Annotated in this window: 179 protein-coding genes and 1 tRNA gene; 100 read left to right on the top strand and 80 right to left on the bottom strand. The window is 62.3% G+C overall.

Going from position 1 to position 194,087, the window contains the following annotated elements; all coding sequences use genetic code 11:
* The 5 genes from ACZ9HU_RS02135 to ACZ9HU_RS02115 form a co-directional block, all read left to right on the top strand.
* A partial coding sequence (locus ACZ9HU_RS02135) for an FAD-dependent monooxygenase (protein ID WP_476101749.1) occupies window positions 1–693 on the top strand: 693 nt, incomplete at its 5' end.
* Window positions 694–711: 18 nt separating this feature from the next.
* Window positions 712–1,614, top strand: coding sequence for a VOC family protein (locus ACZ9HU_RS02130; protein WP_476101747.1), 903 nt, complete (start codon window positions 712–714; stop codon window positions 1,612–1,614).
* A gap of 3 nt (window positions 1,615–1,617) precedes the next feature.
* On the top strand, window positions 1,618–2,775 hold the full coding sequence (locus ACZ9HU_RS02125) for an alpha/beta hydrolase family protein (RefSeq protein WP_476101745.1): 1,158 nt from the start codon (window positions 1,618–1,620) through the stop codon (window positions 2,773–2,775).
* A complete protein-coding gene (locus ACZ9HU_RS02120; protein ID WP_476101742.1) occupies window positions 2,772–3,563 on the top strand; it encodes a cyclase family protein in 792 nt (263 codons plus the stop codon). The genes ACZ9HU_RS02125 and ACZ9HU_RS02120 overlap by 4 nt, the downstream gene beginning before the upstream one ends.
* 2 nt (window positions 3,564–3,565) lie before the next feature.
* Complete coding sequence (locus ACZ9HU_RS02115; protein ID WP_476101739.1) at window positions 3,566–4,525, top strand: fumarylacetoacetate hydrolase family protein; 960 nt, start codon at window positions 3,566–3,568, stop codon at window positions 4,523–4,525.
* Here ACZ9HU_RS02115 and ACZ9HU_RS02110 read toward each other — a convergent pair.
* The 4 genes from ACZ9HU_RS02110 to ACZ9HU_RS02095 form a co-directional block, all read right to left on the bottom strand.
* On the bottom strand, window positions 4,522–5,301 hold the full coding sequence (locus ACZ9HU_RS02110; protein ID WP_476101737.1) for a DeoR/GlpR family DNA-binding transcription regulator: 780 nt from the start codon (window positions 5,299–5,301) through the stop codon (window positions 4,522–4,524). The two genes, ACZ9HU_RS02115 and ACZ9HU_RS02110, sit on opposite strands and share 4 nt — an antisense overlap.
* 82 nt (window positions 5,302–5,383) lie before the next feature.
* Entirely contained in the window at window positions 5,384–6,442 is a 1,059-nt protein-coding gene (gene rhaT / locus ACZ9HU_RS02105) for an L-rhamnose/proton symporter RhaT (RefSeq protein WP_476101735.1), read from the bottom strand.
* Between the two features lie 21 nt (window positions 6,443–6,463).
* Window positions 6,464–7,603, bottom strand: a complete 1,140-nt coding sequence (lldD, locus tag ACZ9HU_RS02100; RefSeq protein ID WP_476101733.1) for an FMN-dependent L-lactate dehydrogenase LldD — start codon at window positions 7,601–7,603, stop codon at window positions 6,464–6,466.
* The gene (locus ACZ9HU_RS02095) at window positions 7,603–8,979 is read right to left on the bottom strand and encodes an FGGY-family carbohydrate kinase (RefSeq protein ID WP_476101730.1); all 1,377 of its coding nucleotides are present in this window, start codon (window positions 8,977–8,979) and stop codon (window positions 7,603–7,605) included. The genes lldD and ACZ9HU_RS02095 overlap by 1 nt, the downstream gene beginning before the upstream one ends.
* Window positions 8,980–9,212: 233 nt before the next feature.
* Between ACZ9HU_RS02095 and ACZ9HU_RS02090 the strand changes: the two genes are divergently transcribed.
* The 16 genes from ACZ9HU_RS02090 to ACZ9HU_RS02015 all read left to right on the top strand — a co-directional run bounded on the left by ACZ9HU_RS02090 (window position 9,213) and on the right by ACZ9HU_RS02015 (window position 30,341).
* Window positions 9,213–11,306 carry a bifunctional rhamnulose-1-phosphate aldolase/short-chain dehydrogenase gene (locus ACZ9HU_RS02090; RefSeq protein ID WP_476101728.1) on the top strand — a complete coding sequence of 698 codons (2,094 nt, stop codon included), beginning with the start codon at window positions 9,213–9,215 and terminating at the stop codon, window positions 11,304–11,306.
* A 23-nt stretch (window positions 11,307–11,329) separates the two neighbouring features.
* Window positions 11,330–12,622: an L-rhamnose catabolism isomerase gene (rhaI, locus tag ACZ9HU_RS02085; RefSeq protein ID WP_476101726.1), complete on the top strand. Its 1,293-nt coding sequence runs from the start codon at window positions 11,330–11,332 to the stop codon at window positions 12,620–12,622.
* A 133-nt stretch (window positions 12,623–12,755) separates the two neighbouring features.
* Window positions 12,756–16,139, top strand: a complete 3,384-nt coding sequence (locus ACZ9HU_RS02080) for a glycosyl hydrolase (protein ID WP_476101723.1) — start codon at window positions 12,756–12,758, stop codon at window positions 16,137–16,139.
* Complete coding sequence (locus ACZ9HU_RS02075) at window positions 16,136–16,588, top strand: hypothetical protein (RefSeq protein WP_476101721.1); 453 nt, start codon at window positions 16,136–16,138, stop codon at window positions 16,586–16,588. The genes ACZ9HU_RS02080 and ACZ9HU_RS02075 overlap by 4 nt, the downstream gene beginning before the upstream one ends.
* Window positions 16,589–16,614: 26 nt before the next feature.
* The gene (locus ACZ9HU_RS02070; protein ID WP_476101719.1) at window positions 16,615–17,511 is read left to right on the top strand and encodes a LysR family transcriptional regulator; all 897 of its coding nucleotides are present in this window, start codon (window positions 16,615–16,617) and stop codon (window positions 17,509–17,511) included.
* A gap of 94 nt (window positions 17,512–17,605) precedes the next feature.
* Window positions 17,606–18,835 (top strand): amidohydrolase family protein, encoded by a 1,230-nt coding sequence (locus ACZ9HU_RS02065; protein WP_476101717.1) that lies wholly within the window; start codon window positions 17,606–17,608, stop codon window positions 18,833–18,835.
* 4 nt (window positions 18,836–18,839) lie between these two features.
* The gene (locus tag ACZ9HU_RS02060) at window positions 18,840–20,321 is read left to right on the top strand and encodes a bifunctional 3-(3-hydroxy-phenyl)propionate/3-hydroxycinnamic acid hydroxylase (protein WP_476101714.1); all 1,482 of its coding nucleotides are present in this window, start codon (window positions 18,840–18,842) and stop codon (window positions 20,319–20,321) included.
* Window positions 20,318–20,725, top strand: coding sequence for a GlcG/HbpS family heme-binding protein (locus ACZ9HU_RS02055; RefSeq protein WP_476101712.1), 408 nt, complete (start codon window positions 20,318–20,320; stop codon window positions 20,723–20,725). The genes ACZ9HU_RS02060 and ACZ9HU_RS02055 overlap by 4 nt, the downstream gene beginning before the upstream one ends.
* A gap of 18 nt (window positions 20,726–20,743) precedes the next feature.
* Window positions 20,744–21,664: a VOC family protein gene (locus ACZ9HU_RS02050; RefSeq protein WP_476101789.1), complete on the top strand. Its 921-nt coding sequence runs from the start codon at window positions 20,744–20,746 to the stop codon at window positions 21,662–21,664.
* A 5-nt stretch (window positions 21,665–21,669) separates the two neighbouring features.
* Complete coding sequence (locus ACZ9HU_RS02045; protein ID WP_476101709.1) at window positions 21,670–22,497, top strand: fumarylacetoacetate hydrolase family protein; 828 nt, start codon at window positions 21,670–21,672, stop codon at window positions 22,495–22,497.
* A gap of 64 nt (window positions 22,498–22,561) precedes the next feature.
* A complete protein-coding gene (locus ACZ9HU_RS02040; RefSeq protein WP_476101707.1) occupies window positions 22,562–24,871 on the top strand; it encodes a TonB-dependent receptor in 2,310 nt (769 codons plus the stop codon).
* A gap of 51 nt (window positions 24,872–24,922) precedes the next feature.
* A complete protein-coding gene (locus ACZ9HU_RS02035) occupies window positions 24,923–25,771 on the top strand; it encodes an alpha/beta hydrolase (protein WP_476101705.1) in 849 nt (282 codons plus the stop codon).
* The gene (locus tag ACZ9HU_RS02030) at window positions 25,768–27,087 is read left to right on the top strand and encodes a family 1 glycosylhydrolase (protein ID WP_476101702.1); all 1,320 of its coding nucleotides are present in this window, start codon (window positions 25,768–25,770) and stop codon (window positions 27,085–27,087) included. Before ACZ9HU_RS02035 ends, ACZ9HU_RS02030 begins: the two co-directional genes overlap by 4 nt.
* A 168-nt stretch (window positions 27,088–27,255) precedes the next feature.
* Window positions 27,256–27,912 carry a TetR/AcrR family transcriptional regulator gene (locus ACZ9HU_RS02025; protein ID WP_476101698.1) on the top strand — a complete coding sequence of 219 codons (657 nt, stop codon included), beginning with the start codon at window positions 27,256–27,258 and terminating at the stop codon, window positions 27,910–27,912.
* Window positions 27,913–28,032: 120 nt separating this feature from the next.
* The gene (locus tag ACZ9HU_RS02020) at window positions 28,033–28,656 is read left to right on the top strand and encodes a gluconate 2-dehydrogenase subunit 3 family protein (RefSeq protein WP_476101694.1); all 624 of its coding nucleotides are present in this window, start codon (window positions 28,033–28,035) and stop codon (window positions 28,654–28,656) included.
* On the top strand, window positions 28,656–30,341 hold the full coding sequence (locus tag ACZ9HU_RS02015) for a GMC oxidoreductase (protein ID WP_476101787.1): 1,686 nt from the start codon (window positions 28,656–28,658) through the stop codon (window positions 30,339–30,341). The genes ACZ9HU_RS02020 and ACZ9HU_RS02015 overlap by 1 nt, the downstream gene beginning before the upstream one ends.
* Window positions 30,342–30,357: 16 nt before the next feature.
* Here ACZ9HU_RS02015 and ACZ9HU_RS02010 read toward each other — a convergent pair whose 3' ends face one another.
* The gene (locus tag ACZ9HU_RS02010; protein WP_476101692.1) at window positions 30,358–31,497 is read right to left on the bottom strand and encodes an FAD-dependent monooxygenase; all 1,140 of its coding nucleotides are present in this window, start codon (window positions 31,495–31,497) and stop codon (window positions 30,358–30,360) included.
* Window positions 31,498–31,740: 243 nt separating this feature from the next.
* Between ACZ9HU_RS02010 and ACZ9HU_RS02005 the strand changes: the two genes are divergently transcribed.
* From ACZ9HU_RS02005 to ACZ9HU_RS01995, 3 genes are all read left to right on the top strand, one after another.
* Window positions 31,741–32,661: an NAD-dependent epimerase/dehydratase family protein gene (locus tag ACZ9HU_RS02005; protein WP_476101690.1), complete on the top strand. Its 921-nt coding sequence runs from the start codon at window positions 31,741–31,743 to the stop codon at window positions 32,659–32,661.
* 10 nt (window positions 32,662–32,671) lie between these two features.
* Window positions 32,672–33,679, top strand: a complete 1,008-nt coding sequence (locus ACZ9HU_RS02000) for a LysR family transcriptional regulator (protein ID WP_476101687.1) — start codon at window positions 32,672–32,674, stop codon at window positions 33,677–33,679.
* A gap of 152 nt (window positions 33,680–33,831) precedes the next feature.
* The gene (locus ACZ9HU_RS01995) at window positions 33,832–34,902 is read left to right on the top strand and encodes a VOC family protein (protein WP_476101685.1); all 1,071 of its coding nucleotides are present in this window, start codon (window positions 33,832–33,834) and stop codon (window positions 34,900–34,902) included.
* 199 nt (window positions 34,903–35,101) lie between these two features.
* Here the strand turns inward: ACZ9HU_RS01995 and ACZ9HU_RS01990 are convergent, their stop codons facing one another.
* The 3 genes from ACZ9HU_RS01990 to ACZ9HU_RS01980 all read right to left on the bottom strand — a co-directional run bounded on the left by ACZ9HU_RS01990 (window position 35,102) and on the right by ACZ9HU_RS01980 (window position 36,939).
* Window positions 35,102–35,410: a putative quinol monooxygenase gene (locus ACZ9HU_RS01990; protein WP_476101683.1), complete on the bottom strand. Its 309-nt coding sequence runs from the start codon at window positions 35,408–35,410 to the stop codon at window positions 35,102–35,104.
* Window positions 35,411–35,552: 142 nt separating this feature from the next.
* Entirely contained in the window at window positions 35,553–36,704 is a 1,152-nt protein-coding gene (locus tag ACZ9HU_RS01985) for an alpha/beta hydrolase (protein ID WP_476101681.1), read from the bottom strand.
* A complete protein-coding gene (locus tag ACZ9HU_RS01980) occupies window positions 36,697–36,939 on the bottom strand; it encodes a hypothetical protein (RefSeq protein ID WP_476101679.1) in 243 nt (80 codons plus the stop codon). Before ACZ9HU_RS01980 ends, ACZ9HU_RS01985 begins: the two co-directional genes overlap by 8 nt.
* Before the next feature lie 121 nt (window positions 36,940–37,060).
* Between ACZ9HU_RS01980 and ACZ9HU_RS01975 the strand changes: the two genes are divergently transcribed.
* Genes ACZ9HU_RS01975 through ACZ9HU_RS01960 form a run of 4 tightly spaced genes read left to right on the top strand, consistent with a single transcriptional unit; the run spans window position 37,061 to window position 39,304 of the window.
* Entirely contained in the window at window positions 37,061–37,315 is a 255-nt protein-coding gene (locus ACZ9HU_RS01975) for a hypothetical protein (protein ID WP_476101676.1), read from the top strand.
* Entirely contained in the window at window positions 37,312–37,986 is a 675-nt protein-coding gene (locus ACZ9HU_RS01970; protein WP_476101674.1) for an EthD domain-containing protein, read from the top strand. The genes ACZ9HU_RS01975 and ACZ9HU_RS01970 overlap by 4 nt, the downstream gene beginning before the upstream one ends.
* 4 nt (window positions 37,987–37,990) lie before the next feature.
* On the top strand, window positions 37,991–38,527 hold the full coding sequence (locus tag ACZ9HU_RS01965) for a cupin domain-containing protein (RefSeq protein WP_476101672.1): 537 nt from the start codon (window positions 37,991–37,993) through the stop codon (window positions 38,525–38,527).
* Window positions 38,528–38,551: 24 nt separating this feature from the next.
* Complete coding sequence (locus tag ACZ9HU_RS01960; RefSeq protein ID WP_476101671.1) at window positions 38,552–39,304, top strand: SDR family NAD(P)-dependent oxidoreductase; 753 nt, start codon at window positions 38,552–38,554, stop codon at window positions 39,302–39,304.
* A 27-nt stretch (window positions 39,305–39,331) separates the two neighbouring features.
* On the opposite strand, the gene ACZ9HU_RS01955 is transcribed toward ACZ9HU_RS01960, so the two are convergent.
* The 4 genes from ACZ9HU_RS01955 to ACZ9HU_RS01940 all read right to left on the bottom strand — a co-directional run bounded on the left by ACZ9HU_RS01955 (window position 39,332) and on the right by ACZ9HU_RS01940 (window position 46,014).
* Window positions 39,332–40,561, bottom strand: a complete 1,230-nt coding sequence (locus tag ACZ9HU_RS01955; protein WP_476101670.1) for an MFS transporter — start codon at window positions 40,559–40,561, stop codon at window positions 39,332–39,334.
* Window positions 40,562–40,582: 21 nt separating this feature from the next.
* The gene (locus tag ACZ9HU_RS01950; protein WP_476101668.1) at window positions 40,583–42,457 is read right to left on the bottom strand and encodes a bifunctional sugar phosphate isomerase/epimerase/4-hydroxyphenylpyruvate dioxygenase family protein; all 1,875 of its coding nucleotides are present in this window, start codon (window positions 42,455–42,457) and stop codon (window positions 40,583–40,585) included.
* Complete coding sequence (locus tag ACZ9HU_RS01945; protein WP_476101666.1) at window positions 42,454–43,332, bottom strand: shikimate dehydrogenase; 879 nt, start codon at window positions 43,330–43,332, stop codon at window positions 42,454–42,456. The genes ACZ9HU_RS01950 and ACZ9HU_RS01945 overlap by 4 nt, the downstream gene beginning before the upstream one ends.
* 255 nt (window positions 43,333–43,587) lie before the next feature.
* Window positions 43,588–46,014: a TonB-dependent receptor gene (locus ACZ9HU_RS01940; RefSeq protein ID WP_476101664.1), complete on the bottom strand. Its 2,427-nt coding sequence runs from the start codon at window positions 46,012–46,014 to the stop codon at window positions 43,588–43,590.
* A 254-nt stretch (window positions 46,015–46,268) separates the two neighbouring features.
* On the opposite strand from ACZ9HU_RS01940, the gene ACZ9HU_RS01935 reads away from it, so the two are divergent.
* Genes ACZ9HU_RS01935 through ACZ9HU_RS01925 form a run of 3 tightly spaced genes read left to right on the top strand, consistent with a single transcriptional unit; the run spans window position 46,269 to window position 49,391 of the window.
* Window positions 46,269–46,913, top strand: coding sequence for a TetR/AcrR family transcriptional regulator (locus ACZ9HU_RS01935; protein ID WP_476101662.1), 645 nt, complete (start codon window positions 46,269–46,271; stop codon window positions 46,911–46,913).
* On the top strand, window positions 46,910–47,734 hold the full coding sequence (locus tag ACZ9HU_RS01930; RefSeq protein ID WP_476101660.1) for a sugar phosphate isomerase/epimerase family protein: 825 nt from the start codon (window positions 46,910–46,912) through the stop codon (window positions 47,732–47,734). The genes ACZ9HU_RS01935 and ACZ9HU_RS01930 overlap by 4 nt, the downstream gene beginning before the upstream one ends.
* Window positions 47,727–49,391, top strand: coding sequence for an FAD-dependent oxidoreductase (locus ACZ9HU_RS01925; RefSeq protein WP_476101658.1), 1,665 nt, complete (start codon window positions 47,727–47,729; stop codon window positions 49,389–49,391). Before ACZ9HU_RS01930 ends, ACZ9HU_RS01925 begins: the two co-directional genes overlap by 8 nt.
* Before the next feature lie 7 nt (window positions 49,392–49,398).
* On the opposite strand, the gene ACZ9HU_RS01920 is transcribed toward ACZ9HU_RS01925, so the two are convergent.
* Together ACZ9HU_RS01920 and speB are read right to left on the bottom strand one after the other, a co-directional pair.
* On the bottom strand, window positions 49,399–50,772 hold the full coding sequence (locus ACZ9HU_RS01920) for an APC family permease (protein ID WP_476101656.1): 1,374 nt from the start codon (window positions 50,770–50,772) through the stop codon (window positions 49,399–49,401).
* Window positions 50,769–51,803, bottom strand: coding sequence for an agmatinase (speB, locus tag ACZ9HU_RS01915; protein ID WP_476101654.1), 1,035 nt, complete (start codon window positions 51,801–51,803; stop codon window positions 50,769–50,771). The genes ACZ9HU_RS01920 and speB overlap by 4 nt, the downstream gene beginning before the upstream one ends.
* Window positions 51,804–51,925: 122 nt before the next feature.
* Here speB and ACZ9HU_RS01910 point away from each other — a divergent pair, with 122 nt between their 5' ends.
* Window positions 51,926–52,933, top strand: coding sequence for an Ldh family oxidoreductase (locus tag ACZ9HU_RS01910; protein WP_476101652.1), 1,008 nt, complete (start codon window positions 51,926–51,928; stop codon window positions 52,931–52,933).
* On the opposite strand, the gene ACZ9HU_RS01905 is transcribed toward ACZ9HU_RS01910, so the two are convergent.
* The 3 genes from ACZ9HU_RS01905 to ACZ9HU_RS01895 all read right to left on the bottom strand — a co-directional run bounded on the left by ACZ9HU_RS01905 (window position 52,930) and on the right by ACZ9HU_RS01895 (window position 56,687).
* Window positions 52,930–53,454, bottom strand: a complete 525-nt coding sequence (locus tag ACZ9HU_RS01905) for a MarR family winged helix-turn-helix transcriptional regulator (protein WP_476101650.1) — start codon at window positions 53,452–53,454, stop codon at window positions 52,930–52,932. The two genes, ACZ9HU_RS01910 and ACZ9HU_RS01905, sit on opposite strands and share 4 nt — an antisense overlap.
* A gap of 207 nt (window positions 53,455–53,661) precedes the next feature.
* On the bottom strand, window positions 53,662–55,188 hold the full coding sequence (locus ACZ9HU_RS01900; RefSeq protein ID WP_476101648.1) for a DUF4139 domain-containing protein: 1,527 nt from the start codon (window positions 55,186–55,188) through the stop codon (window positions 53,662–53,664).
* Between the two features lie 2 nt (window positions 55,189–55,190).
* The gene (locus ACZ9HU_RS01895; RefSeq protein ID WP_476101646.1) at window positions 55,191–56,687 is read right to left on the bottom strand and encodes a DUF4139 domain-containing protein; all 1,497 of its coding nucleotides are present in this window, start codon (window positions 56,685–56,687) and stop codon (window positions 55,191–55,193) included.
* Window positions 56,688–56,762: 75 nt separating this feature from the next.
* Between ACZ9HU_RS01895 and ACZ9HU_RS01890 the strand changes: the two genes are divergently transcribed.
* Both ACZ9HU_RS01890 and ACZ9HU_RS01885 read left to right on the top strand, forming a co-directional pair.
* Window positions 56,763–57,911: a DUF2157 domain-containing protein gene (locus ACZ9HU_RS01890; RefSeq protein WP_476101644.1), complete on the top strand. Its 1,149-nt coding sequence runs from the start codon at window positions 56,763–56,765 to the stop codon at window positions 57,909–57,911.
* The gene (locus ACZ9HU_RS01885) at window positions 57,911–58,432 is read left to right on the top strand and encodes a GDYXXLXY domain-containing protein (RefSeq protein WP_476101642.1); all 522 of its coding nucleotides are present in this window, start codon (window positions 57,911–57,913) and stop codon (window positions 58,430–58,432) included. Before ACZ9HU_RS01890 ends, ACZ9HU_RS01885 begins: the two co-directional genes overlap by 1 nt.
* A 30-nt stretch (window positions 58,433–58,462) precedes the next feature.
* Here the strand turns inward: ACZ9HU_RS01885 and ACZ9HU_RS01880 are convergent, their stop codons facing one another.
* The gene (locus ACZ9HU_RS01880; protein ID WP_476101640.1) at window positions 58,463–59,494 is read right to left on the bottom strand and encodes a winged helix DNA-binding protein; all 1,032 of its coding nucleotides are present in this window, start codon (window positions 59,492–59,494) and stop codon (window positions 58,463–58,465) included.
* A 215-nt stretch (window positions 59,495–59,709) separates the two neighbouring features.
* Window positions 59,710–60,999 carry an adenylosuccinate synthase gene (locus ACZ9HU_RS01875; RefSeq protein ID WP_476101638.1) on the bottom strand — a complete coding sequence of 430 codons (1,290 nt, stop codon included), beginning with the start codon at window positions 60,997–60,999 and terminating at the stop codon, window positions 59,710–59,712.
* A gap of 232 nt (window positions 61,000–61,231) precedes the next feature.
* On the opposite strand from ACZ9HU_RS01875, the gene ACZ9HU_RS01870 reads away from it, so the two are divergent.
* Entirely contained in the window at window positions 61,232–62,179 is a 948-nt protein-coding gene (locus ACZ9HU_RS01870; RefSeq protein ID WP_476101636.1) for an alpha/beta hydrolase, read from the top strand.
* Here the strand turns inward: ACZ9HU_RS01870 and ACZ9HU_RS01865 are convergent.
* Entirely contained in the window at window positions 62,176–62,919 is a 744-nt protein-coding gene (locus ACZ9HU_RS01865) for an SDR family oxidoreductase (RefSeq protein WP_476101634.1), read from the bottom strand. The genes ACZ9HU_RS01870 and ACZ9HU_RS01865 overlap by 4 nt on opposite strands.
* Before the next feature lie 88 nt (window positions 62,920–63,007).
* Here ACZ9HU_RS01865 and ACZ9HU_RS01860 point away from each other — a divergent pair, with 88 nt between their 5' ends.
* Window positions 63,008–63,412, top strand: a complete 405-nt coding sequence (locus tag ACZ9HU_RS01860; RefSeq protein ID WP_476101632.1) for a winged helix-turn-helix transcriptional regulator — start codon at window positions 63,008–63,010, stop codon at window positions 63,410–63,412.
* Here the strand turns inward: ACZ9HU_RS01860 and ACZ9HU_RS01855 are convergent.
* The 3 genes from ACZ9HU_RS01855 to ACZ9HU_RS01845 form a co-directional block, all read right to left on the bottom strand.
* Window positions 63,409–64,527, bottom strand: a complete 1,119-nt coding sequence (locus tag ACZ9HU_RS01855; protein WP_476101630.1) for an ATP phosphoribosyltransferase regulatory subunit — start codon at window positions 64,525–64,527, stop codon at window positions 63,409–63,411. The genes ACZ9HU_RS01860 and ACZ9HU_RS01855 overlap by 4 nt on opposite strands.
* Window positions 64,528–64,814: 287 nt before the next feature.
* Window positions 64,815–66,407, bottom strand: a complete 1,593-nt coding sequence (gene serA, locus ACZ9HU_RS01850) for a phosphoglycerate dehydrogenase (protein WP_476101628.1) — start codon at window positions 66,405–66,407, stop codon at window positions 64,815–64,817.
* An 80-nt stretch (window positions 66,408–66,487) separates the two neighbouring features.
* Window positions 66,488–67,615 (bottom strand): phosphoserine transaminase, encoded by a 1,128-nt coding sequence (locus ACZ9HU_RS01845; protein WP_476101626.1) that lies wholly within the window; start codon window positions 67,613–67,615, stop codon window positions 66,488–66,490.
* A gap of 264 nt (window positions 67,616–67,879) precedes the next feature.
* Between ACZ9HU_RS01845 and ACZ9HU_RS01840 the strand changes: the two genes are divergently transcribed.
* On the top strand, window positions 67,880–68,584 hold the full coding sequence (locus ACZ9HU_RS01840; RefSeq protein WP_476101624.1) for an extensin family protein: 705 nt from the start codon (window positions 67,880–67,882) through the stop codon (window positions 68,582–68,584).
* Window positions 68,585–68,622: 38 nt separating this feature from the next.
* Here ACZ9HU_RS01840 and ACZ9HU_RS01835 read toward each other — a convergent pair whose 3' ends face one another.
* From ACZ9HU_RS01835 to ACZ9HU_RS01815, 5 genes are all read right to left on the bottom strand, one after another.
* Window positions 68,623–69,366 (bottom strand): proteasome-type protease, encoded by a 744-nt coding sequence (locus tag ACZ9HU_RS01835; RefSeq protein WP_476101622.1) that lies wholly within the window; start codon window positions 69,364–69,366, stop codon window positions 68,623–68,625.
* Window positions 69,367–69,513: 147 nt separating this feature from the next.
* Window positions 69,514–70,140, bottom strand: a complete 627-nt coding sequence (locus ACZ9HU_RS01830) for a hypothetical protein (RefSeq protein WP_476101620.1) — start codon at window positions 70,138–70,140, stop codon at window positions 69,514–69,516.
* Window positions 70,141–70,261: 121 nt separating this feature from the next.
* Window positions 70,262–71,080: a transglutaminase family protein gene (locus ACZ9HU_RS01825; protein WP_476101618.1), complete on the bottom strand. Its 819-nt coding sequence runs from the start codon at window positions 71,078–71,080 to the stop codon at window positions 70,262–70,264.
* 15 nt (window positions 71,081–71,095) lie between these two features.
* The gene (locus ACZ9HU_RS01820) at window positions 71,096–72,031 is read right to left on the bottom strand and encodes an alpha-E domain-containing protein (RefSeq protein WP_476101616.1); all 936 of its coding nucleotides are present in this window, start codon (window positions 72,029–72,031) and stop codon (window positions 71,096–71,098) included.
* Between the two features lie 10 nt (window positions 72,032–72,041).
* Window positions 72,042–73,478, bottom strand: coding sequence for a circularly permuted type 2 ATP-grasp protein (locus ACZ9HU_RS01815; protein WP_476101614.1), 1,437 nt, complete (start codon window positions 73,476–73,478; stop codon window positions 72,042–72,044).
* Between the two features lie 216 nt (window positions 73,479–73,694).
* On the opposite strand from ACZ9HU_RS01815, the gene uvrB reads away from it, so the two are divergent.
* Entirely contained in the window at window positions 73,695–75,881 is a 2,187-nt protein-coding gene (gene uvrB, locus ACZ9HU_RS01810) for an excinuclease ABC subunit UvrB (RefSeq protein ID WP_476101612.1), read from the top strand.
* Window positions 75,882–76,135: 254 nt separating this feature from the next.
* Here uvrB and ACZ9HU_RS01805 read toward each other — a convergent pair whose 3' ends face one another.
* From ACZ9HU_RS01805 to tsaD, 4 genes are all read right to left on the bottom strand, one after another.
* Window positions 76,136–76,723, bottom strand: coding sequence for a hypothetical protein (locus ACZ9HU_RS01805; protein WP_476101610.1), 588 nt, complete (start codon window positions 76,721–76,723; stop codon window positions 76,136–76,138).
* A 41-nt stretch (window positions 76,724–76,764) separates the two neighbouring features.
* Entirely contained in the window at window positions 76,765–78,285 is a 1,521-nt protein-coding gene (locus ACZ9HU_RS01800) for a lipopolysaccharide biosynthesis protein (RefSeq protein WP_476101785.1), read from the bottom strand.
* A 68-nt stretch (window positions 78,286–78,353) separates the two neighbouring features.
* Complete coding sequence (locus ACZ9HU_RS01795; RefSeq protein WP_476101608.1) at window positions 78,354–79,403, bottom strand: NAD(P)H-dependent glycerol-3-phosphate dehydrogenase; 1,050 nt, start codon at window positions 79,401–79,403, stop codon at window positions 78,354–78,356.
* Window positions 79,400–80,434: a tRNA (adenosine(37)-N6)-threonylcarbamoyltransferase complex transferase subunit TsaD gene (gene tsaD / locus ACZ9HU_RS01790; RefSeq protein WP_476101606.1), complete on the bottom strand. Its 1,035-nt coding sequence runs from the start codon at window positions 80,432–80,434 to the stop codon at window positions 79,400–79,402. Before tsaD ends, ACZ9HU_RS01795 begins: the two co-directional genes overlap by 4 nt.
* 102 nt (window positions 80,435–80,536) lie before the next feature.
* On the opposite strand from tsaD, the gene hemC reads away from it, so the two are divergent.
* Genes hemC through ACZ9HU_RS01775 form a run of 3 tightly spaced genes read left to right on the top strand, consistent with a single transcriptional unit; the run spans window position 80,537 to window position 83,150 of the window.
* The gene (hemC, locus tag ACZ9HU_RS01785) at window positions 80,537–81,490 is read left to right on the top strand and encodes a hydroxymethylbilane synthase (RefSeq protein WP_476101604.1); all 954 of its coding nucleotides are present in this window, start codon (window positions 80,537–80,539) and stop codon (window positions 81,488–81,490) included.
* The gene (locus ACZ9HU_RS01780; protein ID WP_476101602.1) at window positions 81,487–82,230 is read left to right on the top strand and encodes a uroporphyrinogen-III synthase; all 744 of its coding nucleotides are present in this window, start codon (window positions 81,487–81,489) and stop codon (window positions 82,228–82,230) included. The genes hemC and ACZ9HU_RS01780 overlap by 4 nt, the downstream gene beginning before the upstream one ends.
* Entirely contained in the window at window positions 82,230–83,150 is a 921-nt protein-coding gene (locus ACZ9HU_RS01775; RefSeq protein WP_476101600.1) for a hypothetical protein, read from the top strand. The genes ACZ9HU_RS01780 and ACZ9HU_RS01775 overlap by 1 nt, the downstream gene beginning before the upstream one ends.
* A gap of 12 nt (window positions 83,151–83,162) precedes the next feature.
* Here ACZ9HU_RS01775 and ACZ9HU_RS01770 read toward each other — a convergent pair whose 3' ends face one another.
* Complete coding sequence (locus ACZ9HU_RS01770; RefSeq protein ID WP_476101598.1) at window positions 83,163–84,416, bottom strand: UbiH/UbiF/VisC/COQ6 family ubiquinone biosynthesis hydroxylase; 1,254 nt, start codon at window positions 84,414–84,416, stop codon at window positions 83,163–83,165.
* Window positions 84,417–84,441: 25 nt separating this feature from the next.
* Window positions 84,442–86,163, bottom strand: coding sequence for an alkaline phosphatase family protein (locus tag ACZ9HU_RS01765; RefSeq protein ID WP_476101596.1), 1,722 nt, complete (start codon window positions 86,161–86,163; stop codon window positions 84,442–84,444).
* 131 nt (window positions 86,164–86,294) lie between these two features.
* Between ACZ9HU_RS01765 and ACZ9HU_RS01760 the strand changes: the two genes are divergently transcribed.
* Window positions 86,295–88,397: a protein-disulfide reductase DsbD family protein gene (locus ACZ9HU_RS01760; RefSeq protein WP_476101594.1), complete on the top strand. Its 2,103-nt coding sequence runs from the start codon at window positions 86,295–86,297 to the stop codon at window positions 88,395–88,397.
* A gap of 420 nt (window positions 88,398–88,817) precedes the next feature.
* Here the strand turns inward: ACZ9HU_RS01760 and hemN are convergent, their stop codons facing one another.
* The 10 genes from hemN to ccoN all read right to left on the bottom strand — a co-directional run bounded on the left by hemN (window position 88,818) and on the right by ccoN (window position 98,299).
* The gene (gene hemN, locus ACZ9HU_RS01755; protein WP_476101592.1) at window positions 88,818–90,131 is read right to left on the bottom strand and encodes an oxygen-independent coproporphyrinogen III oxidase; all 1,314 of its coding nucleotides are present in this window, start codon (window positions 90,129–90,131) and stop codon (window positions 88,818–88,820) included.
* Between the two features lie 62 nt (window positions 90,132–90,193).
* Complete coding sequence (locus ACZ9HU_RS01750) at window positions 90,194–90,451, bottom strand: hypothetical protein (protein WP_476101590.1); 258 nt, start codon at window positions 90,449–90,451, stop codon at window positions 90,194–90,196.
* Entirely contained in the window at window positions 90,448–90,621 is a 174-nt protein-coding gene (ccoS, locus tag ACZ9HU_RS01745; protein WP_476101588.1) for a cbb3-type cytochrome oxidase assembly protein CcoS, read from the bottom strand. The genes ACZ9HU_RS01750 and ccoS overlap by 4 nt, the downstream gene beginning before the upstream one ends.
* Window positions 90,618–92,753 carry a heavy metal translocating P-type ATPase gene (locus tag ACZ9HU_RS01740; RefSeq protein WP_476101586.1) on the bottom strand — a complete coding sequence of 712 codons (2,136 nt, stop codon included), beginning with the start codon at window positions 92,751–92,753 and terminating at the stop codon, window positions 90,618–90,620. Before ACZ9HU_RS01740 ends, ccoS begins: the two co-directional genes overlap by 4 nt.
* A gap of 14 nt (window positions 92,754–92,767) precedes the next feature.
* Entirely contained in the window at window positions 92,768–93,280 is a 513-nt protein-coding gene (locus ACZ9HU_RS01735; protein ID WP_476101582.1) for a FixH family protein, read from the bottom strand.
* Between the two features lie 19 nt (window positions 93,281–93,299).
* The gene (gene ccoG, locus ACZ9HU_RS01730) at window positions 93,300–94,751 is read right to left on the bottom strand and encodes a cytochrome c oxidase accessory protein CcoG (RefSeq protein WP_476101580.1); all 1,452 of its coding nucleotides are present in this window, start codon (window positions 94,749–94,751) and stop codon (window positions 93,300–93,302) included.
* 2 nt (window positions 94,752–94,753) lie between these two features.
* Window positions 94,754–95,707: a cytochrome-c oxidase, cbb3-type subunit III gene (gene ccoP / locus ACZ9HU_RS01725; RefSeq protein ID WP_476101578.1), complete on the bottom strand. Its 954-nt coding sequence runs from the start codon at window positions 95,705–95,707 to the stop codon at window positions 94,754–94,756.
* Window positions 95,694–95,870: a cbb3-type cytochrome c oxidase subunit 3 gene (locus tag ACZ9HU_RS01720; RefSeq protein WP_476101576.1), complete on the bottom strand. Its 177-nt coding sequence runs from the start codon at window positions 95,868–95,870 to the stop codon at window positions 95,694–95,696. Before ACZ9HU_RS01720 ends, ccoP begins: the two co-directional genes overlap by 14 nt.
* Window positions 95,867–96,628 (bottom strand): cytochrome-c oxidase, cbb3-type subunit II, encoded by a 762-nt coding sequence (gene ccoO, locus ACZ9HU_RS01715; protein WP_476101574.1) that lies wholly within the window; start codon window positions 96,626–96,628, stop codon window positions 95,867–95,869. Before ccoO ends, ACZ9HU_RS01720 begins: the two co-directional genes overlap by 4 nt.
* Before the next feature lie 12 nt (window positions 96,629–96,640).
* Window positions 96,641–98,299 (bottom strand): cytochrome-c oxidase, cbb3-type subunit I, encoded by a 1,659-nt coding sequence (gene ccoN, locus ACZ9HU_RS01710; RefSeq protein WP_476101572.1) that lies wholly within the window; start codon window positions 98,297–98,299, stop codon window positions 96,641–96,643.
* Between the two features lie 488 nt (window positions 98,300–98,787).
* Here ccoN and ACZ9HU_RS01705 point away from each other — a divergent pair, with 488 nt between their 5' ends.
* On the top strand, window positions 98,788–99,489 hold the full coding sequence (locus tag ACZ9HU_RS01705) for an OmpW/AlkL family protein (protein WP_476101570.1): 702 nt from the start codon (window positions 98,788–98,790) through the stop codon (window positions 99,487–99,489).
* Between the two features lie 188 nt (window positions 99,490–99,677).
* Here ACZ9HU_RS01705 and ACZ9HU_RS01700 read toward each other — a convergent pair whose 3' ends face one another.
* From ACZ9HU_RS01700 to flgM, 6 genes are all read right to left on the bottom strand, one after another.
* Window positions 99,678–100,376: a Crp/Fnr family transcriptional regulator gene (locus ACZ9HU_RS01700; RefSeq protein ID WP_476101567.1), complete on the bottom strand. Its 699-nt coding sequence runs from the start codon at window positions 100,374–100,376 to the stop codon at window positions 99,678–99,680.
* Between the two features lie 747 nt (window positions 100,377–101,123).
* A complete protein-coding gene (locus ACZ9HU_RS01695; protein WP_476101565.1) occupies window positions 101,124–101,897 on the bottom strand; it encodes a sigma-70 family RNA polymerase sigma factor in 774 nt (257 codons plus the stop codon).
* Window positions 101,894–103,954 (bottom strand): flagellar biosynthesis protein FlhA, encoded by a 2,061-nt coding sequence (locus tag ACZ9HU_RS01690; protein WP_476101783.1) that lies wholly within the window; start codon window positions 103,952–103,954, stop codon window positions 101,894–101,896. The genes ACZ9HU_RS01695 and ACZ9HU_RS01690 overlap by 4 nt, the downstream gene beginning before the upstream one ends.
* 86 nt (window positions 103,955–104,040) lie before the next feature.
* On the bottom strand, window positions 104,041–104,970 hold the full coding sequence (locus tag ACZ9HU_RS01685; protein ID WP_476101563.1) for a transglycosylase SLT domain-containing protein: 930 nt from the start codon (window positions 104,968–104,970) through the stop codon (window positions 104,041–104,043).
* Window positions 104,971–105,086: 116 nt separating this feature from the next.
* Complete coding sequence (locus tag ACZ9HU_RS01680; protein WP_476101561.1) at window positions 105,087–105,446, bottom strand: flagellar protein FlgN; 360 nt, start codon at window positions 105,444–105,446, stop codon at window positions 105,087–105,089.
* Entirely contained in the window at window positions 105,446–105,742 is a 297-nt protein-coding gene (gene flgM / locus ACZ9HU_RS01675) for a flagellar biosynthesis anti-sigma factor FlgM (protein ID WP_476101559.1), read from the bottom strand. Before flgM ends, ACZ9HU_RS01680 begins: the two co-directional genes overlap by 1 nt.
* Between flgM and ACZ9HU_RS01670 the strand changes: the two genes are divergently transcribed.
* Window positions 105,732–105,953 carry a hypothetical protein gene (locus ACZ9HU_RS01670; RefSeq protein ID WP_476101557.1) on the top strand — a complete coding sequence of 74 codons (222 nt, stop codon included), beginning with the start codon at window positions 105,732–105,734 and terminating at the stop codon, window positions 105,951–105,953. The genes flgM and ACZ9HU_RS01670 overlap by 11 nt on opposite strands.
* On the opposite strand, the gene ACZ9HU_RS01665 is transcribed toward ACZ9HU_RS01670, so the two are convergent.
* The 3 genes from ACZ9HU_RS01665 to ACZ9HU_RS01655 all read right to left on the bottom strand — a co-directional run bounded on the left by ACZ9HU_RS01665 (window position 105,954) and on the right by ACZ9HU_RS01655 (window position 107,767).
* On the bottom strand, window positions 105,954–106,493 hold the full coding sequence (locus tag ACZ9HU_RS01665; RefSeq protein ID WP_476101555.1) for a flagella basal body P-ring formation protein FlgA: 540 nt from the start codon (window positions 106,491–106,493) through the stop codon (window positions 105,954–105,956).
* A 93-nt stretch (window positions 106,494–106,586) separates the two neighbouring features.
* Window positions 106,587–107,078, bottom strand: a complete 492-nt coding sequence (locus ACZ9HU_RS01660; protein WP_476101552.1) for a hypothetical protein — start codon at window positions 107,076–107,078, stop codon at window positions 106,587–106,589.
* Complete coding sequence (locus ACZ9HU_RS01655) at window positions 107,075–107,767, bottom strand: MotA/TolQ/ExbB proton channel family protein (protein WP_476101549.1); 693 nt, start codon at window positions 107,765–107,767, stop codon at window positions 107,075–107,077. The genes ACZ9HU_RS01660 and ACZ9HU_RS01655 overlap by 4 nt, the downstream gene beginning before the upstream one ends.
* A 255-nt stretch (window positions 107,768–108,022) precedes the next feature.
* Here ACZ9HU_RS01655 and flgB point away from each other — a divergent pair, with 255 nt between their 5' ends.
* From flgB to ACZ9HU_RS01585, 14 genes are all read left to right on the top strand, one after another.
* The gene (flgB, locus tag ACZ9HU_RS01650) at window positions 108,023–108,385 is read left to right on the top strand and encodes a flagellar basal body rod protein FlgB (protein WP_476101546.1); all 363 of its coding nucleotides are present in this window, start codon (window positions 108,023–108,025) and stop codon (window positions 108,383–108,385) included.
* Window positions 108,386–108,387: 2 nt separating this feature from the next.
* A complete protein-coding gene (gene flgC / locus ACZ9HU_RS01645) occupies window positions 108,388–108,795 on the top strand; it encodes a flagellar basal body rod protein FlgC (RefSeq protein WP_476101544.1) in 408 nt (135 codons plus the stop codon).
* Entirely contained in the window at window positions 108,795–109,154 is a 360-nt protein-coding gene (locus ACZ9HU_RS01640; protein ID WP_476101541.1) for a flagellar hook assembly protein FlgD, read from the top strand. Before flgC ends, ACZ9HU_RS01640 begins: the two co-directional genes overlap by 1 nt.
* A gap of 31 nt (window positions 109,155–109,185) precedes the next feature.
* Complete coding sequence (locus ACZ9HU_RS01635; RefSeq protein WP_476101539.1) at window positions 109,186–110,001, top strand: flagellar hook-basal body protein; 816 nt, start codon at window positions 109,186–109,188, stop codon at window positions 109,999–110,001.
* An 18-nt stretch (window positions 110,002–110,019) separates the two neighbouring features.
* Window positions 110,020–110,766 carry a flagellar basal body rod protein FlgF gene (locus ACZ9HU_RS01630; RefSeq protein WP_476101537.1) on the top strand — a complete coding sequence of 249 codons (747 nt, stop codon included), beginning with the start codon at window positions 110,020–110,022 and terminating at the stop codon, window positions 110,764–110,766.
* A gap of 27 nt (window positions 110,767–110,793) precedes the next feature.
* Complete coding sequence (flgG, locus tag ACZ9HU_RS01625) at window positions 110,794–111,582, top strand: flagellar basal-body rod protein FlgG (protein ID WP_476101535.1); 789 nt, start codon at window positions 110,794–110,796, stop codon at window positions 111,580–111,582.
* Between the two features lie 8 nt (window positions 111,583–111,590).
* On the top strand, window positions 111,591–112,250 hold the full coding sequence (locus ACZ9HU_RS01620; RefSeq protein WP_476101533.1) for a flagellar basal body L-ring protein FlgH: 660 nt from the start codon (window positions 111,591–111,593) through the stop codon (window positions 112,248–112,250).
* Between the two features lie 8 nt (window positions 112,251–112,258).
* A complete protein-coding gene (locus tag ACZ9HU_RS01615) occupies window positions 112,259–113,362 on the top strand; it encodes a flagellar basal body P-ring protein FlgI (RefSeq protein ID WP_476101531.1) in 1,104 nt (367 codons plus the stop codon).
* Window positions 113,359–113,688, top strand: a complete 330-nt coding sequence (locus tag ACZ9HU_RS01610; RefSeq protein ID WP_476101529.1) for a rod-binding protein — start codon at window positions 113,359–113,361, stop codon at window positions 113,686–113,688. Before ACZ9HU_RS01615 ends, ACZ9HU_RS01610 begins: the two co-directional genes overlap by 4 nt.
* Before the next feature lie 4 nt (window positions 113,689–113,692).
* Window positions 113,693–115,027, top strand: coding sequence for a flagellar hook-associated protein FlgK (gene flgK, locus ACZ9HU_RS01605; protein WP_476101527.1), 1,335 nt, complete (start codon window positions 113,693–113,695; stop codon window positions 115,025–115,027).
* A gap of 17 nt (window positions 115,028–115,044) precedes the next feature.
* Complete coding sequence (gene flgL / locus ACZ9HU_RS01600; protein WP_476101525.1) at window positions 115,045–115,968, top strand: flagellar hook-associated protein FlgL; 924 nt, start codon at window positions 115,045–115,047, stop codon at window positions 115,966–115,968.
* A 74-nt stretch (window positions 115,969–116,042) separates the two neighbouring features.
* Window positions 116,043–116,906, top strand: a complete 864-nt coding sequence (gene motA / locus ACZ9HU_RS01595) for a flagellar motor stator protein MotA (RefSeq protein ID WP_476101523.1) — start codon at window positions 116,043–116,045, stop codon at window positions 116,904–116,906.
* A gap of 15 nt (window positions 116,907–116,921) precedes the next feature.
* Window positions 116,922–117,761 (top strand): flagellar motor protein MotB, encoded by an 840-nt coding sequence (locus ACZ9HU_RS01590; protein ID WP_476101521.1) that lies wholly within the window; start codon window positions 116,922–116,924, stop codon window positions 117,759–117,761.
* Between the two features lie 131 nt (window positions 117,762–117,892).
* Complete coding sequence (locus ACZ9HU_RS01585) at window positions 117,893–120,343, top strand: HAD family hydrolase (protein ID WP_476101519.1); 2,451 nt, start codon at window positions 117,893–117,895, stop codon at window positions 120,341–120,343.
* A 156-nt stretch (window positions 120,344–120,499) separates the two neighbouring features.
* Here the strand turns inward: ACZ9HU_RS01585 and ACZ9HU_RS01580 are convergent, their stop codons facing one another.
* Entirely contained in the window at window positions 120,500–121,330 is an 831-nt protein-coding gene (locus tag ACZ9HU_RS01580) for a flagellin N-terminal helical domain-containing protein (RefSeq protein WP_476101517.1), read from the bottom strand.
* 451 nt (window positions 121,331–121,781) lie between these two features.
* Between ACZ9HU_RS01580 and ACZ9HU_RS01575 the strand changes: the two genes are divergently transcribed.
* The 19 genes from ACZ9HU_RS01575 (at window position 121,782) to ACZ9HU_RS01485 (ending at window position 138,700) form a co-directional block, all read left to right on the top strand.
* Window positions 121,782–123,110: a sigma-54 interaction domain-containing protein gene (locus tag ACZ9HU_RS01575; protein ID WP_476101515.1), complete on the top strand. Its 1,329-nt coding sequence runs from the start codon at window positions 121,782–121,784 to the stop codon at window positions 123,108–123,110.
* Window positions 123,107–123,493 carry a flagellar hook-basal body complex protein FliE gene (fliE, locus tag ACZ9HU_RS01570; protein ID WP_476101513.1) on the top strand — a complete coding sequence of 129 codons (387 nt, stop codon included), beginning with the start codon at window positions 123,107–123,109 and terminating at the stop codon, window positions 123,491–123,493. Before ACZ9HU_RS01575 ends, fliE begins: the two co-directional genes overlap by 4 nt.
* 3 nt (window positions 123,494–123,496) lie before the next feature.
* Window positions 123,497–125,248, top strand: a complete 1,752-nt coding sequence (gene fliF / locus ACZ9HU_RS01565) for a flagellar basal-body MS-ring/collar protein FliF (RefSeq protein WP_476101511.1) — start codon at window positions 123,497–123,499, stop codon at window positions 125,246–125,248.
* The gene (locus ACZ9HU_RS01560) at window positions 125,245–126,291 is read left to right on the top strand and encodes a flagellar motor switch protein FliG (protein WP_476101509.1); all 1,047 of its coding nucleotides are present in this window, start codon (window positions 125,245–125,247) and stop codon (window positions 126,289–126,291) included. The genes fliF and ACZ9HU_RS01560 overlap by 4 nt, the downstream gene beginning before the upstream one ends.
* Before the next feature lie 27 nt (window positions 126,292–126,318).
* Window positions 126,319–127,008 carry a FliH/SctL family protein gene (locus ACZ9HU_RS01555; RefSeq protein WP_476101507.1) on the top strand — a complete coding sequence of 230 codons (690 nt, stop codon included), beginning with the start codon at window positions 126,319–126,321 and terminating at the stop codon, window positions 127,006–127,008.
* On the top strand, window positions 127,008–128,333 hold the full coding sequence (locus ACZ9HU_RS01550; RefSeq protein WP_476101505.1) for a FliI/YscN family ATPase: 1,326 nt from the start codon (window positions 127,008–127,010) through the stop codon (window positions 128,331–128,333). Before ACZ9HU_RS01555 ends, ACZ9HU_RS01550 begins: the two co-directional genes overlap by 1 nt.
* Window positions 128,323–128,757, top strand: a complete 435-nt coding sequence (locus ACZ9HU_RS01545; protein WP_476101503.1) for a hypothetical protein — start codon at window positions 128,323–128,325, stop codon at window positions 128,755–128,757. The genes ACZ9HU_RS01550 and ACZ9HU_RS01545 overlap by 11 nt, the downstream gene beginning before the upstream one ends.
* A gap of 67 nt (window positions 128,758–128,824) precedes the next feature.
* A complete protein-coding gene (locus tag ACZ9HU_RS01540) occupies window positions 128,825–130,519 on the top strand; it encodes a hypothetical protein (RefSeq protein ID WP_476101501.1) in 1,695 nt (564 codons plus the stop codon).
* A gap of 33 nt (window positions 130,520–130,552) precedes the next feature.
* A complete protein-coding gene (locus ACZ9HU_RS01535) occupies window positions 130,553–131,161 on the top strand; it encodes a flagellar basal body-associated FliL family protein (RefSeq protein ID WP_476101499.1) in 609 nt (202 codons plus the stop codon).
* Between the two features lie 28 nt (window positions 131,162–131,189).
* Window positions 131,190–132,128, top strand: coding sequence for a FliM/FliN family flagellar motor switch protein (locus ACZ9HU_RS01530; protein ID WP_476101497.1), 939 nt, complete (start codon window positions 131,190–131,192; stop codon window positions 132,126–132,128).
* Window positions 132,125–132,463, top strand: a complete 339-nt coding sequence (fliN, locus tag ACZ9HU_RS01525) for a flagellar motor switch protein FliN (RefSeq protein ID WP_476101495.1) — start codon at window positions 132,125–132,127, stop codon at window positions 132,461–132,463. The genes ACZ9HU_RS01530 and fliN overlap by 4 nt, the downstream gene beginning before the upstream one ends.
* A complete protein-coding gene (locus ACZ9HU_RS01520; protein ID WP_476101493.1) occupies window positions 132,463–132,789 on the top strand; it encodes a FliO/MopB family protein in 327 nt (108 codons plus the stop codon). The genes fliN and ACZ9HU_RS01520 overlap by 1 nt, the downstream gene beginning before the upstream one ends.
* On the top strand, window positions 132,789–133,601 hold the full coding sequence (gene fliP, locus ACZ9HU_RS01515) for a flagellar type III secretion system pore protein FliP (protein ID WP_476101491.1): 813 nt from the start codon (window positions 132,789–132,791) through the stop codon (window positions 133,599–133,601). Before ACZ9HU_RS01520 ends, fliP begins: the two co-directional genes overlap by 1 nt.
* Window positions 133,601–133,885: a flagellar biosynthetic protein FliQ gene (locus ACZ9HU_RS01510; protein ID WP_476101489.1), complete on the top strand. Its 285-nt coding sequence runs from the start codon at window positions 133,601–133,603 to the stop codon at window positions 133,883–133,885. The genes fliP and ACZ9HU_RS01510 overlap by 1 nt, the downstream gene beginning before the upstream one ends.
* A gap of 15 nt (window positions 133,886–133,900) precedes the next feature.
* Window positions 133,901–134,683, top strand: a complete 783-nt coding sequence (gene fliR, locus ACZ9HU_RS01505) for a flagellar biosynthetic protein FliR (protein ID WP_476101486.1) — start codon at window positions 133,901–133,903, stop codon at window positions 134,681–134,683.
* A gap of 3 nt (window positions 134,684–134,686) precedes the next feature.
* The gene (locus tag ACZ9HU_RS01500) at window positions 134,687–135,850 is read left to right on the top strand and encodes an EscU/YscU/HrcU family type III secretion system export apparatus switch protein (protein ID WP_476101484.1); all 1,164 of its coding nucleotides are present in this window, start codon (window positions 134,687–134,689) and stop codon (window positions 135,848–135,850) included.
* Between the two features lie 30 nt (window positions 135,851–135,880).
* A complete protein-coding gene (gene fliD / locus ACZ9HU_RS01495; protein WP_476101482.1) occupies window positions 135,881–137,374 on the top strand; it encodes a flagellar filament capping protein FliD in 1,494 nt (497 codons plus the stop codon).
* A 15-nt stretch (window positions 137,375–137,389) separates the two neighbouring features.
* Entirely contained in the window at window positions 137,390–137,767 is a 378-nt protein-coding gene (locus ACZ9HU_RS01490; protein WP_476101479.1) for a flagellar export chaperone FliS, read from the top strand.
* A gap of 420 nt (window positions 137,768–138,187) precedes the next feature.
* A complete protein-coding gene (locus ACZ9HU_RS01485) occupies window positions 138,188–138,700 on the top strand; it encodes a response regulator transcription factor (protein ID WP_476101477.1) in 513 nt (170 codons plus the stop codon).
* Between the two features lie 165 nt (window positions 138,701–138,865).
* On the opposite strand, the gene ACZ9HU_RS01480 is transcribed toward ACZ9HU_RS01485, so the two are convergent.
* On the bottom strand, window positions 138,866–139,900 hold the full coding sequence (locus ACZ9HU_RS01480) for a chemotaxis protein CheB (RefSeq protein ID WP_476101476.1): 1,035 nt from the start codon (window positions 139,898–139,900) through the stop codon (window positions 138,866–138,868).
* A gap of 224 nt (window positions 139,901–140,124) precedes the next feature.
* Between ACZ9HU_RS01480 and ACZ9HU_RS01475 the strand changes: the two genes are divergently transcribed.
* The 10 genes from ACZ9HU_RS01475 (at window position 140,125) to ACZ9HU_RS01430 (ending at window position 149,668) form a co-directional block, all read left to right on the top strand.
* Window positions 140,125–141,954 carry a methyl-accepting chemotaxis protein gene (locus tag ACZ9HU_RS01475; protein ID WP_476101474.1) on the top strand — a complete coding sequence of 610 codons (1,830 nt, stop codon included), beginning with the start codon at window positions 140,125–140,127 and terminating at the stop codon, window positions 141,952–141,954.
* Window positions 141,955–142,101: 147 nt separating this feature from the next.
* Window positions 142,102–143,571: a methyl-accepting chemotaxis protein gene (locus ACZ9HU_RS01470; RefSeq protein ID WP_476101472.1), complete on the top strand. Its 1,470-nt coding sequence runs from the start codon at window positions 142,102–142,104 to the stop codon at window positions 143,569–143,571.
* 50 nt (window positions 143,572–143,621) lie between these two features.
* Entirely contained in the window at window positions 143,622–143,885 is a 264-nt protein-coding gene (locus ACZ9HU_RS01465) for an STAS domain-containing protein (protein WP_476101470.1), read from the top strand.
* A complete protein-coding gene (locus ACZ9HU_RS01460; protein ID WP_476101468.1) occupies window positions 143,882–146,065 on the top strand; it encodes a chemotaxis protein CheA in 2,184 nt (727 codons plus the stop codon). The genes ACZ9HU_RS01465 and ACZ9HU_RS01460 overlap by 4 nt, the downstream gene beginning before the upstream one ends.
* Window positions 146,062–146,943: a CheR family methyltransferase gene (locus ACZ9HU_RS01455; protein WP_476101466.1), complete on the top strand. Its 882-nt coding sequence runs from the start codon at window positions 146,062–146,064 to the stop codon at window positions 146,941–146,943. Before ACZ9HU_RS01460 ends, ACZ9HU_RS01455 begins: the two co-directional genes overlap by 4 nt.
* Window positions 146,940–147,965 (top strand): protein-glutamate methylesterase/protein-glutamine glutaminase, encoded by a 1,026-nt coding sequence (locus ACZ9HU_RS01450; protein WP_476101464.1) that lies wholly within the window; start codon window positions 146,940–146,942, stop codon window positions 147,963–147,965. Before ACZ9HU_RS01455 ends, ACZ9HU_RS01450 begins: the two co-directional genes overlap by 4 nt.
* A 17-nt stretch (window positions 147,966–147,982) precedes the next feature.
* Entirely contained in the window at window positions 147,983–148,528 is a 546-nt protein-coding gene (locus ACZ9HU_RS01445) for a chemotaxis protein CheD (RefSeq protein ID WP_476101462.1), read from the top strand.
* A 17-nt stretch (window positions 148,529–148,545) separates the two neighbouring features.
* Window positions 148,546–148,917, top strand: coding sequence for a response regulator (locus ACZ9HU_RS01440; protein WP_168604272.1), 372 nt, complete (start codon window positions 148,546–148,548; stop codon window positions 148,915–148,917).
* A 23-nt stretch (window positions 148,918–148,940) separates the two neighbouring features.
* Window positions 148,941–149,381 carry a chemotaxis protein CheW gene (locus ACZ9HU_RS01435; protein ID WP_476101460.1) on the top strand — a complete coding sequence of 147 codons (441 nt, stop codon included), beginning with the start codon at window positions 148,941–148,943 and terminating at the stop codon, window positions 149,379–149,381.
* Window positions 149,378–149,668, top strand: a complete 291-nt coding sequence (locus ACZ9HU_RS01430) for a hypothetical protein (protein WP_476101458.1) — start codon at window positions 149,378–149,380, stop codon at window positions 149,666–149,668. The genes ACZ9HU_RS01435 and ACZ9HU_RS01430 overlap by 4 nt, the downstream gene beginning before the upstream one ends.
* A gap of 24 nt (window positions 149,669–149,692) precedes the next feature.
* Here ACZ9HU_RS01430 and ACZ9HU_RS01425 read toward each other — a convergent pair whose 3' ends face one another.
* On the bottom strand, window positions 149,693–150,235 hold the full coding sequence (locus ACZ9HU_RS01425) for a hypothetical protein (RefSeq protein WP_476101456.1): 543 nt from the start codon (window positions 150,233–150,235) through the stop codon (window positions 149,693–149,695).
* Window positions 150,236–150,406: 171 nt separating this feature from the next.
* On the opposite strand from ACZ9HU_RS01425, the gene ACZ9HU_RS01420 reads away from it, so the two are divergent.
* A complete protein-coding gene (locus ACZ9HU_RS01420) occupies window positions 150,407–150,844 on the top strand; it encodes a hypothetical protein (protein WP_476101454.1) in 438 nt (145 codons plus the stop codon).
* 483 nt (window positions 150,845–151,327) lie between these two features.
* Here ACZ9HU_RS01420 and ACZ9HU_RS01415 read toward each other — a convergent pair whose 3' ends face one another.
* Window positions 151,328–153,976 carry a TonB-dependent receptor plug domain-containing protein gene (locus tag ACZ9HU_RS01415; protein WP_476101453.1) on the bottom strand — a complete coding sequence of 883 codons (2,649 nt, stop codon included), beginning with the start codon at window positions 153,974–153,976 and terminating at the stop codon, window positions 151,328–151,330.
* A gap of 305 nt (window positions 153,977–154,281) precedes the next feature.
* On the opposite strand from ACZ9HU_RS01415, the gene ACZ9HU_RS01410 reads away from it, so the two are divergent.
* The gene (locus ACZ9HU_RS01410; protein ID WP_476101451.1) at window positions 154,282–154,821 is read left to right on the top strand and encodes a RidA family protein; all 540 of its coding nucleotides are present in this window, start codon (window positions 154,282–154,284) and stop codon (window positions 154,819–154,821) included.
* A 209-nt stretch (window positions 154,822–155,030) separates the two neighbouring features.
* On the opposite strand, the gene ACZ9HU_RS01405 is transcribed toward ACZ9HU_RS01410, so the two are convergent.
* The 11 genes from ACZ9HU_RS01405 to ACZ9HU_RS01355 all read right to left on the bottom strand — a co-directional run bounded on the left by ACZ9HU_RS01405 (window position 155,031) and on the right by ACZ9HU_RS01355 (window position 165,175).
* Entirely contained in the window at window positions 155,031–155,945 is a 915-nt protein-coding gene (locus ACZ9HU_RS01405; RefSeq protein WP_476101449.1) for a response regulator, read from the bottom strand.
* Window positions 155,946–155,949: 4 nt separating this feature from the next.
* The gene (locus ACZ9HU_RS01400; RefSeq protein WP_476101447.1) at window positions 155,950–157,647 is read right to left on the bottom strand and encodes an ATP-binding response regulator; all 1,698 of its coding nucleotides are present in this window, start codon (window positions 157,645–157,647) and stop codon (window positions 155,950–155,952) included.
* 196 nt (window positions 157,648–157,843) lie between these two features.
* Entirely contained in the window at window positions 157,844–159,103 is a 1,260-nt protein-coding gene (locus tag ACZ9HU_RS01395) for an MFS transporter (protein WP_476101445.1), read from the bottom strand.
* Window positions 159,100–159,540 (bottom strand): MarR family winged helix-turn-helix transcriptional regulator, encoded by a 441-nt coding sequence (locus ACZ9HU_RS01390; protein WP_476101443.1) that lies wholly within the window; start codon window positions 159,538–159,540, stop codon window positions 159,100–159,102. Before ACZ9HU_RS01390 ends, ACZ9HU_RS01395 begins: the two co-directional genes overlap by 4 nt.
* Before the next feature lie 41 nt (window positions 159,541–159,581).
* Window positions 159,582–160,007 carry a c-type cytochrome gene (locus ACZ9HU_RS01385; protein ID WP_476101441.1) on the bottom strand — a complete coding sequence of 142 codons (426 nt, stop codon included), beginning with the start codon at window positions 160,005–160,007 and terminating at the stop codon, window positions 159,582–159,584.
* On the bottom strand, window positions 160,007–161,278 hold the full coding sequence (locus tag ACZ9HU_RS01380) for an FAD-dependent oxidoreductase (protein ID WP_476101439.1): 1,272 nt from the start codon (window positions 161,276–161,278) through the stop codon (window positions 160,007–160,009). The genes ACZ9HU_RS01385 and ACZ9HU_RS01380 overlap by 1 nt, the downstream gene beginning before the upstream one ends.
* Before the next feature lie 80 nt (window positions 161,279–161,358).
* A complete protein-coding gene (locus ACZ9HU_RS01375; RefSeq protein ID WP_476101438.1) occupies window positions 161,359–162,108 on the bottom strand; it encodes an ABC transporter ATP-binding protein in 750 nt (249 codons plus the stop codon).
* Window positions 162,105–162,893, bottom strand: a complete 789-nt coding sequence (locus ACZ9HU_RS01370) for an MlaE family ABC transporter permease (protein WP_476101436.1) — start codon at window positions 162,891–162,893, stop codon at window positions 162,105–162,107. The genes ACZ9HU_RS01375 and ACZ9HU_RS01370 overlap by 4 nt, the downstream gene beginning before the upstream one ends.
* A 4-nt stretch (window positions 162,894–162,897) precedes the next feature.
* Window positions 162,898–163,431, bottom strand: coding sequence for an outer membrane lipid asymmetry maintenance protein MlaD (gene mlaD / locus ACZ9HU_RS01365; RefSeq protein ID WP_476101434.1), 534 nt, complete (start codon window positions 163,429–163,431; stop codon window positions 162,898–162,900).
* 27 nt (window positions 163,432–163,458) lie between these two features.
* Window positions 163,459–164,115: an MlaC/ttg2D family ABC transporter substrate-binding protein gene (locus tag ACZ9HU_RS01360; RefSeq protein ID WP_476101432.1), complete on the bottom strand. Its 657-nt coding sequence runs from the start codon at window positions 164,113–164,115 to the stop codon at window positions 163,459–163,461.
* A gap of 160 nt (window positions 164,116–164,275) precedes the next feature.
* Window positions 164,276–165,175, bottom strand: a complete 900-nt coding sequence (locus ACZ9HU_RS01355) for an MlaA family lipoprotein (protein WP_476101430.1) — start codon at window positions 165,173–165,175, stop codon at window positions 164,276–164,278.
* A gap of 246 nt (window positions 165,176–165,421) precedes the next feature.
* Here ACZ9HU_RS01355 and ACZ9HU_RS01350 point away from each other — a divergent pair, with 246 nt between their 5' ends.
* On the top strand, window positions 165,422–167,563 hold the full coding sequence (locus tag ACZ9HU_RS01350) for a penicillin acylase family protein (protein WP_476101781.1): 2,142 nt from the start codon (window positions 165,422–165,424) through the stop codon (window positions 167,561–167,563).
* Between the two features lie 96 nt (window positions 167,564–167,659).
* Here ACZ9HU_RS01350 and ACZ9HU_RS01345 read toward each other — a convergent pair whose 3' ends face one another.
* A complete protein-coding gene (locus tag ACZ9HU_RS01345; protein ID WP_476101428.1) occupies window positions 167,660–168,400 on the bottom strand; it encodes an SDR family NAD(P)-dependent oxidoreductase in 741 nt (246 codons plus the stop codon).
* 128 nt (window positions 168,401–168,528) lie between these two features.
* Here ACZ9HU_RS01345 and ACZ9HU_RS01340 point away from each other — a divergent pair, with 128 nt between their 5' ends.
* Together ACZ9HU_RS01340 and ACZ9HU_RS01335 are read left to right on the top strand one after the other, a co-directional pair.
* Window positions 168,529–169,755 (top strand): cation:proton antiporter, encoded by a 1,227-nt coding sequence (locus ACZ9HU_RS01340; protein ID WP_476101427.1) that lies wholly within the window; start codon window positions 168,529–168,531, stop codon window positions 169,753–169,755.
* 106 nt (window positions 169,756–169,861) lie between these two features.
* A tRNA-Thr gene (locus ACZ9HU_RS01335) sits at window positions 169,862–169,937 on the top strand.
* Window positions 169,938–170,147: 210 nt separating this feature from the next.
* Here the strand turns inward: ACZ9HU_RS01335 and ACZ9HU_RS01330 are convergent.
* The 5 genes from ACZ9HU_RS01330 to ACZ9HU_RS01310 form a co-directional block, all read right to left on the bottom strand.
* Window positions 170,148–171,011 (bottom strand): OmpA family protein, encoded by an 864-nt coding sequence (locus ACZ9HU_RS01330; protein WP_476101424.1) that lies wholly within the window; start codon window positions 171,009–171,011, stop codon window positions 170,148–170,150.
* Window positions 171,012–171,334: 323 nt separating this feature from the next.
* Window positions 171,335–173,536, bottom strand: coding sequence for a methyl-accepting chemotaxis protein (locus ACZ9HU_RS01325; protein ID WP_476101421.1), 2,202 nt, complete (start codon window positions 173,534–173,536; stop codon window positions 171,335–171,337).
* Between the two features lie 290 nt (window positions 173,537–173,826).
* Entirely contained in the window at window positions 173,827–174,891 is a 1,065-nt protein-coding gene (locus ACZ9HU_RS01320; RefSeq protein WP_476101419.1) for a hypothetical protein, read from the bottom strand.
* 183 nt (window positions 174,892–175,074) lie between these two features.
* Window positions 175,075–175,830 carry a YiaD family glycine zipper/OmpA-like lipoprotein gene (locus ACZ9HU_RS01315; RefSeq protein ID WP_476101417.1) on the bottom strand — a complete coding sequence of 252 codons (756 nt, stop codon included), beginning with the start codon at window positions 175,828–175,830 and terminating at the stop codon, window positions 175,075–175,077.
* Between the two features lie 108 nt (window positions 175,831–175,938).
* Window positions 175,939–177,159, bottom strand: a complete 1,221-nt coding sequence (locus ACZ9HU_RS01310) for a S8 family serine peptidase (protein ID WP_476101415.1) — start codon at window positions 177,157–177,159, stop codon at window positions 175,939–175,941.
* Between the two features lie 134 nt (window positions 177,160–177,293).
* Here ACZ9HU_RS01310 and ACZ9HU_RS01305 point away from each other — a divergent pair, with 134 nt between their 5' ends.
* The 3 genes from ACZ9HU_RS01305 (at window position 177,294) to ACZ9HU_RS01295 (ending at window position 179,644) form a co-directional block, all read left to right on the top strand.
* Entirely contained in the window at window positions 177,294–177,743 is a 450-nt protein-coding gene (locus ACZ9HU_RS01305; RefSeq protein WP_476101413.1) for an RNA polymerase sigma factor, read from the top strand.
* On the top strand, window positions 177,740–178,486 hold the full coding sequence (locus ACZ9HU_RS01300) for an anti-sigma factor family protein (RefSeq protein ID WP_476101411.1): 747 nt from the start codon (window positions 177,740–177,742) through the stop codon (window positions 178,484–178,486). Before ACZ9HU_RS01305 ends, ACZ9HU_RS01300 begins: the two co-directional genes overlap by 4 nt.
* Window positions 178,487–178,651: 165 nt before the next feature.
* Window positions 178,652–179,644 (top strand): LacI family DNA-binding transcriptional regulator, encoded by a 993-nt coding sequence (locus ACZ9HU_RS01295; protein ID WP_476101408.1) that lies wholly within the window; start codon window positions 178,652–178,654, stop codon window positions 179,642–179,644.
* Between the two features lie 243 nt (window positions 179,645–179,887).
* Here the strand turns inward: ACZ9HU_RS01295 and ACZ9HU_RS01290 are convergent, their stop codons facing one another.
* Window positions 179,888–181,207 (bottom strand): aminopeptidase P N-terminal domain-containing protein, encoded by a 1,320-nt coding sequence (locus ACZ9HU_RS01290; protein ID WP_476101406.1) that lies wholly within the window; start codon window positions 181,205–181,207, stop codon window positions 179,888–179,890.
* Window positions 181,208–181,300: 93 nt separating this feature from the next.
* Here ACZ9HU_RS01290 and ACZ9HU_RS01285 point away from each other — a divergent pair, with 93 nt between their 5' ends.
* Window positions 181,301–181,855, top strand: coding sequence for a DUF2478 domain-containing protein (locus tag ACZ9HU_RS01285; protein WP_476101404.1), 555 nt, complete (start codon window positions 181,301–181,303; stop codon window positions 181,853–181,855).
* Here ACZ9HU_RS01285 and ACZ9HU_RS01280 read toward each other — a convergent pair.
* Window positions 181,809–182,813 (bottom strand): LLM class flavin-dependent oxidoreductase, encoded by a 1,005-nt coding sequence (locus ACZ9HU_RS01280; RefSeq protein ID WP_476101402.1) that lies wholly within the window; start codon window positions 182,811–182,813, stop codon window positions 181,809–181,811. The genes ACZ9HU_RS01285 and ACZ9HU_RS01280 overlap by 47 nt on opposite strands.
* A gap of 160 nt (window positions 182,814–182,973) precedes the next feature.
* On the opposite strand from ACZ9HU_RS01280, the gene ACZ9HU_RS01275 reads away from it, so the two are divergent.
* The 3 genes from ACZ9HU_RS01275 to ACZ9HU_RS01265 are packed head-to-tail and all read left to right on the top strand — an operon-like array spanning window position 182,974 to window position 188,073.
* On the top strand, window positions 182,974–185,445 hold the full coding sequence (locus ACZ9HU_RS01275) for a DUF1592 domain-containing protein (RefSeq protein WP_476101400.1): 2,472 nt from the start codon (window positions 182,974–182,976) through the stop codon (window positions 185,443–185,445).
* The gene (locus ACZ9HU_RS01270; protein WP_476101398.1) at window positions 185,442–186,776 is read left to right on the top strand and encodes a DUF1552 domain-containing protein; all 1,335 of its coding nucleotides are present in this window, start codon (window positions 185,442–185,444) and stop codon (window positions 186,774–186,776) included. Before ACZ9HU_RS01275 ends, ACZ9HU_RS01270 begins: the two co-directional genes overlap by 4 nt.
* On the top strand, window positions 186,769–188,073 hold the full coding sequence (locus ACZ9HU_RS01265) for an ankyrin repeat domain-containing protein (protein WP_476101395.1): 1,305 nt from the start codon (window positions 186,769–186,771) through the stop codon (window positions 188,071–188,073). The genes ACZ9HU_RS01270 and ACZ9HU_RS01265 overlap by 8 nt, the downstream gene beginning before the upstream one ends.
* Here the strand turns inward: ACZ9HU_RS01265 and trhO are convergent.
* The gene (trhO, locus tag ACZ9HU_RS01260) at window positions 188,031–188,858 is read right to left on the bottom strand and encodes an oxygen-dependent tRNA uridine(34) hydroxylase TrhO (RefSeq protein WP_476101393.1); all 828 of its coding nucleotides are present in this window, start codon (window positions 188,856–188,858) and stop codon (window positions 188,031–188,033) included. The two genes, ACZ9HU_RS01265 and trhO, sit on opposite strands and share 43 nt — an antisense overlap.
* A gap of 80 nt (window positions 188,859–188,938) precedes the next feature.
* Between trhO and ACZ9HU_RS01255 the strand changes: the two genes are divergently transcribed.
* A complete protein-coding gene (locus ACZ9HU_RS01255) occupies window positions 188,939–190,807 on the top strand; it encodes an ABC-F family ATP-binding cassette domain-containing protein (RefSeq protein ID WP_476101391.1) in 1,869 nt (622 codons plus the stop codon).
* 159 nt (window positions 190,808–190,966) lie between these two features.
* Here ACZ9HU_RS01255 and ACZ9HU_RS01250 read toward each other — a convergent pair whose 3' ends face one another.
* The 3 genes from ACZ9HU_RS01250 to ACZ9HU_RS01240 form a co-directional block, all read right to left on the bottom strand.
* Window positions 190,967–191,458 (bottom strand): hypothetical protein, encoded by a 492-nt coding sequence (locus ACZ9HU_RS01250; RefSeq protein ID WP_476101389.1) that lies wholly within the window; start codon window positions 191,456–191,458, stop codon window positions 190,967–190,969.
* 241 nt (window positions 191,459–191,699) lie between these two features.
* Window positions 191,700–192,149 (bottom strand): c-type cytochrome, encoded by a 450-nt coding sequence (locus ACZ9HU_RS01245; RefSeq protein WP_476101387.1) that lies wholly within the window; start codon window positions 192,147–192,149, stop codon window positions 191,700–191,702.
* Between the two features lie 5 nt (window positions 192,150–192,154).
* Complete coding sequence (locus ACZ9HU_RS01240; protein WP_476101385.1) at window positions 192,155–193,732, bottom strand: flavin monoamine oxidase family protein; 1,578 nt, start codon at window positions 193,730–193,732, stop codon at window positions 192,155–192,157.
* Window positions 193,733–194,087 lie beyond the last annotated feature (355 nt).

Here is a 194,087-nt window from a genome sequence, read left to right as displayed (position 1 = left end):
TTCTCGGATGGTTCGCGCGGCACCTATGCCATCGTGATCGGGGCGGACGGGGTCTATTCGCAAACGCGCAAAACCATCATGCCCGACGCGCCGGGGCCGCAATTCACGGGTCAGGCCGTGTGGCGCTACAATTTCCCGCGCCCGGCCGATCTGGATGCGCTTCAGGTCTATAACGGCCCCACCGGTGTCGGCTTTGTGCCGATCAGCGCGGATCTGATGTATATGTATGTCACCACGCCCGAACCGGACAATCCGTGGTATCCCAAGGAGGGGATCGCGGCGGCCATGCGCGGCAAGCTGGCCAATACCGCGCCCGCCGTTCAGGCATTGGCCGAGCAGATCACCGATGATGAAGGCGTGGTCTATCGCCCGCTTGAGGGCATGATGCTCTATGGCGACTGGCATGTGGGCCGGGTCGTGCTGATCGGCGATGCGGTCCATGCCACCACCCCCCATCTGGGTCAGGGCGCGGGCATGGCGATTGAGGACAGCATCGTTCTGGCCGACGAAATCGCCAAAGCCGCCAGCCCCGAGGAAGCCTTCACCGCCTTCCGCAACCGCCGTTTCGAACGCTGCCGCTTCATCGTCGAGAAGAGCCTTGAGATCTGTCACGGCCAGATCGGCAAAGGCCCGCCCGTCGATAATGCCAAGGCGACGCAGGAAATGTTCGCTGTCGTCTCGCAGCCCATCTGATTTTCAAGGAACCATCCAATGAGCCGAGTTACCGAAATCCGCTATGTGGGCTATGGCGTTACCGATCTGGCCGCTGAATCTGCCTATTACACCGATGTCTGGGGTCTAGAGCCTGTCGCCTCGGACGATGGCATGGCCTGGTTCAAGGCGCAGGGCCATGACGAACATCACGTGGTGCGCCTGCGCGCGGCGGAGGAAAACCGCATCGACGTGATTGCTTTGGCCACCGACACGCGCGCCGATGTCGATGCGCTGGCCGCCAAGGTCGAGGCCGCGGGCGGTCAGATCGTCCACGCCCCGCGTGACCTCACCACGCCGGGCGGCGGCTATGGCTTCCGTTTCTTCAGCCCCGATGGCATCCAGATGGAAATCAGCGCCGAAGTCGCGCGCGGGCAAAAGCGCGAGATCGAACGCTGGGAAGGCGTGCCGGTCAAGATCAGCCACATCGTCCTGCATTCGCCCAACCACAAGGGGCTGGTTGAATGGTTCTGCGATGTGCTGGGCTTCAAGGTTTCGGACTGGCTGGGCGATTTCATGTGCTTCCTGCGCTGCAACAACGCCCACCACCGCTTTGCCATCCTGCCCGGTCCTGCCTGCCTCAACCATGTTGCCTATGACATGGAAGGCGTGGACGGCATGATGCGCGGCGGCCACCGCCTCAAGCTCAAGGGTTTTGACATCCGCTGGGGTCCGGGGCGCCACACGGCGGGCGACAACACGTTCAGCTATTTCGTCACGCCGGGCGGTTTCGTCACCGAATATACCGCCGAGCTGGAAGAGGTGGACTTCGAAACCCGCGAGGCCAAGGTTTACGCCCCCGCGCCCATGGTCATGGACCAGTGGGGCATTGGCGTGGGCGGGCCGCAGACCATGCCGCACCCGCATGAAAACCCCGGCCTGTTTGTCGCGGTGGAGGCATAAATCATGGCGCTTTATTCCCCCTTTCCCAACTATATCTGGAACCTCTCGGTCGCCATCGCTCTGGAAAGCGGCGGCCAGATCGGCGAGATCGTCGATATGTGCCAGCCCATCCTTGATGCCGCCGCCGGTGGCGGGGACGCGGGCACGCCCGCCTTTATGAAGCAATGGGCCGCCATGGGCGACAAGCTGGTGGAACTGGCAGCCGAGGACGAGGCCAAGGGACGCGGTTTTTCCGCCAGCGCCAAGCTGGAGCGCGCCTCGCTCTATCTCTTTGTGGCCGAACGCATGCAGGGCCACGGCGCGCCGGGCCGCAAGGAAACCTATGCCAAGGCGCTCGACGCCTTTGCGCGCTCGACCGCTCTGGGCAGCATCAACCGCGAGCGCGTGGAAATCCCGCTGAGCACCGGCACGATGTCGGCGCTCTACACCCGCGGAAACGGCGAAGGCCCCCGCCCCGTGGTGGTCTATTGCAATGGTTTGGACAGCTGCAAGGAGCTGCTCTACTGGAGCCGCCTGCCCGAAGCGCTGGCCAAGCGCGGCATTTCCACGCTCTGCGTCGACCAGCCCGGCACCGGCGAGGCTTTGCGCCTTCAGGGCCTGCCCGTCGATCCGCACAGCGAGAATTGGGCGTCAAAGGCCGTCGACTGGCTGGAAACCCAAAGCGACGTCGATCCCAAGCGTATCGGCATGACCGGCATCTCGCTGGGCGGCCATTTTGCGCCGCGCGCGGTCGCCTATGAGCCGCGCTTTGCCTCGGGCGCCTGCTGGGGCGCCAACCACAACTGGCGCGAGGTGCAGGACAAGCGCATGAAGCGCGAGGGCGAAAACCCGGTCCCGCATTACTGGGCGCATGTGATGTGGGCGTTCGGCGCGGAAACGATGGAGGAATTCCTCGAAAAATCCGAAGCCATGAACCTCAACGGCCATATGGGCGGGGTTCGCGTCCCCTTCCTCGTCACCCACGGCGCCCAGGATCGACAGATCAGCGTTGCCTATGCCCACGATTGCTACGATCAATTGGTCAACAGCCCCCGGCGTGAACTAAAGATCTTCACCGCCCGCGAAGGCGGGGTCGAACATGTCGGCGCCGACAACATGTCCTATGGACGTGACTACATCGCCGACTGGTTCGCCGAAACGCTGGGAGGACATACCGCATGAGCCGCCGTTTCATCGACCTGTCAATCACACTGTGCAACGATGTGATCACCGATCCGCCGTTCCTGAAGCCGGAAATAACCTATCAGGTGCATAGCGAGACTTTGCCGGAACTGGGTCATTTCTTTCCCGGCATCACCGCCGAGCAGACCCCCGACGGGGCCGGTTTCGCCGCCGCCGAATGGGTGCGGCTGACCACCCATTCGGGCACGCATCTGGACGCGCCCTATCATTTCCATCCCACGATGGATGCGGCCAGCGGCGAGGCCAAACGCTCGCTGACCATCGATGAAATCCCGCTGGAATGGTGTTTCCAGCGGGGGGTCAAGCTGGATTTCCGGCATTTCCCCGATGGCTATGTCGTGACGGCGCAGGATGTCGAGGATGAGTTGAACCGCATCGGGCACGAGCTTCAACCGCTGGACATTGTGCTGGTCAATACGGCGGCGGGCATGGCGGTGGGCAACCCCAACTATGTCAACATCGGCTGCGGCATGGGTTATGAGGCCACCATGTATCTGACCACGCGCGGCGTGCGCGTGACGGGCACCGATGCGTGGAGCTGGGACGCGCCCTTTGCCCTGACGGCGGAGAAGGTTGCCGAAACCGGCGACACCTCGCTTATCTGGGAAGGGCACAAGGCCGGGCGTGACATCGGCTATTGCCATCTGGAAAAGCTGCATAACCTTGAAGCCCTGCCTCCGCACGGCTTTACGGTCTCCTGCTTCCCCCACAAGATCAAGGGCGCATCCGCAGGCTGGACCCGCGCCGTTGCCATCATCGAGGAATAATCATGCGCCTTGCAACCTTGCGCAATGGGCGCCCCGATGGCGAACTGGTCGTCGTTTCCGCTGATGGCGCGCGCTATCTCTCCGCGCCGGGCCTGACCCTGATCAACGCGATCGAGCAGTGGGATCAGGCCATGGACCGGCTCAAGCCGCTGGCCGGGCTGCTGAATAATGGCGGCGGCGGACATCTTGACCCCGCCCGCCTGATCGCGCCCATGCCGCGTTCGTGGCAATGGCTCGACGGTTCGGCCTTTGCCAACCATGGCGACCTGATGCAGATCGCCTTTCATCACGATCCCATCGAAACGGACCGGCCGCTGATGTATCAGGGCATGTCTGACCGCTTCTATGCCCCGACCCAGGATGTGCCCTTCACCAGCGAAGCCGACGGCATCGACTTTGAAGGCGAATTCGGCGTCATCGTCGATGCCGTCCCCATGGGCGTCACGGCAGAGGAAGCCGCCAGCCATATCAAGCTGATCGTGCAGATCAACGACTGGTCGCTGCGCGCCATTGCCCCGGTCGAAATGAAGACCGGCTTTGGCTGGGTTCAGGCCAAGCCTGCTTGCTCCATGGCGCCCTTTGCCGTCACGCCCGATGAATTGGGCGCGGATTGGCGCGATGGCCGGGTTTGCGCCGATCTGATGGTGGAATGGAACGGAGGGCGCTTCGGGCTGGTAAACGGCAGCCAGATGGGCTTCTCTTTCCCCGAACTGGTCGCCCATGCCGCGCGCACGCGCGATCTGGTGGCGGGCACGATCATCGGGTCGGGCACAGTGTCGAACGCCGAATATGCCACCCGTGGTTCGGCCTGTATTTCCGAACGCCGCGCCATCGAGATGATCGCCGATGGCAAGCCCTCCACCAGCTTCATGCATTTCGGCGACACGATCCGCATGGAGGCAATCGACGCGGATGGCCGCAAGCCCTTTGGCACCATCGATCAAAAGGTGGTCAAGGCCTAAGCAATAATCAGCCGCACCCCCGCGCTGCGCACCATATCAGCCAGCGCGGGGGTGATGCCGGCATCGGTAATCAAGACATCCACCTCATCCAACCCGCAGACAATGGCGCCCGACGATAGGGCGAATTTGCTGGAATCGACCAACAGGATCACCTGTTCGGCGCGGTCCACCAATCGACGCTCGGCCGCGACAAGGATGATGTCGTGCTGCATCACGCCTTGCTGGCCCACGGCGGCGGCACCCATGAACAATTTGGGCGCATGGAAACGCGGCATCGAATCCTCGCCCGCAGGCGCCAGGATGATGTTCTGTTCACGAAACACGCTGCCCGACGGGACCAGAATGCGCGTGCCCTTCTGCGGCAGCAAGCCGTTGACGATATGGAGCGAATTAGTCAGCACCTGAAGATCCAGCCCGTCCAGATGCGGGCACATCTGGAGCGTGGTAGTGCCCCCGTCGATCATGATCCCCTCGCCCGGTTCGCACAGGGCCGCAGCGGCCCGGCCAATCGCCTGCTTGGCGGCAAGGTTGATCGTGATCGATTGATCGAACGGTGTGCCCAGCAAGGTGGCGTGCGAAGGTTCGCCTTCTTCCGCCTCGCTCGCCTTGGCCCCGCCGTGGACGCGCTGCAACAGGCCCTCGGCCTCCATCCGCGACAGATCACGCCGGATTGTCGCGGGCGAGGCTTCCAGCATCGCTTCAAGTTCGCGATAGGAGACAAAGCCGGATGGGGCCAGAGCTTCGAGAATCAGCCTTTCGCGTTCGGTTGCATGCATGAATTGTGTCGCCCCATCCCAATTCGCCCTTGCGCGAACAATCGGTCTATGCCGTCAAATTCGCGCAAAAGCCATCATACTATCATCCCGCTGCCAACATATTGCCGCCACCGATCACCACGGTCGCCCCGATCAACAGGCCGATCCCGCTCCACACCAATGTCCGGGTGCGCACCGAGGTGCCCAGCCATTCTTTCAGCACAAAGCCCCAGAGCGTCGAGAACAGGATGATGCTGGCCATATGCAGGGTCCAGCTGGAAAAGCCATATTGGCCCATCTGGCTCTCGCCCATCGTGTAGAAGAAGAACTGGCCATACCACAGCGTGCCGCCCAGCGCGGCCAGCAGCCAGTTGGCCGCCAAGGGCGCGCGCGGCTGGGCCACATCATTGGAGGCGCCGAAGAACTGCCCAAGGCTGCGGTTCTTCACGATCAGGTAAGCGCACCACAAGGCATTGGTGGTAAGCCCCCCCAGCAGCACAACACAGAGCACCGGCAGCCCTTGCGAGAGCGGATCCGTGCCCGCCGCCAGCGTCAGGTCGCGGATCGGTTGCCCCGCATCCAGCCCCCAAGCGAAACAGCCCGACATCACGCCGGAAAATGTCGCAATCGCCAGACCCTTTTTCAGGTCAAATTCGGCCACGGCCTCGCCGCTGGGCACTTCACGCGATTTGGCAGCGCCACCGCGCGCCACCACCACAATGCCCACCAACGTGATGACAATGCCCAGCAGGGTCAATTGCCCGCTGGTCTTGGCCGCGATTTCGCCCATCGTGCCATGAAAGATCGGCGGCCCCAACGTGCCGATCACCGTGGTCAGCCCCAGCGCCACCGCCATGCCCAGCGACAGGCCCAGATAGCGCATCGTCAAACCAAAGGTCAGCCCGCCAAAGCCCCACATCACGCCCCAGAACCAGCACCACGCCAGCGTTGCACGGGGGGCGGCGGACAGCACGCCCAGCAAATCATTCGTTCGCAGCGAGGCAAACAGCCATGGCGCGATCAGCCAGCTGAACAGCCCGCCCGCCAGCCAGAAAACCTCCCAGTTCCACGAGCGGATGCGTTTGTACGGAACATAGAAACTGGCCGAGGAAAAGCCCCCGATCCAGTGAAACACCACGCCCAGCGCCGGATTGGGCACCATGAGCCTCTCCTTTATTATGATTTACGCGAGAATATCGCGGTTGATTTGCGAAATATCGGTGCAGCCCGTCAGCGCCATAGCCACGCGCATTTCGGCGGTGATGATCTCCAGCATTTTGGAAACGCCCGCCTCGCCCTTTGCCGCCAGCGCATAGGACCACGCCCGGCCCAGCAGCACGCCCCGCGCGCCCAGCGCCAACATCCGCACCACGTCCAGCCCCGAACGCACGCCGCCATCGGCCAACACGGTCAGATCATCCCCTACCGCATCGGCAATCGGCGGCAGGGCGCGGGCGCTGGAGAGCACCCCGTCCAATTGCCGCCCGCCATGGTTGGAAACGACGATGCCGTCAGCGCCCATCTTGGCCGCTTCCTTGGCGTCTTCGGGATCGAGGATGCCCTTGATAATCAAAGGCCCCTTCCATTCGGAACGGATGAAATCGAGGTCGCGCCAGTTGATCGAAGGGTCGAAATTGTTGCGCATCCAGGCAAAGAAATCCTCAATCCCCGTATTGCCTTTCAGCACCGGGGCGACATTGCCCAGATGATGCGGACGGCCCAGAACGCCTACGTCCCACGCCCATTCGGGCCGCACCATGGCCTGCGCCACGCGCCACGCCGCGCCTTTCAACCCGCCGCTGCCCGCCAAACCGGTGTGGTAATCGCGGTAACGGCTGCCGGGGACCGGCATGTCCACGGTAAAGACCAGCGCGCTGCATTGCGCCTCGACGGCCTGGGCCAACAAATCCTTCATAAAGGCGCGGTCGCGGATCATGTAGAGCTGGAACCAGAAGGGCTTGGTGGCCGCCGCCGCCACTTCGGGCAAGGGGCAGGCCGAGACGGTGGAGAGCGTGAAGGGAATGTCGGCCTTATTGGCCGCGCGCACGGCTTGGACCTCGCCGCGCCGCGCATTCAGGCCCGCAAGGCCCACCGGCGCCAGCGCCACCGGCAGGGCCTGCTTCACCCCAAACAGCGTGGTCGACATGTCGATGTTCGAAACATCGCGCAAAACCCGCTGGCGCAGCGCCAGATGGGCAAGATCCTCAGCATTCTTGCGCAGCGTCACCTCGCCATAGCTGCCCCCGTCCATATATTCGAACAGGAAACGCGGCAGGCGGCGGCGGGCGGCCTCGCGGAAATCGGCGACAGAAGCGATAATCATCAGTTGCTCTCCAGCCGGGCCAGCCAGCGGTTGCGATAGGTGTCAAGATCGGCGTCCAGCGGCTCGATCCTGCGCAATTCACCTTCGGGCATCAGCGCGGGATCGATCAGCCGGATCGCGCCGAAACTGACATCATTATGCGCGCTGCCAACATAAACCTGCGTCTTGGGGCGCAGGGCCGCCAGAGCGCGGACGAAAACCTCCGCCTCGGCAAAGCGGCCTTCGACCAGCAGGCGTTCATCCGAACCGATCAGATTAAGCGCCTGATCGGCCACCAGCGCGGCATAAAGGCAGGCACCGGCGCGGCGCTCATACCAATCCTCGGGCTGGTTGACCCACCCACCCTTTGCATCGGGAAAGGGCCCGCAACCGGGTGCCAGCGTCGGCATATGCATCGCTCCCTTGGCCAAAACGGCGGGGACCGCGGCCAACAGATGCGGCTGATCGGGTTTGATATCGACCCGGCGCGTGTCAATCTCGATCAGCGCCTCAATCTCGCGACCGCCCATGAAACGCGCGGAAGGGACGGGCCGCCCATAGGCGTCGACATTGACCAGACAATCACGCGCCTCGGGCAGGGCAGCCGTGGCGATGGGCGAGGTGGGCAGGCGCATGGCGATGAACCATGTGCCGGTGGACAGCACGGTGGCCTCATTGCGGGCGATTTCGCCAAATCCACGCGCCGCCATCAGCGCCGCATTGGAATCATGCAGCCCCGCCAGAACGCGCACCGTTTCCGGCAGGCCCGTGGCCGCAGCCAGCGCCGGACTGATCGTGCCCAACACATCGCCCGCCTTGACCACCGGCGCGAAACGCCGATCCCAACCCTGCCCCTTGGCAAGATCGGACCAGTCGGCGGCATCCGGGTTCCACAGATCCGAATGACAACCCAGCGAGGTCACTTCACTGGCCGCGACACCGCACAGCCACCATGCCCAATATTGCGCCCATGGCACCAGCGTGGCCTGCGCCATAACGTCGGGATAAAGTTCCTGCGCCCACCACACATGCGCGCCGAAATTCAAACCCTGTGGCAGGGCGGGCGATCCGGTTTGCGCGAAAGGAGACCGGGCGGCGCGATAGGCCGCCATGGTGGCTTCGGGCGGGGCGGCCTCATAATCGATGGGCGCAAAGCCCAAGGCACCATTGACGATCGCGGCAAAGCCCGCGCCATGCCCGACCGGCACGATATATTCCGCGCCGCTTTTCGCATGGCCCGTCAGCACACCTCTGGCCCAATCGGCAATGCCGGCGGCATCAAGGCGCGCAATGCCGCCTTCCTCGCATTTCGCATTGGGGCGCACTTGCCGGTCCAGCAATTGCCCATCGCGCGACCACAATGTGATCTTCGACATCGTTTTGCCGATGTCGATCACGATCGCCCATCCGGCCCCAACTTCTGATTGTACAGAACCCTGTGTCAGAACGCTCTCCCTCGCGCGCAATAGCGCTTTATTCCCGTCGCGCCGCAAGCGCGAAATCATGCTGCATGTGCGAATTTGATCATTAGTCTGATCGTTTATGATTGCTGAATATCGAATCTGATTGCCAAAGGGAAGCAGATTCGTTAGGAGGCCGATCAAACAGACCCCCATGGGAGCAAATTTCCGTGACAAACTCCGCGATTCCTTTTGCCGTCCCCACCAGCCGTTGGGACGACGCCCACGCCGCCACGCTTTCGCCCGAAGAACTGCTGCTCTATCGCTCCAACCTGTTGGGCAGCGATCTGACGGTGACCAACTTTGGCGGTGGCAACACTTCGGCCAAATTGGCTGGCACCGATCCTCTCACCGGTGAAACCGTCGAAGTGTTGTGGGTCAAAGGTTCGGGCGGCGACATCGGTTCGATGAAGCTGGACGGCTTTGCCACGCTCTATCAGGACAAGCTGCTGGGCCTTGAGGCGCATTACACCGGCCCGGACGATGACGACAAGATGGTCGGCTATCTGCCCCATTGCACGTTCAACCTGAACGGCCGCGCAGCATCGATCGACACGCCGCTGCACTCGCTGCTGCCTTTTGCCCATGTCGATCATGTTCACCCCGATGCGATCATCGCTCTGGCGGCGAGCAGCGGCGGCGAAGAAGCGACCAAGGAAATCTGGGGCGGCAAGATCGGCTGGCTGCCGTGGAAGCGCCCCGGTTACACGCTGGGCCGGATGCTGCGCGATTATCAGCGCGCCAATCCGGGCGTTCAGGGTGTGATGATGGCCAGCCACGGCATCATCTGCTGGGCCGACAGCGCCAAGGAATGCTATGAGCACACCGTTGGCCTGATTGCGGACGCGGCCAAGTATCTGAACGCCAAGATGGCGGGCAAGCCTGCCTTTGGTGGTCAGGTCGTCGCCCCCAACCCCGACCGCGCCGCGATTGCCGCCGATCTGATGCCCCGCCTGCGCGGCTTTATGACGGGTTCGCGCCGCAAGCTGGGCCATTATTCGGATGATGCCGAGGCGCTGGAATTTGTGGGTTCGGCCAAGTTTGAAGAACTGGCGGCCCTTGGCACCTCGTGCCCCGACCACTTCCTGCGCACCAAGATCGCGCCGCTGACGCTCGATCCCGCCCGTTTGCAGGACGATGCCTATCTGGCGGAAAAGATCAGCGCCTATCGCGATTTCTATGCCGCCTATTATGAGCGCTGCAAGCGCGCCAACAGCCCCGCCATGCGCGACCCCAACCCGGTCGTGGTGCTGGTGCCCGGCGTTGGCCGCATCACCTTCGCCACCGACAAGACCACCGCGCGTCTGGCCGGGGAATTTTATGGCAATGCCATCAACGTGATGCGCGGCGCAGAAGCCATTGGCGACTATATCGCTCTGGATGAGCAGGAAGCCTTCGACATCGAATACTGGCTGCTCGAAGAAGCCAAGCTTCAGCGCATGCCCGCCCCCAAGCCGCAGGTGGGCCGCGTGGCCTTTGTCACCGGCGGCGCGGGCGGTATCGGTGCGGCAACGGCGGCCCGTTTTCTGAAAGAAGGTGCCTGCGTGGTTCTGGCCGACCGTGATGCCAACGCCGTCGAGGAAGTGCGCGCCGGTTTCGCCAAGCAGTTCGGCAAGGACGTCGTCCGCGCCGTCACCTGCGACGTGACCGACGAAGCGCAGGTCAAGGCCGCCTTCGACACCGCCGCGCGCGAATTTGGCGGTCTGGACGTGGTGGTCGCCAATGCGGGCATCGCCTCTTCTGCCCCCATCGAGCAGACCACGGTGGAACTGTGGGATCGCAATTTTGACGTGCTGGCCCAGGGCTATTTCCTGACCGCCAAGCATGCCTGGGGCCTGATGAAGCGCAACAAGGATCTGGGCGGCACCAGCCTCGTTTTCATCGGTTCGAAGAATGCCGTGGCCGCCGCCGCTGGCGCTTCGGCCTATGCCAGCGCCAAGGCCGCTGCCAACCATCTGGGCCGTTGTCTGGCCTTGGAGGGCGCACCCGAAGGCATCCGTGTCAACATCGTCAACCCCGATGCGGTCATCAAGGGCAGCAAGATCTGGGACGGCGACTGGCGCAAGGAACGCGCCGCGTCCAATAAGATCGACGCGGGCGAGGAACTGGAAGCGCATTACCGCAACCGTTCGATGCTCAAGCGCGATGTGCTGCCCGAAGATATTGCCGAAGCGGCCTATTTCCTTGGGAGCGAAGCCTCGGCAAAGTCGACCGGCAACATGATCAATGTGGACGCCGGCAACGTTCAGGCCTTCACGCGCTAAAGTCAGGTTTGGGAGAGGATTTCATGAGCAATCTGCCGATTTCCGCCGATCTGATCGCGGAACATAACGCCAAGGGGCTTGAGGCCCTGCATGAAGATTACGAAGCGCTGGGCCGCAAGCTGGCGCGCACCGGCATCGATATTGACGCAATCAAAAAGCGCGTTGCCGGTTTCTCGGTCGCCGTCCCTTCATGGGGCGCCGGACGCGGCGGCACGCGCTTTGCCAAGTTCCCCATTGCGGGCGAACCCACCAATATCCATGAAAAGCTGGAAGACTGCTCGGTCATCAACCAGCTTTCCACGGTGACGCCGCGCGTCTCGCCCCATTTCCCGTGGGACAAGGTTTCCGATTTCAACGCCCTGCGCGAGGAAGCCGCGGATCTCGGCCTTGGCTGGGACGCGGTCAACAGCAACACGTTTCAGGATCAGGTGGGTCAGGCCCACACCTATGCCAATGGCTCGCTTTCCTCGCAGGACGCGGGCGCGCGCCAACAGGCGGTCGAACACAACATCGAATGCATCGAGATTGGCAAGCAATTGGGCAGCAAGGACCTGACCGTCTGGGTGGGCGATGGCACCAATTTCCCCGGCCAGCAGGATTTTGCCCGCAGCCTCGACCGCTATCTTGATGCGGCGGCGCAAATCTATTCAGCCCTGCCCGATGACTGGCGGATGCTGCTCGAACACAAAATGTTCGAACCGGCCTTCTACTCGACCGTGATCAGCGACTGGGGCTCCTCGATCCTTGCCGCGCAAACGCTGGGTGACAAGTGCAAGTGCCTTGTCGACCTTGGCCACCATGCGCCCAACGTCAATATCGAACAGATCGTGGCCCGCCTCCACCGCTTTGGCAAGCTGGGCGGTTTCCATTTCAACGACAGCAAGTATGGCGACGACGATCTGGACAGCGGCTCGATCAACCCGCACCAGCTCTTCCTCGTGTTCAACGAACTGGCCGAGGCGGAACTGAACCCGCGTGATGGTTTCAACCCGTCCTATATGATCGACCAGTCGCACAATGTGACCGACCCGATTGAATCGATGCTCTCGTCGGCCGAAGCCATCGCCGCCTGCTTTGCCAAGGCGTCGCTGGTTGATCGCGCGGCCCTGCATGGCGCACAGGAAGCCAATGACACGATGATGGCGTTCCAGGCTCTGCGCCGCGCCTATAATGTCGATGTGGCCCCAATTCTGGCCATGGCCCGTGTCGAGGCGGGCGGCGCGATTGACGTTCTGGCCGCCTATCGCGCCAGCGGATACCGCGCGCGCAAGGCGCAGGAGCGCAAGCCTGTCGGGCTGGGTGCCGGTATCGTGTGATGCCAATCTTGCGACAATAAAGACATGGCTATGCCCGCAGACTGTCTCCTATAGAGAGATGGCTGCGGGCATTTTGCTTTTACAACATAACTTTGCCTCATCGAAAATCACTCCTCGGGGGAGACGTAAAATCATGGCCACCAAGCCTTTTGTCCGCGCGCTGCGTTTGGCGCTGATCGCTGCATGCGCGCCTGTTGCCCTGCCGGTTCACGCCCAAACCGCCGATCTGGAAATCCAGTTCCGCGACCCGCCATCCGAAGCCCGCCCCCGCGTGTGGTGGCACTGGATGAACGGCAATATCACCAAGGATGGCATCGCCAAGGACATCGCATGGATGAAATCTGTCGGCATCGGCGGCCTTCAGAATTTCGACGTCAATCTGAACACGCCGCAGGTGGTGGACAAGCGCCTCGTCTATATGACGCCGGAATGGAAGGACGCCTTCCGCTTTGCCGCGCAGGAAGCCGATCGCAACGGGCTGGAACTGGCCATTGCCGCATCGCCGGGGTGGAGCGAAACGGGCGGCCCGTGGGTCAAGCCTGCCGATGGGCTGAAGAAACTGGTGTGGAGCGAAATGACCGCCGCGCCGGGCAAGCTTTTCAAGGGCAAGGTCTCCGCACCGCCCGAAATCACCGGCCCGTTTCAGGCCATGGGCAAGGCGCCTGGCTTTGACGACATCGCCAGCGGACACAAGCCGGAGGCCGCGCCCAATTTCTACAGCGACGTAGCCGTGCTGGCCATGCCGATGGCGGTCAATGCCGCCCCCGCGCCCAAGGCCGCCGTTGATGGTCAATCGGTCGATGCCGCCTTGTTGTTTGACGACAATCTGACCGCCGGTGTTTCGGTGCCGCGCGGCAAGGAAGGCCATCCGGGCAGCGTCACCTATTCCTATGACGCGCCCCAGACCATGCGCAGCGCCACCGTCTTTGTGCCGGGCGCGAAGGTCATGTTCCGTGGCCCCACGGTCGACCCCGTTCTGGAGGCGAGCGATGATGGCCAGACATGGCGCGAGATCACCCATTTTGCCGTCAATGACGTGCCCACCACGGTCAGCTTTGCCCCCGTCACGGCCAAGCATTTCCGCCTCGTGCTCAAGCCCATGCTCTCGACCTCGGCCAATATGGGCGCGCCGGCCGAAGGCGTGGAAATCCCCGGCCTGTTTGCCTCGCTGGGCGGGGAAGGAAAGCCCTTTACGCTGGGCCAATTCGCCCTTTCGGGCGAGGCCAAGGTCAATCTGGCCGAAACCAAGGCGGGCTTTGCGCTGGCCCATGACTATTACGCGCTGACCAATCCGGCCGATGGCGCCAATGGAGCCGCCGTTTCGCAGGTCGTCGATCTGACCGCCATGATGAAGCCCGATGGCACGCTGGAATGGAAAGCCCCCGCCCTGCCCAAGGGACAGACTTGGCGGATCATACGCATGGGCGCATCCCTGCTGGGCACCACCAACCACCCCGCCCCGCCCGAGGCCACCGGGCTTGAGGTGGACAAGTTCGATGCCGATGCGGTGGGCCGGTATATGGACCACTACCTTGGCATGTATCGCGATGCCGCCGGGGCCGATATGATCGGCGCGCGCGGTGTCCGCGCGATCCTGACCGATTCCATCGAGGTGGGCGCGGCCAATTGGACGCCCAAGATGTTGGCCCAGTTCAAGGCTTTGCGCGGCTATGACGCGACGCCTTGGTTGCCCGCTCTCACCGGCGCGCTGGTCGGCAGCCGCGAGGATAGCGACAAGTTCCTCTATGACTGGCGCCGCACGCTGGGTGATCTGATGGCGTCGGAGCATTACGGCACCGTGGCGGCCAAGGCGCATGCCGTGGGCCTGAAGGTTTACGGCGAGGCGCTGGAGGATCACCGCCCCAGCCTTGGCGATGATATGGCCATGCGCAGCCATGCCGACGTGCCGATGGCGGCGCTTTGGACGTTCACGCAAAAGGATGGCCCGAACCCGTCCTATCTGGCCGATATGAAGGGTGCGGCCAGCGTGGCGCATATCTATGGGCAAAATCTGGTAGCGGCTGAATCGATGACCTCGGCGCTCAGCTATTGGGCCGATTCCCCGCGCACATTGAAGCATGTGATCGACACCGAATTCGTTTCGGGCGTCAACCGCCCCGTCGTCCACACCAGCGTCCATCAACCCGTCGATGACAAGGTGCCGGGCCTCTCGCTGATGATCTTTGGCCAGTTCTTTAACCGGCACGAAGCATGGGCGCCGCTGGCCAAGACATGGGTCGATTATCTGTCGCGCAATTCGCTGATGCTGCAAAACGGGCGCAATGTGGCCGATGTCGGCTATTTCTATGGCGAGGAAGCGCCCCTGACGGGCCTGTATGGTGACAAGCGTGTGGGTGATGCGCCCACGACCCATGCCTATGACTTCGTCAACTTTGGCGCGCTGGTCGGTGCGCTCAGGAATGATGGCGGGGAATTGGTGACGCCGGGCGGTGCGCGCTATCGTGCGCTCTATCTGGGCGGGTCGGCGCATAAAATGACGCTGGCCGCGCTGCACAAAATTGCCGCTCTGGCCGAAGGGGGCGCGACCATCATCGGTTTGGCGCCCGAAGGAACGCCCAGCCTGTCGGACAAGGACATGGCCGATTACAAGGCTCTGGTCGCGCGCCTGTGGCCTGCGGGGGGCGATGCCACCGTGGGTAAGGGCCGCGTGATCGCCAGCAGCGATGTCGAAGCGGCGCTGGCCAAGGCAGGCGTGGCGTCCGATTTCCGCATGACGGGCGGCGCGGCCGATGCCGAGGTGCCTTTCCTGCACCGGCGCTGGGAGTCCGGCGACAGCTATTTCCTGGTCAACCGCAAAGAACGCGCCGAGACCTTCGAGGCGCATTTCCGCGTGACGGGCAAGGCGCCCGAATTGTGGCATGCCGAAACCGGCACGTTTGAACCTGTCAGCTATCGCATCGCCAATGGTGAAACAGTGATCCCCATGTCGCTGTTGGGCGAGGAATCTGTGCATGTCGTGTTCCGCAAGCCTGCACCCGCCGATGCTTTGATGATCAAGAAACTGGTGCCCTCGGCGCTGTTGACGCTGGATGGCGCGTGGAATGTTACGTTCCAGCCGGGACGCGGCGCGCCGGCCAATACGGTTCTGCCCAAGCTGCAACCGCTCAATGAAAATGCCGACACCGGCATCGCCCATTTCTCGGGCGTGGCCACCTATGCCAAGGATTTTTCCGCGCCCAAGGGGTGGAAACCGGGCCAACCGCTGTGGATCAACCTTGGCGACTTGCGTGAAGTCGCGCAGGTCAGCGTCAATGGCAAGGATGTCGGCATGGTCTGGCATGCGCCCTATCGGGTGGACTTGTCGGGCGCGGTGAAGGCTGGCAAGAACCACATCGAGGTCCGCGTGGCCAACCTGTGGATCAACCGCCTGATCGGCGATAAGCAACCGGGAGCAAAGCCTGTGACCTTTACCACCATGCCCACCTATCGCGCCGATGCGCCGCTGCGTGCGTCGGGCCTGATCGGGCCGGTGGTGATCGAGGGTCAGGGCAAATGACCACAGCGGCCTATATCCGCCGTGAAACCGGGGTGAGCATGGTGATCAACGCCGTGCTCACACTGGCTTTCTTCCTGCTTGTTTTCGGGCGTAGCGGGCCGGTGCCGGTCTGGGGCGTCGGGGCCTATGTGTTCGATTTTGTGCCGCAGGGCTTCATGATCGGGCTGATGGGTTCGCTGGTCCCTGGCGCGCTGGCGGGCAAGGCACGGCGGGCGGGCAAGGTGGCGGCGCTGGGCGTTGCTTCGCCTTGGCCCGCCAATCTGGTCCTGCGTTCGCTGCTCCTGGCTTTGTGCGGGGCGGTGGCCGGGGTGGCACTGTCGGGCGCTGTGCTCTCCATGCTGGGGCTGGCGCAATTGCCATGGGGCGCGGCATTGGCGGCAAAGCTGGTGTGGGCGGCGCTTCTGGCCGCGATGGTCACGCCCGTCAGCCTGCGCAAGGCATTGGCGTAAGGCCCATCCTGCGCTAATCTGACCCGATGATTGACCCGCGCGCCCTTCGCACCTTTCACGAAGTATGCCGCGCGGGCTCGATCACCGGAGCGGCTCGCGCGCTCAATATTTCCCAACCTTCGGTGTCCAGCGCGATTGCCCTGCTGGAGGCGCGATTGGGCGCGACTTTGTTTGAACGCACCCGTGCGGGGATCGTCCTGACCCCGGCGGGCCATGCGTTACAGGCGCGGGCGCAAATGCTCGAACACCTGCTGCGCGATGCGCAGGCCGAGGTGACGGCGGCCAGCGAGGGTCTGTCCGGCCCCTTGCGCATCGGCGGCACACCCGGCGCGCTGGTCAGCCTGCTTCCCCTTGCCATGGCGCGGATCGAGGAGCGCCTGCCGCGCATTACGCTGAGCGTTCTGGAACGCGCCGACCGTGAATTGACCGCCATGCTGCGCGAGGGTGACATTGAAATGGCCTTTGTCACCACCGCGATGGAGGAGCCGGACGAGGATCTGGCCGAGCGCACATTGGCGCGGGATCCCTTTGCCTTGATTGTCGGGCCTGATGTCGCGGGGATGCATGAACCCTTTTCACTCAAACGGGCGGACCAATTGCGCTGGGTTCTGCCCGAGGCGCAGGGCGCGTTCCGGCGTCAGGTCGATGCGCTCTTTGCCGCAGCAGGAACACCGGTGCCGCGCGATGCGGTGCGTTGCGATTCGCTTTTGACCACCAAAGCGCTGGTGCGCGATTGCGGGCGTGTCACCATCCTGCCCATGCGGGTGGCGGCCAGCGAGCTGTCGATGGGCGTCCTTCGTGCTCTGCCCATCGCCGAGGCGGTGTTTGAACGCAGCGTGGGTGTGCGGTGGCTGAAAGAGCGCGGCATGTCGCCGCTGGCCGATGCTTTGATCCGGGAACTGGAAGGTGAAACCATAGGCTGAACCTATGGCATTGCCAAAATCGCATATTTTACCTGATGCAACAATCTTGGCAAAAGGGGCCGCAAGCACACAATCGTGATAGGGAGAGTCGGGCGTGACCACGCTCTTTACCAACATCCGCATTTTTGACGGCCGCCCCCACGCATCGCGCGCGGGTCAAGTGCTGGTCGAAGGCGATCGGATCGCCAAGGTCGCCTATGCCCCCGACGTGATCGACGCCCCCGGTGCGGTGGTGATCGACGGCAACGGCGCCACGCTGATGCCCGGCATGGTCGAGGCGCATGCGCACCTGACCTGGGCCTCGTCGGTCGAACAAATCTATCACGCCTTCATCCTGCCGCCCGAAGAACTGGAAGTGGCCGCCACGCGCAATGCGCGCGTGCTGCTCGACCATGGTTTCACCAGCGCCTATTCGGCGGGCGCTTTGGGTGATGGCATAGAGGTTCGCCTTGCCGCCAAAATCAACGCCGGTGAAACGCCGGGGCCGCGCCTCATACCCTCCACGCTGGAACGCAGCCCCGAAGGCGCCGAGGGCGTGGATACGGGCGATGTGTTCAATGGCCGTGGCCCCGACGCCATGCGCGCCTTTATGAAATATTGCGCGGATCAGGGCATCGGCTCGGTCAAACTGGTGATTTCGGGCGAAAGCGCGCTCAAGCCCAACAGCCATAACGACCTGCTCTATACCGTCGAGGAAATGGACGCCGCGCGCGAGGCGGCCAAGGAATATGGCCTGTGGATCGCCACCCATGCCTATACGGACGAAGCGGTCGATCTGGCCCTGCGCGCCGGCGCCCGCATCATCTATCACGCCAGCTATATTGGCGAACGCACGGCTGAAAAGCTGGCCGCGCACAAGGATGAGGTGTTCTACGGCCCCGGTTGCGGCGTGTCGGTGGCGGCGCTGGAGGCCAGCCCCCCGCCCCATATCGACATGTCCAGCATGAAGAACAGCGCGGCGGAACGCATGGAGCTGGAAAGCAAGCTGGTGCCTGCCTTGAAGGCTCTGGGCGTGCGCACGCTGATCGGCGGGGACTATGGCTTCCCCTTCAACCCCAATGGCCGCAACGCCCGCGACATCCAGCATTTCGTCGATTACTTCGGCTATACCCCGGTTGAGGCGCTGGCCGCGGCCACCGGCCTTGGAGGCGAATTGATGGGTCTGGACGTGGGCCTGATTCAGGAAGGCTACCTAGCCGACCTGCTGCTGGTCGATGGCGATCCGACACAGGACGTTTCGATCTTGCAGGCCAAGGACAATTTCAAGGCCATCATGAAGGGCGGCGCCTTTCACAAGGCCCCTCAGGAAACAGTGGTGGCATAAAACCATGTTCGATGTTGCGATTATTGGCTGCGGGCCTGTCGGCGCGCTGGCTGCGAACCTGCTTGGCCGCGAAGGCCTCAATGTGGTGGTTCTGGAAAAGGAACTGACCCACTATCCCCTGCCGCGCGCGGTCCATCTGGACCATGAAATGATGCGCCTGTTCCAATCGGCGGGCGTTCTGGCGCGCGTGCTGCCCGATATGGTGGACACCGACGGGCATCTCCATGTCGGCGCCTCGTCTCAGGCGATCCGCTATATGGGCACGGTGGGCATGCCCCGCCCGTTCGGCTGGTCGAATGACTGGTTCTTTTATCAGCCCGAATTGGAAGAGCATCTGCGCGCCGGTTTTGCCGAATTGCCCAATGTGGACTTCCGGATCGGCGCGGAATTCACCTCGCTCGACCAAGGTGATGGCCCGGTGCGCATCACCTATACACAGGACGGCGCGCAGCATCAGGTCGCGGCCCGCTGGGCCATCGCCTGCGACGGTTCGCGCAGCCCGGTACGCAAGGCGCTGGGTATCAAGCTGGACGATCTTCAGTTCGAAGAACCCTGGCTGGTGGTCGATGCCGAGGTCGATGGGCCGGTGCGCTTTCCCGATATTGCGGGCGTGCCGGAACAGGCCGATCTGCAACGCCTCTCGGTAATGATGTGCGATCCGCGGCGGCCCGCCACGGTGGTTCCGGGTCGTGGCAACCATCGTCGCTGGGAACTGATGCTGCTTCCGCACGAGGATGATGCGGCGATGATGGCGCCTGACAAGGTCGCCGAATTGCTGGCCCCCTATATTGGCGATGTGCCGCACAAGATCGTGCGCTCGGCCACCTATCGGTTCCACGGGCTGGTTGCCGAACAATGGCAATCGGGCAATGTCTTCCTTGCCGGTGACGCCGCGCACCAGACCCCGCCCTTCTTTGGTCAGGGCATGTGCCATGGTTGCCGCGATGTCGCCAATCTGGCGTGGAAAATGGCGTCGATCATCAAGGATCACGCCTCGCCCGAAATCCTGTGCACCTATCAGCCCGAACGCGACCCGCATGTGCGCGGCGTGATCGGCGCGGCGGTGAATGCGGGGCGCTATATCTGCGAACTGGACCCGGTAAAGGCCGCCGCGCGCGATGCGGAAATGATTGCGCGGGCAGCCGCCAATGCCGGCAAGCAGGAAACCGCCCACGACCTGATCCCGGCGATTTCCACCGGCATCATCCATCGCGGCAGCGCAGGCGCGGGCGAACGCTTCATCCAGCCGGTGCTGGCCGATGGCCGCAAGCTCGATGATCTGACCGGCGGTGGCTGGCGTCTGTTCACGGTGGAGGATGCCGCAGCCCTGCCCGATGGCGGCGCGGTGTCGGCGTGGCTCTCGGCACGCAATGCGCCGGCGGTGATGATCCGCCCCGACCACTACGTGTTTGGCACGGGCACCGCCGAAGAATTGCGCAAAGCCTATGCTGCACAAATGGGCCTTTCCTTGGAGACATTAGCATGATCACGCTGGCGCAGGCCCAGACCATCATCAGTGCGGGCCTTGCCCATGCGCGCGCCGCCGATCTCAAGCCTTTGGCGATGGTCGTGCTGGACGCGGGCGGCCATCCCGTCGCCATGGTGCGTGAGGATGGTGCCACCTTCTTCCGCGCCGACATCGCCCGCGCCAAGGCCTATGGCGCGCTGGGCATGGGCGCGGACACGGGCGTTTTGGCCGAGCGGGCCAAGGGCAATCCCACCTTCTTTGGCGGGGTCGTCACCACGGTGGGTGGCGATCTGGTGTTTTCGCCGGGCGGAGTGCTGGTTCGCGCCGATGGGGTCGTGATCGGTGCCGTGGGCGTATCGGGCGATACCGGCGAAATGGATGCGCAATGCGCGGTCGCCGGCATCAAAGCCGCCGGTTTTTAAAAAGGAACGCAAGCGATGATGAAACTTCGCAGCATCGAACTGGCCCTGCCCAAGGCGGCGGATGCCCATCGCTGGATGATCGACGTCTGGGGCTGTGCCGATGGCGGGCGCGTGGATGATACGTTCTATCTGCGCGGATCGGGCACCTTTCCCTATCTGGTGGCCATTGCCGAGAGCGCCGAGAATTTCGTGCGCTCGACCACTTTTGTCTGCTCACACGAACGTCTGGCGCAAGTGGCGCAGGCCGCCACCGCGCGCGGCCTCAACGCCGCGCCCTGCGTCAGCAGCGATCCGGGCGGCGGCCATGGCATCGTGGTCGAACTGGCCGAGGGCGAATTGCTGCGTTTTCTGGTCGATGCCGCCGAAGTGCCGGCAATCGAGGGCCATTCCAAGGCCAGCCGCCGCGTGATGCCGGTCAAGCTCACCCATGTCGTGTTCAATTCGGCCGATGCCGAAGCCAGCGGCGACATCGTCGAGGAAGTCCTTGGCTTTCGCGTGTCCGACCGCACCAAGGGCATGGTGTTCGTGCGTTGCAACGAAGCGCATCATTCCACCGCCTTTGCCCGCGCCGGTTTCTCGTCGCTCAACCATATCGCCTTTGAAATGGAGGATCTGGACGCGGTCATGCGCGGCATCGGCAATATGCGCGATCATGGCTTTGCCCCGGCATGGGGTCCGGGCCGCCATGGGCCGGGCGACAATGTCTATGCCTATTACATCGCGCCGTTTGGTCCGGTGATCGAATATTCCACCGCCGTCGAAAAGGTGGGCGAGGACTATCAGACGGGCGAACCCGACGACTGGACCTGGCCCGAAAAGCGCATCGACCAGTGGGGCGTGTCGGACAAGGATTTTGCCGGCCTGCGCGTGGCCGAGGAAGCGTTCCGTTTCCGCCGCGAATGGCAGAGCGCCCCCATCAACGAACTTACTGGAGCGTAATCCCCATGCGTTATGTGTCATTCACCCGCCCCGATGGAAAGCCCAGCTTTGGCCGCCTTGATGGGGAAACCGTGTTCGATCTGGGCGGCACCTATGCCAGCCTGAAGGAAGCGATTGCCGCTGATGCCCTCGCCTCGCTGGTCGATGGCGAGGCGTTTGCGTTGGACGCGGTGCGGCTGTTGCCGGTCATTCCCGATCCGGAAAAGATCCTCTGCGTTGGCCTCAACTATGCCACGCACGTGGCCGAAACGGGCCGTGAGCAGAAAGAGCATCCCGCGATCTTCACCCGTTATGCCGACAGCCTGATTGCGCAAGGCGAACCCATGGTCCGCCCGCCCGAAAGCGTGCGTTTCGATTATGAAGGCGAATTGGCCATCATCATCGGCAAGAAGGGCCGCCGCATCGCGCCCGAAAACGCATGGGATCACATCGCGGGCTATGCGCCCTTCAACGATGGCTCGATCCGCGATTGGCAGCGGCACAATATCCAGTTCACCCCCGGCAAGACGTGGCCCGGCACCGGCGGCTTTGGCCCCGCGATGGTCACGCCCGACGAGATCGAGGATCTGGGCGCGCAACGCGTGCAGACGCGCCTGAACGGTGAATTGGTGCAGGATCAGCCGATCAGCGACATGATCTGGGATATTCCCACGATCATCGCCTATTGCTCGACCTTTACCGACCTGAACCCCGGCGACGTCATCGCCACCGGCACGCCGGGCGGTGTGGGCGATAAGCGCAAGCCCCCCCTGTATATGAAGGCGGGCGATGTGGTTGAAATCTCGGTCGGCGTGATCGGCACGCTGACCAACCCGGTCATCGACGAAATCTGAACCCAACACACATTCCGGCACCGGCGGGACAAGAATTCCGCCGGGCCATTCTAGGGAGACTATGATGAGCAAGATCCATCATCTGCTGGCCACGCACCTTATGAGCAGCGTTGCCATCCTCGGCCTGACCGCCGCCACCCCCGCCATGGCCCAACAGGCCGCGCAGCAATCTGTTGCCGCCGGCGAAATCGTCGTGACCGCCCAGCGCCGCTCGGAACGCCTGCAGGACGTGCCGCTGGCCGTTTCGGCCGTCAGCGCCCAGCAGATGACGGCGGGCGGGTTCCAGAAGCTGTCCGACCTGCAATATCAGGTGTCGGGCCTGCAATTCGGCTCCTCGCCCAATGACAGCGGCTATCGCCTGCGCGGCGTGGGCACGGCGGGCGGTTTCTCGTCGGCTTCGGAACAGAATGTCGGCACGGTGGTCGACAATGTGATCATCCCCTTCGGCAACCCGGTCAACAGCCTTGGCGATCTGGAACGCGTCGAAGTGCTGAAAGGTCCGCAGGGCACCCAGTTCGGCAAGAACGCTTCGTCGGGCGTGGTCAACATCACCACCGCCAAGCCCAAGTTCGACCGCGTTTCGGGCAAGGTGTTTGCCTCTTACGGCTCGCTCAACGAAATCAACACCAACGCCCAGCTGAACCTGCCCACCAGCGAGAATTCGGCGATCGGCCTGTTCGGCTTCTATCGCCAGAATGACGGCTTCCTCTATAACGCCACGCTGAAAAAGTACTGGGGCGATGAGGCCAGCTTTGGCGGCCGCGCCAAGTTCTTTTATCAGCCTTCGGACGATTTCAGCGTCTATATCATCGGCGATTACAGCCGCACCAGCACGCGCAGCCCCGGCCAGCTCTGGACGATCAACGCGCTGCCCAGTTTTGCCAACCCGCTGATGGCGGCACGCTTTGGCAATCTGACATCGCTTGGCATCACGCCGGGCTTTAACAACACGAAAAGCGCGGAAAACACCGATGGCTGGACGAGCGAGCGCAATTATGGCGCCAGCGTCGAGATCAACAAAAAGCTGGGCGGACTGAACCTGACCTCGATCACCGCCTATCGCGGCTTTATCCAGGGCGCCGCGCAATTCGGCATCGACGGGTCGAGCGTGACCGTGTTTCAGGCCCAGCCGACCGCACAGCATCAGTCGTTCCTGAGCCAGGAAATCCGCCTGACCAGCCCATCGGGCAGCAAGCTGGAATATACCACCGGCGTCTATGGATCGCGGCGCAAGACCGGCAATCCGGGCGATTACAACCGCGCCCAATTGCTGCCCGCCAATCCGTTCAGCGCTTTTTACGTCAACATCTCGTCCGGGCAGGCCAATACCCAGACCCGCTCGGACTCGCTGGCGGCCTTCATCGATGGCAAGTATCATGTGACCGAGAAATTCTCGCTGCTGGGCGGTTTCCGCTATCAGTATGACTGGGTAAAGGCCTCGTTCCAATCGATCATCGATCCGGCCTATGCACCCGGCACGGTGGTCAACGGCATTTTCGTCACGCCCTATACGCCCGTTGCGCTCAAATCCGGCTCGACCGCAAAGGGCGGCTGGTCCGGCAAGGCGGGCGCGGAATATAAGGTCGACCGCGATCTGATGTTCTTTGCCACCATCGCGCGCGGTTATCTGGGGCCGACGGTGGCCTTTTCCGGCCTGACCGGCACGCGCACCAACGTGAACCCGCAGACCGTGCGCGACATCACGGTTGGCTTCAAGTCACAGCTTTTCAACCGCGCCGTGACTTTCAACGCCAGCGCCTTTTTTGACAAATATACCAACCTGCAAACCAGCGTGTTCAACGGGACGGAATTCCTGACCGAAAACGCCGGTGGTTTTGAAGCCAAGGGTTTCGAGTTTGACGCCCGCTGGCGCGTCAGCCCCGAATTCAGCCTGAATGGCGGCCTGACCTATTCGGACACCAAGTTCACCGATTATGTCACCGCCTGTCCCAAGGTCGTGAAGGCCGGACTTTCGTGCTATACCCAAAACGGCACCAGCCTGTTGCAGGCCGCGGGTGAACCGCTGTCGGGCGCGCCCAAGGTTTCCTTTACCTTTGGTGCGGACATCAAGCTGCCGATCAATGACCGTCTGGCCTTCGACTGGTCGGGCAACGTCTATTATCGCAGCAAGGTTCAGTATGACGTGGGCAACGCCATTTCGAACCAGCCGGGCTATTACACGATCGGTCTGAATACCGGCATCGGCGCGGCCGATGGCGGATGGCGCGTGGGCCTGTTCGTACGCAACCTGCTGGATCAGCGTTTCCACGCTTCGGTCATCGGCCTGCCCTTTGCCGACAATGGCGGCGAGGTTAACTGGCTGACCCGCGAAGGGCGCCGCACCATCGGCGTCAGCGCGACGGCCAAGTTCTGATCTGACGGGCGGGGGGAGCAATCCTCCCGCCCATGTTCTATAGGTTTGGGCATGAAATATATTCGCCACGCCATCGCCGCCATGGGGCAGGGTCTGGGACCGGCTGTTCTGGACCAATGCCGCGCCTTGTTTGATGCTGAACAGGTCGCGCTGGCGCAGGCGGTGCCGGTGGCCGCGCGCGATCTGGCCTATGGTCCGCATGAAAGGCACCGGCTTGATCTCTATGCCTCGGCGCAGGGCGGTTTGAAGCCGGTCCTGCTGTTCGTTCATGGCGGCGGCTTCGTGCTGGGCGACAAGGGCGATACGAGTTGGGCCAATGCCGCCGTTGGCCGTATGGCGGCGCGGCGCGGCTGGATCGGCGCGGTGATGAACTATCGCCTTGCCCCCGACCATATGTGGCCTGCGGGCAGCGAAGATGTGGCCGCCGCCGTCGATTATCTGCGCGCCCATGTTGCGCAACATGGCGGCGATCCGGAACGGATCATCGTCATGGGCACATCGGCGGGCGCGGTGCATGTCAGCGGTTTTCTCCGCCTGCGTCCCGATCACGCCGATCTGGTGCGCGGGGCGGTCCTGCTCTCTGGCCTCTATGGATTTGAACCCGTCGATGCCAAGGACGAACGCTATTACGGCGCGCCCGAAACCTATGCTGACAAATCGCCGCGTCAGGCCGTGGTGGACACCGCCCTGCCGCTGCTGGTCGCCTGTTCGCAATATGATCCGGCGCGGTTTCAGGCCGAATTTCTGGGCCTGATGCAGGCGCGTCTGGCCGCCCATGGCACGATGCCGCGCGCGATCCTGATGCCGGGGCACAATCACTATACGCTCGCGATGCACCTTGGCACTTCGGACAAGCGCCTTGAGGAAGAAATCGCGGCATTTCTGGAGGATATTCTGTGATCGATCGTCGTTCGCTGCTGGTCAATGGCGCAACACTGGCCGCAGCATTTTCGGCCGCGCCCGCCTTTGCGGCCAAGCCAAGGCCATTCAACCCGGCCTTCCCCAAAGGTTTCCTGTGGGGCGCCGCCACCGCCGGTCATCAGGTCGAAGGCAATAACACCACCTCTGACCTGTGGTATCTGGAAAACCTGAAGCCGACGATCTTTGCCCAGCCTTCGGGCGATGCGGCCAACAGCTTCTTGCTGTGGCAACGCGACCTCGATCTGGCCAAGAGCATCGGGCTCAACACCTATCGTTTCAGCCTGGAATGGGCGCGGATCGAACCGGTGAAGGGCCAATTCTCGCAGGCGATGATCGACCATTATGGCCGCATCATCGAAGGCTGCCATGCACGCGGCCTGACGCCTGTTGTCACCTACAGCCATTTCACCGCGCCCTTGTGGTTTTCGGCGCAAGGCGGCTGGACCAACCCGGAGAGCGCATCGCTCTTTGCCCGCTATTGCGACCGGGTCACGCGCGCCTTTGGCGACCGGATCGCCTATGCCATCACGTTCAACGAACCCAACCTGCTTTCCATCCTGAAATTCGTCCTGCCGCCACAGGTCTGGGACATTCAGAAAGTGACGCTGGAAGGTGCGGCCAAGCAATTGGGCGTCAAACGCTTTGTTTCTGCCAATGTCGCTGGTTTTGACGACCTGCCCGAATTGCAGGCCGGGCTGGCCGCCGCGCACAAGGCGGGCAAGGCCGCGATCAAGGCCGCCGCGCCCCGCCTGCCGGTGGGCCTGTCACTTTCGGTTATCGACGATCAGGCCGTGGGCAAGAATTCAATCCGCGACAAGATGCGCGCCGATTTCTATGGCATGTGGATCGAATTGGCCAAATCGGACGATTTCGTGGGCGTTCAAAATTATGAGCGCGCGCTGTGGGGCGACAAGGGCAAGTTGCCCGCCCCCGCCGATGCGATCCGCAACTCGTCCGGCGCCGAGGTATATGCGCCCTCGCTGGCCGGATCGGTACGCTATGTCTATGGGGCCGCACGCGTTCCGGTGATGGTTTCCGAACATGGCGTAGGGACCGATGACGATACAATCCGCGCCCGCTTCATTCCCGAAGCGCTGCATGATCTGAAAATCGCCATGGATGACGGCGTGCCGGTTATCGGCTATTGCCACTGGTCACTTGTTGATAATTTCGAATGGATTTTCGGTTATAAGCCGAAATTCGGTTTGGCAGCGTTTGATCCGGTAACCTTCGAACGCAAGGCGAAACCAAGCGCTGCCGTACTGGGTGCGATCGCCAGGGCCAATTCGCTTTGATCATCGGGGGGTGATCTGGAAAGGCCCAGGCATCGGGGGCGCAAGGGTCGGGGGGCTCTTGCGCCCCATTCTTTTTGGGGTTTGGCGCGCAGGATTTATTTGGAATTAGAATTCCATTGAAATGTTCTTTGTTGACGCATGCCGAACAAATCGGAAAAGGTTTGCGCCATGACCAAAGATGTTGCCCTTTCCACCGCCCTGCGCGCGCCTGTTCAGGGCCGATCCAAGGCTTCCTACGAACGTATGCTGGCGGCCGCCGAAGCGCTGATGGCAGCGGCTGGGTCGGATGAATTCACGCTTCAGGAAGTGAGCAAGAAGGGCAAAGTTTCCATCGGATCAATTTACAATCGATTTGAAAGCAAGGACGCCCTGCTCCACGCCGTGCAATTGCGCGTGCTGGAACGTATCGACAAACGAATGGGCGCCCGGTTGGAAGAAGCGCGCAGCGGCGCCGACACGCTGGACCGATTGGTGGTCGCGCTGACCAAGGCCGTTGGCGAAACGCTGAAAGAGAACGCCGAGATCATGCGCCCGCTGATGTTGCGCGCGACCAATGATCCTTTGGTCGCGGCCACGGGCAAATCGTCCTTCGCCAAAACCGCCGATGCGGTCAAAGGTTCGCTGCTGCTCTATTCGGCGGAAATCAAACAACCCGACCCGCTGCGTGCGGTCGATTCGTCCTTTCGCATCCTTTACGCCGCTATTGCGCGCTATCTGGGCTTTGGCTCGGCCACGACGGCGGCATGGGAAGGCGATTGGGATGTGCTGCTTCTGGATCTTTCGCGCATGATCGCCGCCTTTCTGGTGACCCCGCCCACGTTCTGATCGCCCGGCTCATCTCTGGCCGCTTGACAGGCGGGCCGCCCTCACGATATTTCAGAATCATTATTCTGATTTAGGTCGAGGCGGCACACCAGATCCTCCCGACCCACCGGGAGAGGCATCGTGCAAGTCCATCGGCTCATTCAGCCAACCATCACCCGCCGTCAGGCTCTGGCCGGGGCCGCGATCTTTGCGCTGGCCACCGGCCTGCCGCTGCCTGTGATGGGGGCGGGCGAGACGCCCTCGCCCCGGACCGCGATGCTGCTCAAAACCGTGGCGCAAATCGTCATTCCCCGCAACGATACACCCGGCGCGGGCGATGTCGGCGTCGGGGCGTTTCTCTCGCTGGCCTTTGCCCATGGGCTGGAGGGGACGCGCGACCCGGTACGCAATCCCGCTCCCGGCCTGCCTTTGCGCGCCGATGGATCGTTGCGCCATGATCTGTGGCTGGAACAGGAATTGCACCGCCGCGCCGGACGCGACTTCCTCACGCTGACCCCGGCCAAGCAAAAGGCGGTCCTGACCGCGCTGGACGCCGACGCTTTCCCCGGCGGGCCGCCGCCTGCTGTGCCAAACCCATGGGTGGCCATCAAGGGACTGATCCTGACCGGCTATTACAGCAGCGAGGCCGGAGCCTCCAAAGAATTGCAATATAACCTTATTCCGGGGCGTTGGGATGCCGACATCCCGCTTAAACCCGGCGACCGCGCCTATTCCAGTGACTGGACTGCGGTGGAGTTTGGATGATGGCTTACGAATTTGACGCAATCGTGGTGGGTTCGGGCATCACCGGCGGCTGGGCGGCCAAGGAATTGACCGAGGCCGGATTAAAAGTCCTGATGATCGAGCGTGGGCGCGAAATCATCCACGGCGATTATCCGCGTGAGATGAAGGCCCCATGGGAATTGCCCTTTCGCGGGCAAGGCGACACCGAACGCTATAAACGCGATCATCCGGTCCAGATGCTCAACCGCCATTTCACCGAATGGACCGAGGATCATTTCGTCAATGACCGCGAGAACCCCTATGCGTTGGGGCCGGACAGCGCCTTTACATGGTTCCGTTCGTATCAGCTTGGCGGCAAATCGCTGACATGGGGGCGGCAATGTTATCGCTGGTCCGACTATGACTTTGGCGCCAATGCGCGTGATGGCGTGGGCACCGACTGGCCGATCCGCTATGCCGATCTGGCGCCGTGGTATGACAAGGTGGAACGCTTTATCGGCGTATCGGGGGCCGCCGAAGGCATGCCCGCTCTGCCCGATGGCCAGTTCCAGCCGCCCTTTGCGCTGAACGCGGTCGAAAAATCGGTGCGGGAAAAGGTTCTGGCCCAATGGCCCGACCGCCGGTTGACCATCGGGCGGACGGCCAACCTGACACAGGGCAAGGAAGAAGAGGGCCGCAACCCGTGCCAATCGCGGGATATTTGCAACCGGGGTTGCTCGTTTGGCGCCTATTTCTCGACGCAATCCTCCACCCTGCCCGCCGCGACCAAGACCGGGCGCCTGACCGTCATCACCGATGCACAGGTGGAAAAGGTGGATTATGATCCGGCCACCCGCCGCGTGACCGGCGTGCGCTGGGTCAACACCAAAACCCGCGCACGCAAGAGTGCAACCGCGCGGATCGTGTTCCTGAACGCGGGGGCCTTCAATTCGGTCCATCTGATGATGAATTCTGCCAGCGAGGCAATGCCCAGCGGGCTGGCCAATTCCAGCGGCGTTTTGGGTACGCATATCATGGACCATGCCAACACCTTGTCGGCCGCCGCGATCATGCCGGGTTTTGAAACCCGCACCAGTTTTGGCAATCGGCCCACTGGCGTTGTCATCCCCCGCTTTCGCAATCTGGACAAAATAGACGGCGAAGGTTTCACCCGCGGGTATTCGTTTCAGGGCGGCGCGCTGCAATCGGGCTGGACCCGTGGCAAGAGGCAGGCGGGGATCGGGGCCGACCTCAAGCGCGAATTGCGCAGCCCCGGCGAATGGCGGATGGTGCTGGTGGCTTTTGCCGAAAGCATGCCGCGCGCGTCCAACCGTCTGACCCTGTCAAAACAGCTTGATCCGATGGGCGTGCCGCAATTGGAAATCCATTTTGCCCATGGTGCTTCGGAAATGGCCGCGCTGGCCGATGCCAAGCGCGAGGCAGCCGCGATGCTGGGCGCGGCGGGCGGGCGCGTGCTGTTCGGCATGGACCGCCCCGGCCCCGGCGGCACGGCGATCCACGAAATGGGCGGCGCGCGCATGGGCCATGATCCCAAAACCAGCGTGCTGAACAAATGGAGTCAGGCCCATGACGTGGCCAATCTGTTTGTCACCGACGGCGCGCAAATGTCGTCCAGCGCGTCCCAGAACCCCTCGCTGACCTATATGGCGTTGACGGCGAGGGCGGTGGATCATGCCGTGGGGCTGGTAAAGGCGGGCGCCATCTAGGGCGCCCGCCCCATCATCAAAAGTCTTCGTTGAGGCGCGACAAGGCGCCTTCGAGGATGGCGGCATGTTCGCGCGGGTCACCATGCGCCAATTGCAGGCGGCCCATCGAAACCGAACTGTCGATCACATCCTGGCATCGCGGATAGCGGCGTTCCTGATAGGCCAGAAGACCCGCTTCCACGCTGTCGGCGCGGGCAAGCTCCTCGGCCAGCACGATGCCGCTTTCCACCGCCATACCTGCGCCCGAGGCCAGATGCGGCGTTGTGGCATGGACCGCATCGCCCAGCAGAACAACGCGGCCATGATACCACGGCTTAGGCTGTAAAACGGCGGCCAATGGGCGATAGTTGATCCAATCGTCACGCGTCATATTGTCGCGAATCCACCCGGCATTGCCGCCAAAATCGGCCAGCAGGCGCTTTAATTCATCAAACAATTCCTCCTCACTCATAAAGCATTCACGCTCCACATGCGGGGTCAGCATCCACATATAGACCTGATCGGGCGCGCAGGCCGTGATGCCGCAAGGGTTGGCATGGCCAAGGTAAAATTCGCCATATTCAAGGCCGGGCGGTTTGCGGATCGAAATGCGCCAGCACGCTTGCCCGGTCGGCACCGCCGGCGCCATGTGGGGAAAGGACAGGTCACGCACGCCCGAAAACACGCTGTCCGATCCGATGACCAGATCATAATGACCGCGCGACCCATCGGAAAAGCCGACATCAACCCCGCCATCGACATGGACCAGCGAGGATACCGTCAGGCCCAGCCGCACCGGAATCGCCAGTTCCTTCACCCGCTTTTGCATGATCCGGTGCAGCACGGGACGCATGATCCCCCCGGTGGCGGGCAGGCCTTCCTCGATGACCGGCTCGTCCAGATCGTGCAGATGCGTACCGTCATATTTGAAAAGACGCGTTTTTGTGGTGATCGCCCCCTGCGCCTTGATCTCTTCGAGCAGGCCCAGACGTCGATAGGCGCGCAAGGTCGGCCCGGTGATCGTGATCCCCGCCCCATAGACGCGCCATTGTGGGTCCAGATCGATCAGATCGACCTTTACGCCCCGCTCCGACAGAGCGATTGCCGCGGCCATGCCGCCAATCCCGCCGCCAACGATCAGCGCCTCTTGGACGCTTGCGATTTTCTCCCGTTCCATGGCGATCAAATTAGAGCGCCCGCTCCAACAGGCAAATCCGAACCATGGATGGATGCCTATTGATATAATCGGTGTGAGCTTGACAGGCGCAAGCGCTAGGCAAGAATGCAAGGCGCGTACGGCGTCAGAGAATATAATATAAGAGAAGGATGATGGGCATCAATTTCGGATCCATTTGACCTTGTGATACCCCGTCGCCGTGACCGCGCGCGCCGTCACGGCCTTTGTTTCGGAGCCTGCATAATGCCTGTTATCGTCACCGGAGCCGGAGGCTTTGTCGGCCGCCAGATCGTTTCACGCCTTTTGGCACAGGGCCGCCGGGTGGTGGCGATGGATGCGGTCGCGGGCGGCATACCCGATGGCGCGCGCATGGTCGTGGGCGATCTGGGCGATGCATCGGTACGGGCCGACGCGCTTGCCGGTGGGGTGTCGGCGGTGATCCATCTGGCCACGGTTCCGGGCGGCGCGGCCGAAGCCGACCCTGTCGCCTCACGGCGGATCAACATCGATGCCATGTATGACCTCTTGCTGGAGGCCAGCGCAGCGGGCAACAAACCCCGGTTTGTTTTTGCCAGTTCGATTGCCGTCTATGGCGATCCGCTGCCCGCCTTTGTCGATGATGCAACGCCGCTCAGCCCCAAGATGATCTATGGTGCGCATAAGGCGATGATGGAACATGCCGTCGCCCTGTTCACCAATCGCGGCGAAATCGAGGGCGTGACGGTGCGCTTGCCCGGCATTCTGGCCCGGCCAAAGGGGCCGAGCGGCATGAAAAGCGCCTTTATGTCGAACCTGTTCCATGCGTTGAAAGCGGGCGAGGCATTTACCTGCCCCGTTTCGGCGGGCGGCACGATCTGGGCGCAATCGCTGGCGTGCTGCGCGGATAATTTCCTCCATGCGTTAACGCTCGACACCGCGCTTTTGCCTCCCACCTATGCCGTCACCCTACCTGCACAGCGCGTGACGATGGGCGATCTGGCGGCGGAAATCGCGGCGCAATGCGGGGTCTCGCCCGAACTGGTGCGTTACGAACCCGATGCCCGTTTGGAGGCGGCATTTGCAGCACAGCCCCCCCTATCCACGGCAGCGGCGGACAAGGCAGGCTTTGCCCATGACGGCGATCTTGCTACTCTGGTTTCCAGCGCGCTCAAGACGCTGAATTAAGGAGAGAGACATGCGGTTCCAGCGACTGGACCTCAACCTGCTGGTCGCCTTGGATGTGCTGCTGGCGGAAAGGAGCGTGAGCCTTGCCGCCGATCGGCTTTGCCTGTCGCAATCGGCCACGTCCTCGGCGCTGGGCCGCTTGCGTGATTATTTTGGCGATGAATTGCTGGTGGTCAAAGGGCGCGCAATGGTGCTGACCACGCGGGCCGAGGAATTGATCGAGCCGGTGCGCGCGGTGCTGGAACAGATCCGTTCGACCATCGCCATCGCGCCCGAATTCGATCCGGCCACCTGTGATCGCCAGATCCGCTTTATGGCCTCGGATTATTCGACGCAGGTTTTGCTGGCGGGCGCGCTGGCGATGATCGAGGCCGACGCGCCCAACATGCGCTTTGAAATCCAGCCCATGGGCGACAGCCCGATCGACGCGCTGGAACGGGGCCAGATCGATCTGCTGCTGACCATCGACTATGCGATCAGTTCGGACCACCCCAGCCAGGTCCTGTTCGAGGATGATTACGTGGTCGTGGGCGACGCCGCCAACCCGGCGATGGAAGGCGAAATGAGCCGCGAGAAATATTTCGCGCTGGGCCATGTGACGGCACGCTTTGGCAAAAGCCGCACACCCGCCTTTGACGACTGGTTCGTGCGACGCCAAAAGACCCAGCGCCGCATCGAGGTGGTGGCCCCCACGTTCCTGTCACAAACCTCGCTGGTTTTGGGGACAAAGCGGATTGCCACGATGCACCGCCGCCTTGCCACGCAAATGGCCCGGTTTCTGCCTCTCTCGCTGCGCGAAGTGCCCTTTGACATCCCGCCCATCCGCGAGGCGATCCAGTGGCACATCACCAATAACAATGACCGCGCCCTGCGCTGGGTGGTCGAACGGCTGGCGGCCATGGCGCATGAGGATCGCACCGAGATCAGCAATGTCGTCCCGCTGGCCGAAGCGCAGCGCGACGAAATCGCGGTCCATTACCAACACAATCACCCCTATATGCGTGGTGAGAAGAACTGATCCCCTGCGCGGCCATGATGATTTGCCCAAAGGCGGCGCACAGACCGGCACCAGCGGGCAGTTTAATAAAACCGATAGTACCCGTCCGATGCAATGCGTTTTTCCCCAAGCTTGCACTCCATCATAAGGGCGCAAACTCTGGGGAGATTTGTATGAGCATCTTGGGCGTGGAATCCGTCCTGTTCGGCGTCGATGATCTGGCAAAGAACGCCCGGTTCTGGACCGACTTTGGCCTGCCGGTCGAAAGCATCACCGAAAACGAAGCGGTGTTCCGCCTTGCCTCGGGCAGCCGGGTGATCCTGTTGCCCCACGGTGATGCGCGCCTGCCCAGCCCCGATCCCTTTTCCGGCAATGGGGTCAAGGAAACGGTGTGGGGCGTGGACACGGCGGAAAATCTGGAACGCATCGCCGCCAGTCTGGCCACCGAAGTGCCCGTCACGCGCGATGAAGATGGCACCGTCCATTGCGTCTGCCCCGATGGCCAACCCATCGCCCTGCGCGTCTGGGCCAAGCAGGCGTTCAAATCCGAGGTCAGTCCCGTCAACACGCCCACATCCTATCCCCGTTTCAACCAGCACCGCATCTGGCGTCACAAGGCGATCCCCAAGGCGATCAACCATGTAGTGTTCTTTTCGCCCGATTATGTGGGATCGTTTGAATTTTACGAACGTCACATGGGGTTCCGCTATGTCGATCACTCGCGCGGGGTCGGCATTTTTTCACGTGCGGGCGGTACGTTCGAACATCACTCGATCTTCTGGGTCAATTGCGACCTGCCCTTTGCGCCGGACAATTTCAAATTCATGCATATCGCCTTTGGCATGGACGATATTGACGAGGTTATGCTGGGCGCCAACCTGATGGCCGACAAGGGTTGGAAAAACGAGAGCATGAACTCGTCGGGCGGAATTTCGCGTCACCGGATCTCATCGGCGATCTATTATTACTGCGACATCCCCGGCCATGGCGGCGAGGCCGAATATCACGCCGACACCGATTATCTGGACGACAATTGGGTGCCGCGCGCGTGGGATTTCCGCTTTGGTTCGCTGTTATGGGCCAACAATGCCCCGCCGATCTTTCGCGGGCCGGACATTGCGTGGGACATGCAATTCGACGCGGATCGACGCAGTTTCGAACCCTATCGCAAGGCGGTTCCGGGCAAGCGGGCGGTTGAGGGAGCGTTGGCCGAGATCAGCGAAGATGATGAGCATGCGATTTAAGAAATAAGGAGTTTTGGGTGCGAGGGTCTGGCCCCTCGCGCTCCCTTTACTGTCTGCATGGGCGCATAGAATTCGGCGTTTTGTGTCGGACGCGATGTCTGAATGATAAAGCCTGCGGCGCTTATAGGGCCAACCTCCCCTCGCCGCAGGCTTTTGCCAAGAAAAAAGCCCCCCGCCCTTTGCCCGCAGGAGGCAAATCTTACTTAACCCCCACCTCGCCAATCACCGTTTCCACATGCACAACCTTGGGCGGCTCAACAAAGAACGGCCCAGCCAGCGCGCGCCACTGGGCGAAATTGTCGCTACCCCGGAAACCGACATTATGCGCCTCGACCGAAGTCCAGCCGACGACGAGGTGATAGACGCCGGGTTCTTCAACCACACGTTGCAGAGCAAATCCGGTGCACCCCGCATCGGCGCGAAAGAATGGTTCAGCCTGCGCCACGGCCGCTTCGAAATCCCCGGCGCGAGCGGGATCAACAGCGATGCGCGCGATTTCAAAAACCATCAGTTCGGCTCCTCGACAAATACGATCAGATTGCCCGCACCGTCGCGGATACAGCAACCTTTGCCAAGATTTTCCCGCTCGACAAAGGCAATATCAACCTGTTTTTCCGCCACTTTGCCAAGGAACCATGCCAGATCCGCGATTAGCCCATCTCGGCAAAGGTTTGCGCGCACCAATCGGCGATATAATCGCGCATACCTGTGCCATTGTCCGCCCCGCAATGTTCGACCTCGAAATCAGCCTTTGTGAACATGCGCAGATGGCGCTTGGGGCTGTTGACCGCCTGATCATAGGACAGTTGCGCGTTGAAGGCCGGGATCTGGCGGTCATTTTCGCCATGCGTGATCAGGAACGGCACACGGATCTTTTCCACCTGACCATTGAGAGTGATCTGATCGGCGTAATTCAGGAATTCATCCCGGTCATCCATGCCGAACACCCACAACACATGGTCCCAGTAATGCGGAACGGGGTTTTCCCCCTCATTGGCCACGCGCTGACGCTGACGCTCGCCCCAGACGTGGTTCGCGCCCATGACGGCGCACAGCGCATAACGCGGATCGTTGGCGGCAATGCGCGGCGCGTGATAGCCGCCAAAGGACAGGCCGAAGATGCCGATCTTGTCATGGATCACATCGCCGCGCGTCAACAGATAGTCAAACGCAGGCGAACCCCAACGCTCGGCATCATAGACGGCGGGCAGATTGCGCTTGCGGATCGCCTCTCCCGTACCGGGCTGGTCCAGAAACAGCGTATTCATGCCGCGTTCGAGGTTGGCCGCACCATGGCCCGCCATATTCACCTGTTCCTTCATGGAATCGAGGCCATTGACCGAAACCAGCGTGGGGCGCGGCGTGCCCGATCCGTCATGGACAAAGATCGCGCTATAGCTCGTCCCCTCATAGGGGATCTCGACCTTGTCCACATGCAGCCCGCGCAATTGCGAACCCTTGTGGTACAGTTCCAGCCCGCGGTCATAGGCGGCCCAGCGCGGCGCATAATCGCGGCTCTGCATACGTTCAGCGGCCAGATAATAGCCCGAGGCGCGCAAATATTTGGTGCCCGCCGACAGCGCGAAACCCTGCGCCAGATCATCATCGGCATTGCTGGCCACTTGCTCTGCCACCGCGATCCAGCTGTCAAACAACAACGCCGATCCCGCATCGGCCCCGGCCTTGGACGCCTCGCGCACCGGGCGGCATGCCTCGTCAATCTCACCATGATTGCCGCCCGCGACCAACGCCAGATTGGTGGCCAGATTCCACACGTAATTTCCGGGAAAGGGTTCAAACATCTAAAACTTCCTTATAAATTTTCGGTCCATCCACCCACGATGATGCTGGCGCCGGTAATGAGGGAGAAGCATCGCAATTGGTCAGGAACGCACCGGGCATGGTTTCAAATTCAAGACGGCAATCTCCCCGATCCCAGCCGACGAATTTGACGCTCTTTTCGCGTACCGCATCATCGCCGCGCGTTAGCCGGCCGGCCATGCCCGAATTCCCCCGAAAACACTGTTTGGCGGCCATCTGGCACGCGCGCCCAGAATCGACCATCACATGTTATCGATGGTTTGCTATCGACCAAATGCCGTTGCAGCCTCGCGCCCGCGCGCGCTAGTCCTGTATCCAGACGATAAGTTCCGGGAGAATGAGCGATGCGTTTGGCAATAATGAACAAGGGCAGAGCGGCATGACGCCCTTTGCGGTGACGCCCGATGCATTGGGCGAAAACTGGCGCAATTTCCGGCTCGCATTGCACCTCAATGCCCCATGGAACGGCGCAAAGCTCGCCAAGACTTATGGTGAACCGATGACCTGTGACGACAATGTCCGCATAGGGGCGACATTGCCCGATGGACCCGCGCCCTATGGCGTCCTTCAACAAATGGTGGTGCGGGCATGAGCGTCAAGCTTGCCATCCTGCCGAAAACGCGCGATGGGCTGGGCCGCGAAGGGCTACAGACCTATCTGGCGCAATCCCACGGTCCGTTGGTCATGGCCCATGCCCAGGTCAGCGGCATGTTTACCGGCTATGTCCATCACTATACGCATGACGAACCGTCACCACTGGGCGCATCTCTGGTCAATCGCGATGCGCTGACCATCGTCCGCTTTGCCCGGATCGAGGACATGATCGCCTCGAAGGCTTCGCCCGCCTATACCCAGACAGTCGGGCCGGATGAGGACAATTTCCGCGAACTGGCCGGGTCGCTGGCGATGCTGCTGACGGAAACCATCGTTTTGGCCGGGCCGGATGATGTGGCGCGCAAACTCTTCATCTTTCGCCATGGCGCCCATGTCGGGGATGCCCAAACCTGGGCCGAACGGCTGGCGCCCATCCTTGCGGCGCAGGGCAAGGATGGGCCGATTGCGGCATGGCGCATCAACACGGTTGCCAGAGCGCTGGAAGGCCCCGCTCCGGCGGAATTGTTCGATGAAGTGTCGGTGCGCGGAACCATTCCCGCCGATCTGGCCCATGCCCTGACCATTGCGGCGCAGGCATGTTTTGCCGATACCTCTACCTCGGTGCTAGTGACCAGCCCCAAGGTTTTTGTTTCCAGCCCAAAGGATTGAAACCATGGAAATGTCCGATTCCGGCCTGCCGCCGATCCAGCGCGTGGTGACCGGCCATGACGAAAACGGCCGCGCCATTTTCAAATCCGAAGACATCACCCCAACCAAAATGATCCCCAGCGGTGACGCCAGCTTTCTGACCATCTGGTCGACCGAAACGGTGCCTGCCGACCTGAATGACGAACGCGACGGGCGCGATCTGCCCACAGGTCTTACGCTGGAGCGCGGCAGCGTGATCCGCATCACCGACATGCTGCCCGGCAAGGAAAGCCCGATGCACCGCACCAACAGCATCGATTACGGCATCGTTTTAAAGGGCGAGATCGAGCTGGAATTGGAGGACGGACGCAAAAAGACCATCCGCGAGGGCGGCATCATCATCCAACGCGGCACCAACCACCTGTGGCGCAACACAACCGATTCGGTCTGCCGCATCGCCTTCATCCTGATCGAGGCCCCCGCCTATCGGCACAATGGTGTGGCACTGGACGAAGCCAAGCCCGAGCAGGTCCACCCATCCTATGGGGAAACGGGCGAGTGACATGCGCGCAGCGGCGGGGTTAGAATGACCATGTTCGATCTGACCGGTAAAGTGGCGATTGTCACCGGCTCCACCCGCGGCATCGGGCGCGCCATTGCGCAGGCGATGATGGATTGCGGCGCGCGGGTGGTCATCTCCAGCGAGGACGAGGCCGACACCGCCCGCGCGGCGACAGAGATGGGCGCGCTTGGCATCCCATGCGATGTGACCGATGATGCGGCGCTGGGTGCGCTGGTCGATGGCGCGGCGGCGGCGTTGGGGGGCATTGACATTGTCGTGTGCAATGCCGGGATCACGGGCCGCCCCGGCCCCTTTTCCACCATTGATATGGACGATTACACCCGCGTCATGGCCATCAATCTGCGCAGCCAGGTGGTGCTGTGCAATCTGGCCTTTCCGCATCTGCGGGCGCGGGGCGGCAATGCCGTGCTGATCGCCAGCCTTTCGGGCCTGCGCGGCAATGGGGCGATCAATGCCTATGCGCTGGCCAAGGCGGGTGTGGCACAACTGGCGCGCAATCTGGCGGTGGAATGGGGGCCGGATGGGGTGCGGGCCAATGCCATTTCGCCCGGATTTATCGCCACCGAACTGTCCGCGCCCTTGTTGGCGAACGAGGCGTTTATGACGCGGCGCATGGGCATGACCCCGCTGCGCCGCCCCGGACGGCCCGAAGAAGTCGCGGGCGCGGCCGTGTTTCTGGCCAGCGCGGCGGGCGGGTTTGTAACAGGTCACAATCTGGTGGTGGATGGCGGGACCTTGATCACGGACGGCAGCTGATCCCCCATCGCCACGAAACAGACAGGATCAGACGTCCTTGCTGACGCTGGCCGCCGAAAAGGAGGCAATCAGCAGCGGGCCGCAGAACAGGGCAAAGATCGCCACCAGCGGCCAATGCTGACCCAGCGCCCAGCCGCCCAGCAATGGCCCGGTGAACGCTCCGATCCGGCCAATGCCAAAGGCCCAGCCGATGCCCGTGGCGCGCACCGCATCGGGATAGACCTGCGCGGCCAGCGGATAGAGCATGTTAAAGCCCCCCTGAAGCGTCACGCCCATGACAAAGGCGGCGGCCAGAACACCCCACAGCGGCATAGACACGCCGCCAAAGAACAGGAACACCCCCGCCGTCGCCGCCAACAGAACGCTGCACAGGCGGCGCACGTCATAGCGCGTTCCGGCAATGCTCATCGCCACGGTGCCGGCAAAGGCGCCGAAATTGTAGATCGCGCTGGCGATGATCGCCTGCGTCTGGGGCAGGCCCGCTTCGATCGAGAGTTTCGTGATCCAGCTAGTGATGAAATAGAGCGCCATGAAGCCGCAGATCGTCGCCACCCACAGGCGGATCGAATTGGCGCGGCGCGTGCCGCTGACCACTTCGGCAATGCTGGCCTGTTGGCCCTGTGCGCCCGCGTCCAATCCTGCGGGCAGGACCGAGAGGATCACCGGCACCAGAAGCGCCGAAACCGCCGCCGTGCCCAACAGGATCGCATGCCAGCCAAAGATGGGCAGCGCCCATGCGGTGATGAAGCCGGTGAACATCGCCCCGATGGGATAACCCGCCTGAAGCACGCCGACCGCAAAATTGCGATGTTTGCGCGGGGCCACGCGCGCGGCAATCGCCGAAATACAGGCCAGCACCGTACCGATCCCCGTGCCGATGAAAAAGCGCACAATGGCCAGTTCCATCACCGAATGGGTCAGGCTGGACACCGCCATGGCCAGCGCCATCAACGCCATGGCCAAGGCCACCATACGCCGCCGTCCGAACCGGTCCGCCATGGGCGCAAGGCCCAGCCCGCCCAGCGCCATGCCCGCAAGCCCCGTGCTGAACACGATGGCCAGTTCGGCAGGCGAAACGCCCCATTCATTCTGCAACGAGGGCGCGATGAAGGAGACGACCAGCACATCCATGCCATCGGCCATGTTCAGCGCGAAGCACAGCGCGACAATGGCCATCGCCTTGCGCGTCCAATGGTCATCCGCCGCATCAACGGCCGCGTCATGGACAGTATCGGGAGCAGCAGAGACGAAAGCCATTGGGGATCTATCCTTGCAAAATCAGAATTGCACCGGGTCGCGATGGGCGGCCTGAGCATTCAGACGGATCGAGGCATTGGTGGCGCCATAGGCGTCATAGCCGCGCCGCTGGACCACTTCGAAAAAGATGCGCTTGGCCACCGCGCGGCTGTAGAACTGGAAATATTCGCCCGCATCGTCGCGGTCATAGAGGATGTTGTGCTCGGCCATGCGCGCCACCAATTCAGGATCTAGGCCGAAGCGGGCCTCCAGATCTTCGTAATAATTGGGTCCGATGGCCAGAAAGGGCAGGCCTGCCGCCTTGGCCCGCGCCGCCACGGCAAAGATGTCGTCGCAGGCAAAGGCGATATGCTGGACCCCGGCGCCAAAGTAATTGTGCAGGAATCGCGTCGAAAGCGCATTGGCCGCCATCGAACCATTGAGCGTAAAGCGCAAAGGTTTGGCCGCGTTCCGGCTTTCCACGGCCTGCGAATAGACGATGCCCATGGGGTCGGAGATTTCAAGCTGGGGCGTTTTGGCGAAATCGAACAGCGCAGTGTAATAGAGCAACCAGCTGAGCATTTCCTCATATTGCATCGTCTGGGCAATATGATCGATGCGGGTCAGGCCGGTGGCCGTGGCGGGGGTGCTATCAGGAAATTCCTGCGCCCACATATCCGCATCGGTGGCGGCATCCACCAGATAGAACAGCGAACCACCCACCCCGCGCACCGCCGGGATCTGCCATTCATCGGGGGCGACGCTCTGGCTGAAACGGGGGATGTCCAAAGCCTCGGCCCGCGCGATGGCGGCGGATTGGTCATCGACGGCAAGGCCGATGGCGCAAACCGATCCGCCATGGACCATGTCGAAACTGTGGGCCAGACCTTCGGGTTCGGAGTTGATGACAAGGTTGATCCCGCCCTGTTGCCAGCGTTCAACCTGTTTGGAACGGTGGCGGCCGGTGCGTTCAAAGCCCAGCGCGGTAAAGATGGTGGTGAATTCCTCGGCCTCGGCATGGCTGGCGGCGAATTCGATGAACTCCACGCCGCGCGGCGCGATGGCGGCGGGCATTTCAGGCGTGCGGCCCAACGAACGCGCCGCGCCGTCATGCAGAACCTTCAACCCACGCAGACCATCGCGCGCAACCTGACTGGCGGAACCAGCGCGAAAGCGGTCGTTGAAGATTTCAAGGCTCCAATAGCCGTCATAGCCGATGCGCAGCAATTGCGCGGCAAATTCATCCAGCGCAAAGTCGCCCTGACCCGGCATGCAGCGGAAATGGCGGCTCCAGTTGAGCAGGTCCATTTGCAGGCGCGGCGCGTCGGCCCATTGCACGATGAACAGCTTTTCGGCGCGAATATCGCCGATGCTGGCATTGGGAATGTTGCGCGAGAGTGAATGGAAACTGTCGAGCGTCAAGCCCAGCGCGGGGTGATCGACATCGCGCACAAGGCTCCACGCGTCCCGGTGATCGTTAATATGGGTGCCCCATGCCAGCGCCTCATAGGCGATGCGCTTGCCATGCTCGCCCGCGATCCCGGCGATGCGGGAAAGGTCGGACAGGAGCGTGTCGCGATCCCCCGCCGCATGGGGCGAGCAATTCGAGCAAAGCAGGACCAGATCGGTGCCCAGATCCTCCATCACCGCGAATTTGCGGCGCATCCGTTCCTCGGCCCGCGCGCGCAATTCGGGCGTCAAACCTTCGTAATCGCGGAAAGGTTGCAGCATCGCCACATCCAGCCCCAGATCGCGGCACATCGCCCCGATCTCAACCGCCGATTGTGGGGCGCTGAGCAGATCGTTCTCAAAGATTTCGACCGCCTGATAGCCCGCCGCCGCAATGGCGGAGAGCTTTTCGGCCAGAGTGCCGCTGATGGAAATCGTGGCGATGGAGGAACGGAAAGAGGGGGTCATGCGGCCTGTTCTCCGGCAATATCCGCCAACAGATGCGCCAACATGCGTTCCCGATCAGGCGCAATGCCGGTGATGTGGCGAAAGGCTTCTGCGGCCTGTCCTACCACCATCGACACGCCATTAGCCACCCTTTGCCCCTGTGCCTTGGCCGCCGCCAACAGTTCTGTTTCCAAAGGGAAATAGATAATGTCGGCCAGCCATTGATCCGCGCGCATCAAGGCCGGATCGAACGGAACACCCGGCAATTTGGCCATGCCCACCGGCGTTGCATTGACCACGCCCGCGCATGGGGCAATCGCCGCGCCGACATCACCTGCCACGGTAAAGCGGCAAGTGGGCACCGCCTGTGACAGGCTGTCGGCCAAACGCTGCGCCCGCGCCGCCTCGGGGTCGAACAGAACCACCTCGCCCGCACCCAGTTGCGCCAGAGCAAGCGCCGTCGCGCTGCCCGCGCCGCCGGTGCCGATCTGGGCCACAGACGCGCCCACAATCGAGCCGAATGCGCGTTCAACCAGCCATGAAAAGCCGATCCAGTCGGTGTTCTCACCGCGCACCTTGCCATCACGAAAGACCAGCGTGTTGACCGCGCCCAGCACGCGGGCCTGATCGCTCAATTCATCGCAATGGTCGATGACCTGCTGTTTGAAGGGAAAGGTCACATTGCTGCCCGAATAGCCGACGTCGGCCATCATGCGCACCACGCGCCCCAGATCGGCATCATCCCAGCCCATCGCGTCGAAATCGAACAGGCGATAGGTCAAAGGAACGCCCAGAGCGCGGGCCTCGGCCTCATGAATGGCGGGCGAGCGACTGGCCCCGATGCCGCGTCCGATCAGGCCGACGGCATGGCTGGAAAAGCTGGAAGATGTGATCATGGCGCAATCTCGAAGGGAAGAAAGACCGGGAGGACATGAGCCGCCCTCCCGGCAGTCAGGGTAGGGAAGAAAGTTTACGCCATACGCCGTTTGATCCACAGCGCCATGGGAGCAGAATAGAAAATAGCCGCCGGCAGCAGATTTCATCCGGCAAATCGGTTCCCAACCAGGACGGCGCCCCCCCACCGAGCAGCCCGCCCTGCAATCCCGCTTTCACAGCAATCGCCGGGTTGGGGCTGTCCGGTGAGAGTCGCATCAGAACGACACCGACACCGTACCGCCGACATAGCGGTAGAAGTCACGCGGCAGGGCCTGAGCCACTGCACCGGCGCCGCCGACCGAGCCGGAGATGCGGCGCATACCGGCCACATAACGCTCGTCGAACAGGTTCTTCACATAGAGCCCGAGCTTGTACTTGCCTTCGGGCGAGGTGAAGGTGATCGAGGCATTGGCCACCCCAAACGAAGGACGCCACCAGGGCGAGTTCGGATTGTTGGCATCGGCCAGGTTGGTGAACAAAGTACGGCCCGTCCACGTATAGTTGGACGACACGTTCATGTCCCACGAACCCACCGGCAAGTCATAGCTGCCCGTCAGGCCCCACTTGGCTTCCGGCGCGTTCAAAGGCTTGCCGCCCTTGATGTTGGTGGTGGCCGAAATGAACAGATCGCCAAACTCGTTCTTCGAGAACAGGAAGTTACCCGACAGACGCAGGCGCGGCGTGGGACGCAGCACGATGTCGCCTTCGATACCCTTGGTATAGAGTTTACCCGCCGAACGCAGAACCGGCGCGCCCGAACCGTCCGTACCCGATGAAGAGGTCTGATAACCGTCAAACGTCGTCTTGTACCCGGTCAGGTTGATGGTCAGCTTGCGGTCGAACCACTGGCTCTTGACGCCCACTTCATACGAGGTCGAGGTTTCGGGCGCGGCGGGCAAAGCCGCCATGCCGGCCGCCGTCACGAACATGTCGGCGTCCACCGCCTGTCCCTTGTACCCCTTGGCGAACGAAGCATAGGTCATGAAATCGCGGCTGAATTCATAACGCGCGGTGATGCGGCCCAGAACGGCATCATCGCTGAACGTGCGATAGAAATTCCAGTTGGGCGTACCGGCATTGGCGCCGCCGGTCGTGGCCGCGCCGATGTGGTCACCATTGGGGCCGGTCACCTTCTTGTGGTCCCACTGCAATTCGTCATGCACGAAACGCACGCCGCCCGTCAGGGTGAATTTGGGCGTCACGTGAATGTTCATATTCGCAAAGGCGGCGGTGTTTATGTTGCGCACCTTGGTGATCATGTCGGCGAACACATAGGCGTTCGGGTTGGCCACCGTGACCGTGGTGGGCGTCGGGAACACGACATTGCCCGCAATGTTCGAACGCACGCCGCCAATGGTCAGATCACGTTCGGTCAGCGAGTTGTAGTAGAACGCACCCAGGATGTAATCAACCACGCCGCCCGAGGGCGAGGCAAGGCGGATTTCCTGGCTGAACGTGTCGCTCTTTTCCAGGCTGTTGCTTTCCCCGCAAACCAGATTGCCGCTGGTCGCACGGCAGGCAAAGCTGAGAGGATTGAGCAGCAGCGACTGCATCTTGGCCAGCGCGGCGTCGGCGGTGATGCCGGGATTGGTGGCGCTGTACAATTGCTGGGGCGTCACGCCGGTAAAGGGCGCGTTGGTGCCGTCACGGTCGCGGATCGCAAAGTCGCGATACTGGCGATAGGCCGTGATGCTGGTCAGCGTATATTCGCCAAGGCGCGCTTCGGCGGTCAGCGAAACGCCGCGGTTCTTTTGCCAGCCCACCTGCTGTGTGTCGAAATTGACATAGCGATTGTCCGGGCCGACCGGCGTGCCGGTGAAGGCCGCCGTCACATTGCCGCTGGCCGCGCCTACGCGGATCGGTTCGCCGCAGCAATCGGCCTTGCGATAGGCCCAGTCGCCCGCCAGCGTAAAGGTCAGGCCGTCATAGGGTTCGTACAGGAATTTGCCACGGAAACCATAGGACTGCGAATTGTTGACCGTCGAATTGGTGGCCTTGTTGATGACCAGACCGTCTTCGGTGTGATAATAGCCCGACACGCGGAATGCGGTGGTATCGGACAGCGGCCCGGTCAACATGGCGTTGACACCATATTCATTGTTCTGGGCCGCAACGACTTCGACCTTGCCGCCCAGTTTCTTGCGATCCGGCCCCTTGGTCACGATCACCACGGCGCCTGCCGAAGCGTTCTTGCCCTGCAACGTGCCTTGCGGCCCGTTGAGCACTTCGACGCGTTCCAGATCGTTCAACCCGTCAAAGATCGAGCCGACGCGGGTGTAAACCACACCGTCAACGATGGTGGACACCGAAGGCTCAACACCGACCGAGAAGGTTTCGGTGCCGATACCACGGATCGAGAAGTTGAACAGGCGCGCTTCGTCAGCCGCCTGAAAGTTCAGCGTGGGCGAAATCTGGCCGAATTCCTTGGGCGTCTGAATCGCCATCTTTTGCAGGGTGGCCGCTTCGACCGCCTGAATGGAAACCGGAACCGACTGCAGACGTTCAGAGCGCTTTTGCGCGGTCACAATGATGTCGCCGGTGACATTTTCGGCGGCCGCCGGCGCCTGCGCAAAGGCCGGAGCAGACATCACCATGGCGCATGCCATCGAGACGAACGAAATCTGGGCGTGCAACGCCTTCATAGTCACTCTCCCTGTTCAACGATAGCCCGATGCGACCGATCTTTGGCTCGCACCCCCGTTGGGCATCGCAATCCTCATCCATGCCCCACCCAATCCGACCATCCCTATGGGCAACCGGAATCGCGTCGAGCCACTTGACGGTCCCGTTCTATACGGACCGTTTGGTATGTCAATAACAAACATACTGGTTGGAATGTTATTGCATTCTTTTGCCGCTTGGGCTTAAATAAATCCACGGTTTGGAGAGAATGCCGATGAACGCCGCCCACCAAGATGGCAAAAAGCGTAAACAACGCGATGCCGAAGCAACCCGTGAAGCCATCCTCCAGGTGGCCACCGAAGAATATGCCCGTGTCGGCCTTCATGGCGCGCGCGTTGAAGAAATCGCGTCGCGCACGGCCACTTCCAAACACATGATTTACTACTACTTTGGCAGTAAAGAGGGCCTGTATCGCGCCGTACTGGAAAAAGCCTATGCCGATTTCCGCAGCGCCGAGACGGCGATCGATTACGACGCGATGGATCCGGCCGATGCGCTGGAACGGCTGATTGCCATTTCTTTTGATACCCATCGCGCCAATCCGCATGTCATCCGCATCATCATGTCGGAAAATCTGGATCAGGGCAGCCACCTGGCCGCCGATGATCAAACGGTGCAGCGGGCCAAGGTGCTGGACGTTACACGCCGCATTCTGGAACGCGGCATCGCATCGGGCGTCTTTGCGCCGGACGTCAACCCTCTACACCTGCACATGTCGCTCAGCGCGCTGTGTTTCCATTTCCATTCGAACCGATACACTTTCGGCACGATCTTTGCGGTCGATTACGAAAATCCCGCTTTTGTCGAAGAACGCCGGACCGAGGTAATTCGGACCTTGATGAAAAGGTGCCTCAAATGACATCCGCCATGCCGAAACGGACCATCTCGCTGGCCGCGCTGACCGTGCTGGAAGCGGGGCCCGTGGAAACGATCCGTATTGCGTCGGCCTGTGGTTACTCCCATGTCGGCCTGCGCCCCGTGGCGGCAACGCCTACCGAAACCCATTGGCCGATGTTGGCCGATGCCAAAATCGCCGATGAAATCGCCCGCGCACTGAATGGCGAAGGGGTGGGCGTGCTGGATGTGGAAATCCTGCGCCTGACCGATGCGATCGATTGGGATCTGGTGCGTGCCACCGCCGATTACGCCGCAACGGTCGGGGCGGCGCGTATCCTTGTCGCCGACAATGACCCCGATCCATCGCGCAGCCGCGACAATCTGGGCCGCATGGGCGAGATTGCCGATGCGGTGGGCGCGGTGATGGCGCTGGAATTCATGCCATGGACCCATGCGCCCAATCTGGCCGCGGCAAGAGTGCGGACGCAGGAGTTGCGGGGCGTTGCCATGTTGATCGACTCTTTCCATCTCGTTCGTTCGGGCGGCACGGTCGATGAACTGGTCGCGGATGATCCGGCCATCTCCTATCTGCAACTATGCGACATTGCCGGGCCGATCCCCGACATGGACGCCATCCTTGCCGAAGCCCGCGCCAACCGCCTGTTCCCCGGCGAAGGGGAGATCGACATGCTGGGCATTCTCGCCCGTTATCCCACCCTGCCCATCAGTCTGGAAATTCCGGCGGACCGTTTGCGGCTGAACGGCGTCGGCCCGCGTGAACGCGCCGCCTTGGCCATCACGGCAATGCGCCGCGTTCTGGAAAAGGCGGGACAGCATGGCTGAATGCGACCTGTTGGTCATCGGGTCGGGCGCGGCGGGGCTTTGCGCGGCGGCGACCGGGGCGATTAATGGCCTTGACGTTATCGTTGCCGAACGCGCGCCGGTGTTGGGCGGGACGACGGCGTGGTCGGGCGGCTGGATGTGGCTGCCGCGCAATGAACTGGCCGTGGCGGCGGGCATTGTCGAACCGCGAGAGGCGCCGCGTGATTACCTTGCCGCCGTGCTGGGCAATCGGTTCGATCCGGCGCGCATTGACGCCTTTATCGATACGGCTCCGTCGATGGTGTCCTTTCTGACCCAACACGGTTTCGTGTTCGAGGCGGGCAACAGGATCTGCGACATCTATGGCGATCAACCCGGCGCAGGCACGGGCGGACGATCCCTGATCGCGGCGGCCTATGATGCAAGCGTGCTGGGCGAAAAACTGAACCTGTTGCGCCTGACCAAGCGGGAAACATCGTTTCAGGGCATGCCGATACAGGCGGGGCCGGATCTGGGCGCGTTCCTGAACGCTACGCGGCGGCCGGCGGCCTTTGCCCATGTGGCGCGGCGTCTGCTGCGTCATGGCTGGGAAATGGCGCGTTATGGGCGGGCAACCACTTTGCTCAACGGCGTGGCGTTGATTGCACGGTTGTTTGAACTGGCCGACCGACATGGCGCGCGATGGACGGTGTCGTCGCCAGCCGTCGAATTGATCCACAGCGATGGGCGCGTCACCGGCGCCGCCCTGCAAACACCCCATGGCCGCGAAATCATCCATGCCCGGCGAGGCGTTGTTCTGGCCACCGGCGGCATTTCGGCCAGTCCGGCCCTGCGCGCGCAATATTTCCCCCATGCGCAAAACCACGAAACGCTGGCCGTGCCCGAGGCCGATGGCGCAGGTCTGGCGCTGGCCCGGCCATTGGGGGCCGATTTTGTCGATGATCTGGCCGCCAATGGCGCGTGGTGTCCGGTCAGCCATGTGACATGGCCCGATGGCACGCGCGGCATTTTCCCCCATATTATCGAGCGCGGCAAACCCGGCGTCATTGCCGTGCGCGCCGATGGTCGCCGTTTCGTGAATGAGGCCAATGGCTATCACGATTATGTCCGCGCCCTTCTGGCCGCGACGCCCGATGGCGAGGTGGCGCGTTCATGGATGATCTGTGACCATGCCTTTATCCGGCGCTGGGGGCTGGGCATTGTTCGCCCCGGTCCGCTGCCGATGGGCTATTGGTTGAAAAGCGGCTATCTCCACCGCGCGCCGACCCTTGAAGCGCTGGCCGGAAAACTGGGCATTGCGCCGCAATTGGCACAGACCGTGGTTGAATATAACAACGGAGCGCGTGAAGGGCGCGACGATCAGTTCGGTCGCGGATGGTCGCCCTATAATCGGTATCAGGGCGACCCGGAACGAGCCCCCAACCCCAATGTCGCCCCCATCGAACATGGCCCGTTCTATGCCATCGAGGTCATTCCGGGCAGCTTTGGCAGCTTTGCCGGATTGCGCACCGATGCCGATGGGCGGGTCTTGCGCGGTGATGGATCCCCCATCCCCGGCCTGTTTGCCGCAGGCGCCGATATGGCCAGCATCATGGGTGGTCACTATCCGGCGGGCGGCATCAACCTTGGCCCCGCCATGGTGTTCGGCCACCGCGCCGCGCTGGCCGCCGCGCCATAGGCGCCGGTCACCGCTTGGCAAACCAGCCCAGCAGCAGCCCAATCGCGCCCCACCCAGCCATCAGCATGATTTCCAAGGGCAGGCCAAGGCTGAGGCGAAAAGGTTCCCACACCGCCAACCCCGCCACCACCACCGCGCCCAGCGCTACGGGGGCCAGAACCTTTAACCCGCCGCGCAGGCGATAGGCCGGTTCAAACCCGCCCTGCATGCCCCGCAATCGCCACAGCGCCAGCAAGGCCATGGCCGCAATCGCGGTGTTGCAGATCGTGCCCATCGAAATGATCGGCCCGATCGCCCCCCTGCCCGCCAGAACGCCCAGCGCAGCAATGGCCCCCACCAACAGCGCCGCATTGCGCGGGGCGCCATGTTGCGGCGTGATCCGCGCCAGAAAGGGCGGCAGGAATCCGGCCCGCCCCTGTGCCAACAAGACGCGCGTGGCCGACAGATGCATCGCGTTCCATGTCTTGAGCAAAGAGGCCAGCGCCACAATCAGCAAGGCCCGCGTCGCCATCCCGTCGGGCAGCGCATGGTCAAAAGCCGCCGCCACCGGCAAGGCCCCGGTGGTCAATTCACGCCACGGCACCAGCGCCGAGGACGCCGCGATCATCGCGCTGTAAAACAGCGCCGCCACCACCACGGCCAACATCATCGCGCGGGCCACGCTGGCAAAGCTGGTGCCCTCGGCGCGTTCCTCCACGGCAGAGGCGGCGGGTTGAAACCCGTTGAGCCACATCACCGCCACCGGCATCAGCGAAATCAGCCCCAACACCAGCGAATCGGCATGATGCGCGGGGGTGAATAAAGGCTGCCAATGCGACACATTGCCGCGCATCAGGCCCAGCCCCGCCAGCAGGGCCGAAGCGCCGAGGAAGGAAAAGGTGACCAGCTTCTGAAACCCCACCGCCAGCCTGGCCCCGCTGGCGTTAAGGAAGGTCATCAGCGCGACGCCCGAAAGGCCCACCACCAGATCGACCGCCGAAATCACTTTACCAAACAGAGTATAGAGCGGCGCGACCCGGCCCAGCGGCGGGATCAGATTGCCCAGAAACCATGCCGAGGTCAGACCTTCGAACACACAGATCCCAATGAAATAAAGCGTCAGGAACCAGCCGGTAAAAAACCCCACCCATCCGCCAAAGGCCGCCTCGACAAAGACCGATTCCGAACCCGCCCGCGGCACCCGCGCCATCAATTCGGCATAGGCCCCCGCCATCGGCACCATCATCACGCACATCGCAATGAACGCCAGCATCGCCCCGCCTGGCCCGGCCGGGGCGACCCATTCGCCCATCAGCACCATCCACGCCGAACCGACAATCGTGCCAAAGGCCAGCACGAAATAGCCCGGCGCGGTGATCCGGCGAGCGAGGCCCATTGTCATGTACGAAGCGCCACCAGACAGAGCAATTGGAACAGCATCTGCGCCCCGGCCTGTGCGGTGATGGTGCCGGTGTCATATTCGGGGGCGACCTCGACCACATCGCCGCCGATGATATCGATGCCCGCCATCCCGCGCAGGATGGCCAGCGCCTCCCGTGTGGAAAGGCCGCCGACCTCTGGCGTACCCGTGCCGGGGGCAAAGGCGGGGTCCAATCCGTCCACGTCAAAGGTGACATAGGTCGGGCCATCGCCCACCACTTCACGCGCCTTTTGAATCACCCATGCCACGCCGCGCTCATGCACATCCTCGGCATGGATGACGGTCATGCCGCTGGCATAGGAAAATTCCCAGAGATATTCCGCGCCGCCGCGAATGCCGATCTGGATGCAGCGTTTCGGGTCCAGTACGCCCGCCAGAACCGCCTCGCGAAACGGGGCGCCGTGGTGGAATTTCGACCCTTCGTAAATGCCGCCCGTGTCGCAATGGGCGTCAATATGGACCATGCCCATCGGCCCGCACCTTTCGGCAAGGCCCTTCATGATCGAACCCGTGATCGAATGATCGCCCCCCACCGACAGGGGAATCGCCCGCGTGCGTGCCACGGTGCGATAGGCCGCTTCGATATCGGCATGGCATTGGGCCAGATCATAGCGGCTTTGCATCGGCACATCGCCTACATCGGCGACGCGCAAATGGTTCATCGGCGCCACGCGCAGCGCATGTTCATACGGCCCGATCCGGTCCACCCCCCGCACCGCGCGCGGGCCATAGCGCGCACCGGGCCGGTTGGTGACGCCCAGATCCATCGGCACCCCGATCAACGCCACATCCAGCCCGCGCAGCATCTCGTAATTCAGCCCGCCCGCCATATAGGGCGCGCCCAACAGGGTGGAGGGATTGGCAAAGGGCCACTGGCGTTTATCGCCATCCTTGAAATTCAACCCGGCCACTTCGCGGAAATGGGGGTCGTGAATATCGGCCCCTCCGGCCCCGGCATATAATCGGCGCAAGTCGTCCAGATCGAGCGGCATCGGTAATCACCCCTGTTTTATTATAGGGTCAAATGGCCACGCGCGCGCGGGCCCGGCAATCGGGCAAATGGCGTATGCGGGGCGCTCTGGCTTAAAGAACAAGAGGCGCGCACAATGGAGGCATGGAACATATCCCCTTTGCCGATTTGGTCGATTTACTTGCCCGCATCTTTGCCGCGCATGGGTGCAGCACGCGGGTTGCCGCCATTCTGGCCGAAAATTGCGCGGGGGCCGAACGCGATGCGGCGCATAGCCATGGGCTGTTCCGGATCGAGGGCTATGTCTCCACCTTGCAAAGCGGGTGGGTCGATGGCGCCGCCGCCCCGGTCATCAGGGATGATGGCGGCGCGCTGATCCGCGTGGATGCGGCCAATGGCTTTGCGCAATCGGCGCTGGCGCTGGTCACGCCGATCGCGATGGAACGGGTGCGCACGCATGGTGCCTGTGTCGTTGCAATCAGCAGGTCGCATCATTTCGCCGCCCTGTGGCCCGATGTCGAACCCTTTGCCCGGCAAGGTCTGGTCGCGCTGTCCATGGTCAATTCCATGGCGGTGGTGGTGCCGCAAGGGGCACAGCGCCCCGTCTATGGCACCAACCCTCTGGCCTTTGCCGCGCCGCGAGAGGATGGGGGCATTTTAGTGTTCGATCAGGCCGTTTCGACCATGGCGCATGGCGATGTACAGATCGCGCGGCGCGAAGGCCGCACCCTGCCACCCGGCACCGGGGTGGATGCATCGGGCGCGCCGACCGATGATCCCGCCGCCGTGCTGGATGGCGGGGCCTTGCTGGCCTTTGGTGGGCACAAGGGGGCGTCCATTGCGCTGATGATCGAGATCATGGCCGCCGCGTTGACCGGCGGGGCCTTTTCGCATGAGGTCGATTGGTCCGCCCATCCCGGCGCGCAAACGCCCTGTACCGGACAGGTGTTGATCCTGATCGATCCGGCGCGGGGCGCATCGCTTGACGGCTTTACCGCAAGGGTCGAGGTGATGCTGCGCGCTCTGTCCGAGGCGGGACAGGAACGCCTGCCCGGTGATCGCCGATTTGCCGCAAGGGCGCGGGTCATGGCCGAAGGCGTGCCGGTCCCGCGCGAAAGGATGGAACAGTTGCGCCGCCTTGCGGGCGATTAGCCCAGCTTGCGCCCGGCCTGAATCTTTTGCAGCAATTCCAGCGCCATGCCCATTTCCGCCTCGGTCAGAACACCGGCAAAGGCGTTTTCAATCGGCACCACAACCTTTTGCGCCTCGGCCAGAGCAAGTTTGCCCGCTTCAGTGATGAACAGGCCCTGTGCGCGGCGGTCGCTTTCAATGCTTTCCAGAACCAGCAGATTCTTGCGCGTCAGGCTGGCGATCATCTGGTGAATGGTGGCGCGGCGCATGCGGAACAGGCGCGCCAGTTGCGATTGCGTCACGCCCGGATTGGCCTGAACCAGCCACAGGATCGAGGTCTGCTTGGGCGTCAGATCCATCAGGCGCAGCGCCGGGTCCAGGTCGAACGAGAGCGCGGCATAGGCAATGCCCAGATTGAACCCCAGCAGGCTTTCCAGCCCCGCCGTATTGATCGCGCCCGCCAGCCCATCGTTTTCGGGCATGTCGATTTCCGAAACATCAACATCGTTCAACCGACGACGAGGAGCGCGAGTGTCGAGCACGGCTTGGGGGGACCTTTCTGGGTGGTAGTGCCAATGACTGTATGGAATATATACAGATTGGACGCCATTGCCAATTTGTGCAGTTGCACGCAAGGCTGATGGCCCATTTTGCGCGTGCAAAATGCGCACCAAACCTTGCGATTTGCGCGGGAATTGGCGGATTTGGCGACGGCATGGGCCAAAAAGCCCATGCATTTCAACGCGGCATCAACGGGGCATTTGCAATCGATAACTTAACGTGACTTTGCCCCCTGCCGGAATGGTCGCGGCCCAAAGGGCGTGGCCATCCTGTCGTCCCAGCTTTGTCGAAGGTGCAACGATCCGCGCACCATCGGGCAGAAGCTGTTGCGATTCGAATCGGACCGGCCAACGGTTGGCATTGGTGGCCGTGACGGCGATCGCCACCACGCGGTCGCTGATCCGCCTTGTCCGGGTTGCCAGATGGACCTGGGGCGACGCACCGATATCGACATTGGCCGTTTCGCCCACGGCCTTGTCCTCCATCGCCCCCTCGCCCACCGGCAAGGCCGCCGTGCCCACCTGCTGAACCACCGCCACGCCCCCTGCGGGCAGAGCAAGGCCCAGACCGTCAAGCTTGCGGTTTTCCATCCGGAGGCGGATGCGCGCCTGCTGGTCCGCCTCGCCCTCATCACCGGCATTCACATCGGCGCGGTGGATGAGGGCCAGTTTCACCCGACGCGCCGCCATCAACGCCACCTGCTTTTGCCCATGGGCCGCCACATCGGTCGGCATCGGCACGCGATAGAGACGCAAATCGCCCAGCACTTCTTCTTTTACTGTGACAGGCGGTGCCATGGCGCGTTTGGCGGTGACAACAACGTCCCCCATCATTTCCATCATTGGGGCCGCAACCGGGGCAACATTGAGCGGCGGCGGAGCAACCAACGGGGAAGGCACCTGCCTGAACTGACAACGCAGCACCAGTTCCTCCGGCGCCTCCTCACGTTCCCGCGTTTCGTCAAACGCCGGTTTTCCGCCCACCACGGCGGCCTGCGCCTGCGCAAATCCGGTGGTGTCGCCATTGGCCAGCGTGACCCAAGCGGTCATCTCGGCCTCATGCGCACCGGGGGCCAGTTTGACGACATAATGCGCCTGCCAATCAAAACCCCATGCCAGATAGGACAGTTTCACCCGCGCCTTTTGCGCCGTGGCGGCATGGGTGGCGATGGAAAGCGTGGGCCGCGCATTCAACCCTTCGGGCAGGCCGTCATAGGCAATGGCATCCTTCAACCCGCCGCAATTGGCGATTTCGAACCCGGATTTGGTCTGGACAATCGCCGCGCCGTCGGGGGCGGAACGGATGATCGCGGATTCCTCATGCACGCGCCCCTTGGCATCCGTTCGGCGCAGAGTGACCGGGCGGCCAAAGGCGCGCCCATAGAGATTACGCGGCGACAGCAATTGCGCATCAAGGTTCTTTTCCGAAACCCCCGCGCCCAGCCCTTCGACAATCGCGGTTTCGGCCATCATCCCGGCCGCCACGCCTTCAAACCGGATCGTGGCATCGCCCGCCGGGATCGTCACCTCGCGCTCCTCGGAAATCAGCGCATAGCCTTCGAGCCATTCCGGGTCGATGGGCGTATCGGCCCCGCGATCGGGCGCGCGATAGATCGTCACCGCCACCTTGGCCGGGGCGGCGGATGTCACGACCTGTTGGGCCGAAACCGGCGTCGAGGCCAAAAGCGCCGCCCCCAGCGCAATCCTGTATCGCACGATCAGTACCGCGTATCGATCTGCGCGGTCAGATTGACCGAGCGTTGCGCCGGGATGGTGATTTTCCAGACGCGTTCATCGGCATTGCGTTGTTCGCCACGGACGCTTTCGGCGGAAATGCGCGTGTCATGCCACCCGCGATCCAGCCCCGCCTGCACCACTTCAACCGTCACCGGCACCGCCCGCGCATTGGTCAGGCGATAGGCCATATGCGTGCGCCAGAAGGTCTTGGGCGCGTCCACTGTCACATTCTGCGCCTTGCCATCGGCGGTGATGCGGTATTGGGCGACGCGTTCCCATTCGGTGGAATCGATCTTCTCGCGTTTTTCAACCGTGGGTTGGATCTTCACATCAAACGCATCACCGGTTTTCAGCGCAAGTATCGAGCCCATCGGCGTGTGGGTGATATTGTCTTCACCCACGAATTGCGGGGCGCCGGTGGCATCGCGCATATAGACGCGCACCGTCCCGGCGGGCAGCGCGTCACCCAAACCCTTGTTGTCTGGCCCGGCCTCACGCCCGGTCGAGAAATTGAGGACGCTGGCAAAGCTCTGCGCTTCATCCTGCGTGGCCAGCCAAGCATTGCGATACCAATAGGATTTGTTGGCCGCCGCCCCCTTTACGTCCAGAAAGCTGACCTGCTTTTGCTGCGCCTGCGCCAGCATGGTGGGGTTGGCGATGGGGTAGAGGTAGAAATCACCCACCTGTTCACGCGGGGCGGCCTGTGTGCCGACGACGCCGATGGGGCGGGCCGGGCGGAAACGGGGCTGTTCCGCCCCATCACCCACCGCGCCCGCCACCAGCAACAATTTCGCCGCCGGATAGGATGTGCCGCTGGTGTTGTTCAGCGTCACCCAGCCTTGCACATCCAGTTTGCCCGCCTTTTCATCGAACATGGCGACATAGTCGGCCTTCCAACTGAACCCCCGCGACAGATAGGACAGCGACACCGGACGCCGCCCGCCCTGCGCCGCATCCAGCGTGACCGAGAGCGTCGGGCGCGCCTTAAGGCCCTCTGGCAGAGTATCGAAGACCAACCGCGCATCCATATCGCCCAGCACCTCGATCCGATTACCGATCTGGACCAGCGTGCCATTGTTATTGGCAAGGATCGTGCCGCGCTCGGTCGTTTCAACGCCGGTGGCGCGGTTGGTGCGGATGATCGTCACCTGTTGCCCGACGCCTTTGTCCACCAGCCTTTCGGGGCTGAGAAGATCGTAGTCGAAATTCTGCTCAACCACGCCTGCGCCGGGGGCGGCGATGGTGACGGTTTCCGGGCGGATTTGCGCCGCGACATCGGCAAATTCCTGCACCGCACGTCCCTTGGGCAAATCCAGTTGGCGAAGGTCCTGAACCAATGCCAGATCATTGTTATAAATGGTGATTGACACCTGACCCTGCGCCGAATTGGGCGCGGCGGCCATCGCCGGGGCCGCATATACAGCGCCCAATGCGCCCAACAACACGGGAGCCAAATTCACCAAACGCCGCCTGTTCATTGCATCGCCCCTTTTCACGGTAACTTCTTTGCCACGTTAGCTTGACCTTTACTGAGGCCACAGCATGATGATTTTATGGCTGAACGCAAACTGAAGGCATGGGTTGCAGCGGGATTGATCGATGCCGCCGCCGCAGACCGCATCCGCGCATGGGAAGCGCAGCATAGCCGACCATTGGCGATCTGGGCGGTTGTGGGCGTGGCGGCGCTGTCGATCGGGCTGGGGGTGATTTCATTGGTCGCGGCCAATTGGGCGGCGATTGATGGGGAAACGCGCCTTGCGCTGCATGGCGCGCTGATGGTCGGATTGGGCGCTGCGCTTTGGGCCTTGCTGGCGCCGGGTGGCGAGAGGACGCGCCGCTGGGGCGAGGCCGGTATTTTCGTGTATGCCGCGCTGGGTCTGGGATTTCTGGGCCATGTCGGTCAGGTCTATCAAACCACATCGCCGACTTGGACGGCCATTGGCCTGTGGCTGGCGCTTTTTGCCCCTCTGTTTCTGGGCTCAGGTCAGGGATGGCTGTCGGCCGCCACTTTGGGCGCGGGGTGTATCGCCCTGCCATGGATGCGATTTGGCGATGCTGCGCTGGGCTTTTGGCCCGGACAACCCGGTCCCGGCGTCATCCGCGCGGCCATTGAATGCAGCCTTCCGGTCATGCTGGCGCCGTTTGGGGCCTGGTTTGGGCGCAATTCCGCGCGGGCTGGGTTCTGGCGGCAATTGGCCTTTATCGGCTTTGGCTATGGCATCGGCACGGTCAGTTTGTTCGTCATCTCCACCGGCTTTGGCGATTGGTCCCGCACCGATCCGCAAGGCAATGTCGATGCGGCTCTGGTGGCCTCGGCCGCCATGCTCGGCCTTGCAGGGGCGGCATTGTGGATGGCCGACCGCAGCGTTTTGGGAAAGGCCAGCGCTGCGGCGCTGGGCATGTTGGCGCTGTCCATTCTGGCGGCGGATCGTTTGGCGGGGCACAGCTTGATGGTCGGCCTGTTGTTCATGGCCTTGTGGGCGGGGCTGGCCGGTGCCGCCCTGCACGCACAGGCACGCTGGGCCTTTCAGATCGCGGTCGGATGCGTGGCGCTGCGCCTCATCATCCTCGCCTTTGAGGAGGCCGGTGGATTGCTGGCCAGCGGGTTGGGCCTGATCTTGGGCGGTGTGTTGATCCTTGGCGTGGCCTGGGGCGCAATGCGCGTGTCTCGCCGATTTGCCCCGGTGCAGGAGCAAGGCTGATGCGCGCACTCCTACGCGGTTTGACCATCCTGCTCCCCCTTGTTGGCCTTGCCTATTGCTGGCAGACCACTCGCCAATCAGCCGCCGAGGGTGTGGAATGGGACGTTGCCGTCACCGGATATGACCCGCGCGACCTGTTGCGGGGCCACTATGTCCGCTTCACCTATGTCTGGCCCGAAGATCCCCTGATCGGAACGGCAGAGGGCAATTCTCCCGCCACCCGCCTCTGCATCGAAGGCGAAGCGCCCAGCATCCGCCGCGCGACCAGGTTGATGACGGGCGACGACGCCTCCGCCTGTAACGGCATTGCCAGCACACCCCAATACCGCCCCGGCACCGTTCAAGCCGCCACCGTGCCCATCGAGGGGCGCCTTTTCATTCCGCAAGCACAGGGGCCGCAAATGGAAAAGGCGCTGAACGATCCCAAGCAGCAGGCGAGCCTGCGATTTCGGTTGAAACGTAATGGGGAAATCGTCCCGATCCGCCTCAGCTTTACACCCAAGCCGCCGATTTCACACTGAACCGCCGGGGGCATGACGCCCCCATTCCCGTCAAACAGGACGCTGGGGCGAATTACCCAGTTCGGAAAAATAGGCCGCCATCGCATCGGCCGCCTTGTCGGTCAGCGTGATGAAAGCGCGGCGGCGATCCGATTCATCCTCAATCCGCTTGAGCAGACCTGCCTCGGTCATCTGACCGATCCAACGCAGCGCGGTGGTCGGCGGTACGCTTGACGCGATGCACAGGCTGGTGACCGACACCTTGGCCTTTTCCACGTGGGCCGCGGTCAGATCGAGCAGCATGTCCCATGCGGGATCAGCAAAGAGATCACCATCAAAGAAGCGCGCGCGCATCTGGCGCTGGCGGATCACGCGGCGGACCATGCGCGGATCGGGCATTTCGGGCCGGGCCGGGGCGACCAGCTTGTCACCGGCGGCGTCCTTGCGCGCGGGATCGAAACGGAATGCGGCATTGTTCTGCGCCGGGGTGGCCTGCGCGGGGGCGCCGCCGCCCATGCCGGGCGACAACGTGTTCAGCCTTTCACCAATCTGCGTCACCTGTTCGGTCAGACGCAGCAGGACCATGCGGTCCTCGTCCGACAATTCGCGCACCTTTTTGGCGGGCATCCGCGCCATCACCTGACCCAGCGCGATCAGGCGTTCGGCCCGGCTGGGCGCGACCAAAATCTGCGGTTCGGATTGATCAAGGCAGGCAAAGACATCATCAAGTGCATCCACGCTGGTCGAAACCACCAGCGCCGCACCGGTATGCGCCGAACGCACATCCAGACGCGAAAGCGCGGCCATCACTTCGGCATCCACCACCGGGCAATCCAGCAAAACCACATCGCCCAGCGGCATCGATTCACCCGACAGCAGGCGGGCAATCGGGCTGGCCTCGGCCAGACGGAAACCGGCACCTTCGGCATCTTCACGCATTTGGTCGCGCAGATGCGCCCGGTCGGCAAAGATCGAAACCTTCATCCGCAGGCCCGAAACATCATGGGTCGAACCGTAAGAAAAATCGTCAGCAGCGTCAGAAAGACCGGCGTAAGAAAATCCCGACTGGGGCGCATTGTACATGATGACCGACTCCGTTCGTCCAGGGAACTCTGTAGGAATACGTAGAACCTAGAACAAAACGGAACATCGTCAAGATCAAAAATGGAACATTAAGAAAACGAATGAGAACAAACTCTCCGTTTTGGACCTATTAAACCGAAGGTCGGAATCAAAAAGGCCGCCCGATCACCCCATGGGCAATCGAGCGGCCATTTTGCAAACCCTTGAAATCAATATCAATCGATAAAGGGATCGCGCACCAGAATCGTGTCTTCACGTTCCGGGCTGGTCGAAACAAGAGCGACCGGCGTTTCGATCAATTCCTGCACGCGCTGGATATATTTGATCGCCTGTGCGGGCAGATCGGCCCACGAGCGGGCGCCCGCAGTCGTATCCTGCCAACCGTCCATTTCTTCATAGATCGGTTCCACAGCGGCCTGATCGGCGGCATGCGAGGGATAGTAATCCAAAACCTTTCCACGCAGACGATAGCCGGTGCAGATCTTGACCTTTTCAAACCCGTCCAGAACATCGAGCTTGGTCAGCGCAATGCCGGTTACGCCCGAAATGGCGCAAGATTGGCGCACCAGAACGGCGTCGAACCAGCCGCAGCGGCGCTTGCGGCCCGTGACGGTGCCGAATTCATGGCCACGCTCGCCCAGACGCTGGCCCACTTCGTCCTCCAGCTCGGTCGGGAACGGACCCGAACCGACGCGAGTCGTATAGGCCTTCACAATGCCCAGCACGAAACCGGCCGAGGACGGGCCCATGCCCGAACCGCTGGCCGCCGTGCCCGACACCGTGTTCGAAGACGTCACAAACGGGTAGGTGCCGTGGTCAACGTCGAGCAGCACGCCCTGCGCGCCTTCGAACAACACGCGGGCGCCCGCCTTCTTCACCGTGTTCAACCGCTTCCACACCGGTTCGGCAAATTGCAGGACGAAGGGTGCAATTTCCTTCAACTCGGCGATCAGCGCGGCGCGATCGACCGCAGGCTGGCCGAAACCGGCGCGCAATGCGTCGTGATGCGCGCAAAGGCGGTCAAGCTGCGGGTCCAGATCGTCCAGATGCGCCAGATCGCAAACGCGGATCGCGCGGCGGCCGACCTTGTCTTCATAGGCCGGACCAATGCCGCGACCGGTCGTGCCGATCTTGCCCGCACCCGCCGCCGTTTCGCGCAACCCGTCCAAATCGCGGTGCATCGGCAGGATCAGCGGGCAGTTTTCGGCAATCGCGAAATTCTCGCGGTTGATGACGACGCCCTGCGATTCCAGCTTTTCCACTTCGGCCTTGAGCGCCCAGGGGTCGAGCACCACGCCATTGCCGATGATCGAGAGCGTGCCGGTCACAATGCCGCTGGGCAGCAGCGAGAGCTTGTACACCTTTTCGCCCACAACCAGCGTGTGGCCCGCATTATGGCCACCCTGAAAGCGCACCACTGCGTCGGCGCGGCTTGCCAGCCAGTCAACGATCTTGCCTTTGCCCTCGTCACCCCATTGGGCGCCGACAACGGTCACATTTGCCATGGATAGAATCCCTCACCCTGCCAAGTAAATCCAGAAGCGCCCTTCGACAGGACTCGGCGCAGCGGATGGGACAGAAAGGGGCACGAGCGCCCCGCTATGCGCGTGCGCCGTTAGCCAGACAGAGGCGCGCCGTCAATGTTGAATCCGGCCCCCATGTCATGCTTCGTCACAACTCTTTGCTGGCCGCGTCGGTCGGGGCTGCATAATCTGGGGCATCAATCTGGGAAATACGATGATGAAACCTATTCTGCCCCGCATCATGGCCGCGGCCGCGGCCGCGGCCTCGGCCATGTTGGCGGTTTCGGTGCCCGCCGATGCCCAATTCCTGATGGGCGCGATGCTGATGCGCCGCATGACAAAAAATGCGCACAAGGGTCCGCCCGCACCCCCGGCCCCGGCGCATCAGACCATCGCCTATGGCCCCGATCCGATGCAGAATATGGATTTCACCCCGCCCGCCAAGCCCAATGGGGCCGCCCCTCTGGTGGTCTTTGTCCATGGCGGCGGGTGGACACAGGGCAACAAGGACAATGCCACAGGCGGATGGAAAGCGCCGCATTACACCTCGCTCGGCTATGCCTTTGCCAGCATCAATTACCGCCTGGTTCCGCAAGTTCGTGTCGAGGACGAGGCGGGCGATGTGGCCGCCGCTTTGGCCCGGTTGATCGCGGAGGCGGGCAAATTGGGGATCGACCGGCGCCGGATCATCCTGATGGGCCATTCGGCGGGCGCGCATCTGGTGGCTCTGCTGGCAACGGATGAACGCTATCTGGCGCGGGTGGGATTGTCGCAGGCCGATCTGGCGGGCGTCCTGCCGATTGACGGGGCGGCCTATGATGTGCCCACGCAAATGGCGGCGGCGGGGCAGTATATGAAGGGCCGCTATACCCAAGCCTTTGGCGAAGATCCGGCCCGCCAGCGTGACCTATCGCCCATCACCTATGCCGCCGCGCCCAATGCGTCGCGGTTCCTGTTCATCAATGTCCAGCGTCAGGACGGTCTGGCGCAGGCCAAGGCCTTGGCCGAGGCGCTGCGCCATGCCGGCGCGCAGGTGGAAACCCAGACATTCGAGGGAACCGGACTGCGCGGCCATGTCGAGATCAACCGGCGGCTGGGCGATCCCGATTATGCCGCAACGCCGGTGGTGGACCGCTGGATCAAGGCGATTGTCGGGCGTTAAAGCGCGTTGATCATGGCGATGGTCTGATCCATCCGCCCTTCGATTTCGGCGCGGCGCAGGAATTGCACGCGCTCGACATTGATTTCTGGCGGCGTAGGGTTTTGGGTGAACAGATCCATGACCTCGTTGATAAAATCGGCCAACGGCAGATAGCCCTCTCGCGTCGCCTGCCCCGGCGTCAGGTCGGTCTGGACGGCGGGCGGGGCCAGCTCAATCACCTCCACCTGTCCGGCCAGCAAGGCGCGCAGGGCCAGCGTATAGGAATGAAGCGCCGCCTTGGTCGCATTATAGGTGGGCGTGGACAGCAGAGGCACAAAGGCCAGCCCCGAAGTCACATTGATAATCGCGGCATGGGCCCGTGTTTTCAGATGGTCGATCAACGCATCCGTCATGCGGATCGGGCCGAGCAGGTTCGACGTGATCATTCCTTCCGCATCGGACAGGTCGCGCGCGGATGTCGCATCTTCAAACCGCATGATGCCCGCATTGTTGATCAACACATTGAGCGAGGGATAGGCCGCGATCACCTGATCCGTGAACCGGGCAATGTCGGCGGGATCATCAATGTCGAGGGTAAAGCCCGCCATGCCCGGATGGGCCGCCGTAATCTCGTCGATCAACCCCTGACGCCGCCCGGCGATGATGACCTGATTGCCGCCCGCATGAAACCTTTCGGCCAGCGCGCGTCCGATGCCCGATGTGCCGCCGGTGATGAGGATGGTGTTGCCGCTGGTCTGCATGGGATGTCTCCTGTGGAAAGTGCGACAATCCATCTACGCCTTTGCTCTCCGTATTGAAGAAGGCACGTAAAATATTTATACTTACCCGATGGAGAGTGACTTTCCCCCAGAGCATGGCCGCAACTATCCCCCCACCGACCCGCGTGTCGATGCGCTGGTCAATGATCTGATCGGGCGGGTGGCCGACAAATGGACGCTGCTGATTCTGGAAGTGCTGGAGGAAGACGGCACCTTGCGCTTTACCCAGGTGGGCCGCGCGGTGCCGGGGATCAGCCAGAAGATGCTGACGCAAACGCTGCGCGCGATGGAGCGCGATGGGTTGGTGACGCGGAAAATCCATCCCGTCATCCCGCCGCGTGTAGATTACGCGCTGACCCCGCTGGGCCATAGTTTGAGCGCGGCCTTTTGCGGGGTGTGGCAATGGGCCGAGGCGCATTTAAGCGAAGTGGAAAATGCGCGCGGCCGTTTCGATGCCGCGCGCCATTCCGATTAAAGCGCGACGACCTCGCCGCCCTCAAGCCGGTGGGTGCAACCAAGCTGATCGGCTTCACAGCAATCGCCCAGCGCGGCAACCGTGCGCCAGCCCACGGCGCGAAGACGCGCCGCAGCGGCAGCATCATGGCCAAGCGGCAGGAACAACAGATCACGCGGCGATTCCTGCGCCGCCAGCGCGGTGATCAGCGGATCGGGATAGAGCGAGAAGCCCACCGCCGGTTCCGCCGGTTCGCCCAGAATCGAATAGGAACCGCCACGCGCCACCGCGCCCTGAACCCCATCGGCAAAGATCTGAAAACCGAACCAGCTTTGATATTCAAACCCGTGCCGCTCGGTCGGATCCAGCGTCAGGCGCACACCGGCAGGCAGACGCGCGGCAATCTGGCGCAAGGCCGCGATGCGTTCGTCCAATACTTCGCCCAGCGCCAAGGCTTCGAGACGGGCGATGGCCGAATCCAGAGGCCCGGTGGCGTGGATCAGTGGCAGATAGGCCGCGCCACCTTCGGCAACCAGCGCCCCTGCATCCTTGGCATCCAGTTCACGCCGGACGGCATCCAATTGCGCAGGCGTCAGCGGCCAGGGACCGGCGGCCAGTGCGTCGACCAGACCCGGCATGGTGAAATCGACCGAAATCCCGGTTGCGCCCGCGGCCTGAAGCGCCTCAATGGCCACGGCCACCACTTCGCCCGCCGCCGCTGTGCCTGCGTGGCCGATCAGTTCGGCGCCGATCTGCAAACGCTCACGCGTGGGGTCGAGGCCGTCACCCTTGATCGTCGTCACCTGTCCGGCATAGGCCAGACGCAACGGGCGCGGACGGTCCTTCATGCGCGTGACGGCAATGCGGCCCACCTGCGGCGTGATATCGCTGCGCAGCGCCATCATGCGCAGAGAGGCCGGATCGATGAAGCGTACCATGCGGCGCGTCTCGATGCCCGCCATGCGGCTGGCAAGGCTGCGCTCGAACTCGATCCCCGGCGGTTGCACGCGGTCGTAACCATGGCTGTCCAGCACATCCATGATCGCGCGCGTAATACGCGTGGCGGCCGCCGTATCTTGCGGCAGGCGGTCTTCGAGGCCCTCGGGCAGCAAATCGCGGGTTTCGGTGTCCATCATGGGGCGGGCTTTAGCCGGGGTTGGTTCAGGAAGAAAGGGTGAATGCGAGGGTCTAGACCCTCGCGCTCCCATTACTGTCTGCGTTGCGCAAGGAGTGCAACGTTGCGTAAGATGGCCGCGCCGCAGGCTTTAAGAATATTGCCTGCGGCGCGGCCATCTTGGCGCTACCCCAAAAATGGGATTGCAAAGGGACCGAGTCCCTTTGCCCGCCGGAGGCAAGTTCCCAAAGAAAAAGGCGGAGCCTCCGAAGAGACCCCGCCCAATTCTTTCAAACCCAAACGTTCAGATCAGAACGCCAAAGCCTTGGCGCGCTTCACGCCGGGCAGCTTGCCAGCAGCGTCGAGCACTTCGCCAGCAACCGGGCTGTCGACCGAGAGCAGCAGCACAGCTTCACCACCGGCTTCGCGGCGGCCAAGGTTGAACGTGCCGATGTTGATGCCGTTTTCACCCAGCAGCGTACCGATGCGGCCGATGAAGCCGGGGGCGTCTTCGTTGACGATATACATCATGTCGCCGGCCAGTTCGGCCTCGACCTTGATGCCGAACAGTTCAACGAGGCGCGGTTCAGCGTTCGAGAACAGCGTGCCGGCCACCGAGCGTTCGCCCGCTTCGGTCTTGACCGAGACGCGGATGAGGGTGTGGTAGTCACCGGTCTTTTCGGTCTTCACTTCGCGCACTTCAAGGCCGCGTTCCTTGGCGAGGAACGGAGCGTTGACCATGTTCACGGTCGCCGACTGCACGCGCAGGAAGCCGCAGAGAACGGCCGCCACGATGGGCTTGGCGTTCAATTCGGTCGCCGCGCCTTCGGTGTGGATCGAAATGCGGGCCACAGCCGAGGGGGTGAGCTGACCAACAAGGCTGCCCAGCTTTTCAGCGAGCGCCATGTAGGGGCGCAGCTTGGGGGCTTCTTCGGCGCTCAGCGAAGGAACGTTGAGCGCATTGGTCACGCCGCCCGTGGTCAGATATTCGCCAAGCTGTTCAGCAACCTGCAGCGCCACATTGACCTGAGCTTCGGTGGTCGAAGCGCCAAGGTGCGGGGTGCAGATGAAGTTCTTGGTGCCGAACAGCGGCGATTCCTTGGCCGGTTCGGTCTGGAACACGTCGAGAGCGGCGCCCGCCACATGGCCCGAATCCAGCGCGTCCTTCAGTGCCGCTTCGTCAATCAGCCCGCCGCGCGCACAGTTGACGATGCGCACACCCTTCTTGGTCTTGGCCAGATTTTCGCGGCTCAGGATGTTCTTGGTTTCCGCCGTCAGCGGGGTGTGCAGCGTGATGAAGTCAGCCTTGCCCAGCAGCGTGTCGAGGTCGGCCTTTTCCACGCCCATTTCCACGGCGCGCTCGGGCGTCAGGAACGGATCGTAGGCCACAACCTTCATACGCAGGCCCAGAGCGCGCGAAGCAACGATCGAGCCGATGTTGCCCGCGCCGATCAGGCCCAGCGTCTTGCCGGTGACTTCCACGCCCATGAAACCGTTCTTGGGCCACAGGCCCTTTTGGGTCTGTTCATTAGCTTCGGGGATCTGGCGGGCCAGAGCGAAGATCATCGCAATCGCGTGTTCGGCGGTGGTGATCGAGTTGCCGAAAGGCGTGTTCATCACGACAACGCCCTTGGCGCTGGCATAGGGGATGTCCACGTTGTCGACGCCGATACCGGCGCGGCCAATGACCTTCAGGTTGGTGGCGGCGTCCAGCACTTCCTTGGTCACGCGGGTCGACGAACGGATGGCCAGACCATCATAGTCGCCGATGCGGGCGATCAGTTGTTCGGGGGTTTCGCCGGTGATCACGTCCACATCGCAGCCCATTTCGGTGAAAATGCGGGCGGCGTTGGGGTCCATCTTGTCCGAAATAAGGACGCGGGGTTTACGGGTCTCGGTCATGGGAATCGTATCCTCATGTGAATGGGGGAAATACGCGGGGGACGGCTTGGGCGCGCCCCCGCGAAAAATTCAGGCTTGGCTTAGCCGGCCTTGACGGTTTCGTAGGCGTAATCCAGCCACGGGCCGAGGTCTTCGATATCCTCGACATTGACCGTCGCGCCGCACCAGATGCGCAGACCAGCCGGAGCATCGCGATAGCCCGCGATGTCATAAGCGGCGTCCGCCTCTTCAAGCACAGCGGCAAACTTCTTGATGAAGTCAGCGTCGGCGCCTTCAACGCTCAGGCAAACCGAGGTCTTCGAACGGGTCGCTTCATCGGCGGCCAGATGCGAGAGCCACGAACGCTCTTCGACGATCTTGTTCAGCGCGGCGGCATTGGCGTCGCTGCGCGCCTTGAGACCTTCAAGACCACCCAGACCCTTGGCCCATTCCAGCGCGAAGATCGCGTCTTCAACGGCCAGCATCGAGGGGGTGTTGATGGTTTCGCCCTTAAACACGCCTTCGGCCAGCTTGCCCTTCGACACAAGGCGGAACACCTTGGGGAGCGGCCATGCCGGGGTGTAGGTTTCGAGGCGTTCAACGGCGCGGGGGCCGAGGATCAGCACGCCATGACCGCCTTCACCGCCCAGAACCTTCTGCCACGAGAAAGTGGCGACGTCGATCTTCGACCAGTCGATGTCGTAAGCAAACACCGCGCTGGTGGCGTCGGCAAAGCTCAGACCCTCGCGGTCGGCGGGGATGAAATCGGCGTTGGGAACGCGCGCGCCGCTGGTGGTGCCGTTCCAGGTGAACAGAACGTCATTGGTCCAGTCGATCGTGCTGAGATCAGGGACCTGACCATAGTCGGCGCGGATGATCGTGGGGTCCAGCTTGAGCTGCTTGGCAACGTCGGTGACCCAACCCTCACCGAACGATTCCCATGCAAGCGTGGTGACGGGCTTGGCGCCCAGCATGGTCCACATCGCCATTTCGAAAGCGCCCGTGTCCGAACCGGGCACGATGCCGATGCGGTGCGTTTCAGGGAGCTGGAGAATTTCGCGCATCAGATCGATGCAATAGGCCAAACGCGTCTTGCCGATCTTCGCGCGGTGCGAACGGCCCAGCGACTCGGTCGCGAGCTTGGCAAGATCATAGACGGGCGGCTTGGCGCAAGGCCCCGACGAGAAAAAGGGGCGAGCCGGCTTCTTAGCCGGAACTTGGATAGTCATGTAGTCTCTCCTTACAGAGAGCACGCGCGGCGTTGGGACCGCGTGGCCCGCCGGCCGCTCTAAAGATCGTCGTCCTTGAGTCAAGCAGACTTTTTGCAACAGGTGGGGAAAATCGTTCCTTGGGATGAAGAATCCCGCGCCATTTTGCGCAAAATGCGGCATTTTCCTGCGCGGTGGGGATTTTCGCCATCCATTCAAACGGTAAACCTCCATTAACCACGTAATCTCACGGATTATTCGCGGCCAGAAGGTTAATCAGATCGCATGGAAAACAGCGCTGTAACCGGCATATTGCAAAGGCTGCGCCCCTTGGCCGGATGGGCGATGATCGGCGCCAGCATGGCGCTATCGGCCTGCGGTGGCGCCATTCCCGATGCGCCCCGCCGCACATCGCTGCAACATTCCACCGGTTTTCAACCGCCGCGCGTCGCCGATGGTCAATGCCTGTCCGACCTTGGCGCCAAGGCGGCGGGCTTCACCCCCCTGCCCGATCAATATTACGGCGCGGGATGTTCCACTTTCAACGCGGTGCGTCTGGCCAGCCTGTCGGGCGACAATCAATCTTTCAACATTTCGAACCTTGGCCCGGTCACCTGTCCCCTGGCCAATTCCTTTGCCGGATGGGCGCGTTTCGGCGTGGACCGCGCCGCCCGCGCCATTCTGGGCAGCCCGCTGGTGCGCATTGAAACCATGGGCAGCTATAGCTGTCGCAATGTCGCGGGCACCGAAAAGCGCAGCGCCCATGCCACTGGCAATGCGATCGATGTGGCCGCCTTTGTCCTGGCCAATGGGCGGCGCGTCACGGTGCTGAACGGATGGAATTCGGATGATCCGGCAGAGCGCGAATTCCTGCGCACCATCCACCAATCGGCCTGTCGCCGCTTTGGCACGACGCTGGGCCCGGATTTCAACGCCGCCCATCGCAATCATCTGCATGTCGATCTGATGAACAATGGGATCTGTCATTGATCCGACCGCTCATCGCCTGATTGGCTTGATTCCCGACCCTATCCGGCGTGAAACGGAAAGTCGGGCAATCCATCGAGCGCCGCCTTCAGGCTGTCGCTCCAGCTGGCCGAGATCACGCGATACCATGGGTCGGTGGCGTGAATACGGCGTTCGTGCATGATCGACAAATCATCGCGCCCGATGACCAGCAGGTCGAGCGGCATGCCCACCGACAGATTGGCCTTGAGCGTGGAATCAAAGCTGACCATCAACAGCTTGACCGCATCCTCGAACGCCATTTTGCGATCATAACCGCGCAGGATGATCGGGCGGCCATATTTCGTTTCGCCAATCTGGAAAAACGGCGTGTCGAGCGTCGCCTCGATGAAATTGCCTTCGGGATAGATCATGAACAGGCGCGGCTCCTGCCCCTCGATCTGACCGGCAAGAATCAGGGTTGCGCCAAATTGACCGGCCGCCTGCGGGCCGACATCGGCGTCGCGTTCGGAAATCGTCTCGCGCAGCGTCTTGCCCACGATGCCCGCCATCTGGAACATGGTGGCGGCCTCCAGCACGCAATTATGGCGTTCGCTGGGCAGCTTGAAACGCTCCTCAATCTTGGAGACAACCGCCTGAGTTGTCGCAAGATTTCCGCTGGTCATCAGTGCAACAACCCGCTCCCCCGGCACTTCCCAATGAAAGAGCTTGCGGAAGGTCGAGATGTTGTCGACGCCCGAATTGGTGCGGGTGTCGCTCATCAACACCAGGCCCGCATCCAGCATCATACCAACGCAATAAGTCACGTTATTCCCCTTGTGCCGCCCAAGGCGGCGCATATCGCAAAACCCGCACGAATCCTTAATATTGCGGTTGCACAATAATGCAGGTTGTCGTCAAGGAAAGTTTCGCCACCACCCCGTGTGTGACCGGATGGCGGACAAAGCATAAATTCAGAACATCCGCCCCGGCGTAAGCCGCAGCCCCACCGAAAACCACCTCGTTCCTTCTCCCTTTCCAAACTGTTGCCCTACGGTTGCGTCGATCTGAACCCGGTCCATCACAAGGAAGTAGCGCAATCCCCCCTGCCAATAAGGACTATGCCGGGGATCCCCAAAACCTTCGGCGACAAACGTCATGCGCCGCGACAGCCGCGTCTCGCTGCCCAACCCCCAACTCAGAGCATGGTCATCATCGCGCGCCTTCACCCACCCCAGATTGCCGTGCAAAGTCACCATGTCACCCGCAAGCGCAACCGATACAGGCACATATGCATAGAGACTACCAAGACCATTGGGGCCTGGATTGACGCTGGGGTGATGGATCAGACCAGCCGCCAGCCCGACCCCCCAGCCGCCTTGTGTCATCGGATGCAGCAAGGTCTTGGCCTGAAGGACCACATCGCTCGATGCCGCGCCTTCTGCGCCGAATTGGTGGCCGAACCCGGCGGTAATTTCAAGATTGCCGGTCAGGTTGCAGGCAGGCAAAGCCCATACCTCGCGATGATCGGCATAGAGTCTCGTCCAGCTTTCAAGCTGGCAACTGCGCGCTGTCGTCAGGCGGGCGTCGTCTGTGACCAAGGGGCGTGCAGCTTCACAGCGCGGCGCAAGCATGACAAAGAATATAAAGGACAAAAATCTATACATCGCGCCTTATTAGGTCGAATGTATGACAAATCAAATGTGAACGGACAGGTGCTGCCTACTGCTCCACCACCTGCTGCTGGGCCACTTGAACCGCCACCGACAGGACCGCCGCGCCGCCGCCCTGCGCCATGCTGGTGACAGGTGCTGCATCGCGGTAATCGGCGCCCACGGCAAGGCGCACATAGGAATCATCCGGGCAGCGGTCATTGGCCGCATCAAACCCGACCCAGCCCAGCCCCGGCACATGCACCTCGGCCCAGCCATGGCCGGCGTCCTGCTCCACCTTGCCCTCGATCACCAGATAGCCCGACACGTAACGTGCGGGCAGGCCCATCAGCCGGGCCACCGCCATGAACACTTGCGCATGGTCCTGACACACGCCCTTGCCCGCGGCCAGCGCCGCCTCGGCCGTGGTGTGGGCGCCGGTATGGCCCACCTCATAGACCACCGCCTTATTCACCGCAGCCATCACATCATGCAAGGCGGCGATCGTGTTGTTGCCATCATGGGCAAATTTGTCCGCCATGGCGCGGATCTTTGGCCCCGGCTTCGTCAATTCGGTCGGATTGGCCAGCAGCCACAGCGGCATAAAGCCGGTATGGGCGCCCACCACGCCCGCCTTGTCATAGGTTTCGATCATACCCTGTCCGGTGATCGTAATCTCGCCATTGCCCGTGCCCAGCGAGATCAGAGACACCATATTGCGGTTGTGATCTTCATACGAACATTCAATCGCCCCGCCATCGACCGACAATTGCCAGCCCAAAACCGTCTGCATCGCGCAATCACGCGGGGTCAGGCGCAGGCGTTGCACCCCATGCCACACCGGCTGGTCAAAGCGGTAATGCGTCTGGTGCTGAATAGAGATACGCATGGACGGGCTCCGGACCTATTCGGTGAAACGATAATCAGAGGCGATGGCTTCGGCCACCAGACGGTTGGTGGCAAGGAATTCGGTAATGAATTCATGCAGGCCGTGTTCGAATATATCAGTGATCGAGGTCTTGCTCAGCTTCTCGCATGCTTCTTTCTGCATCCGATAGGCCGCCGTTTCCTGATGATAATCGCGGCACAGCCATTCCATATTGCTTGTCAGCTTTCGCAGGCAATACGTCAAGCTGCGCGGGAAACGGCCATCAAGGATCAGGAACTGGGCAATCCCTTTCGGATCCAGCGCCCCGGCATTGAGCCAGCGGAACGCCCGCTCGCCCGCGACGCTGCGCAGCACCATTTCCCATTGCGCATTGTCCAGCCGCGACCCCACCCATGCCGCCGAGGGCAGAAGCACATGGTATTTCACGTCCAGAATGCGCGCCGTATTATCCGCCCGTTCCAGATGGGTGCCGATGCGGGCAAAGTTGAAAATATCATTGCGCAGCATCGTGCCCTCCATCGCGCCGCGCACGCTGGTGGCCTGACGACGGATGACGTCCAGCACATGGCCAAGGTCGGCCTCCTTGACCGGCTTGGCCAGCATGGATTGCAATTGCATCCAGCTTTCATTGGTCACTTCCCAGACCTCGCGGGTGATGGCGGTGCGCACCATGCGCGCATTGGTGCGCGCAGCCTCCATCATGGACAACACGCTGCCCGCATTGCCCGCCCCGCGCAGCAACCAGTTGGTGATCGCCGGTCCCGACATCTCGCCGGTATAGGCCTCATCCAGCCCCAGCGTGACCAATACGCTGCGCCATTCATCGCTGGCCACCGTGTTGCCACGCGTCAATGCCATGCGAAAACCCGCGTCCAGCAAGCGCGCGGTGTTTTCGGCGCGTTCCAAATAGCGCGCCATCCAGAAAATGCCCCAGGCGGAACGTCCCAACATAACCTATTCCTTATTCCGCCAGAACCCAGCTGTCCTTGGTGCCCCCGCCCTGCGACGAATTGACCACCAGCGAGCCTTTTTTTAGCGCCACGCGGGTAAGTCCGCCCGGCGTGATATTGATGCCCTGGGGCGAAACCAGCACAAAGGGCCGCAAGTCCACATGGCGCGGCGCCAGCCCCGCCTTGGTAAAGATCGGCACGGTCGAGAGCGAAAGCGTCGGCTGGGCGATGTAATTATCCGGCTTGGCGCGCAGCTTTTTCTCAAAGGCGGCGATTTCCGCCTTGCTGCTGGTCGGGCCGATCAACATTCCATAGCCGCCGCTGCCATGCACCTCCTTGACCACCAGTTCGGACAGGTGATCGAGGACATAGGCCAGCGCGTCCGCCTCGCTGCACCGCCATGTCGGCACGTTTTTCAGGATGGGTTTTTCGCCGGTATAGAATTCGACGATTTCGGGCATGAAGGAATAGATCGCTTTGTCATCGGCGATGCCCGTACCCGGCGCATTGGCAATGGTAATGCCGCCCGCGCGATAGACATCCATGATCCCCGCCACGCCCAACATGGAATCAGGATTATAGGTCAGCGGATCGAGGAAATTGTCATCCACCCGGCGATAAAGCACATCGATCGCCTTCCATCCGCGCGTGGTGCGCATGCAGACCCGACCATCGACCACGCGCAAATCGCTGGCCTCGACCAATTCGGCGCCCATTTGATCGGCAAGGAAGGCGTGTTCGTAATAGGCCGAATTATAGATCCCCGGCGTCAACACCGCCAGAACCGGCCGGTCGCTGCCCTTGGCCGCAGGCGGGGCGCAGGCGGCCAGCGAGCGGGCCAGAGCGCGCGGATAATCCGACACCGGCTGCACCGCAACCTTGGTGAACAGGTCCGGGAACATCGCCATCATCGTCTCGCGGTTCTCCAGCATATAGGAGACGCCCGAGGGGGTGCGCGCATTGTCTTCAAGCACCATGAATTCATCAGGCCCCGTGCGCACAAGGTCGATGCCCACAATATGGGTGTAAACCCCGCCCGGCGGCATGAACCCGACCATTTCGGGCAGGAAAGCCTCGTTCTGGGCCAACAGGCGTTCGGGGAATTTGCCCGCCTTGACGATCTCGCGCTTGTGATAAAGGTCGTGGAGGAAGGCGTTGAGGGCACGCACGCGCTGATCAATACCGCGCGACAATTTCTTCCATTCATCCGCCGTAATAATACGGGGTATCATGTCAAACGGGATCAGGCGCTCTTGTCCTGCATCTTCGCCATAGACGTTGAAAGTAATACCGGTGCGCCGAAACACATCCTCCGCATTCTTGCCCTGCTTTTGCAGCCATTTCGGGCTTTGCGCTTCGTACCACTCGCGATAGCCGGCATAGGCGGGACGCACATTCCCGTCGGCATCGAGCATCTCGTCATAGGACGAGACCGTGGTGGATGGCATAAAACACCCCTCAAATCATTCCGGCAAAAACACCTAACGCCGGTCCTTGATGGTCAAGCTGCAACAAAGAATCGCCCTTGCCAAGCGCCTTGCTGCGTATGCGAGAGAAAAAATGCGCCTATGTGGACAAATAGAAAATTGGACTTAAAGTCCGCGACGCAGCTGGACCGCGCGCCCGCCCTTGCAGAACGCATCGCGAACGCCCATAGATGATTCATGGCTGAACTGATCATCCGCCGGGGCCTTGACGAGCCTGTTACCGACGGCACCTTTGTCCCCCACCGCCCTGCCCGTCCGCCCAAGGTCGAAGGCAGCCCGCCGCTGCGCATCATCAGCGATTATACGCCCAGCGGCGACCAGCCCACGGCCATCGCCGAATTGGTTCAAGGCATTGAAAGCGGCGACAAAACCCAGGTCCTTCTGGGCGTCACCGGTTCGGGCAAGACCTTTACGATGGCCCAGGTCATTCAGGCCACCCAGCGCCCCGCGCTGATTCTGGCGCCCAACAAGATCCTTGCCGCGCAATTGTATGGCGAGATGAAGAGCTTTTTCCCCGAAAACGCGGTGGAATATTTCGTCTCTTATTACGATTACTATCAACCCGAAGCCTATGTGCCGCGCTCGGACACCTATATCGAAAAGGAATCGAGCGTTAACGAGGCCATCGACCGGATGCGTCACTCGGCCACGCGCGCGCTGCTCGAACGTGAGGATGTGATCATCGTCGCCTCGGTGTCTTGCCTTTACGGCATCGGGTCGGTGGAAACCTATTCGGCGATGATCTTTGACCTGACGGTCGGGGAATCGCAGGATCAGGGCGAGATCATCCGCAAGCTGGTCGCCATGCAATACAAGCGCAACGAGGTGGCCTTTGCCCGCGGCGCGTTCCGGGTGCGCGGCGACAATCTGGAAATCTTTCCCAGCCACTATGAAGACATCGCATGGCGCATCAGCTTTTTCGGCGATGAAGTCGAGGCGATCAGCGAGTTCGACCCCCTGACCGGCAAGGCGGGGGCGAAACTGGACAAGATCCGCGTTTACGCCAACAGCCACCACGTCACCCCCGGCCCGACGATGAAACAGGCGATGGAGGCGATCCGCTTCGAGCTTCAGGTGCGGCTGGAGGAACTGAACGCGGAAGGCAAATTACTGGAAGCGCAAAGGCTGGAACAGCGCACCAATTTCGACCTTGAGATGATCGCTGCGACCGGCTCCTGCGCGGGCGTCGAGAATTACTCGCGCTTTCTCTCGGGCCGCCTGCCGGGAGAACCGCCGCCGACACTGTTCGAATATCTGCCCGACAATGCGCTGCTGTTCGTGGATGAAAGCCACCAGACCGTGCCCCAGATCAGCGCGATGGCGCGCGGCGACCATCGCCGCAAGATTACGCTGGCCGAATATGGCTTCCGTCTGCCGTCCTGCATCGACAACCGCCCGCTGCGTTTCAACGAATGGGACGCGATGCGCCCGCAAACGGTGGCGGTTTCGGCCACGCCGGGTTCGTGGGAGATGGAGCAATCGGGCGGCGCCTTTGCCGAACAGGTGATCCGCCCCACCGGCCTTATCGACCCGCCGGTCGAAATCCGCCCGGTCGAGGATCAGGTGCAGGATTGCATCGAGGAATGCCGCAAGACCGCCGCCAACGGCTATCGTACGCTGGTCACGACCCTGACCAAGCGCATGGCCGAGGACTTGACCGAATTCATGCACGAGGCGGGTGTGCGCGTCCGCTATATGCACAGCGACGTGGAAACGCTCGAACGTATCGAACTGATCCGCGACTTGCGGCTGGGGGTGTACGACGTCCTCATCGGCATCAACCTGCTGCGCGAAGGGCTCGACATTCCCGAATGCGGGCTGGTGTGCATCCTCGACGCGGACAAGGAAGGCTTCCTGCGCAGCGAAACCTCGCTGGTGCAAACCATCGGGCGCGCGGCGCGCAACGTCGATGGCCGCGTGATATTGTATGCCGATCGCATGACCGGATCGATGGAACGCGCCATCGCCGAAACCGACCGCCGCCGCGCCAAGCAGCAAGCCTATAACGAAGCGCACGGCATCACGCCCCAATCGATCAAGCGCAACATCCACGACATCGTCGCCGATGCCGCATCGCGCGATGGCGTGGTGGTCGAGCTTGAAGACGACGGCATCAACAACCTCGTCGGCCACAACCTGCGCGCCTATATCGAAGACCTCGAAAAGCGCATGCGCGCCGCCGCCGCCGACCTCGAATTCGAAGAAGCAGGCCGGTTGCGCGACGAAATCCGGCGTTTGGAGGCGACCGAGCTGGGGTTGCCCGAGGGTGATCGGAAGGCGCCGATCGTGGGGCGGTCCAATGAGGGCAAGCCTGGGACGAGGAAAACCCGGTTTGGGAAGCAGCAGAAGAAGTGGGGGAAGTGAGGGTTTAGAATGCCTCCGGCGGGCAAAGGGCGGGGGCCCTTTGCAATCCCATTAATGTCTTCGTTGCGCCAAAGGGCGGCCTTGGGTGTCGGGGCGATGTACGAAATTAAAAGCCTGCGGCGCCAGTCAGCGCTACTTCGCCGCGCCGCAGGCTATAAATATTGCCCCAACCGCAACGCCGCCATCCAAACACCACCCATTACCGGGATTGTTAAGGGCCCCCGCCCTTAACCCGCCGGAGGCATCTGACCCCCTTACAACTTCCCAAACTTAGCCTCATACCCGGCCACATCACCAGCGGCCAGGAACTGCGCCTGCGCCACCCATTGATCGCGGGTCGAACGGCCGGCAAACGTACCCAACTGTGCGTCAATCGCCACAATATCGGCCTCGGTCCATGCCGCGATCTGGGCAAAGCTGACCACGCCCAGCTCGGCAAGACGCGCTTTCAGCTTGGGGCCAAGCCCCTTGATGCGGGTCAGATCGTCGGTCTGCGTGGCGGCTTCCTGCGCGGCGACGGCTTCGGCCAGTTCACCAAAAGCATCGGGCTCCGCCTCGGCTTCAACCGCAACCGCGACCGGCGCGGCGGCCACAGGCTCGACCTTGACCGCAGCATCGGCCACCGGGGCTTCCTTGCCCAAGGATACCGCAGAGGCCGCACTGGGCGCGTTGATCAGCGCCGAATTGCGCTGTGCCGGCCCGACACCTTCATCCAACGCGTCGGGCGCGCGGTGGCGCTCACGCACCTTGCCACGGCCACGCAGCAACAGGCCCGCCAGCAGCGCCAGCAGGACCAGCGCACCGGCGATCTGGAGGGAATAGGTCTGGAACAACTCAACCATCAACTCAGCCTCACAAGCTCAATCCATCACCCGGCGGGCGATTATGCGGCGGCCTCGCCGCCTTGTTTCCGGAACAGCAGGCGGTCTGCCGGACCAAAGCCGAACCGCCAGATGACCAGGCAATAAAGCCCCAGAATCGCCGGAATGCCCAGAGCAATTTGCGCCCATTCCGGCAAAAAGCGTACCACCGCCCAGCCCAGCGCGCCCGCCGCAACGGCGGCTGCAAACAGCGACCAGCGCAGTGTTTCAACCCGGTAACCCAGATGCCTTTGCAACAGCCGCGATTTGACCAGACTGGCAATCGAGAGCGTGACCATCAGCGCCCCGGCCGCCGAGGCCGCCTGATCCATTTCGTCGAAATAGAACCCGCCCGAAATCAACATCCCCGCCAGCGTAAAGATCGCCTGCAACCCGATTGTGGCCAGCGACAGCCACAGGTTGCGCAAGGGCGCGATATAGATCAGCGCCGCCTCGCTCACGACAGCTGGTGCCGCACAAACCTCGGCGCCCAACAGGAATGCCAGCGCCAGCATCCCGCCGGTAAATTGCGGCCCGACCAGCCCCAGCACCCCGTCGCCCGGAATACCCAGCGCCAGCGCAATCCCCGCCTGCGCCGCCGTGATCCAGAACCCCACCTGACACACCTGACGGGCAATCGCTTCCAGATTGCCCTCCTTCAGATTGCGGGTGATGACCGGGCCAAGGATCGGCTCAAAACTGGTTTTCAGCTTTTGCGGCAGGCTGGCCACCTGTTGCGCGACGTAATAGACGCCCACCGATGTCGGCGAGGCAAACATGCCAAGGATCGCAATATCGATGCGCCGCGTGCCCCACTCCACCGCATCGGCCACCGCCAATGGCATGGTGTTGAGAGCAAGCCGCCCGATCCGCAACGGATGCGGCACCCAGTCCAGCGGCATGCCATAGGACCGGAACAGCGGAATGGCCGCCGACAGCATCGCGGCAAAGACCGAAACGACATAGGACAAGGTCAGCCCGCTGGCGCCCAACTGGTTCCACCAATTGCCCACCCCGGCCCATTTGCCCGCCGCCCAGAACACACCGGCCGCAATCGACAACGTCCATGGTTCCACCACCGAACGCGCCCGCACCGTCGCCCCCACATCAAACCGATAGGCCAGCGCCGCCAGCGCGATATCGGTCAAGGCAACCGGCGCAATGGCCAGTACCAGCCAGCGATCCCATTCGGAAAACTCGCCCGAGGGGAACATAGGCCATGGGAAAAGATAGAGGCCCAGCGTGACCGGCAATGCGATCAGCAGCGTCAGCACCACGCCATCGGCAATGACATGGGCCGCATCGCGGTCATCATCCGACAATCGTTGGGCAATCCCGCGCTTTTGCCCCAGCGTGCATAGCTGCGACGCCAGTTCGATCACCACCAACGCCGAGGCAAACCGCCCCAGCGCATCAGCGCCATACAGACGGCCCGCAATGAACAAAAACGGCAAACGCGCGGCCAGACGCAGCAGGAAACCAAAGAAATTGGTCCGCCCACCTTTGGCCAGCGTGTTCAGATCGCGGTTGACCACGTCATCCACGGTGGCGCCGGATTGCGATGCGGCATCATGGGGCGCCGCATCGGTCAGGGGAAGGGCAGTAGGTTGATTCAAGCCAAGCTCCCGTGCATCGGGGCTTCATCCCCCGGCTCGGATCGATCGCCCAGTTCGGCCTTTAACGGCCTTGCCAGCAAATCGGACACGACCGCTCCTGCTGGCGCTTCCCCACAAAGCAACCGGCACACGGCATCGACGATCGGCATGGCGATCCCGGCCTTGTGGGCCAAATCCGCCAGAACCGGGGCTGTATGCGCGCCCTCCGCAACACTGGTTTTCCCCCAAAGCGCCTCATCGGCGCTCTGTCCCTGGCCCAATGCCTTGCCAAGAGAATAGTTGCGACTGGCCGTGCTGGCGCAAGTCAAAATAAGATCGCCAAGCCCACACAGGCCCGACAGCGTTTCGGCCCGCGCGCCGCGCGCCACGCCAAAGCGCAGCATTTCGGCATAGCCGCGCGCGATCAGCGCCGCGCGCGCATTCTCGCCCAGCCCCAGACCTTCGACCACACCGCAAGCAATCGCCAACACGTTCTTCACCGCCCCGCCGATTTCGGCGCCCACCACATCGGGCGAATAATACGGACGGAAAGCTGCACGGGCGATGACTGGCGACAGGCGCTGCCACTGTTCCTCGCCGCCCGAACAGGCCAGCGTGATCGCGGTGGGCAGGCCAAGGGCCACTTCGCGGGCAAAGGTCGGGCCGGACAGGACGGCGATGCGGGCCGAAGGCTGGACCACCTTGGCGACATCGGCCATCAACCGGCCGGTGCCCGCCTCGATACCCTTGGAACACAGCACCAGATCGCGCGGCGCATCGGGCAGGGCCGAGAGGACCGCGCCCATGAATTGCGCCGGACAAACCACCAGAATGGTTTCCAAACCCGCCAGTTCGCCCATGTCGCGTGTCGCACGAACCGCAGGCGCGATGGTCACGCCGGGCAAATAGGTGGCATTGGTGCGGCGCTGGTTGATTTCATCGACCAAGGCGCCTTCACGCGCCCACAGCGTCACGGGCGTACCATCGCTGGCCACCATTTGCGCAAGGGCCGTGCCCCAGGCCCCGGCGCCGATGACACCGACGCCTTTGGTCTTCCCCTCGCTCACGCCTTCACCCCGGCCCCGCGCGCGGGCGCTGCATCAGGGTCCAGCGGCCAGCGCGGCCTTGCGGCGAAATCGAGAGCGTCTTGCTCTCCGCGGGCGAAACGTTCCACGCCCGCCCAAGCGATCATCGCGGCATTGTCGGTACAAAGCTTCATCGGCGGCGCGACAAAACGCAGCCCCGCCCCCGCCGCCAAACCTTCGAGCGCGGCGCGCACGGATTTATTGGCCGCCACGCCGCCCGCCACGACCAGCGCCGTCACATCGCCCGCCGCCGCCATCGCGCGGCGCGTGCGGTCCACCACGCAATCGAGCGCGGCCTGCTGGAAACTGGCGGCCAGATCGGCTTTGGAATATTGCCCGGTTTCATAGGCGCGCAAAACCGCGCTTTTCAGACCCGCGAACGAGAAATGCGGCTCTGGCCCGCCCACCAGCGGACGCGGCAAGGGCACGGCGCGAGGATTACCCTCCAGCGCCAGCCTTTCCACCGCCGGACCGCCCGGATAGCCAAGCCCCAGAACCTTGGCAGTCTTGTCAAAAGCCTCGCCCAGAGCATCGTCGATCGTGGTGGCAAGGCGGGTGTAATCGCCCACGCCATTGACCCGCAGCAATTGGCAATGCCCCCCGCTGACCAGCAAAAGCAGATAGGGATAGGCAAGGTCAGCATCGGCCAGACGCGGCGAAAGCGCGTGCCCTTCAAGGTGGTTGATCGCCAGCAAAGGTTTGCCCGAAGCCATGGCCAACGCCTTGGCCGTGACCAGACCGACCATCACCCCGCCGATCAGCCCCGGCCCCGCCGTCGCCGCAATCGCATCAACATCGTTCAGGCCCAAACCGGCATCGGCCAGCGTCGCCTCGACCATCGGAGCCAGCCTTTCGGCATGCGCACGCGCCGCGATTTCGGGCACCACGCCGCCATAGGGGCGATGCTCTTCATCCTGACTGGCGATACGCTGGGCCAGAATCTCCCGGCCGTCGGTGACAAGCGCCACCGCGGTTTCATCACAGGATGATTCGATACCCAAAATAATTTTCAAGGGCTTGGCCACCCGTCCTCATGCAACTACGCCGTTCGCGCCTGACAGTTTCGCGCGTTCTGCGCTTCCCCTTAACGAGATTGCAGTTTAGCACAACCCACCATGCCTGAATCACACGAAACCGATATTCGCACTTTGCGCCTTGGCACCCGTGCCTCCCCTCTTGCCATGGCGCAGGCGCATGAGGCCCGCGTCCGGCTTTGCGCCGCCCATGGCTGGGGCGAAGACATGGTCGAAATCGTCCCCGTCACGGCCAGCGGCGACAAGATCCTCGACCGCCCGCTGGCCGATATTGGCGGAAAAGCCTTGTGGACCAAGGAGCTGGATTTCTGGTTGCACGAAGGGGTGATCGACTTTGCGGTCCACAGCCTGAAGGATGTGGAAACGATCCGCCCCGAATGGCTGACCATTGCCGCCATCCTGCCGCGAGAAGATGTGCGCGATTGCCTTGTCGGGGCAGACAGCATCATGGCCCTGCCCCAAGGGGCAAGACTGGGCACCAGCGCGCCGCGCCGTGCGGCGCAGGCGCTCAACCTGCGCCCCGATCTGAACATCGTGCCATTTCGCGGCAATGTCGCCACGCGCCTTGGCAAACTGGCCGCCGGAGAGGCTGATGCCACGCTGCTGGCCATGGCGGGTTTGAACCGGCTGGATCAGGCCGGTGCCGGCACCCCGCTGGAGGCGGAAGATTGGCTGCCCGCGCCGGGACAAGGGGCGATTGCCATCGAATGCCGCAGTGATGATGCCGCCACCCGCGCCTTGCTGGGCGCGATCAATGATGAGGACAGCCGGATCGCCGTTCTGGCCGAACGCGCCTTGCTCTATTCGCTGGGCGGCAATTGCCATTCGGCCATTGCCGTGCGCACCGTTCAGGAAAACGGCAGCTGGCAATTGATAGCAACGCTCTTCAGCCCCGATGGCGCGGATCGCGTCGATGGACAAACCGCTTTTGCCCCGCTCGACCATGAACCCATCGCCGGTTTGGCGGCACAACTCTTGTCACAGGCGCCTGATAGCGTCGCCATGCATTTTTCCGGAGCGCCCTCCTCCCTATGAATCCCCCCATTGTCATCCTGCGCCCCGAACCGGGGGCCGGCGCCACGTTGAAAGCGGCGCTGGCCTTGGGGCTGGATGCTTATGCCTTCCCCCTGTTTGAAACCCAGCCAAGGACGTGGGACGCCCCCGCGCCCGATACTTTTGACGCGCTGCTGCTGGGCAGCGCCAATGTCATGCGCCATGGTGGCCCGGATCTGGCGCTGTATACAGGCAAGCCTGCCTATTGCGTCGGGGAAACCACCGCGGCGCTGGCCGTTGAACATGGGTTTACGTTGGCCGCGATGGGGACAGGCGGGCTTGAGGATGTGATGGGCCGGATCGCGCCGGAACATAACCGCCTGTTGCGCCTGTCGGGTGAGGAACGGGTGGACCTCTCGCCGCCGCCCGGTGTGACGGTTGAAGACCGCGTGACCTATGCCAGCGTGCCCGGCCCCATGCCGGTGGAATTGGCGCGCCTGCTTTATGTTGCGGCTTTGCCCCGGTTTATCGTGCTGCTGCATTCGGGCGCGGCGGCCCGACATTTCATACAGGAGTGCGCGAGATTGGGTCTTTCCCGCGCCCGGATCACCGCCATCACCATCGGTCCGCGCGTCACCGAAATCTGTCACAATGCGGATGGTTGGCATAGTATTCACACCGCAAAGACACCCGGCGACGCGGCCATGCTGGCTTTGGCCGCGCAAACGTGCAAAACTAGCAATCGTCTGGGTTGCGGTTTGGATGGGGGTCTGGCCGAATAATGAACGAAGAATTTCCCAATCAGCCCCGCGCGCCGCGCCGGTCGGGCTGCGTCGGACCGATCTTCGCTTTTGCGACGGTCTTTGCGCTGGGCGCGGGCGTTGCCGGTTTTGCCAGCTGGCAATTGGGCTGGCTGCGCCATGGCGCGATGCCGATGATGTCCGCCAATGGCCCCACGCTCAGCCCCATGGGCGAAGCGCAGATCAATGCGCGGATCGCCGAACTCGACAGGAAATTGGGCGCGATTGAAACGCAGGCCGCGCTGGCCGGTGGTCAGGCGGGCCGGGCCGAAGCGCTGCTGGTGTCCATCGCCACGCGCCGGGCCATCGAACGCGGAACCCCGCTGGGCTATCTGGAGGGGCAATTGCGCACCCGCTTTGGCGAGGCTTTGCCGCAGGTGGTCAATTCGGTGATCGCCTTTGGCCGCGCGCCCATCACGCAGGATCGCCTCTCGGCGCAGCTTGACGTTCTGGCTCCGCAATTGACCGGGCCGGATGAAACGCAAAGTACTTGGTCCAAGGTGCGCCGCGACCTGTCGGGCCTGTTCATTTTGCACAGTGAAACACGCCCCGCCGCGCCCGATCCCAAATTGCGGCTTGACCATGCGCGCCTTTGCCTGCGCGAAGGGCGGATCGAGGATGCGATTGCCGACGTGCGTCTGTTGCCCGGCGCCAAGGCGGCGCAAGGCTGGATCAATGATGCACAGCGTTATGCCGCCGCGATGCATGCGCTCGATGCGCTGGACACATCGGCCCTGCTCGAACCCAAGGGGCTGCGCGATGGTCAGGGGCGGTTGATCGAACAGGCCAGCCCGCTGGCGGGCCCGGCACAGGTTCCGCCGAAGGCCGAGGCATCGCAAGCGGCAGAACCTGCGCCGCCAGCGACACAGCAGACCACACCGCCTGCGGCCAAGGCCCCTTAACGCAGCAAAGCTTTAACGCAGCAAACTGGGCAACTGGCCCGAAAGGCCGCGCGCCTCGTTCATGAAAAAGGTCTTGATGCTGGGCATGCGCTGGACCGCGCCCATGCCAAGGCGGCGGACCGCGCTGGCCGTTTTGCCCGGCACGCCGAACAGGCGGACGATGCCGTCCATCACGCTCATCGTCGTGAAATTGTCCAGCGCGCGCCAGTTTTCATAGCGCTTCAACACCTGCGCATCACCGGGCTCCAGCCCAAGGCGCATGCTTTCGGCCAGCACCTCGACCAGCGCCCCCACATCGCGCAGGCCAAGGTTCAGCCCTTGTCCGGCAATCGGGTGCATGCCATGCGCCGCATCACCCACCAGCGCCAGACGGTCGCCGACAATGCGCGTCGCATTCTGGAACGTCAGCGGATAGGCCAGACGGCGCGAAATCAGTTCGATCCCGCCGAACATGCCCTGCATCCGCTTTTCGATTTCAGCCACAAAGGTCGCGTCGGACAGGGCCTTGACCCCGGCCGCATCCTTGGTCGGCACGGTCCAGACCAAAGCGCTGCGATGGACGCGGCCCGATGCGGTCGGTTCCTTCAGATCGAGCAAAGGCAACAGCGCAAAAGGCCCCGCGGAATAGAAGATTTCCCACGCAACATTATCATGCGGCTTGTCATGGGCCAGCGCGGTGACGATGGCGGTGTGGTGGTAATCCCACGCAACAAGGCCGATCCCATCCTCTTCGCGGGTCGGACTGCGACGTCCTTCGGCCCCGATCAGCAGGTTGCCCGGCAACACGCGCCCATCCGACAAGGTGGCCGACACGCCATGAGGGCCACGCTCACGCGAAACCACATCGGCGCGTGTGTGCCACGAAATATTGGGTTCATTCCGCGCCGCCTCGAACAGGGCAAGGCGGATGTCGCGATTGGAATACATCCGGCCCAGCGTGCCCTCGGTGGCCTTGGGGCGGAAATCGATGCGGCCCGGTTTGTGCTGATCGGTGACGGCAATCGCGTCAATCGGGCAACCCAGCGGCGCCAGCGCATCGGCAAGGCCGATATTGGTGAACAGGTTCCAGCTGGCCGCGCTGATCGCCGAGGCGCGACCATCGACGCCTTCGGCGGTCAGGTCGGCGGGGTCTTCACGTTCGACCACATGGGACGTGATCCCCTGCTTGGCGGCGGCCAATGCCAGCGTCATGCCGACAAGACCGCCCCCCAGAATAACCAGATCTTTGGACGGCAAAACGGATGCGGAGTCGGGATGGTTGTTCATGCCATCCCGCTACGCCTGTTATGCCTTAGCGGCAAGTGTCCGCAGGGCCACCGTCAACATCAAGGCAACGCCCGTCAAACGTTCCTTCGGGCACTTTGAGCCCAATCAGCGCGGCCAGCGTGGGGGCAATATCCACCGTTTCGACCGGCTGGGGCTGCTCCATGCCCTTCATCCCCTTGCGCCAGAAAATCATCGGCACGCGGCGGTCATAGTCCCAGATGCTGCCATGGGTGGTGACATAGCCGGGGCCGGCCTTGGGCATGGCGATGATCGCGCGATGCAACGCGGCATAGACCTGACCCGAACGGGTGGGGTCAAACGAGGCGCGCATACGCTGGATCAGGCTCCAGTCCTGCGGATGGCCATGGGGATAGGGAGTCGCGGCGATTTCATCGGCGGTATAGACCGCCTCAACCTGGGGATGGGCCTTCAATTTGGCCACCAGCTTTTCGCTGACCTTGGCGCGCTCTTCCGGGGTCAATTGCGGGCTGATCCAATAATCACCGCCAACGCCGTCGCTGCACACCACATTGCCCGGCACGTCGGGGCCGGGATTGCACGAGGGCAGCGGCTTTGTGATCCCCAGTTCGGCGGCGATGGCGCGACCCAGCGTTTCACCGTTCAGGGCAATATCACCACGACCGGCCTCGGGCACACCCTGTTCACGCAGACGTTCGGGCAGGTCGATGCCGCCATGGTCGGCCGACAGCACCACCGCATAATCCACGCCCGACGCGTCCAGCTTGGCAAAGAAAGCGCCCAGCTTTTGGTCCAGCTCATGCTGCTGGATGCACATTTCCAGACCCTCAGTGCCATAGGCGTGGCCGACATAGTCATTGGCCGACAGGCTGACCGAGAGGATATCGGGCGCCGTGCCCTTGCCCAGTTTCATCGAGGCCAGCAGCGATGCCGCCAGATCCAGCGTGGCCGCATCCGCACGCGGCGAAACGCGCAATTGGTCAGCGGGCTTTACCTTGCTCTTGGGGTCCAGCACGAAGCGGCCGGTGCCCACCGTCACCGTCCCGGCCTGTACCGCACGGTCGCGCGCATTGCACCATGTCGGCACCGCCATCGCGGGCGCGCCCTTGGCCAGCAAAGCCTTGAGGCCGTCGTTGAGCTTTAACACTTCGGGCGGCAAAGCCGCGCCGACAAAGCTGGTATAAGCGCCGCGATCATACCAAAAAGCCGCGTCGATCTGATGCCCGCCCATCATCACCACGGCGCGATCCTTGGTGGACACGGCGACATTGCGGCTGTTGGGCCACTGTTTCTTGGCCCATTCGCCCAGCGTCGGCACCTTGAGATGCACCGAAGAAACGAAAGGCTTGGAAGTCGAGCTTTCCGGCTTGCTCTCATCCTCGACACAATAAATCTTCTTTTCCGCGCGGCCCGCCGACAGATCGACCCAGGTGTTCGCAATGATGCCGGTGCGCGCCGGATGCACGCCCGTCATCAGCGTGGAATGGCCCGGACATGTTTCGGTGGCGGCATGGCTCTGGAACCCGGCGGGGAACACCGCGCCTTTCAGCAAACGGGCAAGACCGCCGGTATAATGTTCGCGATATTCGGCAAACAGGTCGGCGCTGAACTGGTCAATCGAAATGGCCACGATCAACTTGGGCGCGGGCAAAGCCGCATCGGCGGCAGCGGCAGCGGGCGCCTCCTTGGCCATGGCGGGCGCAGCCCCCAGCGAGAGCGCCAGCGCGGCAAGACAGGTCTTATAAGAAATGGCAATGGATCGGGCCACGGGGCTTTCCTTGCAAAATGTTTGGATCGGCGGCAGGGATGAGTGATGGCGCGTAGGAAAAAGTTTCGCAAGTGCGAGACATGCCTTTGCCACAAGCCAGCGTGTCCTGCCCCCGACGGAGAAGACGATTGATGATTGCCCCAGCCTTGCACCGCCATGTTGCGCCTTTATGGCAAGGTCTGCTGATATTCCTGATGATTTTGGGCGTCGCCGGTCATGCGCGGGCGTCCGATGCGCCGGGGGTGAACCATATTTCGGCGCAATTGCTGGCCGAACATGGGGTTGCGCCGGGCGGGACGGTCACGCTGGCGATCCATTTCACGCCCGAAAAGACCTATCACGGCTATTGGCAGAACCCCGGCGATGCGGGACTTGGCACGGTTTTGACATGGACCGGCCCCGGAAAGGCGGGCACGCCACGCTATCCGGTGCCAGAAACATTGTTGATTTCCGGGCTGATGAACCATGTCTATCAATCCGACTTTGCGCTGCTGGTGCCCTATACGGTTCCGGCCGATGCCAAGGCGGGCAGCGAGATTCCATTGAAGCTCAAGGCCGACTGGCTGGCCTGTACCGATACGATGTGCGTGCCCGAATCGGGCGAAATGGGCGCCGTCATCAAGGTGACACAGCCCGGCGGCGAGGGCGCATCCGATCCGCGCTTTGATGCATGGCGCGCGAAATTGCCCGCTCCGCTGGGCGCGGCGGCGCATTGGGCCTTGGCGAGCGACAATCTGCGCATCGCCATCCCCTTTCCGGCCAGCGGCAAGGTGGAAAACCCGCATTTCTTTGCCGCGACCGAAAATGCCGTGGCCTATGCGGCACCGCAAAGCTTTTCGCGCAAGGGCGACATGTTGATCGTCACGATCAAGCGCGCAGGACAAGGCGCGTTGAAGGAATTGTCGGGCGTATTGCGCCTGAACGGCGCGGGCGACGGGGTTGAAGTGGTGGCCAGCGAAGGCGTCGTCCCCGCCGATGGCGACCCCATCGCCACGAGTGATGAAAAAGCGCCCGAATTGCCCGCCCTGCCATGGCTTATTCTGGCGGCGCTGGCGGGCGGGCTGCTGCTCAACATCATGCCCTGCGTGTTCCCGATCCTCTCGCTCAAGGCGCTGTCGCTGGCCCGCGCGGGCGAATCCGAGGCCGAGGCCCGCGCCGAAGGCATCTTCTATTCCGCAGGCGTGATTGTGGCCTGCACCATCCTTGGCGCGCTGCTGCTGTTCCTGCGCGCAGCGGGGCAGCAGGTGGGCTGGGCATTCCAGCTTCAGGAACCGGGCGTGGTGGCAGCCTTGCTGATGCTGGCCGTCGCGATCACGGCCAATCTGCTGGGTCTGTTTGAATTCACCGTGCCCGGTTTCGCCACCGGCGGCGCGGGCATGTCAAAGGGCAATTCGGCACGCTCGGCCTTTGCCACGGGGCTTTTGGCGGCATTTGTCGCCACACCTTGCACCGGGCCGTTCATGGCCAGCGCGATGGGCGCGGCGCTGCTGCTGCCCATTCCGGCGGCGATGCTGCTGTTTGTGTCGCTGGGCCTTGGCATTGCGTTGCCGTTTCTTGCGATTGCCTTTGTGCCGGCGCTGCGTCGCGCCTTGCCGCGTCCGGGCGCGTGGATGAACTGGTTCCGCCGCGCGATGGCGGTGCCGATGGGCCTGACGGCGCTGGGCCTGTTGTGGTTGGCCTCGCGGCTTGGCGGCAATGGCTTTGCGGGCTTCTGCCTTGTGCTGGCGATTGTCCTGCTGGCGGTGCTCTACATGCTGGGCGATGGCCAGCGTAAGGGACTGGGTCGTGGCGGCAAGGCGCTGGGCATGATCGCGCTGGGCGCGATTGCCGCCGCCATCATCATGCCGCGCACCATCCAGCACCCCGGCGATGAAGGCGCCGACATGCTGGGCGCGCAGGCGTTTAGCGAAGCGGCCCTTGGCGCGGCGCTGGGCAGCGGCCAACCCGTCTTCGTCTATTTCACCGCCGACTGGTGCCTGACCTGCAAGGTCAATGAACGCGTCGCCATCGAACGCCCCGAAACCCGCGACGCCTTTGCCAAGGCTGGCGTCAAAGTGTTCAAGGGCGACTGGACCCGCCGCGATCCGGCCATCACGCGATACCTGACCGCGCATGGCGCGGCGGGTGTCCCGCTCTACGCCTGGTACGCCAAGGGCGCCAAACAACCCAGCCAGTTGCCCCAGGTCCTTGGCCCGGAAACGCTGGCCAGTCTGGCAAATGGCGGAAAATCATAAGACTGGGCAGTTTGACCAAAGCAGTTTGACCATGATCAAGGTGGGGCGCGGCGCATTGCGCTAATCAGAGTTCAAGACCGGCGGAGTTTATTGCAAATCCTGCGGACTTGAACTTTCTCCCCACCTCTGGGCGGTATCCATTATGGACACCGCCCATTTTTTTGTTTGGAGTTCAGGTAGGGGCGCCTCCGGCGGGCCAAGGGACTCGTCCCTTGGCAATCCCATTTTGGGGTGGCGGATAGATGGCGAGGTTGCTTGTTGCGCAATGGTTTTAAAGCCTGCGGCGCGGCTAAGGATGACCTCTCCGCACCGCAGCCTTTAAACTTCAATCACACTGTCGAATGACACAAGGCCATTATCGGGATTGCAAAGGGACGATTCCCTTTGCCCCCCGGAGGCATCTTAAAATCCCCCAAGTATTCAAACCGCAGAAGAAAACTTCTTGGCCGAATCCACGCGATAGGGATCGAACAGCGCGGCAATCGTGCGCGCATAGGGCAACCCACCGGGCAGGATTTCCAACCGCCCGGAATCGAGTTGCGCCAACCCGCGCTCGATGAAGGGGGCAAGCCCCCCGCGCAACATCATGGCCAATTCGCCGCCAATGTCGGCCACGCCTTGGCACAACAGCGCCTCGATAATCGCGCCGCGCTTTTGGTCGTCGGCGCTGCGGTAAATCCCCCCCACACCCGTCAGGCGATCTTGCGAAAGGAGCATGCGATAGCGGCCTGCATTCTTCTCGTTTTGAATAATTCGGTCGGGGAAACACGATATGGCCGACGCGCCAAGGCCCACCAGCACCGGCGCAGTATCCTCGGTAAAGCCCTGAAAATTGCGATGGAGGCGCCCGGCCACCGTCGCCTGCGCAATAGCATCTCCGGGCAGAGCGAAATGGTCGAAGCCCACCGGCTGATACCCGGCGTTGACCAGATAATCATGCCCGCGCGCGGCCATCATGAAACGCGCATCCTGTCCGGGCAGGTTATGCGCATCGATCCGCCGCTGGCGCGGCAGCATATGCGGCACATGGGCATAGCCGAACAGCGCGATCCGGTCCGCGCCAAGGTCACAGGCCCGCTCAAGGCTTTGTTCGACCATATTCCAATCCTGACCCGGCAGGCCGTACATCAGGTCGTAATTGAGCGAGTTGATCCCCGCATCGCGCAACATCGTGGTGGCGCGTTCGATCATCTCGCCCGGCTGGATGCGCCCAATCGCGGCCTGCAACGTGGGCGCGAATGTCTGCACCCCAAGGCTGGCCCGCGTGATGCCGACAAAGCGCAGCACATCACCCCAATCCTGCGTCAACGTGCGCGGGTCGAGTTCAATCGACCACACCGGATTGTCCAGGCTGAAATGCACCGTGATCGCATCGACCAGCCGCACGAAATCGGTCGGGCTGATGGCATTGGGGCTGCCCCCGCCAAAGGCGATGCGTTTGACCTTGATCCGCCCGTCCAGACGCGGCCCGACCAGCGCGATTTCCCGCGTCAGCGCGTCCAGATAGGAAGCCAGCCTCTGCCTCTTGCCCGAAGCCCCGGTGTTGCATCCGCAATACCAGCAGATCTGCTCGCAATAGGGTATGTGGATGTAAAGCGACACATCCCCCACCGTCGCGCGCAGGGCTTCGTCCAGCGCATCCGCCCCGATATCGGGCGTGAATTCCGCGGCGGTCGGATAGCTGGTATAACGCGGCACAGGCCGTTCCAGCAGTTCGGGATGATAAGGCCACATGCGGATCGTAATGCCTGCGCCGTGGGCCTGATTCTTTGCGCGTGATCAAGCGTGGAAAAAGTTTAGCAGCACTTTTTCCCGCTGCGCTTGCGCTCTCCGCCATGGCATCCCTTGACGCAGCAGCCCGGCACTTCCTTGCCCGGAATATCCTGTGGACCCAGCGGCACCGAAACCTTGCGCGAGATGCCATCGCCGGTGCAAATCGGCGCCAGCAGCACATTGCCCGGCGCATTGCCCATCGGCCCGCGCGCGCTGGCGGGCGAGATGTTGAACACCGCCGGCATCATGGCCAACAGGGCAAAGAGGGTGATCTGTTTCATCCCCGATCCACCAATTTTTCCGCGGGCAATTCCTCATCATCGATCAGAATGCGCGCCGCCGCCCCGTCCAGATCCTCGAACTGTCCATTGCGCAGCGACCAGAAGAAGGCGGCCAAACCCGTCAGCCCCAACAGCAGCGCCACCGGGATCAGGAAAGCCAAGCCCGTCATGCCTTCGGCTCCCGTACAGGCATGGCAAGACGCAAAGAATTGCCGATCACGATCAGCGAGCTGGTCGACATGGCCACCGCCGCGATCAGGGGCGTGACAATACCCGCCATGGCCAGCGGCACTGCCAGCACATTGTATCCGATCGCCAGCACAAAATTCTGCTTTACCACGCGCATCGTCGCGCGCGACACCGCCATGGCGCGCGGAATGGCCAGCAGCGAATCCGACAGAAACACAAAGTCCGCCGCCTGACGCCCGACATCGCTGGCCGTGCCCGGTGCAATCGAGGCATGCGCGGCCGCCAGAGCGGGGCCATCGTTCAGCCCATCGCCCGCCATCAGCACATGATGCCCTGCGCCCTGCAAACGCTGGATCGCCTCCAGCTTGTCGGCGGGGCTGGCATGGCCCTGTGCGGTCATATGGGTGGCGCGGGCGACCTCGGCCACCGCCTCCATCGCATCGCCCGACAGGATCGAGGGTTCAACGCCCATCGCCCGCATCCAACCCAACGCCGCATCGGTTTCCGGACGCAAACGGTCGGCAAACATGATCAGACGCAGCGGACGCCCTTCGATGTCGAGCACGCTGGCCATGCCACCGGCGGCATTATCGGGGCGGCGCAGGGCAACATGGCGCCCCTGCCACATGGCGCGCACGCCATGGCCCGGCACTTCCTCCACCTGGGTCAATTCGGCGGCCAGTACGCCCATCCGGCCCAATGCTTCGACCAAGGCACGGCTGAGCGGATGGCGCGAATGGCTGGCCAGCGCCATGGCAACCTGCGCCTTGTCGGCGGGCAGCGCGGCCAAGGCCTGCGGATCGGGCGTCGGGCGGCCCAGCGTCAACGTGCCGGTCTTGTCCAAAAGGGCACGGTCGATGCGGGCCATACGCTCCATCGCGCTGCCATCCTTGACCATGATGCCCCGCCGCATCAGCGCGCCTGCGGCCACCACCTGCGCCACCGGCACGGCCAGACCCAGCGCGCAGGGGCAGGTGATGATCAGCACCGCAATGGCGATCTTCAGGCTTTCATAGGCACCCGCCCCGGCCACCATCCACCCGACAAAGGTCAGCGCCGCCAGCGTATGCACGGCGGGCGCATAAAGGCGGCTGGCGCGGTCGGCGATGCGGACATAGGCGCTGCGATGTTGCCCTGCGGCCTCCATCGTGCGCGCGATTTCGGCCAGCGTCGTGTCCGATCCCGCCGCCGTCACGCGCACATCGACCGGCGCGTCCATATTCAGCATGCCGGCATGGACCGCCTCACCCGCCACAGCAGGCACAGGCGCGCTTTCCCCGGTCAGCAGGCTGCGGTCGAAACGGCTGTTGCCCGAAACGATCTCGCCATCGGCGGCAAGCCTTTCGCCCGAGGCCACGCGCATCACCATACCCGGCAACAGATCGCGTGCAGATACCCAATCCACCGCACCCTTGGCCACCACCATCGCGCCGGGCGCCGCCTGACGCAGCAAGGCATCCACCCCCGCCCGCGCCCGGTCGCGCATCATCGCGTCCAGCACGCGGCCCGCCAGCAGGAAGAGCAACAGCATCAGCGTGCCGTCAAACCACGCCTCCTGCCCATGGGTCAGCGTTTCATACAGGCTGAGCGCCGTGGCGAGGATCACGCCAATCGAAATCGGCACATCCATATTGGTGCGCCCATGTTTAAGCGCACCCCATGCCGAGGCAAAAAACACCCGCCCCGCATAAAGGATCGCGGGAATGCCAATTCCGGCAGATAACAAATGGAACAGATCCCGTGTCGAACCTTCGGCCCCGGACCAGATGCTGACCGAGAGCAGCATGACATTCATGCAGGCAAAACCGGCCACCGCCAGCGGGGCCAGCAAGGGCTTGACCGCGGACGGCGGCGGCGCCAGTTCCTCAACCCGAGGCTGGCTGGGGAAACCGATAGCGGAAAGAGCGCCCACCAGATCGGGCACGCCCAGCCCCGCGTCATGCGCCACATTGACCTGTCGCGCCGTCAGATTGACCCGCGCCGATTGCACCCCCGGCAAAGCGCCCAGCGCCCGCTCGACCTTGCCCATGCAACTGGCGCAATGCATGCCGGGCACGACAAGCGTCGTGGTTTCACGGGCTTCGGTCTGGGTCTGGGGGGCGGCGCTGGCCATGATCGGCGTCCTTGTCAGAGCATCTGTTGCAGGCGAACGGCGTGATGGCCGCTGGCATCATCGCCATCGAGTTTCAAACGCAAGCGCCAGCGCCCTTCGGGCAGCGGATCGATCGAGATCCAGCGCCCATCGCCCATGTTGCGGAACGAAACGGTGCGATCCGCCACCTGTCCCAGCGGGTGCCATGCCTCACCGCTCAACACCGCATGTTCGGGGCGAGCGTCACCGATCAGGCTCACCGCCACGCGCCCGTCGGTCTGACGGATCACGCTGGTCTGCCAGCCTACCGCCTTTTCCCTGGCCGCTTCATCCAGCCATTTGTTGTAATGCTGGCTGGCGACATAAGAGTTTTCCACGACCACGCCGCTGAAACTGCGGCTGGCCAAGGTGGCCATGAAGACGTTGACGGCGATCACGATGCCGAAAAAAGCGACCAGGATCACGGTCATATGCCATCCGGTAAAACGAAAGGCGCGGCGGGCAACAGGAGCAGGCGTAGCAGGAGCAGGCGTAGCATGAGCAGACATGGGCGGGGGACTCCTTGGTCTATTCGGCGCCGGGGGCGTCAAAGCGGGTGTCATAGCTGACCTGACCGCCATCCTGATCGAGCGCGCGCAGAGTAAAGCTGAGCTTGCCCTCTGGCGTTCCGGCAGGCGCCGTCACATAGATCCTTAGCGGAGCCGTGCTGTCGGCGGGAATGATCCTGGTCAAATCGCGCGCGGCCATTTCCTTGGACATGTCCTCGCTCCACATTTTTGCGCCCGCCGGTCCGTCCAGCACCAACTGCATCTTGCGCGGGCGGGCCTCCATGTTCTTCCAGCGCACCGCATAGGCGTTGCGGATGTCGCCGCTGGAAAGGATCATATAGGGCGGATTGCGGTCCTTGCTGACCGCGATGGAAAGGTGCTGACGCGTACCAAGGGCAAAGAGCAAAGCCGCGCCAATGGCCGACCAGATGCCGAGGTAAATCAGCGTGCGCGCATGCCAGATCAGCTTCCAATGCGGGGTGGCGGGTTGGCCGTTGATTTCGCGCGCTGCGTCCTCCAGCGTGACATAGTCGATCAGACCGCGAGGGCGGCCGGTCTTTTCCATCACCCCGTCGCAGGCATCGATGCACAAAGCGCAGGTGATGCAGCCGATCTGCGGCCCTTCGCGAATGTCGATGCCGGTCGGGCATACCGCCGCGCAAAGCCCGCAATCGACGCAATCGCCCAAAGGCTTGCCATCGGCGGCCTTCTTGCCACGCGGTTCGCCGCGCCAGTCCTTATAGGTCACCAGCAGCGATTTTTCATCCAGCATCGCCGACTGGATACGCGGCCAGGGGCACATATAGATGCACACCTGTTCGCGCATGAAACCGCCGAACCACATGGTCGTCACCGTCAGGACAAAGACGGTCGAATAGGCGATAGAGGGCGCCTGAAGCGTGACAAATTCGTGCGCCAGCGTCGGCGCATCGGCGAAATAGAAGATCCATGCGCCGCCCGTCGAAATCGAAATGAGCAGGTAGATGCTCCATTTCACCAACCGCCGCGTGATCTTGGCCGGACCCCATGGCGCCTTGGCCAGCTTCATCTGCGCATTGCGGTCGCCGTCGATCAGGCGGTCGACATGCTGAAAAAGGTCGGTCCACACCGTTTGCGGACAGGCATAACCGCACCATGCGCGCCCCACCGCCGATGTGACCAGAAACAGGCCGATCCCGGCCATGATGAGCAGGCCTGCGACGAAGTAGAACTCCTGCGGCCAGATTTCGATGGCGAACATGTAAAAGCGACGGTGCGCAAGGTCGATCAGCACCGCCTGATCCGGCGAATAAGGCCCACGGTGCCATCGCAGCCACGGGGTGATGTAATAAACGGCCAGACAGAATGTCATCACCGCCCATTTCAAACGCCGGAAACGGCCGTCTACCGCACGAGGGTAGACGGCCACAGTTTCCGCATGGAGCCGCTTGGGAGGCTGTTTGGTCAGCCCTTTGGGGTCCATGTGGGTCATTCTTATTGTCCTGTACTTGCAGCAACTTCGGGGGCTGCTGGCGCTGCAAAGGCTTCACCGCCGCCAAGGCTGTGAACATAGGCGGCCAGCATCTTGATCGTGGCCGGGCTGAGACGGTTGCCCCATGCAGGCATCACGCCGGCGTGGGCATTGGTCACGGTTTCGGCAATCGCGGTGCGGCTGCCGCCATAGAGCCAGACCTTGTCGGTCAGGTTGGGCGCGCCGAACATGCGGTTGCCCTTGCCGTCCGGGTTGTGACAGGCCACGCAATTGGCCGCAAACAGGGCCGAGCCGCGCTGGGCCGAGGCATTGTTGGGCTCCTGACCCGAGATCATGCGGACATAGCTGGTCACGTCCTGCACATCGGCGGGTTTCAGGATACCGTCGCGGCCAAAGCTGGGCATCATGGAATTGCGGGTGGCGTCATCGCCGGGCTGGCGAATGCCATGTTCCAGCGTCGTCTGGATGTCGGTCAGCGTGCCGCCCCACAGCCAGTCGTCGTCGTTCAGGTTGGGATAGCCGATCGAACCGGCCGCCCCCGAACCATGGCAGGGAACGCAGTTCACCTTAAAGGCCGCCTTGCCGCCCGCAACCGCCTTGGCCAGCAGTTCCGGGTTCTTGGGCAGGTCTTCAATGGGCGTTGCGTCCAATGCCGCCAGAACCGGCGCACGCGCCGCCTTGGCCGCGTCCATTTCCGAGGCCAGTTCACCGCGGCTGGTCCAGCCGAAGGTGCCGTGGCTGCCTTCCTTGATGCCGGGGATGGCGGGATAGACCACGCAATAGCCGATGGCAAAAACGATGCACGCATAGAACGTATAGAGCCACCATGTGGGCAGCGGAGTATTCAGCTCCTCGATGCCGTCCCATTCATGGCCCATGGTTGCCGTGCCGGTCGGCTCGTCGATGCGCGGCCCTGTTGTTTGGGGGCCGGTTTCATTGTTTTCAGGCGCGGACATTGTCGTCCTCCTCGAAAATCATGGTGGCGGCCTCGTCGCTGTTCTTGCGCCCGCCGGGGCGAAAGGGCCATGCGCAAAGCACCACAAAGCTGATGGTCATGGCCAGCAGGCCCCAGCTGTCAGCGAACTGGCGCAGGGCTTGATAGGTTTCGGTCTGGTTCACCGCCCCTTCTCCTTGGCCAGTGCTTCCTGAGCCGCCGCGCTTTCGGTATCCACAAAGGTGCCCAGCACCTGAAGATAGGCGATCAACGCGTCCATTTCGGTCAGCTTCTTCGGGTTGCCGTCGAAATCGCGGGCCTGCGCCTTGGGATAGCGCTTGAGCAGATCCGCATTGTCGGCATCGGGATTGGCCTGATTGATCAGGTCGTCCTTGGCCTTTTCGATGTCGTCCTTGGTATAGGGCACGCCCGTGATGGCCAGCGACTTAACCTCGGCGGCGATATCGGGCTTTTTCAGCTCGTTCTGCGCCAGGAACGCATAGTTGGGCATGATCGATTCAGGCACAACGCTGCGCGGCGCCATCAGATGCTGGACATGCCATGCGTCCGAATATTTGCCGCCCACGCGGGCCAGATCGGGACCGGTGCGTTCGGACCCCCACTGGAACGGGTGGTCATACATGGATTCGGCGGCAAGGCTGTAGTGGCCATAGCGTTCGGTCTCGTCACGGAACGGACGGATCATCTGGCTGTGGCACAGATAGCAGCCTTCGCGGATATAGATGTCGCGTCCGGCCTGTTCGAGCGGGGTATAGGGGCGAACCCCCTTCACCTTCTCGATCGTGTTGTCGATCCAGAACAGCGGCGCGATTTCCACGATACCGCCCACCAGAACGACCAGCAGCGAGAGGACACCGAGCAACGTGATGTTCTTTTCAATGGCGCCGTGCCAATGGAACGGTTGCTTGTCTTGGGTAGCCATGATCGGTCCCCCTTATTCGGCAGGCTGAGCGACGAGTGGCACGTCGTTCGCCTTGTTCTGGTCGATGTTATACAGCGGCGCTTCGGCACGCAGCGGGCTGCCCGCGATGGTCTTCCACACGTTGATGACCATAAAGACCGCACCCGACAGATAAAGCACACCGCCAAGGCCGCGCAGCACATACATCGGATGAATGGCGGGCAGCACGTCGGCAAAGCTGTTGAGCAGATAGCCGTCGGCGCCATATTCACGCCACATCAGACCCTGCGTGATCCCGGCCACCCACATGGATGCGGCATAGAATACGATGCCGATCGTGGCGGTCCAGAAGTGCCAGTTGACCATGCGCAGCGAATACATCTGCGTGCGGTTCCACAGGCGCGGGGTCAGATAATAGATGGCGCCAAAGGTCACCATGCCGTTCCAGCCCAGCGCGCCCGAATGAACGTGGCCGATGGTCCAGTTGGTGTAGTGCGACAGCGAGTTGACGCTTTTCACCGACATCATCGGGCCTTCGAACGTGGACATGCCGTAAAAGGCAAGGCTCATCACGAACATGCGCAGGACCGGATCGGTACGCAGCTTGTCCCATGCGCCGTTCAGCGTCATCAGGCCGTTGATCATCCCGCCCCAGGACGGCATCCACAGCATCACAGAGAACACCATGCCCAGCGTCTGCGCCCAGTCGGGCAGCGCGGTATAGTGCAGGTGGTGGGGACCGGCCCAGATATAAAGGAAGATCAGCGCCCAGAAGTGGATGATCGAGAGGCGATAGGAATAGACCGGACGCTGGGCCTGTTTCGGCACGAAGTAATACATCATGCCAAGGAAGCCCGCGGTCAGGAAGAAGCCCACCGCATTATGGCCATACCACCATTGGACCAGCGCGCCCTGAACCCCCGCGAACCAGCTGATCGACTGGCTGCCCAGGAAGCTGACGGGAACGGCCAGATTGTTGACCAGATGCAGCATCGCCACGGTGATGATGAAGGAGAGATAGAACCAGTTGGCCACATAGATGTGTGGTTCCGACCGCTTGATGATCGTGCCGCCAAAGACGACCAGATAGGCCACCCACACCACCGTCAGCCACAGGTCGACATACCATTCCGGCTCGGCATATTCCTTGGCCTGCGTGACGCCCAGCAGGTATCCGGTGGCGGCCAGCACGATGAAAAGCTGATAACCCCAGAACACGAAACGGGCGAGGCCGGGGAAGGCCAGCCTCGCCCGGCAAGTGCGCTGCACGACGTAGAACGACGTGGCGATCAGCGCGTTGCCTCCAAAAGCGAAGATGACCGCAGAAGTATGCAGCGGGCGCATGCGGCCAAAATTGAACCAGGGCTCAAGGTTGATCTGCGGATAGGCCAGCTGAAAAGCGATGACGACGCCGACCAGAAAACCGGCAACGCCCCAGAACACCGTGGCGATCACGCCCCAGCGGATCACATCGTCGTCATATTTCGATGCGTCCCCGGTGGGGGCGGCCAGACCACGGCTCACCCGATTATAGTCGGGCGAACGAATGGCAAAGATCAGGCCGACAAGACATGCAACAGCCACCGTGGCCGCCTGAATGGCAAAGCCGGTGTCATGTGCCGCAACGCTGGCCATGATAGATAGAAGCAGAAGCACCAGCCAGATGCCTGCTCGCGAGACTAGGGTAACCATGAGCCTTCCCTCTCAGGTTTATGGAAGCCTCGCCTATGGGCGGGGCGGGGCGTGTTCACATTGATTCCCGTCAAAAGAGCGGGATCCGTGGGCGATCATTTTCATATTATCCTAAAACGGGAAATTTTTGAAGTCGGCCAACTAGTTAATTGGTCCAATTGTGCGTGTGCAGCACAGGCATTATCCGCCCTTCGGCATTTTGCGCGCGTTTTTCGGGCAAAAGGATGAGAAGCCGCGATTCGCAACCGCCATCACCCTGCGATCGCGACAGGCCCCATCATCAACGGCGCCGCAGCACAAATTCCGGCTTATTAATATGGGGCGCCATACGGGCGCAAATGCCCGTATTTCCGGGGCGAATTGCGCAGGATCAATTTTACCGTTGTCCGTGATCAATGCCGCCCATGCACAAATGACGCAAATGCCCCTTCAACGCCGCACAAGAACGGCTCGCACAGGGCGGGCTCGGCGGCGAAGGATGAGGGACTATGCGTAATTTCACCAAGGCTGCGGCCACCCTGACCGCTCTTGCCGCCGCCACCATGCTGGCCGGCGCCGCCCATGCCCAAGGCAATGCGGATGGCAAGATCCAGTTCAAGGTGCTGGCGACCGCCGTGCTGCCCGATGGCGGGGTGAAGCAGGTCAAGACCGACGTGCTCGGCCTCGTACCAACCGCCGTTGGCAACACCGTGGCCAGCGACAATGTGACACCGACCGTAGCGATCGAATATTTCTTTACGCCCAACATCTCGGTGGAAACCATTGCTGGCGTGACCGCGCACCATGTGTCGGCCTCGGCGGGCGCGCTCAAGGGCACGGATCTGATCAGCAAGATCCATATCATTCCCGCCACGCTGACCGCCAAATTCCACATGCCGCTGGGCCATGGCATCAAGCCCTATGTCGGCGCAGGTCCGGCCCTGTACATCGTGGTTGCCGATGAACCCAGCGCCGCGCTCAAGGCCGCCCTGCCCGCCGTCACGCGCACCAAATTGACCAGCGAATTCGGCGTGGCGCTTCAGGCGGGCGTCGATATCGCTCTGGGCAAGGGTTACGGCCTGACGTTTGACGCCAAGAAGTACTGGGTCGGCACCGACGCCACCGTTTATGCCGGTTCGACCAAGGCGCTGGTCACGCGCAACAAGCTCGACCCCTGGGTGCTGAGCGCGGGCGTGTCCTACCGCTTCTAAGGAAAGCAGCCTGATGGCTGGCCTGATGGCTGGCCTGATGGCTGGAACGTATGTTGTGGTCCCTGCGCCGGGTCTTTTGGCTCTGATCCGGCGCAACAACAGGCGGTCCAGTCAGGCGGCCCGACGGGTGGAATGTGGGAAGGCATGTTTCACCCGTCATACCGCAAAGGCAAGACGGGCAGATCGAATCAGCCCGCTTCGGCGGACAGGCCAAAACGATCGGTAATCACCACTTCACGACGCGAGGGCAGATCGATCATCCCCTCATTGCGCAAGCGCGTGAACTGACGGCTGACGGTTTCGATGGTCAGGCCCAGAACGTCGGCAATCTGTTGACGGCTGAAGGGCAGGACAAAGCGATTGGCCTTGCCTTCATCGCCCGGCTGACAGGTTTCGGGCGCCAGACGCTCCGACAATTCGAGCAGGAAGCTCGCCACCTTCTCACTGGCCGACTTACGGCCCAGCAGCAGCATCCAGCGACGCGTGCGGTCCAGCTCGGTCAGCGTGCGTTGCAGCAGCTTATGCTCCAGCCCCGGATGGGCCCGCGCGAAATTGTCAAAATCGCCACGCGAAAACACGCAAACCCGCGCATCGGTCAAGGCCGTCACGCCATGGTTGGTCGTGCCGCCGAACGGACGCCCGATGAAATCGCTGGGATAAACCACGCCCACGATCTGTTCGCGCCCATCCTCGGTCCCGGTCGAAAGCTTGAGCACGCCCTCGATCACATTGGCGACAAGAACCGAATCCTCGCCCTCCCAAATCAGGGATTCGCCCGCCACAAGACTGCGCCGACGCCCAAGCCCGTTGAGCGAGGCGATTTCATCCTGATCCAGGGCCGAACAAATCGCCCGGTTGCGGACAACACATTGATCGCATGAAGACATGTATGTCTATCTAACAGCCTTACCCCCTTCCGGCAATGCTGCACTTTGGTGGAGTAGGGGCGGGGGTTGGTTTTATTGATTTTATAAATTGAGCGGTTTTGCCTCCGGCGGGCAAAGGGACTGGTCCCTTTGCAATCCCGGTAATGTCGGCGTTGTAGCAGAAGGGCGTTGACATGGTTTGGGGGCGAAATTTTGATAAATAATAAGCCGCTTCGCGGGAATGGTGTGTCCCCTACACGATACGAATACCGTCGTCACCCATTCGGCAACGAGCGCCCAAATTGCGAACAACAATAAAATATGTCAGCCAAACGTATGACGAAATCAATCCTGGGGCTCATCCTCATTTTTATAATGAGACTACCTAACGTGGCAAACGCGAGAGATTGGAACCCTGAACTTCACGCAATCGCGATCAAATGTCAGATTCCCAGTAAAAATCTGAGATGGATCAACAACAACGTACAATGTCTGAAGCCAGAAACTTTAACCTATGATCAGGTCACATGTGTTCTGGAACAACTCAAAATCAATGCGATACCAACCAAGCAAGGCTTCGTAACGGGCGGTAACTAAAACCAATCCAGCCTTATCTCCGCCGCGCGGCAGCTTTCAAAACCCGCGACCTCTCCCCCGAACACCACGCCTCCGCCAAGACACAACGCCGACAGTATCGGGATTGCAAAGGGCCCCCGCCCTTTGCCCGCCGGAGGCAAACCCCGAAACCCCAAAACCGCCCTGCAAAACCTACAAAATATCCGCCACATCCTGCAAAGCGCTGCGCAATTTATCGATGGCCTGCGCTTTTAACTGATGCACGCGGGGGATGGAAACCGACAGGACCTCGGCGATTTCCGCCAAATTCAATTCCTCGACGAAATAGAGTTGGATCACCAATTGCAGGCGTTCGGGCAATTGCGCGATGGCGCCCGCGACGCTGCTGCGCAATTCCTCGTCGGCCAGGAGGGAGAGGCTGTCGGGCGTGTCATCGGCAAAGGCCATGTTGCTGTCGGAATAGGCATCGTCGATGGCCTCGAAACGCAGGGGTTCAGACGCGTTGCGCAGGGCCTCCAGATCGCCAAGGGTCATGCCAAGCGCGCTGGCCAACTCGGTGTCATAAGGTTCGCGGCCCAGTTTGCCGGTCAGTTCCTGCGTCTTTTCCCGCATTAACCGCCGACGCTCAACCGCCCCTCGCGACAGGGGTACATGGCGGCGGATCAGATCGACCATCGCCCCCCGCACCCGCATTTTGGCATAGGCGGCAAAACCGTCCTCGGTCGGCCCCTGATGGCGCTGCGCACATTCGGTCAGGGCGACAAGGCCCGCCTGCATCAGATCTTCGACCTCTATCCCATCGCGGCCCGATGAATGGAGATGCCATGCAAGGCGGCGCACCATCGGCATAAAGCGGCGAACACGGTCGGCAGTATCACCGACATAGGCCCGCGCCACGCCGCCATAGGCGCGCGCCGCATCCCCCATCGGGCGGGCTTTGGCAAAGGATTGAGGATCGTGCTTCATGCGGCCACACTTTCAGCGGTCGGGCTGGATGGATCGAATTCGGGTGACGGCAGGCCCAGCGTCGGCGCAACGGTGCCGCCAATCACGGCAATGACTTCAACAGGTTGTGTTTCGGGCAGTTCGGAAATTGACATCACCACGCATCCCGGCGCCCGCAACCGCAACAGCGCAGCCAGAGGACGGCGCAAGCGCGGCTGAACGATCAGGGCAATGGTGGCCCCGGTCCCGCGCTCGGCGACGATGGCGGCGGCCTGTTCGCCAATGTTGCGGGCCAGGTCGGGTTCGATAACGGGCTGGCCGCTGATCGGGTCGACCAGACCGCCCGCGATCATGGCTTCGAGCGAGGCCTCCAAAGTCACCACCGGCAGACGTTCACGCGGCGAACAGATGCGCCCGACAATCATCCCGCCCAGATCGGCACGGACCAGATCGACGATGCGGTCATGGTCCTGCGTCACCTGCACCGCCTGCGAAATGGACGACAGGATCGGCAAGGGGTGCGCGATGGAAATGCCGTCTTCGAGCAGATTGCGCAGCAGGCGCGTCATCGCCGCCAGCCCCAAAGGCGTCGGATAGATCGTTTCGACCAACCCCGATGCGCGCGTCTTGATCGCCTCGATCAATGTCTTGACCTCGTCCGGGCCAAGCAGGAGATGCGCACGTTCGGACAAAAGCTGGTTCAATTGGGTGGCAATGATCGTGCTGGAATCGACGGTCAGGAACCCTTCGGCAATCGCCAGATCGCGCTGTGACGGGTCGATCCACCATGCCGGGCAACCAAAGGTCGGGTCATTGGTCGGTTCACCCTGAAGCCTTGCATGGGGGTTGGCCTCATTGGCGTCGATGGCCATGACCTTTTCCACCCGCAACGTCGCCCCGCCCAGCGAGACCCCGCCCAGCATGATGCGATAATCATTGGGCGAAATCTCAAGGGAATCGCGCACCCGGAATTGCGGCACGATAAAGCCGAAGCTTTGCGACAATTGCTTGCGCACACCCGTAATGCGGCTGACCAGAGGCGATCCGCGCCGCTCGTCAACCAGTTGCACCAGCCCATAGCCCAATTCGACCGTAACCAGCGTGTGATCGGACACATCCTCCAACGCGATGCGGGTGGGGTCGGCGACGACGGCGGGCGCGGGTGTGGCGGCCGCGATTTTGCCATTGGCCTCGCGCTCGCGCAGCTTTTTCCAGATGAAAAAGGCGATGCCCGCGGCGGGCAGGAACACCATCTGGGGCATGGCCGGTATCGCGCCAATCGCGCCCAGAATGCCCGCCACCGGCAACCATGTGCGGGAATCGGCAAATTGCCCGCCGATTTGCCCGGCAAGGTCGCGGCTGTCGGTGACGCGCGTCACGATCACGGCGGCGGCGATGGACAGCAACAGCGCGGGCACCTGCGCCACCAGAGCGTCGCCGATCGACAGACTGATATAACGGCTCGCCGCATCGCTGGCCGAAAGGCCGTGGGTGATCATGCCAAGGCAGAATCCGGCGATGATATTGACGCCAAGGATCAGCAGGGCCGCAATCGCGTCGCCCTTCACAAATTTGCTGGCGCCATCCATCGAGCCATAGAAATCGGCCTCGGTGGTGATTTCGCGGCGGCGTGCGCGGGCATCATCGGCGGTAATCAGGCCGCCCGCCAGATCGGCGTCAATCGCCATCTGTTTACCCGGCATGGCGTCCAGGGTGAAACGCGCCGACACTTCCGACACGCGGCCCGCGCCTTTGGTGATCACTACCATGTTGATGATCATCAGGATCATGAACACGAACAGGCCGACCGCGAAATTGCCGCCGATCAGGAATTCACCAAAAGCCTCGATCACATGGCCCGCCGCCTCCGGCCCTTCGTGGCCATGGACCAGAACGACGCGGGTTGACGCCACGTTGAGCGCCAGACGCAGCAAGGTGGCAAAGAGCAGAACCGTGGGAAAGGACGAGAAATCCAGCGGCTTTTCCGCATTCATCGACGCCATCAACACCGCAACCGACAGCGCGATATTAAAGACAAAGAACACATCCAGCATAAACGCCGGGATCGGCACGACCATCAACACGATGATGGTCAAAATGCCAAAGGGCAGCGCGAGTTGGCGCGGGCTGGCGATGGTCAGCAGTTTTTCCAACCCCGCCCCCGTCACATGCCGAACGAGCGCAGCCGCCCATAGGCGTTGCGCACGAATTCAGGGGTGGCGCCATTTTCCGACCCAAGGCCAAAGGTCGATTGCAACGTATCGGCCATGGACCGCGATGTTGATGGGGCCGCAGCCGCCGCCGTTGCGGCAAATTCCTGCGCCAATGGCCCGCCGGTGGGCGCCGGAGCCACGGGTATAGTCTGCGCCGAGCTATAGTCGGGCATCAAATCACTCTGCATGCTCCACCCCATGCCGCCTGCGGCCATGGCATCGGCGCTGATCCCTTCGGCGGCCAGCGCACTTTCCATCCGGCCCCGGATCAGGGCCATGACCGCGCCAACGCTGCGCGGGTTTCCGGCATCGTCGTAAAAAATCGAACGGTTTGCCGCCGCCGCGCGGGGCAAAAGGCCCGCCGCGCTTTGGTCGGGATTGGTGGACAGGGCAGACAGGAATTTGGCCGCGCCATCCGCGCCCAGGAAATGCGCGGTGTAAAGCTCGCTGGCGTCCGGCGCGCGGCCCAGAACGGCGGTCAAAGCATCGGCATTGTCGCTGGCCAGACTGGCCGCCATCATCGCGGAGGCATGCGGATCACCGCGCAGACCCAGCAAGGCCATCCGTTGCGCCGGATCGTTGAGAGCCGCCCCCGCGTTGCCCAGCCCCAGCATATCGCCATGCTTTTGCAGCGTTTGAAGCCATGTGCCATTGGTGAATTGGTAAAGGCCCGAAGCGCTGGACGCGCCATTGCGGGCGGCCGGGTTAAGCCCCGATTCCAGCCGCGCTTGCGCCGCCAGATAGGAGAAGTCCACCCCGGTCGCCCCGGCGGCCCGCGCAATGGCGGCGCGGACATTGCCGCCCGCCTGCTGGCCGGTGGCACCATGGGTTTTGTCTTGGTTGAATGCCCATGAAAGGGACGAAAGATCCGGCTGGCTCACGCCAAACTCCCAAAGAAAAAGGTTCGGGAGTTAATCAGCAAAAGCCGTGCCAAATGCGCAGCGCGCAAACAGGTTCCGCCACAGCCTTGCCAGCGCAAGCCGTGGCGGCGCACGGCCTACCCTCTTACCGCGGCATAGGCATAGGCGGGCGGATTGGCGCCGCGCGGGCGGTACACCGATGCGCCGCCGGTATAGGCGTCAAGCCGCGCCGCCACATTGGCGGCAATCAGGTTGCGAACCTGACGATTGACCTCATTCATCTTCTTGGCCGCTTCGAGCAGGCCCCGGCATTCATCGTCAATCGCCGTCACATTGGCCAGATCGATCACGTCGCAGATCTCGCTCTTGGCCGATGTCGTCCCCACGATCGCGTCCAGATCGAGCCCGGCCAAAGCCTGCCGCTCTTCTTGCAGGACGGCAACCATTTGCCGCAACGTATCACGCAGGTCGAAAGACGAAGAAGCCTTGGTCATCATCAAACTCGCAACATCATGCCAGCGGCGATCATGGCGTCGCTGATCTTGGTGGGAATGATTGGATAATTGCCGTCCTCGATGGCCTTGCGGATCGAGGCGACACGATCGGTGTCCACCGGTGCTTCACCCGCGTTGAGCGCGGTGGTGCTGACCACGGGTGCGCTTTGGCTGGCCGTGGTGGTGGATGCGCCGACGGTCTGTTCGGCATTACCCGACGAGGTGCCGACGGGGCGCACCGCACTGACTTGAATTTTTGGCCCAGAACTAATGCCAGGGCCGGAACCAATGCTGGCCATTGTACCGCTCCTTGCTTCTAACAAGGTCAAGAACGGATGGCCTTTGCCGGTTTTAAGGGTGGGCGGCAAAAAATTGCTAAATCTTGCCGGGTCGGGACAGAACGCCCCCAAGGATGGCAAAGGTCATTATCCATCAAAGGTGAAAAAGCGCTTAAAAGGCTCTTTTCCCCGGCCAATCCTTTGGCGCATCGCGTCAGGCGGCGGGGCATAATCATTCATGCAATTCCACCTGCACTTCTCCTGGGCGGGTAATTCGGCCACGAACGGCCTCATTCTGGGAATAGTTGTTGCCGGTCCGCAATGTGCGCACGCGGATCCAATCGCCCACCGCCCCGGCGTCCAGCGCCTCGCCCGGTTGGGAAACGGCAAAGCCGTCGCCGACCACGGCAATGGTGACAGATTCGCCGCGCGCGATGGCCGATGGCGCGTTTTCGCCTGCACGCACCGGCACAAAGATCCGCCAGCTGCCCGGATCGGGACATTGGACCAATACGGCATCGCGCCGGTTCGTCCGCCAGCTGAGCGCCAAAGGCGACATACAGGCGTTGAGCCGCAGGCGGCGATCCACCGGCATCATGGCCCCGCCGGTCTGCCCGATTGTCTTGCCCGTAAATTCAGCCACTTCGCGGTCAATGGCGACAAGGTCGGTGAAAGGGTTGGCGGCAAGGGCCGGGTCAGCGCCAAGCCATGAAAGGCCAGCAGCCAGCACAATCATGCGCAGAGTAAATGGGGTGAGAGGCTGTTTAAACATAACCATCCTTGCGGCGCGGGACAGTGGCGCGCGCCTGTTACAAGAATGAAAAAGCAATTCCCGTGCCAGATGCGGGGCCGATCCACACAGTGTTTACGCCGGCCCCTTGTCATATGCCAGCGCCGCCACCGCATCGATGTCCGTGGCGGTGGCGACAGGCTCGATCACGATCCGCGCCCGCGCGCCCCGCGCCCCGGCCGCCGCCGTCAATTGCGCGGCCAGGCGAAGCGCCTCGCCCTGTGCGGCGGGCGGATAACGCAGGGTGATCGACAGCAATTGGCGATGATCCACCTGTTGTTCGGCCAGCCATTGTCCCAGCGGCGGTGCATCGGGCGCCGGGCGCCAGATGGCAGAAGGCTCGCTGATGGCGGGCGGGGCGGGATCAGGGTTTTGCGCGGCTTTGGAATGTGTTTTTGTATCAGGCACTTCGGCCATAGCGGCGGCCGTCACCATGAACAGGATCAGCGACAGATCGGCCAGCATCGTTTGCCAGCCGACTGGTGACCGGGCAACAAAGGCCTGTCCCGAACGCAATCGGTCGCCGGGGCGTTCACCCGCATCGGTGTCTGAACGCAGGGAAATCATGCGGCAACAACGGGATGGTGATGGACACGCGCTTCATGCGGATGCACCCCGTCATGTTTGGGCATCATGGTCGGGGCAATTTCCGAACCGAACCAGCGCGCCAGTTTCGCCCGCGCTTCTTCTTCTTGACGCGCATGGCGTTCGACCACCCGCGCCAAGGGGGCAAGCAGCAGATTGGCCAGCACCAGACCATAGAGCGTGGCATGGACCGCCATGCCGATGGCCGTGAGATAGGCCGACCGATCCACCCCTTGCGCTGGCATTTGCGACAGGGAAATCAACGTCCCGGCCAATCCAAAGATCGGCGCCAGTTCGGTCGCCTGAACCAGCGTGCGGATCGCGGCCTCCACCGGGCCAAGCCGCTTTTCCCGCGCCTGCGCCAGTGCTTCATCAAAGCGGGCAATCGAGCGATGGGTCAAAAGCGCATGCAGCGCATCGTCAAATTCACCATCCCCGGTGCTGCGCGGATTGGCGCGAAGGGGGCCATTGCGTTGAAAATCCTGGGCCGCGCGGGCAAGGCCGGAACGCACCGCATCGGGATCAAATCGCGGCGGGGCAAAGATGCGGCGCAGCACGGTATGGACGGTATCGCGCACATCCTTTCGTCCACAGCGCAGCACCGTGGCCAGCAATGTGCCGCCCACAACGATGCCCAACGTGGTGCCATCAAACAGCGCGGATAGGTCCATCAGTCATTCGATCCTTTGGCTCGCACCAAAAGAACGGCGCGGTGCGGCAGGATTTCACCCCGCGGCCATCATTTGCCGCCAACCGGCAATCTCTTGCCGCCCGGCATGACGGCGGCAATTTCCGCCCCGATGGACATGGCGCGATTCAAGGCGGCAGCCGGGAATTGGCACGCTCTTTGCTGAACTACCGGCCTGAGCCCGTGCCTGTGCATCGGGCAAATGTTTCAAACCCGATTCAACCCGTGGAGCCATTTGATGAGCGATCCAGCCAGCAATACCGGACTGTTCGGCGTCCATGGCATGGCGCTGGAATTGCGGTCCCAACGCATGGGGCTGATCACCAGCAACATCGCCAATGCCGCGACCCCCAATTACAAGGCCCGCGACATTGATTTCAACGCCGCGCTGCAGGCCCGGATCAAGGGCGCCAGTACCGAACAGGCCACCGCCGCCGCCGCGCAATATCGCGTGCCGGTAATGCCCAGTCTGGATGGCAACACGGTCGAAATGGGCAACGAACAGGTCGCCTTTTCCCAGAACGCGGTGGGCTATTCTTCAACCTTGTCGATCATCGCGGGCAAGGTCGACACCGTCAAACGCGCGATCAAGGGAGAATAAGGATGGCCGGAAACGACCTCAACATCTTCTCTGTCGCGGGCCGGGCCATGTCGGCCCAGCAGGTGCGGATGAACACCGCCGCATCGAACCTGGCCAATGCCAGCGCCGTGGCCAGCAAGGAAGCCGATGCCTATCGCCCGATCAAGGCGGTTTTTGCCACACAGATGGACAAGAACACCGGCCTTGCCACGGTCAACGTGTCGGGCATCGTTCGGGCCAATTCGACGCCGGTGCGTCAACATGATCCGGGCAACCCTCTGGCCGATGAAAACGGCGATGTGTGGGCCGCGCCCGTCGATGAAAGCGCCGAGATGGTCGAGATGCTCGATTCCTCGCGCCAGTACCAAAACCTCGTCGAAACCCTTTCCACCGCCAAGCAGCTCATGCTCGACACCATAAGGATGAAGTGATGACCACAGTATCTGCCACCAGTTCGTCCGGAACGTCCGGCACAAACGAAAAAGGCATTGCCACCAATGGCGCGTCCTCGCTTGGTTTTGAGGATTACATCAGCATGCTGACCGCACAGCTGACCAATCAGGATCCGACCGAACCGACCGACAACAGCCAGATGATCGCCCAGATGGCCCAGTTTTCGACCCTGTCGGGCATTTCGGAACTGAACAAGACGGCCAATTCCATGGCGACCAAGCTCGGCTCGCTCGACAATCTGACCTCGCTGGGCACGTCGCTCAACGCGATCTCATCGAAACTCGATTCCATTCTGGCCGCACAACAGGCCGCCAATGGTTCCTCGACCACGGCCTGATCCCCTTTTTCTCCATCGCTAGGAGCCCATCATGTCCTTTTACACCAGCCTTACCGGCCTGAAGAACGCCCAGTCGGAACTGGATGTTCTCTCGCACAATATCGCCAACTCCAGCACGGTCGGCTTCAAGAAGAGCACGACCTCCTTTGCCGACATCATCTCGTCCTCGATCCTGACCGACCCCAGCCTGACCATCGGCATCGGCTCGCGCCTGTCGGCGGTGAAACAGCAGTTTTCACTCGGTTCGATGACCCAGACAGGCAACGCGCTGGATCTGGCCATCAATGGCGACGGGTTCTTTGTCGTGGCCAACCCGCTTTCGGGTGATGTGGGCTATACACGCGCGGGCGCGTTCACCGTGGACGACAGCGGTTATGTCAAAACCGACCAGGGCAACCGGCTTCAGGTCTACACGGCCGATTCAACCGGCGCGCCTACGTCGACAACTCTGTCGGATTGCGTCATTCCCGCCACCAACGCCACCGGCGCTGAATATACAGGTCTGACGGTTTCGAATTCGGGTCAGGTGATTGCTTCCTATAATGACGGCTCGACCGAATATGTCGGCATTATCGGCCTTGCCACCTTTACCAACAACAATGGCCTGAAACAGGAAGGCAACTCGGTGTGGTCATCAACCGGCCTTTCGGGCACGGCCAACATCGGTCAACCCAACACCGGTGGCTGGGGCGCGCTGATGTCGGGCACGCTGGAAATGTCGAACGTCGATCTGGCCAGTGAAATGGTCTCGCTGATCGATGCGCAGCGCTATTTTCAGGCCAATTCCAAGGCGATCGACACGTTCACCCAGATTTCGCAGACCATCATGAACCTGCGCACCAGCTAAACATAGAGAGGCAATGGGATGGACCGGCTGATCTATACGGCGGTTTCGGGCATGTCGGATTCGATGATCCGCGAACGCGTCATCGCATCGAACATGGCCAATACCAGCACCATCGGCTTCAAGGCCGAAAAGCTCTTTACCACGCCGATCACGTTAAAGGGACCGGCGCTGGAAGCACGCGCCATGGCCGAAGGCGAAGTGAAAAGCGCTGACATGTCAGCCGGCAACATCACCCATACCGGGCGCAAGCTGGACGTATCCATGTTGGGCGACGCCATGATGGCTGTGCAATCGATCGATGGCACGGAAAGCTATACAAGGCGCGGCGATCTGACCATTTCGCCCACGGGCGTTCTGGAAAATGGTGATGGCCGTCCGGTGATCGGCAATGGCGGGCCCATCACTTTGCCTCTGGACGCACAGGTGTCCATCGGCCCGGATGGCATGATCCTTGTCGCCAATGTCGAAAACCCCGGCCAGCCGCCCATCGCGGCCGACCGGATCAAATTGGCCAGCCCGGCCGGTTCAACTATCGCCAAAAGTCTGGATGGCCTGTTTCGTGTGGTGGGCGGGGGCGTCCTGCCACAGGATGAAAATGCCAAGCTGGTGCCCGAAAGTCTGGAACAATCGAACGTCAACCCGTCCGAAGTCCTGACCCAGATGATCCAGGCCCAGCGCCTTTACGACATCCGCACCAAAGTGATCGCCACGGCCAAGGAGGTCGATCAGTCCGGCACGTCGCTGCTGCGCCTGTCCAGTTCGTAAACCATTCCCTGAAAAAGGAAACGCCCGATGCCTTCCAATGCACTTCAAGTCGCCCGCACAGGTCTGGACGCCCAGGACACCCGCATGCGGGTCATCGCCAACAATCTGGCCAATGTCAGCACGACGGCCTTTAAGCGCGACCGCGCCAATTTCGCCACGCTCGCCTATCAGGACATGCGCGTGGCGGGTCAGGCATCCTCGACCCAGACCAATTTTGCCACGGGCCTCAACCTTGGCACGGGTGTCGGCGTCCAATCGACCACGCGCGTCGATGCGCAAGGCACGCTCAATTCAACCTCCAACGCGCTGGATCTGGCCATTTCGGGCAATGGCTATTTCCAGATCCTGCTGCCTTCGGGGCAATTGTCCTATACGCGCGCGGGCAATTTCAGCATGTCGGCCGAAGGGCAATTGGTGACATCGCAAGGCTACGTTGTGCAACCGGCCATCACCATTCCCCAAGGCGCCACTTCGATCACCATTGCCAAGGATGGTACGGTGTCGGCGCTGCTGCCCGGCGCGACGGCGGCAACACAGGTGGGACAGCTGACCATCGCCAGCTTTGCCAACCCCGCCGCGCTTCAGGCTGCCAGCGACAACCTCTATTCCGAAACGCTGGCCAGCGGCCCGGCCCAGATCGGCGCGGCAGGCACGAACGGGCGCGGCGATATTTCGCAGGGCTATCTCGAAGGTTCGAACGTCAACATCGTGACCGAACTGGTCGACATGATCGAGTGTCAGCGCGCCTATGAGATCAATTCCAAGATGGTCTCAGCGGTCGATGAAATGCTCAAGAACGCCAATCAGACGCTGTGAGACAATCCATGATCAACCGCTCTCTGCCGCTGGCGCTGATCGCCGCGCTTGTCCTGGCCTCTCCGGCACAAGCGGGTCGGCGTCCGGCGCGCGGTTTCGATGCCGCCCTGCCCGTGCCGCCCGCCTCGGCCCCGACCGAAGGCGCGATCTTCATTGCCGCGGCCGGTTACGCGCCGCTGGTGTCGGGCGCGCGGGCACAGCGGGTGGGCGACGTTCTGACCATCATCCTGTCGGAAAGTACGTCCACCGCCAAGACCAGCACCAACAAGACCCAGCGCACCGGCAGCGCCAATATTGCCGCACCCACGCTTGGTCCGCTCTCAATGACCTCGACGCCCCTTAATGCTTCGTCCTCCGGGTCGTTCAATGGTCAGGGCAATGCGACACAGACCAATTCCTTCAACGGGATGATCTCTGTGACCATTGCCGAGGTTCGACCCAACGGCACCGCATTGGTGCGAGGAGAAAAGCGCATGCTGCTGGCACAGGGCAAGGAGTGGATCCAGTTTTCTGGCATCGTGCGCCTGGCCGATGTCGATGCGGCCAACCAGATCCTGTCGGCCCAGGTGGCCGATGCGCGGATCGAATATGCAGGCGATGGCTCGGTGGCGCAAAGCGCGCGCGAAGGCTGGCTGTCGAAATTCTTCAGCTTCATCAGCCCGTTCTAAGGACGCCCATGCGTATCCCCTCCTTCCTCGCCGCCCTTGTGGCCCTTGCCTCCACCATGATGGCACCCGTGGCTCATGCCGAACGCGTGCGCGACATCGGCACCTTTTCCGGCGTCCGCTCGAACCAATTGACCGGCTATGGCATCGTGGTGGGTCTGGACGGCACGGGCGATGATACGCTGGATTACACGACCCAGGCGATGAAGGGCGTTTCGGGCCGCATGGGCCTGCAATTGCCCACCGGCATCAATCCGGGGCTGAAAAATGCCGCCGCCGTGATGGTGACGGCCGACCTGCCCGCCTTTTCCAAGCCGGGCCAGAGGATCGACATCACCGTTTCGGCCATCGGCAAGGCCAAGTCGCTGCGCGGCGGCGCGCTGATCCTGACCCCGCTCTATGGCGCCGACGGACAGATCTATGCGATGGCGCAGGGCAATCTGGCCGTGGGGGGCCTTGGCGTTGCGGCGCGTGACGGGTCGCAGGTTTCGGTCAACATCCCCACCACCGGGCGCATTGCCGAAGGAGCCACGGTCGAACGCGCGGTCAACACCGGCTTCGAAAGGGCGCCCGTGCTGCGCTACAACCTCAACAATGCCGATTTCCTGACGGCCCAGCGGGTGCGCGATGCGATCAACCTGCGCTATCCCGGCATGGCCAGTGCCGAGGACGCGGTCACGGTCGCGCTGCGCATGCCCGATGGTGCCGATACGCGGTCTTCGCTGATGGCCGCGATCGAGATGATCGACATCACGCCTGCCGAAGCCGCCGCCAAGGTCATCGTCAACAGCCGCACCGGCACCGTGGTCATCAACAGCGCGGTGCGCCTGTCACCCGCCGCGGTCAGCCATGGCAAATTGACCGTGCGGATCGATGAAAAAGCCCGCGTGACCCAGCCCGCGCCCTTTTCCAATGGCCGCACCGCCGTCACGCCCAGCAGCAACATCACCGCCGAAGAAGAAAAGGCCCGTATCGCGCTGCTGAAAAACGGCGCGTCCTTGTCCAAGATCGTCGATGCGCTCAATCTTCTGGGCGTCACGCCGTCGGACCTTGTGGCCATTTTGGAAGCGTTGAAGGAAGCTGGCGCTCTCAAGGCCGAGATGGTGATCATATGAGCGACAACACCATATCATCGGGCGCCGCCCCCACCACCACCGGCATCGGCGCTTCTCTGGATCAATCCGCACCGGCCCAGCCGACCAAGGCGCAGATCCACGAAGCGGCCCAGAAATTCGAAGCCCTGTTGCTGCGACAAATGCTGGCCGAATCCCGCAAGGTTGATTTCGGAAACACGCTTTTCAGCAACGAAGGCACCAAGACCTTTCGCGAGATGCAAGACAGCAAACTGGCCGACACGATGTCGCAGCGAGGCACTTTGGGCTTTGCCAAGATGATCGAGGCCCAATTGGCTCGCCAGACCGGCGCCACCAGCGGAGATTGAGCCGATGAGTGCGAACATGATCGCCATTGCGTCCACCGGGCTGAAAGCCGCCCGCGCCGCATTGGAAGTGACTTCCCAGAACATCGCCAATGCCGGCACCGATGGCTATGTCCGGCGCAGCGTAGCCCTGACCGAGCAATCGGCCAACAATCTGCGCGCCAGCTATGGCGAAGTGACCCAGTTGGGCGTGCGCGTCAGCGGGATCACGCGCAATGTCTCGGCCTTTTCCCAATCGGAGGTGCGCCGCACCACATCAGACGCCGCGCGCGCCGATACACTGGTCGATGGGTTGACCAATCTGTCCGACACGGCGGACAATTCCAGCGTCTTTACCGCCATCACGAATTTCCAGTCGGCGCTGTCGCAAATGACGTCCAGCCCGGCCAATTCGTCGCTGCGCGCCAATGTCGTCGAAGCCGCGCGCACCATGGCGCAAAGCTTTAATGCGGCCAATGCCGGGCTGAACTCGGCCGTCACCGGCGCGCAGAGCGAAGCATCCTCCGGGGTCAGTGAACTTAACGATCTGGCCTCAAGCCTGGCCACGCTCAACAAGCGAATTTCCGGCGACACGGACCCTGCCAACAACAGCGCGGGCCTGCTCGACCAACGCGACACGATCCTGCAACAGATGAGCGCGCTGACGAATATCAACACCACGTTCAACGATGACAACACCGTCACCGTCACATTGCCGGGCAGCCCGGCCTCGACGCTGGTCGATCATGGCACGGCAAACAGCCTGTCGATGACCACCGGCACCGATGGCAACATCAGCTTTGCCGTGGGCGCCAATGCCTTCACGCCGACGGGCGGATCACTGGCCGGACAGCAACAGGTCATCAGCGCGGGCGTCACGGCCAAGGCCAATCTGGACACAATCGCCAATTCGATGATGACCACCATCAATGATGCACAGGCCAATGGCGTTGACCTGACCGGGGCCACCGGATCGGCAATGTTTTCGGGCACGGGCGCGGCCAATATGGCGATGGTGTTGACCAGCCCCAATCAATTGGCCGCAGCATCGGCCGGTTCATCGGCCAGCAGCCAGAATGGCACCAACCTTAACGCCATGATCGGCGCGCTCGACAGCGCCAATGTCTCTGGCCAGATGAACGACTATCTCTTTGGCCTGTCCAGCGCGGTTGCCAGCAACACGACCATGCGCGACGCGCTCGACACCATTGCCAGCAATGCCAAGACATCGCTGGCTGCGGCATCGGGCGTCGATCTCGATACCGAGGCGGCGGCTCTGATAAGATACCAACAGGCCTATCAGGCTTCGAGCAAGGTTATCCAGATAGCCTCGACCCTCTTTGACCAGCTGCTGAATCTGTAACGGAAAGGCCAAGCACCATGACCAATGTCAGCACCAGCGCCTTTTATCAGAACGCCATCTCGTCGATGACGAACCTGCGCAAACAGACCGAAAAGCTGCAAACGCAGATCAGCACCGGCAATATGATCCAGAATTCGCGCGACAACCCTTTGGCCGCCGCGCAAATGCGCGCGCTTCAGGCCGCCGACACGCTGGCCACCGCCGACAAGGCCAATTCCAGCGCCGCCAAGACGCAATTGACCCAAACCGACGATACGCTCTCCAGCATCACCGACATCCTGTCGCAAATCACCTCGCTGACGACGCAGGCGGCCTCCTCCACCTTCAACGACAGCCAGCGCGCCTCGATCGGCCAACAGATCGGCGCCTTTTACAACAGCCTGATCAGCCTGGCCAACACCAAGGATTCAAGCGGCAACCCTCTGTTCGGCGGTCAGGGTACGGGCACGGCCTATACGGTTGATTCCAGCACCGGCGCCGTCACCTATAATGGCACGGCCACGGCCTCGACCATCTCGCTGGGGCCGGGCCTGTCGGTGACGACCGGGGTGACCGGGCCGGAATTCATGGATTTCCAATCAAAAGGCGTGTCGAAAAACATGCTGACGATGGTCAAGACGCTGGCCGATGCATTGCAGAACCCCACGTCGAGCGCGGCCGCGATTGCAACGGCCAATGCGGCGCTCGATGATCTGGGCGCGGCCACCCAATCGGTGTCGGCCAGCCAGACCGTGGTGGGCGCGCGGCTCGACTGGATCAACACCACGTCCAATATCCAGACACAGGCCGCCACCCAGCGCGCCAATCGCGAAGCCGATGTCGGCGGCACCGATTTAACCGCCACGATCGCTAAACTCAGCCAGCAGATGACCGTTCTTGAAGCGGCTCAGGCCAGCTTTGTCAAAGTTGCCAATCTTTCGCTCTTCTCGATGCTGAACTGATTGACCTGCATGATCAATTGCCTCGCCATGCCCAATAATGCTGGCCAGGCTTTGCCCCGCAAAGGACGTTAACCATGTTTCCCGTTATTGGCCTCGTCGTTCTCTTTGCTGCGGTCTTTGGCGTTTTCGCCATGACCGGCGGCGCGCTTGGCCCGGTTTTCGAGGCCATCCCGCACGAAGTGGCGACCATTGGCGGGGCGGGCATTGCGGCGTTGATCATCGGCAATGACATGCATGGTTTGAAAGCCTTGGGCGCGGGTTTTGGTAAAGTGTTCAAAGGTCCGCGCCATAACAAGCAGGACCATATTGACGTCATCGCCCTGACCACCAAGCTGATGAAACTGTTGCGCACCGAAGGCCCGGTGGCGATGGAAAGCCATGTGCAGGACCCCAAAAGCTCGGCCATCTTTGCCGAATATCCGCGCCTTCTGGCCAATCATGAATTGACCGATCTGATCTGTGACACGCTGACCCTGATCGTGGTGTCGTCCGGCACGCTGGAGGTTCATGCGGTTGAGGATGTGATGGACAATGCCATCAAGACCCACATGACCGCCCTTGAACACCCCCAACACGCCATTCAGGGGCTGGGCGACGCTCTGCCCGCGCTGGGTATTGTGGCGGCGGTTCTGGGCGTGGTCAAAACCATGGGCTCGATCGACAAGCCGCCGACGGTTCTGGGCGCGATGATCGGTTCGGCGCTGGTGGGGACGTTCATGGGCGTGATGATGGCCTATGGCATCGTCGGCCCGATGGCCGGACGCCTGCAACAGGTGAACGAGGCCGATGCGCAGATCTTCAACTGCGTCAAACAGGTGATCATCGCCTCGCTGCATGGCTGGCCGCAACCGCTGGTGGTGGAAAGCGCGCGTTCGGGTCTTTCGCATGATTACCGCCCCGGCCTTTCGGAACTGCTCGACGCGCTGCGCGGCCGATAACGGGGGGATAGACATATGGCCCCGCCCAAAAAGCCCGGCAAAAATGAAATCCCCGCCCCGATCATCGTCAAGAAGATCAACATCGTGGCCGCCGGCCACCATGGCGGCGCGTGGAAAGTGGCCTATGCCGACTTTGTGACGGCGATGATGGCGTTCTTTCTGTTGATGTGGCTGCTGGGCGCGACCACGGAAAAACAGCGCAAGGGTATTGCCGACTATTTCACCCCCACCATGATCAAGACCCGTCAGGGCAGCGCCGGTTCGAACGGGCTTCTGCACGGCAGTTCCTTGACCGACGTGGACGATTACCCCCACCGTCAGGGTCAGACCGGCACCCGCGCCATGACCATCCCGCGCGACACGACCGGCGGGCCAAAGGAAGGCGGCACCAAGATCAAGCGCGTGGCCTCGGTCACCCAAAAGTTGCAGCAAAAGCTGTCGGCGACGGAAAAGCTGAAGAAACTGGCCCGCACGTTGAAGGTCACCGCCACGCCCGAAGGCATCCGTCTCGATCTGGTCGATGACGCCGATTTCTCGATGTTCCAATTGGGCACGACGATCCTTACTCCCGATGCGGTGCAATTGCTGCATGCCATTGGTCAGGTTTTGAAGGATGAAGAAGGCGGATTGACGATTCGCGGCCATACCGACGGGTTGAAGTGGAAACGCAGCGACACGATCAACAACTGGTCGCTGTCCGCAGGCCGTGCCGAAGCGACGCGACAGGCGTTGATGCGCGATGGCATTGGCGAAACACGGTTTCGTCGGATCGAAGGCGTCGCCGACCGCGAGCCTTTGATCGCGGACAACCCCAATGACGCACGCAACCGCCGCATGTCGATCCTGCTCAACTAAGTAAATCCACAGGATAGCCCAACGACGAGTCTTTCACCCCGCCCGTTTACTTCTTGGCAAGACAGGAACGGGGCAAGGTCGGGCGTCTTTACGGGCGTTTTGCGCGGCTCCGTCAGCCATGGAGCCGTGTAATGTCTGCGCCAATCGATCATGCAACGCTGGCCCCCGAACTGGTCCCCGAACTGGTCAGGGCCAGCGCGCGTACCGAAATCCTGCCCCATGAATTGCCCGATGTGCTGGATGACTATCCGCTGGTGCAAGTGCTCAGTCTGGACTGTTTCGACACGCTGATCTGGCGCGACAGCAACCGCCCCGTCGACATTTTCGAAGCCTTGCCCGGCATGGCCGGATCACAACGCGCCAAAGCCGAGGAAATGGCCCGTCGCGGCGCCCGCCTGATGGCCCATGGCGAAGACATCACCATAGGCGAGATCTATGACAAGCTGATGCCCAACGCCTCGCCCGATATGCGTCAGGCGGCAATCCGGGCCGAATTGGATGCCGAAGCCACCCATTGCTATGCCTTTGCCCCCACCGTCGAATTGATCCGCCGGGCCAAGGCGCGCGGGATGCAGGTGGTGATCGTGTCGGACACCTATCTGGACGGCGACATGCTGCGCGAATTGATTGCGCGGGCGGGTGGTACGGAATTGTCGGCCATGATCGACCGTGTGTTTGTGTCCTCGCATTGGCGCCTGCCCAAGGCGCGGGGGCTGTACCGCCATGTTCTGCCCGAACTGGGCGTCGAACCGGGCGCGATCCTGCATATTGGCGACAATCTGAACGCGGACGTCAAAGGCGTCGCGCCGCTGGGGGTGAATGCGGTGCATCTCAAACAATTCCACAGCGAGATCGAGCGGCAATTGCGGCTTGAGGCCTGCCTCGACACTTTGTTGGCCAAGGACATGGATGCGTTGAGCGCCCCCCAGCCCCACCGCGCAGCTTTGGCGCAATGGACCCCGCAATTGACCGATACGGCGCAGCATTTCGGCTATGCCGTGCTGGGGCCGATCTTCACCGGCTATGACCGATGGTTGACCGACGAGGCACAGGCGCTGGCGCAAAAGCATGGTGGAGCCGTCCACTGGCTGTTCCTGATGCGCGACGGGCATTTGCCGATGCTGGTCCATCAACAGCGCCATGGCGCGGGCCAGACCAGCGCCCATGCCATCGAGATCAGCCGCTTTACCGCCACGGCCGCGACCTTTACCACGGACGAGGCTATCGACGCCTATGTCGAGGATATGCGGGGCACCGATCCGGCGGTGATTGCCCAGCAATTGCAGTGCCCGCCCGCCGAGGTCAAAAAACTGGCCGCGATTGCGGACAAGGGCGCGGGGACGCAGGCGCTGCACGCCCTGTTGCTGCGTCGGGAAATCCGTCGTTTCATTCACAAGGCCGCGCGCCGCATGGCCGACCGGATGATCGCCCATGTCCGCGCCGCCGCCCAGCCCAAACCCGGCGATGTGCTGATGCTGGTTGACCTTGGCTATAATGGCTCGGTCCAAAACCGCATCGACGGCTTGTTGGCCAATGCCTTTAACGCCCATGTCGCGGGCCGATACCTGCTGCTGCGCGAGATTGAGGTGAGCGGGTTGGACAAGGCCGGCTATTTTGACGGGCGGCATTATGACCATCAGGCGTTGAGCGCGATGTCCAGTCATGTGGCCGTATTCGAACAGCTTTGCACTAACACCCAAGGTTCGGTCATCGATTACACCGAACGCGGCGATCCGGTGCGCCGGTCCAACGACATCAAACAGGCCCAAAGCGCCATCCGCGAGGCGACCCAGCAGGGCTGTCTGCATTTTGCCGAAACCCAGCCCGCCGCCGTGATCCGCGTGCGCAACAATGCCGCGATGGATGCCGAACACTGGCGGCGCAGCAATGCCGCCACGATGATGCGGTTGATGTTCCTGCCCATGCCTTATGAATTGAACGTGTTTGAAACATTCGAACATGACGTCAATCTGGGCACTGACGAAACCATTGCCTTGTTCAGCAAAGGCCATGCGCAAAAGGGACTGCGGCAACAGGGGTTGTTTTATTTGAAGGGCGCGCGGCGCATGTTCCTGCCCGCCGAATTGTCGGATGAAGGCATGGCCACGCGCCTTGCCTATCTGGCCACCAGCCGCTTTGGCATGTCACTCAACGTCAGCGACTTTATCGCCGAGGGCGGATTTCTGGTTCCCACGATTTACAGCAATGGGCGCGAAGTGGTTGAAACCCGTTTCAACGCGTTGCCCACGCATAATGGCTATCACACATTATGCATCCCCATCGCCGATTGCCGCTATACGGCCGCGATCCAGTTCGGCGCGCTGTTCGATTGGGTGGAGGTCAGCTCCATCACCGCCCTGCCCCAGGCCGAACATCTGAATAACAAGCATGATACGGCCGCCCGTGAAATCGCCATGACCGCTGTTCTCGAAGGGATCGAGGCACGATCAAACAACCTGTGGCAATGCACATCGGCCCATGGCTTTGCGCTGATCAACCCGCCCGCGCGGCGCGATGCCACGCCGATGATGTTGTTGATCGTATTTCGTCCGGTGACTTGGAAAGAACAGGGCGCAAGCTGAACCAACAACAGGTTTTTTCCATATTCAAACGCCGCGCCCCCATCGGGACGCGGCGTTTTTTGATGGACCGGACAATGGATATACGGGAAATGCGGCAAACCCGGCGCTTCCCTTTGGGGGAAACGCCGGGCGCCGGTGTCTTAACCGGGTTTTGGCTTACTTGAGCAGCGAGAGAACATTCTGCTGGCTCTGGTTGGCCTGGGCAATCATGGCGGTCGATGCCTGGCTCAGGATCTGGGCCTTGGCCATCGCGGTCGATTCCGCCGAATAGTCGGTGTCCTCGATGCGGCTGCGTGCGGCCGACAGGTTGGTGGCGTTGTTGGTCAGGTTGTTGACCGCCGACTGCAACTGGCTCTGACCAGCGCCGAAACCGGCGGCGGCGGTCGAAACCTGACGGATCAGCGTGTCCATCGTGTCGATGGTGGACGATGCCGAACCGGCCGAGGTCACGTCGATGTTGGCGCTTTCGGCGTCCCAATCGATGCCGTTCGAGGTCAGCGTGATCGTGTCGGTGGTGTTCGCACCGGCCTGGATGTCAAAGGTGGTGGTGGCGGCCGAACCGGCGCCGCTTGTGTTGAACAGCGCGTTTCCGTTGAACTTGGTATCGCCCAGAATGCTGGTGATCTGGGTCTTGAGCGAGTCCACTTCCTGCTGCATGTCTTCGCGGTCGGTGTCCTGATAGGTGCCCGACGACGACTGCACGGCCAGTTCACGAACGCGCTGCATCATGTTGGTCACTTCGGTCAGCGAACCCTGAGCCGTTTGCGCCAGCGAGATACCGTCATTGGCGTTCTTGATGCCCTGGTTCATACCGTTGATCTGGCTGGTCATCGAGGTCGAAATGGCCAGACCGGCGGCATCGTCTGCGGCCGAGTTGATGCGGACGCCCGTCGAAAGGCGGGTCATCGCCTTGGCGGTCATGGTGGCCGCCGAGTTAGAAGCATTGGTCGCCTGAAGGGCGTTAACGTTGGTGTTGATGACAGTCATGGTATACTCCCGATATATCCCGAGGTTGCCAGCCTGCCGGTCCATCCCGTACTGGCTGCCAGCCACTAGAGCGGCGAATTGCGGGTGGTTTTAAGCCCTTTGCCGAAAATTTGTTTTTGGGGTGTGGAACGCCGCCCGATCGCATGGCCAATTCAGCGAGGCGCCGACTCACTTGCTGCATCTGCGAAGAATCAGACCCAAGTAAGGGATCGAATCATGTCCGCGCGCGTCGCTCGCATCACGCACATGTAACGGTTTGAGGGCAATTTTATTAAGGCCAAAATGACAAATTTTTTTCTGTTAACCAACCAAATCGCTAAGGTTTCAAGGAAAAAATTTCATCTCATTTGCCTAAAATAGGGAATTGTACGCCCCATCTCAGTACGGCGGATTTTGACGTTACAATGCGAAAAACCAGATCGGGAATGGTTAAATCCGGGACTGGGAAACAATGGAACATATCGAAATCACCCAAGGCACGGCACAGCGGCACGCTCCGCTTGTGCAACGCGCCGGCGCGGTGATCGCCACGATGGGCAGCACTTGCAGACTGCGCCTGATTGAAGGCGCAGCCGATGGTCGCAGCCCGGTGCTTGGTGATGATCGTACGACGATCCGCCTGATGAAGGGTCGACTTAACCAATTGGAAAGACTGCCTGTTCCGCGTGGCGGGCGCAAACCTCACTTTGCCCTTTCCTATGTGGATGCCGCAGGTGAAGACGCCCTGGCCGCGTTGATCGCCAGCGCGACTTGCGGTGGTCCGGTGGCCGCTGATCCCGACTCGCTCTCGGTACTTGCATTGGCCGAACGGCTCGCGCTCAGCGATATTCCGGTGCTGATCGGTGGGCCGACCGGCACGGGTAAGGAAGTGCTCAGCCGGTTCATCCATGACAGCAGTCCGCGCAAGAATGGACCCTTTATCGCCGTTAACTGTGCCGCCATGCCAGAAGCCATGCTCGAAGCGCTGTTGTTTGGTCATACCAAGGGCGCGTTCACCGGCGCGACCAGCGCCAATGAAGGCTTTTTCCGCGCAGCAGACGGCGGCACGCTCCTGCTCGACGAAATCGCCGAAATGCCGCTGGCGCTTCAGGCCAAATTGCTGCGCGCCTTGCAGGAAGGCGAAGTGGTGCCGATCGGCGCGACCCAGCCGGTACGCTTTGACGTGCGCATCATTGCTGCGGCCAACCGCGACCTGCCGACCGAAGTGGCCGAGGGCCGTTTCCGCGCCGACCTGTTCTATCGCCTCAACGTCTTCCCCCTCGCGCTCAAGCCGCTGCGGGAACGTCTGGAGGACATCGCCCCGCTCGCCTTTGCGCTGGCGCTGCGCCACACGCCCGCCCATCGCCCGGTGCCGTGGATCGGCGCCGAAACCATCGCCATGCTGCGCGCCCACGGGTGGCCCGGCAATGTGCGCGAGCTGGAAAATGTGATCCGCCGCGCGCTGCTGCTGGCCGAAGGTCTGGGCGGCGAGGCCAGCGGAGAAATCCGCCCCGAACATATCCGCTTTGATTCCGTGGCCAAACTGGTCGAGGAACCCGCCATCGTCGTCGAAACCATGCCCGAACCGGCCATCCCCGCATCGCACGCGGGCCGCAAGCTGGCCAATATCGTGCAGGTGAGCGAGGCCAAGGCGATCCTTGAAACACTGGCCGCATGCGGGGGCAGCCGCATCGCCGCGGCGCGCCAGTTGGGCATTTCGGAACGCACCTTGCGCTATCGGCTTGCGTCCCTGCGTGAAGCCGGGATGCCGGTGGCCGCCGTCGGCGGAGGCCGCAGATGAGCAGCATCGGGGGCATCGGTGCATCTGGCGGCAGTGCATGGGGTGGGCCTTCGGGCCTGCGCGAGATCATGCAATTGCGCGCCCAGATCATCGAAAAATCACAAATACTGCAACAGATTCATTCGCCGCAGACCCAGTCGGTGCAATCGGCGGGCAGCAATCAGGGCAGCTTTACCGACAAATTGCATGACGCCATGCAATCGGTGAACGCGACCCAGCAACGCGCCGACCAACTGACCGCCGCCTATGAAACCGGCCAGACGCAGGATGTCGCCAAGGTCATGTTGGCCCGGCAAGAGGCGTCGGTGGGTTTTGAAGCGACGCTTCAGGTCCGCAACAAGCTTTTGACCGCCTATCAAGACATCATGAAAATGGGGGTCTGATAAATGGCTGATCTCGTACCGGCCACAGAGACAGGCGGCCTGCCGGCGCCGCCCATGGGATCGATCCTGACGCCGTTGACCGACCCCAATGCGGGAACGCCGATGGCCCGCGCGCGCGCCTTCCTGGGCCAGGAACCGGTCAAGAAGGCCCTGCCCTATTTCGGCGGTCTCTCGCTGCTGGGCGCGGGCGCCTTGGCATGGGGCATGTTGGGTCAGGCGCCGCAGCGCGTCCTCTATTCGCATCTCGACGATGGCGAACGCGCCAATGTGGTGGAACAGCTCGACAAGGCCAAGATCCCCTATTCGATCGACAGCAACACCGGCACGCTGACGGTGGACGAGGCCAATCTGTACAAGGCCCGCATGGTCGTGGCGCAGAATGGCACGCTATCGATGCCCGACACGGCCAGCGACAGTCTGGACAAGCTGCCCATGGGCGCCAGCCGCGCTCTGGAAGGCGAGCGCCTGCGCGCGGCGCGCGAACATGAACTGATGCTCTCGATCAAGGAGATCGATGGCGTCCAGTCGGTGCGCGTCCATATTGCCGAGGGCGAAAAATCGGTCTTTGTCCGCGACCAGATCGCCCCTTCGGCCTCGGTCATGCTGCGTTTGGCCGATGGGCGTCAATTGACCGACAAGCAGGTGTCCGCCGTCGTCAATCTGGTGGCCGGTTCGGTGCCGGGCCTGTCGCCCGATGCGGTGCGGGTGGTGGACCAACGCGGCCGCCTGCTGACCGATCGCGGCGGGGCGGACAGCGACCGTCTGGAAATGCAGGCACGCCTTGAGGAAAAGCTGCATGGTCAGGTGGCCGCGCTGCTGACGCCGATGTTGGGCGACGAAAATTTCACCAGCGAGGTCCAGATCGAGCTGGACAATGATCAGGTGACCAGCGCCCGCGAGTCCTATGACAAGCAAGGCGTTGTGCGCAGCGAAACCAGCCAGCAGAGCCAGCAAAGCGCCTCGCCGCAGGCATCGGGCGTGCCGGGCACTTTATCGAACACGCCGCCCCCCGTCACCCAGCCCAGCCCCGGCGCGCCGCAAGGCACGCCCACCGCTGCGGCCAGTGCCGCACCCACCGCCACCGAAACCAGCGCCAGCAAGAATTACGAACTGGGCCGCGAAGTGGCCGTGACCAATCGCGGGCCGGGACAGATCAAGCGCCTGTCCGTGGCGGTCGCCCTGTCATCCAAGGCGATGGCCAATGTGAAACAGGCCGATATCGAACAGATCAAATCGCTGGTTTCCGCCGCCGTCGGCGCCAATCCGGCGCGGGGCGATCAAGTGGCCGTTGTCGTGCGCAGCTTTGAACCAGTCTCGCCCGCCGCCGTGCCGTTTTATGAAACGCCATGGTTTGCCCGCGCGCTGCATTACGGCGCGATGCTGCTGGGCACGCTGATGGTGTTGTTGTTGGGCGTGCGTCCTTTGATCAAGGCGATCCGCGGCGACAAGCCCAAGCAAAAGCCGCTTTCGACCAAGGAGGCCAAGAAGCTGGCCAAGCAAAAGGCCGAGGAGCGCGCCGCCGCCGAGGAAGAAGCCAAGGTAGCCGGAGAGCAGATGGACGCCGCCGACCCGCCCGGTCTGGCCGCCATTTCGCCCCGCATCCGCGACGAATCCGAACCGGAAGAAATCGATGCCGCGATGGTCGAACGCCAGGTCGAAATTGCCCAACAGATCGTCGAAACCAAGCCCGACAGCGCGGTGATTGCCCTGCGCCAGATGTTGCAGCCCGTGAATGAAGAGACCCAAGCACCATGAGCGACATGAACGCCATTGATACGCAAAATGCCGTTGGCATCGACACGCCGCCGCTCTCGGACGCCGAAGCGGCCGCGGTGCTGGTCATGCTGCTGCACGAGGATCAGGCCAGCCGCATGTTGGGGCAATTGAGCCCCGCCGAATTGCAATTGCTGGGCCAGAAGATGTGCGCCTTGGGCGAAATCGGGCCAGAGGCGATTTGCCGCGCGGTCGATGGCTTTGCCGCGCGCACGCAAAAACTGGGCATTGACGCATGGGGCCGCACCGACCGTGTGCACAATCTGATGCGCCGCGCCGTGGGCACGGTAAAGGCCGACAATCTGATGGAGCGCATCGCCCCCGATGCCCCCCCGCCCAGCCCGCTGGCCATCACCAAATGGCTTAACCCGCAGGCCATCGTGCCGCTGGTCAAGGGGGAGCATCCTCAGGCGATTGCCGTGCTGTTGATCCAGTTGGAGGCGGACGTTGCGGCCAAGGTGCTGCATTCCCTGCCGCCCGATCAGCAGACGCAGGTGGTCCACCGCGTCGCCACGATGGGCCCGGTCAGCCCCGAAGCCCTGTTGATGCTGGAAGAATTGCTCAGCCGGCGGATCATGGAATTCCACGGTCGCGGCGCGCTCACCATGGGCGGGGCCAAGAACGCGGCCGAAATCATCAACAATTCGGCCAAGACGGTGGAAAAGCGGGTCATCCCCGAAATCACCAAGATGGACAAGGCATTGGCCCGCGCGATCGAAAACGAAATGTTCAAGTTCGAGCATCTGTTCGAACTCGATCCCAAATCCATGGGCGCACTGCTGCGCGAGGTGGAAAGCGACATTCTGATCAACGCCCTGAAAGGCATTGCCGAGGAACAGCGCGACGTCTTTTTCGCCGCCATGTCCAGCCGCGCCGCCGATGGCGTTAAGGATGAAATCGCCAGCCGTGGCCGCCTGAAAATGGCCGATTGCGTCGAGGCGCAAAAGCAGATCGTCGCCGCCGCCCGCCGTCTGGCCGCCGAAGGGGTCATCTCCTTTGGCAGCGGCGAGGACGATTATGTGTAACGGCTCCGGGTATAGGGGTGCGGTCTGATGGCTGATCTTGCGGGAATTTTGGCCGGTGGCGGGGGCAGCTTCACCCCCGACGCGCGCTTTGCCGGGCTGCGCGGGCTGGAGGATGAATTGCCCGGCCCGCTCTCGGTCATGCGGATGCGCTTTGCCCCCATCACCCCGCCAGAGGCCGAACCTACGCTGGGTGTCTTGGTCGAGGATGAGGTCAGCCCGGAGCCCGACCCCATCGAAACCGCCCGGTCCGAGGCCTATACACGCGGGTGGTCCGATGCCCATGCCGCCGCGATTCAGGCCGCCGCCATGGCCGATGAAACGCGGGGCCAGATGGAAATCGTGCTGCGCCGTCTGGACGGACAATTGGCCGAACAATTTCGCCAGCGATTGATGGAAACGGTGATCGCCCTTTGCGAAAGCTGCTTGGCCCCGCTGGCCTTGGACAAGGACGCCTTGATGCGCCGGGTTGAACGGGCCGCGGCCATGTTCAACCGCGCCGATGATGACCGCGTGATCCGTATGCACCCCGAAGACTTGAGCGCGATCCAATCCCGCCTGCCCAAGGATTGGGAGGTACAGGGTGATTCCACGATGGAACGCGGCGCAATCCGCGTGGAAAGCCGCAGCGGCGGCATCGAGACCGGCGGCGCAGAAGACGGCCCCGAACAATGGCGCCGCGCAATTATCGCCGCGCTCGACATCGGGGGCCTCGACTGATGCTGCGCATTTTCGACGACCTGCTCAGCAGCCCCGACCCCATCGACCTGACGCCCCAACGCTATGGCGTGGTGGCGGCTTGCGACGGGGGCTTGCTGGAGGTGGCGGGCCTGTCGGTTCCGGTGGGCGCGCTGTGCCGGATCAGCCATGGCAATGGACAATCGTTAAGCGCCGAAGTCATCGGTTTTCGCAATGGGCGGACGCTGATGATGCTGCTGGGCGATACGGTTTTGCTGCGCCCCGGTGCGCGGGTGCGCCCGGTGGGCAAGCCCGGCATGTTGCCCGTTGGCGAAGTCTTTCTGGGCCGCGCCGTCGATGGCGAAGGCAAACCCATCGACGGGCTTGGCCCGCTGCACCCCCGCGCCCTGTGGCCGGCCGGCGGCGTGCGCGCAGGCGCGCTGGACCGCAGCCCGGTGCGCCAGAGTTTCGATACGGGCGTGCGCGCGCTCAACGCCATCACCACCTTTGGCGTGGGGCAACGTATCGGCATCATGGCCGGATCGGGTGTCGGCAAATCGGTGCTGCTGGACATGATCGCCCATGGGGCCAGCGCAGAAATCGTCATTGTCGGCCTGATCGGCGAACGCGCGCGTGAAGTGTCCGATTTCGTCGAACGCCATATGGCGGGCAGCAAGCGCGCCTCCACCGTCGTCATTGCCGTGCCCGCCGACCATGCGCCCAACCTGCGCATTCGCGGGGCGATGCTGGCCACATCCATGGCCGAATATTTCCGTGCGCGGGGGCGCAAGGTGCTGCTGATCATGGATTCTCTGACCCGCGTGGCCCATGCCGGGCGCGAGATTGGCCTCTTGCTGGGCGAACCGGGCGCGGCGCGGGGTTATCCGCCATCGGCGCTGGCCACGATCACCAAGCTGGTCGAACGCGCGGGCAATTCGGCGCAGAGCAAGGGCTCTATCACCGGGCTTTATACGGTGCTGGCCGATGGCGATTCCCAGGATGATCCGGTGGTGGATACGGCGCGCTCGATATTGGACGGGCATATCGTCCTGTCGCGCGATCTGGCCCAGCGCGGGCAATATCCGGCCATCGACATTGCCGCATCGCTGTCCCGCGTGATGACCGACATCACGTCCAAGGACCACCAACGCCTTGCACGCGCCTTCCGCGCTCTGGTCGCCGCCTATGAGGCCAACCGCGATCTGGTGTTGATGGGGGCCTATCGCGCCGGGGCCGATCCACAACTGGACCGCGCCATCGCCATGCATCCGGCCTTGGTCAAATTCCTGACGCAGGAAGGCGGCACCATCGTCACACTGGAACAGGCCGTGGCCCAATTGGGCGCCTTGCTGGGCCATGAAGGCTGAGCGGGACAAACTGAAACGGTTGCAAAGGCTGGAGCGGGTGCGCGCCATTGCCAAGCAGACCGCCGCCAGCGAGGCCGCCCGCGCCGAAGGCACCTATGCCCAATTGACGCAACTGGCCCAGCGGACCGGGCAATTGGCCGCCGATTATGCCGCACGCACCGACATCACCGATGGCGCGGCTTTGCGGTCGATGAACCGCTTTGCCGCCGGTTTGCAGGGCATTCGCGCCGCCACCCAGGCCGACGCCAACCGCGCCCAGATCATTGCCGACAAGCGCCAGCAGGAATTGGCCATGGCCGAACGTCGCCGCGCCGCCGTCGAGGATCGCGCCGCAGCACAGGCCCGGCAAATTTCCGTCCGGCAATCCTATGCCGCATTGGCCGGTCAATTGCAGGCGGCAAAACGTCGGGATTCCGAGGATTAAGGCCCAAAAGCTGAATTGGCACGGCCGTTGCTTAATAGACTGCAAAGCCCAAAAGGAGCCCAGCTTCATGCCCGATGCCACCAGTTTGAACGCCAGTTCCAGCCCCTTGGCCACGCTGCTTGCCGTAGGCGGAACCGGCGTGTCGGCGCAAACGGGCGCTCAGGGCGCGGCGACTAACGGAACTGGCACCCCCATTGGGGCCGCAACCGCCGTTGATCCGACCATCCCGCCGCAACCCGACGCATTTCAGGCGATGTTGAACACGCAGGCCGGCCCAATTGCGGCGGCGGCCTCCTTGCCCCAACCCATTGTGATGCCCAGTGTCGCCGTTTCGACCGGCGATGACACATCCACCGACACCGCAACCGCCCCCGTTTTGACCACCATTGCGGCGCGGGGCCTCAGCGGCAATTTGCCGGTGGGCGGCAAGATCTTGCCGGTCGGCCTGACGCTGGATGATGGCGGGCAACCGGCCGAGGAGCAGACGCCTGTTTCCATCGAGACGCCGCAAATGACCGCGACAAAGGCGGTGACGGTGAACGCTGCTTTGGCCGTGCTGCGCCCGCTGAAAAATGCGGAAAGCAAGGAGCCGGCCGAAGCCAAGACCGACGCAACCAATGATACCAACGGCGATGAAGCCGTTACCGATAGCGTCGATCAGCCGGTTGCCCCAGCGCCCGATGCCGCCGGCATGATGGCCGCGCAACCGGCACCCGTGATCGCCACCGCGCAAACCACCTCGCAAACCACCGGGCGCGCCATGACGCCATCGGCGACGACCGCCGATCAGGGCGTCCCTACCTCGATGACCACGGTTGCGGGCAAAAACGCGCCGATGGCCAGCCGGACCTCGACGACAACGGATACGGACAGCGCCACCTCGACCGCGAGCGCGTCATGGATCGGCGCCCCTGTGTTGCCGGGCATGACCATGAAATCGGCGGCCCCCGCCGCCAACGCCGCTTCGGATCAGCCATCAACCGATGCCGCCACCACAAAGCGGTCGGGTGTCGCATTGGCAACCAAAGATCCCCGGTTGGCCGCAAAGCCTGTGGCCCAATCCGCCGACCATGCGGACACCATTCGTCCGGGCGGCGCAAGCTCGCTGACCCCGGCGGTGCAGCCGGAGATCACGGCCCCCATCCTGCGCGAAGCCTTTATGACGGCCAGCGACAATTTGAGCGCCAGTTCCCATGTTTCGCTTGCCGCATCGACGCAAATGGACGCGACCACAGGCGCCGAGACGTCGCGCGACATGAGCGCTCTGGTCGATCGTCTGGTCGAAACCCGTGCGGCGCTGCGTTCCGGCGCACCGGCCCAATGGGTGCAAACATCGGTGCAACACGCCGAATTTGGCCGTGTCGCTTTGCAAATCCGCCAAGATGGCGACAACCTCTCGGTCGCGATGAGCAGCAATGACCCCGGCTTTGCCCCGGCGGCACAGGCCGCACTTCAGGCATCGCACAGCCTGTTGCAACCCGCCGCCGCCCAGACCGGAGCGGACACATCACAGGACAACCGCCAGCCGGGCCAGCAAGGTCAGGGCAACAGCGCCAATCCCTATACCGACCAATTCGGCAACCCGGCATCGAACGGTCAGAGCGGAGGACAGGCGAGCGGAGGGCAGGCCAATGGCCAGCAAGCCCGCCAACAGTCCGCCTTTGTCACCGAAAATCAGCCAACAGCCCCGCAGGCGCAGCCCAAGGCCGACACCGCGCCCGATGGCAGCGCCCGTTCGGGCCGCACGGGCATTCTGGCCTGACCCTCTCCCCATTAGCATTCAGAGACCGACACCATGAGCAAGGAAAAGACCGACACCGGGGAAAAGCCCGCCAAGGGCAAAAGCCCCATCATGCTGATCGCGATTACGGCGGTCCTGATGCTGGCGGTTGGCGGGGGCGGCGCGTTTGCGGCCTTCAAGATGGGCTATATCGGCGGCGGCGGCGAAGAACACCACAAGGAAGACAATTCGCCCAAGCTGATCAAAAAGGGTGAAGAAGACCCCTTTGCCCCCAAGGCCGCCGAGGGTGGCCATGGTGAAGGCGAAGGCGGCGCCAAGGAAGTCGAGGGCGAAGGTGGTAGCCCCTATAAGACTTCCTACTACACGTTTTCCGAAGATTTTACATCAAATCTCAAGAATTCCTCGGCGCTGGTCCAGATCTCGGTGGCCTGTTCGACCCACCGCGATGGGCGTGTCCTTATGTGGCTGAAAAAGCACGAATTGGCGGTCCGTTCGGAAATGCTCAAAGTGCTGGCCGACACGCCCGAAGAAGAGGTTTCGACGGTCGAAGGTAAGGAAAAACTGCAAAAGCGGCTTACCGACGCCATTAACCATGTTTTGACAGAAGAAGAGGGCTTTGGCGGCATTGACGCCGTCTATTTCAAGAGCTTCCTCGTCCAGTGATCCTCCACACCGACCGGAGACCCACGTCATGAAACCGCAGCGCGAGTTCATCGCCGAACGCCCGCTGGCCGAGCACTGCCCCGAGCTGTTGAAGCGCGGGCCGGCGCCCGAAGACCTTCTCCAGTTGCTGGAGCGGATGGGGCAGCGTTTTGCCCGCCGCCTGTCGGGCGCCTTTGCACCACTGATGGGCGGCGAGGCCCCGATCGTAAGCTGCACCAGCCCGCGTGAAACGAAGATCGGCAGCCTGAACCAGTCGATTGCCGCTCTGGCCGCCAACAGCCTGTTGGCCATTGGCGGGGAAAAAACGCCGCTGCTGGTGTCGATTGAGGCCGAACCCGTGCTGCGCATCGTCGACCGCGCCTTTGGCGGCAAGGGTGAGGCCCCCGCCCCCATGCCCAAGCAATTTCCGCCCGCCGCCGAATTGATGATCGCGCGGCTTGAACTGATGCTGGCCGAACATCTGGTGGCGGCGGTGGGATCGACATCGGGCCGCGCGCCGGATGCCGAAATGCCCGAAATCACCGCCATGCGCCGCGATGGCAGCCTGATCTCGCTGTCTCCCTTTGATGAGAATGTGCCGCTGGCCATGCTCAATCTGGAGGTGGACGATGGCGGCGTTCTGCCCTGGCTGATGACGGTGGCGATGCCTTTCACGACGCTGGCGCGGATCTTTGGCTATGCCGAAAAGGAGCGCGAGTTCCGCCCCGTCAATTTCACGACCGATCCGGCGCAGGGACCGTTTTCCGAAGTGCCCATCACCATCAGCGCCGTTCTGGTCGATATGCGCGTGCCCTTTCCGTCCATCGCCTCGCTGGCGCCCGGCGTTGTGTTGCCGGTGGCGGTGTCGCGCCATGTGCCGCTGCGCGTGGGGGAACGAACCATCGCGCATGGCACCGTGGGCACCATGGATGACCGCGTCGCGGTGCAAATCGACCAAGCCTTTACCGATGAGAGGACCAACGCATGAATTTCCAGACATCGCAGGGTTTTGGCGCCCGCGGCTTCGATTTTCTCAAGGATGTGGATGTTCGCCTGTCGGTGGAACTGGGCCGCACGGACATGAAGCTGAAAGACGTTCTGGCGCTGGGCGAGGAAAGCGTGGTGCTGCTCGACCGGCTGACCGATGAACTGCTGGACGTGATGGTCAATGGCAAGGTCATCGCCAAGGGCGAGATCGTGGCCCAGGGCAACCGCTTTGGCCTGCGCATCGTGGAAATGGCGGGCGGCGAAGAAGGCCCCGAAATCCCCGCCACCCCCGCTGCGACCGGTCGTGGCCGCGCCAAGGCAACGGACATCGGCTGATGCTGTGGTATATCGCCAAGCTGCTGATACTTCTGCCGCTGATCGGCGGCATGATCTGGGGCAGCCTGAAACTGTCGCAGAAATTTCAGTCGCGTTTCATGGGCGCGGGCCAAGGGCGCCGTATCCGCATCGTGGAAACACTGATGCTCAGCCCGACCCAGAAACTGGCGGTCATTTCCTTTGCCGGGCGTGAAATTCTGGTGGCCAGCGGCCGCCATGGCATGACCCGTCTGGCCGAAGTCGAAGCGCCCGATGGCGCAACCTTCGAAGAAAACTTCCGCGATGGCGATGATTTCGCCCAGACGCTGCGGAGAATTGAAAAGTGATGCGATGGATCCGCGCCCTCCTTGCCCTGCCCGTGCTGTTGCATGCCGGCGTGGCCATGGCGCAAAATGCCACGATTGGCGCGATTGCCGGGACCGGCGGCGCGCCGGCGCCCGCATCAAACGGATCGGCCATTCCGGGCGCGCTTGACCGCGCCTTTTCCTCGATGAACGGCGGTCCGGGCGGGGGCATGACGCTCTCGATGCAGATGCTTCTCATCATGGGGCTGCTCTCGATCCTGCCCACGCTGGTCCTGATGATGACCAGTTTCACGCGCATTCTGGTGGTGTTCTCGATCCTGCGTCAGGCCATCGGATTACAGCAATCGCCGCCCAATCAGGTGTTGATCGGGCTGGCGCTGTTCCTCTCGCTCTTCATCATGACACCCACGCTGGACAAGGTGAGCGCCAATGCGCTGACGCCCTATTCGGCGGGCAAGATCAATGCGGAACAAGCAATTTCCACCGCAGGGGTGGAATTCCACGCCTTCATGGTCCGCCAGACGCGCCGCGCCGATCTTCAGATGTTTGCCGATATGGCCAAGGCGCCCAAGTTCAATCGGCCCGAAGATGTGCCTTTCTCGATCCTGTTGCCCGCCTATGTCACGTCGGAATTGAAAACCGCGTTTCAGATCGGCTTCATGCTCTATCTGCCCTTTCTGGTGATCGACCTTGTGGTGGCGGCGGTGTTGATGAGCCTTGGCATGATGATGCTCAGCCCGGCGATGATTTCCTTGCCTTTCAAACTATTGCTGTTCGTGCTGGTCGATGGCTGGGCGCTCTTGATGGGCAGCCTGGCGGCGAGCTTCAACTGATGGATGAAACCTCGCCCCTGCTCGCTCTGGCCGACCGGATGCTTTATGTCGTGGCGCTGTGCGGCGCGCCGGTGTTGCTCACCAGCCTTGCGGTCGGCCTTGTCGTCTCGATCTTTCAGGCGGCCACATCGGTCAACGAACAGACGCTGACCTTTATCCCCAAGGTGATGGCGACAGGCTTGGTGCTGGTGCTGTTTGGCGCCGGGATGCTGGGCCTGATTCAGGATTTCGCCAGAGAGATCTTTGCCGCCATCGCCCAAATCGGCGCGGCCCCGGCGCAATAAAGGGAGGCCCATGCGATGATCGGCCTCGATTTCGGCTTTGGCCCGTTACAGGATGACTTCTTACGCTGGATGTTCCTGATGACGCGGATCGGGGCCGCGTTGGTGGCCGCGCCATTTTTCGGCATGCTGAACATTCCGGTGCAAATACGCGTCATTACGGCGGGGGCGATTGCTCTGTTGGTGGCCGGGTGGACGGATGTGGCCATGCCCGCCCAGATGTTTTCGCTGCCGGGCATGCTGGCTCTGGCCGGAGAGATATTGCTGGGCACCACTTTGGGTTTTGTCCTGCAATTTGCCTTTGCCGCGCCTGCGATTGCCGCTGAACTGATCGGATCGACCATGGGCCTGGCCATGGCATCAACGGTGGACCCACAGAATGGATCGCATTCGCCCGCATTGGGGCAATATTTCACGGTGGTGCTGACGCTGGTGTTCTTTGGCCTTGGGTGCCACCTGCAATGGATCGCGCTGGTGGTCAAAAGCTATGAGGTCTTTGCGCCGGGCCATACGTGGATCGGGCCGGACCGGATACAGGCAATCCTGTCCTTTGGATCAATGTTGTTTGCCACGGCCATCGCCATGGCGCTGCCGGTGACGCTGCTCTTGCTGTTGGTGCTGGTGCTGGCCGGGGTGCTCTCGCGCTCGGCGCCCTCGCTCAACCTTTTCTCGCTGGGCCTGCCATCGGCCATTGCGGCGGGCTTTGCCACATTGGTGGCCACCAGCCCGATGTTGACCGACCGCATGATCGAATTGTCCGCCGATGCCATCCGCGCGGCGGCCGGAATCGTGGGGGTATGACCCATGGCCGATGAAGCACCGGGCGAAAAGACACATGCCCCAACCGCCAAGCGGCTGAAAGACGCCGCGGAAAAGGGTGACGTCCTACGCTCGCGCGAATTGGCGGTGGCGGTGACGATGTTGCTGGCGGCGGCCTTTCTGACCGCGGGTGGGCCTTGGCTGTTGAACGGATTGATGCGGGTCATGCGGATCGGTTTTATCTTTGACCGGGCGGCCATCGATGATTTCAACCCGTCGCGCATGGCCTCGACCGCGCTGTGGCTGATGGCCCCGCCTGTGCTGGTTCTGGGGTTGCTGATGTCGGCGGCGGCCGTCCTGACGCAATTGGGGCCATCGCCGGGCGGACGCTTCATGATGGCCAATGCCGCCCCGAAATTCAGCCGCCTGAACCCCATGGCCGGGTTCAAGCGCATGTTCGGCCCCAATGGCTGGATCGAGGTGGGCAAGGGCCTGCTCAAGCTGGTGCTGCTGGGCGGGATTGCGTGGTATTGGGCCGGGTCGCGGATCGAGCCGATGCTGGAACTGGGCGCGGTGGGCCTTGCCGGTCAGCTTGATTTTGCATGGAATGCGCTGACCAGCCTGCTGTTTCAATTGTCAGGCGGGTTGATCATCATCGCCTTGTTCGATTTCCCCATCCAATGGGTGCGCCGCATGCGCCGGTTGCGCATGAGCCTTGAGGAAATCAAGGAAGAGAACAAGCAGCAGGAGGGCAGCCCCGAAGCCAAGGGCGCCCAGAAACGCCGCCAGCGCCAGATCGCCATGGGCGCGATTGCCACCGCCATGGCCAAGGCGCAATTTGTCGTCACCAACCCGACCCATTTTGCAGTCGCTCTGGCCTATGATCCGGCGGTGGCCTCGGCGCCCTATGTCGTGGCCAAGGGACGCGGGGAAAAGGCGCTGGCGATCCGCGAACTGGCCATGGAAAAGGCGTTGCCATGCATGGAATATCCCGGCCTTGCCCGTTCCATCTATTACACCACCCGCGAACAACAGATGATCCGAGAGGAACTTTACATCGCGGTCGCGGCGGTACTGTCCTTTATCTATGCCCTCAAACGCGGCGAAAACCGCGCCGCGCCCACGATTGATGTGCCCGCCGATCTGCGTTTCGATGGCGATGGACGCCCCGATCCGCAAGATCATTATGATCCTTTCGCGCGGCCTTAAGTCACGCGGACATCGGACGTTCTTACATCCATGACCACGACCAGCTCCACCACCAGCACGACGTCGACCACGACGACCGACAGCGCCTCGATCGGCGCCCAGCTGCTTACCTCGCTGGGCGTGGGTACGGGGGTCGACATGACGCAGATGGCGACCAATGTCGCCACCGCGCAATATGCGACCCAGACCGATGCGCTGAACACGCGTCTTTCGAACATCGCGCTGCAGATCTCGCAGGCTGGCCAGCTCAAAAGCGATCTTCTGACGCTGTCCTCGTCCTTTTCCAGCCTGATCGACAGCGGCAATTTGCTGCCCTCGCCCACGGTCACCAATTCGGCGGTCGCCAGCGCCAGCCTGCCGTTGGGCAGCGCGGGGGCAACCGGGTCCTATTCGCTGGAGGTCACCGCCCTTGCCAAGCCGCAGGTGTTGGCCACCAAGACATTCGTGCCGGGCGAACAGACGATGAAGGCCGGCACGCTGACCTTCAATTTCGGCACGGTCAATGGCGCCGGCCTGACCGCCGACAGCAACCTGTCCAGCAAGACCATCACCATTGCCGATGGCGCCACGCTGGCCCAGGTGGCAACCGCCATCAACAGCGCCAAGATGGGCGTGACCGCCTATGTCGCCACCAATGCCAACGGATCGCAATTGGTGTTCAAGGGGACCGAAGGCGCCAACAACGCCTTTACCGTCACCGCCAATGACACATCCGATGCCAGCAGCACCGGCTTTAACAGCGTTGGCGTGCTGGCCTATAGCACGGCGGCCACATCGACCACGATCACCCAGCAGCAGGGCGCAGGCAATGCGTCCTACAAGCTGGACGGCATCACCCGCACCAGCACCAGCAACACGATCGACAATGCCGCGCCCGGCCTATCGCTCAAGCTGACGGGCACCAATGTCGGCAATCCCACCACGATCACCTATTCCGATCCGTCCAGTTCGATCACCAACACGATGACCAATCTGGTCGCGGCGCTCAACGCGATCATGACCGAATTGAACACGAACATGTCGGCCGCCACGGGCAACCTGTACAATGACACGGGGGCAAAGGCTGTTTCGCGCGCCTTTTCGCAATTGGCGGGCACCACGATCATGGGCAATGCCGCCGATGGCGAACCCAAAACGCTGGCCGATCTGGGCCTGTCGACCAACCGGGACGGGTCATTCAAGCTGGATACGACCAAACTGGCCGCGGTCCTGTCGTCAAACCCCAGCGGGGTTGCGGCCATGTTCACGAAGGGCGTCAACGGGATCTATTCGACGATCTTCAAAATGACGTCGGCGTTGACGACCAGCACGGATACAGGCTCTTTGGCCGGTTCGGTGACGCGTTACACCAATTTGCAGGCCACGTTGACCACGCAAAAAACCAAATTGAGCGATCAGCAGGAAGCGCTGCGCCAAAGGTTGATCACGCAATATGCGGCCAGCAATGCCGCCGTGGCCGCGTCCAATTCCACGCTGACCTATCTGAAAAACCAGATCGACGCGTGGAACAAATCTTCGAATTAAAGGGGACCCAACGATATGCTCGCCCGACGCAATCCCGGCGAAGTCTATCGCCGGGTAGATTTCGACGCCCGCGTTTCCGGCGCCACGCCGGGTGAACTGGTGCGCCTGTGCTATGAACAGCTGATCTCGTCGCTGGGCGGCGCTCTGATCGCGGTTCAGCGCGGCGATAACCAAATGAAGAGCCAGATGCTGACCCGTGCCATTTCGGCGCTCAACGCGTTGCAAATGGGCGTGTCGGGGGATGAAGGGATTGCGGGCGCGCTGATCCATTTTTACACCGCCACGCGCCGCGCCGTTTTGGACAGCGTTCTGGATTTCGACGCCGACACTATCGCCCAGATCCGGCAGGATTTCATCGACATTTCCGAAAGCATGAGTCGCGGGGCCAACTGAGCCGGGCGCCGAATGGAAATTCGAACAAGTCGGGCGATATGTATAAAAACACCAATAATCGCCAAAAATATTTCTTGCCCTTTGGGGCAAGGTCGCCCGCCAAGACGCGGTCATTTTTCCCTGCAATTGCAATAAAAAGGCGTGAATACTTTCACCTTGCCTAACAAGGCGCCAAAACCACGAGAATCTGCTTACGTTCAAATACTTAAACCCGCTTGAATGAAACGGTTTCGGATCGAACGCTACGCCGTAACGGAGCCAGTTACCATCCAATGCCTAGGCAAGTTTTGCTAGGGATTAACCAAGACAGCTCAAGGGGGTGAGGTTAAATTGAACAACGGAACCAGCCTTTTTCTCGTAGACGGTGATGTTCGACGCCGCGCCGCCATTTCGCACCTGCTCGCAGGCAGCTCAGTTCATGTGGAGCCTTTTGAGGACCCCTCCGAACTGATCGCCCGCTGGCCCAAGAACGGGCTGTTGCTGGTCCATGATGATGGCCGTTCGATCGCCATGCTTTTGGCCCAGATGGGGCGTCTGGGGCAATGGTTGCCCGTCATCGGATTTGCCCAGGAACCCAGCACAAGGCAGGTCGTGGGCGCCGTTCTCGAAGGCGCGATCGACTATGTCTCATGGCCCTTTAACCGCGAGGAAATCGTCGCCGTGGTCGAACAGGCCGAGGCCAAGGCCGAAGTCTTTGGCAGCGCCAAGCTGCGCGAGGCCCTGGCACGCAGCCGGGTGGACCGATTGACCAAGCGTGAGCGCGAAGTGCTGGCCGGGGTCGCGGGCGGCCTGTCCAACCGGATGATCGGTGAAAAGCTCTCGATCTCGCCGCGCACGGTGGAAATCCATCGCGCCAATATGCTGACCAAGATGGGGGCAAACCATACTTCGGAGGCCATCCGTATCGCGATTGAGGCGGCGCTGGTCAGCTGACGGGCGCCGCGGGGCGGTCATTCAGGCCGAAATTGTGGGAAAGGCGGCGCTCGTTTGGGCGCCGTTTCTCGTTGTGGCGCACAAAAATGGCGCCCCTTGGCGCCGTTGCAAAGTTTGCAGGATCATGCCCCGCCAGTTTGAAACCGGCGGGGCTGTCTGTCCGGATCAGGCCTGATTACAGGCCGAAATCAGCGCAGGCCCAAGATCGTCCAGCGACATCACCTTTTCCGCCGCATTGGCCGCGACGGCGGCGGCGGGCGTTTCACCGACCTTGGCCGATGCAGGATCTTCGACAAAGGTGCGCGAACCGGCGTCCCGCAGCAGCTTGAGCCCCTTGGCCCCGTCGCCGCCCATGCCGGTCAGGATCGCGCCCACCGCCGGGACGGCCGCACGCGCCATTGTGCCGAACAGAAGCGTTGCCGAAGGGCGCGCGCCATCCACCGGATCACGCTGAACCATGCGCAGGCGCGGGGGCGAACCGGGTTCGAACACCACATGCTTTTCCGGGTCGGCGGCAATGTGGATCGTGCCGGGCGTCATGGTTGAACCATCCTTGGCCATGGCGATCTTGCACTTCAATTCGCCGGCCATGCGCGTGATGAACGTATCGACCAGCGCCGGCTCACTTTGCAGCACAACCACCGTGGGCGGGCAATCGGCGGGGAAATCCACCAGCATCTGGGTCAGGGCGTCAATGCCGCCCATCGATGTCGCAATGGCCAGATAGTGCCCGTTCCACACGAATTGCACTTCGGACTGGCGCGCTTCGCGCTGAGCGTTCGGCTTGGGGACTTTGACGTTCGAATTGGCCGCGGCCAACACGATCTTGCCCAGCTTGCCCACCGTCTTGGCAAATTGTTCGGGCGTGGCCTTGAGCGGCTTGGGGAAACATTCCACCGCGCCCAGCGCATAGGCCTTGAGCGAGGTTTCGGTCCCGCTCTGCGTCAGCGATGACAGCATCACCACCGGCAGAGGGTTGGTGGACATGATCTCTTCAAGAAATTCAATGCCGCTCATGCCGGGCATTTCCACATCCAGCGTCACCACATTGGGCTTGAGCTGTGCGATCTGATCGCGCGCCTCGTCGGCATTGGCCGCGGTGCCAATCACGGTCACATTGCGTTGCTGTTCCAGAACGTCGGAAAACAGCGCTCGCATGGCGGCCGAATCGTCCACAACCAGCACACGTGCATCGTTCATTGTCGCAGGTATCCCGTCTTCGTTGATAGTGCGGACCAAAGGCCCCGAAAACCATCTTTAACCCTGATTCACGAAGCAAATGCCTGCGCATTATTAAGTGCTTACGCCTAGAACCCAAATAATCACAATTCAGCGATGCGCCTGTAGCCATGGAACCAAACCCGAAGCGTAAAGCGGCTTTCGGCGTGGTTTCAAACCTTAATTCAAGCAGGATTGGCGTGCGCATGACGGACAAAACAATCGCACAAAAAAGCCGCAAGGGTGCAATCTCCATCCTGCTTGTCTTGCTGCTGGGCGGACTATTGGCGGGCTATGGCTTTAACGATGTTCGCATGGGCGGGCCGTTGCACCATCGCAACCAACAGGTCAGCGATTTCATCGCCGACATCATCCCCCCGCCAGAATATGTGCTCGAAGCCTATCTGGAAGTCAGCCTGTTGCACAACAAGCCCGCGCTCCTTTCGGAAAAACGTTTGCGTCTGGGCGAATTGGAGCGATCCTTTCGGCAAAGAGCGCGCGATTGGGCATCCTCGGACCTCGACGCCGATCTGAAAGCGCAATTGGCAACGCAGGCCGTGCCCAGCGGCGAATCATTCTGGTCCATTGTCAATGACGCCTATCTGCCCGCCCTTGCCCGTGGCGATAAGGCCGGGGCCGAAACCGCCTATGACCAATTGAGCGAGGTCTATGCCCATCACCGCGAACAGATTAACGCACTGACGCAGGCCGCGCTGCAAAGGCAAAAGGACATTACCGCGTCCAGCACCACCACCTTGTGGATGGTGACATCGGGGCTGGTCCTTTTGGGGCTGACGATTCTGGGGCTGGTCCTTGCCGCGCTGCGTTGGCAACAGAACCATGTCCTGAACCCCATGGCCCAAACGGCGCATGTGATGACGCGCATGGCCGCCGGCGATCTGGACATCGGGCGTCAGTCCCATCACCGTCAGGATGAAATCGGCTCCATCACCCGCGCCATCGAAGTCTTCCGCGCCGCCGCCCTGTCCGAGCGGGAAATGGCCGCGCGTCAACGCAACGTGGTCGAAACCCTTTCCCAAGGCCTGCGCCAATTGGCGGCGGGCCATCTGCATTATCGGATCACGACCCCGATGGGCGATGATTACGAATCGCTGCGTCAGGATTTCAACGGCGCGGTGCAGGAATTGGGCGAAGCAATCAGCGGCGTCATCACCGCCGCCGCCATCGTCGAAAAGGGCGCGTCGGAAATCCGCAATGCGTCCGACGATCTGGCCCGACGCAATGAACAACACGCCTCGACGCTGGAGGAAATGGCCGCAACGATGGATCAGGTCACCTATACGATCCGCGAATCGGCGGGCAATGCCTCGCAGATCCAAGGCTCCATCGCCCAGACGCATCAGGCCGCCGTGGCCGGGGGCGATGTGGTGGCCCGCGCGACACAGGCCATGGCGGGCATCGAGAAATCCTCGCAACAGATCACCCAGATCATCAACGTCATCGACAGTATCGCGTTCCAGACGAACCTGCTGGCGCTGAACGCCGGGGTTGAGGCGGCGCGCGCGGGCGATGCGGGCAAAGGCTTTGCCGTGGTCGCCAATGAAGTGCGCGCTCTGGCCCAACGCAGCGCGGACGCAGCCAAGGACATCAAGGTGCTGATCCATACATCATCGGATCAGGTGTCGGGCGGGGTGGCGCTGGTGCGCGAAACCGGGGCCGTTTTGGGCAATATTGTCGAACAGGTCGGCATCATCAACACCCAGGTGTCCGACATGACCAACTCCACCGCCCTGCAGGCGACCTATCTGGCCGAGATCAACAAAGCGATCGGCCATATGGATGGCATTACCCAACAGAACGCGGCCATGTCCGAACAGGCCAATGCCGCCGCGCGCAGCCTTGCCACAGAGGCGCAGGCCATGACCCACATGGTCGCCCGCTTTGAAACCGGCGTCCAGCGCAGCGCCCCGCGCGCCAGAACGATGCAGCAGGAATGGGCGCCGCTGCGCGAAATGGTCGAACCGGTGCCGTTCCTGCGCCCGCGTGAAAAGCGCCAATATTCTACCGCTGCGTGAAAATGAACGCGCGATTTCCCCGCGATTCTACCGAGGTCCACGCAAACACGACGTTGCCAACATGGGGCTATGATTAACCACAAGGGAAAGCGTGCCTTTCAGGCCATGTAACCGGCCCGGAAATCGGCACGTTGAGGGATGAAGACAATGCTGGATTGGTTTGCAAAGCAGGCTCCGATCAGGACCAAATTACATACTTTGCTGGGCATCATGATTGTGCTGGGCCTGACGGCGACCGGCGCGACCGTCATGGGCACAAATGGCGCGCTTTCGGCAACAACCGCCATCGCGCTTTGTGCCGGGGCGATGATTATGGCCGTGGCGGCTTTGGCCGTTGCTGGTGAAATGATCGCCACACCCTATGTATCAACCGTGGAACGGATGGAGGCCCTGGCTGCGAACGATCTGTCCAGCCCGATCCGGCATGCGGAAAACACGGACTGCGTCGGCCGAATTGCCCGTGCGATGGAAACCTTTCGCGCCCATGCTCAGCTGCAACAGGAGCAGAACGAGCAGCTCAGCCATGTGACCGTCCTGTTCAATCAATTGGGCGAAGCGCTCAAGAAAATGGGCCGCAATCAGCTCGATTGCCTGATCCGCGATCCCTTTCCCGCGGGCTATGATGAAGTGCGTCAGGACTTTAACAGCGCCGTTGCCGCTCTGGCCGACGCCATCGAAGCGGTCAGCACCAGCGCCCGCCATGTGTTGAACGGGGCCAATGAAATCCATTCGGCATCCAACGACCTGTCGAACCGTAACGAACAACAGGCCGCCACGCTGGAAGAAACCGCCGCCGCGATGAATCAGGTGACCGAAGGCGTGCGTGAAAGCGCCCGCAGCGCGCATGACGTGCAAAAGTCGATCACCGAGGCGCATGAAGAGGCCACCGAAGGCGGCATTGTCGTCAGCCGCGCCGTCGAGGCCATGGCCGCGATCGAACGCAGCGCGCAGGAAATCAACCAGATCATCGGCGTCATCGACGGCATCGCGTTCCAAACCAACCTTCTGGCGCTCAACGCCGGGGTTGAGGCCGCGCGCGCCGGGGACGCGGGCAAGGGTTTTGCCGTGGTCGCCAACGAAGTGCGCGCCTTGGCCCAACGCAGCGCGGATGCGGCCAAGGAGATCAAGGCGCTGATCACAACGTCGAGCGAACAGGTCGCAGGCGGCGTGATGCTGGTGCGCGAAACCGGCACGCTGCTGGGCAAGATCGTGCAACGCGTGGGCGACATCACCGGACAGGTCGGCGAAATTGCGTCCAATGCCAATATTCAGGCCGACGGGCTGGAAATGGTCAACACCGCCGTTGGCGAAATGGACCGCGTGACCCAGCAAAATGCCGCCATGGTCGAACAGGCCACCGCCGCCGCCCGCAGCCTTGCCGATGAAGCGCGCGAATTGAACACCGTGGTCAGCCGTTTCCAGGCCGGATCGTCAGGCCACAGCCCCGCCGTCAGCCGCGGCGCAGATGCCGAAATCCCCTTTGTCCGCCCGGCCAGCCGCCCTGCGCCGCGCCCGGCGGCATCCGCGCCCTCCTATTCGGCCGTGCCGATGGTTCAGGGCAATCTGGCCATCAAGCCGCAGGCGGAAACATCCACCGATGACTGGTCGGAATTCTGAGGCGTGAGGCCCGCAACGATCCAGTCCGAAAATTCAGAACAGGGATTTGCATGATGCGCAAGATTGTCCTGCCCGCCCGATGCGACCGGGCCGCCGCCGAGGCGCTGTTGCCCGAATTTCAGGCCGCGCTTGGTTCCGGCCCGCTCTCGGTGGATGCCAGCGAGACCCAGCAGATCGGTCAGGCCATGCTCCAATTGCTGCTCAGCGCGCGCCGCACGGGCGAAGGCGCCGCGATCATCCCCTCGGATGCCCTGCGCGAAGCGGCCCGCCTAACGGGTCTGGAAAATGCTCTGTTTGAAGGGAACATGGCATGACGCCCGAAGAAATTCAGGGAATTTTCTTCCTCGAATGCGAGGAATCCTTGGTCGCCGCCGAACAGGGACTGGCCGCATGCAAGGCCGGGACGCAGGACAGCGACACCGTCAACGCCATTTTCCGCGCGGTCCATTCGATCAAGGGCGGTGCGGGGGCCTTTGGCTTTGAGGCGCTTCAGGCCTTTACCCATGTGTTTGAAACGCTGTTGTCGGATGTGCGCGAAAATCTGGTGCCGCATACGCCGGCTTTGATCGACCTGTTGCTGCGTGCGCTGGACGTTTTGTCCGACCATGTGACCGCCGCGCGCGATGGCGGCAGCCCGCCCGAAGATGCCGCGCTGCTGCGCGAGCTGGAAGGCGCGATGGCCAATGCACAACATGCCGCCGCGCCGGAGCCGGAACCCCAAGCCCCCGCCGAACGCTCCGTCACCTTTGACGAAGAGGATATGACCAGCGACGGCGATCTGGACGATCTGCTCAACGATCTGGCCGGTGGACCTTCGGCCGAAGAAAGCGTGCCCGCCGGTTGGCAAATCCACCTGCGCCCGCATGCAGGCGCGATGCGCAATGGCGGCGAACCTTTGCTCTTGCTGCGCGAACTGGCCGCCCTTGGCGCGGTGGTGAGCGAATGCGACACGACCTCGATCCCCAGCCTGGATGATTTCGACCCGCATCAGGGCTATCTGGGATGGACCTATATCGTCCCGCAAAATGTGTCCGAGGCCAGCGTCAAGGACATCTTTGATTTCGTTGGCGACGATTGCCCGATTGCTATTGGCGCCAATACTTCGATCCCCCCGGTGCAGATCGAGCAAGCCAGCACCCCGCCCGCCCCGGTGCAAAGCGCGCCCACGCCCGTACCCGCCCCGCCGCCGGTCGCGGCCAGCCCGGCTGCGCCCCCTCCGCCGCCAACCGCCGCCCCGACACCGGCCCCCGCCGCCCCGCCGCAGGAAGCCCCCGCCGCCGCCGCCAACAGCGCGCCGCCTGCGGCTCCTGCCCCGGGTCAATCGATCCGCATTGATTTGATCAAGCTGGACAAGTTGATCGACACGGTGGGCGAATTGGTGATCGCGCAGGCCATGCTCGCCCAGCGGTTGCAGAACGAAAATGTCCAGTCGGTCGAGGAACTGACCCTGCTGGAAAGCCTGACGCGCGACATTCAGGAAAGCGCGATGTCGATCCGCGCCCAACCCATCGGCAGCGTGTTCAGCCGCGTCCCCCGCATCCTGCGCGAATTGTCGGCCAGCACGGGCAAGCATGTGAACCTTCAGGTCATCGGTGAAACGACCGAGCTGGACAAGACGGTGATCGAGCGTCTGGGCGAACCGCTGACCCACCTGATCCGCAATGCGGTGGACCATGGCATCGAAAGCCCCGAAGACCGTCTGGCCAAGGGCAAGAGCGCCGAGGGCACATTGACCCTGTCGGCGGAACAGCGTTCGGGCCGCATCCTGATCAAGATCGCCGACGATGGCGCAGGCATCAACCGCGCCCGCGTCTTTGCCAAGGCGGTGGAAAAAGGCATCGTCAGCGCCGACGCGCAAATGTCGAAGGAAGAAATCGAGGCGCTGATCTTTGCCCCCGGTTTTTCGACCGCCGCGACAATCACCAATGTGTCCGGGCGCGGCGTCGGCATGGACGTAGTGCGCCAGAACGTAAAGGATCTGGGCGGCCGTATCTCTATCGAATCCGAGGAAGGCAAGGGCACGACCTTCATCCTTACCCTGCCTCTGACTTTGGCCATTTCGGACGGCATGATCGTCAAGGTCGGCGACCAGACTCTGGTTGTTCCGCTGACCCATGTGGTCGAAAGTCTGCGCCCCGAACCCAAGGATGTTCAGGGGCTTGGCTCCACGCGCCAGATGCTCAACGTTCGCGGGCGCTTCATCCCGGTGGTGTCGGTGGCCGAGGCGGTGGGGGCCTATGATGCCGTCACCAACCCATCGCAAGGCGTGTTGATCGTGGTGGACACCGAAAGCGCGGGACAGGCCGCGCTGCTGGTCGACAACATTTGGGACCAGCGCCAATTCGTCATCAAGAGCCTGGACACGCATTATCGCAATGTTGACGGCGTGGCGGGGGCCACCATCCTTGGCGATGGGCGGGTCGCGCTGATCCTGAACATCGACACGCTGGTTCAGGGAGCTGTCTCGGCCGGGTTCGGACTGGAAGCGGCATGAGTTCTGCACCCGACCTTGCCGGCACGTTTGCCGATGCCATGCCCGGCATCAGTCCGGGCGTCTATGACGACCGTGACTTTCGGGCGGTGGCGGCCATCGTGTACCGCGAGGCGGGGATCATGCTGCCTGCGGGCAAGGCGATGCTGGTCTATTCGCGCCTTGCCCCGCTGGTCCGCGCCAGCGGATTGGGCACTTTTGCCGCCTATATCCGCCATGTCGAAGTGGATGCGGGGGAATTGCGCAAGACGATCAATGCGCTGACCACCAACCACACGTTCTTTTATCGCGAGGCGCATCATTTCGAACATTTCGCCCGCGTGGCCCGCCCGCAATTGCTGGCCGATCTGCAACATGGCGACAGCGTGCGCATGTGGTCGGCGGGTTGTTCAAGCGGCGAGGAGGTCTTTTCGCTGACCATGACGCTGCTGGGCCATGACCGGCATGAAGGCGCGCAACTGGCCCGGCGCGACATCCGCATCTTGGCCAGCGACATTGCCGACCATGCGCTGAAAAAGGCCAGCGAGGGGCGTTACAGCGCCACCGATGGCGACGCGCTGCCCGCCGATCTGCGCCAGAATTGGACCAGCACACAGGGCAAGGACATGGTGATCGGGCCGGAAGCGCGCAGCCTTGTGCAGTTCAAGCGGCTGAACCTGCAAGGCGATTGGCCGATGCGCCGCCCGTTTCAGGTCATCTTTTGCCGCAACGTGATGATCTATTTCGACCAGCCCACCAAGGACCGGCTGGTCGCCCGTTTTGCCGAAGCGCTCTGCCCCGGCGGTTTCCTTTATATCGGCCATTCCGAACGCGTTTCCGGGCCTGCCGAAGCCCTGCTCGAACCGGTTGGCCCCACGATTTATCACAGGAGAGGTCGGTGACGATCCGCGTCTTGATCATTGATGATTCCGCCACCATGCGCGCCGTTCTGGCCGCGCGCCTGTCGGGCACGCCGGATATTCAGGTGGTTGGCCTTGCCAACAATGCCACCGAAGGGCGCGCCCTGATCAAGGAACTGGAACCCGATGTCGTCACGCTCGACATCGAAATGCCGGGCATGAACGGTCTGGATTTTCTGGACAAGATCATGACCCTGCGCCCGATGCCGGTGATCATCGTGTCGGGCCTGACCGCGGCGGGCAGCGATGCGACCGCGCGCGCGCTCGCCCTTGGCGCGGTCGATTGCTATTGCAAGACCGACTATGCGGGCGCCGCCATGCAGGATGGCGGCAAACTGGCCGGGATGGTGCGTCAGGCCTCGCAAGTGACCGTGCGCCGCCGCGCGCCCGAAGTGCACCACATGGCCGACCCCGTCCGCGCCATCAGCGCCGGCCAAGGCCGCACCAACACCCGCGTCATTGCCATCGGATCCTCCACCGGCGGGGTCGAAGCGCTTCAGGTGCTGCTGCGCAATTTTCCAGAAGATTGCCCGCCCACGCTGATCGTTCAGCATGTGGACGCGCGTTTTGCCCCCGCCATTGCGCGCACGCTCAATCAGGCATCACCGGCAACCGTCCAACTGGCCGAGCCGGATATGCCGTTAAAGCGGGGCAATATCTATCTGGCGCCCGGCGATGACCGGCATCTGATGGTGGCGGGCGCGACGAACCTGCACGCCAAACTGCGCGTGGGCGAGCTGATTTCAGGCCACCGGCCCAGCGTGGACGCGCTCTTTGCCTCGGTGGCACAGCGTGTCGGGGCCGACGCCATCGGCATTCTGCTGACCGGCATGGGGGCCGACGGGGCCAAGGGCCTGTTGGCGATGAGCCAGGCGGGCGCGCTGACCATTGCGCAGGACGAGGCCAGTTGCACCGTCTTTGGCATGCCCCGCGTCGCCATATCTTTGGGCGCGGCCCAGGTCGTCGCGCCGCTGGGCCGCATCGCCCAACATGCGTTTTCGTGATTGGGGGGAAATTGAATATGCCTTTTGAAGCCTCCCCACCTGTTACCCGCATCAACATCCTGCAAGGTCAGGCGCGTGTTTCGGCCGGCCCGCGCGTGGAATTTTCCACCGTGCTGGGCAGTTGCGTCGCCACATGCCTGTTCGACCCGGAAATCGAGGTGGGCGGCATGAACCACTTCCTGTTGGCCGAACCCCCGGCCAGCAGCCACAGCGGCGATTTTGACGAACATTACGGCGTCTATCTGATGGAATTGCTGATCAACGAGATGTTGGCCCATGGCGCGGCCAAATCGCGGATGCGCGCCCACCTTTACGGCGGGGCCAATCTCAACAGCGGCTTTGCCAAGATTGGCACCAAGAATGCCGAATTTGCCCGCACCTTCCTTGCAAGCGAACGGATCACCGTGGTGCGCGAGGATCTGGGCGGCATGAACGCCAGACGCGTCGATTTCCGGCCGGCGCGTGGCCAGGTGCGTTGCCGGACGGTTGAAAACACACTGGCCCCAGAGCCCAAACCCATTGTGCGTCCTGCCGTTTCGCGCGGCGATGTCGAACTGTTTTAAGGAAAGCGAGCCTGCCCATGGATAAGACTACCCGCATTTTGACCGTTGATGACAGCGCCAGCATGCGCGCCCTGCTGAACCACGCGTTGACCAGCCAGGGGTTCGATGTGGCCCAGGCCGAAGATGGCGAAGTCGCTCTCGAATGGCTGGCGCTGAACGAGGTGGATGTGGTCATCACCGACATCAACATGCCGCGCCTCGACGGCTTTGGCCTGATTGAAAAGCTGCGTCAGGGCAACCGCCACCGCGACCGCCCGATCCTGGTTCTGACCACGGAATCGAGCGAGGAAAAGAAGGCCCGCGCCCGCGCCGCCGGCGCCACCGGCTGGATCGTCAAGCCGTTCGACCCGGAAAAGCTGGTTGCCGCCGTGCGCCGCGTTTCCCACTGATATTCAGGCAAAGGACAAGCCCCATGCACCGTGAACTCATCACTTTCGAAGTCGGCGGGCAGGTTTTCGGCATCGACATCATGGCGATCCGGGAAATCCGCGCGTGGAGCCCGGCGACCCGTCTGCCCCGCGTGCCGCATTATGTGGCCGGCGTGGTCAATCTGCGCGGCAGCGTGTTGCCCGTGATCGACCTTGCCGCGCGTTTGGGCTGGGAAGCGACCGAGCCGACCCCGCGCCATGCCATCATCGTGACGCAGCTGGGCGCGCAGGTGTGCGGTCTGATCGTGGATTCGGTCAGCGACATCGTGACCATCAACAATGACACGCTGCAACCCCCACCGACCACCGCCAATGACAGCATCATCTCCTTCCTTGAAGGGTTGGCCGCTATCGAGGACCGCATGGTCATGGTGCTCAATCTGGCCGCTCTGGCCGATGGCGCGGAATTTGGCGAGGCAGCATGAACGAGGAATCCACCACCCCCGATCCCGCCCGGATCGCCGCCCACCTGACCACGGTGGCCGATGTGTTGACCGAGCTGGCTTGCGAAATCGAGGAATTGGGCACGACACTGTGTCTGGACCCGGCCATCATCGCGCATCACGTTGGCACGTTGCAGTCGATCGACCTGATCGCGCAAAAGCAGCGCTGGCTGGCGACATTGCTGCATGCCGACTGCCCCATGTCGGCGGTGGACACGATCGGGGTCGAGGCGCTCAAAGCCCGCTTTGCCGCGCCGCGCGCCCATTGATCGACAACGTGCCTGTGTCGCCCCTCAGTTGAGCAGCGTCCCGGCGGGGCGCTGCCAAACGGGGTCGCTTGCCACTTCCGTCGCGGGCGCCCATGTTTCGTCCCGCACCGGATCATTGGAATTCAGCCCCAGCGAAACCTGCGCCAACGCGGCCAGAAGCGCCGAAGTCAGGGCCATCGCCAGACTGTCCCCTTCCGAGGTCAATTCCTCGTCCAACCCCGGCAGATAGACCGAGGCCAGCCAGGCCCCTTCGACCGAACGCGACATCAGATAGCTGGCATGTTCGGGCAAAAGCGCCAGCGCCACGCTTTCCAACGCGCCTTGCTCAATCAAACCTTCGACCCGTGCCATCGGCGGCAGATGCGACAAGAGACCCAACAGATCGGCCCCTTCCGCGCACTCCCCCTCGGGCGCACGCGACATCAGGACATAGGCCAGACGCAGATAGTCGGCCTCATCCTCTGAGTCGGCCAGAACACAGTCACGGCACAATTCGGCAAGACGGAGGCGCCATTCACCGATGGTCATCGTCAGGGCCTTTACGGGAGTGTTGGTTCGTTGTGTCATGCACAACTCTTTCGCCCGGTCGCGGTGGGAATCAACGATAACGGATGTAGTAAACGCCCCCCACCTGTACCGCTTTGAGACTTTACAGGTGGTTATCCGTATATCACCGGGCGCGGCAGTCACAAAAAGGGACGTTTTTGCCGCCTTGGATTTACACTTTTGGGTCCGACGATGCTTTGGCGCTCACCCGCGTTCGAATCACGATTCCAGCAAGATCTCGCAAATGCAGCACAAGAATTTGCCGCAACTCTGCGGCGCAGCATGGGATTCCTGTTGTCCGGGGATGAGATTTGTATTAGTTATGACCACAAGCTCAAAAAAGAGCAGCACCATCGGATCAAGGTCATCCCAACCCTTTTTGGATGGATACTTTGGCCCCATGGCGGTCGAATGAACAGAAAACTGTTCGCAGGAGAAGATGCCATGTGTTTCATGCTCGCCGCATTGTCGGCGGCCGGGGCCTCGTACGCTCCGGGCACAGCAAGATGCCCTGAACGCGTCATGGATGCGCGCTGCGGCATGGCGGCAGGCGCCAACCCAGCCGCCATGGAGTTTGGTCCACCCGGTCATGATATGGGCCAGAGCCTGGGCCATATGACAGGACTGTAGGCGGACAGCATGCCGCGCCAAGAGCCAGATTTTCATCACAGCGACAGGGATGGATCCAAACCAATTCTATTGCAGCATTACGCCAATCCCCACCGTATTTCGGGTCGCATCCAGCCAACCATTGATGGCTTTGCCCCCAGCCATTTCAATGGTTGAAGACGGTGGGAACAGCAGAGACGCACGCCCTTGCTACCAAGAGGTCTGCGCCTTCTGAGACCGGCATTTCCGGCAGGCCGGACGTGCGAAAAAGGAAAGTTGGCCGTCTCCGCCGGTGGGACCCACAACTTTCCGATCGCAGCCCCATTGCGGGCTGCACCCCCTTCACTTGCGCTTTGGCGCGGGTGAACAAGCCGGCAGCGACGCATCGACCCCATCGCTGCCGGCTTGATTTCTTTCGATCCTGTACAGGAAAGGCCGCCACAGAATGTCTGTGACGGCCTTTCCTGTATGGTCGGGACCGTCCTTGGACGGCCCCGGAACCGATCAGAACTTCACACCAAGTTTGGCATAGTAGTAACCGCCGTTGATGTTCACCGACGAGAACGAGGGATACTTGTTCACATAGGCGGTCGACGCGATCGCCAACTGCTGGGCACGGATGTAATCTGCATAGGCATCCGGATAGATACCGAACAGGTTGTTGGCCCCCACCGAGAACTTGATGTCGCGGGTAAAAGCAAAGGTCGCTTCCAGATCGGTCACGAACTTGGTGCCCTGGGTGATGTAGTAATCGATATTGGCGTTCGCCGGGGTCGTGGCCAGCTGCTTGGACGGGCCATAGGCCGATTCACGCAGGTTCACACTGAATTTGCCGCTTTCCCAGAACGCGTTGAACGTTGCGCGCCACTTGGGCGTGGTATCGGTCAACGAAGACTGCGAATATTTATCGAAGATGCCCTGCGACTGATTCACGCCCGAGGGTGCGGCGTTAACCGCCTTGACCTTGGTTTCATTATAGTTGGCCGACAGCGACAGATCGAGGCGACCACCCACCGCACGGGTGGCATAGGTGGCCAGGAAGTCGACGCCGCGCGTCAGGGTCGAAAGACCGTTCACAAAGGTGTTGATCGAGAGCGAACCCGATTGACCACCGTTGATCGTGTCGATGATCGAGGTGATCGGAACGCCATTGTTATACAGAGCCGTCAGCACATTGGGCGAGATGAAGCCCGTGCAGGTGCCGGTGAAAGCAGCCTTGGCCGCGGTCGGATTGGTGGACGAAGTATATCCGCCGGGCAGATATTTACAGTTGTTCGAATAACCGGTGAAGCCCGAGGACTGAACGATGCGGTCACGCAGATAGATCGAGTAGGCGTCGATCGTCACGGTCAACTTGGGCAGCGGGTTGAGCACAATGCCAAAGCTCAGGTTGGTCGATTTTTCAGGCCGCAGCCCCGAAATGCCCAAAGCCGCAGCGCCCGCCGAATTCGGCGCAAAGATACCCGAAAGCGAAGCCGGCCCGACGTTGATGCCCGAATAGAAGCCTTCGGCCAGAGTCGGCGCACGGAAACCGGTCGAGACCGTGCCGCGAACCGCGAATGCCTTGCTGAAGTCATAACGGCTGGTCAGCTTGAAGACGGTGGTGTCGCCAAAATCCGAGTAATGTTCGTGGCGAACCGCGCCATCGACCAGCCACTTTTCGGTCGGCTTCAACGAAACGTCGAAATATTGCGAGAAGTTGGTGCGGTGGTTGTTGCTGGCATTGGCAGGGGAATAGCCAAAGAACGACTGAATGCCACCCGCCAGCGTACCGGTGCCAACATAGTAGGAGGCTTGCTCACCCGCACCCAGCGCATAGGTATCACGGCGCCATTCCAGACCACCGGCCAGATGGACCGGCTCGGTCAAACCCAATTCCAGTTCATGCGTCGCATCAAGGTTCAAGGTGAACTGTGAAGCGGTGAACGAGCCATTATACACATCGCGCGGCGTGTAACCGGCGCGGGTCGTGGTGGAAGAATCGTAGTAAAGCGCGGCATTGGCCGAGTTCACCACGTAGATCTTGTTCACATCCTTGCCATAGGTGGCCGAGAAATCGACCGTGGTTTTGCCAAACGTACCCTTGGCACCGCCGGTCCAGGCAAAATCGGTTTCCTTCAGCGCTTCCATCGGCGAGAAGCCAAGCGGGAATGCGATGTCGCCGGTGGCCGCGACCGAACCCGATGTCGCGCCCACAGCGCTCTTGCCATAAACCACGCTGGGCAGACGATAGTTCTGATAGGTGCTGCCCGTGCGGGTCGAATAGGAACCGAAGGAGTAAAGCTCGACATTGGTGATGCCGGTATAGCCCCAGTTGTAGAACAGGTTGGTGAGCGCCATGCGACCGTCACCAAAGATGCGGTTCACATAAGGATAGTTGGCCGCATTGGCCAACCCTGGATAGCGGGCCAGCAGAGCAGCGCCCTGCGAGGTCGAGGACACTACGCGCGGATCCAGATCGCCGCGGAAGCTGTAGTCCTTGACCTTATGTTGGACGGTGACATTGAGGTACATGTCCTCCATCGGCGCCATACCGATGTTGCCGGCCAATTCGTAGTTGAAGCCGTCGCCTGCGTAATACTGACCGACCGAGCCGCTGAGATAACCGCCCTTGTCCTTCTTCTTCAGGATCAGGTTGACAACACCCGCAACGGCGTCCGTACCATATTGCGCGGCCGCGCCATCCTGCAGCACTTCGACATGCTCAACCGCTTCCATCGGGATCAGGCCCATGTCGGGGGCGGCGGCGCCGGTCCACATCGCATTGGTCACCACAACGTTGGCGGTACCATGGCGACGCTTGCCGTTGATCATGACCAGCGTGTGGTTCGGGTTCAAACCGCGCAGCTTCACCGAAGGGTGGAACGCGGTCATGTCATTGCCGAAGGTCTGGATCTGGATGCTGGGCACCGAGAGCGAGAGCGCAGTGTTGATGTCCGAACGGCCAGCGCGTGCCATCAGGTCCGAGCTGAGCACCTGCACCGGCGCGGGGCTGTCACCGGCCTTGAGGCCCGTGGTGCGCGTGCCGGTAACGATGATGGCGCTGCCATCTTCGGGCGCGGCGGCGGCCGGTTCGGCGGCAAAGGCGGTTGTCGCGCCCAGAACGGTGCTGGAAAGGAGTGCGCCGAGCGCAACCTTCTTGATGGCTTGCATTATTGTCCCCCTGAACAGCCGCGCATGTTGCAAGGCAACACAAAGCCACCACCGAAAACGCAGGTCGCGAACCCCGCTCTCGGCTTGACGCACAGCTTAAACTCAAAAAACTTTGTGACGAACGGAGGCCGATGCAGTTTCCCGCTACACCAGCGCCCTTCGCAAATGCACAATTTTCCGCCCAAAATGCCCATACGCCGATTTGCGTACCGGGGTGTCAGTAGGCGAAACTAGACTGTTCAACGTGCCAAATAGCGACAATATGGCCACACCCCGATGCCCGTATTGGCACGGATTCAGGTAAGATGAGGAAGCCCAATATGCTGCGTAAAGTGCTGAAAACCGTTGGCTGTGCCGCTCTGCTATCGACCATGTTGGCCGCTGTTCCGGCTCAGGCTCAGGTGACTCGCATCAAGACCAACCCGAACGCCTTCATTCTGGACGGCGTGCGCGTGGCGCCCGGCAATGAAATCTACTTCCTCTCGGGCCAGCTTGCCTCGCCCATCGATCCGGCCAAGGCCACCACGATCGAAGATTTCGGCGATACCAAGACCCAGACCATCAGCGTCCTGAACAAGATCAAGAAGCAGCTTGAATCGCAGGGCTATTCGATCAAGGACGTCGTCAAGATGACCCTGTTCATTGCCGCCGACCCCAAGCTGGGCAAGATCGACTTTGCCGGCGCCAATGCCGGTTTCAAGGAATTCTTTGGCAGCGCGGAAAACCCCGACACGGTGGCTCGCTCGGCATTTCAGGTCGCCAATCTGGTGGCGCCGCAGTTCCTGATCGAAATCGAGGCGATTGCCGCCAAGAAGCCTGCTCCGGCCGCCAAGGCCAAGAAGTAAGCGGATAGCGCCGGTCCGGGCGCGATGGCCGGATCGGCGCCTGTCGCCGCGTCATTCTTCGCCATTCAGGTGGCGCGGCGGCAGTTTTTGATGTTGTCGTGACACATCCGCGTCACGACGCGGCACCGCCCCTCTCCCCCGGCCCTGCCACCCAATAGCCTACCCTGATAGGGTAACAGGGCCGGGGGAGAGGGGCGGTGCCGGTTTCCTTACTGCTCGATGATACGGATCGCGATGGCGGCGGCGGCCGAACGCTTTTCCACGCCCAGCTTGACGTAAATCCGCTCCAGATGCTTTTGAACCGTGCGCGGCGAAATATCCAGCACGTCGGAAATGTCATTGCTGGCCTTGCCGTAACCTACCCACAACAGCACTTCGGCCTCACGCTGAGTCAGGTCCAGACTGTCACGCAATTTGGCGACATTCTGTTCATGGCTGATTTCGTTGAGGCGGATCAGCACCTCATTTTCGCGATAATGCGCGATCACCAGCAATTCGAGCGAGCTTTCCCCAAACTCACCCTTGACCGACGACCCCGGCTTGCCCCCGCGCTGCAACAGACGTTCGACCAGCAGCGATACCGAAGGCGGCAGCCCGGTTTCACGGTTCCAATCGGGCACAAGGCGCGCCATCGCCTGTTCCGCACGCGGTGTACACCACAGCATCCGCCCCTGCGCATCGGTGGCCATCATCAAACGACCCGTGGCGTCCAGGCTGGCGACGCTGGCATGCATGGCGCGGCTTTGCGCCATATGCACCCGCACACGCGCGATCAGTTCCATCAGATTGACCGGCTTGCGCACATAATCCGTGCCGCCCACCTCGAACGCCTCGACGACATGCTCGCTCTCGGTCAGGCCCGTCATGAAGATCACTGGCACATTGGCCAGTTCGGGACGCGCCTTGATCCGCGCGGTGGTTTCAAAACCATCGATGCCCGGCATCACCGCATCCATCAGGATCAGGTCAGGTAGGATATGGCCCAGCAGATCCAGAGCCGCCTGCCCCGAAGTCGCGACCAAAACGCTCAACTCGGCGCCTTCCAGCGCGGCGGTGAGCATGCGCAGGGAATCTGGTTCGTCATCGACGACCAGCACGGTCTGCGTATGAACAGGCAGCGACATGCAGTTAGCACTCCTCAAGTATGCGCGTCATGCCGCTAAGATCAAAGCGATCCAGGCATGTAAACAGTTTTCCGGCCAATTCGGCAGTCTCGGGCTGGGCCGCCAATTGGCGGATCTCCTGCTCAAGCCCGCGTACATAACCTATTCTCAGCAATTCGCGAAGCCTTGCCGTGCGGTCATCATCCCCGACCGCGCCGGAATCTTTCACATGATTTTCTGCGCTTGCCGAAAACAGCGGCAGAGCGGGCCGAACCGCTTCGGATTCGACGCCCCAGGCCAGATCGAGCAAGCCGCCGATCGTCTCAATCAACTGATTGAACGCGACGGGTTTGACCAGGAACTGATCATGCACGGGATCACGCGTTTCGGGCCTGTGGAATTCACCCGCATTGGCCGACAACATCATGATGCGGATGTCCTCGCCAAAGCGGTTGCGCACATGTTGCGCCACGGTCCAGCCGTTGATACCGGGCAGTGAAATGTCGAGAATGGCCAGATCGAATTCAGGCGAATCCTCGCCTTCAACCAAAGCCACCGCGGCCTCGCCATTGGGCACGGTCTGTACCACAAAGCCAAGCGAGGTCAGCAACTGGCTCAGGAATTTGCGCTGTTCCTGATCATCGTCGCAAATCAGGATGTGGCGGCGACGCCCCAGATAGCCGGTGACTTCACGCGGCTTGGCGGGCTTGGCACTGGTCTGCGCGACCTCGCCCAACATGATGGTCAGGCGGAAACAGGTGCCCTGATCCGATGTACTGGCCAATTCCAGTTGCCCGCCCAAAATGCCCATGATTGCCCGCGCAATCGCCAGCCCCAACCCCACGCCGGGACGCGAATGCAGCGCATCATTGCCGCCCCGGTCAAAAGGTTCAAAGATCGCGCGCTGGTCCTCATCGCGGATGCCGGGGCCGGTGTCACGCACGTCAAATGTCGCCACCTGCCCCGAATAGCGCAGCGACAGCGTCACCGAACCATGGTCGGTATATTTGACCGCGTTGAGCAGGAGGTTGAGCAAGACCTGCTTCAACCTACTCTGGTCCATGCGCACGACGGCGGGCAGACGGCCCGATGTTTCGTAATGGAACTCCAGCCCCTTGGAACTGGCCGCAGGGCGCACCATGCGGATCACCTGTTCCATAAACTGATCCAACCGGACCGGCTCAGGCTTGACCCGGATCACGCCCACCTCGACCTGCGAAATGTCGAGCAGCGCCTCAACAAGGCTGGTGATATGTTCGGAACAGCGGCGGATGACGGTGGCGGCTTCCTGCGCGCCCGCGCCATCATTGCGCTCCACCAACTGGGCATAGCCATAGATCGCGTTGAGCGGCGAACGGATCTCGTGGCTGACATTGGCCAGATAGCGGCTCTTGGCCTCATTGGCCGTTTCGGCGGCCTGACGCGCCTTGGCGTTTTCATCGATGGCGGATGCTGCATCCCGCCAACGGGTCAACGCTTCCTGCCATCGCCGGAACGTGTACAGCCCCAGCCCGGCCAGCCCCGGCATCCCGACCAGACCAACAACATGCGCCAAATCCAGTGGGTTACGCAACAGGTCAAGGCCCAGCACCGCCTCGACCACCAAACTTCCCATCAGACCCGCACCGAACAGGCGGCGCGCACCAATGTCGGCGGGCTCAATATGTTTCAGCGCTTCCTGCTGGCTGATCAACTTGCTGGCATCTTTGGGATATTGGGGCATTATCGGACAAGGCCCCCCGTCCGCAGGGCGCAAGAACCGGTCCCTGTTTTCAGGGTGCCGCCCAAGGGCGACAAGGCCATAATGGCCTGACCGTATTCATTTCGACCCATTCACAACCCTGCCTTGGACATTATCTTTCTTTGTTATGGTCTGTTGCATTTTAGAAACAAGCTGGCAAGCGCTCATCGACTAATCGCTATACCGGCAAAACCGCCCCGTGCGCCCTGTTACCGTCGCGCACCACCAACAAAGCCAAGGTCGCCACAAGTCCGAACGCACCCGCCAGAATGAAGGCAGGCGAGTAGCTGCCCCATTCCTGACGCACCAGACCGCCGCCATAGGCCGCCGCCGCCGCGCCGATCTGATGGCCCACCGCCACCCATCCGAACACAACCGGCGCCTCACCCTCGCCAAAGCTGCGATTGGCAATGGCCAGCGTGGGCGGCACCGTGGCGATCCAGTCCAGACCATAGAAGATGGCAAAGGCGCCCAGCGCCACCGGCCCGAAATCAAGGAACGGCAGCGCGATCAGCGAAAGTCCGCGCAAACCATAATAGACCGCCAGCAGATAACGCGGATTATGCCGGTCGGTCAGCCACCCCGATGCCGTCGTGCCCACCAGATCGAACAGGCCCATCAAGGACAACAGCCCCGCCGCCGCCACAGGCGCAATCCCATGGTCCCCGCAAAAAGCAATCAGATGCGTCCCCACCAAACCGTTGGTGGTCAAACCGCAAACAAAGAACGTGCCGAACAACAACCAGAATGTGCCATTGCCGCGCACCTTCCACAGGATATGTAACGCAAATAACGGGCTGCCACTTTGCTTGCGCGCCGGGGTTACGCCCGGTTCTTCACCCAATCGGCCCACGCCCGCGCTGGCCGGGCTTTCGGGCACGAGCAAGGCCACCAAAGGCACCAGTGCCAGACAGGCAATCCCCACCGTGCGCACAACGCCCACCCACGCCCCGCCCTGCGTCAGCCAGGCAAGAAAAGGCAGGAAGATCAGCGATCCGGTTGCCGTGCTGGCGGCAAAAATGCCCATCACCAACCCCTGATTACGCGCGAACCAGCGGTTGGTGATCGTTGCGCCCAAAACGCTGGCCACCATGCCGGTGCCAAGGCCCGACACCACGCCCCATGTCGCGGTAAATTGCCAGCTTTGCGTCATATACTGGCTGACCAGCGCCGAGACGCCCATCAGGGTGAGACCAAACATCATCACCCGCCGCACGCCCACGCTCATCATCAACGCAGCGGCAAACGGGCCGACCAGACCATAGAGAAAAATGCCCAATGCCGCGGTGGCCGAAATGCCGGCCCGGTCCCACCCGAAATGCAGTTGCAGGGGAACGATCATCACACTGGGCGCGGAACGGACACCGGCGGACACCAGCAGGGCCAAAAACGTGATCGCCGCCACCAGAATGGCGGGATGGAAACGGCGCGCGCTCATGCCCGTGCCTCCTGTCCCAGAGATATGACCGCGCCGCTGATTTCCATCAAACGCGCCCAGCCGTCATCGCCCAGACGGTCGTGGATTTCGGTCTGCAACGCCTGCCAATCGGGCTCGACGGCGCGCAGCAGCGCCTGCCCCGATGGCGTGATCTGCGCCAGTCGCGCCTTGCCCGGCCCCGCGTTAATGGTCACCCATCCCGCCTCCTCGATCCCGCGGATGGTGCGATAGAGCGAGGTACGATCCATCACCAGCAGCGCGGCCAGTTGGTTCAGCACGATCGCCCCCGCCCGCTCGATATTGCGGAGCAACGCGAATTGCGTGGTGGTCAGCCCATGGGGCGCAAGCCGCGCGTCATAGAGCCTGTCGAGGGTGCGGGTTGCCTTGCGCAGGCTGGTGCAGGCGCAGGAAGTGGTGGCGGGGGATTGATGATGCATATACATCATATCACCCGCCCCGCCGCACCTGTCAATCGGCCTTATTTGACGGCATTGGCCGGTATGGGATCAATCCGTATCGCCGCCAGCGCCGCATGATCCTCCGGCAAAGGTTTCGCGCCCGCCGGATGGCCGTTGGTTTTGAGCAGAAACGCCACCAGTTTCACATTATCCGCAGGCTCCAACGTACCGGGCGCGAATTGCGGCATGGCGCGGGCCAGATAGTCGGAGAGCGCCGCCACCGATTCCTTGCCCCAATTGCCCATGAACTTGCCCTTCAGCGCGGGCACTTCCCATGTCCCCTCGGCCTGTTTGCCGTGACACATGGCACAGCGTTCGGCAAAGATCGTTGCGCCCTGCGCCGCCTGTGCCTCGGTATAGACGCCGCTGGCGGTGCCTGCGCTTACGGGAACCGCCGCGCCGAAAAGAGCCATAGCCCCGGCAAGCATCATGCTGATCCGCTTCATCACACGATCCCCTTCATGCCGGCCATGATCGGTTCGACGATCTTCATCACCTCCAGAATGGGCGCGGGGTCGGGCCATTCCATACTGTCGCCCACACCAAACATTTCGCCCAGATCAATCGGGTTGTTCATCACCACAATCCCGTCGGACTTCGACATCAGCGAGGCGTTTTTATAGCGCAACGAATAGGGCGCATCATGCTGCGGCACCAGCCATCCGGTCTGGCCGCGCACCGGGAACACCGTCTTGTCGCGCCACAGATCGCGCGCGGCATAGCCGGTGGCGTTGATAACCACCTTTTCCTTCAACTGCCCATATTGGCCGGGATCGTTGAAGTCGCGCATGACCATCAACCCGCCCCGCTGATAAAATTCGGTCAGCAGGTGGTGGGCATAAGAGGGAAAGTTGAAATGCATCTCCGACGAGCGGCGCGTATAAGCCACCGGGAACGGATTTTCCTCGGTCGGCAACATCACCGGGTCGGGCACCAGATCCTTGATCCGGTCCATGTAATGCGCCCATTCCGATTCCTGTAAAGGCAATCCGCCCGGTTCCCACGCACCCTTGATGGCGGGGTCGGCGTCATGGTGTTTCTTCACCGGCGGCGCATCGGACAGAGCAAAGGCATCCTGAAACACCACCGGATCACCCGGCAGGCCCAGCATCGAGCGGAACCCCTTCCACGACAGGCGCGTCATCTGTTCCCACAGATCGCCAAAGCCCGCCCCGGCAGGCGCGGACAAGGCCACCCGCGAATCCGGCGTGAACGAACCATGCGCGCGGAACGAACGCGTCCGCTGGATCACGTCACGGGTATAGATCGTAACCTTCAGCCCAGCGCGCTGCGCCACCACCGCCGTGGTCAGCCCGATGATGCCGCAGCCCACCACCGCGATTTCGGAGGGCAGGACCGACAAAGCCTTGCCCACCGCCACCTCGGCGCTGCCCCAGGACAATGACCAGCCCGAGCCGCCATGGCCGTAATTATGCACGACCAGCGTATCGCCGATCATCTGTGTGCCAAGGTTAGGCCCCGCCGCACGCACCGGGCGGATACAGCATTTCATGTCGATCAATTGATCGGGCGTCACGCGCATCGGGGTCAGATGGGGCCGATGCGATGTCGGCGTGGCCGCGCTGGCCACTTTGGTGCCTACGCCAGCCTCGCTACAGGCCGAAAGCCCGCCCAACGTGCCCAGAGCCGCCGCCCCGCGCAGCATGTCCCGCCGTTTGAAGCCTGGTTGCGGATACCAGTTCTGGCTGCTCATCATCTGTCTCCCCGTTGCGGCGCAAAGTTGCAAGGGGGGGATGGTAAAGGGAATGGCGCGAATTGCGTATAGAAATTCGCGCCTTATTCCATGCTTTGTCCAGTGACAAAGGCGCGGACCAGCGGATGATCGGCATGGTCCAGTTCATCGGCGCGCCCGCGCCACACGATCCGCCCATTGTCCAGCATCGCCAATTCGTCCGCAATCGTGCGGGCCGAGGCCATGTCATGCGTGATCGACACCGCCGTACAGCCCAGCGACGTCACCCGGTCACGGATCAGTTCGTTGATCGCCCCCGCCGTGATCGGATCAAGGCCCGTGGTGGGTTCGTCAAAGAACAGCAGGCTGGGCGTGCCGACAATGGCGCGGGCAAGGCCGGCGCGCTTTTGCATCCCGCCCGACAATTCGGATGGATAGCGGTCGGCCACTTCCGGCGCCAGTTTCACCAAAGCAAGCGCCTCGACCGCGCGGTCACGTGCCTCACGCCTCCCCACGCCATCGGCGTTGATCAGGCGGAACGCGACATTTTCCCAGACCGGCAAACTGTCGAACAGCGCCCCGCCCTGAAACAGCATGCCGATGCCGCGAAAGCTGGCGCGGCGCTCGGCCTCGCTTTGACGCGTCACGTCCACGCCATCCAGCAAAACCTGCCCAGCATCCGGCTTCATCAGCCCCAGCGCGAGTTTGAGCGTCACCGACTTGCCCTGACCCGACCGGCCCAGCAGCGCCAGCGAGCGCCCCCGCGCCACCGCCAGATCCAGCCCGTCCAGCACCACCTGCGCGCCGAAACGCTTGGTGATGCCCGTCCATGCGATTTTGGATGTTGTCGTCATTTCAGGGCAAACACCGAAGTCAGCAGATAGTCCGAAGCCAGGATCAGCACAGCCGCCGAAACCATGGCCGATGTGGTGGCCCGACCCACGCCGCGCGCGCCGCCCTTGGCATGGTCGCCATGATAGCAACCCATCAGGCCGATGATGAAACCGAACACCGCCGATTTGATCAACCCCGATTCCACGTCCCACGCCGTCAGGAAGTCCATCGTGTTGGCGATATAGATGCTGGGCGACAGGTCGAGCAGGTAGTTCGACACCTGCATCCCGCCCGCAACCCCGATGATATCGGTGATCAGCGTCAACAAAGGCAGGCTGAGCGTCGCGGCAATCAAACGCGGCGCGATCAGATAGCGGCGCGGATCGGTGGAAAGCGTCACCATCGCATCGACCTGTTCGGTCGCGCGCATCGCGCCGATTTCCGAGGCCATGGCCGACGCCACACGCCCCGCCAGCATCAGCGCCGCCAGCACCGGCCCCAGCTCTCGCGTGATACCCAACGCCACGATCTGGGGCATCACGGTTTCGGCGTTGAACCGATCCCCGCCCGAATAGATGTTGAGCGCCAGCGCCGCCCCGGTGAACCACGCCGTCAGCCCCACCACCGGCAGCGAGAGGAAACCCACGCTGGCGAATTGGGCGATGATCTGGCGCGGATACCACGGCGGGGTAAAGGCCGCCGCGATCCCGCGCGCGGCAAACAGCCCCACACGGCCAACCGCACCGACCCCGTCCAACGTGGCGCGCCCAAGGGCCGCCAACGGGTTTTTGGAAAACAGCCCCATGGCCTTACATCTCAGGCAGGTCGGCGGTGCCCTTGGGCGCAGCAGGAGCGGGAGCGGCGGGTTTGGCCGCGCTGTCCGAAGATGACGCCGCCGAACCGCTTTGCGGACGGATGAATTGCCCGATCAGGCCGAACAGATCGACTGCGCCCTGAGTGTTGTTGATTTCACCGCCGGGTTTCAGGTCATCCTCGGCCCCGCCCGGCGTCAGCGCGATATGCGCGCCCCCCAGCAGGCCGTCGCTGGTGATCTTGGCCGTCGAATCCGAAGGCAGCTTCACATCCTTGGACAGCGACAGGTGCATCACCGCCAGATAGGTTTTGGGATCAATGGTCACATCCGTCACCGAACCCACCTTGACCCCGGAAACGGTCACCTTGGCGCCCGGTTGAATGCCGCCAGCCTCGCCAAAGCGCGCGCTCACCTCATAGGCGCCGCTGCTGTGCAGCAGCCCGGAAACGCCAAGGGCATAGGTCAGCATCAGCGCGGCAAAGGCCAGCACCGCAAAACCCATGATCGTTTCGGCCCAACTTGCCCTCATGCGTTATTCCTACCCTTTTTCTTGTACTTACTTGCCGCTGCGCAGGATCTTGCCCGTGCCGCCATCCTTGATCAACTGGGCAATCAGCACGTCGACCTTGCCGCCATTGTTGTCGATGGTCGAAACGAAATCCTGCTGCTGGGTAATGGCCAGCCATACGCCCGACACCTGAACGTCGACAACCTTCCAGCCGCTGCCGTCATTCAGAACGCGCCAGACCAGATTGGTGGGCGCGCTCGACCGGCCACCGGCCAGTTGCGTCGTCACCAGAGCGTCGCCGGGTTTGCGCACCAGCGAGCCGAGCACCACGACCTTTTCACCGTGATAATCGTTGATCCGGCTCATATAAACGCCTTCGGCATAGGTGCGGAAAGCATTGGCAAAGCGGTTATACTGATCAGGCGTCGCGATGCGGGCATATTTGCCCAGCACAAAGCGCGTCACCTTGGGCACATCGACCAGACGGTTGATAAGGACACGAAACGCCTCTTTCTTGCCCGCATCGCTCTTGGTGCGGTCGTTCAGCACGGCCAACACTTCACGCGCGCCTTGTTGTACAAAGGCTTCGGCATTGGCGTCGCGGGCGGATTGGGCCAATGCCACAGGCGCGGCAACCGGCAGCGCGGCCACAGCCACACCGGCCAGGCCCAGCGCAACAGACAGTTTGAGATCAGCGCGAAACATCGACAGCTCCATGACCAATTAAGTCGGGGGAGAAAATGGTCTCACCGCTTACGGTTCCCCTTGGCCGCGACACGGTGTTTGGTCAATGCCCACAAACCACGCCGACCCGTGTATGTTTCGGGTCGAACCAGATTTGCAGCACTGTGAAAGGAATACCGAATCAGAAATCCGGCAATGCAGCGGCCTTACCCGTGGCGTCCTGAACAACGGCTGCACGCCGCTGGCCATAGGCCGCGCGGGTAAAGGCATAAGGGTCGGACGCGCCATAGATGGCCGACATCGTACCATCATTCTGTTCACGCCAATTCACGCCCGCCGTGGCAAAGCGCGCCGCGCCGCCCGGCGAGGAAAAGATGCCGCCGATGACAAAGCCCACCGGATCGGTGAACGTATCCACTAAACGCCCAAACCCATCACGCACATTCGACGGCCCAAGGAAGGGCACCATGACATATGGACCCGGCTTTGCCCCGTAACGACCCAGCGTCTGGCCAAAATCGGCGGGGCGGCGCTTCAGCCCGCCAGCCGAGGCGACATCGATCAACCCGGCAATGCCCAGCGTCGAATTGATGGCAAAGCGCACCGCCGTCTTGAGCGCGCGACCGATCTTGAGCTGGACCACCTGATTGACCGCCGTGCTGGGTTCATCAAGGTTCAGGATCAGATTGTTGACGCCCGCACGCAACGTACGCGGCGTCACCGCGCGATAGCCATGGGCGACCGGGGCCAGAAGATTTTTCTCGAAAAAGATGTCAAAGGCAAAGATCTTGCGATTGGGCTTTTCCCAAGGGTCGCGCAGGATCAGGCTCTCGCTGGCCGGAGCCGTATCCATTGGCGCGGCATCGATCGCGGCGGCTTGGGCCGGGGCCGCAACGGATGGGGATGCCACGGGCGACGTCGCACTGGGCGCGGCCTGTTCGGGTTCCGCAACGGCGCCATCCAGCGGCAAGGCGGCAATATGGGGGGCATCGCCAGCCTGCATCAGCAGCGATGGATTCTGGGCCACAGGGGCAGAGGCAACGCTGGCCAATAATATGGCCGACAGGGGCATCACGATCATATCCAAGCTTTCATCACTATGCCCGCCCGCGCAATCACCACCCCCCGGTGGCCGATCACAGGGCGAACATCACCCGAATCCCCGTATCTGCGCCAGAGCATTTTTCTTGGGAAATGGCAATTGCCGCCATGGTCAAAGGGCCGCCTGAATTGCGTCAAACTGCCACTGTGCGCCCCCAAGACCCGTGCTAGACAGGCCGCAGGTCGATGAAAATGGGAAGCGGCGATGCGATTGACAATAGGCATGATGGCAAAAGCGGTCACAATCGCGCTGGCGGCCCCGGCCCTGATCACCCCGGCCAATGCGGCGGGCAATCCGCCCCACCGCGTCACAATCACCCGCGACACATGGGGCATCGCGCATATTTCGGGCGATACCGACGCCGATGCGGTTTACGGCATGGTCTATGCCCAGGCGCAGGATGATTTCAACCGGATCGAGGTCAATTACCTGACCAACCTTGGCCGTCTGGCCGAGGCCGAGGGGGAAAAGGCGATCTGGCAGGATCTGCGCCAACGCCTGTTCATCGACCCCGCACGGCTCAAGGCCGATTATGCCCGCAGCCCGGCTTGGCTGAAGGCGATCATGGATGCATGGGCGGGCGGGCTGAACGCCTATTTGGCCGACCACCCGGAAACAAAGCCGCGCGTGCTGACGCATTTCGAACCGTGGATGGCGCTCTCCTTTACCGAGGGCAGCATCGGGGGCGATATTGAGGGCATTGCCCTGACCCAGCTCGAAGGCTTTTACACCCACCACAAAATCGCCATGACAAGCGATGAGCGCGGGCTGATCTTTCGCGAACCCCAAGGCTCCAACGGCTTTGCCATCGCGCCCAGCCATAGCGAGAGCGGCCATGCGCTGCTCTATATCAACCCGCATACCAGTTTCTATTTCCGCTCTGAATTACAGATGACCAGCAAGCAGGGGCTGAACGCCTATGGCGCGGTGACATGGGGGCAACCCTTTATCTATCAGGGCTTTAACCAGCATGCCGGATGGATGCATACGTCCAGCGGCATCGACAATGTCGACGAATATGCCGAAACCATCGTCGATGGGCCAAAGGGCAAAAGCTATCAATATGGCGACCAGATCCGCCCCGTCATCGTCAAGCCCGTCACCCTGTCCTATCGCATGGCCGACGGCACGATGGCGCAGCGCACGTTCGAAACCTATGCCACCCACCACGGCCCGATCATCCGCGAAGAAGGCGGCAAATGGATCGCCATTTCCCTGATGAACAAGCCCGTGCCCGCGCTGGAGCAAAGTTTCCTGCGCACCAAAACGCGCGATCTGGCCGGTTTCCTCAAAGTGGCAGAGCTGAAAGCGAACAGTTCGAACAACACGCTGTTTGCCGATGACAAGGGGCATATCGCCTATCTGCACCCGCAATTCGTGCCGATCCGTGATCAGCGTTTCGACTGGCGCGCGCCGGTCGACGGGGCCGATCCGCGCACCGCATGGATGGGGCTGCACCCCCTGTCCACATTGCCGCAGGTGATCGATCCCAAGAACGGTTGGGCCTATAACACCAACAATGCGCCGTGGAGCGCGGCGGGCGCCGATTCCCCGCAAAAGGGCGCCTATCCCGTCTATATGGACGAAGTGGGCGCCAATCCGCGCGGGCCTCATGCCGAACGGGTTCTGGCCGCCACGCCGCGTTTCTCGATCGACAGCCTGATCCGGGCGGGGCACGATCCGTGGCTGCCCGCGTTTGACCGGTTGCTGCCGGACCTGTTTGCCGCGGACGCCGCCGCCCCATCCCCCGCGCGGGCCGATGCGATGGCTTTGCTCAAAACATGGGATCATCGCACATCGCTGACCTCCACCGCCGAAACGCTGGCCATTGTGTGGGGCGAGAACCTGTGGGCCAAGGGGGCCGAGAGCGCCAAGAAACAGCGGATCAGCGTGATGGACTGGATGGTGGAACAGGCCACGCCTGACCAACGCCTCGCCGCGCTGGACGAGGCCATGGCGCGATTAACCAAGGACTTTGGCGACTGGCGCGTGCCATGGGGCGAACTCAACCGCTATCAACGGCTGAGCGGGGCGATTGTCCAACCCCATGACGATGCCAAGCCCAGCACGCCGGTTGCCTTCACATCCTCGCAATGGGGCGCTCTGGCCGTGTCGAGCGGGCCGAAAGTGCCGGGGATGAAGCGCTATTACGGCAACCGGGGCAACAGTTTCGTCGCCGCGGTCGAATTCGGCCCCCGCGTCACCGCCCGCGCCATCAGCACCGGCGGCGCCAGCGGCGACCCCAAATCTCCCCATTTTACCGATCAGGCAGAACGCTTTCTGGCGGGTGATCTGCGCCCCGTCTGGTTCTATCCCACGGACATCAAGGCCCATGCGCAAAGCACACAGGTTCTGATCCGGCGTTAGAGCGATTTCCGTTCAAGCTGACGCGAACGGAAAAGCGACGCTCAATTGCCGCGCGGGCTAGTCGCGTTTTTCGATCCCGAATGATCGGAAAACGCTCTAAACGGCAAGCGTCCCCAGAATGCCCCCGTCCGCTGCCCAGCTTTGCGCGGTCACATGGGATGCGTCATCGGACAAGAGAAAGGCGGCCACAGCGGCGGCCTCGGCGGCGGTGCCGATGCGGCCCTGCGGCACGCGGGCGGCCATGGCGGGACGCTGCGCCTCGGGCACATCGGCCAGCATCGGCGTTTCGATAAAACCGGGCAACAGGCAATTACACCGCACGCCATAGGGCGCGGCCTCCATCGCCACGGCGCGGGCAATGCCTTGGGCGGCGTGTTTACTGGCCACATAGGCGATGTTGGCGGCCATGCCCCGCACAGAGGCCAACGATCCGGTAATCAGGATCGCGCCGCGTCGCCGCTCGATCATACCGGGCAAGACATGGGCAATCGCCCAGAACAGCGAGGTCGTGTTGACGCGCATCACCTCGTCAAACATCGCGTCGCCATAGGCCGAAACCGGGGCAAAAGCGCCGCCCGTTCCCGCATTGAGAAACAGCCCGTCAATCGGTCCGTTCTGCGCCTCAAGAGCGTCGAGGGCGGCAATCAATTGCCCTTTGTCGCCGACATCAGCCGCCGCCCATCCCGCATTCAGACGGGCGCCCAATTCGCGTAAAATCCCTTCTCGACGCGCGATCAGGCCCGGCGTGCCGCCGCCCGCCGCGATCCTTTCGGCGGTGGCGCGGCCGATGCCGGTGCTGGCCCCGGTGATGACGATATGGCGTCCGACAAAATCCATGTTGCTCTCCCAATTCTTGTATCGGGCACATTTTGTATTCATTGCATACAAAAATCCAGCCCCATCAATCCAGATGACGCGCCAAGCGGCAAAGGCTAGAGCGAAACGACGCAAGGGGCATAACAGGCATGACGAACGGCGAACTATCGGCACTCTTCTTTCTGGCCATGGCCTGCATTCTGGCGGCTTCGCGCCTAGTGGGGTGGGCGGCGCAAAGGTTTTTGGGCCAACCGCAAGTGGTGGGCGAGATGATCGCGGGGGTGCTGCTGGGCCCATCGCTGCTGGGCTATCTGGCGCCGGGGGTGGAGGCGATGCTGTTTCCCGCCGAACTCAAGAAACTGCTTTATGTCGGCGCGCAACTGGGCGTGGGACTTTACATGTTCCTCGTCGGCCTGACCTTCAGCCGCGAGGAGTTCCGGTCGAACGCAGGCCGCGCGGCGGCGGTTTCGCTGGCGGGCATGGCCGCGCCCTTTGCCGCCGGAGCCGCGATGATCCCATGGCTGATGGGGCAACCGGGCCTGTTCATGCCGCAAGTCAGCGCCGCGCAGGCCAGCCTGTTTCTGGGCGCGGCCATTGCCATCACCGCCTTTCCCATGCTGGCCCGGATCATCCATGAACAGGGATTGGCCGGAACGCGCATGGGCACGCTCAGCCTTTCGGCGGGCGCGATTGGCGACGCGGGGGCATGGATCGTTGTGGCGCTGGTTCTGGCAAGCCTTGGCGCGGGTTCCGCTGTGGCAATCAAGGCCGCAGGGGGCGGATTGGCATTTGCGTTGGTGATGGCGTTGGTCGCGCCGCGTTTGCTGGCCCCTTTGGGGCGGCGGGCCGAAATTCACGGCGTGGATGAAGGGTTGCTGGCGCTGGTTCTGGGGCTATTCCTGCTTTGCGCATGGGCGATGGATGCCTGCGGAATGCATGCGGTGTTTGGCGGCTTTCTGCTGGGCACGGCCATGCCGCGCGGCGCATTGGTCGATGGACTGCGCGCGCGGCTGGAGCCTTTTGCCACGACATTCCTGCTGCCGATGTTCTTCACCTTTTCGGGCCTCAACACCCAGATGCAGGTGTTGAGTCATCTCGATCTGGTGATGGTCACGCTCGCCATTCTGGCGGCGGCGGTTTTGGCCAAGGGCGGCGCGTGCTATCTGGCCGCGCGCCTGTCGGGCGAGGATAATCGCAGCGCGCTGGGTATCGGCGCCTTGATGAATGCGCGTGGCCTGATGGAGCTGATCATCATCAACATCGGGTTGCAGGCTGGCATCATCGGCCCTGCGCTTTTCGCGATTCTGGTGCTGATGGCGATTGTAACCACCTTGATGGCCTCGCCGCTGCTCACCCTGTCCCGCCGATTTGGCTAGGAAATCGAGGAGTTTGGGCCTTTGCGCAAATCCTTTGTGTCGCCCCTCACTTTTTGCCTTGCCAAGGCGGCAACCTGAAGCTAAACGCCCGCCTCACCGCTGGAGTGCCGCTTTAGCTCAGCCGGTAGAGCACATCATTCGTAATGATGGGGTCAGGTGTTCGAGTCACCTAAGCGGCACCACTTTCTCCGACATTGATGCCATTGGCGCAGCCGCGTCAAATTGCGGTGATTGCCTATTTGTAATCATGGTGCGCGTCATGTCGGCGTCGGCCCAGCCAAACAGAATTTCGGGAGCGGATTGCGCAGCGCCTCGATGCAAGGTTTTCCTGCAATCCCACTCCCGAAATCTCTCGCCTGCGCCTTTCCCCAAGGCATCGGGCGGTGGACGTATCAGACCCCGTCGACGGCCTTGCTGACTAGAACATTGACCGAGACGCGGCGGTTCTGGGCCTTGCCTTCAGGCGTGTCATTGCTGGCCAGAGGGTCGGCCTTGGCCATGCCGGTCGGGGTCAGCATGCGATAGGGCTTCCAGTGGCAGGCCTGCTGGAGATAGTTGATCACGCTGCTGGCGCGCTTTTCGCTCAACGTCTGGTTGAAATCGTCGCTGCCGGTCGAGTCCGTATAACCGACAACCAGAATGAGCGCATTGCTGACGCCTTCGGCCTGCGATGCCGCGTTGCACAAGGTGGCCTTGTCATTGGGTGACAGGTTCGTCTTGCCCACGTCAAAGTGAACGTTGGTGGTGCTCTTGACGTTGTAATTGTCGATGTCGGCCATCCGCCCGCGCAGGGCCTCGGTGGCGGCGGTCTGTTCGTCAAAGCGCTGGTCGGTGCCGTGACGGATCATGCTGGCCATTTTCAGGTCGCCATTGCGCAGGTTGATCTGCTTGGCCAACAGGCCGTCGGACCATTGCATCGTCTTGACCGTGACCGGCAAACCGTTGAGCAGGGAGCCCGAATCCAGCTTGTTATTGCCGAACAGGCCCTTGCTGGCCTTGATCACGGTGGCATTGTCCATCGTGATGACCGACTTGCTGCCATCGGCGGCGGTCACCTGAAACCGGTCGCCCTTGCGCGCGGAAATAAAGCCTTTGATCTCAGGTCCGGGGGTCAATTGCGAGGCATCGGGAACGGCCGCCCCGGCCACGGTAATGGGCGCCTCGCCCGGCTGTTGGGCTGAAAGCGTGCCACCCATCGTCATGGCTCCACAGGCGGCCACAACAAGAAAAGCTGCCTTTTTGGAAGTAAAACGCATCTCTCAACTCCTTTTAAAGTCCACTCGAACGGTGTGCTGATCCGTTCATGTCTCCCAGATTAAGGAGGTGTCAGAGAGGCCGATTCCACCGATGAAGCGAGCGCAGGTTGCGACAAATTGCGACATTGTGCCCATTTTGTTGCCATATTGGTGATGGCGATTCGCCGTCCGGAAAGGCTCAACCCATCCTTTTCCCCCTCGGCGCACGGCCCATAGGGCACGATTCACCCCGCCAAAGCCGTGGGTCTGAACCATTAAAAAACCCCCGCTTCGGTCTGGAAGCGAGGGTTTTTGTCGATTTTAGACGTAAAAAGACGCTTTTATCAGGCCGCGCGACCAAAATCGGCGTCATCTTCATCCTCGCCGCCGCTCATCATATCCAGCGCAAAACCTTTCACGCGCTCTTGCTGATGCATGACGGAATTGGGCTTGGCCTTCTTGGCTTTGGCGCGGGGCGCGGCGGCCGCCGCCGGGGCTCGCGCCGGTCGCGGAGCAGCGCTGCGGGGCGCAGAGGCCATGCCCCCCGTTCCTTCGCCGCCGACACGGAAGAAAGAAACAATATGCTGCAATTCATCAGCCTGCGATGCCAGTTCTTCCGAGGTGGTCGAAATTTCGACCGAGGCACTGGCATTCTTCTGCGTCACGCGGTCAAGTTGCTGGATCGCTTCATTGATTTGTGAGGCACCAATATCCTGTTCACGGCAGGCCGCGCTGATTTCCGAAACCAGTTCGGCGGTGCGGCGAATGTCGGGCACCAGCTTGACCAGCATCTCGCCCGCCTCTGCCGCAGCCTTCACCGTATCGGAGGACACGGCCACGATTTCCGATGCCGCCACCTGACTGCGTTCGGCCAGTTTGCGCACTTCGGAGGCGACCACGGCAAAACCCTTGCCATGTTCGCCCGCACGTGCCGCCTCTACGGCGGCGTTCAACGCCAACAGGTCGGTCTGGCGCGCAATTTCCTGCACGATGCTGATCTTGGCCGCGATGGTGCGCATGGCCGAAACCGCCTTTTCCACCGCTGCGCCGGACAATTCGGCATCCTTGGACGACTGGCGAGCGATCTTTTCAGTCTGGGCGGCATTGTCCGCGTTCTGGCGGATGTTGCCGGCCATTTCCTCCATCGACGCGGACGCTTCCTCGGTCGAGGCGGCCTGTTCATTGGCGCCTTCGGACAATTGTTCGGAACTGGCGGCCATCTGGTTGCTGCCCGATGCAACGTGATCGGCGGCATTACCCACATTGGTGGCAAAATTGCGCAGATTGTCGATCAGGCGGTTCACCGAATTCTTCATCCGCTGGTGGTCGCCTTGGCAATCAATATCGACCCGCTCGGTCAAATCGCCCTTGCTGGCCAGATCCAGCACGCGGTTGCCCTCGGCAATGGGCAGGAGGATGGCGTCAAGCATCCCATTGATGCCCATGATCAGACGGCCAAAGTCTCCGACAAAGCGGCGATCATCCCCACGCTCGCTCAACCGGCCGGCGGTGGACGCCGCGATCAGATCGTTGATTTCGGCAGTGATGGCGCGAAGGTTGCCGCGCAGCGTTTCGATCGTGTCGTTGATAAAGGCCTTCTTGCCGGGGAATTGTTCCAGCGGCGCGTCGAAATCACCCTCACCAAAGGCTTTGACGCAGGCCATCGCCTTCTTCTTCACCGCAATATGTCCGGCCACCATGTCATTGATGCCATGGGCCACGGTCGAGAAATCACCCTTGAACTTTTCGGCGCGCACCTTGACGTCGATGTCACCGCGTTCATGCTCGGCGGACATGTAATTCAATTCAGTAATCAACCCGCGCAGATTGGCGCGCAGCGTCTCAATCGTATCGTTGATAAAGGCCTTCTTGCCGGGGAATTGTTCCAGCGGCGCATCGAAATCACCTTCGCCAAAGGCTTTGATACAGGCCATCGCCTTCTTCTTCACCGCGATATGCCCGGCCACCATGTTGTTGATGCCATGCGCCACGGTCGAAAAGTCACCCTTGAACTTTTCGGCGCGCACCTTGACGTCAATGTCGCCCTTGTCATGTTCGGCGGACATGTAATTCAACTCGGTGATCAACCCGCGCAGATTGGCGCGCAGCGTTTCAATCGTATCGTTGATAAATGCCTTCTTGCCCGGCAATTGTTGCATCGGCGCGTCGAAATTGCCGACGCTGAATTCCTTGACACAGGCCATGGCCATTTTCTTGACCGCGATATGCGCGCCCACCAATTCGTTGATGTCTTTGGCCATGACCGCATATTCGCCGCGGAATTTGTCGACCGGGATAATGACGTCAATATCGCCGCGCTCATGCTCGCTGCTCATGGTCTGGATGCTGGTTGAAAGGGCGCGGGCCGGATTGGTCGCGCTGTCCAAAAGCCGGTTGATGGCGCCAAGAATGACCTGCGATTGCCCCTTGGCCATCGACAGATCCACCCGGGCCGACGTATCGCCCCCGGCCATCGCCGATTCGACGCGCTCGATCTCAGCCACAATAGTTTCAGGCGATACGCTGGAGAAAATGCTAAGCGCCATGGACAAGTTCCTCTTTACCAGCTCTTTTAGTTGACAAAGTCCGGCACAATTCCGTCATGGAACTTCCGGCCTGCGCCCAATTACAAAGGTTGGCCAAAGAATATGTCGATCTTGTCGAATAACGGTAAATTGCCCAGCACGCTTATCTAGGCATATTTCCGATACTCCCCTTATTCCAAGATTCTCTTTCACAAAGATTATTTCGGAAATTCTCTCCGCAAAAATGCATAGCGCCCGCATACGAAATGGGCGGCCCATCGGACCGCCCACCCCTATCATAAAAGACTGATTTATCGCGTTGCGGCGCTGGTCTGACCCTGGGCCGCATTTTCGATCTGCTGGCCATTCATGGTCGAAATCAGGCTCTTGCCATTGCCGCTGGCGGCAAAGTTGCTGGCGGGCAAATTAACGTCGGTATTGCGCGCCCGCATCACCACGCTCTGAACGCGGCCGCGGCTGTCGGCAACCACCTGACGCACCTTGCCCAAACGCGATCCGTCGGGGGCGGTGATGGTCATGCCGGGCTTGACGCTGGCCATGCCCGCAACGCTGCTGGCCGCGCTACCGGCCAGCGCCAGATTGCTGTTGCCCAGCGAACCAGCCGTGGCCAACGAGCCATTGGCGGTGCCGCTCACGCCGCTGGCCGCGCCATTGACGCGGTTGGCGGCGCTGTTGGCCAGACCGTTGGCGCGATTGGCGGTGCTGGTCGCCACGCCCTTGGCACGGTCTGCGGTGTTGGTGGCCACCGTGTTCGCGCGGTTCGTTGCGCTGGTGGCAACGCCTTCGACGCGGTTCTTGGTGCTGTTGGCGAAACCATTGGCGCGGGTGGCCGCATCCGACGCGGTCGAACGGGCATTATTCACCGTTGTCGCGCCCTGCGAAGCGACCGAACGGGCGGCGCTGCCGACCTGGTTGGTGCCGATCAATTGCGCATTGGCGCTGCCCGAACCCGTGGCCGAACCGCTGGCCGAGAGCGCGCCGTCAACGGTGCGCGAACCGGTCATCGAAGTGGCCGCCGTGGCCGTCGGGGCAAGGTCGGCCGCGCCGCTGCCGGTCACGCTGCGGGTTGCATTCACGTTGCCGGTGCGGGTGTTGACATTCTGGCTGCCGGTGGTGCTGGCCGAACCGCGCGCGGTGCTGCGGGCGGTGCTTTCCACATCGGCTGTGGCCGAACCGATGCTGCCCATCGATCCAAAGCCGCCGCCCATCGAACCGGCGCCACCAATTGCGCCGCCCAAACCGCCGCCAATGGCCCCGCCGCCAAGACCACCACCACCCAGCAATTGTGCGTGGGCCGGGGCCGAAGCCAGAGCAAGAGCGATAGCAACGAAGGTCATGCTGGAAATGCGGGTCATGTCGTGTCTCCTAAATTTGAACATCTGGAACCACGTTTTGGGTTCTGATTGGGAAACGACTGTGCTGAGGTTTTTCATCCATAAAAAAATGCACTTTTTTAAAAAAATTCCCGCAAGAAAGGGGCGAGCCTCTCTTGCGGGAACCAACCACCTGAAACGCGGCCAAAAAGCTGGCGGCGTTAATCAGGCGGCATAAGGGGTCAGGATGATTTCAACCCGGCGATTGGCCGCACGACCCGAAACCGTGGCGTTGGAGGCGATCGGTTCGGTCTTGCCGAATCCCTGAACATGCATCCTTGCGCCATTGACACTGCGGTCGGCCAGATAATCTGCCACCGCATCGGCGCGGCGTTCCGACAGGCGCTGGTTATAGGTAAACGAACCGATGGAATCGGTGTGCCCGTTTACATCCACATAGGTTGCCGGATATTTGGCCAGCGTGCGCGACACCGTATTCAACACGCCATAAAAGCGCGGCTGGATATTAAATTTGTTGAACGAGAAGGTCACATCGCTGGGCATTTCCAGGATGATCTGATTGTTGCGCTTAATCACCTCGACCCCGGTGCCGCGCAGGTCATTTTGCAGCACGACATATTGGCGGTCGATATAGGCCGGAACAGCGGCATAGGTGATGGGGGCGATGCCGGCATTGACGATGGCCACGCGGCGCACCGCAACATTGGGGATGGCCGGGACCACGTTGGGCACGGCCACCACGGTGCTGACCCGGCTGACCGTGGGAACGGCGACCGAGGGGGCCTCCAGCGTCTGGCCCACCGAAGCGGTGGCGCCGACCGAGCGGGTCACGCCGCCCACCGCCCCATTGACGCCCAGACCGCCGCCAATCGCCCCGCCCAACAATTGGGCGTTGGCAGGCGCGGTCAGAGCCAGCGTCATAGCGATGGTGGCGGCCATGTTGAAAGTCTTGATCATCATCTGTCTCCTTCATCTGCGCCAGCCTTTGCGAAAGAGAGCGTGGCGACTGGCTTATGATGAGGAAACGATGGGGGCTGCGGTTTTCTTCCCTGACGCCTTCGGGATTTTTCAAATGCCCTTGCGGCAAAGGTTGCAGACAATCCCGCGCCCGGTCCGTCCGCCCCGCGCCACCGCCTCTCGGTCCAGCGCGGCCAGAGGCGCCCCCTTGCCCTGATAAGCGGCCAGACGCGCGGCGACGAGCGGCGCGGCAAAGCTGGTGCCGCGCAAAGTGTGGGCGCGACCATCAAGGCCAATCGCGCTCATATCCGCGCCGGGGGCGGCATAATCCAGATGGCTGGCCCGCCCGGCCTCGAACAGCACGCGCCCTTTGCCGTCGACGCCGGTGACGGCCACCACGTCTTTATACGATGCCGGATAGGACAAGGGTGATGCCGCGCCGTCATTGCCAACGGCCGCCACGACAAACATACCCTTCGCCTGCGCCGCGGCAACGGCGCGGGCCAGCAATGGGTTGCTGGGGCCAACAAGGCTGATCGACACCACGCCCACACGTTGCGACGCCATCCAGCCCAGCGCCTTGGCAATGGCCAGAGCGTTGCCGCCCGCCGGGTCCGCGCCATAGACATCGGCGGCATAAAGTTTGGCCACCCCCGCCCCGGCCAGCAAGGAGGCGATCGATTGGGCGTGATCATTGGGACGCGGCGCGCCGGTGGCAAATCCCGCCTGCGCCGACAATCGCGGACCGGGTTTGACGCCGCCGTCGATCACCCCCACCGCCCCGCCAACCGGCAATGCATTGGGCGCGGACGTGGAGGCCCCGGTCGATGCCCTGCCGCTGGGGAAATGGATCTGGTCCGCCGTCACCGTCTTTTGCGGCAACAGCTTTTGCAGCGCGCGCGTCGCATCGGGCAGGCTTTGACCCGCCGGAGTTTCCAACCGCGCAAACCCCACGCCCAATCCGCCCAGATCCCCCTGCTCCATCAAGCGATAACCCGCGCCCTGCGCCAATGTCAGCGCCGCCGGATCGGGATCGAGCAACAGCAATTCATGCGCACGGGCGGGCGCTCCATTGGCGTCCATCGCCACCACATCGCGATTACGCCGCACAAATTGCGTCAACCGGTCTAGCCGCAGATCAGCCAGTGCGCCCAGATCCTGAAGCGGGCGCTGCACAGCGCCGGCCGCATCGTCCAATGTGCCGCGCAGCCGCTCCACCGCGCCGCCCAGCCCGCCCCCAACATTGGGTACGCCCAGTTGCGCCAGCACCGGCCCCGCAGCCCCGATCAGCAGCAGCGCGATGATCCCATTCCTGAACAGCCGCTGTCGCACTCTCTTGCCCTTTGCCAAAAAAAAACGCACCTACGCGGAAGAAACGAGCGTGGTCATCCGTTTCATCCATGACAAGGTACAAATCATTGCCAACGGCTCAATTCAGCGAAGGACTGGTCAGGCTTTTGCCGCAGATGCGGCGGTTTGCCCGCGGTTTGACGCGTGACGGCGCCGATGGCGACGATCTGTGCCAGATGACAATCGAACGCGCGCTCAAATCCTCGCATCTGTGGGCCGAGGGCACGCGTCTGGATTCATGGGTGTATCGGATCATGCGCAACATATGGATCGACGAGGCCCGCGCCCGAAACCGCGCGAGCCAGACCTTTGCCCCCGAAGAGGACGGCGAACATGTCGGCATGCCCGGCGATGCGGGGATCGAGGCCCATGTCGAATTGGGCAATGTCGATCGCGCCATGGCCGCCCTGCCCGATGAACAGCGCGAGGCGGTGATGCTCGTTCTGGTCGAAGGGTTTGCGTATAAAGAGGCGGCCGAGATCATTGGATGCCCGATGGGCACGCTGACTTCGCGATTGGCGCGGGGAAGAGAAGCGCTGATGCGCGCGCTGGGAGAGGTATCATGAGCGTGAGCCGCGAAGAGATCATGGCCTATGTCGATGGCGAGCTGGATGAATCCACCCGCGCCCGCATCACCATGGCCGCGCTGGCCGACCTCGATCTGGCCGACCAGATCGCCAGGGAGCGGGCGCTGCGTCAAAAGCTTCAGGGCCATTTTGCGCCTGTGATCAAGGAACCCGTGCCCGCCACGTGGGAGGCCCAGATCCGCGCCGCAACCCCGCCCGCGCCGGTCATCGACCTTGCCGCTGTGCGCCGCCAAAAGGCCGAGGAAGCCAAAGCCGCCGCCAAGCCCAAAGTGCCTTTGATGCAGCAAAAGTGGTTTGGCGGGGCGATTGCCGCCGCGCTGGTGCTGGGTCTGGTGGGTGGCGGTCGATTGATGCGCGCTGAAGGGCCGATTACCGATCGCAATGGCACGTTGATGGCCTCGGGCGATCTGGCCCATGCGCTCGACACGCAATTGGCATCGGCGCAGGATGGCGCGGCAACACGCATGATCGCCACGTTCCGCAATGGCGATGGCAACCTGTGCCGCGCCTTTTCGGGCGCATCGACATCGGGCATCGCCTGTCATGGCGAGGATGGCTGGCGTTTACAGCATGTCATGCCCGGCACCTCGGCCCAGACCAGCGCCTATCGACAGGCGGGGTCGGGCGATGGCGAACTGATGGCTCTGGCGCAGGGCATGGCCAAGGGTGATCCTTTGGACCCGGCACAGGAAGCACAGGCCAAGGCCAAGGGCTGGCGCTGAACCGGTCCGGGGTAACCGGCGTTGCTGCATGGGTGATGGCAACCGGTGAAAATTGAGGTTGCTATCACGCCGCATCCGGCACTACCCTTGCCATGACAACGGTAACAGAAAAGACGTCACAGGCGTGGGCAACAATCGTCTCTGTGGCAAAGGCAGAGGACAGTCGTGACCACCATCAAGCATGTGGCCGAACGCGCAGGCGTTTCGATCAAAACTGTTTCGCGTGTGCTGAACGAAGAGCCCCATGTGCGCGCCGAGGTGAAGGAGCGTGTGCGTGCGGCGGCGGCGGAACTGGATTACAAACCCAATCGCGCGGCCAGCCGCCTTGCCGGAGGGCGCTCTTTCCTGATCGCCCATCTGTATGACAATCCCAACCCCAGCTATATTTCCGCGCTGCATATTGGCGCGGCGCGGCGGTGCCGGGAACTGGGCTATCATCTGGTGGTCGAACCGGTAAACAGCCAGGACAAGGATCTGCTGGGTCTGGTCCGGCGGCTGTTTGCCACGATTGCCCCCGATGGCATTTTGCTCAGCCCGCCTCTGTCGGAAAACACCGAATTTGTGGAAAGCGTGCGGAAACTGGGCGGGCGGATCGCGCTGATTTCGGCCACGCATGGCGATGAATTCACCCATATTTCCACCGACGAACGCGGGGCCAGCAAGGCGATCATGGCGCATCTGCTGGGTCTGGGCCATCGCCGCATCGGCTTTGTGCGCGGCCACCCGCAACATTTTGGCGCAACATTGCGTTATGACGGCTATTGCCAATCTCTGGCCGAAGCGGGTTTGGCGTTGGAGCCTGAGCTGGTGGCGCAGGGCTATTTCGACCTGCAATCGGGGCTGGAGGCGACGCGGGCTCTGCTCTCCCTGCCCCAACGTCCGACGGCGATCTTTGCCTCGAACGATGAAATGGCGGTGGGCGCATTGATGGCGGCGCGCGAATTCGGGCTGGATGTGCCGGGCGACATTTCCATCGTCGGCTTTGACGATACGCCGATCAGCCGCCTGATCTCGCCCGCGCTGACCACCGTGCGCCAACCGTTGGAAGCCATCGGCGCCGCCGGGGTCGAGGCCATTGTCTCGCCCGATCAGGCGCCAATCGATTATCTGGATTTCGAGGTGATCCTGCGCGATTCCTGTGCGCCGCCCAAGGGGTAAGTTTGCCTCCGGCGGGCAAAGGGACTGGCCCCTTTGCAATCCCGTTACTGTCGATGTTGCGCGATAGGTTCGGCCTTGGGTGTCGGACGCGATGATTGAAATATTAAGCCTGCGGCGCTGATCAGCGTAAGTTCGCCGCGCCGCAGGCTTTCAAAACATGGCGATAAACGCAGCGTAGCCATAAATGCGCCACCCCATAACGGGATTGCAAAGGGCCCCCGCCCTTTGCCCGCCGGAGGCACCTTAGCCCTTCATCGCGGATTCAATCTCCGTCGCGCTACGCGGAATGTCGGCCGACAGGCGTTCCGCGCCGGTCGGCGTGACCAGATAGAGATCCTCGATCCGGATGCCGTAATTGGCCGATTGGACATAAAGGCCCGGCTCAATCGTGATGACCGCGCCGGCGGGAATGGGGCGTGAATAATCGCCCGCGTCATGCACATCCAGCCCGACATAATGACCCAGCCCGTGATAGAAATCATCGATCCGCCCCGCCTTGCGGAACACATCCTTGGCCGCCTCGGTCAATTCATGCAGAGTCACGCCCGCCTTCAGCCTTGACGCCGCCACGCCCTGCGCCTCCAGCACAAGGTCATAGGTGGCGCGCTGTTCGCGGGTAAAGCGCCCCGATGCGGGCAAGGTGCGCGTGATGTCGGACGTATAGGTGCCCACACTGGCCGCCGCATCGATCAGCACCAGATCGCCCTCGCCAATCGCCCCCAAGGCGCGCGTGTAATGCAGCGAGGCCGCATTGCGCCCCGCCCCGACGATGGAATTATACGAAATGCCATCGCCCCCGGCGCTGCGAAACGCAGCCTCCACCAGATCACGCAGCGCCCGCTCGCTCATCCCCGGTTTCAATCCACGCATCGCGGCCAGATGACCCGCCCGCGTCGCCTGCGTCGCCTTGCGGATGAGGGCCAGTTCACGCGGTTCCTTCACCGTGCGCAAAGCAGGCAGCAGCGCCGAATTATCGCGAATGCTGCACCCCGGCACGCGGGCGGATATTTTGCCATAGAGTTCGAGCGCAGGCGGCACCGGCGCCTCGGCCGACACCACCGGGCCAAGGAAGTGCAAAACCTTCGACCTTTCCGCCAGCCCCGTCACCAACGCGCCCAGCGACCCGGTGCGCAACACGCGGGCAAAGCCGGTGCGTCGCTCGATCTCCGCGCCCAGCGGCAGGCGTTCGACATCCCAACGCTCGACCTCCGGATTGCGTGAAGGCAGCAGCAGGAATTCGCGAAAATGCGGTTCCGCCGGGGCCAGTACCAGCACCGCACCGGGTTCATCGACAATTCCCGTCAACCACGCAAAATCGCCATCCTGTTGAAACGGAGCCGCGACATTGGCCTCGCCCCCTTCGCCCTGCGCGCCCCAGATGACGGCGATGCCTTCCTTCAATTGCGCCATCAAAGCGGCACGGCGGGCGGCATAGACATCGGGCGTGAAAGGATAGGTGGCGATCGGCGTCGCATGGCCTGCGGGCGGAAACACCTGCGCTTTGGCCAAGGGCACAGCGGCCATCGTGGCCAGCGCAGAGGTCAACAGGCGGCGGCGGTGCATGGGTCTTGCCTTTCGATGCGGGGGGCCTCATTCGTAACCCGCGATCCTTCGATATGGCAACACCCGGCTTGATCGCGGAAAGACAAGGCTTTGATGACGAACTCCACGCCCCTTGCCCTTGGCGCCATCATGGCGGATCGGTCCGCGACATCGCAACCCTTGCTGGCGCAGGTGGTTGCGCAATGGGGCGGGCGTCTGCGCATCGCGGGCGTGATCGAGGAACCACCCGCCAATGGCCAGGATTGCTCCCCCGGCACATTGGTCAGCATTAGCGATGGCGCGCGTTTCCCGCTGAGTCAGGATCTGGGGTGTGAGGCCGAGGGCTGCACGCTCGATTCCGGCGCGCTGGTGTCGGCGGCGGCATGGGTGGAACAACGCCTGTCCCAACCCTACGACCTGCTGATCCTGAGCAAATTCGGCAAGATGGAGGCCGAGGCGGGCAGCGGGCTGCTATCCTGTCTGCTGGCGGCGCTTGATCGCGGCGTGCCGGTGCTGCTCACAATCTCGCCCCGGTTTGTCGAGGCTTGGGCCGAATTTGCCGGTCCCTACGCGCAAACCCTGCCGCCCGACATGGCGGCGGTGGAGCAATGGCTGGCGGCGATTACACCACCTGTTGCGACAGAGCCTGCATCGCCGCCGCCGCAATAGAAAAGCTGCGCCGCCGCGCATCCTGATCGAACATCTGTCCGGCCACGATGATCTCGTCGGCCCCGGTGCGCACGATCAGGCGGGAGAGCATCTCCTCCACATCGCCCTGTGTGCCGATGGCGGTGCAGGCCATGACATTGTCCAGCATCGCGCGATGGGGGGCGGGCAGGTTTTCATAATAGCCCTCCACCGGCGGCTTGACCAACCCGCCGCCCTGTCCCGTGCGCAGCGCGACAAAGCCCTGCTGCATCGTCGTGGCCAGAAAGCGCGCTTCCTCCACCGTGTCGGCGGCGAACACGTTGCAGGCGACCATCACATGCGGCCGGTCCAGCACGGCCGAGGGGCGGAACAGGCGGCGATAGGTCGCCACCGCTTCATCCAGCATCGCAGGCGCGAAATGCGAGGCAAAGCCATAGGGCAGGCCCAGCGCCGCGGCCAGTTGCGCGCCATAGGTGCTGGAGCCAAGCACCCACATTTCGGGCTTTGCCCCCGCGCCCGGCACGGCGGGAAAGCCCAGCCGCGAATCCCCGGCGAAATAGGCCTGCAATTCCATCACCTGCTGCGGGAAAGCTTCCGGATCGCCGTGGCGCAAGGCCATCGCCACCCGCCCGTCCGACCCCGGCGCCCGGCCCAGCGCCAGATCGATCCGCCCCGGATAGAGTGCATCCAGCGTGCCAAATTGTTCGGCAATCTGAAGCGGGGCGTGATTGGGCAACATGATCCCGCCCGATCCCAACCGGATGCGCGACGTATCCTTGCCCACATGGGCCAGAACGACCGATGTGGCCGCCCCTCCGATGCCGGGCATGCCATGATGTTCGGCCACCCAATAGCGAGCAAACCCTTTGCTCTCGGCATGGGTGGCCAAAGCCGCCGCATGGGCATAGGCCTGCGTCAGAGTGCCGCCCTCCAGAACAGGGACAAGATCGAGGACGGACAGGGGGATGGAATGGCTCATAGGGCGCATGTGGGCATGACCATGCTGCGTCGCAAGAAGCGCTCTAATTTTGCGTACGCTTCGTGGCAATAACGGCAATAGACGTCAACGCCCCAAAAGACTAGCCCCATGCTGCACTGCACAGGGGCAGGCACAACCAAACATCGGGAATTCGCAAATCATGCGCCGCATCGGGGCAAACCATCTGGGACGCGTGGGGCTGGCCGCCAGCCTTTTGGCGATCATCGCGACCGGCGCGCTGCATTCGCAACCGACCAAACCCGCCCCGCGCCCCTTTGACGGCAAGGCCGCCGAGGCCATGGTCGAGGATTTCTGCGCATCATGCCACAATGACATTGACGAGGCCGGATCGCTCTCCTTCGACGATCTGAAAGGCACCGACATTGCCCAGGGCAAGAATGCCGAAGTGTGGGAAGCGATCCTGCGCAAGGTGGTGCAGGATGAAATGCCGCCCCACACCAAACGCCAGCCGACGCCAGAGATGCGCGCCGGTTTCGTGCGATGGATGGCGGGCGGGCGCGATGCCTTCGCCGCCGCGCATCCCGATCCGGGCCGCGCCACGCTGCGCCGGTTGAACCGGGTGGAATATGCCGCCGCCGTGCGCGATCTGCTGGCGCTGAACGTCGATGTGTCGCGCGAATTGCCGCAGGATAATTCGGGCTACGGCTTTGACAATATTGCCGACGTGCTTTCCGTCTCGCCCACATTGGTCGAACGTTATGTCGCGGTGGGGGGCAAGGTGGCGCGTCTGGCCACGGGCCTTGACCGCCCGCGCGCCTCGGTGGCCAGCTATATCGTGCCCAAGGACGGCTCGATCATGAATTCGGGCCGCCCGGCCTATAATGAACGGATGAGCGAGGATCTGCCCCCGGCATCACGCGGCGGCGGGATCATGAATTTCTATGCCCGCGCGGGGGGCGATTATGATGTGGTGGGCTGGCTCAACGCCAACACCAACAATGAAAGCGATCGCCTGACGCAGGACCGGGTCAGCGCGAGGGTGAAATTAAGTGCCGGCGCCCATCGCATCGGCATGGCGTTCCGCCGCGACGTGGCGCCTGACGAAAGCGTGCAGTTCCTGCGCAACAATCTGGATGAAGTTCCGATGCCGGTGAACAAGCCGGTGATGCTGCCTCTGGACGTTCTGGTCGACGGGCGGCGGGCGACGACGCTGATGGTGCCGTCCTATCGCCTGTCCGACCGCTATGCCCAGCAGAATTTCCCCCGCGATGTGATGGAAATCGACATTGCCGGTCCCGCCAGCATCACCGGCACGCAGGACACGCCCAGCCGCCGCCGCATCTTCACCTGTCACCCCACCGCCACCACGCAGGAAGAAGCCTGCGCCCGCCAGATTCTGGGCAGCCTTGCCCGCCGCGCCTATCGCCGCCCGGTCGGGCCGGAGGATATGACGCCCCTCCTCCACGCCTATGCCAGCGAGCGCGCCGCAAGCGGCCAGTTCGAACGTGGGATCGAGGCGGGCGTGGCGGCCCTGCTCGTCTCCCCCCACTTCCTGTTTCAGGCCGAGAGCGATCCGGCAGGCGCCGCGCCGGGCAGTGTCCACCCCGTCACCGACCGCGATCTGGCCACCCGCCTCTCGCTGTTTCTGTGGAGCAGCCTGCCCGACGAGACCTTGTTGCGCCTTGCCGAAACGCACCAGTTGCATCGCCCGGAAATCCTGACCGCACAAACCACCCGCATGCTCAACGATCCGCGCGCCAAGGCCTTGACCCGGCATTTCGCGGGCCAATGGCTCTATCTGCGCAATCTGGATCAACAGCGGCCCGACACCGACCTGTTCCCGCAATTCGACACCCGCCTGCGCAGCGCCATGGCCGCCGAAACCGAGATGTTCTTTGCCCATCTGGTCAAAACCAACGGCAGCCTGCTCGATTTCCTGTCTTCCGATTACACGTTCCTCAACCAACGCCTTGCCGAACATTACGGCATTCCCAATGTGCGCGGAACGGCGATGCGCAAGGTGGCGCTGGATCCGCGATGGGGCCGGGGCGGATTGCTGGGACAGGCCAGCATCCTGACCGTCACCTCCTATGGCAATCATACCAGCGTGGTGAAACGCGGCAAATGGGTGCTGGAAAACCTGCTGGCCTCGCCGCCGCCCCCGCCTCCGCCCGACGTGCCCGCGCTCAAGGCCACGCATGACGGCAAATTGCTGTCCGCGCGTGAACAATTGGAACTGCACCGCGCCGATCCGGCCTGTGCGGCATGCCATGTACGGATGGACCCGATCGGTTTCTCGATGGAGAATTTCGACGCCGTTGGCGCCCATCGAACCATCGACGCGGGGCAAATGATCGACGCCAGCGCCGTCCTGCCCGATGGCACGCGCTTTGCGGGCCTGCCGGGGCTGCGCAACATTCTGTTGGCGCGCAAGGGACAGTTCACGCAGGCCTTTACCGAAAAGCTGATGACCTATGCGCTGGGTCGCGGGGTGATTGCGGGCGACCGGCCCCAGATCCGCGCCATCGCCCGCATGGCCGAGGCCGACAATTTCCGCATCCGCACCGTCATTCGCGGCATCGTCCTGTCTGATGCCTTCCGTCTGCGCAAAACACCGGCCAGCGCGGCGCAGATGACCATGAACAAGACCAAAGGGAACCTCCAGCCATGATGATCCCGCGCCCTGCCATGTCCCGCCGGACCCTGCTGCGCGGGGCCGGCGCCGCCATGGCCCTGCCCTTTATGGAGGCGATGGCCCCATCGGCGCGCGCCGCCGACAAGATGGCCCGCCCGCGCCGGTTGATCGTATTTTACACCCCCAATGGCATGATGATGGATCAATTCCGCCCCGCCACCACGGGGATGGATTATGCGCTGTCGCCAACCCTCGCCCCGCTGGAAAAGTTCAAGAGCCGGATGAGCGTCATCACCGGCCTTGGCCATCCCCAGGCCGCCGCGATGGGCGATCTGTCGGCGGGCCACGGGCGGTCGTGCCCCGCGTTCCTGACCGGCACCCATGTGCGCCAGACCGAGGGCACCGACATCCGCTGCGCCATGTCGATGGATCAGGCCTATGCGCGCCATCTGGGCGATGCGACCACGCTGCCTTCGATCGAAGCGGGGATCGATCAGCCGAGCCTTTTGGGCAGTTGCGACATTGGCTATAGCTGCGCCTATACCAACGGCCTGTCATGGATGAGCCCGACGGTGCCTTTGCCCGTGGCGGCCAATCCGGCGGAAATTTTCGAGCGCATGTTCGGCGATGGCGACGCGATGGATGCCGCCGCCCAAGCTGCGCGCCTGCGCCGTCAGGCCAGCCTGCTCGATTTCGTGCGGGAGGATGCAGCGCGTTTGAACCGGCAACTGGGGATGGAGGACCGGCGCAAGCTGGACGAATATCTGACCGCCACGCGCGACATCGAGCGCCGCATTCAGCGCGCCGCCAAAACTCCCATAACCGAGGCCGGGATCGAACGCCCCGCCGGTATTCCCGACAGTTTCGACGAACATGTCCGCCTGATGCTCGACCTTCAGGTGTTGGCGCTGCAAGCCGATATTACGCGAGTGGCGACATTCATGGCCGGGCGCGAGATCAGCAACCGCACCTATCCCGAAATTGGCGTGGCCGATTCCCACCATATGCTCAGCCATCATGGACAAATGGCGGAAAAGAAGGCGAAGCTGGCCCAGATCAACCAGTTCCACATGACCTATTTCGCCCATCTTCTGGAAAAGCTCGACGGGGTAAAGGATGGCGATGCCAGCCTGCTGGACACTTCTTTCGTGCTGCGCGGGTCGGCCTTTGGTGACCCCAATGACCACGATTTTCTCGATCTGCCGATTGTCGTGGCGGGCGGGCTTGTGCGCCATGTCGGCCATGCGCGGGTCGAAAAGGGCACGACCATGTCAAACCTGCTGCTGACCGGGCTTCAGGCGGTGGGGATGCCCATCGATAAATTCGGTGACAGCACCGGGGCGTTGAAGGAATTGTCCCTTGCGTAAGCTGGCCTTTGCCGCGCTGCTTCTGGCCCAAACGGCGCAGGCGCAGGACATTGCCGAAGCCATCAGGCTGGGCGACGAGCGCGGGGTTTCGGCCGCTCTGGCCCAGGCCAATCGACCGCTGGCCTATGGCGAAACGCCGTTGATGATGGCCGTATCGCATCAGGATGCCGTCGCGGTACGCGCGCTGATCCGGGCCAAGGCCAAGGTCAATGCCGTCGATCAGGATGGGGTGGGCGCGCTATGGCTGGCCTGCGAATTAGGGGATGCGGCGATCATTGGCGCGCTGCTGGACGCCGGGGCCGATCCGCGTCTGGCGCGTAGCGATGGGGCAACGCCTTTGCATGTCTGCGCCCGTTTTGCGCCACCATCAGTGGTCGAACGCATGGCGCATGGTCCCGTCGATCTACGCGACAACCGGGGGCAGACGCCGCTGATGTGGGCGGCATCATCCGGGCGGGTTGAAGCGGTGATGGCGCTGTTAAAGGCCGGGGCATCAGTGCAGGCGGCGTCACAGGGCGGGTTCACGCCTTTGCTCTTTGCGGTCAAATCCGGGTCGGTGGCGGCGGTTTCGGCGCTGATGTCCGCCGGGGCCGATGCGGCGATACGCGGGCCGGAAAACACCAGTGCGGCGCAACTTGCCGCCTATCAGGGGCGCTGGGATGTTCTGCGCTTTCTGGTCGAACGGGGCGGCGTGGATCTGATCGAGCGCGACCGTGAAGGCTGGCAATTGCTGCACCGGGCCGCCGCCGGGGGCGATGTCGGTCTGATCCGCCTGTTGGTGGCCAAGGGCGCGCCGGTCGAGGGTCTGTCTGGCCAATCGCGCATCACATGGGTGACCGAGGCCAATTTCGGAGTCGCCCCGCCCCCGGTGCCCCCCAAAACGCCGATCCTGATGGCCGCCGAAGCCGGACAGGCCGAGGCGATGAAGGCCTTGGTCGCGGCAGGGGCAAGGATCGATTTTGCCGCCGCCGATGGGGAAAACCTGATGATCGCGGCGGCGCGCAGTCAAAAGCTGGCCGCGTTGGAGGTCGCTTTATCCGCGCTCAACAAGCCCGACCTGGCTGATGCCAAGGGCAATAGCGCGCTCCACGTTCTGGCGGGCAGCAGGCCCGCGGCGGATCTGGCGATGATGTTTGCGGCCATGGCCAAGGCGGGCGCACGGGCCGATCTGGCCAATGGGCGCGGCGCGACGCCTGCGAAAATTGCCGAGCACAGCCCCACCCCGGTCCGCACCGCGTTCGAGGCGGCCTTCCCTCAGCCCTCGGCGCAGGCGGGGCAGGCTTCGCCCTCAACATAAAGCGGCGAGGCGCGCTCGGCCTCGCCCACCGGCGCGCCGCAGGCCGCGCAGGACACATGGCTGCCCAAGGCAAGGCCATGGGCCAGTGTCACGCGTTCGTCGAAAACGAAACATTCGCCCTGCCACAGGCTTTCTTCGGCGGGCACTTTTTCAAGGTAATTAAGAATGCCGCCCTTGAGGTGATAGACCTGCTCCACCCCTTCGCTTTTCAGGAAAGCGGTGGATTTTTCGCAGCGGATGCCCCCGGTGCAGAACATGGCGACCTTGGGCTGCTTGCCCTGTCCCAGCAATTCGTCGCGGTGATTGCGGAACCATTCGGGAAATTCGCGGAAAGAACGCGTGTCGGGGTCGATAGCGCGCTGGAATGTGCCCGCCACCACCTCGTAATTGTTGCGCGTGTCGATCACGATGGTTTCCGGGTCCGCGATCAACGCGTTCCAGTCCTGCGGCTCGACATAGGTGCCCACGATGGACAGCGGATCGACGCCCGGCACGCCCATGGTGACAATCTCGCGCTTCATGCGCACCTTCATCCGGCCAAAGGGCATGGCGACGGCATGGGAATATTTGACCTCCAGCCCTTCGCAGCCCGGGATGGCGCGGATATGGGCGATGACGGCGGCGATGCCTTCCTCGCTGCCCGCGATGGTGCCGTTGATCCCCTCGCCCGCCAGCAAGAGCGTGCCCTTGATCCCCTGCTCCTCGCAAAGCGCCAGCAAAGGCGCGCGCAGGGCAACAGGATCGGCAAAGGGCGTGAAGTGATAAAGTGCGGCAACCTGGATCATGGGGGCGGCCCATAGCGCGTTTTGACGCATCACGTAAAGCTGGGCTGGCCCTCTTGCGCCTTGCCTGCTAGGCGGCGCGAATGCTGAACATTTCCGATGTTACCGTGCGCCTTGGTGGCCGCACCATTATTGACCGCGCCAGCGCCGCCCTGCCCACGGGCGCGCGGGTTGGCCTTGTCGGCCGCAATGGCGCGGGCAAATCGACGCTGGTCAAGGCCATCATCGGCGAGATCGAACCCGACGACGGCAGCATCGACATGCCCCGCCGCGCCCGCCTTGGCTATATCGCGCAGGAAGCCCCCGCGGGCACCGCGACGCCGTTTGAAACCGTGCTGGCCGCCGATACGGAACGCGCCGCGCTGTTGGAGGAGGCCGAGACTTCGACCGATCCCGACCGTTTGGGCGATGTGCATGACCGGTTGATCGCGATTGACGCCTATACGGGTCCTGCGCGTGCGGCGCGCATTCTGTTGGGCCTTGGCTTTACCGAGGAAATGCAGGCGCGCCCGCTCGATTCCTATTCGGGCGGGTGGAAGATGCGCGTGGCGCTGGCCTCGCTGCTGTTTTCACAGCCTGACGTGCTGCTGCTTGACGAACCCTCGAACCACCTCGATCTGGAAGCGACGCTGTGGCTGGAGAATTTCCTGCGCGCCTATCCGGGCACGCTGCTGATCATCAGCCATGAACGCGATTTGCTCAACAATGTGGTCGATACGATCCTGCATCTGCAAGGCGGCAAGCTGACGCTTTACGCGGGCGGCTACGATTCGTTCGAGCGTCAGCGCGCCGAACGCGCCGCCCAAGCCGCCGCCGCCAAGGCCGCGCAAGATGCCCAACGCGCCAAACTGGAAGATTACGTCCGTCGCAATTCGGCCCGCGCCAGCACCGCCAAACAGGCCCAGTCGCGCGCCAAGATGCTGGCCAAGATGCAGCCGGTTCTGGGCATGATCGAGGATCCCAGCCTCTCGTTCAACTTCCCCGATCCGACCGAGCTGCGCCCGCCGCTCATCACGCTGGACCGGGCGACGGTGGGTTATGGCGACACGCCGATCCTGCGCCGCCTGAACCTGCGTATCGACCCGGATGACCGCATCGCTCTGCTGGGCCGCAACGGCAACGGCAAGACCACGCTGGCGCGCCTGCTGGCGGGCCAACTCCCTGCGATGGAGGGCGAGATGGTCACGGCGGGCAAGCTCAACATCGGCTATTTCACCCAGTATCAGGTCGAAGAACTGGCCGGGGGCGACACGCCGCTGGTGCATATGGCCCGCGCCATGCAGGGCAAGCCCGAAAGCGCCGTGCGCGCCCAGCTTGGCCGCTTCGGCTTTTCCGGCCCCAAGGCGACCACCTCGGTCAGCCAGCTTTCGGGCGGTGAGCGTGCGCGTCTGGCGCTGGCGCTGGTGACGCGCGATGCGCCGCATCTGCTCATCCTCGACGAACCGACCAACCACCTTGATGTCGACGCGCGCGAGGCTCTGGTGCAGGCTTTGAACGATTACCAAGGCGCGGTGATCCTGATCAGCCACGACCGCCACATGGTCGAAATGACCGCCGACCGCCTCGTCCTTGTCGATGGCGGGGCCGCCGAGCCCTATGACGGCAGCATTGAGGATTACATCGACTTCATCCTCGGCCGGAACCAGCCCAAGGCGACCCCCGCAGAGGGCAGCCCCAAACCCGCCCCCTCCGCCGCGGTCAAGGCCAACAACCTGGCCTGGGCCGAGGTCAAGGAATTACAGAAAAAGGTCGCCAAGGCCGAAAAGGACATGGCCAAGGTTCAGGCCCGCATCGCCGAAGTCGATGTGGCCCTGTCCGATCCGGCCAAGGCGGCGGTTGCACTCAAAGGCATGAATGTCGGCAAGTTGGGCCAGATGCGCGAAAAGCTGGAGGCCGAACTGGCCGAGGCAGAGGCGCATTGGATGACGTTGGTGGAGAAATTAGAGGGGTGAGTTTGGCCGGGGGTGCTTTGCCTCCGGCGGGCAAAGGGCGGGGGCCCTTTGCAATCCCGTTACTGTCGGCGTGGCGCGTTGAAGGCGACGTGGTGTGTTGAGGCGAGGTAGCGGGTTTTGAGGGCCGCTGCGCGGCGGGGACATTTTGGCTGGCAAGGCTCAGTAGGTTTCGTCGCGCTTGTGATATGGCCTCAGGCGCCCGATGCGCCGGGCTGCACTATGGGGCAGCCTAGTCTCAAAATGCCGGACTTCATTGGCGGCATAACCGTCGCCCATATTCGCACCTTGCCTAAGCCAATGTCGGTAGCCACGCATGTCTCTGCTGTTGAAACAATGCACGGCAAGGTGTTGAGCGGCACGAGCATTTCCCAGCTTGAAGGCTCTATAATAAAGTCCGGCTGATGAAAAACTGTCGGCCTGCGAACCCAATTTTCCCGGCCATTTGTCAATTTCACAAAACCAACTAGCAAGATCAATCATTGCTTCAGTGTAGCCTTGCAATGCCAAATGCCACATTATGGGCACCCAGAGGCCCGGTTTGTGCTCCTCACGAATTCTCAGCGCCTTGATATACAATCGGTCTGCACGGTCATCTGCGTGGCTTGTCATATCATCGTCCGTGCCACATGCGCGGAAAGCCTGCAACAACATGGCATCCGGAACAGCAAGTTTCTTCCCGCGAAGCGGCTTAACTGTTCTTCACAACGCGGCCCTTAAACCCTCCACCTTCGTCAACCCGCAACGCGAACATTATCGGGATTGCAAAGGGCCCCCGCCCTTTGCCCGCCGGAGGCATAAAACCCCAAAAACAAAACAGGGCGAGGAAAGCCGAAACCTCCCTCGCCCCACCTCGCACTTCATACCGGGCGGAGCATAAACCCCACCCCTTAACTCACCGCGTCGCCTTGGCGTCGGCGGCGGTCACTTTGTCCTTGTACTTGTTGCCGAAATTGGTGCGGACATAGTTGACCACATCGGCAACCTGCTGGTCGCTCATCATCTTGCCGACGGCGGGCATGCCGTTCTTGCCGTGCAGGACGATGTAGAGCGGGTAGCCGGCCGAGGCGAGGTTCTTGTTGGCGGCCAGCGCGGGGTACATGCCCGCTGCCTTGGCGCCCTTGGCGTCGGGCATGTGGCATCCGGCACAGACGCGCTTGTACATGGCTTCGCCGGTCGGTTCATTGAATTTGAACAGGCTGGTAAAGGCACCATCGGCATCGCCCGAGCCCTTTTCGCCGGGCTTGGCGATCAGGGTGGTAGGCGATGCGTCGCCGCGCTGGGCATAGGCGGGGGCGCTCAGGCCAAGGCCGAGAGCGATGAGCGGAAAGAGGATCTTCTTCATGGATTTCACCCTGCCACAACACGTTGATGCAGACGCCCGATAGCGTCGAGCGAGGAGGTCAGCGCGCCTTCCTGCCATGCGGGGATGAACGAGGCATGCTCGCCCGCCAGCAGGATGCGGCCATCGATCTGGCACAGGTTGTCGTAGTGTTCCTTGCGCGCTTCGGGGCTCCAGTTGCCAAAGCACCCTTGCGTCCATGGCACCCGGTGCCAGCCCACGGCCACGCCGTTGAGGAACTCGTCCTTGTACTGCGGGTGGATTTTCGAACCCCATTCCACCGCACGGGCCACGCGCTCGGCGGGCGGCAACGAGGTGAATTCATAGGCATAGGCGCCAAACGTGTAACCGCCCAGCAGGGTCGCGGGCCCCGTCGAGCCATAGCGCGAGGAGGGATACGAAATCTGGGTGATCGGCAGGTCGGTATAGGAAATGCCGCCAAAGATATGATCGTCCTGCTCCCAGAAACGACGCTTGAATTCCAGACCCACCTTGAAACCGGCCTCATAGGGCACGGCGCGGATGGCATTGGCCATGGCATCGCCCACATTCATGTCGATCTGCGACAGGATCGAGAGCGGAATGGTGCAAAGGCAATAGTCGGCGCTGGCGGTGCCGCGCTGGCCGGTCTTGGTGTCCTCGAACGTGGCGGTGACGCCCTTGGCGTCCTGCTTGATGGCCACGACCTTGCTGTTATAGCGCACGAACTGGCCCACATGCTTTTCAAAGCCCTTGGCCACATTGTCCATGCCGCCCACGGGCTGGAAGATCGCGCTTTGGCGTTCGATGCCAAAACCTGCCGACAGGCCGGTCCACAGGTGCGATTGCAGCACGGTCGAAAGCGTCATCGGTTCCGACGCTTCGGGATAGGCCGAAAGGCCGCCGCCCGGGTTCTTGGCCCAGCCGCGACGATCCGAACTTTCCGGCCCCTTCACATAGCGCAGGTTCTTGTCCAGCGAGCCCCAGTCGCGCAAAGCTTCGAGCAGGATTTCGGCGTCTTCCTTGGTCACTTCATCCGACAGCGCCTGCTTGTTCACGGCCTTGGCCAGCAGTTCGCTGGTGTGGCCCATAAAGTCGGCCTGAATTTCGCGATAACGCTGCGGCTTGCCACCAAACGCCTTGGTGTTGTGCAGCAGGGCGTTGGTGTTGACCTGCATGAACGGTTCGAGCGCAACGCCCAATTCGTTACAATAAGAGATCATGCCCTTGTGGTCATAGGGCAGACGCCACGGACCCGGATTGATATAGTTGCCCGGCGCAAAGCCGACATTCTGCGTCGCGCCGCCCAGCTCGGTAAAGCTGTCGCCGCCGCGCAGCGTCCAGCTGCGGCCGCCCACGCGATTGTTATATTCCAGCACCTGAACCTTGTAACCAGCGCGGCTGAGTTCCAGCGCGGCCACCAGACCGGCCACACCGGCGCCCAGAATGAGCACCGAGGCGCCCTTGACGTCGCCGTCAAGCTTGGGCTTGCCTTTAAAGGTTGTCGCATGCACCTGATTAAGGCTGGCCATGGCCATATACATGGCCGAGGCGCCAGCGGTCTTGCCGATCATGGCCAGCAAGTCACGCTTGGTCATATTGGTCATTCTTCCGGTTCCTGTTCGCATGAGCAACAAGGGTGCGACCAAGGTGCAATCCGCACACCCTCTGCCGCAACATACTCCCTGCCACTCCATAATGATTGTCAGGCTCTCAGGGCAATTGAGGATTCCTAACAAAGCTCGGGGGCTGGATTGGGAAATCGGCGCTATTGACCGGTTTGTTGATACGCCAATGTGCTTATTCGGGCGCGCAATTGGAAAAAGGCAAAATCGCCCCTCCTCCCGCCAAATTTCCAGATCGGCAAATTCCATGCCGAATCCCCACCCCTATTCGGCACATTATGCCACATTTTGTTACAAAAATGCCACATTGCAGCAAAACAGCCGCACATTCCCGGTC

It is taken from the genome of Novosphingobium sp. Sphag1I, from assembly GCF_056279125.1.
Note: the sequence above shows the minus strand (reverse complement) of the source record. Positions and strands in the feature narration are given on the sequence as shown.

Excerpts from the sequence above, each read along its gene's own strand:
- ACZ9HU_RS01640 (WP_476101541.1), top strand. The coding sequence starts at position 108,795 with ATGACCACAGTATCTGCCACCAGTTCGTCCGGAACGTCCGGCACAAAC.
- ACZ9HU_RS01315 (WP_476101417.1), bottom strand. The coding sequence starts at position 175,830 with ATGATGATCAAGACTTTCAACATGGCCGCCACCATCGCTATGACGCTG.
- ACZ9HU_RS01805 (WP_476101610.1), bottom strand. The coding sequence starts at position 76,723 with ATGGTTGAGTTGTTCCAGACCTATTCCCTCCAGATCGCCGGTGCGCTG.
- ACZ9HU_RS01555 (WP_476101507.1), top strand. The coding sequence starts at position 126,319 with ATGGCTGATCTTGCGGGAATTTTGGCCGGTGGCGGGGGCAGCTTCACC.
- ACZ9HU_RS02005 (WP_476101690.1), top strand. The coding sequence starts at position 31,741 with ATGCCTGTTATCGTCACCGGAGCCGGAGGCTTTGTCGGCCGCCAGATC.
- ACZ9HU_RS01855 (WP_476101630.1), bottom strand. The coding sequence starts at position 64,527 with ATGATGGACACCGAAACCCGCGATTTGCTGCCCGAGGGCCTCGAAGAC.
- ACZ9HU_RS01520 (WP_476101493.1), top strand. The coding sequence starts at position 132,463 with ATGCTGTGGTATATCGCCAAGCTGCTGATACTTCTGCCGCTGATCGGC.
- ACZ9HU_RS01865 (WP_476101634.1), bottom strand. The coding sequence starts at position 62,919 with ATGCAGACCAGCGGCAACACCATCCTCATCACCGGCGGCACATCGGGC.
- ACZ9HU_RS01285 (WP_476101404.1), top strand. The coding sequence starts at position 181,301 with ATGACGAACTCCACGCCCCTTGCCCTTGGCGCCATCATGGCGGATCGG.
- ACZ9HU_RS01990 (WP_476101683.1), bottom strand. The coding sequence starts at position 35,410 with ATGGTTTTTGAAATCGCGCGCATCGCTGTTGATCCCGCTCGCGCCGGG.
- ACZ9HU_RS01875 (WP_476101638.1), bottom strand. The coding sequence starts at position 60,999 with ATGGCAAATGTGACCGTTGTCGGCGCCCAATGGGGTGACGAGGGCAAA.
- flgG (WP_476101535.1), top strand. The coding sequence starts at position 110,794 with ATGCCTTCCAATGCACTTCAAGTCGCCCGCACAGGTCTGGACGCCCAG.
- ACZ9HU_RS01270 (WP_476101398.1), top strand. The coding sequence starts at position 185,442 with ATGATGATCCCGCGCCCTGCCATGTCCCGCCGGACCCTGCTGCGCGGG.
- ACZ9HU_RS01890 (WP_476101644.1), top strand. The coding sequence starts at position 56,763 with ATGGCTGAACGCAAACTGAAGGCATGGGTTGCAGCGGGATTGATCGAT.
- ACZ9HU_RS02115 (WP_476101739.1), top strand. The coding sequence starts at position 3,566 with ATGCGCCTTGCAACCTTGCGCAATGGGCGCCCCGATGGCGAACTGGTC.
- ACZ9HU_RS01825 (WP_476101618.1), bottom strand. The coding sequence starts at position 71,080 with ATGCGTATCTCTATTCAGCACCAGACGCATTACCGCTTTGACCAGCCG.
- ACZ9HU_RS01545 (WP_476101503.1), top strand. The coding sequence starts at position 128,323 with ATGAAGGCTGAGCGGGACAAACTGAAACGGTTGCAAAGGCTGGAGCGG.
- ACZ9HU_RS02050 (WP_476101789.1), top strand. The coding sequence starts at position 20,744 with ATGAAACTTCGCAGCATCGAACTGGCCCTGCCCAAGGCGGCGGATGCC.
- ACZ9HU_RS01620 (WP_476101533.1), top strand. The coding sequence starts at position 111,591 with ATGATCAACCGCTCTCTGCCGCTGGCGCTGATCGCCGCGCTTGTCCTG.
- ACZ9HU_RS01490 (WP_476101479.1), top strand. The coding sequence starts at position 137,390 with ATGCTCGCCCGACGCAATCCCGGCGAAGTCTATCGCCGGGTAGATTTC.
- ACZ9HU_RS01960 (WP_476101671.1), top strand. The coding sequence starts at position 38,552 with ATGACCATGTTCGATCTGACCGGTAAAGTGGCGATTGTCACCGGCTCC.
- ACZ9HU_RS01980 (WP_476101679.1), bottom strand. The coding sequence starts at position 36,939 with ATGGCCGCCAAACAGTGTTTTCGGGGGAATTCGGGCATGGCCGGCCGG.
- ACZ9HU_RS01455 (WP_476101466.1), top strand. The coding sequence starts at position 146,062 with ATGAGTTCTGCACCCGACCTTGCCGGCACGTTTGCCGATGCCATGCCC.
- ACZ9HU_RS01680 (WP_476101561.1), bottom strand. The coding sequence starts at position 105,446 with ATGATGACCAAGGCTTCTTCGTCTTTCGACCTGCGTGATACGTTGCGG.
- speB (WP_476101654.1), bottom strand. The coding sequence starts at position 51,803 with ATGCCGCTCGATCTGGACGACTTGCGCCGATTATATGCCGGGGCCGGA.
- ACZ9HU_RS01970 (WP_476101674.1), top strand. The coding sequence starts at position 37,312 with ATGAGCGTCAAGCTTGCCATCCTGCCGAAAACGCGCGATGGGCTGGGC.
- ACZ9HU_RS01440 (WP_168604272.1), top strand. The coding sequence starts at position 148,546 with ATGGATAAGACTACCCGCATTTTGACCGTTGATGACAGCGCCAGCATG.
- ACZ9HU_RS01345 (WP_476101428.1), bottom strand. The coding sequence starts at position 168,400 with ATGGATTTTGTCGGACGCCATATCGTCATCACCGGGGCCAGCACCGGC.
- ACZ9HU_RS01435 (WP_476101460.1), top strand. The coding sequence starts at position 148,941 with ATGCACCGTGAACTCATCACTTTCGAAGTCGGCGGGCAGGTTTTCGGC.
- ACZ9HU_RS01480 (WP_476101476.1), bottom strand. The coding sequence starts at position 139,900 with ATGAACGATGCACGTGTGCTGGTTGTGGACGATTCGGCCGCCATGCGA.
- ACZ9HU_RS01910 (WP_476101652.1), top strand. The coding sequence starts at position 51,926 with ATGGAACATATCCCCTTTGCCGATTTGGTCGATTTACTTGCCCGCATC.
- ACZ9HU_RS02015 (WP_476101787.1), top strand. The coding sequence starts at position 28,656 with ATGGCTTACGAATTTGACGCAATCGTGGTGGGTTCGGGCATCACCGGC.
- ACZ9HU_RS01470 (WP_476101472.1), top strand. The coding sequence starts at position 142,102 with ATGCTGGATTGGTTTGCAAAGCAGGCTCCGATCAGGACCAAATTACAT.
- ACZ9HU_RS01475 (WP_476101474.1), top strand. The coding sequence starts at position 140,125 with ATGACGGACAAAACAATCGCACAAAAAAGCCGCAAGGGTGCAATCTCC.
- serA (WP_476101628.1), bottom strand. The coding sequence starts at position 66,407 with ATGACCGAGACCCGTAAACCCCGCGTCCTTATTTCGGACAAGATGGAC.
- flgK (WP_476101527.1), top strand. The coding sequence starts at position 113,693 with ATGAGTGCGAACATGATCGCCATTGCGTCCACCGGGCTGAAAGCCGCC.
- ACZ9HU_RS01635 (WP_476101539.1), top strand. The coding sequence starts at position 109,186 with ATGTCCTTTTACACCAGCCTTACCGGCCTGAAGAACGCCCAGTCGGAA.
- ACZ9HU_RS01420 (WP_476101454.1), top strand. The coding sequence starts at position 150,407 with ATGCTTTGGCGCTCACCCGCGTTCGAATCACGATTCCAGCAAGATCTC.
- rhaT (WP_476101735.1), bottom strand. The coding sequence starts at position 6,442 with ATGGTGCCCAATCCGGCGCTGGGCGTGGTGTTTCACTGGATCGGGGGC.
- ACZ9HU_RS01705 (WP_476101570.1), top strand. The coding sequence starts at position 98,788 with ATGCGTAATTTCACCAAGGCTGCGGCCACCCTGACCGCTCTTGCCGCC.
- ACZ9HU_RS01540 (WP_476101501.1), top strand. The coding sequence starts at position 128,825 with ATGCCCGATGCCACCAGTTTGAACGCCAGTTCCAGCCCCTTGGCCACG.
- ACZ9HU_RS02040 (WP_476101707.1), top strand. The coding sequence starts at position 22,562 with ATGAGCAAGATCCATCATCTGCTGGCCACGCACCTTATGAGCAGCGTT.
- ACZ9HU_RS01575 (WP_476101515.1), top strand. The coding sequence starts at position 121,782 with ATGGAACATATCGAAATCACCCAAGGCACGGCACAGCGGCACGCTCCG.
- ACZ9HU_RS01380 (WP_476101439.1), bottom strand. The coding sequence starts at position 161,278 with ATGATGAGCAGCCAGAACTGGTATCCGCAACCAGGCTTCAAACGGCGG.
- ACZ9HU_RS01250 (WP_476101389.1), bottom strand. The coding sequence starts at position 191,458 with ATGTTGTTGCAGGCTTTCCGCGCATGTGGCACGGACGATGATATGACA.
- mlaD (WP_476101434.1), bottom strand. The coding sequence starts at position 163,431 with ATGAGGGCAAGTTGGGCCGAAACGATCATGGGTTTTGCGGTGCTGGCC.
- ACZ9HU_RS02010 (WP_476101692.1), bottom strand. The coding sequence starts at position 31,497 with ATGGAACGGGAGAAAATCGCAAGCGTCCAAGAGGCGCTGATCGTTGGC.
- ACZ9HU_RS01780 (WP_476101602.1), top strand. The coding sequence starts at position 81,487 with ATGAATCCCCCCATTGTCATCCTGCGCCCCGAACCGGGGGCCGGCGCC.
- ACZ9HU_RS01500 (WP_476101484.1), top strand. The coding sequence starts at position 134,687 with ATGGCCGATGAAGCACCGGGCGAAAAGACACATGCCCCAACCGCCAAG.
- ACZ9HU_RS01880 (WP_476101640.1), bottom strand. The coding sequence starts at position 59,494 with ATGTACAATGCGCCCCAGTCGGGATTTTCTTACGCCGGTCTTTCTGAC.
- ccoS (WP_476101588.1), bottom strand. The coding sequence starts at position 90,621 with ATGACGGGCTTGGCTTTCCTGATCCCGGTGGCGCTGCTGTTGGGGCTG.
- ACZ9HU_RS01375 (WP_476101438.1), bottom strand. The coding sequence starts at position 162,108 with ATGACGACAACATCCAAAATCGCATGGACGGGCATCACCAAGCGTTTC.
- ACZ9HU_RS01615 (WP_476101531.1), top strand. The coding sequence starts at position 112,259 with ATGCGTATCCCCTCCTTCCTCGCCGCCCTTGTGGCCCTTGCCTCCACC.
- ACZ9HU_RS01870 (WP_476101636.1), top strand. The coding sequence starts at position 61,232 with ATGATGAAACCTATTCTGCCCCGCATCATGGCCGCGGCCGCGGCCGCG.
- ACZ9HU_RS01895 (WP_476101646.1), bottom strand. The coding sequence starts at position 56,687 with ATGAACAGGCGGCGTTTGGTGAATTTGGCTCCCGTGTTGTTGGGCGCA.
- ACZ9HU_RS01445 (WP_476101462.1), top strand. The coding sequence starts at position 147,983 with ATGCCTTTTGAAGCCTCCCCACCTGTTACCCGCATCAACATCCTGCAA.
- ACZ9HU_RS01330 (WP_476101424.1), bottom strand. The coding sequence starts at position 171,011 with ATGCGTTTTACTTCCAAAAAGGCAGCTTTTCTTGTTGTGGCCGCCTGT.
- ACZ9HU_RS01415 (WP_476101453.1), bottom strand. The coding sequence starts at position 153,976 with ATGCAAGCCATCAAGAAGGTTGCGCTCGGCGCACTCCTTTCCAGCACC.
- ACZ9HU_RS01695 (WP_476101565.1), bottom strand. The coding sequence starts at position 101,897 with ATGAAGCACGATCCTCAATCCTTTGCCAAAGCCCGCCCGATGGGGGAT.
- ACZ9HU_RS01275 (WP_476101400.1), top strand. The coding sequence starts at position 182,974 with ATGCGCCGCATCGGGGCAAACCATCTGGGACGCGTGGGGCTGGCCGCC.
- ACZ9HU_RS01325 (WP_476101421.1), bottom strand. The coding sequence starts at position 173,536 with ATGGCGCTTAGCATTTTCTCCAGCGTATCGCCTGAAACTATTGTGGCT.
- ccoN (WP_476101572.1), bottom strand. The coding sequence starts at position 98,299 with ATGGTTACCCTAGTCTCGCGAGCAGGCATCTGGCTGGTGCTTCTGCTT.
- ACZ9HU_RS02130 (WP_476101747.1), top strand. The coding sequence starts at position 712 with ATGAGCCGAGTTACCGAAATCCGCTATGTGGGCTATGGCGTTACCGAT.
- ACZ9HU_RS02000 (WP_476101687.1), top strand. The coding sequence starts at position 32,672 with ATGCGGTTCCAGCGACTGGACCTCAACCTGCTGGTCGCCTTGGATGTG.
- ACZ9HU_RS01290 (WP_476101406.1), bottom strand. The coding sequence starts at position 181,207 with ATGCACCGCCGCCGCCTGTTGACCTCTGCGCTGGCCACGATGGCCGCT.
- ACZ9HU_RS01590 (WP_476101521.1), top strand. The coding sequence starts at position 116,922 with ATGGCCCCGCCCAAAAAGCCCGGCAAAAATGAAATCCCCGCCCCGATC.
- ccoO (WP_476101574.1), bottom strand. The coding sequence starts at position 96,628 with ATGGCTACCCAAGACAAGCAACCGTTCCATTGGCACGGCGCCATTGAA.
- ACZ9HU_RS01985 (WP_476101681.1), bottom strand. The coding sequence starts at position 36,704 with ATGTTTGAACCCTTTCCCGGAAATTACGTGTGGAATCTGGCCACCAAT.
- ACZ9HU_RS01690 (WP_476101783.1), bottom strand. The coding sequence starts at position 103,954 with ATGGTCGTGCCGATCCCGGCGTTTATGCTGGATGTGTTCTTTGTCTTT.
- ACZ9HU_RS01240 (WP_476101385.1), bottom strand. The coding sequence starts at position 193,732 with ATGACCAATATGACCAAGCGTGACTTGCTGGCCATGATCGGCAAGACC.
- ACZ9HU_RS01975 (WP_476101676.1), top strand. The coding sequence starts at position 37,061 with ATGAGCGATGCGTTTGGCAATAATGAACAAGGGCAGAGCGGCATGACG.
- ACZ9HU_RS01775 (WP_476101600.1), top strand. The coding sequence starts at position 82,230 with ATGAACGAAGAATTTCCCAATCAGCCCCGCGCGCCGCGCCGGTCGGGC.
- ACZ9HU_RS01955 (WP_476101670.1), bottom strand. The coding sequence starts at position 40,561 with ATGGCTTTCGTCTCTGCTGCTCCCGATACTGTCCATGACGCGGCCGTT.
- ACZ9HU_RS02035 (WP_476101705.1), top strand. The coding sequence starts at position 24,923 with ATGAAATATATTCGCCACGCCATCGCCGCCATGGGGCAGGGTCTGGGA.
- ACZ9HU_RS01425 (WP_476101456.1), bottom strand. The coding sequence starts at position 150,235 with ATGACACAACGAACCAACACTCCCGTAAAGGCCCTGACGATGACCATC.
- ACZ9HU_RS01465 (WP_476101470.1), top strand. The coding sequence starts at position 143,622 with ATGATGCGCAAGATTGTCCTGCCCGCCCGATGCGACCGGGCCGCCGCC.
- ACZ9HU_RS01300 (WP_476101411.1), top strand. The coding sequence starts at position 177,740 with ATGAGCGTGAGCCGCGAAGAGATCATGGCCTATGTCGATGGCGAGCTG.
- ACZ9HU_RS01320 (WP_476101419.1), bottom strand. The coding sequence starts at position 174,891 with ATGACCCGCATTTCCAGCATGACCTTCGTTGCTATCGCTCTTGCTCTG.
- ACZ9HU_RS01630 (WP_476101537.1), top strand. The coding sequence starts at position 110,020 with ATGGACCGGCTGATCTATACGGCGGTTTCGGGCATGTCGGATTCGATG.
- ACZ9HU_RS02080 (WP_476101723.1), top strand. The coding sequence starts at position 12,756 with ATGGCCACCAAGCCTTTTGTCCGCGCGCTGCGTTTGGCGCTGATCGCT.
- ACZ9HU_RS01735 (WP_476101582.1), bottom strand. The coding sequence starts at position 93,280 with ATGTCTGCTCATGCTACGCCTGCTCCTGCTACGCCTGCTCCTGTTGCC.
- ACZ9HU_RS01360 (WP_476101432.1), bottom strand. The coding sequence starts at position 164,115 with ATGTTTCGCGCTGATCTCAAACTGTCTGTTGCGCTGGGCCTGGCCGGT.
- hemN (WP_476101592.1), bottom strand. The coding sequence starts at position 90,131 with ATGTGGCCTTATCATCCCGAACTGCTGGAACGGCCTGTGCCGCGTTAT.
- ACZ9HU_RS01950 (WP_476101668.1), bottom strand. The coding sequence starts at position 42,457 with ATGACCCCCTCTTTCCGTTCCTCCATCGCCACGATTTCCATCAGCGGC.
- ACZ9HU_RS01925 (WP_476101658.1), top strand. The coding sequence starts at position 47,727 with ATGGCTGAATGCGACCTGTTGGTCATCGGGTCGGGCGCGGCGGGGCTT.
- ACZ9HU_RS01510 (WP_476101489.1), top strand. The coding sequence starts at position 133,601 with ATGGATGAAACCTCGCCCCTGCTCGCTCTGGCCGACCGGATGCTTTAT.
- ACZ9HU_RS01585 (WP_476101519.1), top strand. The coding sequence starts at position 117,893 with ATGTCTGCGCCAATCGATCATGCAACGCTGGCCCCCGAACTGGTCCCC.
- ACZ9HU_RS02045 (WP_476101709.1), top strand. The coding sequence starts at position 21,670 with ATGCGTTATGTGTCATTCACCCGCCCCGATGGAAAGCCCAGCTTTGGC.
- ACZ9HU_RS01355 (WP_476101430.1), bottom strand. The coding sequence starts at position 165,175 with ATGATCGTGATGCCCCTGTCGGCCATATTATTGGCCAGCGTTGCCTCT.
- ACZ9HU_RS01550 (WP_476101505.1), top strand. The coding sequence starts at position 127,008 with ATGCTGCGCATTTTCGACGACCTGCTCAGCAGCCCCGACCCCATCGAC.
- rhaI (WP_476101726.1), top strand. The coding sequence starts at position 11,330 with ATGAGCAATCTGCCGATTTCCGCCGATCTGATCGCGGAACATAACGCC.
- ACZ9HU_RS01245 (WP_476101387.1), bottom strand. The coding sequence starts at position 192,149 with ATGAAGAAGATCCTCTTTCCGCTCATCGCTCTCGGCCTTGGCCTGAGC.
- fliR (WP_476101486.1), top strand. The coding sequence starts at position 133,901 with ATGATCGGCCTCGATTTCGGCTTTGGCCCGTTACAGGATGACTTCTTA.
- fliE (WP_476101513.1), top strand. The coding sequence starts at position 123,107 with ATGAGCAGCATCGGGGGCATCGGTGCATCTGGCGGCAGTGCATGGGGT.
- ACZ9HU_RS02125 (WP_476101745.1), top strand. The coding sequence starts at position 1,618 with ATGGCGCTTTATTCCCCCTTTCCCAACTATATCTGGAACCTCTCGGTC.
- trhO (WP_476101393.1), bottom strand. The coding sequence starts at position 188,858 with ATGATCCAGGTTGCCGCACTTTATCACTTCACGCCCTTTGCCGATCCT.
- ACZ9HU_RS01340 (WP_476101427.1), top strand. The coding sequence starts at position 168,529 with ATGACGAACGGCGAACTATCGGCACTCTTCTTTCTGGCCATGGCCTGC.
- ccoP (WP_476101578.1), bottom strand. The coding sequence starts at position 95,707 with ATGTCCGCGCCTGAAAACAATGAAACCGGCCCCCAAACAACAGGGCCG.
- flgB (WP_476101546.1), top strand. The coding sequence starts at position 108,023 with ATGAGCGATCCAGCCAGCAATACCGGACTGTTCGGCGTCCATGGCATG.
- ACZ9HU_RS01370 (WP_476101436.1), bottom strand. The coding sequence starts at position 162,893 with ATGGGGCTGTTTTCCAAAAACCCGTTGGCGGCCCTTGGGCGCGCCACG.
- ACZ9HU_RS01670 (WP_476101557.1), top strand. The coding sequence starts at position 105,732 with ATGCTGGCCATTGTACCGCTCCTTGCTTCTAACAAGGTCAAGAACGGA.
- ACZ9HU_RS01385 (WP_476101441.1), bottom strand. The coding sequence starts at position 160,007 with ATGAAGCGGATCAGCATGATGCTTGCCGGGGCTATGGCTCTTTTCGGC.
- ACZ9HU_RS01280 (WP_476101402.1), bottom strand. The coding sequence starts at position 182,813 with ATGAGCCATTCCATCCCCCTGTCCGTCCTCGATCTTGTCCCTGTTCTG.
- ACZ9HU_RS01580 (WP_476101517.1), bottom strand. The coding sequence starts at position 121,330 with ATGACTGTCATCAACACCAACGTTAACGCCCTTCAGGCGACCAATGCT.
- ACZ9HU_RS01255 (WP_476101391.1), top strand. The coding sequence starts at position 188,939 with ATGCTGAACATTTCCGATGTTACCGTGCGCCTTGGTGGCCGCACCATT.
- ACZ9HU_RS01655 (WP_476101549.1), bottom strand. The coding sequence starts at position 107,767 with ATGGACCTATCCGCGCTGTTTGATGGCACCACGTTGGGCATCGTTGTG.
- ACZ9HU_RS02025 (WP_476101698.1), top strand. The coding sequence starts at position 27,256 with ATGACCAAAGATGTTGCCCTTTCCACCGCCCTGCGCGCGCCTGTTCAG.
- fliF (WP_476101511.1), top strand. The coding sequence starts at position 123,497 with ATGGCTGATCTCGTACCGGCCACAGAGACAGGCGGCCTGCCGGCGCCG.
- ACZ9HU_RS01560 (WP_476101509.1), top strand. The coding sequence starts at position 125,245 with ATGAGCGACATGAACGCCATTGATACGCAAAATGCCGTTGGCATCGAC.
- ACZ9HU_RS01935 (WP_476101662.1), top strand. The coding sequence starts at position 46,269 with ATGAACGCCGCCCACCAAGATGGCAAAAAGCGTAAACAACGCGATGCC.
- ACZ9HU_RS02055 (WP_476101712.1), top strand. The coding sequence starts at position 20,318 with ATGATCACGCTGGCGCAGGCCCAGACCATCATCAGTGCGGGCCTTGCC.
- ACZ9HU_RS01610 (WP_476101529.1), top strand. The coding sequence starts at position 113,359 with ATGAGCGACAACACCATATCATCGGGCGCCGCCCCCACCACCACCGGC.
- ACZ9HU_RS01750 (WP_476101590.1), bottom strand. The coding sequence starts at position 90,451 with ATGAAACAGATCACCCTCTTTGCCCTGTTGGCCATGATGCCGGCGGTG.
- ACZ9HU_RS01430 (WP_476101458.1), top strand. The coding sequence starts at position 149,378 with ATGAACGAGGAATCCACCACCCCCGATCCCGCCCGGATCGCCGCCCAC.
- ACZ9HU_RS01390 (WP_476101443.1), bottom strand. The coding sequence starts at position 159,540 with ATGCATCATCAATCCCCCGCCACCACTTCCTGCGCCTGCACCAGCCTG.
- ACZ9HU_RS01945 (WP_476101666.1), bottom strand. The coding sequence starts at position 43,332 with ATGATCACATCTTCCAGCTTTTCCAGCCATGCCGTCGGCCTGATCGGA.
- ACZ9HU_RS01700 (WP_476101567.1), bottom strand. The coding sequence starts at position 100,376 with ATGTCTTCATGCGATCAATGTGTTGTCCGCAACCGGGCGATTTGTTCG.
- ACZ9HU_RS01845 (WP_476101626.1), bottom strand. The coding sequence starts at position 67,615 with ATGACTATCCAAGTTCCGGCTAAGAAGCCGGCTCGCCCCTTTTTCTCG.
- ACZ9HU_RS01920 (WP_476101656.1), bottom strand. The coding sequence starts at position 50,772 with ATGACAATGGGCCTCGCTCGCCGGATCACCGCGCCGGGCTATTTCGTG.
- ACZ9HU_RS01840 (WP_476101624.1), top strand. The coding sequence starts at position 67,880 with ATGGAAAACAGCGCTGTAACCGGCATATTGCAAAGGCTGCGCCCCTTG.
- ACZ9HU_RS01760 (WP_476101594.1), top strand. The coding sequence starts at position 86,295 with ATGATTGCCCCAGCCTTGCACCGCCATGTTGCGCCTTTATGGCAAGGT.
- ACZ9HU_RS01770 (WP_476101598.1), bottom strand. The coding sequence starts at position 84,416 with ATGAACAACCATCCCGACTCCGCATCCGTTTTGCCGTCCAAAGATCTG.
- ACZ9HU_RS01410 (WP_476101451.1), top strand. The coding sequence starts at position 154,282 with ATGAGGAAGCCCAATATGCTGCGTAAAGTGCTGAAAACCGTTGGCTGT.
- flgM (WP_476101559.1), bottom strand. The coding sequence starts at position 105,742 with ATGGCCAGCATTGGTTCCGGCCCTGGCATTAGTTCTGGGCCAAAAATT.
- ACZ9HU_RS01820 (WP_476101616.1), bottom strand. The coding sequence starts at position 72,031 with ATGTTGGGACGTTCCGCCTGGGGCATTTTCTGGATGGCGCGCTATTTG.
- flgC (WP_476101544.1), top strand. The coding sequence starts at position 108,388 with ATGGCCGGAAACGACCTCAACATCTTCTCTGTCGCGGGCCGGGCCATG.
- ACZ9HU_RS02110 (WP_476101737.1), bottom strand. The coding sequence starts at position 5,301 with ATGCATGCAACCGAACGCGAAAGGCTGATTCTCGAAGCTCTGGCCCCA.
- ACZ9HU_RS01305 (WP_476101413.1), top strand. The coding sequence starts at position 177,294 with ATGCGGCGGTTTGCCCGCGGTTTGACGCGTGACGGCGCCGATGGCGAC.
- ACZ9HU_RS01860 (WP_476101632.1), top strand. The coding sequence starts at position 63,008 with ATGGAGAGTGACTTTCCCCCAGAGCATGGCCGCAACTATCCCCCCACC.
- ACZ9HU_RS02070 (WP_476101719.1), top strand. The coding sequence starts at position 16,615 with ATGATTGACCCGCGCGCCCTTCGCACCTTTCACGAAGTATGCCGCGCG.
- ACZ9HU_RS01940 (WP_476101664.1), bottom strand. The coding sequence starts at position 46,014 with ATGAAGGCGTTGCACGCCCAGATTTCGTTCGTCTCGATGGCATGCGCC.
- fliP (WP_476101491.1), top strand. The coding sequence starts at position 132,789 with ATGCGATGGATCCGCGCCCTCCTTGCCCTGCCCGTGCTGTTGCATGCC.
- ACZ9HU_RS01535 (WP_476101499.1), top strand. The coding sequence starts at position 130,553 with ATGAGCAAGGAAAAGACCGACACCGGGGAAAAGCCCGCCAAGGGCAAA.
- ACZ9HU_RS01400 (WP_476101447.1), bottom strand. The coding sequence starts at position 157,647 with ATGCCCCAATATCCCAAAGATGCCAGCAAGTTGATCAGCCAGCAGGAA.
- hemC (WP_476101604.1), top strand. The coding sequence starts at position 80,537 with ATGCCTGAATCACACGAAACCGATATTCGCACTTTGCGCCTTGGCACC.
- uvrB (WP_476101612.1), top strand. The coding sequence starts at position 73,695 with ATGGCTGAACTGATCATCCGCCGGGGCCTTGACGAGCCTGTTACCGAC.
- fliD (WP_476101482.1), top strand. The coding sequence starts at position 135,881 with ATGACCACGACCAGCTCCACCACCAGCACGACGTCGACCACGACGACC.
- ACZ9HU_RS02060 (WP_476101714.1), top strand. The coding sequence starts at position 18,840 with ATGTTCGATGTTGCGATTATTGGCTGCGGGCCTGTCGGCGCGCTGGCT.
- ACZ9HU_RS01460 (WP_476101468.1), top strand. The coding sequence starts at position 143,882 with ATGACGCCCGAAGAAATTCAGGGAATTTTCTTCCTCGAATGCGAGGAA.
- ACZ9HU_RS01965 (WP_476101672.1), top strand. The coding sequence starts at position 37,991 with ATGGAAATGTCCGATTCCGGCCTGCCGCCGATCCAGCGCGTGGTGACC.
- ACZ9HU_RS01815 (WP_476101614.1), bottom strand. The coding sequence starts at position 73,478 with ATGCCATCCACCACGGTCTCGTCCTATGACGAGATGCTCGATGCCGAC.
- ccoG (WP_476101580.1), bottom strand. The coding sequence starts at position 94,751 with ATGACCCACATGGACCCCAAAGGGCTGACCAAACAGCCTCCCAAGCGG.
- ACZ9HU_RS02120 (WP_476101742.1), top strand. The coding sequence starts at position 2,772 with ATGAGCCGCCGTTTCATCGACCTGTCAATCACACTGTGCAACGATGTG.
- ACZ9HU_RS01350 (WP_476101781.1), top strand. The coding sequence starts at position 165,422 with ATGGCAAAAGCGGTCACAATCGCGCTGGCGGCCCCGGCCCTGATCACC.
- fliN (WP_476101495.1), top strand. The coding sequence starts at position 132,125 with ATGAATTTCCAGACATCGCAGGGTTTTGGCGCCCGCGGCTTCGATTTT.
- lldD (WP_476101733.1), bottom strand. The coding sequence starts at position 7,603 with ATGATTATCGCTTCTGTCGCCGATTTCCGCGAGGCCGCCCGCCGCCGC.
- ACZ9HU_RS01995 (WP_476101685.1), top strand. The coding sequence starts at position 33,832 with ATGAGCATCTTGGGCGTGGAATCCGTCCTGTTCGGCGTCGATGATCTG.
- ACZ9HU_RS01930 (WP_476101660.1), top strand. The coding sequence starts at position 46,910 with ATGACATCCGCCATGCCGAAACGGACCATCTCGCTGGCCGCGCTGACC.
- ACZ9HU_RS02075 (WP_476101721.1), top strand. The coding sequence starts at position 16,136 with ATGACCACAGCGGCCTATATCCGCCGTGAAACCGGGGTGAGCATGGTG.
- flgL (WP_476101525.1), top strand. The coding sequence starts at position 115,045 with ATGACCAATGTCAGCACCAGCGCCTTTTATCAGAACGCCATCTCGTCG.
- ACZ9HU_RS01665 (WP_476101555.1), bottom strand. The coding sequence starts at position 106,493 with ATGTTTAAACAGCCTCTCACCCCATTTACTCTGCGCATGATTGTGCTG.
- motA (WP_476101523.1), top strand. The coding sequence starts at position 116,043 with ATGTTTCCCGTTATTGGCCTCGTCGTTCTCTTTGCTGCGGTCTTTGGC.
- ACZ9HU_RS01405 (WP_476101449.1), bottom strand. The coding sequence starts at position 155,945 with ATGTCGCTGCCTGTTCATACGCAGACCGTGCTGGTCGTCGATGACGAA.
- ACZ9HU_RS01395 (WP_476101445.1), bottom strand. The coding sequence starts at position 159,103 with ATGAGCGCGCGCCGTTTCCATCCCGCCATTCTGGTGGCGGCGATCACG.
- ACZ9HU_RS01885 (WP_476101642.1), top strand. The coding sequence starts at position 57,911 with ATGCGCGCACTCCTACGCGGTTTGACCATCCTGCTCCCCCTTGTTGGC.
- ACZ9HU_RS01740 (WP_476101586.1), bottom strand. The coding sequence starts at position 92,753 with ATGGCCAGCGCCGCCCCCCAGACCCAGACCGAAGCCCGTGAAACCACG.
- ACZ9HU_RS01530 (WP_476101497.1), top strand. The coding sequence starts at position 131,190 with ATGAAACCGCAGCGCGAGTTCATCGCCGAACGCCCGCTGGCCGAGCAC.
- ACZ9HU_RS01660 (WP_476101552.1), bottom strand. The coding sequence starts at position 107,078 with ATGATTTCCCTGCGTTCAGACACCGATGCGGGTGAACGCCCCGGCGAC.